Origin of the sequence: Knoellia flava TL1 (assembly GCF_000768675.1) — a bacterium.
Lineage (GTDB): Bacteria > Actinomycetota > Actinomycetes > Actinomycetales > Dermatophilaceae > Knoellia > Knoellia flava.
Map to the genome: position 1 here is coordinate 1 of NZ_AVPI01000045.1, position 161,665 is coordinate 161,665.

The following is a 161,665-nucleotide window of genomic DNA, read 5'->3' on the forward strand; positions in this document are numbered from 1 at the left end:
CTCGGCTCCGGCCGCCCCGGCGACGGTATCCGGCGCCGCGACGTCGCCCGACGCAGATGTCCCCGCCGGATCGGCGCCCGACGGTGGGGCAACCCCCGTGGCACCCCGGGTGCAGCCGTCCGTCCAGCCCGACGAGCGGCCGCAGCACGCCGGCGTCCCCGTCGTCATGCCCGTCGTGCCCGACCGTGGGCCGTCCGGCCCGCCGCCCCACGACGAGCCACCGCCCGAGGAGCACGACCTGCCGGAGGAGCCGGAGTTCATCGAACCCGCTCAGCCCCAGCAGCGCGAACAGAGCCGCCCGGTCCCGCCGCAGCGCGATGGAGACGGACCGCAGGCTGGTCCCCCTGGGCACCCGAGCCCGGCGCCGCACCCGCAGACGATGCCGTCCCGGACGCCCGGGTCGCCGCCGGCGGGGGGCGCGCCCGCACACACGCCGGGTGGGCTCGACACCGCCGCCATCCGACGGTCGTGGCCCGACATCCTCGCCAAGGTCTTCGAGCTGCGACGGACGACGTGGACCTTCGTCTCCGAGCACGCCCAGGTGCTCGACTACGACGGCGAGCGTCTCCTGCTCGGCATCGCGACGACCGGTCTGGCCAACACCTTCCGCCGGGGTCCGCACGCGACCTACGTCCAGCAGGCCCTCATCGACGTGCTCGGCATCGACGCCAAGGTCGAGGGCGTCCCCGCCGACGGGTCCGCGATCGGCGGGACGGTGGGCGTGCCGACGATCGACCCCAACCGACCCGACCCCGTGCCGCAGGCCCAGCCCGAGCGCCCGGCTGCCCCGCAGCAGTCGGCCCAGGCCCGGGCCGAGGCCAACGGCGCCGCCGCGAGTGACGCGGCGAACCGCGGAGGCGAGCCGACGGCATACGTGCCGAGCCAGCCGCCCACGACGCAACCGGACTGGGGCAGCGGTGGTGACGGGACCGGTGCCGCGCCGGCGTGGGCGACGTCGGACGGGTCCGACACGCCGATCAGTCCCTTCGCGCGGGCACGGGAGGTCGTGGCCGCCGAGCCCGACCCCGATGAGACGCCTGTCGCCGATGACTCCGCGATCAGCGACGATGACGAGGACATCGAGGGCCTCGGCGAGGTCGGTGTCCCCGTCGTGGAGCGAGTCCTGGGCGGGAAGGTCATCTCCGAAGAGGACGCATGAGCACCTACTACTGGGTGAGCCGCACCGCGGTGATGTCGCTGGCCCACGCGATCTGGCGTCCCACGATCCTCGGCAAGGACAACGTGCCCAGGACCGGCGGCGTGCTTCTCGCGAGCAACCACCTGTCGTTCATCGACTCGTTCGCCATCCCGGTGGCCGCTCCGCGCAAGGTCTCGTTCCTCGCCAAGGCGGAGTACTTCACGGGCACCGGCGTGCGCGGCCGCTTCGTGCGCGGCTTCATGGAGGCCGGAGACGCCATCCCTGTCGACCGCGACAGCTCGAGCAACGCCAAGGACTCGCTCGACCTCGCGCTCGAGGTGCTCCGTGCGGGCAAGGCGTTCGGCATCTATCCCGAGGGCACACGCTCGCGCGACGGCCGCCTCTACCGTGGGCGCACCGGGGTCGCGTTCCTCTCGCTCACCGCAGGCGTCCCCGTCGTGCCGGTCGGCCTCATCGGCACCGACAAGGTCCAGCCCGTCGGTGCCCGCGGGCTCAAGCTGGCCGACGTCACCGTGGCCTTCGGGTCACCGATTCAGCCGTCCGCGTATGCCGGCCTGCCCGCCGGCCGCGCCCGTCGCCAGCTCACCGACGACGTCATGGACGCCATCGCCGCCCTCACCGGGCAGGAGCGCGCCGACACCTACAACGAGCGCCCCGCCACCGACGACCCCGACGACTGACCTCAGCTTCTGCTCCCCATGAGGGAACGTTGCGGGTCCGGAGGGAAATGTTCCGTCCGGATCCTTCACCTTCCCTCCGTATGCCGACGCCCTCGTATGCCGGGACCTCCGTATGCCGTGACGCCCGTGCGGGAGGCCGCCGCCGGGTGCGCCGTGGCCTAGGCTCGGGGTGTGTACGAAGGCGCAGTGCAGGACCTCATCGACGAACTCGGCCGACTTCCGGGTGTCGGGCCCAAGAGTGCGCAGCGCATCGCCTTCCACCTGCTCCAGTCCGACGCCGTCGACGTGCAGCGCCTCACCGACGCGCTCACCCAGGTCAAGGCCAAGGTCCGCTTCTGCGTGACGTGCCACAACATCGCCGAGTCGGAGCAGTGCCGGATCTGCGCCGACCCCCGCCGTGACGCGACGAGCATCTGCGTCGTCGAGGAGCCGAAGGACGTCGTCGCCATCGAGCGGACGCGCGAGTTCCGCGGGCGCTACCACGTGCTCGGCGGTGCCATCAGCCCCATCGACGGCATCGGCCCCGACGACCTCACCTTCCGCGAGCTCATGACCAGGCTCGCGAGCGGCGAGGTCACCGAGATCATCATCGCCACCGACCCCAACCTCGAGGGCGAGGCGACGGCGAGCTACCTCGCGCGCTTCCTCAAGGGCATGGACATCAAGGTCACCCGCCTCGCGTCCGGCCTGCCGGTCGGTGGCGACCTCGAGTACGCCGACGAGGTGACGCTCGGTCGCGCCTTCGAGGGACGGAGGCTCCTCGATGCCTGACGAGCCCGCCGGCCCGGACGCAGCCGCCGAGCAGCAGGCGGCGGACACGATGTCCGACCTCCGCGCGCTGGCCGACGACTCGGCCCACGAGGCCCGCACCTACCTCGCCACCGTCACCGACATCGCGTCCGGCGCCAACCCGGCGGCCGCGCTCCCGCTCGGTCTCCTCGCGCTCTCGCAGGTGCTCGTCATGGGCGCACGGCTCGGGGCGATCGAGGACATCGTCCCGGAGGACCGGTTCGAGGTGGACCCCGGCCCGGACGTCGAGCTCGACCCGCTGCGTGAGAGCCTCACGAACCTCCTCGAGGGCCTCGACGAGTACGCCGACGTCGTCGACCCGGTCACCGAGCCCGAGCTGACGACGGGGTCGGTCTCGAACGACCTCACCGTCGTGGCCTCCGCGCTCGCCCATGGCCTGCGCCACTACGACGAGGGCCGGATCCTCGAGGCGCTGTGGTGGTGGCAGTTCAGCTACCTGTCCGACTGGGGCGAGCGGGCGGCGAGTGCGCTGCGGGTGCTCCAGGCCCTCCTCGCCCACGTCCGGCTCGACGCCGACGCCGACGCGGTCTCCGAGGCGGAGTTCGACGCCCTCCACCCCTGAGGCGGACCCCCCTCAGGCGATGCGGGTGCCGCTCGGCAGGCGTCGGACCGGGGTGCGCACGCGGCGCTCGGCTACGACGACCGAGGTGAGCCCGAGCGCACCGAGGAACGCGAGTCCCCACGGCCACACCGGGTTGGCGTCGCGCCTGGCCCGGTCGGCGGCATCCTGCGCCTTCTCCCGGGCCTCGAACGCCGCGTCCGTCGTGGCGCTGTCGCCGACCGGCGAGCCCGCCTCGGGCAGGAACGAGCACTCGTCGCGCACGCCCCCCTCGCCCGGTCCGGCCTTCGCGTCCCGCGAGCCGTCGCTGATCCACCGCATCGGGGTGAAGCCACCGGTGAACGTGCCGGTCTCGGCAAGCCGCGAGGGTGCGGCGTCGGCGACGACGACGAAGGGGTTGACCGCGAGCAGCGGCCAGATCCGGTCGGTGCGCGAGGCCTGCTCGGTGCGCGTGAACTCCTCGCAGTCGGCCTGCGTCGGCTGGAGCACGAAGCCCTCGGCGCCGGGCTCCGACGTCACCGGAGGCTCGATCTCGGAGGCCCAGTAGCTCTCGGGCACCCCGTTGACCCTCACCGTCACGGTGTCGGTGAGCAGCACCGCCGTGAGCAGGAACCCGATGAGCGAGCCGAAGACGAGCGCGGCCAGCGTGAGGTAGGTGAGCACCGCCGACGCCACCGGGCGGGCCGTGAGCGTCGAGAACATGAGGCCCACCGCCGCCACGACCGCGAGCACGACGACGAGCACGAGCAGCGAGAGCAGGATCCGCCCGACGGAGAGCCCGCCCGCGACCCACGCCCACGCGAGGAAGGGCAACGCAGTGGCGAGGAAGACCATCGACACGACCCACGACGCCAGCAGCTTGCCGAGGACGAGCTCCCACGAGGTGACGAGCGTCGTCTGGAGCGTCGCGAGCACCCCGTGCTCCCGGTCGCCGTTGACAGTGGTCGCGGTGAGCGAGGGCACGACGAGCATCCCGAGCATGAGCACGAAGAACGTCGTCACGTCATAGAGCGAGGGCCCGGACGCGAAGCTCTCACCACGCACCGCCCGCCACGACGCGAACGTCACGAGCGCGATGACGACGAACCACGCGCCGAGGACGATCGGCCAGCGCGACGTCCTCCGGCGCTGCACGAGCTCGAGCCGCGCCACCGTCCACAGCCGTCGCAGGTTCACTGCCGGTCCTCCGTCGCCGCGAGGTAGGCCGCTTCCATCTCGCCGTGGAGCGGTGCGTATGCCGTGACGCGAGCGCCGCTGCCGCCGAGCCTCACGAGGAGCTCGGCAGCGTCGGTGTCGCCTGCGAGCTCGACGTCGACGGCGGTGCCCGCGTCGCGCCATGGCAGCCCCTCGTCGGCGAGGAAGGCCACGAGGCGAGCCCGGTCGAGCGCCGAGATCCGCCAGGTGCGCGACACCGGGGCAGCGCCGTCCACGGCCTGGGTCTCGACGGTGCGACCGCGCGAGACGATGACGGCGCGGTCGGCCATCTCCTGGAGCTCGGTGAGGATGTGGCTCGACACGAGGACGGTCGTCCCGGCGGCGGCGAGGCCGCGCACGAGGTCGCGCAGCTCGATCCGGCTGCGCGGGTCGAGGCCGGAGGCGGGCTCGTCGAGCAGCAGGGTCGTCGGGCGGTGGAGCAGCGCGCGGGCCATGCCGAGCCGCTGCTTCTGGCCGCGCGAGAGGACCCGGGCCCGCCGGTCGGCGAGGTCGGCCAGGTGCACCTGTTCGAGGACCTCGTCGGTGCGGGCGCGCGCCTCGGCCGCCGGCAGGTCGTAGGCGGCGCCGATCGTGTGGAGCACCTCGCGCACGGTGAGGGCGTCCCAGGTCCCGAACCCGTCAGGCATCCAGCCGATCCGGCGGCGCACCTCCCGAGGCTCGTCCACCGGCGAGAAGCCGTCGATGGTGATCGTCCCGCGGTCGGGCACGAGGAGGGTCGCGAGCATGAGGAGAAGGGTCGTCTTGCCGGCGCCGTTCGGCCCGATGAGCGCGGTGACCTCGCCGGGCCGCGCGACGAGCGAGATGTCGTCGACCGCGACGACGTCGCCGAAGGCCCGGTGCACCCCGGTCACGACGATCCCGCCGGTGGCCCCTGCCCCATCGGAACTCATGCCGAGCACAGTAGGTGCCGGGACGGCATACGAGGTGGAGGATCGTCGAAGTCGACACCGAACCGCGACGCTGGATCTCAGGTGCGGTGGAGGTGGTGGAATCGGGTCATGAACGACCCGTGGACCGTCGACCGCCTCGACCTCGACGCCTACCTCGCGCGCACCGGCGCCGCCGCGCAGGCTCCGGGCATCGACGCGCTCGCGCGGCTGCAGCTCGCGCACGCCCTCACCTTCACGTTCGACAACCTCGACGTCCTCCTCGGCACCCACCCCGGTGTCGGGCTCGAGGCGGTGCAGGAGAAGTTCGTCGGTCGTGGCCGTGGCGGCTACTGCTTCGAGCACGCGACGCTCTTCGGTGCCGTTCTCGAACGACTCGGGTATGCCGTCACCCGTCACCTCGGGCGCGTGGGCGACGTCGCGACGACCCCACGCACGCACCTCGTCCTCGTCGTCGACCTCGACGGGCAGCGGCTCCTCGTCGACCCCGGCATCGGCCGCCCACCGCTCGGCCCGGTGCCGCTCGTCGACGGGGCAGAGGTCGTGTGGAGCGGCTGGCGCCACCGGGTGCGCGACGTCGGCGCCGGTTCATGGGCGCTCGACCGCCTCGTCCACGGGCGGTGGGAGTACGTGCACACCGCCGACGCGCTGCCCGTCCAGCCCGTCGACGTCGAGATGGGCCACCTCTGGACGAGCAGCCACCCCCGCAGCCATTTCCGGTCGACCCTCATGTGCACGCGCCACGGCACCGACGACGACGGCGGCTCGCGCGTGACGACCCTGAGCCTGGACGGTGTCTCGGTGCGCCGACCCGATCGGCCCACCGAGCACGCCGACCTCGGCGAGGTCTCGATCGCCGGTGTCCTCGACGACCTCGGGGCCCACCTGACCGCGGCCGAGATCGACCGTCTCGAGGTCGTCGTCGGCGACCTGCTCGACGCACGCTGAGACCGGCACACCTCCAGTGGCGCCGAGTCGTGGCGGCAGCGCGCGGTGACGGACCGGCATACGGGCGTGGGACCGGCCGGTCGAGCACGTCGTTAGACTCGCTGCCGACCAGACTCCGCGACCACCGCAGGAGAGTGCACGTGCCCATCGTCGTCCAGAAGTACGGCGGCTCCTCGCTCGCCGATGCCGAGAGCATCAAGCGTGTCGCTCGCCGCATCGCCGAGACGCGCAAGGCCGGCAACGACGTCGTCGTCGCCGTGTCCGCGATGGGCGACTCCACGGACGAGCTGCTCGACCTCGCGCAGGACGTGAGCCCGCTGCCGCCCCCGCGCGAGCTCGACATGCTCATGACCGCCGGCGAGCGGATCAGCATGGCGCTCGTGGCGATGGCGATCCACGACCTCGGGATGAGCGCCCGCTCGTTCACCGGCAGCCAGGCCGGGGTCATCACCGACGAGGCGCACGGCAAGGCCAAGATCATCGACGTCACCCCCGGTCGCATCACCGAGGCGCTCGACAAGGGCCACGTCGTCATCGTCGCCGGCTTCCAGGGCGTGAGCCAGACGACCAAGGAGATCACCACCCTCGGTCGTGGCGGCACGGACACGACCGCCGTCGCGCTCGCGGCCGCGCTGCGTGCGGACGTGTGCGAGATCTACACCGACGTCGACGGCGTCTTCACGGCCGATCCGCGCATCGTGCCGAAGGCCCGCAAGATCGACCGCATCTCCGCCGAGGAGATGCTCGAGCTCGCGGCGTGCGGCTCCAAGGTGCTGCACCTCCGCAGCGTCGAGTACGCCCGCCGCTACGACATCCCCATCCACGTCCGCTCCTCCTTCACGCCGAAGGAGGGCACCATCGTCACCGACCAGCCCGGCTCCGAGGGCACCGAAGGAGAAGCCGTGGAAGCCCCGATCATCGCCGGCGTCGCACACGACCGCAGCGAGGCCAAGATCACCGTCGTCGGTGTCCCGGACCAGAAGGGCAAGGCGGCCGAGATCTTCACCGCTGTTGCCGCCTCCGAGGCCAACATCGACATGATCGTCCAGAACGTCTCGGCCACCGACACGGGCCTCACCGACATCTCGTTCACGCTGCCCAAGACCGACGGTCAGGGCGCGATGGAGGCGCTCCAGGCCATCCAGGGCCCGGTGGGCTTCAGCGGGCTGCAGTACGACGACCAGATCGGCAAGCTCTCGCTCGTCGGCGCCGGGATGCGCTCCAACCCCGGTGTCTCCGCGACCTTCTTCCGTGCGCTGGCTGAGGCCGGGGTCAACATCGAGATGATCTCGACCTCCGAGATCCGGATCTCGGTCGTCACCCGCAGCGAGCTGCTCGACGACGCCGTGCGGGCCGTGCACACCGCCTTCGGGCTCGACTCCGAGGAGGGCGAGGCGGTCGTCTACGCCGGCACGGGCCGCTGACCCGCGCCCGCGCCACTGAGCCGAGCCCGCACCGCTGAGCCGCGCCCGCGTCGCACCCCCGAGCCAGGAGCATCGTGACACCACCGCCACCCACCCTTGCCATCGTCGGGGCCACGGGCGCCGTCGGCACCGTCGTCCGTGACGTCCTGCCCGTGCGCCGCCATGTCTGGGGTGACGTGCGCCTCGCCGCCGGTGCCGAGGACGTCGGTTCCGTATGCCGTGTGGCCGGCGAGGACCTCACCATCGAGGCCCTGACCCCCGAGTTCTTCGACGGCGTCGACATCGCCGTCGTGGACATCCCGCCGGAGATCTCCGCGGAATGGGCAGGGGTGGCCGTCGAGCGCGGCGCCGTCGTCATCGACAACAGCCCGACGTTCCGGCGCGACCCGCAGGTCCCGCTCGTCGTCCCCGAGATCAACCCCGAGTCGGTGAGCGAGCGCCCCCGCGGCATCATCGCCAACCCCGGTGCCACCGTCATGACGATGATCGACGTGCTCGCCGTGCTCCACGCGCAGTGGGAGCTCACCGAGCTCGTCGTCACGAGCTTCCAGGCGGCCTCGGGTCTCGGACGGGCCGGCATGGCGCGCCTGCACGACGAGATGGCCGTCGTCGGCGGCCAGCGCGACCTCGGCATGAGCCCGGGCGACGTCCGCCGGGTCATCGAGCACGAGCTCGGGCCCAGCCTCTTCGGCGGTCCCCTCGCGCTCAACGTCCTGCCCTTCGCCGGCTCGCACGTCGGCGACGGCTGGAGCTCGGAGGAGTCCAAGATCCGCCAGGAGACGCGCAAGATCCTCGGCATGCCCGACCTGCGCGTCTCGGCGACGTGCGTGCGGGTCCCGGTCGTCTCGACGCACTCGGTGTCGGTGCACGCAACCTTCGCCAAGCCGATCCAGGTCGACAAGGCCCGTCAGGCGCTCGTCGAGGCGCCGGCCGTCGTCGTCATGGACGACCCCGAGAACGGCGACTACCCCACGCCGGTCGACATCGTCGGTGCGGACCCGAGGTTCGTCGGGCGCATGCGGCAGGCCATCGACTTCCCGCGCACGCTCGACCTCTTCGTCTGTGGTGACAACCTGCGCAAGGGCGCCGCGCTCAACATGCTCCAGACGGCCGAGCTCGTCGCCGCGACCCTCTGAGCCGGAGTCGGCGGAGTCGTCTCCCACGGGGCGCAGCGCGACGCGGTCCGTGACGCGGGTCCGCCGCGCGGGCGCCTCTCCGCGTGCCTTGACCCCGGCGTGACCCTGCGGCCAGACGTCGGACACCTCGACCTGTCACCGTGCCTCTGCAGGAGCCGGGAAGGGCCTCGGTCTCGGGTTGGTGACGAAATGGGCGTGTTACTCCTGTGACTCATGTGACTCGTGGTGAGATTTGTCTGCGGCGTCGGGACGTGGCGTCGCAGGACCGGGAAGGAGTGACCGTGTTCGGAAGCAGGAAGCCGTCGCCGACCGAGCCGTCGTCGCTGTCCGCGCGGACAGGCCATGCCGCCCGCGACCTCGCCCGCCGAGGACTCGGGCTCACCCGCGACACGGTCCACCGTGAGCTCCTCGAGCGGGCCCGCACCCAGGAGGAGCTGACCGACGACCAGATCTGGCGTCGCTACCAGTTCCGCCACCTCGCCGCCTTCATCACGATCCCGGCAGTCCTGCTCGGCACCGCGAGCATCGCCACGGCATACGGCACCGGGCTCATGTCGAGCGAGCCGGCCGCGCCGGCGTGCGAGCCGGTCAAGGTGCTCGCGCCGGCGCCGGGGTCGTTCAACATCAAGGTGCTCAACACCTCGGGCCAGAACGGTGCCGCCCACCAGGTCGCCAAGGACCTCACCCGCCGCGGGTTCACCGTCGTCGAGGCGTCGACCGCCCCGCGCACGCTCTTCGTCAAGGCGCCGGTGCGGATCTACCACGGCAAGGACGGGCTCGACCAGGCCCTCCTCGCCGCCCAGAACGTTGACGGGGCCGAGCTCGAGTTCGACGGCCGCCAGGGGACCTCGATCTCGTTCGTCCTCGGCGCCGACTGGGCCGGGCTGCTCCCCGGCCCGCCGCCGAAGCCGCCGGCCATGAAGTCCTACACGGTCAACGTCTACAACGCGACGTGGAAGCCCGGCCTCGCCAAGAAGGCCATGGCCGAGCTCACCGCCCGCGGGTTCAAGGGCGGCAAGCAGGGCAACGACCCCGACCAGTCCTTCCTGCCCGACGACGTCGCCGTCATCCGCCACGGACCCGACGCCGACCTCGCCGCCGCGCAGGTCGCCCGCCACATCAAGGGGGCCGTGCTGCGCGAGGTCCCGCGCGACAACATGGTCATCGACGTCGTGCTCGCCAACCACTTCGAGCAGGTCACGCCGGTCGCCGAGCTGCCCAAGCCCGTCGCGGTCCGCAAGGACCCGCCGCCGACGGTGTCGCGCCCCTGCGACTGACGGGCGTCCACGGTTCGGTCACTCGATGACTGTGCCGCCGGTCACACTGAGAGACTGGGTCCATGGCTGTCCAGACCGTTGCCCTGCTCACCGCCGGTGGCCTCGCGCCCTGTCTCTCGTCCGCCGTCGGTGGGCTCATCGAGCGCTACACCGAGATCGCTCCCGACGTGCGGATCATCGCCTACCAGAACGGGTATGCCGGCCTCCTCACCGGCCGCTCCGTCGAGGTGACGCCGGAGGTGCGTGAGAACGCGGCGCTGCTCCACCGCTTCGGTGGCTCGCCGATCGGCAACAGCCGGGTCAAGCTCACCAACGTCGCAGACTGCGTCGAGCGCGGCCTCGTGCAGGAGGGCCAGGACCCGCTGCACGTCGCCGCGGAGCAGCTGACCGCCGACGGGGTCGACGTGCTCCACACCATCGGCGGCGACGACACCAACACCACGGCCGCCGACCTCGCCGCCTACCTCGCGAGCAACGACTACCCGCTCACCGTCGTCGGCCTGCCCAAGACGATCGACAACGACGTCATCCCGATCCGCCAGTCCCTCGGCGCGTGGACGGCCGCGGAGCAGGGCGCCCTCTTCGCCCGCAACGTCCTCGCCGAGCACTCCTCGAACCCTCGGATGCTCATCATCCACGAGGTCATGGGCCGTCACTGCGGCTGGCTCACCGCCGAGACCGCCCGTCGCCACCACGCCTGGGTGGCCGAGCAGCAGTGGTTGCCCGGCATCGGTCTCGACCCCCGCCGCTGGGACGTCCACGCCGTCTTCGTGCCGGAGGCGCCCATCGACCTCGCCGGGGAGAGCACCAGGCTCAAGGCGGTCATGGACGAGATCGGCTGCGTCAACATCTTCCTCTCCGAGGGTGCCGGGGTGAGCGAGGTCGTCGCCGAGCTCGAGGCCGCCGGCCAGGAGGTGCCGGTCGACCCCTTCGGCCACGTCCAGCTCGACAAGGTCAACCCCGGCGCGTGGTTCGGCAAGCAGTTCGCCGAGCGGCTCGGCGCCGAGAAGGTCATGGTCCAGAAGTCCGGCTACTTCTCGCGGTCGGCCGCGGCCAACGCCGAGGACCTCGCGCTCATCCGGCGCTGCACCGACTACGCCGTCGACGCCGCCCTGCGCGGCGAGTCCGGCGTCGTCGGCGAGGACGAGGAGCGCGGCGACGAGCTGCGCGCCGTCGAGTTCCCCCGCATCGCCGGCGGCAAGGCGTTCGACGCGTCGGTGCCGTGGTTCACCGAGCTGCGCGAGTCGGTCGGCCAGGCCTGACGCGGTCGCGAGGCACGGCATACCCGACGTCCTTTCAGCCGGGTATGCCGTGTGCGCCCCTGATGCTCGGGGTCCCGCCCTTCGCTCCTCCTGGCAGGGCCACCAAGGAGGAGGCCCGTGGCGCCGCGCTGATACGTCGGGCCGTCACCCGTCGACGCGTGCGGGGTGTGGCGCGCCGGAGGCCGGGGAGTCGTCGACCATCTCGTGGGTCACCCCGTAGGTCGTGCGCAGCCGCACCTCCTGACGGTCGGCGTAGGCCTCACCACGTCGGCGCCGCCACTCGACAAGGGCGGGGGAGCGGTCCATCCCCCGGTTGAGCACACCGAGCGGCCGGCCGAGCCCGGCGACGACGGGCCCGACCCGCGACGGGGGCACGCCGAGGTCGTCGGCGATGTCGTCGCCGAGGAAGAGCCGCTCGAGGCCGTGGACGGTGGTCGGCGACCAGCGGCGGAAAGGCCCGAGGAGGAGGTCGAGCTCGGGCACGAGGAACTCGGTGTTGATCCCACGCACGAGCGCCCGGCAGAAGTCCTCCACCGGCGGGCGGGTCATGAGGTGCAGCTCCTCCAGCGCCTCCTGGTCGGCCGGGGTCGCGGGCAGCAACTCCGGGCCGACGCCGAGCAGGTGGCCGAGGTAGCGCCAGCGCGCGTAGTGGCCGTCGGCGATCTCGTGCGGGCGGAAGTGGACACCGACGCGTGCCAGGGCCCTGATGACGATGAGGCAGAACTCGTCGACCGTGTAGGCGAGGTGGGCCTGTGAGATCGGCTCGCCCCAGGCCTCGTGGTCCCAGGCCGGGTCGTCGCGCAGGTGGCGGCGCACGAAGGCGTGGATCATCCGCACCCGGACGGTGCGCTCGAAGCCGGGGGAGAACCGCTCCAGCCCACCCGGCTTCGTCACCGCACGGAGCCAGGTCGCGACCTCGATGGTGCGCATCCCGGCGCTCTCGACGTAGCGGCCAGTCATCTGCAGCGGGCGTGAGGCAGTGGGGTTGGCGTAGCCCACGAGGAGTGAGGCGGCCCCGAGGACGATGCCGGTCTCCCGGCTGTAGCGCGCGAAGTCGCGGACTCCGTCGTCGATCGCTGGGAGGTCGACCCAGTCGGGCATGTCGTCGAGCTGCGCGAAAAGGGCGACGAGGCTCTCCGGCGCGTCGGGGACCGCCTCGATGCCCTCGGCGAGCGCCGTGCGCAGCAGCCGCATGAAGTGACCACGCCCGATGCGGCCAGCCTCGTCGGCGCAGGCATCGGCGAGGGGGTCGCCTACCCACATGCCCGTCAGGTAGGCCGAGCCGAGGGCGCCGTGGAGGGCGACCGCCTCGGCCGCGTTGCGCACGCTCGTCGGCGGGTCGGCGCGGTGGGCCATCCCTCGAGGGTAGGAGCAGCCCGGCGGCCTGTCCCCCACAACGACGAACCGCGCGTCCCGGGCCCACTCCGCCCGCACGTATCTCGGGGTCTTCTCGCGCCTCCTTGAGGGCGACACACTGATGTCGTCGAGAGGAGCGCGCCATGAGCAACCTGTCAGCCCAGCTGCCCGACACCCCGCGCCCGGCGCCGGCCACCCCCGCCGGAGCCGAGGCCTCGGCAGGGGCCATCACGCCACCACGGGTCCGGGCCAGCGCCTCGGTCCGGACCTACCGCTACCTCCGGCTCAGCCTCGTCGGCCTCGTCGTCCTGCTCCTCTTCTGCGTGTGGGCGGAGCGGCTGGGCGGAGCCGCGGCCAACCGGAACCTCGGCTCGATCAGCGCCTACTACTACACGCCCGCGCGCAGCGTCTTCGTCGGCGCCCTCGTCGCCATCGGCATCAGCCTCGTCGCGATCGTCGGCCGGCGCGGGTTCGAGGACACCGCCCTCAACATCGCCGGCATGCTCGCCCCGGTCGTCGCCTTCGTGCCGACCCCGCGCGGTGCGGGCGGCGCGCCGTGCGACCCGGAGGGCCGCTGCTCGGTGCCGCCCGAGTTCGTGCCGTCCGTGGTCAACAACGTCTGGGGCCTCATCGCCCTCGGAGTCCTCGGCCTGGGACTCGGCGCGTGGATCGTCATCGGGCGACGGCAGTCCTCGCGGGCGACCAGGATCGGCTTCTTCCTCGCCGCAGGCGTCTTCGTGGCGTTCGTCCTGTGGTTCCGCTTCGCACGCGACTCGTTCCTCGACACGGCGCACTTCGGCGCCGCGGTGCCGCTCTTCGGCCTCATCACCGCGGTGGCCTTCGTCAACGCTCGGCACGCGGCGAGGCGGCGGGACGGCATACCGGGTCGTGAGCCGAGCCGGGAGGCGAAGTCCTACCGCATGACGTATGCCGTCACCGCCGGCGTCATGGCCGTGACCTTCGCCGTGGCGATCGTCCTCGTCGTCGTCGACCAGTTCCTCGGCGGCGGCACCCCGACCGAGTGGGTGCTCTGGGTCGAGGTCGTCCTGCTCGTCGCCTTCGCCGTCTTCTGGGTCACCCAGACCTTCGACTACTGGAACGACGGGCTGCCCGAGGAGGCGTCGACCCAGCCGACCGCGGTCGGCGTCTGACCCCAAGCGATCTTCGGGCTAGCCGAGGAAGACGGGGAAGAGGGACACCATCAGGGCGACCATCCCCATGAAGGCCGGCACGCCTCCCGACCATGCGATCCACCGTTCCTCGGCTGCTCGCGCGCCGCTCCTGCGCAGGGACTCCCGCCAGAAGCGGTACATGTGCGGGTCGGAAGGGGCCATCGCCAGCACGCTCGGGGCATAGAGCAGCTGAGCCGGGTAGAGGACGAGAAGGGCCCATCGAGGGTCGCCCAGCGGCCCGGCCAGGGCGTATCCGATGCACGCCAGCGCAGCGAACACCGCCAGGCCGGAGAGGCTGAGGACGAACGCGCCGAGGGCGTACCACCGACCCCACCGCCGAACGGCCGGGACGAGCCATCGGGCGAGCCGGTCGTCCATGTCGTACCTGACATCGATGACGATCGACCACGCCAGGAGGGACAGCCCGACCACCGCGACGCCCGCCCACCCGTTCACGCCGGGAATGCTAGCCCTGAGGTGCCGAGACGACGGCGAGGGCCCGGTGGTCGACCGAAGTCGGACACCGGGCCCTCACTTGTCGGGGTGACAGGATTTGAACCTGCGACCTCTTCGTCCCGAACGAAGCGCGCTACCAAGCTGCGCCACACCCCGTGACACTCCGCCACCCTCGCAGGCAGCGACACCAGAGGATAACTGACGCTCCCGCCCGTCCCGAAATCGGTTCCGGGAAGGTCGCGGGTCAGCGACCGACGAGCGTCAGGAGCGTGGCCTCCGGGCGGCACGCGAAGCGCAACGGAGCGTAGGGCGAGGTGCCGAGACCGGCCGAGACGTGCAAGTATGCCGCGTCGTCCGGTCGCGTGGGCGCCGTGCCTCCCGCGCCCGGCCACCAGCGCGACAGGCCCTTGGCCCGGCCGCGGTCGAGGTCGCAGTTGGTGACGAGGGCGCCGTAGAGCGGGACCGCGAGCTGGCCGCCGTGGGTGTGCCCGGCGAGGATGAGCCTCGCCCCGTCGGCCGCCATCGCGTCGAGGACACGCTGGTAGGGCGCGTGCACGAGACCGAGGGTGAGCGCGACGTCCGTGGCGGCGGGACCGGACACACCGGCATACCTGTCCCGGTCGATGTGCGGGTCGTCGACGCCGACGAGCTCGACCCGGTGGCCACCCATGTCGACCGTCGTGCGGGCGTTGTCGAGGTCCGACCAGCCGCCGGCCACGAGCCCGTCGACAAGCTCGTCCACGGGCAGGTCGCCGCGGGGCGCCTTCGGAGCCTTCGCGTATCCGGGGGTGAGATAGCGCGCGGGGTTCTTGGGCACCGGCGCATAGCGGTCGTTGGAGCCGAGGACGAACGCGCCCGGGTAGTCCATGAGCGGCTCCATCGCCCGCAGCAGCGGTGGGACCGCCTCGACGTGGGCGAGGTTGTCACCGGAGTTGACGACGAAGTCCGGTGCGAGAGAGGCAAGGTCGCGAACCCAGTCGATCTTGCGACGCTGTCCCGGCGTGAGGTGGAGGTCGCTCACCTGGAGCACCGTGACAGGCGCTGACCCCGGCGGCAGCACCGGCACGGTGGCCTCCCGGAGGGTGAACCAGTTGCGCTCGACGAGGGCTGCGTAGGCCACGCAGGCGACCCCCGTGGCGGCCACGCCGGCGAGGGTCGTCAGGGCGGTCCCGGTCGTCGAGGTCATCACGCCAGTATCCCGGTTGACGCCGGGTGTCAGACTTGGGGGCATGACCGACACGACTCTCAAGGGCAGGCTCCAGAGCGACCTGCACGACGCGATCCGGAGCAAGGACAAGGTCCGCTCGGGCACGCTGCGCATGACGCTCACCGCGATCACCAACGCCGAGGTGGCCGGTGACGAGGCCAAGGAGCTGAGCGACGACGAGGTCCTCAAGGTCATCGCCAAGGAGGCCAAGAAGCGCAAGGAGGCCTCGACCGCCTACACCGACGCAGGCCGCACCGAGCTCGCCGAGACCGAGGACGCCGAGCTCGCCGTCCTCGAGGGCTACCTCCCCACGCAGCTCGACGACACCGAGCTCGAGCGCATCGTGCGCTCCGCCGTCGAGTCGACCGGCGCGAGCGGGATGGCGCAGATGGGGCAGGTCATGAAGGTCGCTCAGGGCGAGGTCGCCGGCCGCGCCGACGGTGGGCGGGTGGCCGCGATCGTGAAGCGCGTCCTCGCCGGCTGAGGTCGTCCTAGCCGTTGCCGCCGGGCGGCTTCGGCGGCTTGCCCTTGCCCTTGCCGGGTCGCGTCGTGTCCGGGACCGGTGGCGGGGTGACGATCGACGTGCGGGGCTGCTCGGTGGTCCGGGTCGGCGTCGCGCTGCTGCCGTTGCCGTTCGAGATCAGCAGGGTCACCGTGCTGCCCTTGGGCGCTCGACGGCTCGGGTTCGTCGAGGCGACCCGGCCCTCCCGGATGGGGGAGTCCACCCGGCCACCGATCCTGACCGAGAAACCGCCGGCGCGCAGCGCTTCCGTCGCGGCCTCGACGCTCCGGCCGGCGAGATCCGGGAGTGCGACGTAGTTGCCGTTGCGCACGGCGGCCGACGGTTCGGTGAAACGGACGACGGGAAGGCCGCGTGTCGCGGCTGTCATGATCTTCGACCACACCGGGGCGGCGATCGTGCCACCGAAGACACTCCTCTTGCAGCCGTACTCGTTGAAGCACTTGCCGTTGAGCGTGAGCAGCTGCCCGTTGGCCCGGGCGACCTTGACGTTGCCGACCCAGACGGCAGCGGCGCGCTGCGGCGTGTAGCCGATGAACCACGACTGGTTGTGGTTGTTCGTCGTGCCCGTCTTGCCGGCAGCCGGGCGCTTGGTGACGTCCCACACGCCCTTGGCCGTGCCCCGGCGGTCGCTCAGCGGGCCTTGGAGCAGGAGGTTGACCCCGTCGGCGACATCCGCACGGACGACCTGCTTGCACGTCGTCGGCGGCACCTTGATGACCTTGCCGTTCGACGTCGTGATCGAGGCGATCGGGGTCGGCTCGCAGAACTTGCCGCGTGCGGCGAGCGTCGCGTAGGACGCCGCTGCCGTCATCGGGGTCATCGTGCCGGCGCCGAGCGTGATCGAGGCGACGGAGTTGTAGATCGGCTTGCCGTCGCCCTGGTGCACGCCCATGCGGTTCATGGTGTCGTAGACCTTCTGGCAGCCGGTGTCGATGACGAGCTGCCCGAACGCCGTGTTGATGGACTCGGCAGTGGCCTTCGCGAGGCTCATCTCGCCACCGCTGCGGTAGTCGTTCTCGACCTCCCAGTCCTTGTCCGAGTTGCACCGCCCCTTCATCTCCGCACGGGTGAACATGTGCGGGTCGTCCGGGGAGGCCGACGGGGCGTCGATCGTGCCGTCGAGCGGCATGCCCGACTCGAGCGCGGCGACGAGCGCATAGGTCTTGGCGGTCGAGCCGAACTGGTAGCCGTACTGGCTGCCGCCGTAGCGCTGGTCGACGTTGAGGTTGAGCTGGCTGTCACCGAAGTCGGTGGCCTGCGCCATCGCGAGCACCTTGCCGGTGCCGGGCTCGATGACCGTCGAGGCCGCGCCGAGGTTGCTCTTGTTGCCGACCGGCACGGCGTCCGTGAGGGCCTTGAGGGTCGCCGCCTGCAGCTTGCTGTCGAGCGTCGTCTTGATGACGAGACCGCCCTGGTTGATGTTCTTGAGGCGCTCTGCCGGGGTCTTGCCGAGCACGGCCATCTGCGGGGACTTCTGGAGGTACTCCATCATGTAGGCGCAGAAGAACGGCTCGCTCGAGCGCTGGCAGACGCCCTTCGGCGGCTTGCGGTTGCCGAGCATGTTCGCGACCGGCACCTTCTTGGCGGCTGCGACCTCCGCGGCGGTGGCCATGCCGAGGGCCTGCATGCGGTCGAGGACGGCGTTGCGGCGGGCCTGCGAGTTCTTGGGGTTGAGGACCGGGTTGTACTTCGTCGGCTGCTGGACGATGCCCGCCAGCAGCGCGGACTGGACGAGCGTGAGCTTGCTGGAGCTCACGCCGAAGTAGTTCTGCGCGGCAGCTTCGACGCCGTAGGCCTGGTCGCCGTAGTAGACGAGGTTGAGGTAGCCCGCGAGGATCTGCTCCTTGGTGTAGTTGCGCTCGACGTCGAGCGCGTACTTGAGCTCCTGCAGCTTGCGCGTGTAGGTCTTGGCGACGGCGGCCTTGGCAGCCTCCTTGTCGTCGCGACGAAGAGCGTTCTCCTGCAACGTGATCTTGACGTACTGCTGGGTGAGGGTCGAGGCGCCCTGGACGTCACCGCTCGAGAAGTTCGACACCATCGCGCGGGTGAAGCCGCGCACGTCCAGGCCGCCGTGCTCGTAGAACCGGGAGTCCTCGATGGCGATCTGCGCCTTCTGCATCCACGGCGAGATCTTGTCGAGGCTGACGATGATCCGGTTCTCGTCGTAGGGGTTGGCGATGAGCTTGTTGTCGGCCGTGAGGATCTTGGACTGCTGGGCGAGCGGAGAGACGGAGAACTCGCTCGGAAGGTCGTTGAAGGCCTTGACCCCACTCGTGGTGGCACTGCCCCCGGCCCCGATCGCGGGGATGGCGATGCCGGCCATGAGCAGCCCCATGAGGGTGCTCAGGACGACGAGCCCCAGCAGCAGTCGAAGCACGTGGGGCAGGTTGTGGGCGCGACCTTCCATGCCCGCAGGGTAACGCGGCAAGATGTGATGGCCCCGGTCGCAGCGCCGCAGGCCCGCGACCTCCCACGTTGTGGAAAGTGCCTAGCACATAACTAGTTATTACGAACCATATGACTAGTCCCCAAATTGGTCATAGCGCAGGTCCCCGCCACTGCCTAGTTTTCCGGTAACGCCATTCGGGAGGGAATGGCCCAGCCAAGGGACACTCGCATGACGATCACAGCTCCTGCCATCACCTCGTCCGCTCCATCCGACTGGTCGACCCGCGGTACCTGCGTGGGCACCGACCCCGACGCGCTCTTCGTCCAGGGCAAGGAACAGCGCACCGCCAAGATCGTGTGCCGCGGTTGCCCCGTGTCGCTCGACTGCCTCGCCGACGCCCTCGACAACAAGACCGAGTTCGGTGTCTGGGGCGGCATGACCGAGCGAGAGCGGCGCGCGCTGCTCCGCCGCCACCCCGACGTCCGCTCCTGGCGCGACGTCCTCACCAAGACGGTCATCGCCCGCGCCCAGGGCTGACCACCTGCACCCGTATGCCGGGTCGTGCCCTCCGTGGCCGGCCCGGCATTCGTTTGCCCGGGAACGCTCAGCCGGCGAGGGCCGCACCCACCTCGCGCAGCCCGTCGAGGTCGTGGACGTCGGTGGCCGACGCCGGGACGGTCGACAGGGGCACGTGCGGGTGCGAGGCGGCGAACCGTGACACGAAGGCATGCTGCCGGGCCGCCGCCGACGCGAGGTCGACGTGCAGGGAGAGCAGGGCGGCGGTGAGCGAGTCCCCCTTGCCCTCCTCGGTCAGCTGCTCGAGGGCGTCCTCGGCGCGCGAGGCCGACAGCGCTGCCGCCCCGAGCGACTGGAGACGGTTGACGACGACGCCCGCGAGCGGCATACGTTCCTGTCCCAGGCGGTCGACGAAGAAGGCGGCCTCGCGCAGTGCGTCCCGGTCCGGGGAGGCGATGACGACGAAGGCGGTCGTGTCCTCCTTGAGGAGCGCGTAGGTGACGTCGGCCCGCTCGCGGAAGCCGCCGAACATCGTGTCGAGTGCGGCGACGAAGGTCTGCACGTCCTGGAGCATCTGGCCGCCGAGGACCCGGCTCAGGGTGCGCTGGGCCAGGTCGACCCCGACGCTGAACACCTTGAGGTAGGCGCGACCGCCGGCCTTCGCCGGGGCCATGAGGAGGCGGACGAACCGCCCGTCGAGGAACGAGCCGAGCCGCTTGGGGGCGTCGAGGAAGTCGAGCGCCGACCGCGACGGGGGAGTGTCGACGACGATGAGGTCCCACGTGCCGTCGCGCTCGGCCTGGGTGCGGAGCTGGCCGAGCTTCTCCATCGCCATGTACTCCTGCGTCCCGGCAAAGCTGCTCGACACCGCTTGGTAGAACGGGTTCTCGAGGATCTGGGCGGCCTTCTCGGGAGTGGCGTGAGCCTCGACGACCTCGTCGAAGGTCCGCTTCATGTCGAGCATCATCGCGTCGAGCGAGCCGCCCGCCGACGTGTCGACGCCGGCGACCGGGCGCGGGGTGTTGTCGAGCTCGGTGAGCCCGAGCGACTGGGCGAGCCGCCGTGCGGGGTCGATGGTGAGGACGACGACCTTGCGTCCCGTCTCGGCCGCGCGGATGCCGAGGGCCGCGGCGGTCGTCGTCTTGCCTACTCCGCCGCTGCCGCAGCAGACGATGATGCCGACGCCCTCGTCGGCCAGCAGCGCGTCGACGTCGAGGATGTCGTGGGTGGGTGCCCCTCGGGACGCCATCACGCCACCCCCTGGGCGAGCAGCTCGTCGGTGAGCACGGCGACCCCACCGTCCTCGACCCCGTCGGAAAGGGCCGGCAGTTCGATGACCTGCGGCCCGGCCTCGGCGATGTCGAGGGCCATCTCGGACTGGAGCTCGAGACGCAGCGCGTGGTCGCGACCCTCCTGCACGAGCCCCTGGACCATCGGGTTGGTCGGGCGCAGCCCCGCCTCGGTGAGCTCGGTGCGCAGCAGCTCGTCGAGCGCGTCGTTTGAGCCCTCGAGGGCGTGGAGGTTGTCGGGCGAGAGCCGGGGCTCGCGGACCTGGTTCACGATGATCGCGCCGATGTGGAGGCCGACGTCGGCGAGGTCGCGCAGGCCGTCGAGGCTCTCCTGCACCGGCATCTCCTCGAGCAGCGTCACCATGTGCACGAGGGTGCGGGGGTCGCGCAGCATTCGCGTGATCGAGTCGGCCTGCGACTTGATCGGACCCATGCGGGCGACGTCCGCGACTCCGGCGTTGACGTTGAGGAAGCGCACGGCGCGACCGGTCGGCGGGGCGTCGAGGACGACGGCGTCGTAGTGCAGGCCCGCGCCCTTGGACCCGCGGCCTCCCTTGGGGCGACCGGCCGCCTCGTAGACCTTGCCGATGAGGAGGACGTCGCGCACCCCGGGCGCGATCGTCGTCGCGAAGTCGATGGCGCCGACCTTCTCGAGGGCCGACCCGGCGCGGCCGAGCTTGTAGAAGAGCTGGAGGTACTCGAGCAGCGCGGCCTTCGCGTCCACCGACAGCCCCCAGAGCTCGCCGCCGCTCGGGTGCGAGACGAGCCGGACCTCGTCGGTGCCGAGAGGTGGGATGTCGAACGTCTGGGACAGGCCCTGGCGACCCTCGACCTCGGCGACGAGCACCCGCTTGCCGGTGCTGGCGAGGGCGAGGGCGAGGGCGGACGCGACCGTCGTCTTGCCGACCCCGCCCTTGCCGGTGACGACGTGCAGCCGGGCGGCCGGCAGGTTCGGGTGGGCAGATGAGGGCACGGTGCCAGCCTACGGTGGGCACCACTAGGGTGGGCGCCATGCAGAAGTGGGAGTACGCGACGGTGCCGCTCATGATCCATGCGACGAAGCAGATCCTCGACCAGTGGGGCGAGGACGGCTGGGAGCTCGTCCAGGTCGTCCCCGGCCCGGACGGCAACGGTCTCGTGGCCTACCTCAAGCGTCCGAAGGGAGCCTGACCATGGGTGCAGTCGAGGACCGCCTCGCGGAGCTGGGTCTGGCCGTCCCGGAGGTGGCCGCTCCGGTCGCCGCCTATGTCCCGGCCCTCCAGGACGGTTCGAGGGTCTTCACCTCCGGCCAGCTGCCGATGGTGTCCGGCCAGCTCGCCGACACGGGCAAGGTGGGCGAGGGCGAGGGCCACGTGTCGCCCGAGCGCGCCAAGGAGCTCGCGCAGCTCTGCGCCCTCAACGCCATCGCGGCCGTGAAGTCGGTCGTCGGCGACCTCGACAAGGTCGAGCGTGTCGTCAAGGTCGTCGGCTTCGTCGCCTCCGACCCGGCGTTCACCGGGCAGCCGGGCGTCATCAACGGCGCCAGTGAGCTGCTCGGCAAGGCCTTCGGCGACAGGGGCGTCCATGCGCGCTCGGCCGTCGGCGTCGCCGTCCTCCCCCTCGACGCGCCCGTCGAGGTCGAGATCATCGTCCACGTCGCCGACTGACGAGACCCTCCTCCTTCCGTATGCCGTGGCGCGAGTTCGAGGCTCCGCGCTCGCAGGCGTGGGTCGAGAACGCGCGCGCGTGGCTCGCGTCCCCGGGGGAGCCGTTGGTTCCCCGGGGCGCGGCCACCGTCCTCGTCGTCCGTGACACCGACGACGGACCGGCGGTCTTCGTGCAGCGGCGGGTGTCGACGATGGCGTTCGCGCCGTCGATGTACGTCTTCCCCGGTGGCGGTGTCGACCCCGAGGACGCCGAGGTCGAGCTCGACGCGCGCGTCGTGACCGAGGCCGCCGATGCCATGGGTGTGGGCCCGGCCGAGGCGGCACCGCTGCTCGCGGCCGCCGTCCGCGAGGTCGAGGAGGAGTGCGGCCTGCGGCTGTCGGCGGCCGACCTCGTGCCGCGCGCGCACTGGATCACCCCACCCTTCGAGAAGCGCCGGTTCGACACCTGGTTCTTCGCTGCCGCGATGCCGGCGGACCAGACGGCGCTCGGGAAGTCGGGCGAGACCGACCACGACGCGTGGGTGCTCCCGCGACGTCTCCTCACGGCATACGCCGAAGGAGACGCGGTGATGCTGCCCCCGACGGTGGTGATGCTCGAGCAGCTGGACGCGTTCGCCACGGTGGACGAGTTCCTCGCCGACCGGCCGGTGCTCACCGCGGTGTCACCCCAGCTCGTCGACCTGGGCGATCGCCTCGTCATGCGCTCCGACATCCCCTGACGGCAGCCGCACAGGGTGTCGTGCGAGGTCGGTCACCCATAGGTGTCCGCGGTGGACACTGATCGGTGACCGAGGCGACGCGCACCTGTGCGGCGCCGCCGCGGTCAGGTGGCGACCCCAGTGGCAGGGTGGGGGGATGAGTGAGCAGGTGTGGGCCGGCGGGCAGGTCACCGAGCGGGCGCACTGCGTCCTCGCGCCCAACCCGGGACCGATGACCCTCGACGGCACCAACACGTGGGTCCTGCTGGAGCCGGGCAGCACCGAGGCCGTCGTCATCGACCCGGGCCCGCTCGACGAGGGCCACCTCGCGCGGGTCGTCGACACCGTCACCGCAGCCGGTGCGCGCGTCACCGAGACGATCCTCACCCACGGCCACCACGACCACGCCGAGGCGGCGCCGCGCTTCGCCGAGCTCACCGGCAGCCGCATCCGTGCGGTCGGTCGCGGCCACGACGACCTCGCCGACGGGTCGGTCATCAGGGCCGGCGGGCTCGAGGTCCGCGTCGTCGCCACGCCCGGCCACACGAGCGACTCGGTGTCCTTCGCCCTCGCCGCCGACCACGCCCTGCTCACCGGCGACACGGTCCTGGGTCGGGGCACCACAGTGGTGGCGCACCCGGATGGCGAGCTCGCGGCATACCTCTCGTCGTTGGAACGGATCGCGGACCTCACGGGCAACGGCGAGGTGACCCGCATCCTCCCCGGCCACGGTCCGGTCGTGCCGGACGCGAAGGCGATGGTCGCCTTCTACCGGACGCACCGGCGGGAGAGGCTCGAACAGGTGAGGCAGGCCCTCGCCGACGGTGCCGCCCAGGAGGCAGACCCGGTCGAGGGCGTGCTCACGCGGGTCTATGCCGACGTACCGCAGGAGGTCTGGCCGGCGGCGCGGATGAGCATCCGCGCCCAGCTCGACTACCTCGGGGTGGGCTGACGGTCAGCGCGCGCGGCGCTGGAGACGCTCCATGTCCTGGACGAGGACCGCGCGCGCCTCGAGCTTGAGCCAGCCGCGCGTCGCGAAGTCGGCGAGCGCCTTGTTGACGGTTTCGCGGGACGCGCCGACGAGCTGGGCCAGCTCCTCCTGGGTGAGGTCGTGGCTCACCATGACGCCGCCCTCGACCGGCCGGCCGAAGCGGTCGGAGAGGTCGATGAGGGCCTTGGCCACGCGACCGGGGACGTCGGTGAAGACGAGGTCGGCGAGGGACTCGTTGGTGCGGCGCAGGCGTCGGGCCAGAGCGGCGAGGAGGGTCGCGGCGACGCCGGGGCGCTCGGCGAGGAAGGTCTTGAGCTGCTCGTGCGTGAGACCGACGATCTGGGTCTCGGCGACCGCGGTGGCCGTGGCCGTGCGGGGCCCCGGGTCGAAGAGGCTGAGCTCACCAAACATCTCGCCCGGACCGAGGATCGCCAGGAGGTTCTCGCGGCCGTCGGCGGAGGAGCGGCCGAGCTTGATCTTGCCCTCGCCGATGACATAGAGCCGGTCACCCGGGTCGCCCTCGTGGAAGAGCACGTCGCCGCGCTCCATGTGCTGGGCGGTCATGGACGCGATGAGGCTGGCCGCCGTCTCTTCGTCGAGAGCGGCGAACAACGGGGCCTTGCGCACGATGTCGTGATCCACGGGGCACAGTGTGCCATGCCGTCGCTCGCCCGGGCGGGTGACGAGGGCACGGTCACCGTCGGTGCCGAGACGTAGGCTGGCTGGCGTGCCTGCCCACCCCGTCTCGTATGCCGCAGAGTCACCCGTCGCCCGTACCCGCCGGGCCCGCAGGATCTATCGCGCGCTCGTCGACCGCTATCCCTACGCGCACGCCGAGCTCGACTTCGAGACACCGCTCCAGCTGCTCCTCGCCACGGTGCTCTCGGCGCAGACGACCGACGTCACCGTCAACAAGGTGACGCCCATCCTCTTCTCGCGCTGGCCGACGGCCGAGGCGCTCGCCGCCGCCGACCGCGCCGAGATGGAGGAGGTGCTCAAGCCGACCGGCTTCTTCCGCGCCAAGACGAACTCGGTCATCACGCTGAGCCAGGCGCTCGTCGACCGGTTCGGCGGTGAGGTGCCGGCCCGCCTCAAGGACCTCGTCACCCTGCCCGGGGTCGGTCGCAAGACCGCCAACGTCGTCCTGGGCAACGCCTTCGGCGTCCCGGGCATCACCGTCGACACCCACTTCGGCCGGCTCGCCCGGCGCTTCGGCTGGACCGAGGAGACCGACCCGGTCAAGGTCGAGCACGAGATCGGCGCGCTCTTCCCGCGCAAGGACTGGGTGATGCTCAGCCACGTCCTCATCTTCCACGGCCGGCGCACCTGCCACGCCCGACGGCCGGCGTGCGGGGCGTGCCCCGTGGCGCGCTGGTGCCCGTCCTACGGCGAGGGCGAGACCGACCCGGTCAAGGCGCTCACCCTCCTCAAGTACGAGCTGGCGCCGGGTGCCGTGCTGCCCGACCCGCCGCCGGGTCCGCTCCCCGGCGAGCGGGTCGAGGAGACGGCGTGAGCGCACCCCGTCCCGACTGGATGGCCCGGGTGCTCACGGCGATCGCCGAGGAGCAGCCCGCGGCCTTCACGACGTTCGCGCCACCCGATGACGTCGACCGCCGCTCGGCGGTGCTCATGCTCTTCGGGCCGAGCGCGGACGGTGGCTCCGATGTCGTCCTCACGTCGCGCTCGCGCGACCTGCGGGCCCACCCGGGCCAGGTCTCCTTCCCCGGCGGACGCGTCGACCCGACCGACGCCGGGCCGGTCGAGGCCGCGTTGCGCGAGGCGGAGGAGGAGGTCGGGGTCGTCCCGGCGAGCGTCGACGTCGTCGGCGCCATGCCCGAGCTCTTCCTCACCCCGAGCGGCAACGCGGTGACGCCGGTCCTCGGGTGGTGGCCGTCGCCGGGGCCGGTGAGCGTCGTCGACCCGCGCGAGGTCGAACGCGTCGAGCGCGTGCCCGTCGCCGAGCTGCTCGACCCGTCGCGCCGGTTCACCGTGGCGCACCCGTCGGGCTACCGCGGGCCGGGGTTCGAGGCCGGCGGGTTCTTCGTGTGGGGGTTCACGGCACTTCTGCTCGGCGCGGTCTTCGACCTGGCCGGGCTGAGCCAGCCATGGGACTCGAAGGTGGAGCGGCCGATCCCTGAGCACGTCCTCTCCGACTGGATGCGCAACCGCGCCTGATCAGGGCGCCCACCCACGGCGAGGGGCAACGTCCGGCGAGATGCCGGCATACCGACCAGAGTTGCGGACGCAACGAGAAGGTGCCTGCGACGTCCGGCGAGATGCCGGCATACCGACCAAAGTTGCGGACGCAAGGCGCCCGCCGCGGTCAGGACTTGAGGGTGGCGATCGTCTGCTGTGCTTCGGCGATGGCCCGGCTCGGCGCAGGCTTGGCCTTGTCGAGCGACTTCTTGCCGAGCAGCCCGAGGACGGCGGCGACGACGAACATGAGCAGCGTCGTGATGCCGTAGCCGGCCCAGAGCGGCAGCCAGATCCCGAGGACCTGCGCGAGGGTGTGGAAGAGGAAGACCAGCCCCAGGAGCCCGACGAAGGCAGCGCCCCCGAGGAGGCCGGCGCCCTTGCCCATGACCTTGGCGCCGGCGGACACCTCCGCCTTGGCCAGGGCGATCTCGCTGCGGACGATGCCCTGGACGTCGTGCGTGGCGTCCGCGACGAGCTGGCCGATGGTCCGCTCGGGGCCGGTTCCGGTTGTCATGCTGCTCACCTTCGCAGGTCGGGAGGGTTCGGTGCGACTTTCCCCGACCTTACCCAGTCCCGCGGGTGCGACCCGTCCTGTCCGCTCCCGAACCGCGCTGGAAGGCGTCGGGCACTCCGTCGCCGTCGTGGTCCACCTCGTCCTCGAGGGCGATCTGCCGGTAGGTCGCGTTGCGACGCCGCAGGACCACGGAGGCGAAGAACGCGGCGAGCAGCGAGCCGACGATGACGGCGAGCTTGGCGTGCTCGTCGCGCTCGGACCCGGCGCCGAACGCCAGCTCGCCGACGAGGAGTGACACCGTGAACCCGACACCCGTGAGCAGCGCGAGCCCGACGATGTCGGTCCACGTGAGGTCCTCGTCGAGGCGGGCCCGGGTGAACCGCGCCAGCAGCCAGGTGCTGCCGAGGACGCCGACGACCTTGCCGACGACGAGCCCGACGACGATGCCGATGGCCACCGGGTCGCGCAGCGCCGCCCCGGCGCCGCCACCGATCACCGTGACGCCGGACGCGAAGAACGCGAAGACCGGCACCGCGAACCCTGCCGACAGCGGCCGCAGCCGGTGCTCGAGGCGCTCGGCCACGTCGGTCTCGGCCGGCAGCGTCGACACCACCGGCACGTGCGACCGCGGACGGACCGGCACGGTGAGACCCAGCAGGACGCCGGCGACCGTCGCGTGAATCCCCGAGGCGTGCACCAGTGCCCAGGTGGCGAAGGCCAACGGCACGAGCAGCCACCACACGACGATCCGCCGCTGGGCGAGGAACGCGAAGGCCGCCAGCGGGACGAGCGCCAGCATCAGCGGCAGGAGCTCCAGCCCCTGCGTGTAGAAGATCGCGATGATCGTGATGGCGATGAGGTCGTCGACGACGGCGAGCGTGAGGAGGAACGACCGCAGCCCCGATGGCAGGTGCGAGCCGATGACGGCCAGCACCGCGAGGGCGAAGGCGATGTCGGTGGCGGTGGGGATGGCCCAGCCGCGCAGCGCGTCGCCGTCCGCGCCGGCGAGGAAGACGGTGGCGGTGAAGAGGATCGCCGGCACCGCAACGCCGGCGGCCGCCGCGACGACCGGCACCGCGGCCTTGGCCGGCGAGCGCAGGTCGCCCACGAGGAACTCACGCTTGAGCTCCAGACCGGCGACGAAGAAGAAGAGCGCGAGCAGCCCGTCCGACGCCCAGTGCCCGAGCGACAGCTCGAGGTGCCAGGGCTCGTAGCCCACGCGGAGGTCGCGCAGGCCGGCATACGCCTCCCGCCAGGGGGAGTTCGCCCAGACGAGGGCGACGAGCGCGGCGACGAGGAGGACCGCACCGCCGACGGTCTCGGTGCGCAGGGCCCGCGTGACCGTCTGGGCCTCGGTCCAGCTCGGGCGACGGAAGAGCCGGTCGCGTGCGGCGGGGGAGATCATGGGGCCCTTTCGGGGTCGGTGGCATCGTTGCCGACCAGACTTCCCGGCTCACCTGACGTCCAGTCTATCGGCCGCTGGCTCCGGCCCCGCCGACCGCGGGCGGCCCTGCAGCCCTGCAGTCCCGCAGTCTCGCCGCCCAGCGAACGGGTGCGGACGGCATACGTCGGCGACTGATTACCCTGTCCAGCGGTCGTCGCTGCGCTCCTCGCGCTGGAAAGGGCAATCAGTCGCGCCCGGGTCAGTCGGACGAGTCCTTCGACAGGCCCTGCTGGATGAGGTTCATCACCGAACTGTCGGCGAGGGTCGTGACGTCGCCGACCTCGCGGTTCTCGGCGACGTCCTTGAGGAGGCGGCGCATGATCTTGCCCGAGCGGGTCTTGGGCAGCTCGGGGACGACCATGATCTGCCGCGGCTTGGCGATCGGGCCGATCTCGTGGGCGACGTGGTTGCGCAGCTCCTGCACCGTCTCGTCGCCGTGGTCCTCGGCGCCGCCACGCAGGATGACGAACGCGACGACCGCCTGCCCGGTGGTCTCGTCGGAGGCGCCGACGACCGCGGCCTCGGCGACCGACGGGTGCGACACGAGCGCCGACTCGATCTCGGCGGTGGAGAGGCGGTGGCCCGAGACGTTCATGACGTCGTCGACGCGGCCGAGCAGCCAGATGTTGCCCTTGTCGTCGTACTTCGCGCCGTCGCCGGCGAAGTAGTACTTCTCGCCGAACCGGCTCCAGTAGGTCTCCTTGTAGCGCTCCGGGTCGCCCCAGATGCCGCGCAGCATCGACGGCCACGGCTGGGTGAGCACGAGGTAGCCGACCTTGTCGGGCTCGGTGAAGGGCTGGCCCTCGTCGTCGAGGATCTCGGCGCTGATGCCTGGGATCGGGCGCTGCGCCGACCCCGGCTCGAGCGTCGTGACGCCGGGCAGCGGGCTGATCATGATCGCGCCGGTCTCGGTCTGCCACCACGTGTCGACGATCGGGGCCTTGTCGCCGCCGATGTTCTTGCGGTACCAGAGCCACGCCTCGGGGTTGATCGGCTCGCCGACCGAGCCGAGGACGCGGATGCTCGACAGGTCGAACTTCGCGGGGATGTCGGCGCCCCACTTCATGAACGTGCGGATCGCGGTCGGCGCGGTGTAGAGGATCGACACCTTGTACTTCTCGACGACCTCCCACCAGCGGCCCTGGTGCGGGGTGTCGGGCGTCCCCTCGTAGAGCACCTGCGTCGCGCCGTTGGCGAGCGGGCCGTAGACGATGTAGGAGTGGCCGGTCACCCACCCGATGTCGGCGGTGCACCAGTAGACGTCGGTCTCCGTGTGCACGTCGTGGACGACCGCATTCGTGTATGCCGTCTGCGTGAGGTAGCCGCCCGTCGTGTGGAAGATGCCCTTGGGCTTCCCCGTCGTGCCGGACGTATAGAGGATGAAGAGCGGGTGCTCGGAGTCCATCGGCTCCGGGGTGTGCTCGGTGCTCTGCCCGTCGACGAGGTCGTGCCACCAGACGTCGCGACCGTCGGTCCACTCGACCTCGGACTCGGTGCGCTTGACGACGAGAACCTTCTCGACCGGGTTGTCGCCGTGGGCGAGCGCCTCGTCGACCGCCGGCTTGAGCGGGGCGGCCTTGCCGCGACGCCACTGGCCGTCGGCGGTGACGACGACGCGGGCCTCGGCGTCGTTGATGCGGGTGCGCAGCGCCTCGGCCGAGAAGCCACCGAAGATCACCGAGTGCGGGGCGCCGAGCCGTGCGCAGGCGAGCATCGTGGCGATGGCCTCGGGGATCATCGGCAGGTAGATCGCGACCCGGTCGCCCTTCTCGACCCCGAGCTCGACGAGGGCGTTCGCGGCGCGGCAGACATCGTCCTTGAGCTGGGCGTAGGTCACCGTGCGGGTGTCGCCACCCTCGCCCTCGAAGTGCAGCGCGACGCGCTCGCCGTTGCCTGCCTCGACGTGGCGGTCGACGCAGTTGTAGGCGACGTTGAGCTCACCGCCGACGAACCACTTGGCGAACGGAGCCTCGCTCCAGTCGAGGGTCTGGTCGAAGTCCTTGCTCCAGGTGAGGCGCTCGCGTGCCTGCTTGGCCCAGAACGCCTCGCGGTCGGCGTCGGCCTCCGCGAAGAGGTCCTCGGTGCCGACGGCCTGGGACCTCAGCTCGTCGGTGGGTGAGAGGTCGAGCTCGGCCAGGTGGCTGGAGAGGTTCTCGTCGGTCACTTCGGGCTCCTCGTCGTTGGGGGCTGAGTGCGGAACTGCCGGTCGCTGCGGGCGAGGCCGGGAAGGCCGCCACACGCACTGCTCCCAGCCAACCGTGTCGGCTGGTCCGCATCAACAGCGGGTCCACGCCCGTCGCCCGGAGGCGGGTGGGCTGCGCTGGGCGGTGCGACGAGCGGCACGACGAGCGGTGCGGCTCGGCTGTGCGACCGGTGCGACGAGCGGCACAGTGGCGGCGGTCGAGGGCGACGCGCAGTAACCTCGCTCGCATGGGTGAGACGGCCAGCCGCCCGGCGACACGGACCGGTGCCTCGGACACGAGGGACGCGATACGCGCGAGCGTGCCGAGGCGACTCTCCTTCGCTCACCTGCGTCGCGCGTGGCCCTGGGTCGCGGTCGTCGTGGCCCTCCTGCTCTGGTGGCCGGCCGGGTATGCCGGCCGCGCCGACTGGATGCACCTGCCCCTCATGCAGATGGAAGGTGGGGTGGCGCCCGTCGCCGGTGGGGAGCTCTTCCTCGGTTCGCTCGTCGGCGCCGCCGTCGTGTCGGCGCTCGTGGCGGCGCCGTGGCCGAGGTTCGGCGTCGCAGCCGGTCTCACGGCGATGGCCTGGGTGCTCTCCGACGGGGACGTCGTCTTCGCGTCGGGGGAGCGGGTCGTGCTGGCAGCCCTCGTGGCGATCGGGATGCTCGTGGGACTGGGTGTGGGCGCCGGTGCGCTCAAGAGTGCGGTGTCGGCGGGTGCGTTCCTGGCGCTCGTCTCCGGGCTCTCGCCGGCGATGTGGTCGCGTGGGCTGGTGCTCGCGGTGGCCATCGCGTTGCCGTTCTGGGTCGCGACGTCCGACCGGGTCGCACCGACGATCCTCGCGGTCGTGCGGGTGGTCCTGACGTGGCTCGTGGCGGTCGTCGTGTCGACGAGCCTGTGGGTCGGTTTCGGAGTGCTGCGGGTCGGCCAGCTCGCGGACCCGAGGTCGGCCGCGCCCGTCGTGTGGCGCGGGTTCGTCGACAACGTTCGAGAGCGGGGCCTCGAGACGGTGAAGGCCGCGCCGCAGGTCTACACGGGCTGGATCTGGGTCGCGGTGGCGCTCGTGGTCGTCCTCGTCGTCGGCGCGGCTGCCCTGCGGCGGCGTGAGACGACGACCTCCTGACCCTGCGGGGTCACCGAGTGGCGGGGTCCCGTCGTCGCCGCGGGCCGCTGTCGGCGCGGCACCGGCTGAAGGTCACTGGTAGAGACGGGCCTTCGCCTCGCGGACGGTGAGGGTCACGGGCGTGCCCTGCACCGTGACGGTGTCGGGGATGGTGACCCATGACCCGCCCTCGAGCCGGAACCGCCCGCCGTAGGACGTGTCGACGCGGGTGTCCACCTGGCCCGCCCTGCGGTAGGTCCACCGGATGTCGCCCGTCGGGTGCGGACCGCCGAGGGACTGGGTCGGCTCGCTGGTCGACCCGTCGCCGTAGACGTAGGTGAGCGACTGGAGCACCGGCTGGATCTCGAGCCGGTAGCCGAGCAGGGCGCTCGTGTCGATCTCCTCGGGCGCGACCCCGGCCGCGGGCCAGCTCGCCTCGAAGAAGGTCGGCAGGTTGACGAGCGTGACGTTCCCCACGGGCTGGAGCGAGACGCTGCCCTTGGCGAAGTCGATGTCGCGGAACGCCTGTCGGATCATCGCGAGCGTCGGCAGGTTGCTGCCCGGCAGCTCCTGCGGGAAGCAGGTGAGGCCCCACTCGGTCCAGATGCCGCGCTCGTCGTTGATCGGGACGCCCCTCTCGTCGACGAGCCGGCGGAGCACGACGGCCTGGAACTGGCCGTTCGTGCACGCGGCCGCCGCCGTGGCGCAGCCTGTGCCGGTGGCGTCGCCGGCAGCGCAGTTGATGCGCGTGCGGTACTCCCAGCGCGGCCCCGGCTTCCCGACCGCAGCAGCCGCCTCCGCCTTCGCCGTCCGGATGTCCGTGAGTGTCAACTGGACACGTGCCTCGCCTCCGCCGTGGTCATCGTTGATCGAACCAGTGGGAGGTGGTGGGGGAGGTGCATCTGCAAGGGCCGTCGGCGCCATGAAGGTCGCGGAGCCGGTGATGAGAACTGCGATCAGGTGTTCTCGATATCGAACATCTGCCATTCCCCACTCACCCACCTCAACGCCGCAGCCTTCTTCTGAGTGCTGGCCCTTGTCTTGTAGGTCGTCGCCTTGTCGTTCAGGTATTGCGTCTGGGCACGTTCTGCGGACGTGAAGTTGATGATGACGCGATCAGCAGTGACCGCTGTTGCCAGTGCCTCGTCTCGAAGGTCCAAGGGAGGCTGCTTGAGCGACCATCCGCCCTCGGCGTACTCGCTGATCGACTGCTGAACCCGCTTGCACGCGATGCAGCCCTCATCCGCGAAGACCATGAGGTTCGGGGCGTTGGGTGGATCGAGGAAGCCGGAATTGCTCTGATCGAAGAAGAAGTTGAGGAAGGCGATGGCGCCGGCTTCGGTGCGGGCCTTGGCCGCGGCGGGAACGTTCGCCGCTGCCGTCGCCGAACTCGACGGTGAGGCGCTTGCTGACGGCGTTGGCGAGCTCGAGGTGGCCGACGCGGATGCTGTCGGCGTCGGGCTCGAGCTCTGCGTCGGCTCGTCCTCGTCACCGCACGCGGTGAGGCCCAAGGCGATGACGGCGAGCGTCGCGGCAGCGCGCTGCCAGGAAGTGTTCACGGCGATTCCCCCACCACGTCGGTGTCACTGAATGGACTCGAGTCTAGGGAAAACGGCCGGACCCGCGACCGGAGCCGTCCACAGGGGTGGGAGGACGGCATACGCAATCTCGTCCGAGACTGTGCAAAGTGCACCGCATGAGAGGCCGCAGACTGGACCGAACGTGCACTCTGTGCCCAGCGTGTCCCGCAACGGTTCCGCTCTGCCCAGCATTCTGCTTCCCTGTGGTCAACACGCACCACAAGGAGGTGGGCCATGTTCGAAGAAGGCCAGCTGTACTCGCCCGTGACCCGGCACGAGGACGGGACCGTCGAGGTCCACCTGAGCGACAACCACCCCGGTCGCAACGACCCGGCCTACATGGCCCGACGTGGCGAGATCGCCGGCGCCGCGCTGTCCTGGACGCGCGGCGAGCCGATCCCGGTCATCGACTACACCGAGGCCGAGCACGAGATCTGGCGCACCGTGAGCGCCGAGCTCGCACCGAAGCACGAGAAGTACGCGCACAGCGAGTACCTCGCGGCCAAGCACGCCCTGCGGCTGCCGACCGATCACGTGCCGCAGCTCCACGAGGTGAGCGAGCGGCTCGAGCCGATCACCGGCTGGACCTACATCGCCGCCCCCGGGCTCGTGCCGCTGCGCGACTTCTACGGCGACCTCGGGAGCCGGACGTTCAACTCGACGCAGTACCTGCGGCACGGCAGCGAGCCGCTCTACACGCCCGAGCCGGACATCATCCACGAGGTCATCGGGCACGGGAACCAGCTCGCCTCGCCGCGGTTCGCGCGGATCACCGAGGCCGCCGGCCAGGCGTCGCTGCGTGTCGAGACCGACGAGGCGATGAAGTTCGTCGCCGACGTCTTCTGGTTCTCGATGGAGTTCGGCGTCATGCGCGAGCACGGCGAGGTCAAGGCCTACGGTGCCGGGATCCTCAGCAGCTACGGCGAGATGGACGAGTTCGCGCACATGGAGCTGCGCGCCCTCGACCTCGCCGACATGGGCACCCTCAACTACGACATCACGCAGTACCAGCCGGTGCTCTTCTGCGCCGAGAGCCTCGACGAGCTCGAGGGTGTCGTGGGTGAGTTCTTCGAGACCGTCGACGACAACCTCGCTGCGAGGCTGCGGGCCGAGGCCGTCGAGCGCGGCCTCGTCGAGGCCACCTGATTCCAGCAGTCGAGAGTAGACAAAGTCCCGCCTCAGCAGGTGCTGGGCGGGACTTTGTCTACTCTCGACTGCTGGGGGGCGTCACCAGGCGTGGGCGACGTCGATGACGAGCCGGCTCGTGCCGGTCGCGGTGTCGTTGAGCGTGAAGACGCGGAACGGCAGCCGGGCGCGCACACCGAGGCCGACGGTGCTCTGGCCCTCGAAGAACCCCGCCCACTTCACCTGGCGGAACGTCGAGAACCCGGTGACGTTGGGCATGGCCGGCGGGGCTGAATAGCGCGTCGCGCGGTCGACGATCTGGAGCTTGGCCCCGCCGGCGAGCGGCACCGGGAAGCCCGATCCGTCCTGGACGACCTGCGAGACGTAGCGGACGTCGTAGCCCGAGGCCCGCCCGCGGTGGTCGATGACGAGCCGGTCGAAGCAGGCGTGACGGCCCGCGCGGATCCCGGTGAGCGCCGGCGACGTGCTCACCGACGACGACTTGGCCAGCGACCCCCACGTGATGCCGCAGTAGGGGGCGGCGGAGGCACTCGACGCGCCGACGGCGGCGGGTGCGGTGGCGGCGGCGAGGCCCAGGGCGAGGGCGGCGGCGCTGCGGCGGACGGTGGTGCGGTTCATGGTGTCCTCCTCGGTGTTGGTGCTACCGGGAAGACGCGTATGCCGTCCTCCTCGGTTGACATGGAGAGGAGGGCGGGGTGCCCCGCCAGATACACGGAGTTGGGGGCGAACGGCATACGAGAGAGGGGTGACGACTGCGGGTGGGAACGGTGCACGTCGCCCCACAACGGTTCCCGCCCGAAGTGCACGGAAGGCACTTCGGGCGGGAAAGGTGGGACTGGCGGGGTCAGGCGGCGGACCTTAGTGGTCGAGCGCCTTGGCGACCCCGTGGCCGGTGAGGGAGCGGACCTCCATCTCGGCGTACTTCTGTGCGTTGTACTCCGAGCTCGTCACGGTGCCGAGCCAGCCGAGGAAGAACGCCAGCGGGATGGTGACGAGCCCCGGGTTGTCGAGCGGGAACCACGAGAAGTCGATGTCGGGGTTGGTGATCATCGACGGGCTCACGGTGGTGCCGGGGAGCGGGGCCTTGCCCGAGACGACGGGGCTGAAGATGATGAGCCCGATGGTCGAGATGAGACCGCCGTAGATCGACCACAGCGCGCCGCGGGTGTTGAACCGCTTCCAGAAGAGCGAGTAGAGGATCGTCGGCAGGTTGGCCGAGGCCGCCACCGCGAAGGCCAGCGCCACGAGGAAGGCGATGTTCTGGCTCTTGGCGAACATGCCACCGAGGATGGCGATGATGCCGATCGCGACCGCGGAGATGCGGGCGACGCGGACCTCGTTGTCCGAGGTGGTGTCACCGCGCTTGATGACCTCCTTGTAGATGTCGTGCGCGAAGGTCGCACTCGCCGTGATCGTGAGGCCGGCGACGACCGCGAGGATCGTCGCGAACGCGATGCCGGAGACGATGCCGAGGAACGGACTGCCACCGAGCTCGAAGGCGAGCAGCGGCGCGGCGGCGTTGGCCTTGCCCGGCGCCTTGTTGATCTCCTCGGCGCCGACGAGGGCACCGGCGCCGTAGCCGACGACGAGGGTGAGCAGGTAGAAGCCGCCGATGAGCCAGATCGCCCACTCGACCGACTTGCGCGCCTGCTTGGACGTCGGGACGGTGTAGAAGCGCTGGAGCACGTGCGGCAGACCGGCGGTACCGAGGACGAGGGCGAGCGACAGCGAGATGAAGTCGATCTTCGTCGTCGTGCTGACGCCGTACTTCACGCCCGGCTCGAGGAGCTTCTCGCCGACCTTGGGGTTGTTCTGGATCGCGGCGTCGAAGAGGCCCGAGAGGTTGAAGCCGTACTTGCCGAGGACCCAGACGGTCATGATCGCCGTGGCCGCGATGAGGAGCACGGCCTTGATGATCTGGACCCAGGTCGTGCCGCGCATGCCGCCGATGAGGACGTAGGCGATCATGACGATGCCGACGACGGCGATGACGATGTTCTGCGCGCCCTCGCCCTCGACGCCGAGGAGCAGCGAGACGAGGCCACCGGCGCCGGCCATCTGGGCGAGCAGGTAGAAGAACGACACCGCGAGCACCGACGTCGCGGTCGCGATGCGGACCGGGCGCTGCTTGAGGCGGTAGGACAGGACGTCGGCCATCGTGAGGCGGCCGGTGTTGCGCATGAGCTCGGCGACGAGCAGGAGCGCGACGAGCCACGCGACGAGGAAGCCGATCGAGTAGAGGAAGCCGTCGTAGCCCTGGAGCGCGATGGCGCCGGCGATGCCGAGGAAGCTCGCCGCCGACAGGTAGTCACCCGCGATGGCGATGCCGTTCTGGCGACCCGAGAAGCCGCCGCTGGCGGTGTAGAACTCGCCCGCGCTCTTCTTGCCGCTGGCCAGCTTGACGATGACGACGAGGGTGACGAGGACGAACCCGGCGAAGATCGCGATGTTGAGCGCGGGGGAGCCGACCTTGGTCGCCTCGGCGGGCAGTCCCGCGGACAGGAACGAGGTCATGGCTCAGTGCTCCTTCACGCCGTCGAGACGCGCACCGATGGCGTCCGCCAGCGGGTCGAGCTCACGGTTGGCCCAGCGGGCGTAGATGAACGTGATCGCGAACGTCGTGACGAACTGGCCGAGCCCGAAGAGGAGGCCGATGGTGATGTTGCCGACGACCTTGGTGCCCATGAAGCCGGGAGCGAAGGTCGACAGGAGCACGTAGACGAAGTACCAGACGAGGAAGAAGCCCGTCATGGGGAAGACGAAGCCGCGGAACTTCCGCCGCAGCGCCTGGAACTCGTCGGTGGTCTGCATGGCGACGTAGGGGTCCTCGTCGCCTCTGATGCGAGCGTCGTTGCTCACCGGTGCACCTCCAGTGGTCGGTCCCGGGCGTGGCCGGGTTCGCCTCACACTGTCGGGGAGCCGGTATGCCGTCCGCGAGCCTCCCGTGCCCGCCTCTCGGCAGGCGGGTCCCCGGCCTCGGTCGGTGGCTGCGGCGCCGTCCACGGCGTGCGCCCAGCGGCGGGTGGGGCGCGCCGAGCGGTCGCGGCGCGGGTTCCCACGCTCCGCGCGGGACGGCATACGGGAGCGAGTCGGTGAGGCGCGCCCGCGTGGGGTTGGATGGGCGGGTGGAGACGCAGGGGCGGGAGCTGGTGCTGGATGAGGTGGCGTTCACCGACGCCCGGGTGCAGCGTCTGGTCGCGGAGGTGCAGGCCCACTACGTGGCGATCTATGGCGGGCCGGACGAGTCGCCGGTGGACCCGCTCCAGTTCAGTGCGCCACGAGGGCTGTTCGTCCTCGGGGTCGTCGGCGACGAGCCGGTGGCGATGGGCGGCTGGCGGTGGCGGCGTGAGCTCGACGACCGGTTCGAGGGTCACCGTGTGGCGGAGGTGAAGCGGATGTACGTCGCGACGTCGGCGCGTGGGCGCGGGTTCGCCCGGCGAGTGCTCGCCCGTCTCGAGTCGACCGCGGGCGCGGCCGGGGTGCAGCGGCTCGTCCTCGAGACCGGGACCATGCAGCCGGACGCGATCGCGCTCTACGAGTCGTCGGGCTACGAGCGGGTGGTGCCGTTCGGGCACTACGCGACCTCGCCCTACGTGCGGTGCTTCGGCAAGCGGGTGGGGCGCGCGGAGCTCAGCTGAAGTGGGCGACGAGCTCGCGCCACGTCGCCTCGGGCGCCGTGCCCGTGGGGAAGCGCCCGTCGAGCTCGAGGACGACCATGCCGTGGACCGCGGCCCAGAGGGCCTGGGCGCGGTGCGGGTCACCGGTCGCCTCGAAGAACGGGCTGCCCGACCACTCCTCGAGCCCGGGCGGCAGGGCCTCGCGGTCGAGGGTGCCGCTCGTCGCGAGGCGGTAGAGCTGCGGGTTCGCGGCCGCGACGTCGCGGTAGTGCCGGACGAGGGTGGCGACCGTCGACACGGGTCGCACCGCCTCGCCGAACTCCTTGAGGGCGAGGGCGATGAGCTGCGTCCGCAGCGCGTCCTTGCTCGCGAAGTGCTTGTAGAGCGAGGGCGCCGCGATGCCGAGCTCGTCGGCGAGGGTGCGCATCGTCAGCGTCTGCCAGCCCTCCCGTTCGAGGACCACCCGGGCCGCCGCGAGCACCTCGCGCGCCCTGGGGGTGAGCAGGCGCGTGGGGTCCAGCTCCGGCGGGCAGGTCACCGGCCGAGGGTAGCGCCGGCCTCGACCCGGTCCCTCAGCGCCGCGTTCATCGCATCGAAGTCGTCGCCGACCTCGATGGCGCGGCCGGCGAGCCGCACGAGCAGCCCGGAGAACCGCTCGGCCTGCGTGAGCCGGGTGCCCCGGGAGCCGTCGGGCAGGTCGGCCGGCTCGAGAACGAAGGAGTGCTCGCCGTCGAGCAGGCCCGGGACGAGGACGCGCCCGAGCCAGCGCAGCTCGCGCCCCGGCTCGGCGACGAGGACCCGCGGGCGGAAGGACATCGTGCGGCCCCCGGCGGAAGCGATCGTCACGGCGAGGCGCTCGCCGACGGAGAGGGTGCCACTCGCCTCTCGGACGAACGGGTTCCACTGCCCGTATGCCGGAAGGTCGGCGAGGACCTCCCAGACCTCCGCGGGGGTGGCGGCGATGTGGATCGAGCTGCTGATCTCGGAGGTGGACACAGGGCTCCTTGGTGTCGGGTGACGGTGGTCGGTGTTGCCGAGAGAGCCTGTCGGGGCTCCATGGGGCTAACGTTGTTAGCCATCGTAGGCTAACAATGTTAGCCGCGCAAGGGGCGGCATGATGGGCGCCGTGCGCGCCCTCGTGAAGACCAGTGCCGGTCCCGGACTCGAGCTCGTCGACGTCCCCGAGCCGGAGTGCGGGAACTCCGACGTCAAGATCCGCGTGCTGCGGGCCGGGCTCTGCGGCACCGACCTGCACCTCGAGCAGTGGGACGACTGGGCGGCGTCGGTCGTCGACGCCCCGATGACGATCGGGCACGAGTTCTACGGCGAGGTCGTGGAGGTCGGTTCGCTCGTCGACCACGTCGCCGTGGGCGACCGGGTCTCGGGCGAGGGCCACCTCATCTGCGGCAACTGCCGCAACTGCCGCGCCGGCCGCCGCCACCTCTGCATCAAGACGGTCGGGGTGGGCGTCAACCGCGACGGCGCCTTCGCCGACTACGTCGTCATCCCGGCGATGAACGCCTGGGTCCAGCCCGCCGACCTCGACCCCGACCTCGGTGCGATCTTCGACCCGCTCGGCAACGCGACCCACACGACGCTCCAGTGGCCGGTCGTCGGCGAGGACGTCGTCGTCACCGGAGCGGGACCGATCGGCGTCATGGCTGTGGCGATCAGCCGGCACGCGGGCGCGCGACGCATCGCGGTCACGGACCTGAGCGATCAGCGGCTCGAGCTGGCGCGTGGCGCGGGGGCGGACCTGTGCGTCAACGTCGCCCGCGGCGAGGACCTCGCCTGGGCCCAGCGCGAGCTCGGCATGCTCGAGGGCTTCGACATCGGGCTCGAGATGTCGGGTGCCCCGCGTGCGGTCGAGGACATGCTCGCCAACCTCAACCACGGCGCCCGCGTGGCGATGCTCGGGCTCCCCAAGGACCCGTACCCGATCGACTGGGGCCGGGTCATCACGCACATGATCACGATCCGCGGCATCTACGGCCGCGAGATGTTCGAGACCTGGTACCTCATGGGCTCGATGCTCGCCACGAGCCCCGAGCTGCGTCAGGCCGTCCAGTCGGTCATCACTCACCGCTTCCCGGCTGAGGAGTGGGCCAAGGGCTTCGATGTCGCGCGCTCCGGGGAGTGCGGCAAGGTCGTCCTCGACTGGAGCTGAGCCTCGTTCGCTCTCAGGACTGCCGTCCCCACACCTGAACCGCACTCCATGGGTGCCCGTACGTCCCCCCAACAGGGTCGAGGGTGGAGGGAGTGAGGACGCGCGCGGTGTGCGGGCTGTCCGCCTCCACGGTGATCACGGCGTCAACCACCCCACCGGGGTCGTTCGGGCCACCCCCGACGCCCCACGCCACGTACAGCAGCGCTGCGCCGTCGGGCGACCACGAAACGCTGAAGGGGTGCCAGATGCGCAGGTCGGTCCGCGGCGGTGCGATGACCGTCTCTGATCCGTCCGTCGCGCCCACGAGGACCACCTCGTGCAGCTCTCCGGGAGTGGGAAGCAGGCGCTGGTAGGCAATGCGGTCACCCCGCGGCGACCACACCGGTCCGATCCCGTGGTTGGCCTGGCCCGCATCGGCCACGAGGACCCGGTCGTTGCCGCCGTCGGCGTCGACGACCCGGATCTGCCGTGGTTCGCCTTCTCCACCTTCGTACGCGAGGGTTCGGCCGTCGGGTGACCAGGCGATCGCCGCGGCCCTGGCCGAGCCGAGCTGCTGGAGCTCGCCCGTCGACACCGAATACGTCGCGATGGGTGTCGACCGGGTGGGCGACGCCCTGTCCACGCCGATGTCTCCAGTGACCGTCAGCTCGTCGGTGCCCGGCCGCCACTCCATGTCGCTCGGGCGGAGGTCGGGCAGTCGACGGATCGCCCGCGTCAGGGTGTCGAGCACCCACACCTCGTCCTGGTCCCTGAGGGCGACCCATCGGCCATCCGGAGCCCACGTCGCGCACGGATGCGGGTCGAAGCCGGGACCCGTCCTGAATCCGTCGAGGGGGATCGTGGTCGGGCTCCCTGCCACTCCGTCCTGCGCGACCGGGACGAGCACGAGCCGCGCCGGGAGGCGTGGACGGTTGGCTGCCCCGAGAACCTGGCCGAAGATGAGCCGTGTTCCGTCCGGCGCCCATGACGGACACGCTTCGGTCGACGTGTCACTGGCGTTGACGGCGAGTCGCCGAGGTTCCGTGCCCGGTCGGACGAGGTAGATGTCGCCGCCACCTTCACTCACACTGAATGCCACCCAGCCGTCAGTGCTCGTCACCAGCCGCGGGAGGTCGGGGACGTCGGGCGCAGAGGGAAGCGCCTTCCCATCGCCGTCACCGAGGACCACGGTCGTGGCCAAGGCTGCGGCCACGGAGGCGGCAACGGCCGCGGCGACGGCGGCCAACCGCTTCCGGCGCAGCCGCCTGCGGCCGGCTGCCACGTAGGCAGTGGTGTCGAAGGCCACCGACGACGGGTGGTGGTCGACGGCTCCGTGGAGGCGAGCCATCCAGACGTCCTCGTCCGTGGTGCTCATGCGCGCTCCTCCGTTCGCGTCTCGTCCCGGTACTCGGGGGTCAGGGCTTGTTCGAGCTTGTGCAGCCCGGCGGCACACTGGCTCTTCACCGTGCCCTCGCTGATGCCGAGGTCAGCCGCGGTCTCCGCCACCGACAGCCCCCAGTAATGGCGCAGCACCACGACCCGGCGCTGACCGATCGGGAGGTTCTTGAGCGCCCGGAGCAGCGCCGTGTGGTCCGAGACCTCCGACTGGAAGGACGGCTCGTGGCCTTCCAGCGGTTCGCTCTCCCGCCGCCACGGCCGTCGGGTCTCGTCGATGTGGGAGGTCGCGATGATGCGTCGCGTGTACGCATCGAGCTGTCTCCTGTGGGCCAGGCGGGGCCACGCGAGGTACAGCTTGAGCAGGGCGTTCTGGACCAGGTCGTCGGCTTGGGCGACGCTGCCGCTCAACAGGTACGCCGTCCGCCACAGTGCCGGACGCGACACCGCGACGTACTCGGAGAACTCTGTGTCCCGCTGGCTGGTACCCATGGGCTCCTCCGTTCCTCTCAAGTGTCAAACGGAATCGAGCCGGAATGGGTTGGATCAGGGATCTCGAGCAACCGATGCGCCGCGGATCGATCGGCGGGTATCTGCCGGGCACGAGGCGTATCTCTTCCGTGCGGGGACCTCCGAACGCGGGGTCGATGTCGCAGGAGGGCGAGCGGCGGAGACCGCCTTCCAGAGTGCGTCCGTACTCACGGCCGACGGGGCCGTGGGACCTGCCACGGCAGCCTCGGCCCGTGAGCGGAGGCGGTCCGTGCCTTCCAGCAACCACGGCCACGCCCCTCTTTGCCTGACCTGCGTGGGCGAGTGCTGCTCAGCGCATGGAGGCCTGGGTCCAGGCGCCGGTCCGGCCGGTGCAGAAGTGGGTGACGGCGCCGGAGGCGAAGAGCTGCCGCTGCGTGGCGTCGAGCGTGAGGGTCGTGCCGAGGTCGGCGAGGATCGCCCTGGCGGTCGCCTCGTCGGGGCTGGCCTCGAAGGTGGTGCAGACCTTCCTGGCAGCGGCTGCGACCTCCGCGTCGCTCCTGTCGGCCAGTGGGGGGAGGGCCTTCTTGAACACCGAGGCCCACGTGTTGTCCGGGACGATCCCGCTGTTGCTGGGCTCCGGTGACGCGCTGGGTGACGTCCTGTCAGTGGACGTCGATGCGGGAGCGCTGCCGCTGTCGTCGGGCGACCCCGAGCCGCAGGCGGTCAGGGCGAGCGCCAGCGCGCATCCGGAGAGCAGGGTCGCGGGCGTGCGCAGTCTCGGCATGTCGACGACGCTAACCAGCGGACGTTCCGGGCGCGACTCGAGGAGGTGGGCGGACGGCATACGCTCGGGGTTGCCCGCCACAAGCGCAGAAGAAGAGGTATGCCGTGTACGGATCCGTGAAGGACGAGCTCGCCGCGACGTTGGCCGAGATCAAGGACGCGGGGCTGTGGAAGAGCGAGCGTGAGCTGACGACGCCGCAGAGCTCGCACGTCGGGACGAGCGGCGGTGAGGCGCTCAACTTCTGCGCGAACAACTACCTCGGGTTCGCCGACCACCCCGACGTCGTCGCGGCGTCGAAGGCCGCCCTCGACGAGTGGGGTTTCGGGATGGCGTCGGTGCGGTTCATCTGCGGGACGCAGACGCAGCACTCTCGTCTGGAGCAAGCACTGTCGGAGTTCTTCGGGACGGAGGCGACGATCCTCTACTCGTCGTGCTTCGACGCCAACGGCGGTGTCTTCGAGGTGCTCTTCGGCGCCGAGGACGCGATCATCAGCGACGAGCTCAACCACGCGTCGATCATCGACGGGATCCGACTGTCGAAGGCTGGTCGCTACCGCTACAAGAACGCGGACATGGCGGACCTGCGCGCGCAGCTCGAGGCAGCGGTCGCTGCGGGCGCGAAGCGCAAGGTCATCGTCACCGACGGCGTGTTCTCGATGGACGGGTTCTTCGCGCCGCTCGACGAGATCTGCGACCTCGCCGACGAGTTCGAGGCGATGGTGCTCGTCGACGACTCGCACGCAGTCGGCTTCGTCGGCGAGGGCGGGCGCGGGACACCGGAGAAGTTCGGCGTCATGGACCGGGTCGACATCATCACGGGGACGCTCGGCAAGGCGCTCGGCGGGGCGTCGGGTGGCTACGTCGCCGCGCACCAGGAAATCGTCGACCTGCTGCGGCAGCGCTCGCGCCCCTACCTCTTCTCGAACTCGGTGGCGCCGGGTGTCGTGGCCGGCTCGTTGAAGGCGCTGGAGCTCGTGGAGTCCTCGGCGTCGGCGCGGGATGCGTTGTCGGAGAACACTGTCCTCTTCCGTGCGTTGATGGAGGAGGCGGGATTCGAGCTGCTGCCGGGGTCGCACCCGATCACGCCGGTGATGTTCCCGGGCGAGGACGGTGCCCGGCTCGCCGGTGAGATCGCCGACCGGATGCTCGCGGACGGCGTCTACGTCATCCCGTTCTCGTTCCCCGTGGTGCCGCGCGGCAAGGCACGGATTCGGGTACAGCTGTCGGCGGCACACTCCGAGGAGGACGTGCGCCGGTGCGTCGACGCGTTCGTCGCGGCGCGGGACGCGGTGGCCTGACTTCTCCGATTCCGGCTCGGCGCGCCGTCGTGCGGGTGAATCATTGACAGGTGGCGCACATCAGGGGTGCGCCGGCCTTTCGGTACGGGGGTCGCCACCATGGCAGCTCGTCGAACAGCGTGGAGGACCCGGGCTCTGCGAGTCCCGGTCATGGTCGTGCTGCTGCTCGGTGGCATTGGGACGACGATCGGCGTGCCGGCTGCGTCGGCCGCCGTCGCGCCGGGGGAGTGCGCCACCGCGAAGGCGCTCGTCGAGCAGGGGCTGCCGCGGAGGGCTCAGGTCGTCCTCGCGGGCAACACGCCCACCGAGTGCGCCGACGAGCAGGCTTCGGCTGCGTCAGCCAAGCAGCTCGGAGAGGTCCTCGCAGCAACCGCCCGTGGCCACCTGGCCAAGTCACAGGCGCCGCCGGCCGGTGACGACGCACGCGAGCTGGCCGAGGCCGAGGCGGCTGCCACCAAGGCGCTGACCCACGACAAGGAGAACGAGGACGCGGCCGCCGTGCTGCGCGACGTGAAGGCCCAGGGGTCATGGACGGCTCGGCTCCGGGACGCGTGGGACCAGTTCTGGGAGGACCGGCTCGCGCCGTCGGTGGCCCTGCTGGCCACGCTCCTCGCCGTCTTCGCGGTGCAGCTCGTCCTTGCCCGGCTCGTCGCACTCGGCCGGGGCGACTGGACGGAGCCACGGGCCGAACCGAGGTTCTGGCGTTCCTTGGTGCGCGTGGGCGGGACCGCCGGGATGCTCGGCGGCGCCGTCATGGTCTCGGTCGGGCTGGCGGGCGTGAGCGCCTCGTCCTCCGACGCCTGGCTCGTCCCGACGGGGCGTGTCCTCGCGGTCGTCGCCGCGGGCGTCGCCCTCGTGGCGGGTGGTGCCTCGCGGTCGCGGCGCCTCATCGGACTGACGTCGGTCTCGGCCCTGATGGGCATGGCCATCGTCGGCGCGCTGGCCGTGGACGTCCTCTGGGACGTCCTCGACGGGAGCTCACCGTGGCGCACCCCGCTGTGGATCGTGCTGTCGCTGCTCACCGGAGCGGTCGGTGTCTGGCTCACGGCGTGGCTGCTCGCCACGCGGCTCCGGCTCGACGTCGTCGTCAAGGGCGAGGACGGCTCGCTGAGCACCACGGGTGTCGGCACGGTCGTCGCCCTGCTGAGCGAGCTGGGGGCGGAGCGCACCCGGGGCATCGAGGTGCCGCGCGGCGCCGATGTCACCGCGTTGGAAGGCGCGTTCTCGACCCTGCCGGACAACGTCGTGCTCCGGACCCTCAAGGGCCTGCTCGTGTCGCTCGGTGGTGTGACTCCGTGGACGGCGACGATCGAGGGCAGCGCGACCTCGCGGTCGGTGAGCATCCGCCGCAACGGGCAGGCCGTCGACTCGGCAGTCATCGACGTGGCCGCCCTCGTGCCGCAGGTCGCGGACGACACCACGTCCGACCCGGCCACGAAGACATCGACGGTCGAGACGCCGAAGGCCGCCACACCGGAAGGGGGCGCGAGAGCCGCCGAGCCGGACGCCTCGCTCCGTCTTGCCGCCGCCTTCATCCTCATGACCCTGTCCACCAAGCACCCGAAGATCCGTGAAGGTCTGGCCGGCGCCACGCGATGGGAGAGCGTCGGACTCCAGTACATCGCCAGCGCGGACCTCGCCAAGCCGTCGGACGTGGCGCAGCGTCGCGCGGTCCTCGCGTCCGCCCTCAACCGCGACCCCGGCAACCTGTCGGCCCAGCTCGCCTACCGCCACGCCCTCGACCGCGACTCGACGGACCGGAAGACGCTCGAGCGCTACCGCGACTGGCTGCACACGTTCGAGTCGGCCGAGGGGCTGACGCGGGGGCTGAGGCTTCGGGCGACCTACACCCGGGCCGTCATCGCCACGAACGCGGCGTTCGCGGGTGGCCGAGCCACGGGCGGGAGAGCCGCGATCGAGGAGGCCCTCGACGACTACCGCAAGATCGCCAACGACGTGGCTGCCGACGACCCAGAGGATCACCTCGTGGAGGAGCTCGAGGACCGGTTGCAGGGTCTGGACTACCTCGTAGGCCGGCGAGCCGAGAAGCCGACACCGAACAGCCCGACGGGCATGTACAACGTCGGCTGCGCGCTGGCCTCTCGCCGCGACCTCGAGATGCCAAGCGCACAGGCCGACGCAGGCAAGGCGGCCGACGACCCCGAAGCGGTCGTCTGGTTAACGCGAGCACGCGAGAACCCGCTCGACCGGTACTGGTACCTCACCGACCCTCAGCTCGCCGAGTTCAGGAAGCGGGCCTTCTTCCGCAACGCCTTCCTTCCGGCTCCCAACGACGACTTCTTCCGGGTGGCGGCCGTCGCGCCGGTTCGGGATCTTCTCCGGGCTGCGGGGATCGGACGCCCGCGGGCGCTCGCGGCGGCGCTCCCCTCCGTCGTGGCCTCCGCGGCGCAGGTGGACCGGGCCCGGGCGGCGGTCCTCATCCGGCTCGCAGAGGTGCACGAGAGCCTGTCGGACTACTCCGGGACGACGGTGCTCGCGCTCAACGAGGAGCCTGCACGGCCCCTGCGATCGTGGGCTGCGGAGCTGCTCGACAGGTTCGTCGCGCACGGCTGCACGTCGCTGACGGACCTCGGGGACCTCGGGGACCTCGGTGGGACCGACGCCAGGCGCGAGTTCGCGTTCCTCGTCGCCGACGACGTCCACGCATCCTCGCGGCCGGACGACGAGCTCCCGAGCGAGCAGCAGGGTGAACACTGGCCGAAGAACTACATGAAGTCGGCTGTCCTGAGCCGCGACCGGCTGCGGGCGGCACTCGTGGGCTGGCTCGGGACGCTGTGACAGCGAGGACGGAGAACCGATGAGTGTTGCTGGTGCACAGGCAGAGGCGTTCTACAGCGAGCTCCTCGACGGTGGGGCCGTCTTCACGGTGAGGGACGATCGCGGCTACCCCGCGCCGCAGAACGGCAGCGGGCAGCGCGCACAGCCGTTCTGGTCGAAGCGCTCACGGGCGGAGCACATCGTCGACAGCGTGCCGGCATACGGAGGGTTCGATGTGGTCGAGATCGACGGGGAGCGGTGGCGCGAGCGGTGGCTGCCCGGGCTCGAGAAGGACGGCATCCACGTCGGGCTCAACTGGAGCGGTGATGATGCGACGGGCTACGACCTGCCGCCGGCCGACGTGCTGCGCAACCTCGACGCACGCGCCGGCTCTCTCGACTGAACGGAAGACGCCGTCAGCAGGAGGCAGGGCTCAGGTGATCGCCTGGATGACGGCCTCGTCGGCATCGGCGGCCGCGGCGTAGAACTCGCGGAGGCTCTCGTAGAGAGGGGCGAGGTAGGAGTCGAAGACGTCGGCCTCGTCCCAGATCGACGGGTAGACCTCGGCGGCCTCCATCGCCTGCGGGTCCATGCGTGCCCCCAGCGATGCTGCGTCGATACCGCCCAGCGACTGGGCAACAGCCTTCACCCGCTCGGGCGAGAGCAGCCGCGGCACGCCGTAGCCGAGGTCCTCGCCGATCTCCTCGCCGCCCAGGATCGCGTCGGAGAGCGACTCGTCCTCGGTCGTCTCCCCGCTCGTGAGGAGCCAGTGGATGGCGTGCCACCCCTTGTCGAGGTCGGCCGACGCCTCCTCGGACTCGAAGAGCTCGTCGAGGCGCTCCTCGTCCTCGAGGATCTTCCTCGCCTCGGACTCCGGACGCCGGTATCCCACCCAGACCATTCCCATGTCCGCACGCTAGCGAAGAGGACTCGCCGGTCAGTCGGGAACGCGGGATCGAGCGAGGTGGACGCGCTCGGGCGTGTGGAGCCGCACCATGAGGCGACCGGTGTCCCGCGGCACGGACCCCGGCGTGGCCAGCGAGACGACGACCGCCGACGCGAAGGCCAGCGGTGTGCACCACGCCGCGGGGTTGGCGAGCAGGGCCTCGCCCCAGCCTCCCAACGGCCCACCGAAGTAGGTCGTCACCGCCGCCGCCGTCGACGCCACCGACCCGAAGATGAGCCCCGCCACGGCGCCCGCGCGCGACAGCCGACGCCACCACACGCCGAGGATGAGCAGCGGCGCGAACGTCGCCGCCGCCAGCGAGAAGGCGAAGCCCACGGTCGTGGCGATCCCGATCTGCTCGACGAACCGTGCGACGACGAACGGCACGACGACGGCCCCCACCGCCGCCAGCCGGAAGCCACCGAAACCGAACGCGTCACCACCGGTGAGCCGGGCCAGCCGCGGCCGCAGGAACTCCTGGTGCAGCACGCCCGTCACCGACATCGCCAGACCGGACGCGGTCGACAGCAGCGCCGCGAACGCTCCGCCCGCGAGCATGGCCGTGAGCACGTCGCCGCCGACGCCGTCGACCACCCGCCCCGGCAGCTGGATGACGATGGTGTCGGACCGGACCCCCTCGGGGAGCGAGGGCAGGTGCAGCCGGCCGAGGACGGCATACACGGGGGGCCAGAGGTAGAAGACACCCAGCAGCGCGACGACGGACACCGTCGTGCGCCGGGCCGCGACGCCGTCGGGGTTGGTGTAGAAGCGGACGAGCACGTGGGGCAGCCCCATCGTCCCGAGGCAGAGCGCCAGCATCATCGAGAACGTGCGGTAGTAGGGGTGGTCGTCCGGCGAACGCGCCGCGAACGGCTCCCACCACCCCTCGCGCACCGTGGGCACGCCTCCGCCGGAACGCATCCAGAGCGCGAGCAGCACGAACGCCGGGACGGCGAGACACGTGAGCTTGATCCAGTACTGCATCGCCTGGACGAACGTGATCGAGCGCATCCCACCGGCGCCGACGGCCACCGCGACGACGACCGCGACGAGCAGCGACCCGACCCACTGCGGCGCACCGGTGACGAGAGCCAGGGCCAACGCGGCACCCTGGAACTGGGGCACGAGGTACATCCACCCGATCGCCACGACGAGCACCGCCGCGAGCCGGCGCACGAGCACCGACCCGAGCCGCGCCTCGGCGAAGTCCGGCAGCGTGTAGGCCCCCGACCGCCGCATCGGCGCCGCCACCATGACGAGCAGGACGAGGTAGCCGAGGGTGTAGCCGACGGGCAGCCAGAGCAGGTCGACGCCCTGGTCGTAGATGAGCCCGGCGACGCCGAGGAACGAAGCGGCAGAAAGGTATTCGCCCGAGATCGCGCTCGCGTTGAGCCGCGGCGAGACCGTCCGGCCGGCGACGTAGAAGTCCGACGTGCGCCGCGACAGCCGCAGCCCCAACCCGCCGACGACGACCGTCGTCACGCAGACGAGGGCCACAGCGAGGACGGAGAGCGTGTCAGACACGCGCGCTCCCGCCCTGGTCGATGGAGCCGGACTCGACGATGTCGGCGAACTCGGCCTCGATCCGCTCGGCCTGCCGGACGTAGCCGCGGGCGAGCAGCCATGCCGCCGGATAGACGAGGATCCCGAGCACGACCCACGGCAGCGGCAGCCCGGCGACCGACATCGAGCGGGTCGCGGGCAGCAGCGCGAGGAGGATCGGGAAGCCCCCGATGGCCAGCGCCATGAGCCCGAGCACGGTGAGCCCGAGCCGCAGCTGCGCCCGCCGCAAGCCGTCGAGGTAGACGTCGCCGAGACCGGTCTGCTCGTCGAGGTCGCTCGCGAGCACCTGGCTGCGCGCGCGGGTCGCCGGCAGTGCCGACCGCCGCGAGCTCGTCACCCGCACCCGCGCGGGCACCCCGGACCGCTCCGGGCTCATGCAGTGCCGTTGCCGGGTCGCCTCAGCAGGACCTCCCGCAGCTCGCGGGTATGCCGTCGGCTCACCTGGAGCTCGACGTCGCCGACCGTGACCGAGCACCTCCCGTGGTCCATGCGAACCTCGGTGACGTGGGGGAGGGCGACGAGCGTGGAGCGGTGGATGCGGATGAACCCGTGCCGGCCCCACCGCTCCTCGAGGACGGCGAGCGGGATCCGCACGAGGTGGCTGCCGTGGGCGGTGTGGAGGCGGGCGTAGTCACCGGACGCCTCGACCCAGCGGATCGAGGATCGCGACACGAAGCGGGTGACGCCGCCGAGCTCGACGGGGATCGTCTCGTCCTCGGCCGGGGTGGTCTCGGCCGTCGCGCCCGTCGCGCCCGTCGCGGCGACACCCGGGCCGCCGGCACGTGAGCCGGCCACACCCGCACCGGCGCCGGTCCCGGCGACGGGGGCGGCCGGCATACCGGCCTCGTCCTGCTTGGCCACGACGCGACGGACGGCCTCCGCGAGACGTTCGCCGCGCACGGGCTTCATGACGTAGTCGGTCGCGGCAAGGGCGAAGGCGTCGACGGCGTGCTGCTCGTGGGCGGTGACGAAGACGAGCTGCGGCGGCGAGGCGAAGCGGGCGAGGACCCGGCCGAGGGCCATGCCGTCGAGGCCCGGCATCGAGATGTCGCTGAAGATGACGTCGATGTCGTGGTCCTCGAGGACCTGGAGCGCCTCGGTGCCGCTGGACGCGGTGATGACCTCGGCGATCCGGTCGTCCGAGCCGAGGAGGTAGCTCACCTCGGACAGCGCGGGGAGCTCGTCGTCGACGACGAGGGCCCGGAGGCTGCCGGCAGTGGCCATGGTCAGAGGATAACGAGCAGGTCGGGGCACCGAGGCGGGTTGTGCGGCGCTCAGTCGGAGTGGACGCCCGGGGCGTACTTCGGCACCCGGAAGCTCACCTTCGTCCCGGCGCCGACGGCGGTCTCGACGACGAGCCCGAACTCGTCGCCGTAGACCTGCCGCAGCCGCGCGTCGACGTTGCCGAGCCCCACCGAGTCTGCGCGCGACTGGCCGTCGAGGATCCGCTGCACCGACTCGGGCGAGGCGCCCACGCCGTCGTCGTCGACCGAGATCTCCGCCTCGGACCCCTGGTCGGAGGCGGTGATCGTCACGTGGCCGACGCCCTCCTTGGACGCGAGCCCGTGGCGGACGGCGTTCTCGACGAGCGGCTGGACGGCCAGGTAGGGCACGCGCACCGGAAGCACCTCGGGCGCGACGAGCAGCGAGACCTGGAGGCGCTCGCCGAAGCGGGCCTGCTCGAGCACGAGGTAGCGCTCGACGTTGCGCAGCTCCTCCGCCAGCGTCGTGAACGGTCCGCCCTGGCGCAGCGCGTAGCGGGTGAAGTCGGCGAACTCGAGGAGCAGCTCGCGCGCCCGCTCGGGGTCGGTGCGCACGAAGGAGGCGATCGCCCCGAGCGAGTTGTAGATGAAGTGCGGGCTGATCTGGGCTCGCAGCGCGCGCAGCTCGGCCTCCATCGCGCGCGTGCGGGCGCGCCCGAGCTCGGCGACGTCGAGCTCGGCCGAGACCCAGCGCGCCAGCTCCCCGGTCGCCCGCGCCAGTCCCGCGGACGCCGTCGGCGCGTATGCCGTGAGCGTCCCGACGACCTTCTCGTCGGCGAGGAGCGGGGCCGTGACGGCGGCGCGGATGGGACAGTCGGGGTCGGCGCAGGTGATGACGTCGGACCCGAGGACGGTCGGTGCCCCCGAGGTGCGAGTGGCGGCGGCGTGGTCATGGGCCTCGCCCGCGTGGTGGTCACCGGGGCCGGTCCACGAGAGGAGCCCGGCGCTGTCACAGACCGCCACCGAGGTCGCGCCGAGGATGGCGAGGAGGTGCTTGCCGGCAGCTGACGCGGACTCCGGCGTGAGGCCGTCGGCGAGGTGGCGCGAGGCGAGCGAGGCGGTGTGCAGCGTGGAGTAGGTCACCCGGTCCACGGTGGAGAGGAACCCGCGGCGCCGCCCCCGCCCGGCAGCCCAGAGGCCGAGCCCGAGGAGGACCATGGCGCCGGCCACGACGACGGCCGTGGGCACGTGGAAGGTCGGCGACATGGCGCAAGGCTAGGGCGTGGAGGAGGGGGCCAACCCGGCTCGCGAGCCCACATGCCCTTCGTGAGCCCCGTCAACGGGGCTCGGGAGGTCCGAACAGGCTCGCGAGCCGGGTGTCCGTCATCGGTGGCGCGACGCCGCCCACACCGCGCACGGACGACGGGCGCGGACGGCATACGCTCACCGTCATGAGCGAGTTCGACGACGCCCTGACCATCACCGACGGACGGGTCGAGCTCACCGACGGCTGGGTCATCGGCGAGGCGGTCAACGGCGGGCTGCTCATGTCGCTCGCGACCAAGGCCGCCTCCGACGCGCTCGACGGCGCGGGATCGCACGCCGACCCGGTCGCCTTCAGCACGACCTTCCTCCACGCGGCGCAGCCCGGCGCGGCGACGGTCGAGACCGAGATCCTGCGCACCGGGCGGTCGTTCTCCACCGCCGAGGTGACGGTCCGGCAGGGCGAGGCGACGGTCCTGCGGCACAGCGCGACCTTCGCCGACCTCGACCGCAACAGCGAGCCGGTCCACCTCCAGGAGGCGCCGCCCGAGATGCCCGACCCGGAGGTGTGCGCCCCGGCGGCGCGCGGCGGCTTCGCCGAGAAGATCCGTCTCCTCGACCGCCTCAACATGCGCATCGACCCGGCGACCGTCGGCTGGGCGCTCGGCCAGCCCGCACGCGACGGCGAGATGCGGGCGTGGATCCGCTTCGCCGACGGCCGCGAGCCCGACGCGCTGTCGCTGCCGTTCTTCCTCGACGCGATGCCGCCCGTGACCTTCACCTTCGGCGCGCTCGGGTGGGCGCCGACGATCGCCTTCTCGGGTCACGTCCGGTCGCGTCCCGCGCCGGGGTGGCTGCGGATGCGCATCACGACGCGCAACGTCATCGGCGGGCTCTTCGAGGAGGACGCGGTCGTCTGGGACTCCCGTGGCGCGGTCGTGGCGCAGTCCCGCCAGCTCGCCGGCGTGCGTATGCCGGTCGCTCCCGAGAGCGCCTGAGGCGGGTTCCGTTGTCCGACAGCACTGCCCGGATCGTCGAGTCCGTCAAGGCCCTCGCCGCGCTGCCCGGCGTGGGCGAGAAGGTCGATGCCGCCCGTGAGGCCTGCACCCAGCTCCGCTGGCACAACGCCCTCCGCCGCCGCATCCCCGAGGCGGCGGCCGAGTCGCGCGTGCGCGGGGCCCGGGCGAGCGGCGAGCTCGACGGTGCCCGGCTCTCGGTCGAGATCGTCCGCGACCTCATGCGTGGAGCGGTGACGTGGCACGACGACCCCGACCCGGTCGAGCAGGTCATGCGGGGCGTCATCGCGGCCACCGCCGAGACCGAGCGCCTCGGGCCGGTCGTCCTCAACGCGCCGATGCAGGCCCTCGCCCGGCTGCACACGGCCGCGGCTGCGGGGCTCGTCCCCGACTCCGAGCTCGGCCGACCGCGGCTCGACGGCGAGGACTGCCGGGAGTTCGTCGAGATCGGCGTTGCGCCGCCGGCCGCGCAGGCCCGCGAGCGGCTGCGCGGCGTGGTCGCCGTGCTGGCTGCCGCGTCGTCATTGCCCGTGCCGGTCGTCGCCGCTCTCGCCCACGCCGAGATCGTCACCGCCAGGCCGTTCACCCGCGGGAACGGTGTCGTCGCACGCGCCGTCGAGCGTGCCGTCATCCAGGCCGGTGGGCTCGACCCGACCGGGGTCGCCGTGCCCGAGATGGGGCACGGCACGGGAGGTGGGCCGGCCTACCTCGGCGGGCTGACGGCATACGCGCGGGGTGACGCCGCAGGCGTCGGTCTGTGGCTGACGCACTGCTGCGACGCCATCGTCGCGGGTGCCGCGGAGGGCGAGCGGATCGCCGACGCGGTCCTCGCAGGGCGCCTCTCCTGAGCGTTTTGTCAAGTCTTGTTGTTGCCCCCGCGGGGGAGTAGACAGGGTGCATCGGGCAGGCCCTCAGGGGAACCGTCCGGTCGAAGAACAACCGCGAGACACGACGGGTACCCACGCGCGGGCAGTCCACTGATGGACCGGTCCGTCCGGGCTCGACCCGGTACGACGGCGAGGAATTTGCACGCTTGGTCGCCCCGAGTGCTCGCGGCGGATGACGCCCCTCTGGTAGGGGCGTCATCGTTGCCGTCCGCCGTCGTGACTACCTGCTGACCAGATTTGTCGGCTTTTGGTGGTTCGTATTGCACGCGCTCGGTCGATCGGCAACGATGGACGCATCGCTCCCCTTCGGGGTCGTAGCGAAGGGTGGTCCGGCTTCTCCCCCCCGGAGCCTGGCCCGCCCGACGGCCCCGGTCCTCCCCCCGACCGGGGCCGTCGCCATTCCCGGGGTCTTTTCCACAGGCTCCGTATGCCGTCCGCGGCCGTCCACAGATCGGTGGCCCGTGGTGGTGGGCTCGGGTGTCGACGTCGAGGGTCGGGGGATGAGTCCTTCTCCTGTGGTTGCCGCGCCGACGGCGCGGGCCGGGCCCCTCGTGGTGGTGCTGGGTGCGAGCGGTGGCGTCGGTGGGTCGACGTGGTCGGCCGCGCTGGCCCGCCGGCTGGCCGTGCATTTCGGGTCGTGCGTCCTCGTCGACGGCGACGTGCGTGGTGGCGGGCTCGACATGACGTGCGGGACCGAGCACGTGCCCGGGCTTCGGTGGCCTGACCTCGCGCGACTGCGTGGCCGGACCTCGGGCGCGCGGCTCGTCGCGGCCCTGCCGCGGGGTGAGGTCCCGCTGCTGTCGGCAGGTGGGGACGGTGCCGGCGTGCCGGACGAGGCGGTGCTCGACGTCGTCGACTCGCTTCTCGCTGAAGGGCCGATGGTGGTCGATGGGCGGTTCGGGGCGTCCGTGACGCCTGCGCTGGTCGACCGGGCTGCGTCGGTGCACCTGCTTGTCGGGCTGGGCGCGCGGCAGCTGGCGGACGCGAATGCGGTGCTGGGTGCCCTTGCGGGGCCTGCGGGGCCGGCGTGTGGCTCGGTGGTGGGTGTCGTGACCCGGGATGGCCAGAGGCTTGCTCCGCAGGTGGCCGAGGTCGTCGAGTGCCTCGGCGTCTCGCACCTCGCTCACCTCCGCGACGACATGAAGGTGCGTCGGGACGGTGAGCGCGGCGAGTGGCCCGGTCTGCGCGGAGTCCTGCGTGACACGGCGGACGCCGTCGCCCTCGACCTCGTCGAGGGCCTCGACAGGGGTGCTGCGTGAGCGCGGGCGCGCCGCACTGGCCCGGGGTCGAGGCGGCGATACGCGAGGGACGCGCCCCGGACGCCGGGGTCATCGCCGAGCTCACCGACGGCGTCGTCGCACTCGGCTCCCGAGGCGCGGCGGTCGAGGGCGAGCGGATGCGTGAGCGGGTGCTGGGCTTCGGCCCGCTCGAGCAGTGGGTCGGTGCTCCCGAGGTGACCGACGTCCTCGTCAACGGCGACGGGTCGGTCTGGGTCGACCGAGGTGGAGGGGTCGAGGCGACCGGTCAGGTGCTCATGGCCTCGGACGCGCGAGCGCTCGCGACACGCCTGGCCGGGCTCGCGCGTCGCCGGCTCGACGAGGCCCAGCCGTGGGTCGACGCGGTCCTGCCCGGTGGTGTGCGGCTCCACGCGATCCTCCCGCCGCTGGCAGAGCGTGGCACCCACCTCAGCCTGCGGGTCGCCCGTCGACAGCCCGTCGGGGTCGCTGGTCTGCGCACGCTCGGGTCGGTGGGCGGAGAGATGGCCTCCGTCCTGTCGCGGGTCTTGTCCGCGCAACTGTCGTTCCTCGTCGTCGGTGGCACGGGGGCTGGCAAGACCACCGTCCTGGGGGCACTCCTCGCGGACTGCGCTCACGACCAGCGGATCGTCGTCGCCGAAGACGTGCGCGAGCTGGAGCCGTCGCATCCCCACGTCGTCCGGCTGCAGGGCCGGAGCGCCAACGTCGAGGGTGCTGGAGCCGTGAGCCTCGTCGACCTCGTGCGGCAGGCACTGCGGATGCGGCCTGACCGGCTCGTGGTGGGCGAGGTACGCGGCGCTGAGGTGCGAGAGCTTCTCGCTGCCCTCAACACCGGCCACGACGGGGGCGCGGGGACACTTCATGCCAACGGTCTCGCCCGGACACCAGCGCGCATCGAGGCGCTCGGGGCGCTCGCGGGCCTCGACCGCGATGCGGTCCACGCGCAGCTGCGCGGCGCCGTGGATGTCGTCGTCGAGGTGGCGCGGGTGGGTGGTCGACGGGTGGTGCGAGCGGTGGGCGTGACCAGCTGGACGGGATCGGAGGTCGTCATCGAAGAGGCGTTCGCCCTGGAGGGTGGGGTCTCTGCGGGCGCCGGTGGGGCCGAGGACGCGTGGGCGAACGGCGTGCGTCGTCGGCCCGCAGCGGGGCGGCTCGAGGAGCTGTTGCGGGAGCGAGGAGCATGACCGTCCTCGCCGGTGTGCTGGTCGTCCTCGCGTTCGTGGTGTGGCCGGCACGCCGCTCGGTGGTGCGCGACTCGGTGGTGCGTGCTTCGGTGGTGCGTGCTTCCCCGGCGGGTCACTCGGTGGTGCTGGACCCGTCGGGACGCGCCGGCGGCGTGGAGGTCGCGATCGGCCCTGCCGGTGGGTCCGCGACGGGTGCTGCCGAGGGAATCGGCGTCGCGGGTCGTCCTACCTCCTTGCGTGAGCGGGTCGGCAGGCTGCTGCAACGAGAGGTGCGGCTCGGCCGGGCCCGGCAGGGATGGACGGCCGACTTCGCCGAGCTCGCCGCGGTGGGCCTCGACGCGGGCCTCCCGTCGTCGCAGGCGGCCGTCCTGGCCTGCGCTGTCGGGTCCACCTCCCGGTTCGAGATGCAGGTGCTCGCCGCCCGGCTCGCCGCGGCCGAGGCGGAGGGCGGCCCTGTTGGCGACTGCCTGGCGCGGTGTGCGGACGACGACCCGGACCTTCGCTTCCTCGCCGCGGCGTGGCAGCTCACCGACGAGTTCGGGGTGGCAGCCGCGCCCGCGGCCCGGACGGCTGCAGGAGTGCTGCGCGAGAGAGCCGCCGCCGACGAACGCCGACACGTCCTTGAGGCGGGACCGCGGGCGTCGATGTGGCTGCTCACCCTCATGCCGCTGTCCGGCCCGGTGGTCGCGCTCATGCTCGGCCTTCGCGTCGAGGAGGTCTACGGAGGCGCTGCCGCGTTCGCCTCCACCATGACGGGCCTGCTGCTCACGGGTGCGGGATGGCTCTGGTCCAGACGGCTGCTGCGCCGGGCGGTTCGGCCGGCGAGGGTCCGATGACGTTCGCCGCCGTGGTCGGGCTGCTCGTGCTTGCGTTCGTCGTGTGGCCACCTCAGCCCCAGAGGGCTCCCGGGTCCCGACACGGGCAGGGGGACCCGGCCGAGGGGACGCCCGAGCAGGAGGCGGGTGGCCAGGAGGCGCCGACCATCGACGAGGCAGCCGACGCGCTCGTCCTCTGCTCGCTGGCGATGCGTTCCGGGCTCGGGCCGGTGGAGGCCCTCGAGGCCGTGGCCCGTCGCGTCCCGCCCTCTGTCGCCCACGACCTCCGGGTCGTGGCGAGCGCACATCGGTGGGGGCAGGACTCTCGAACGGCGTGGTCCCATGTCGGCGGTGCGTGGGAGGGGGCCTCCTTCGCGTGGCAGGTGGCCGACCGTTCCGGTGCCGCTCCGGCCGGAGTGGTGCTCGCCGCTGCCGAGCGCCTGCGCCGTCAGGAGACCTCGCGGGTCGAGGCGGCGGTCCATCGGGCTGGGGTTCTCCTCGTCCTGCCGCTCGGCGCGTGCTTTCTCCCCGGGTTCGTCGGCACGACCGTGGTTCCGGTGGTCCTCCACCTCGCGCGGTCGTCACTAGGCACGTGAGCGCACTGGCAACCAGCGAATGATGGCCATTTCGGGCATCGATGGCGACGAAGTGCTGAGGGGAGCTTGGTCACTTCGAGTGGTCTTGGCTGCGGAGCCGTTTTCGTTGTCCCACAGGGGGTTACGTGAGCAGGGACGGGACCGTCTCTGCGGTTTGTCATGCCTCACCTCGGGCTCACCCGGGGCCACATCGGGGTCCGTCGCCGGAACGACGGGCAGGACAGGGAGAACACCAAATGCGCCACTTCACGATGATCAGCCGCGGGCTCGCGGCCGCCGGCGTGGCCGGACTCATGACGGTCGGGTTCGCCGGCACGGCTCTGGCCGAACCGAACACGGACAACCCCAACCACGAGGCGTACTGGGAGGCGTGGCTCGAGGAGGACGGGTTCGTCAACGTCGACTGCGAGAAGATCCTCGACGAGGGGCTCGACACGAGCATGTGGACCTCGGACGGCGACTACCTCCTGGTCGTCCTCAAGGCGGGCTCCGAGCAGAGCAGCGAGGGCGACCCGCACACGCTCTACTGGGACGTCGAGGAGGGCGACGAGCTGGAGACCGACGACGGCAAGGACATCTCGCACATCATCGTCTGCACCGGTGAGGAGGAGGAGACCTCGACCCCGACCCCGACCCCGACGACTCCCGCTCCGAAGCCCACTCCGAGCGGCCCCATCGTCGAGACCGACGTCCCCCAGTCGGGCAGCAGCACCACGCCCGCCATCCTCGGTGGCGCCGCAGTTCTCGCGGGCCTGGGTCTCGCTGCGGGCGCCATGCGTCGCCGGGGCGAGCACTGACGACTTCTCGCGTCGACAACCCATGAGCAGCCATGGGTAGGCACAGGCGGAAGCGGGCGGCGCCGTGGGGCGCCGCCCGCCTCTCGCCTGCCCGGCGGGTGACGGGCTCCTTCGGTGTGGCCCTGGCCGCGACTGGTGTCGTCGTCCTGACCCAGGCCTGTGGGTCTCCGGCGGAGCAGCCTCGACCTCAGGCCGCGAGCTCGGTGCCGGGGGACTCGACTCCCTCGGCCACCGCCACGTCGACGCCCACGCAGACGTCCATACCGACGACGCTTCCCTCACCCTCAGCCACGTTGCGAGCGAGCCCGACACCGAGCGCCTCGGTCAGGCCGAAGCCCGCACCGACCGTGCAGCCCAAGCGCACGGTGGAGCGGTTGGGCCCCATGTCCCTCTCGGCTCCCTCCATCCGGGTGAGCGGAGCGATGAAGCGAACCACGGCACGCAACGGCGTCGTCAACCCACCGTCGGGGCTCCTCACCTGGATCAGTGGCTATGGGCGGGTTCGCCCCGGTGAGCGCGGAACCGCGGTCATTGCCGGGCATGTCGTCAACGGCAAGCGGGCCGACGTGTTCTATCGCCTCCAGGAGATCGACCGAGGCGACAAGGTGACCGTCTACGACTCGAAGGGCAAGCCGGTCGTCTACACCGTGACGGCCACCAGAGTGGCGACGAAGAAGCAGGTCAGCCTCGATCCGGTCGTCTGGGGTGGCAACACCTCCGTGCGCCGCATCGCTCTCATCACCTGCGACGACGACGAGGGCTTCCGCGCGGATGGCCACAGGGTCGCCAACTTCGTTGCGATCGCTGAGGCACGCTGACGCACTCTCGCTGTCCACAGCGGGCTCAACCGGTCACCTCCGTCCACAGGCGGTCCGGAGGACTCTGGCCCTGACGCGTTGTCTCAGGTGGACTCGCTCTCGAGACGGGGAAAGCACCCCGCCCGGAGCGAGGAGTAGAGCTGTGACACAACGTCTTTCGTGTCGATGGGCGCACCTGAGAGCCCGTGCCGAGGCAGGCATGACCACCGCCGAGTATGCCGTCGGCACCCTCGCCGCGTGTGCCTTCGCCGCGGTCCTCATGCTGGTGGTCAAGTCCGGACCGGTGAAGTCCGCCTTGGCCAAGGTCATCACCGCCGCACTCGGCTCGGGGACGTGACGCGAGCCCGTCGCCGTGAAGCCGGCATGGTCACGGCCGAGATCGCCGTGGCCGTGCCGGCCGTCGTCCTCGTCCTCACGCTCGTCCTGGCGGCGGTGGCGACGGCGACGGACCACGTGCGCTGCGTCGACGCCTCCCGCACCGGGGCGCGTCTCCTCGCCCGAGGCGAGCCCGTCGAGGTCGTCCGGCGTCACGTCGCGAGGCAGGCGCCGGATGGCGCACGAATCACTCTCGAGGTCGGCGCCGACACCGTCCGCGCCGAGGTCGAAGGTGTGGCCCCGGCGGTCCTTCGTGCTTTCGGTGTTCGGGCGCGGCCACGGGCAGTGGCGCACGCGGTGCCCGAGGGTCTGCCGTGACCCGTCGCGACGAGCGTGGCTCCGGGACGGTGCTCGTCACCGCTGCCGTGGCGGTCCTCCTGCTTCTGGGCATCGCCGGACTCCACGTGGGCGCCGCGGCCACCGCTGCCCACAGGGCCCGGTCGGCCGCAGACCTGTCGGCCCTCGCTGCGGCGATCGCCCTGCAGGAGGGAAGTGCTGAGCCGTGCGGTCGCGCCGTGCTCCTGGCCGGCCGCAACTCGGCTCGGGTCGTCGACTGCGGCCTCGGACCGGGCGACTCCGTCCTCGTGCGTGTGACGACCGACGTCGACCTCAGCTGGCCCGGCCTGCCGCGCACGGCCACGGCCTCCGCTCGCGCGGGCCCGGACGACGAGCACCCGCGCTGAGTCGACCCTCAGCACGTCTGCTCGCATCGACCGCTCCCACAAGCCTGGTCGCAGTGTTCATCCGGGAACTCGCCGAGGAGGGCGAGGGCGAGACGTCGGAGCCGCACGAGAACGACCCCGCCAGGGTGGTCCCGGGCGGGGTCGCGAGTCTCGTGGGCAGGGTCAGGCGCGGGGCTCGCGCGGCGACTCCCGGGTCGGCGCGACGTCGGAGCGCTCGACACCGGACCTGTCGACACCGGACCGGTCGACCCCGGAGCGCTCGGCGTTCTGAGCCTCGGCGATCTCGGCGCGGCGTCGGGCCTCCTCGGTCGAGAGATGCTGCTCCTCGACCCGTTCGTCGGCCTGCCGACGAAGGGTGGAGGTCTCGTACTCCCGGCGCTGGCGCTCCTCGGCGAGCTGGCGCTCGCGCTGGGCGAACTCCTCCTGGATGCGACGCTCCTCGTCCACTCGGCGCTGCTCGGCGAGGGCGGCCTGCTCCTTCGCCTCGCGACGGCGGCGCGAGCTGCGGCGGAAACCTCCGCGCATGAGTGCCCACCCGAGCCAGAAGACCGTGATGACCGCGGCGCCGGTGATGAGCAGCGCGAGAGGCGGCAGGCTGACGGTGCCGTTGAGCACGTCGATGTCGACGCCGTCGGTCAGCTGGCGCGTGCCCTCGAAGAGGAGGATGCCGGCGGCGATGGCGAGCAGGACGAGGATGAGTCCGAGGATGATCACGTCTGCGAGGCTAGCGCGGTCGGGTGGTGTTCGCCCGTCTCAGCCGCATGGGTCCTCAGGGGCGCACGGGTCAGCCGGGACGTGACATGAGCACGACGTCGAGAAGGCGCACGGCGCGGTCCTTGTCGAGCGGCTCGTTGCCGTTGCCGCACTTCGGTGACTGCACGCACGACGGGCAGCCCCGCTCGCACCGGCAGCGGGCGATGGCGTCCCTCGTCGCCTCGACCCACTCCCCGAACGCCGTGTGGGCGCGCTCGGCGAAGCCCGCTCCGCCGGGGTATCCGTCGTAGACCATGATCGTCGGCAGCCCCGTGTCCGGGTGCTGGTCGGTCGAGACCCCCCCGACGTCCCACCGGTCCGAGGTCGCGACGAGGGGCAGCATGCCGATCGCCGCGTGCTCGGCGGCGTGGGCTGCTCCGGGCACCTGCGCCTCGTCGATGCCGGCGGCCTCGAGCAGGTCGAGCGGCATCGTCCACCAGACCCCGCGCGTGACGAGCGAGCGCTCGGGCAGGTCGAGAGGGTGCGTCCCCAGCACCTCGCCCGACGGCAGGCGGCGCAGGAACGAGGTCACCTGGCTCGTCACCCGCACCGAGCCGTAACAGACGTCGACCTCGCCCCACTGGAGCGTCCGCTGCGCCCCGAGGATCTCGAACGAGCTCCGCGACTGGGAGTGCGTGCTCCAGCCCGGGTCTCCACGGACGACGGTCGCCGTGGCCGAGTCCAGGTCGAGGTCGGTGACGACGAACGGGTCGCCCTGGTGCACGTGCACGGCGCCGGTGTGGACCTGCGAGTGCGCCGACGCCTCGTCGATCGTGCCGAGCACCCGCCCGCTGCGACGTTCGACGATCGAGACGACCTCGGTCGTGCCCCGCAGGTTGACGTGGTCGCCAGGTCGGTCGTCGCGCGCCCAGAACCACCCCGTCGGCCGCCGCCGCAGGATCCCGCGTTCGACGAGCAGGTCGACGACGCCGCGGGCGCCGGTGCCGAACATCGGCAGGTCCGCCTCGGTGAGCGGCAGCTCGTGCGCAGCTGCGGCAAGATGCGGCGCGAGGACGTGCGGGTTGCCGGGGTCCATGACCGTCGACTCGACGGGGACCCCGAAGATCGCCTCGGGGTGACCGAGGAGGTAGGTGTCGAGCGGGTCGTCGGCCGCGATGAACATCGCCAGCGACTCGCGCCCCGACCGCCCGGCGCGCCCGGCCTGCTGCCAGACACTGGCTCGCCGCCCGGGCCACCCGGCCATGAGCACGGCGTCGAGCCCGCTGATGTCGACCCCGAGCTCGAGCGCGTTGGTGGCCGCGAGCCCTCGCAGCTCACCCTCGCGCAGGGCCCGCTCGAGCTCCCGCCTCTCCTGCGGGAGGTAGCCACCCCTGTATGCCGCGACCGTCGCCTCGGGCGTCCCGCCCACCTGCCCGAGCCGTCGCCTCGCAGACGACGCCAGCGCCTCGACGCCGGCCCGGCTCCGGGCGAACGCCAGGGTCTGGACGTCCCGGTCGACGAGCTCGGCGAGCAGCTCGGCCGCCTCCGTCGTGGCCGAGCGTCGTGAGTCCTCGATCGTCGGCGGCTCCCACAGGGCGAAGGTGAGCGCCTCGCGAGGTGAGCCGTCGACCTCGACGGGAGTGACCGGCATACCGATGAGGCGGGAGGCGTGAGCGGCGGGTGAGCTCACGGTGGCCGAGGCGAGGACGAAGGTCGGCTGCGCGCGGTAGCGGGCGGCGACGCGGCGCAGGCGCCGCAGCACCGAGGCGACGTGTGACCCGAACACCCCGCGGTAGATGTGGCACTCGTCGACGACGACGTGGGTGAGAGCGCGCAGGAACGGCGACCAGTGCTGGTGGCCCGGCAGCAGGGAGTGGTGGAGCAGGTCCGGGTTGGTGAGGACGACGTTGGCGTGCTCGCGGATCCAGCGGCGCTCGTCGACCGGTGTGTCGCCGTCGTAGGTCGCGGCGCGCACGCCCGGGATGGCGAGCGCCTCGATGCGCGCGAGCTGGTCGGCAGCCAGTGCCTTGGTGGGCGCGACGTAGAGGACGGTCGCGCCCCGACCGGTCGGCGCGCCGAGGCCGTCGACGACTGCCGAGAGTGCCGGCACGAGGTAGCCGAGGCTCTTGCCGGAGGCCGTGCCGGTCGACAGGACGACGTGCGAGCCGGCGCGCGCGAGGTCCATCGCCTCGCGCTGGTGCGACCACGGACGGGCGATGCCGCTGCCCGTGAGGCTGGCGAGCACGGCAGGCGCGACCCAGTCGGGCCAGTCGGACATCTGCGCAGGTCGGGCGGGCAGGCGCTCGACGTGCCGCAGTCGGCCACTGCGGTCACCCGCCGCGAGGGCGGCAAGAATCGCAGTGGGCTCGGCAGATGGCGGCATGGGGGTTACGGTAATGCCGTGCACGGACACCGCTGCCCGCTCGATGGGCCGCGCTCGGGCGCGGATCCGGGACCATCCGGACGTCGAACGGCGGAGGAAACAAGGAGCATGACGAAGTGAAGCTGAGTGTCTCGATGACCGAGCGCGATGACGTCGTCATCGTCACGGTTGCTGGTGAGGTCGACGTCTACACCGCGCCGCAGCTGCGGTCCGCCCTCGAGGAACGCCTCGCCACCGGGCAGAACAAGATCGTCGTCGACCTCCAGGGCGTCGCGTTCATCGACTCGACCGGGCTCGGCGTCCTCGTCGGCCAGCTCAAGGCCCTGCGCAAGGTCGACGGAAGCCTGTTCATCGTGTGCTCGGACGAACGCATCCTGCGCCTGCTGGCCATCACGGGCCTGGACCAGATCCTCCCGCTGCACGACAGCGTCGACGCGGCGCTCGCGGCGGTCGACGAGGACGCGGCCGGGCCCGGCGTCACCGTCTGACCTCGGGGTTCGTCCCTGAGCAGCGCCGGACCCGGCGCAGGCGTGAGAGCAGTCACAACAGGGTCCCGCCCCTTCTTGTGACTTGAGTCACCGGGTAAGGTCCACCCCGCGCCTGCCTGTGGGCATACGGTCCCGGGCCTCGACGGCGCGCACCCGTCAAGGAGGATGGAATGGCTGCACTCGCGCTCGCACCTGCCGAGGCGAGTTCCACGCTGGACCTCACCGGATCGAACGTCACGCTCGTCGTGGGGGTCGCGGTCATCGCCGTGATCGCCCTCGCCATGGGCTTCGTCTTCCGGGCACAGGTCCTTCGTGCGGACACTGGAACCGACAAGATGCGCGAGATCGGCGCTGCGGTCGAGGAGGGGGCTGCGGCCTACCTCACGCGACAGTTCAGGACGCTGAGCATCTTCGTCGTGCTCGTCTTCGGGCTGCTCCTCCTCCTGCCGGCCCCCGACTGGGGCGTCAAGCTGGGCCGCTCGGGCTTCTTCGTCGTCGGCGCGCTCTTCTCGGCGTCGATCGGCTACCTCGGCATGAAGCTCGCCACCAAGGCCAACGTCCGCGTCGCCGCGGCCGCGCGCGGTGAGAACGGTCGCGACGAGGGCATGCGCATCGCCTTCCGCACCGGTGGCACCGTCGGCATGGCGACCGTCGGGCTCGGCCTGCTCGGCGCCTCGGTCGTCGTCCTCCTCTACAAGGCGGAGGCGCCCAAGGTGCTCGAGGGCTTCGGCTTCGGCGCCGCCCTGCTCGCCATGTTCATGCGTGTCGGTGGCGGCATCTTCACCAAGGCCGCCGACGTCGGCGCCGACCTCGTCGGCAAGGTCGAGGCCGGCATCCCCGAGGACGACCCGCGCAACGCCGCGACGATCGCCGACAACGTCGGTGACAACGTCGGCGACTGCGCCGGCATGGCCGCCGACCTCTTCGAGTCGTATGCCGTCATGCTCGTCGCCGCTCTCATCCTCGGCTCCGTGGCGTTCGGCTCCTACGGCCTCGTCTTCCCGCTGCTCGTGCCCGCCATCGGTGCGATCACCGCCCTCATCGGCGTGTTCATCACCAAGGCCCGTGGCACCCAGAACGCGCTCGACGCCATCAACCAGGGCTTCTACATCTCCGCCGCCATCGCCGCCGTCCTCTCGGCCGTTGCCGCCTGGCTCTACCTCCCGGCGACGTTCGCCGAGCTCGGCTCGCGCGACGAGGCGATCGGCGCCCTCGAGGGCAACCCCCGGATCACGGCGATCCTCGCGGTCATCATCGGCATCGTCCTCGCGGCGATCATCCTCTGGCTCACCGGCTACTTCACCGGCACCGACAAGCGCCCGACCAAGGACGTCGCCCGCACCTCGCTCACGGGCGCCGCGACCGTCGTCCTCTCGGGCATCGGGGTCGGCCTCGAGTCGGCCGTCTACACCGCGGCGATCATCGGTGGCGCGGTCTACCTCGCCTTCCTCCTCGGTGGCGGCTCGGTCGCGCTCTCGCTGTTCCTCATCGCGCTCGCCGGCTGTGGCCTGCTCACGACCGTCGGCGTCATCGTCGCCATGGACACGTTCGGCCCGGTCTCCGACAACGCGCAGGGCATCGCCGAGATGTCGGGCGACGTCGACGAGGAGGCCGCGCAGATCCTCACCGAGCTCGACGCGGTCGGCAACACGACCAAGGCGATCACCAAGGGCATCGCGATCGCGACGGCCGTCCTCGCGGCGACTGCGCTCTTCGGGTCCTACACCGACGCGTGGCAGTCGGCGATCGGCGACATCGACGCGAGCAAGCTCGACCAGGGCCAGATCGAGTCCGGCAACCAGGTCATCCAGGACGCCCAGGCGCTCGTGACCAACCCGTCGACCCTCGTCGGCCTGCTCCTCGGTGCGGCCGTCGTCTTCCTCTTCTCGGGCCTGGCCATCAACGCGGTGACGCGTGCAGCCGGCGCCATCGTCTTCGAGGTCCGTCGCCAGTTCCGCGACATCCCCGGGATCATGGAGGGCACGACCAAGCCGGAGTACGGCAAGGTCGTCGACATCTGCACCAAGGACTCGCTGCGCGAGCTCGCCACCCCCGGACTGCTCGCGGCGCTCACGCCGGTCATCGTCGGCTTCGGCCTCGGCATCGGCGCCCTCGCCGGCTTCCTCGCCGGCGCGATCGGCACCGGCTGCCTCATGGCCGTCTTCCTCGCGAACTCGGGCGGCGCCTGGGACAACGCGAAGAAGATCGTCGAGGACGGGCACCACGGCGGCAAGGGCTCCGAGGCCCACGCGGCCACCGTCATCGGCGACACCGTCGGCGACCCGTTCAAGGACACCGCCGGCCCGGCGATCAACCCCCTCATCAAGGTCATGAACCTCGTCGCGGTGCTCATCGCCCCGGCGATCGTGCTCCTGTCGGTGGGCGAGGACGCCAGCGCCCCGATCCGCTACGGCATCGCCGGCGTCGCGTTCGTCATCGTCGTCACGGCCGTCGCCATCTCGAAGCGTCGCGACCTCGCCATCGGTGGGGACGACGACGTCGAGGGTGCGACCGAGCTCGACGCCTCCGCCCCCGACGCGGGCGCGGTCACCGAGCCCGGCGAGGTCGTCGAGGAGTCCCTCGAGGGCGGCGTCCGCAACGACGACGACCCGGCCGAGGTGCCCGCACAGCGCTGACGCGCACACGCCGGCTCGGCACGACCGAGCCAGAAGTTGGTGAGCCGACCACCCACGGGTGGTCGGCTCACCGCTTCGTGGCTCGCTCGAGCCTGCCTGTGGACGACGGACGGTCGCGGCCCGGCGGTCCTGCCAGGATCGAGCATGTGCCGAAGCCCAGACCCTCGTATGCCGGCCGGCATCCTTCTGCGGCCGACCGCCGACCTGCGCCGGCTCGGTGAGAGCCCTGACGACCGCGAGGCGGACGGACTGGCGAAGTGGGTCCGGGTGCGGCACGGCGTCGTCGTCCGGCGCGACGTGTGGGCCGGTCTCGACTCCACCCAGCGACACGGTGCGTTCGTCCGCTCGACCGCGATGCAGATGCGAGCGGCCGAGCACCTGGTCTTCTCCCACACCTCAGCTGCTGCTGTGTGGGGACTGCCGCGCATCACGCCGTGGCCGCACCACGCCTCTGTCACCTCCGACCGCCCCACGGCGCGCTCGTCGGGTCTCGTCAAAAGGCACATCGGCGCGGTCGAGCAGCGCGTCACGCTCGGCGGGCTGACCGTCACGTCCGTCGCCCGGACCGTCATCGACCTGGCCCGGAGCGAGGAGCTCCCCGACGCCGTCGCCGCCGCAGACTTCGCCCTCCATCACGAACTGTGCCGGCGCGAGGACCTCGTGGCCGAGCTCGAGTGCGTCCCGGCAGGTGCCCGTGGCCGCGCTCGCGCCGCCCTCGTCGTCGACTTCGCGGACGCCGGAGCGATGTCCGTCGGCGAGTCGATGTCGCGGGTCCAGATGTTCCGCCTCAACATTCCGCGACCGTCGCTGCAGGTGCGGGTGGACGATGCCGACGGGCTCGTCGGGTACTGCGACTTCGGTTGGGAGGGCGTCATGGGTGAGTTCGACGGTCGGTTCAAGTACGGCCTGACCGAGGATGTTGGGCGCGAGCAGGTCGCCGACGTGCTTTGGCGTGAGAAGCGACGTGAGGACCGGATCCGAGCCCGTGGTCACCGCATGGCGCGGTGGGTCTGGGCCGATGCGGCCCGGCCTCGCCGCATGGTTGAGATCCTCGGCGCCCAAGGCATCCACCCGACGCCCCGCAACACGTGGTTCGATGCTGCCTGACGGGTGACTGCGCGTCCGCCGTCGTCCGACCCCACCACGCAGGAAAGCCGTGCCGAGCGAGTCAGATCATGGTCAGCGAGGCTCTCATGAGTGGCTCGCTCACCACTTTGTGGCTCGCTCGGCGGGGAGCGGGCACAGCGCCGGTGGTGGCGGAGGTCGGGGGAGTGCGGTGAGGGGCGGCCCTAGGCTGGGGCGCATGCGCTCCCCGCTCTTCGACCAGGCGAACCTCGAGCTCCAGTCCGAGCAGGCCTTCGCCCTCCAGAACCCCCAGCTGCTGCGCGTCCGCCTCGGCGGTGACGTCCTCGCCACGAAGGGCGCCATGGTCGCCTACCAGGGCCATCTGCGCTTCGACCACGAGAAGGCCGGCAGCGTGGGCAAGCTCTTCAAGAAGGTCGTCACCGGCGAGGACGTGAGCCTCATGCGCGTCTCCGGCGACGGCGAGGTCTTCTTCGCGAGCGAGGCCGGGTTCGTCCACCTCATCGACCTCACCGGTGACGGGTTGAGCCTCAACGCCCGCAACCTGCTCGCCTTCGACAGCCAGATCGCGTGGGACATCAAGCGCGTCCAGGGCGCCGGGATGATGAGCGGCGGCCTCTTCAACACCACGCTGCAGGGCCAGGGGACGGTCGCCATCCACACGATGGGCCAGCCGGTGATCCTCGACTGCAGCCAGCAGCCGACCTACGTCGACGTGCAGGCGTGCGTCGGGTGGTCGCTCGGCCTCACCCCGCAGATCACGTCGAGCATGAACATGCGCTCGATGCTCCGCGGTGGCAGCGGCGAAGCCTTCCAGTACGCCTTCCACGGTCAGGGGTTCGTCATCGTCCAGCCGAGCGAGTGGGTGCCGCCTGCGGGCTCGAGCGGAGGAGGCGGGGGCGGCATGCTCGGCAGCCTCCTCGATGGCTGAGCCGATGACCGCCCCCGTCCCCCACGTCGACGAGGCCCTCATTGCCCGTCTCCGCGCCGACCTCGCCGCGGCCGACTTCACCGTCATCGGCACGTCGGAGGTCCTCGGCCCGCTCGCCGCGGCGGCCCTCGGCCGCGAGCAGCCGCTGCCTGCCCGCCGGGTCGCCGGTGCCTCGGACGCGCCGGCGGCGACGCTCATCCGGCTCTTCACGCTCGGCGACCCTGTCGACGTCGCCGAGGTCGAGCGCGCGCTACCGACCCTGCGGCTCCACGGCGCCATCGAGCTCGGGCTCGTCTCCGAGGAGGGCGACGGCGTCGTGGCCCGCTGCGACGTGCGCCCCTATGCCTCCGACGACCGGCACTGGTGGGTGGCCTCCGACCTCGCCGAGGTCGCGACGGGGACTCCCGTGCGCGAGGACCACGTCCTCGGCATCGGCGGCGCCTCGACGACGCTGGCGCAGTGGACGATCCGGCGCCCCGTCAGGACCGCCCTCGACCTCGGCACCGGCTGCGGCGTCCAGGCGCTGCACCTCGGCCACCACGCCGACGAGATCGTCGTCACCGACCTGTCCGAGCGGGCCCTCGCCTACGCGCGCTTCAACGCCGCGCTCAACGAGTGCGCGTGGGACGTCCGCTCCGGGTCGATGCTCGAACCCGTCGCGGGACAGCGCTTCGACCTCATCGTGAGCAACCCGCCCTTCGTGATCACGCCGCGCTCGGGCGACGTGCCGCTCTTCGAGTACCGCGACGGTGGAGCAGCCGGTGACGCCGTCGTCGCCGGGCTCGTGCGCACGGTCGGCGAGCACCTCGTGCCCGGGGGAGTCGCCCAGTTCCTCGGCAACTGGGAGGTGCCGTCCGGCTCGACGTGGACCGAGCGCGTCGGTGCGTGGCTCGAGGGCACCGGACTCGACGCCTGGGTCGTCCAGCGAGAGGTCCAGGACCCGGCGGAGTACGCGGAGACCTGGTCGCGCGACGGTGGTCACCACGCCGGGACCGCGGACTTCGACGCGATGTATGCCGCGTGGCTCGACGACTTCGCGTCTCGCGACGTCGAGTCGATCGGCTTCGGCGTCATCACGCTGCACCGGCCCGAGACCGACCGGACGCCGTTCGTCGACCTCATGGACGAGCGCGGCCCGGTCCCGCCGGCGATGGGCGACGTGGCGCAGGTCGGCCTTGAGGCGCGCGTGTGGCTCGCCGAGCACTCCGACGACGAGGTCCTCGACATCGCCTGGCACGCGACTCCTGACGTCACCGAGGAGCGGCACACCCTGCCCGGATCCTCCGACCCTTCGGTCATCGTCGCCCGGCAGGGCGGAGGGCTGGGACGGGTCATCCGGCTCACGACGGTCACCGCGGCATACCTCTCCGTGGCGGACGGTGGGCTCACGCCGAGGCAGGCGGTGGGCGCAATCGCGGGGATCCTCGACCTCGACACCGCCGAGACAGAGCGGGAGGTCGTCGCCTTCGTCCGCGATGCAGCCAAGGATGGCCTGCTCGTGGCCCGAACGGACTGACCACCGGCACGGGCATCCGGACTCGGCTCCGCCACGAACACCTCGCAGGGTCGACCCCCGGCCCTCCCTGCGAAAGTGAGCTGATCCGCAATGAAGCGCATTCTCATCGGAGCCGCCGGAGTCGCCGGCCTCGGCATCGGGCTCATGCTGGCCCCCGGACCCGCCCAGGCCGGGCACAGCAACGCCCTCGTCAGCGCCCACCTCACCGGTCGTGCGGAGGTGCCGTCCGACGGTTCCAGGGGAGTCGTGGGCGACCCCAACGGTCGCGGCGAGGCCTATGTCTTCGGCATCGACGGCGATCCCACGACGCTCTGCTACATCCTCGAGGTGAGCAAGGTCGCCGAGCTGGAGCAGGCTCCCGGCGCCCCACGCATGGCGCACATCCACAAGGGAGTCGAGGGCACCAACGGTCCCGTGGAGGTCAACCTCGCGTTCCCGCAGGGCGGACAGGCGGCCGACTGCCTCACCGAGGGCGAGGCCGGCAAGGGACTCGACGCGGGTGAGGTCCAGGCCATCCTCGCGAACCCCGCCGCCTACTACGTCAACGTCCACAACGGCGAGTTCCCCGGCGGCGCCGTGCGGGGCCAGCTGCACGCGGACGACTGAGCGGGACGTCAGCCTGTCCCGACGGGGCGTGCTCACAACGGGGCGTGCTCACAACGGGGCGTGCTCACGCGGTCGACGCGTGGGCACGCCTCCGGGCGGTGGACGACCTATGTTGGAGGCATGACTCACCACGACGAGCCCAGCGAGCACGAGGGCAGCGACGACCAGAGCGGCAACGACGACCGGGGCGGCACCGTCTCGGAGGCAGGGTCGAGCAGCCTCAACCCCGACGCAGCCCTAGGCGGTGCCGACGGTGTGCCCGACACCCCGGACGTCAACGACGACCTCGACGGCGGGCGCACCGACGCCAGCGTCGCCGGCTCCGGTGACGAGGCCGGCTCGAGTGGCGAGACCAGCGTGGGCGACGACGGCGACGACGAGGACGAACAGCGGACCCCGGCCGCCCTGTGAAGTGAGTGACGGCCTCCTCGAAGGCCACCCCGCCGCCTGACTGAGCACGGGAGAAAGCCAGTTGTGAGTGAGTGCTCACTCACTCATACTTGAGGACGTGACCCCGCGCGCCCCCGCCATGACCCCCGACGATCGTCGGGCCTCGATCATCGCCGCGACCCTCCCGCTGCTGCGTGACAGGGGTCGCGCCGTGAGCACCAAGGAGATCGCAAAGGCGGCGGGGATCGCCGAGGGGACGATCTTCCGTGTCTTCGAGAGCAAGGACGCGCTGCTCGAGGCCACCGTCCACGGCGCCTTCGACAACACGGCGCTCCTGCTCGAGCTCGCCGGAGTCGACCGCGGCCTCCCCCTGCCCGAGCGGCTCGCCGCCGCGGTGACCCTCCTGCAGGAGCACCTGCGCGGCGTCTTCGCCCTCATGACGGCGCTGGCGTCCTCGGGGCAGCCGATGCAGCCACCGAAGCACGACAAGGAGGCCCACCGCCGCCGCGAGGAGGCGACGGCCGAGCTCGACCGAGCCTTCGTCGACCTCATCGGCGAGGACGCCGACCAGCTCCGGGTGAGCCCGACGACCTTCATCGGCTACCTGCGGATGCTCACCCTCTCGAGCGTCCACCCCATGCTCGGCGGCGAGCCCACGACCGCCGACGACCTCGTCGACGTCCTCCTCGAGGGCGCCCGGCAACGACCCACCACCCGACCCGCCTCCCAGCGCGCCTCGCGACCCACCTCGCCACCCGCCTCGCGAGCCACGTCACCCCGCACCACCTCCACCCGGAAGAAGGCCTAGTGCTGCTCCGACTCCTGCGCGACCACCTGCGGCCCTTCCGCGGGCCGCTCGTCGTTCTCGTCCTGCTCCAGCTCGTGGGGACGATCGCCTCGCTCTACCTCCCCAGCCTCAACGGCCGGATCATCGACGACGGCGTCGCCAAGGGCGACACCGGCTTCATCCTCGAGGCCGGCGGCTGGATGCTCGCCGTCTCCCTCGTCCAGATCGCCGCGACGGTCGCGGCGACCTACCTCGGGGCCAGGACCGCAGCCGGCGTCGGGCGCGACCTGCGCGCCGGGATCTTCGCGAGGGTCGGCGACTTCTCCGCGCAGGAGGTGTCGCGCTTCGGTGCGCCGACCCTCATCTCGCGCAACACCAACGACGTCACCCAGGTCCAGACCGTCGTCTTCATGGGCGCGGCGATGATGGTGTCGGCGCCGATCATGATGGTCGGCGGCATCGTCATGGCGCTGCGCGAGGACGTCGGCCTCTCGTGGCTCGTCGCGGTCGCCGTCCCGCTGCTCGCCCTCTGCGTCTCGCTCGTCATCCGGCGGATGATCCCCAACTTCCGCCTCATGCAGGAGTCGGTCGACTGGGTCAACCGCGTGCTGCGCGAGCAGATCACCGGAATCCGCGTCGTGCGCGCCTTCGTCCGGGAGGACCACGAGCGCGCGCGTTTCGCCGAGGCCAACACGCAGTACACCGACACCGCGCTCGCCGTCGGCCGGCTGCAGGCCCTCGTCTTCCCCATCGTCATGTTCATCTTCAACGTCTCGACCGTCGCCGTCCTCTGGTTCGGCGCCCATCGCGTCGACGGCGGCCAGATGCAGATCGGCGCCCTCACGGCGTTCATGTCCTACCTCATGCAGATCCTCATGTCGGTGATGATGGCGACCTTCATGTCGATGATGATCCCGCGCGCCACGGTCTCGGCCGGTCGGATCACCGAGGTCCTCGACACCGCCTCGACCGTCGTCCAGCCGATCGAGCCGGTCGCGCTCCCCGAGGGTGGCACCACGGTCGAGCTGCGCGACGTGGAGTTCGCCTACCCCGGCGCCGATGTGCCTGTCCTGCAGCGGGTCTCGCTCGTCGCCGAGCCCGGTCGCACGACGGCGATCATCGGCAGCACCGGCTCGGGCAAGTCCACCCTGCTCTCCCTCATCCCCCGTCTCTACGACGTCACCGACGGGGCCGTCCTCCTCGGGGGCGTCGACGTCCGTGACGCGACGCTCGAGGACGTCTGGTCGCGCATCGGCCTCGTCCCGCAGAAGCCCTACCTCTTCACCGGCACCGTCGCCTCGAACCTGCGCTACGGCGACGCGGATGCGACCGACGACGAGCTCTGGGACGCCCTGCGCGTCGCCCAGGCCGAGGACTTCGTCCGCGCGATGCCCGACGGCCTGGAGAGTGCGATCGCGCAGGGTGGCACCAACGTCTCGGGTGGCCAGCGGCAGCGGCTGGCCATCGCGCGGGCCCTCGTCGCCAAGCCCGACGTCTTCCTCTTCGACGACAGCTTCTCCGCCCTCGACCTCTCGACCGACGCGAGGCTGCGCGAGGCCCTGAGACCGGTGACACGGCATACAACGGTCATCGTCGTCGCCCAGCGGGTCTCGACGATCCTCGACGCCGACTCGATCGTCGTGCTCGAGGACGGCGCGGTCGTCGGCTCGGGCACCCACGACGAGCTGCTCGGGACGTGCCCGACCTATGTCGAGATCGTCGAGAGCCAGCGCAGCGCAGAGGAGGCAGCGGCATGAGCACCGACCGCATCCTCACCGAGGAGGAGAAGGCCGCCGAGCAGCGGCGCGGACCCGGCGCCACCCAGCGGGGAGGCCCGCCGCACATGCGGATCGGGCAGCCGGGCGAGAAGTCGGCGAACTTCCGGGTCTCCGCACGTCGCCTGCTCGCGCTCCTGCGTCCCGAACGTCTCTCCCTGTATGCCGTCCTCGCCTTCGCGCTGGGCAGCGTCGGTCTCAACGCCATCGGCCCGAAGATCCTCGGGCGGGCGACCGACCTCATCTTCGCCGGCGTCGTCGGCAGGCAGCTCCCGTCCGAGGGGACGGTCCCGCAGATCGTCGCCGGCCTGAGGGCGCGCGGCCAGGACACCTTCGCCGACCTCGTCGAGAAGATGCCCTACCTCGTCCCGGGCGCCGGCATCGACTTCGGTGCCGTCGGTCGGGTGCTGCTGCTCGTGCTCGGGATCTACGTCGTCGCCAGCCTGCTCCAGTGGGCGATGGGCTGGATCCTCACCGGCGCGGTCAACCGGACAATCTTCAACCTGCGGCGCGACGTCGAGGACAAGCTCAACCGGCTGCCGCTGCCCTACTTCGACAACCAGCCACGTGGTGAGCTGCTCAGCCGGGTCACCAACGACATCGACAACGTCTCCACGTCGCTCCAGCAGACGCTGAGTCAGCTGCTGACGTCGCTGCTCACGGTCGTCGCGATGGTCGGCATGATGCTGTGGATCTCTCCACTGCTCGCCCTCATCGCGCTCGTGACGATCCCGGTGACGATGGTCGTCACGGCGGTCATCGGCAAGCGCTCGCAGAAGCACTTCGTGCAGCAGTGGAAGTCGACCGGCGAGGTCAACTCGATCGTCGAGGAGACGTTCACCGGGCACCAGCTCGTCAAGGTCTTCGGTCGTCAGCAGGAGGCCCGCGAGGCCTTCCGCTCCAAGAACGACGACCTCTTCGCGGCGGGCTTCGGTGCGCAGTTCGTCAGCGGCATCATCATGCCGACGATGATGTTCATCGGGAACCTCAACTACGTCGCCATCGCCGTCGTCGGCGGGCTGCGCGTGGCGAGCGGCTCGATGACGCTCGGTGACGTGCAGGCGTTCATCCAGTACTCGCGCCAGTTCACGCAGCCGCTCACCCAGGTCGCGTCCATGGCGAACCTCATGCAGTCCGGGGTCGCCTCCGCCGAGCGCGTCTTCGAGGTCCTCGACGCCCCCGAGCAGCAGGCCGAGGCCGGCACCCCGACGGTGCTCGACGACCCGCACGGCCGCGTCGAGTTCGAGGACGTCTCGTTCTCCTACAGCCCCGACCGGCCGCTCATCGAGCACCTCGACCTCACCGTCGAGCCCGGCCAGATGGTCGCGATCGTCGGGCCCACCGGCGCCGGCAAGACGACGCTCGTCAACCTCGTCATGCGGTTCTACGAGCTCGACTCCGGCCGCATCACGCTCGACGGCGTCGACATCACCGACCTGACCCGCCACAACCTGCGCGGCGAGATCGGCATGGTGCTCCAGGACACGTGGCTCTTCGGCGGGACGATCCGCGACAACATCGCCTACGGCCGCCCGGACGCCACCGACGAGGAGGTCGTCGCTGCAGCGCAGGCGACCTACGTCGACCGCTTCGTCCACTCGCTGCCCGACGGCTACGACACGGTCCTCGACGCCGAGGCCGGCAACATCAGCGCGGGCGAGAAGCAGCTCATCACCATCGCCCGCGCGTTCCTCTCGGACCCCGCGCTGCTCATCCTCGACGAGGCGACCTCGTCGGTGGACACGCGCACCGAGCAGCTCGTCCAGCGGGCGATGTCGGCGCTGCGCCGGGACCGGACGAGTTTCGTCATCGCGCACCGGCTCTCGACGATCCGCGACGCCGACCTCATCCTCGTCATGGAGGAGGGCCGGATCGTCGAGCAGGGCTCGCACGCCGACCTCCTCGCCGCGGGCGGGGCCTTCGCCAGCCTGTATGCCGCACAGTTCCGTTCCGCCGTCGCCGAACCCGTCGAGTAGCCGGTCCTTCACACCCGCTTGCGTCCGCACGTCTGGCGGTCATGGCCGCCAAAGGTGCGGACGCAAGCGGAGGTGAGCAGGCGGCATACGACAACGTCCGCAGATGTGGGGCTCACGGGCCCCACATCTGCGGACGCAACAGTCGCGGCTGAAGAGGTCAGCGCATCAGCGGACGACGCCGAAGCCGCCGTTCCACGAGACCTTCTCGCCGGCGGCGAGGGTGATCTGGAGGAAGCCGAGAGCCTCGAGCTCGCGGGCGCGCTTGAGGGCGCCGGCGTCGATGACCGTGAGTCCACCGGACTCGATGACGCTCGTGACGAGGGCCTTGGCGTCGGCGTCGTCCCCGGCGACGAGGACCGTCGTGGGAAGCGGGCCGACCTCCTTGGCGACGAGGGTGCCGCCGAAGGTCGTGTTGAAGGCCTTGACGACCTTGGCCTCGGGGAGAGCCTCGGCGATGACGGCCGCGGCGGACGAGTCGGCGGGGACGGTGAGCGAGTCGAAGGTCTCGAAGTCGACCGGGTTGGTGATGTCGACGACGACCTTGCCGGCGAGCTGGTCGCGGCGGGCCTCGATGATGCCGGCGACCTCGCCGTAGGGGACTGCGAGGACGACGACGTCACCGGTGACGGCCTGGTCGGTGTCGGCCTTGCCGAGGACCTGGACGTCGTTGTCGCCGTTGCCGGTGATGCCCGCGATGGCGGTGCCCATGGTGCCGCTGCCGAAGATGGTGATGCTGGTCATGTCGATCTGCCTTCCGGTGGAGGTGTCGGGACGCGGCCCGACCTGCTTTGGTTGTTGGTACAACTAACCGAGGGCGCGAGGAATTCCCGACCGCGCGGCTAGAGTTCGACGCATGACGGGAGAGGACGAGCCGCGCTGGCTGGACCGGGCCGAGATGACGGCGTGGCTGCGCCTCATCGCCGTCGCCGAGCGGCTGCCCGGCGTTCTCGACACCCAGCTCCGCCGGGAGAGCGGCCTGACCCACTTCGAGTACCAGGTGCTCGCGATGCTCTCCGACGCCCCCGACCGGACCCTGCGGATGACCTTCCTCAGCCTCCAGACGAACGCGACGCTCCCTCGCCTCTCCCACGTCGTCAAGCGGCTCGAGGACCGCGGGCTCGTGGCGCGCTCGGTCGCGCCCGAGGACAAGCGGGCCATCAACGCCATGCTCACCGACGAGGGGTTCGCGGCGCTCGCGGCGGCCGCGCCCGGGCACCTCGCCACCGTGCGGGAGCACGTCTTCGACCCGCTGTCGGACGCCCAGGTCCGGGCCCTGTCGGAGGCGCTCGGTGCCATCCTCACGCGGGTCGACCCCAGTGGTGACGCGCCCCAGGACCGTCGCGCCACGACCTGAGCCACGGGGGCGGTGCTCGACGGGCCTTGACGGCGCCTTAGGGGCGCTGGCAGCCGGTCGGGAACACCTCGTTCCTGCCCTGCGTTAGAATAGTTGTCATTACAACTAAGCCCATGAGCAGGAGCCCGAGATGAGCATCAACCCCGTCCGCCTCAACCACGCCGTCTTCTACGTCGCCGACCTCGACCGGTCCGTCGACTTCTACACCCGCGTCTTCGGCATGGAGGTCGCCGCGAGCGAGCCGCGCATGGGCGCCGCGTTCCTGCGCCTGCCGCGCTCGGGCAACCACCACGACCTCGGCCTCTTCGGTGTCGGCCCGAACGTCCCGCCGAAGACCCGCGGGCTCGGTCTCTACCACCTCGCCTGGCAGGTCGACGCCATCGAGGACCTCGAGGTGGCCCGCGACCTCCTGCGTGCGGTCGGTGGCTACACCGGCGAGTCCGACCACGGCGCGACGAAGAGCGTCTACGGCATGGACCCCGACGGCAACGAGTTCGAGATCATGTGGATGCTGCCCACCGAGAAGTGGGGCGAGTTCGACGACCTCGCACCCGTCCTGCCGCTCGACCTCCCGGGCGCGATCCGTGAGTGGAGCGGTGTGCGCACCGCGGGCCGCATCGTCACCGAGGCGTCCGCGTGAGCGGCAACGGTGGAGACGACGGGCGCACCGGCACGCACGTCGTGGCCCACGCAGGGTCGACCGACCCGGCCGCGCCCCTCGTCGTCCTCCTCCACGGCCGGGGCTCGGACGAGCGCCAGATCCTCACGCTCGCCGGGCACCTGCCGGAGGGGCCGGCATACGCGGCGGTCCGGGCTCCCATCGCCGAGGGCGGCGGCTACGCGTGGTTCGCGAACCGCGGCATCGGGCGCCCGGTGGCCGAGTCGCTCGCCGAGAACCTCGCGTGGTTCCGGGCCTGGCTCGACGAGGTCGCGCCCTCCGGTCGGCCCGTCGTCCTCGCCGGGTTCAGCGGTGGCGCGGCCTTCGCCGGCGGACTGCTCCTCGCGGAGCCGACCCGGTGTGCCGGGGTGGCCGTCCTGCACGGAACCCTGCCCTTCGACGCGGGGCTGTCCGTCGAACCGGGCCGGCTCGAGGGCGCGCACACGTTCGTCGCCCAGGGCGACGGCGACCACGTCATCCCCCGCGAGCTGCTCGACCGGACGTGGTCCTACCTCACCGGGGAGTCTGGCGCGACGACGCGCAGCCACCGCGACGCGGGTGGGCACGGGCTCGGTGCGCCGGCCGTCGGCGCCCTCGCCGACTGGGTCTCGGAGCGTCTCGACCTCTCGCGCTGACCAGCGAAGACAGCGGGCTGCTCGTCCCCGATTCGGGTGCGGCGCGGGAGTAGGTTGAACGGCGTTCGGGCTCACGGAGCCGACGTCGACCCGGAGGATGCCGCTGATGCCATCGACCCTCGCACCGGTAGCCCTGGCGGCTGCTGAACCGCTCATCGACGCGAACGTCGTCGACTACCTCATCGTCGCGCTGTACTTCGCGTTCGTCATGGGCATCGGGCTCGCCGCCCGACGCGCCGTCTCCGACTCGATCGACTTCTTCCTCTCCGGCCGGTCGCTGCCGGCGTGGGTGACGGGTCTGGCGTTCATCTCGGCCAACCTCGGCGCCGTCGAGATCATGGGCATGTCGGCCAACGGCGCGCAGTACGGCCTGCCGACGGTCCACTACTTCTGGGTGGGAGCCATCCCGGCGATGCTCTTCCTCGGCATCGTCATGATGCCCTTCTACTACGGCTCGAAGGTGCGGTCGGTCCCGGAGTTCATGTTCCGGCGCTTCGGCACCGGGGCCCACCTCGTCAACGCCATCAGCTTCGCCATCGCGCAGCTGCTCATCGCCGGCGTCAACCTCTTCCTCCTCGGGTCGATCGTGCAGGCCCTGCTCGGCTGGCCCCTGTGGGTGGCGCTCATCGTCGCGGCGGTGATCGTCCTGTCCTACATCACGCTCGGTGGCCTCTCGGCGGCGATCTACAACGAGGTCCTCCAGTTCTTCGTCATCGTGGCCTCGCTGCTGCCGCTCACGCTCATCGGCCTGCACCGCGTCGGTGGCTACGGAGGCCTCAAGGACAAGATCACCGCGTTCGCCGACGCCGCACCCGCCAAGGCCGAGGTGGCCCCCGCGGCCCAGCAGCTCGAGTCCTGGCCCGGCCAGGCACTCACCGGCTTCGACTCCGGGTTCCTGTCGGTCATCGGCATCGTCTTCGGCCTCGGGTTCGTGCTCTCCTTCGGCTACTGGACGACGAACTTCGTCGAGGTCCAGCGGGCCATGGCCTCGAACTCGATCTCGGCGGCTCGCAAGACACCGATCATCGGCGCCTTCCCCAAGATGTTCGTGCCGTTCATCGTCATCCTCCCGGGCATGGTCGCGGCCGTGCTGGTGAAGGAGATCATGGACCTCAAGAACGGCGGGGCGCCCACCGGTGGGGCGAGCGGTGACGTCAAGTACAACGACGCGCTGCTCCTCCTCATGCGCGACGTGCTCCCCAACGGCCTGCTCGGACTGGCCATCGCCGGTCTCCTCGCGGCGTTCATGGCAGGCATGGCGGCCAACATCTCGGCGTTCAACACGGTCTTCAGTTACGACCTGTGGGAGCGCTACATCCGCAAGGACCGCAGCGACGACTACTACCTGCGGATCGGGCGCCTCGCCACCGTGGCGGCGACGATCATCGCGATCTTCACCGCGTCGATCGCCGGCGGGTTCTCGAACATCATGGACTACCTCCAGACGCTGTTCGGCTTCTTCAACGCCCCGCTCTTCGCGACCTTCATCCTCGGCATGTTCTGGAAGCGGATGACCCCGACCGCCGGTTGGGCCGGTCTGGTCGCCGGAACGCTGTCCGCCGTCCTCGTCGCGTTCCTCTCGAAGGACGCGTTCGGGACGGCCAGCCTCGGGGTGATCCCGCTCGAGGGCCAGGGCGCGAGCTTCGTCGCCGCGTCCACCGCCTTCGTCGTCGACATCCTCGTGTCGGTCGCGGTCTCGCTCGTCACGGAGCCGAAGCCGGCGTCCGAGCTCAAGGGTCTCGTCTACTCCGAGACGCCCAAGGAGGACCTCGTCGACCCGGAGGAGGCGGGTCGACCCTGGTTCCAGCGCACGATCCCGTTGGCCGGCATCGCCGCCGTCCTCGTCCTCATCCTCAACGTCGCCTTCTAAGGAGGTTCTCGACATGGCTGACACCAAGAAGACCGCCGGAGCCTTCGACATCCGCAACTTCATCGGGATGCTGCTCGGGCTCTACGGCATCATCCTCACGCTCATGGGTCTCTTCGGTGACAAGGAGCTGGAGAAGACCGGTGGGGTCAACGCGAACCTCTGGACCGGCCTCGTGCTGCTCGTCGTCTCGGCCGGGTTCATGACCTGGGCCCGCCTGCGCCCGACCGTGGTCCCCGACCACGTCGAGCCGGTCACCGACGACGCGACCCGTCCGGCGCCGCGCAAGAAGCAGCGGCCCAAGCACGGTCACTGACCGACGAACGCGAGATGCCCCGTATGCCGGACGGCCGGCATACGGGGCATCTCGCGTCCGCAAGTGGCTGGGTCAGGCGAACTGCCAGGACCGCTTCGAGAGGCCGAACCAGAAGCCGTCGATGACGCTCTGCGCGTCGATGCCGCCGCCCGCGTGCGCCGCGCCGAGGCTGACGAAGAGCGGCGCCCAGTGCTCGGTGCGCGGGTGTGCCTCTTGGGCGGCCGGTGCCTTGTCCATGAAGTCGAGGATCGCGTCGACGTCGCCCGCGTCGACGGCCTCGGCGGCCCAGTGGTCGAACTCGGCGGAGGCGCTCGGGGGAGCGCTGTCGGCGCCGGCGCGGGGGTTGAACCAGCGCAGGTTGTGGGTCGTGAACCCGGACCCGATGATGAGCGTGCCCTCGTCGCGCAGCGGCGCGAGACGCGTGCCGATCTCGAAGAGCTCCTGCGGGTCGAGGGTGGGCATCGACAGCTGGATGACCGGCACGTCGGCCTCGGGGAACATCTCGACGAGCGGCACGTAGGCGCCATGGTCGAGGCCCCGCGACGGGTCCTGGTGGAGGCCGCCGCCGACGTCGCCGAGGTGGCGGGCCACCGACTGCGCGAGCTCGGGCGCAGGGGGTGCGTCGTAGGTGACCTCGTAGTACTTCTGCGGGAAGCCCCAGAAGTCGTAGAGCAGGGGAGTTCCGGCGGTCGTCGAGCTCACCGAGATCGGTGCCTGCTCCCAGTGTGCCGAGACGACGAGGATGCTCGACGGCTTCGGCAGGTCGGTCGACCACGTGGCGAGCTCGCCGGTCCATCTCTCGTCGTCGGCGAGCGGGGGCGCCCCGTGGCTGAGGTAGAGAACCGGCGTCGTCGTGTCCACGACGTCAGCCTAGGCCCGCAGCCGCAGGGGCGTCAGCCGCCGGCACGTGAACTGGCCGGGCGGGCTCAGCGCGCCGGGAGCCGGGTGACCCAGTAGGTGGCGGTCTCCGGCGACGGGACGCCGAAGCGGGCGTTGACTGCCCACAGCCAGCCGCCGGCGAGCGTGGCGGTCGACGGCACGTCGAGCGTCTCGTCGGTGCGGGCTCCCCGCCACCGGGCCGCCCACGCCGAGCCGACCGGGACGAGCTCCAGCACCGAGACCTCGGCCTGCCCCGACCCGCGCACGTTGTAGAGGGTGTGGCCGTCGAGCACGAGACCGTCGCCGCCGGTGATGCCGGGGCCTCCGCTGACCGGGATCTCGGAGGCCTCGCCGGTGGCCAGGTCGACCTGCCACAGCCCGCCGACCCGCGAGTTGTTGAGGACGAGGCTGCCGTCGGGCAGGACGCGAATACCGTTGGCGTTCACCGCTGCTCCGTCACCCTGCGGCCACGCGCCGCCCAGGGGCAGGAAGGTCGGCGCCGCTCCGGTCGGTGCCCCGCCGGCGGTGAGGGCGATCTTGGTCAGCCGGTCGGGGACGATCCGTGAGTCCGTCACCCAGACGGTGTCGCCGTCGACGACGAGGTCGTTGAGGAACTTCGCGCCGTCGACGACCGTGTCCTGGACGACCGCGCCGGTGGTCCCGTCGACGGCCCAGACGTGGCCCACGGCGCCGACGTTGCCGGCGGCCCAGACGAGGTTGGTGCGCGCGTCCCAGAAGAGGCCGCGGAGTGCGCGCCCGGTGGCTCCGGGCAGGAGGGTGCTCGACGTGGCGGTGAGCAGGTCGCCCGCGACGATGCGTCCGTCGGCGAGCGAGCCGACGTAGAAGCGGGTGCCCGGTCCGGAGGTGATGCCTTCGGGCCGCAGCCCGTTGGGGAGGGGGACCGTCTCTGGCGCCGGGGCGGCGCGCCGGGGCTCGGCGGTCGCGGGACTGGCGAGGACGGCGGTGGACGCGACAACCGAGGCTGCGGCGCCGGTCAGGAGCTGGCGACGGGACGGGCTCGCTGGGGTGACCATCGCCCCATTGTGCGCTCGCGTCGGGCCCGGGGGCGGGGTCGCTTCCTGAGAGGTTCCTGAGACCGGCTCGTCGCCCCGAGCGGCCGAAGAGCCGCAGCCCGTCAGGCGGTGAGGAGGCCGACCCCGAGGGAGATGAGGCTCGCCGCGAGCAGGGCCGCGCCCGCGAAGACGAGGGCGATGAGCCGGTTGGGCTCGGTGCGGCCGGCCCCCATCGACGAGAAGAAGAACCCGCCCGGCATGAGGAGTGCCGACACCGCGACGCCCGACCGCGACAGCCAGCTCAGCGCGCCGGTCTGGTTCGTCGAGTCGGCGAGGACCTGGCAGACGAGCGCGAGCAGAAGCAGGACTGCGGCGTGCGCGTGGCCGGCGCGGGCGAACTTCTCCTGGAACTCCGTGGCGGGTGCCGCCCCGCGGACGATCTTCACGAGGTAGAGCCCGCCGGTCTCGACCGTGACGAGCGCGAGGAGCAGGACGCCTGCGGTCGCGCGCGACGCGTCCGAGAGGACGGCGGTCGAGGTGGCGAGGGCCTGCGGGTCGGCGAGCAGTGACATGGGTTCTCCCTTGGATAGTGGCTCTCTCCAATATTGGAGAGTGTCACTATCCGATGTCAAGCGTCGCCAACCGCGCGACTCCCGTCGGGCGCCTTCCCGTATGCCGTGCGCGCCGCGGCGATGTCGCGCTCGACGACCGCTCGCGTCGCCTTCTCCTGCTCGGGGGACTCCCACTCGATGCGGTCGAGGTCGCGTTCGGCCGCCGTGACGACGGCCTCGAGCCCGGCCGCGGAGACGAGGTCGACGGCATACGCCTCGAGGGCGCCTCCGACGGGACTGTCGACGAGCACGATGCCCTCGGCGCGCAGCTCGTCGCGCGCTGCCTCCGGGGTGTCGACGACGTCGTGGATGAGGACGAGCCGGACCGCGTCGCGGTCGGCGGCGATCATCCGGCGGCCGACCTCGACGTCGCCCTGGCCGCTGTCGCCGACGAAGACGACCTCGGTCTCGGGCATGAGGGCGCGGAAGCGGCGGAAGTTCTCGATCTTGGCGCCGGCCATCGCGTCGTGGTTGCGCAGCCCGGTGAACGTGCCGGACAGGACCGAGTGCGGTGGCAGCCCGAGCTCGCGAAGCCCACGGCGGGTGTGCTGCTCGACGAGACCGGCGGGGTCCATCGGCCGGGCCGTGACGAAGGTGATGTCGCCGGGGGACTCGGGGTCGGCGGCGTGGCCGGCGTCGAGCGCGCGGTAGAGCTCGATGACGCCGGGGTAGACCGTGCCGCGCGGGTAGCGGTCGTCGTGCAGCGCGCACCGCAACGTGTCGTCGATGTCGCTGAGGACGTGGAGGTCGGGGACGTCGACGCGTTCTGCCTCGCTGGCGATGTGGCGCAGGATGTCGGCGCGCACGCCCTCGTCGTCGACGACGTCGAAGACGAGGTGCTCGAGGTCGCGGTGGTCCGGGCCGGAGCTGAGCAGGCTCTTGAAGCGAGTGAGGTCCGCACCGGACAGGCCGACGAAGACGTCGCGCACGAGGAGCTCGCGGGCGTGGTCCGACGACCACCGGCGGCCGTGGTGGAGGGCGTCGGCCAGGGCCTCGAGGTCGGGCTCGGGCGCGTCGAGAAGGCGTCTGACCTCGTCCTCGCCGTCACGGGCTCCGGCCCGCGTCCGCACGAGCACCGCTCCCGGGCGGACCCCGAGCTCGAGCCGCACCGCGTCGCCGACCGGGTCGCCGTCGACGTGGACCGCCGTCGGCTCCGCCAGGTCGACGGTGACGTGACGGGCGCGGTGGGTGCGCAGCCCGGTCCAGCCGCCGCGGCGCCGGGTGAGGATGCCCGCGCCGACCCCGAGCCAGCCGAGCACGGTCCGTGGCGCGACGACGAGCACGTCGAGCCGGCCGTCCTCCATCGAGGCCGAGGGCATGAGCGGGAGGCCCAGCGGCAGCACCCGGCAGTTGCCGACGAGGACGGTGCGCACCTGCTCCTCGCGCGTCGTGCCGGCCTCGGAACCGTCTCCCGCACCGGAACCGGTCCCGGAGACCGACCCCAGTCCGAGCCGCACCGTCACCTGCCGGCCGACGGCGCGCCGACCCAACGCCGCGAAGTAGGCGAGCCACCCCAGTCGCTGCTTGTGGTCGTCGGCGGTCGCGGCGAACGCCTCGGCGTCCATGCCCACACCTGCGACGACGGCGACGTCGTGGGTGCGGGCGGACCCGTCGGCGCGGGTCACGGTGACCCATGCGAGGTCGCAGTCGCGCACCGGGCCGTCGAGCGCGAGCTCGACCGCGCCCTCGAGCGAGTCGTCGGTGAGGCCGACGGTGCGCGACCAGAGGTTCGCGGTGCCGGTCGGCAGGACTCCGAGCGGGACGACGTCGGCGAGGGCGCCGGCGCGCGACAGGGCGCCCGCGACCTCGCGCACGGTGCCGTCCCCGCCGAGGGCGACGATGCGGTCGGCGCCCGCGGTGAGCAGCTCGGCGACCTGGTCCGCACCCGGCACCTCGACCGTGGTCTCGGCGACGAGCGGCTCGGGCCAGCCGCGACGGCGGGGGGCCCGGCGCAGGGCAGCCAGGGCCTGGGCGCTGCGCGGCTTGGCGGGGTGCACGACGACCCCGCAGAGGTGCTCCACTCTCGGAGTCGTCGTCATCGAAGGACCCTCACTCGGCGGCGTCGTGGACGAGGATCGCGACCTGCACCCGGTTCTCGACACCGAGCTTGGTGAAGAGGCGCCCGACGTGGGTCTTGACGGTCGGGACGCTCATGAAGAGCTCCGACGAGATCTCGGCGTTGCTCAGCCCGCGGCCCACGGCGTCGGCGACCTCGCGCTCGCGGTCGGTGAGGGCCTCGAGCCGGAACCGGGCATCGCGGGCCCGGTCGTCGCCGCCGGTGTCCGGCCGGGCGACCGCGGCGATGAGCTGGGCCGTGACGCTCGGCGAGAGCATCGGCTGCCCGGCGGCGACCGTGCGCACCGCGTCGACGAGCCGCGCCGGCGGGGTGTCCTTGAGCATGAAGCCGGCGGCACCGAGGCGCAGCGCCGTGAGCACCATGTCGTCGGCGTCGAAGGTCGTGAGCACGATGACCTTGAGCGAGGGGTCGCAGTCGAGGAGGACCTGGGTGGCGCTGAGACCGTCGCGGACCGGCATACGGATGTCCATGAGGACCACCTCGGCACCGGACGACGGCACGAGGGTGAGCGCCTCCTCGCCGTTCGTCGCCTCGGCGACCACGGTGATGCCGGAGTTGCCCCCGAGCATCATCCGGAGGGCGGCGCGGACCATCGGGTCGTCGTCGACGATGGCGAGGGGGATCGGCACGGGGTCGGTCACGGGCCCCACGGTAGCCACGCCTCGACGACGAAGCCGCCGGTGGAGTCCGTGCCGTGCCGCAGGCGGCCGCCGGCGAGCGACACGCGCTCGTCGAGCCCGAGCAGCCCGAGCCCGGACTCGGGCAGTCGCTGCCCGCGCGCGCCGACGAGCGCGGCGTTGCGGACAGTCACGGTGAGGCCGTCGTCGGGGGAGCCGGTCACGCCGACGCCCACCGAGGTGCCGGGTGCGTGCTTGCGTGCGTTGGTGAGGGCCTCCTGGACGACGCGGTATGCCGTCCGCCCCAGCGCGTCGGGCACCTCGCCCTCGACGGCCTCGTCGAGACTCACCCGCATGCCCCCGGCCCGCTCCTCGTCGACGAGCTTGCCGACGTCGGCGAGCACCGGTTGGGGACGCTCGGGGGACGCGCCCTCGGGCTGGGTCGGGTCACGCAGCACCCCGAGCACCTCTCGCAGGTCGCGCAGGGCGCGGTGGGCGTTCTCCTCGATGGTGCGGGCCGCGGTCGCCTGCTCCTCCGGCGACAGGTCGGTGCGGTAGCTCAGGGCGCCGGCATGCATGGCGACGAGCGAGATGCGGTGGGCGAGCACGTCGTGCATCTCTCGGGCGATCCGGGTCCGCTCGCCCGCCTGGGCCTGGGCGACGCGGGCCTGCTGCTCCCGCTCGGCGGTGAGGGCTCGCTCGCGCAGCGACTCCATGAGGTCGCGCTGCGAGCCCATCGCATAGCCGATCGCGACGACGATCCCGACGATGAGGACGCCGAAGAGGAACGACGCCCACAGCGGCAGGTCGTCGCCACCGGGGTAGAACCGCTCCTGAACGATCCCGGCGACGACGTTGAACGGCACGAGGAAGCCGACGAGCCGCCAGCGGTGGTGTGACGAGGCGGACCCGATCATCCACGTCGCCGGCCCGGCGCTGCTCGCCGAGACGAACGAGAACGCGCCGGTGAGCAGGGCGACCGGGCCCGGCCAGCGGTGCCGCTCGCGGACGAGGAGGAAGGACAGCAGCCCGAGGACGAGGTCGCCCACGAAGAGCCAGCCGATGATCGGCTCGTCCTCGATGCCGGCGTCCATCATCTGGATGGCGACGGTCGCCCAGGCGACGACGCTGATGAGCCCCGCCAGCGCATAGCGCCACACGGAGCCGAGTCGGCCGTGCGGGTGGGGGGAGGTGTCGGGCATGGGCCGAGCCTAGGCAGTGGAGGCGACCCGCCGCGTCCGACCCGGGACTGTGGGAGGGAGGCGAACGGCATACCAAAGTCGGATGCCGTCCGGGACCGGCGGCCGATGTGGGCGGGCGCCGCTCGCGGGCAGGGTTGACGTCATGATCACAGTCGAGAACCTCACGAAGCGCTACGGCGGGTTCACCGCGGTGGACGACATCTCCTTCGACGTCCGCCCGGGGAGCGTCGTCGGCTTCCTCGGGCCGAACGGCGCGGGCAAGTCCACGGCGATGCGCATGATGACCGGCCTCACGCCGGCGACGAGCGGTCGCTCGAGCGTCCTCGGCAAGCCCTACCGCGACCTGCACAACCCCGGCCGCCAGGTCGGCGTCATGCTCGACGCCTCGGCCCAGCACCCCGGACGCACCGGCCGCGAGGTGCTCCGGCTCGCCGCCATCCAGATCGGAGTGACGAAGTCGCGCGTCGACGAGGCCCTGGCGCTCGTCGGTCTCACCGACGAGGAGGCCGGTCGCCGGGTGCGCAACTACTCGCTCGGCATGCGCCAGCGCCTCGGCCTCGCGTCTGCCCTGCTCGGCCAGCCCGAGGTCCTCATCCTCGACGAGCCGGCCAACGGTCTCGACCCGCAGGGCATCCACTGGATGCGCGGCCTGCTGCGCGGCTTCGCCGACGGCGGCGGGACGGTGCTGCTCTCGAGCCACCTGCTCCACGAGGTCCAGGTCATCGCCGACGACCTCGTCATGATCGGCCGTGGCCGGATCGTCGCCCAGGGCACGAAGGACGAGCTGCTCAGCCGTGGCGGCACGACGGTGCGCTCGACCGACGACAGGGCCCTGTACGCCGCCCTCGAGCGCGCCGAGGTGCCCGTCACCCGCGTCGCCTCGGGACTCGTCGTCGACGCCGAGCCCGGCATCGTCGGCCAGATGGCGCTCGACGAGCGCATCGTCCTCCTCGAGCTCCGGTCCGGTGGGTCCGAAGGTCTCGAGGAGATGTTCCTCAGCCTCACCGCAGCCACCTCACGCGAAGGGACCGCAGCATGACCACCACCGACACCCGTGCTCCCGAGGTCGACCCGAGCCTCGTGCAGCCGACCGCGACGCCGGACACCGGGGGCCGGCCCGGCGTGCCCATGCCTCGGCTCGTCCACGTCGAGCTCCGCAAGATGGTCGACACCCGGGCGGGGCGCTGGATGCTCGTCACGATGTCGACGATCTCGGTCGTCGTGCTCGCGGTGTTCCTCATCTGGGGTCCCGCCGACGAGGCGACCTACGGCACCCTGCTGGGTCTCACGTCCTTTCCGCTCGTCGTCCTCCTGCCGATCCTCGGCATCATGGCCGCGACCGCGGAGTGGAGCCAGCGCACCGGCCTCGTGACGTTCACCCTCGAGCCGCGACGCGGGCGGGTCGTGCTCGCCAAGGTCGTCGCTGCGCTGCTCCTCGGTCTCGTCGTCACGGCGACGGCGTTCGCCGCGGCGGCGGTCGCCAACGTCCTCGGGGCGTCGGTCGGCGACGCCAACGGCGCGTGGGACGTCACCTGGCAGGTCACCCTCGGGGTGATCCTCGGCTTCGCGATCTTCGTCCTGCAGGGCCTCGCCTTCGGGTTCGTCTTCCTCAACACGCCCTTCGCCATCGTGGCCTCGCTGCTCCTGCCGACGATCTGGAGCATCGCCGTGAGCCTCGTGTCGTCGCTCTCCGGGCCGAGCAAGTGGCTCGACCTCAACCAGGTGACCGAGCCGCTCTTCAGCGGGTCGATGACCGGCGAGAACTGGGGGCAGCTGACGACGTCGTTCGGTGTCTGGGTCCTGCTCCCGCTCCTCGTCGGCGCGTGGCGGGTTCTGCACCGCGAGGTGAAGTAGCCCGCTCCGGCGCGCGACAGACGACGGCGGACGCCTCCGGTGGAGGGTGCTCGGCGGGGTTCAGGGGCCCGTCGAGCATCTCCTCCCGGAGGCGTCCGCCGTCTGCGTCCGGCAACGTGGTGGGTATGCCGTCCGCCTGCCGGACGCTGCCGGCTCAGCCGATGAGCTTGCGCAGATCGCGGGCGAGGATCTTGCCGGTCGCGTTCCGGGGGAGCTCGTCGACGAAGTGCACCTCGCGCGGGACGCAGTGCCGGGCGCGGTGCGCCTTGACGTGCTCCTTGACCTCGTCCTCGGTGAGCTCGCGACCGTCCTCGAGCGCGATGAACGCGGCGAGCCGCTGCCCGAACTCGGGGTCGGGGACCCCGACGACGGACACCTCGCGCACGGCCGGGTGCTCGACGAGCAGCGACTCGACCTCGATCGGATAGACGTTCTCGCCGCCGCTGACGATCATGTCGTCGTCGCGACCGTCGACGTAGTAGAGGCCGTCCTTCTCGTGGCCCATGTCGCCCGTCGAGACCAGCCCGTCGACGATGTCCTTGCTGGCGCCGGAGGTGTAGCCCTCGAAGACGAGGTCGTTGCCGCAGAAGATGCGACCGGTCTCGCCGGGCGCCACGTCACGACCGTCGAGGTCGAGGATGCGCACGACCGTCCCCAGCGGCGGGGTGCCGGCCGTGTCGGGGTCTCGACGCAGGTCCTCGGGGGTGGCGATGCAGACCCACGACGCCTCGGTCGAGCCGTAGAGGTTGTAGAGGACGTCACCCCACTCGTCCATGAACCGCGTCGTGAACCCGTGCGGGTATGCCGAACCCGAGGTGGCGACGACCCGCAGGTCCGGACGGCGTCGGCGGCCGTCGGGGTCGGCGGGCAGCTCCATCATCCGTTGGAGCATGACGGGGATGGCGAACATCGCGTGGCAGGAGTGCTGCTCGAGCGCGTCCTTGGCCCGCTGCGGGTCGAAGCGGCGCTGCAGGACGATCGTCGCCCGGAGCGCGAACGAGAGCTGCATCGCGGCGTAGCCCCACGTGTGGAAGATCGGCGCGCTCACGAGGATGCGGTCCTGCGCGTGCAGCGGGATCCGCTCGATGATCGAGATGAGCGGGCCGAAGCCGCTCGGGGTCCGGCGGGCCGCGCCCTTGGGGGTGCCCGTCGTGCCCGAGGTGAGGATGATCGTGCGGCCGCCGCGGGCGGGAGGCGTGAGCGCGGCTGCCGATGGGACGCGGTCGAGCTCGGCCTCCCAGAGGGACCCGCGAAGGACGGGCAGCGAGTCGGGCAGCTCGCCGACGACGCCGTCGAACTCGTCGTCGTGGAGCAGTGCGACGACCTCCTGCTGCTCGGCGACGAGCGCGAGCTGGCCGGCGGACAGGCCGGTGTTCATGAGGACGAGGTCGATGCCGACGGCGACTGCGCCGGTCATGACCTCGATGGCGCCGACGTGGTTGCGGGCTAGGAGTCCGATGCGCTGCCCGGGGCCGAAGCCTTTGTTGCGCAGGAGCGCCGATGCCTTCTCGGAGCGGGCGAGCAGCTCGGCGTAGGTGACCTCGCCGCGGTCCTCGTCGACGACGGCGACCTGCTGCGGGCTGCGGTGGGCGGCCTGGCGGAGCTCGCCGGCGAGGCCGAAGCCCCACTGGTGCAGGGCGCGCAGCTGGGAGACCTGTCGGTGCGGCGGGCCGGGCGTGAGCATCCCGCGCCTGGCCATCACCGCCCCCACGGTGAGCAGGCTGATCGCCACGGCTCAGCCCTTCGGCGTGTCGAACCAGTTCTGGAAGGCCATCGCCGCGCTGAGGTCACCGCGGGCCTTGACCTTGCCCATCATCACCATCATCGTCGGGTTGCCCGTGCCGGTGATGAGCTTCGCGAACTCGGCCGGCCCGAGCATGATCGAGGTCTTGGGCTCGGCGGTCGGGGACTTCTCGACGGTGCACGTGCCGTCCTTGACGACGACGGCGTAGGTGTCGTCGGAGCCACCCGGACCGCCGGTGATCCGCCAGTTGACCCTGGCGTCGGCGCCCTGGGCCTTCTCGGGGTTGAAGAGGACGGGGAAGCGGTCGAAGATGGCGTCGAGGATGGACTGGCGGTGTTCGCCACCCATGATCTCGTTGATCTCCTTGTCGGAGAGCTTCTTGACGGTGGCCGCGAACTCCGCGGGGTCCATCGAGGCGAAGGTCGTCGGGTCGAGAGCGGTCATGGGAGGGGCCTCCTCGTCGAGGGTCAGGAACTCAGGTTCGACCCTACTGCGGAGTAGGTAGGAGGCAAGACCGAGGCGCCGTGCCCCGAGTCACACCGCACCCGCTCGGAGGAAGACCTGCCAGCCGGACCCGATCAGGCGCTTGGTGAGGAATCCACCTCGACCGTTGCCGGGATACATGAAGAGCCGGCCGTCCGCGGTGATCGCCCCGATGTCGACATGGCCGTCGCCGGAGAAGTCGCGCATCGGGAGGACGGATCCGAACGTGTGCCAGCCGGAGCCGATGAGGACACGTGAGCCGAACCCGCCGCGGCCGTTGCCGGGGTAGAGCCAGAGCTTGCCCAGTCCGTCGACCGCGAGGACGTCGGAACGCCGGTCACCGTTGAAGTCTCCGGGTGAGAAGACCGAGTGGAAGGCTGCCCACCCGCCACCGAGACGGGCACCGCGTCCGATCGCGCCCGTCGCGGTGGAGGGGTAGACGTGGAAGTCGCCGGCGGGGGTGATGCCGATGAGGTCGGCGACACCGTCTCCGGTGAGGTCGGAGGAGGCGTCGATCGTGCGGAAGATGTGGAAGCCCCTGCCCACGACACGTGAGCCGGTGGCCGTCGGTTCGACCAAGTCGGAGCCCTGGAGGTGAAGCGCTCCGAGGGGTGCCCCTGGCCCTCGGCCGGTCGAGGACCCGGGGAGGGGGGTTCTCGTCGCGGGGATCGAGCTCGTGAGGGTCCGGCCGAAGCCGCCGGTGCCAGAGCCCTGGTAGATGCGCCAGGTTGCGGTGGCGTTCGGGTCCGTCACGGCGGGCGCCGCCCAGAGGTCGGCGCGTCCGTCCCTGCTGCGGTCGCCCGTCCCGAAGACCCGCATCACCCTCGTGGGCAGCGGGGCCGCGGGCACGGACACCGAGACGGTGTCGAGGTCGACGCCCTGCTGGGTGACCTGCGTGATGGTGATCGTGTGAGCGACGCCGCTGGGCAGCCCGCTGATCGTCACCGTGCGCTGGTAGCGACCGTCCATGTCGATGGCGCCGGTGATCACCCTGCCTCCGGGCTGGACCGTGAGCCGGTAGGAGTTGAACGCGGGCTGTGACCACGTGACCGTGACGGAGCCGGACACGGCCGTCGCGCGCGCATTCTGGATCGTCGGGGCGACGATGGGCGTCACCTGTGACGCAAGGTCCACCGTGTGCGTCGAAGTGGAGACGGGAAGCCCGAGGCCGGGCTTGTTGACGACCTGGCCATCGGCGTGGAAGGTCGACGTGTTGCCGTTGTGGTCGACGAGCTCGACCCGGGTCACCCTGGCCTCGCCGAGGGTCTGCGGCCGGAAGAGGATGCTGCCGCTCTGCCGCCCGTAGAGGGCGTTCTCCCAGCCGAACGTCGTCTCGGCCCCTCCGTTGACCCGGCCGTGGACGGTGACGGAGTAGAGGCCGGGGTCGATGACGTCGAACGACATGTAGGCGTCGGGCCCGGCGTGATCAGCCACTGCCTGACTGGGCATCCAGAGTGAGGTGAGCACTGGCGGAGTGACGTCGCGGCCCGCGGCCACCACGAGTGTCAGGCGAAGGTCGACCGTGTGCTGTCCACGGGCGCCGGAGGAGTAGCGCACCGTGCCGTCGGAGAGGTACTCGGCGCCGTTGCCGGCGAGATCCTCGACGTAGACCGAGGACGCGACATACGTACCGTCCAGCGGTGCCTGGTTGATGTGCCACCCTGACGTCGCCCACGTCAGCGATGTCGTGTCCAGGTCGTCGCCGTACCACCGGGCGTTCAGCGGGGTGGCCCGAAGGCTGGGATCCGTGTGGACGTGACGGATCACGACGTACTTGATGGGACTCTCGTCCGCGACGTCGAGGGTGAAGGTCATCGCCTGACGTTCACCGGCGGGTCCGTAGGTGCCTGCGGGAAGGCTCGCCCTCGTGAGCACCGGCGCGGTCGTGTCCGCGATCGTGCTGGCGTCAGCCGGTGCGACGAAGAGGCCGGCCCCGACGCAGGCGGCGGCGAGACTCGAGAGGACGTGGCGCAGGGTCATGCGCATCGGTGGTGACCTGTCGGACGGGCGGGCGACACGTCAGCCCGGGACGACCGCCCCCCTTGGCACGGCAGGCACAGGATAGGCGCCTGCCGTGACACCTGTGAGCTGATCAGAGGAACATCCCCCAGCCGGTGCCGATCTGTGCCTTGGCGAGGAAGCCGCTCCGGCCGTTGCCGGGGTACATCAAGAGCCGTCCGTCCGTGGTGATCGCACCGATGTCGACCTTGCCGTCGCCGGAGAAGTCGCGCATCGGGAACACCGAACCGAATCCGGCCCAGCCGGTGCCGATCTGGACTCGCCGGCCGAAGCCGCCGAACCCGTTGCCCGGGTAGAGCCACATCGTGCCCGCTCCGTCGACGGCGACGAGGTCCGCACGCCGGTCGCCCGAGAAGTCGCCGGGGGAGAAGACGGCGTGGAACGAGCCCCACCCTCCACCAAGGCGCACGCCGCGCCCGATCGCACCCGTCGAGGACGCGGTGTAGAGGTAGAAGTCGCCGGCGGGAGTGATGCCGATGAGGTCGGCGACGCCGTCCGAGGTCAGGTCGGAGGACGCGTCGATCGTCCGGAAGACGTCGAAGCCGCGCCCCACCAAGGTGCTGCCACCGTTCACCTCGGCCTGGCGCAGCTCGCTCCCCTGGAGGTGGAGCGAGCCCGTCGGCGCCCCTGGCCCGCGCCCGGTCGTCGAACCCGGGAAGCCGGGGTACACGGCATACGGGGCTGTCGGCCGCAGGGTGCGGCCGAAGCGGCCGCCGCCGGCACCGGTGTAGAGCAGCCAGCGAGCGTCGGAGGTGGCCTCGACGTACCCGGTGGCCCAGAGGTCGGCCCGGCCGTCGCCCGAGCGGTCGCCCGTGCCGAACACCTTCGTCGACATGCGGGGCCTCACCGTCACGGTGGCGGCGCGCCCGTCGCCACCGGTCGACGTCGGGGTCACCGTGATCGTGTGGTCGACGCCGTTCTGCAGACCCGTGATCCGCAGGGTGCGCGTCTGGTCCGTCGTCCCCGTGGGGCCGCCGGTGATGACCCGGTTGCCCGGCTCGACCGTGACGCGGTGCCCGGCGAGGGACAGCTGGGCCCAAGTGATGGTCGCCGCGCCGCTGGAGGTGGACGCCGACAGGTGCTCGACCGGTGGGGGAACCACGGAGATCCGGCCGATGGAGAAGGCGTGGGTGGCGGGCCCACCGGCGGGAGTCCTCGTCACCGAGCCGTCGGCAAAGTAGGTCGAGCTGTTGCCGTTGGCGTCGGTCACCACGACTCGGGTCAGCTCGATGACGCCGAAACCGCGTGGGTCGAACATGAGCACGCCCTGCGCCGGCGCCGCGAGCAGCTCGCCAAGGTGGGTCTCGTCGCCACCCTCCCGTCGTCCGTGGAGGTCGAGTCGCAGGGAGGTCTGGTCGCTGGCGGCGTAGGGGATGTGCACGAGCCCGTACTCCGCGGACGCCGGTGGGGTGAAGGCCGTGAGGGCCGGGGGTGCGATGTCGCGCGGTGAGCCGGTGATCGTCAGCGGAGCGCGCAGGTCCACGGTGTGGGTGGTCTGCGTCGGGGGGCTCGTCACGAGGCGGCCGCCGACGACGTAGCGCGCCGTCGCGCCCGAGGTGTCGCCGATCCACACCGTCGTCGCCTCGTAGGAACCGTCGTGCGGGGCCGTGGTCGGCGTGCTCGGGATCGTCCAGCTCAGGGCGCCGGTCCGCCAGCCTGCTGGTGGCACGATCTGCGCGTGGAAGAACCCGGGCGCGCTGCTCGGCGTGGCGTAGACGACGTCGAGCCATGCGATCGCGCTCTCGTCGACGATGTCGAACGTCCACGTCACGGTCTGCCCCGGCACGTAGGGACCCGGCGCCACCGAGACCGAACGCAGGACCGGAGGGGTGGTGTCCGTCGGGCCCGCGGATGCCGGGGTCGCCACGAGCACGGCGCCGGCGGCGAGGACCGTGGCCCCCAGGATGGACAGGAGTCGACGCAACGGTGCGCGCATGGTGGTGCTGCCTTCTGCTCCGGCGAGCGGTCCCCACTCGCGACGTCCGGCCCCCACGGCGCGGCTCGGCAAGGCTAGGGCACCCTGCGCGGTGCTGTCACCGGGTCAGAGGAAGACGCCCCATCCGGACCCGATCTGCCGCTTGGTGAGGAAGCCGCTGCGGCCGTTGCCGGGATAGAGGAAGAGTCGACCGTCGAGGGTGATCGCGCCGATGTCGGCCCGGCCGTCGCCGGTGAAGTCGCGCAGCGGCAGGACGGCGCCGAGGCCGGCCCAGCCGGTGCCGATCTGGACGCGTCGGCCGAAGCCACCGAGTCCGTTGCCCGGGTAGAGCCACATCGTGCCCGCTGTGTCGACGGCGACGAGGTCCGCACGCCGGTCGCCCGAGAAGTCGCCGACCTGGAAGAGCGCGGTGAAGGCGTTCCAGCCACTGCCGAGCGTGGTCGTGGAGACGATGCGACTCTGGTCGCGGGTCTGGTAGATCTTCAGGACACCCTCGGGGGTCACTCCGACGATGTCCGGCCATCCGTCACCGGTGAGGTCCTGGCCGCCGTCGACGAAGCGCATCGACGACCAGCCGGCCGTGCCGATCTCGCTGCCGCTGCCGTCGATTCGCAAGGCAGTCAGGGCCGGGCCGAAGCACAGCACCTCGGAGTCGCCGACGATGTAGATGTCGCCGGGGGCGACCCTCGGGCACGTCATCTCGTCCGCCCGGTAGGCGCGGAAGGGCCTCCCGAAGACGCCCTTGCCGTTCGTCGGGTAGACGTGGCTGTCACCGAGGTCCGCTGCAGTCATCGGCCGGCGCGCGACGATGTCGACCTGACCGTCGCCCCCCGCGTCGGCGATGGCGAACACGTTCGTGGACTGCATCGGTCGCGCGACGCTCACCCCCGGCTTGCTGTCGCCCACGGCGCTGCGCGCCGTGACGGACACCGTGTATGCCGTCCCGTTGGTCAGCCCTCCGACGTCCACCTGCGTGGCTCCCACCTTGACGGGGACCTCCCGCACGACGTTGCCCGGGTTCACGACGATGCGCCACCCGGTGATCGCCCTCGCCTCCGACTCGTCGGCCGTGAGGACGACGCGCACCGATGCGGGGTGCGCGGTCGCGGCGACGAGGGGCTTCTGCGGAGTGACCGTCACGTCGAACCGAGGCAGGTCCCACGTGTGGGTCGTCTGGCTCGCTCCCCAGAGCTCGCGCCCGTCGCGCCGATAGCTCCGCATGTTGCCGGCAGCGTCGGACACCTGGATCCCGCTCAGACGGTGTGTGCCGGCCGGTCCGAGCCGGAAGGTCAGCACGCCGGTGCCGCCCTGCGCGGTGACCTCGCCCCATCTGGAGCCCGGCTCGTAGGGCTGGTCCCACCACGCGACCACCCGCACCGGTCCGGTGTCGTCCACGGAGACGCTCAGGGTGCCCGGCTGGTCCTCCTCCGCCGGGCGCACCGGCATCGAGATGGCCGTGATCCGTGGCGGGATGACGTCGGCGCCGCCGGTGACCCCGAAGGTCACGGCCGTGAGGTCGAGGTCGTGGGTGAACGGACCGCTCGCCACCGTCGGGTCGAGCACCAGCTGGCGCTCCGTCGCCACGTACTGGGCGCTCTTGCCGGTCTGGTCACCCAGACTCACGAAGTCGACCCGGTAGGTTCCCCCGGCGACGGCGGACGGGACGGGGACGGTCAGTCGGCCCTCAACGGGCCACACGCGCGTCACGTTGATGACGTGGCTGCTCAGCGCGGTGTGGACGAACCTGATCGAGACCGAGCTCAGGGCGCCGTCGTCCGTCGCGTCCACGACGGCCGTGATGGACCCGCCCGCAGCCACGGTCGGGGCGCTCATCGTCACGCCGTGCAGCTGCGGGTATGCCGTGTCGGCGGGCTCCCCGGCGGCGGGCGCCACGGCGAGAACGGTCGTGGCGAGGACGGCGGCTCCCACGGTGGACAGGAGTCGACGCAACGGTGCGCGCATGGTGGTGATGCCTTCTGCTTCGGCGAGCGATCCCCACTCGCGGGCGTCCGGCCCCCACGGCGCGGCAGGGTCACAGTAGCGGCAGGCCAGCGAGACGGCCAGCGGTTGGCGTCGACCCGCCGGGGGTCAGGCCTTCTTCGCGGCTCGCTTCGCCGTGGCCTTCTTGGCCGTCGTCTTCTTGGCGGCGGCCTTCTTCGTCGTCTTCTTGGCGGCGCGCTTGCGGGTCGTCGGACCCTTGGCGCGCTTCTCGGCGAGGAGCTCGAAGGCCCGCTCCTGGGTGAGGGTCTCGAGGTCGTCGTCGCGGCGCAGCGTCGCGTTGGTCTCGCCGTCGGTGACGTACTCGCCGAAGCGGCCGTCCTTGACGACGACCGGCTTGCCGGAGACCGGGTCGGGCCCGAACTCCTTGAGCGGCGGCTTCGCGGCGGCCCGGCCCCGCTGCTTGGGCTGGGCGTAGATCGCCTCGGCCTGCTCGAGCGTGATGTCGAAGAGCTGCTGCTCGGTCTCGAGCGAGCGCGAGTCGGTGCCCTTCTTGAGGTAGGGACCGTAACGGCCGTTCTGCGCCGTGATCTCGACCTGCTTCTCGCCCTCGGTGCCGTCCTCGTTGGTCACCTTCTCGGTGGAGACGCCGACGACGCGGGGGAGCGAGAGGAGCTTGAGCGCGGTCTCGAGGTCGATGGTCGCGAGGTCCATGTCCTTGAAGAGGGAGGCCGTGCGCGGCTTGACCTTGGCCTTGCCCTTGAGCGCCGCGGTCTCCTCGTCCAGCACCTCGGTGACGTAGGGCCCGTAGCGACCGGCCTTGGCGACGATGTCGCGACCGTTGTCGGGGTCCTGTCCGAGCACCCGGCCGTCGTCGGCGGCGGTCTCGAGGAGCTCGCGCGCCTTCTCGGGCGTCATCTCGTCGGGGGCGATGTCGTCGTTGATCGTGGCCCGGCGAGGAGTCGAGCCGGACTCGGAAGCCGAGTCACCGGCATACGCGTCGGAGACCTCACCGGTGGTGAGGTCGACACCGGCGGGGGCGACCTCCTCGACGTAGGGGCCGTAGCGACCGACGCGCACGACGATGCCGTCGCCGATCTCGATCGTGGAGATGCCGCGGGCGTCGATGTCGCCGAGGTCGGCGACGAGGTCACGAAGGCCCTCGCTCGAGCTCGCCTCGTCACCGAAGTAGAAGCGCTTGAGCCAGGTCGCCCGCTGGGCGTTGCCGCCGGCGATCTCGTCGAGGTCCTCCTCCATCGAGGCGGTGAAGTCGTAGTCGACGAGCCGGGTGAAGTGCTCCTCCATGAGGCGCGTCACCGCGAAGGCGAGCCACGACGGGACGAGCGCGTTGCCGCGGTTCGAGACGTAGCCGCGGTCCTGGATCGTGCCGATCGTCGAGGCGTAGGTCGAGGGGCGGCCGATGCCCTTCTCCTCCATTGCCTTGACGAGCGTGGCCTCGGTGTAGCGCGCGGGCGGCGAGGTGTCGTGCCCGCCGGCCTCGGCGCGCAGGACCTTGAGGGCCGCACCCTCGCCGAGCCGGGGGAGGCGGCGCTCCTCGTCGTTGCTCGCGTGGCGCTGCTCGTCGCGTCCCTCCTCGTAGGCAGCGAGGAAGCCGCGGAAGGTGATGACGGTGCCGCTGGCGGTGAACTCGACCCGCTCGGCCGGGGCGCCGGCGGCGAGGTCGGCGCCGAGACGGACGGTCGCGGTCGAGCCGCGCGCGTCGGCCATCTGCGAGGCGATGGTGCGCTTCCAGATGAGCTCGTAGAGGGCGAACTCGTCGCCGCGCAGCTCGCCGGCGACCTGTGCCGGGGTGCGGAACCGGTCGCCCGCGGGACGGATCGCCTCGTGGGCCTCCTGCGCGTTCTTGACCTTCTTGGCGTAGTTGCGCGGGGCATCGGGGACGTAGTCGCCGCCGTAAAGGTCACGCGCCTGCTGGCGGGCCGCGGTGAGCGCCGACTGCGACAGGGCCGTCGAGTCGGTGCGCATGTAGGTGATGTAGCCGTTCTCGTAGAGCCGCTGCGCCACGCGCATCGCGTTCTTGCTCGACAGCCGGAGCTTGCGCGAGGCCTCCTGCTGGAGCGTCGACGTCGTGAACGGTGCGCTCGGACGACGGGTGTAGGGCTTCTCGGCGACCGAGACGACCGACACGTCCGCCGACATCACGGCGGTGGCGATGCCCGTCGCGGCCGTCTCGTCGAGGTGGGCGACGTCGCCCTTGAGGCGGCCGTCGTCGCCGAAGTCGCGACCAGAGGCGACGCGGCGACCGTCGACCGACGACAGGCGGGCGGTGAACGCCGACGTCTCCGCGTCGGGCGTGAAGTCGCCCTCGACGTCCCAGTAGTTGGCAGAGCGGAAGGCCATCCGCTCGCGCTCGCGCTCGACGACCATGCGGGTCGCGACCGACTGGACGCGGCCGGCGGACAGGCCCGCCTTGACCTTGCGCCACAGGACCGGCGAGATCTCGTAGCCGTAGAGGCGGTCGAGGATCCGGCGGGTCTCCTGGGCGTCGACGAGCGCGGTGTCGAGGTCGCGGGTGTTGGAGGCGGCGCGCTGGATGGCCTCCTTGGTGATCTCGTGGAAGACCATCCGCTTGACCGGGACCCGCGGCTGGAGGGTCTCGAGGAGGTGCCACGCGATGGCCTCGCCCTCGCGGTCCTCATCGGTGGCGAGGTAGAGCTCGTCGGCGTTCTTGAGCAGGCGCTTGAGCTCGGCGACCTTCTTCTTCTTGTCGCTGTCGACGACGTAGTAGGGCTCGAAGTCGTTGTCGACGTCGACGCCGAACTTGCCGAACGGCCCCTTCTTGATCTCGGCGGGCATCTCCGACGGGGTCGGGATGTCGCGGATGTGGCCGACGGACGCCTCGACGTCCCAGTCGGCGCCGAGGTAGCCGGCGATGGTCTTGGCCTTGGCCGGGGACTCGACGATGACGAGCTTGCGGCCCGTTCCTGCGGGGCTCATGGCGCACCTGTCCTTTGCTGATCACCTCGTGCAGCGGATTCGTCGCTGCTCCGACGAGGGGAACGGGAGTGACGGTACAGCCTCCGCTCAGGGTGTCGAGTCCAGCCCCAGCACCTCGGACAGCCTCGCCCGCATGACCTCGCGGTCCGGCGAGACGCCGTGCCACAGCTCGATCGCCACTGCCCCCTGGGCCACGAGCATGCCCAGGCCGTCGAGCGTCGCCCCGCCCCTGCGCTCCGCTTCGCACAGGTATGCCGTCCGCGGAGGGTTGGGGATGACGTCCGCCACGAGGAGGTCAGGACGGAGGGTGTCGGGGTCGACCGGGACCATCGCCTCGGCGTCCCCCAGCCCGAGGGAGGTGGCGTTGACGACGACGTCGGCGCTGGCGGGGACGGCATACGGGCCGGTCCACGGCTGGAAGTCCGCCTCGGCGGGGGTGCGGTCGGCGACGAGCACCGCGAGCGCCTGCCCGCGACTCTCGTTGCGGTTGACGACGGTGATGCGCGCCGCGCCGGCGAGGGCCGCCTCGACCGCGATGGCCCGGCCCGCGCCGCCCGCGCCGAGAACGACGACGTGGGTGCCGGCCGGGTGACGCACCTCGCGCATCGCCTCGACGAATCCGCGGCCGTCGGTGTTCTCCCCGATGAGCGAGCCGTCGCGGGCGACGACGCAGTTGACGGCGCCGATGAGGTCCGCGGACTCGCCGAGCCCGTCGAGGTGGTCGATGACGGCGACCTTGTGGGGCATCGAGCAGTTGAAGCCGACCCAGCCCATCGCCCTCGCCCCGAGGACGGCGTCGCCGAGGTCGGCCGACGAGACGTCGACGTTGACGTAGCGGGCGTCGAGCCCCGCGGCGGCATAGGCCGCCTCGACCATCGCCACGGTGGGGTTGTCGTCGGCGGGGGTCGAGAAGGAGCCGGTCAGCGCGCTGAGGAAGCTCATGAGCCACCTTCCCACCGCGGGAGGTGGGTCCGCCATGGGTCGGGAGTGGGCGGCATACGGAGAAGTCGGCTTGACCCTCACGCGACGTGAGCCGCCACGGTGGACCCATGACCACGACACGAGAGACTGTGAGGGTGGACGAGCTGCTCACGGTGGGCCAGGTGGCGCAGACCTTCGGCGTGACGGTGCGAACGCTGCACCACTACGACGAGATCGGCCTGCTCAGCCCGTCGGAGCGCTCGCACGCCGGCTACCGGCTCTACACCGCCGAGGACCTCGAGCGGCTCGCGACGATCGTCACCTACCGGCGGCTCGACCTGCCGCTCGACGAGGTCGCGGCGCTGCTGCGGGGTGACGGCTCGACGCTGGAGCACCTGCGGCGTCAGCGTGACGCGGTCCTGCACAGGGTCGAGGAGCTGCACGGGCTCGTCGACGCGATCGACCGAGCGATGGAGAGAGAGATGAACGAGCAGCCGGCCACCCACGAGGAGCTCAAGGAGATCTTCGGCGACGGCTTCACCGACGAGTACCGGGCCGAGGCGCAGGAGCGCTGGGGCGAGACCGACGCGTGGAAGCAGTCGGCTCGCCGGACGAAGGGCTACACGAAGGCGGACTGGGAGCGGATCAGGGCCGAGGGTGACGCCGTCAACGCCGCCTTCGTCGCGGCACTCGAGGCGGGCCACCCGGCGACGTCGACCGAGGCGATGGACGCGGCCGAGGCCCACCGGGTCCAGATCGACACGTGGTTCTACGACTGCAGCCACGACTTCCAGAAGGGCCTCGCCGACATGTACGTCGCCGACCCGCGGTTCACGAAGACCTACGAGGACCTCGCACCGGGGCTCGCCGCGTACGTGAGGGACGCGATCCACGCGAACGCGGACCGCCACGCCTGAGCCGCGTCTCAACTTTTGCTCCCCGTGCGGGAACCTTGAGGGTCCGGACGGAACATTTCCCTCCGGACCCTCAAGGTTCCCTCCGGATGGCTGACACAGCGCCCGTATGCCGTCCGCTCGCCGCGGTGCCCGCGTGTCGTCGCGCTCGCCTAGGCTCGGCCCGTGAGCGGACAGGGACTCTTCCTCGCCTTCGAGGGTGGCGACGGCGCGGGCAAGTCGACCCAGGTGCGCCTGCTGGCCGAGGCCCTCGAGGCGCTGGGGCGCGAGGTCGTCGTGACCCGCCAGCCCGGTGGCACCGAGCTCGGTGCCGCGATCCGCGACCTCGTCCTCCACGGTGACCACGTCTCGCCGCGGGCCGAGGCGCTGCTCTTCGCCGCCGACAAGGCGCACCACGTCGACCAGCTCATCCGGCCGGCGATGGACCGGGGCGCCGTCGTCGTGACCGACCGCTACACCGACTCGTCCGTCGCCTACCAGGGCGCCGGCCGCGACCTCGGCGCGGTCGAGGTCCACGACCTCCAGATGTGGGCGGTCGACTCCCTGCTGCCCGACCTCACCGTCATCGTCGACGTCTCCTCCGAGGAGGGGCGCCGACGCCGTGGCGAGGTCCACGACCGGCTCGAGTCCGAGGCCGACACCTTCCACGACGCGATCCGCCACCACTTCCTCGCCATGGCGCAGGGTGCGCCGGAGCGCTACCTCGTCGTCGACGGCACGCTGCCGCCCGACGAGATCCACGCCGCCGTCATGGGCCGGCTGCAGTCCTCGGGCCTGCTCGACGGGGGTGCCGGATGAGCGTCTGGCGCGACGTCATCGGCCAGGAGCCGGCCGTCGCCACGCTCTCGCGGGCGGTCGAGGACCCCGCCGCGATGACGCACGCCTGGCTGCTCACCGGCCCTCCGGGGTCGGGGCGCTCGGTCGCGGCGCGGGCGTTCGCCGCGGCGCTGCAGTGCCCGTCCGGCGGCTGCGGCGAGTGCCGCGAGTGCCGGACGGCCGCCGACGGCACCCACGCCGACGTCGACGTCATCGCGACCGAGGGGCTGTCGATCAAGGTCGAGCAGGCCCGCGATCTCGTCGCCCTCGCCCAGCACCGCCCGTCGCTCGGCCGGTGGCGCGTCATCATCGTCGAGGACGCCGACCGCCTCACCGAGCGCGCCGCCGACGCCCTCCTCAAGGCCCTCGAGGAGCCCGTCCCGCGCACCGTCTGGATGCTCTGCGCGCCCTCCGTCGAGGACGTCATCATCACGATCCGCTCGCGCTCGCGGCACGTGCGACTGCGCACGCCGTCGGTCGAGGCCGTCGCGGACCTCCTCGTGCGCCGCGACGGGGTCGACCCGCCGATGGCGATGTATGCCGCCCGCGCGTCGCAGTCGCACGTCGGCCTCGCGCGCCGGCTGGCTCGCGACGAGCACGCCCGCATCCGCCGCCACGACGTCATCACCCTGACGACGAAGATCCGCTCCGTCGGAGACGCCATCGACGCGGCGTCCGACCTCTCCACGATCGCGACCGAGGAGTCGCAGGCCTCCTCCGCCGAGCGCGACGCGGCCGAGAGGACGCGGCTCATGGAGGTGCTCGGCGCGGACCCGACCGCTCGGACCCAGCCGCCGCACATCCGCTCCCAGCTCGCCTCGCTGGAGAAGGAGCAGAAGGCCCGCGCCACCCGCTTCTCGCGCGACATGGTCGACCGCTCGCTCGTCGACCTCCTCTCGGTCTACCGCGACGCCCTCGTCCTGCGCACCGGCGCGCCCACCGCCCTCGTCAACGAGGACTCCCGCCAGACGGTCCAGCAGGTCGCCCAGGTCCTGTCGTCCGAGCGGCTCCTCGTCGCGATGGACGCCATCGGCACCGCCCGCGAGCGCATCGCCGCCAACGTCCAGCCGCTGCTGGCCCTCGAGGCGATGGCCCTCGACCTGCGCCTGCCGCGCTGAGTCCGGGGTCCGGCCGGGTGCAGGCGTGGGCGACGCCACGGCTGACGCGGAAACCTGCGATCGTCCCGGTTGCAACCGGCAAGGTCCGCGACAACCGCGTCACGTGGAGCGCGGACCGGGCAGGACGGCATACCTCAGGTTCGACCCGTAGGGTCGACGCCATGCGTCGCGTGTCCCTCCCCGCCGCCCTCGTCGCGGTCGCCCTCCTCGCCTCGGGCTGCTCGAGCATCGGCGACCTCCTCGACCGCGGGGCGCCCGCGCCGTCGTGGTCGCCGCAGGAGCCCCCGAAGGGCATGGAGGGCATGGACGAGTTCTACGAGCAGCGGCTGCAGTGGGAGGACTGCGGCGGTGGCGAGTGTGCGCGGCTCAGCGTGCCGCAGAGCTATGCCGAGCCGGACGGCGACACCATCGAGGTCGCCGTGCTCAAGGTGCCGGCTCGCCGGGGGTCCCAGCGGATCGGCTCGCTCGTCGTCAACCCGGGAGGGCCGGGAGGGTCGGGCGTCGACTACGCGCAGGCCGCGGACTTCATCGTGGGGTCCGCGGTGCGCCAGCGGTTCGACGTCGTCGGGTTCGACCCGCGCGGCGTCGGGCGCTCGGCGCCGATCGACTGCGTGACCGACCCCGAGCTCGACGCCTTCCTCGGCCAGGACCCGACGCCCGACGACAGCGCCGAGCAGCAGGAGTTCGCGGCCAACGCCAAGGGTTTCGCCGACGACTGCGGCACCAACGCCGGCCCACTGCTCGGGCACGTCTCGACCGTCGACGCCGCGAAGGACATGGACGTCCTGCGCGCGGCCCTCGGCGAGCAGAAGCTGCACTACCTCGGCAAGTCCTACGGCACCTACCTCGGCGCGACGTATGCCGGCCTGTTCCCGCAGCTCGTCGGGCGCTTCGTTCTCGACGGTGTCGTCGCTCCGGACCTCACGGCGCAGGAGGTCAACCTCGGCCAGGCCAAGGGATTCGAGACCGCGACCCGTGCGTGGGCGCAGTTCTGCATCGACAAGGGGGAGTGCCCGCTCGGGGGTTCGGTCGACGAGGTCATGCAGGGTATCCGGGACTTCCTCGGGGACGTCGACGAGACGCCGCTGACGAGGACCGGCGACCCGGTGGTCACGAGGCTCACCGAGGGGTGGGCCTCGACCGGGATCGCGGCCGCGATGTACGACGAGGGCATGTGGGACGGGCTGGTCGAGGCGATGCGCGCCGCGCTCAAGGGCGACGGCTCCGAGCTCATGGGGCTCGCGAACCAGTACGCCGACCGCAACCCCGGTGGCGGCTACAGCGGCAACATCATGGAGGTCATCTACGCCGTCAACTGCCTCGACAAGCCCGAGTCCGACTCGGTCGAGGAGCACGCGAAGGCGGCGGAGGCCTCGCGCGCCGAGGCGCCCACGTGGGGCCCGTTCCTCATGTGGTCCTCGCTCACCTGCGGCTCGTGGCCGGTGAAGACCGAGCGGTCCTCGGAGCCGCCGGCGAAGATCACCGCCGAGGGTGCCCCGCCGATCGTCGTCGTGGGCACGACCCGCGACCCGGCGACGCCCTACGAGTGGTCGGTGCGCCTGCACGACCAGCTCGCGGCGTCGTCGCTCATCACCTACGACGGCGACGGGCACACGGCATACATGCGTGCCAACGACTGTGTCGACAAGCCGATCGACGAGTTCTACGTCAAGGGGACCGTGCCGCGAGACGGCCTGCGCTGCTGAGGCACCCGCGTCTGGTGGCGACGGTCGTCGTGGCGTCGTGACGTCAGGTTGCGCTCCCGATTTCGGGAAGGCCGGGGTTGTTCGTATACTCGTGCGTCGTGCTGGACCTCGTCCGGCACCACGCCGCTTTAGCTCAGTCGGCCAGAGCGATTCACTCGTAATGAATAGGTCGTCGGTTCGATTCCGACAAGCGGCTCCACGCAACACCGCAGGTCAGGCCCTCGGGACATCGCTCCCGGGGGCCTTCTGCATGCCGCGGTCCGGTGCCGCAGAGCGAGGCCCCCGCCCGACAGCGCGGACAGGGGCCAAGGCCGGGGGAGATGCCTAGCTCGTGATGTGGATGCTCAGCCCCTGTCCGGAGAGGATGAGGTCGTAGGTGACCGACTCGATGACGACGGTCTGCCCTCCGGGGCAGTCGAGCGTCGACAGCGGCGAGACGGTGAACGAGACGTTGGTGCGGCCGTTGCGGACCGGGAACGTGCCGCTCTCCTCGACCGCGACCGTCTCCTCCTTGTTGTCCGCTGCGGGGTTCTTGCCGCCGCGGTTGTAGCACTGCGAGAAGACGTCGACCGTGCCGTCCAGGGCGAAGGTGGCGCTCGGGACGTTGCCCAGGCCTGCGATGGAGGCGGTGATGACGAGGGAGTTGCCGTCCCGGGTGACCGTGGGGCCCTTCACCACGTGGGCGTTGCCAGCCTGTGCGGGGCCTGCAACGAGGCCGAGCGTGAGGACCGTGAGGACGACGATGAAGAAACGCTTCGCGATGGAATGCATCGGAGCTCCTGATGACTGTGGTGTGACATGAGGCCCGGCCGGCTCGCGGAGCCGGCCGTGAGCGGGAGAGCGGGGTGCACCCGGACACCAATGGTCCGGAGGCCGCGTGCACGGTGGCGCGCGCCCTGTGCTCCCGGCTCGCGTGGTGATCGTCGGAGCGACACCGACCTCCAGCCGGTGAGCCCGGTGTCCTCCGTTGCACACAGTGCTCTCCGCGTCGGAGTGCCGCCATGACGAGTTCGGGGTCGTCCGACAGGCAGCGGACCCGCCGCCGCGGAGTGCCAGCCGGGGGATGGGGCACCGCCCACCCGCAGTGGTCAGCCTCGACACGGATGCCATAGCCCCTCTCGGGCTCGACGGACTGTGCGGACGCACGTCGAAGCAGGGTCGCGGCTGGAGCGCCCGGGCGGTGCGCTCGCTCAGCGCGGGACGGGAGGGCGCCCTGCGCGGGCCGACCCGGTCGACGCTGGGACCACGCCCGCGCCGGAGCCATCGACGGCCTCACGCAGGGCTCCCGCCAGTGACGTCATCGCCCGGTGCTGGCTTCGCTCGAAGTGGATGGTCTCGACCTCGACACCACCCTGGGAGGGCCCCTCGAGGTGGAGGGTGAGCCGGCCGCGTCGCAGCAAGCGCGGGGGTGTGAGCTTCACCGCCCGCACGTTGCTCACCGGCATCACCCGCTGGGTCCAGCCACCCGCCGCGCGCTGACCGAGACGGGAGGGTGTGAGACGCACGAGGCTGAGACTGTCGCCGATGAGCGTGAGCATCCAGAGGTGCCCGCGAACGCTGTGGTTCTGCATGTCCATGACGTACCCCCTTCGCCGGCGAGGCACGCACACGGCCTCGCACCTGACCAAGGTGCGAGGCCGTGTCGGTCGGTGCGTCGGTCAGCCCCTGGGGTGTGCGGGGCAGGAGCGCCGTGTCGTGGTCACCATTGCCATCCCTTGCACATGTGGACACCTCCGAAAGGCTCTGTCGCATCGCCGGCTGTCCCCCAACGGTAGGACGGGCGGGGTCGGGGAGTCCGGAAGTGCAATGACCATCTCTGTAGGGTCATTCGGTCGCAGTCCGCGGATGGCTCGCACGCTGTCGGACATCCGTCAACGCGTGTGCCACATCTCCTTGGCGACCGCGATCTGCTCGCGGATTCCGGCCATGAGCACGTCGGTGACCTCGCGCGCCGCAGCGTCGTCGTCGCGTCCGAGCCAGGGAGACAGGTCGAGCGCCGGCCCCACGGAGAGGCACGCCGTGTGCCGGTGCCAGATGTGCTCGGTGCCCTGCCGCGGTCCCCACGTCCCGACCGGGATGACCGGCGCCTCCGGGTGGCGCAGGGCGAGTCGCGCGGCACCGGTCCGGGCGGGACCCGGCATCCCGTCGGGCTCGGTCGTGAGCCGACCCTCCGGGTAGAGCGCGACCAGGTGACCCTTGTCGAGGTGGTCGGACGCGAGGTCGAGGGCCGCGGCGGCCGACGTCGTCCCGCGCGCCACGGGGATCTGGCCCGTCGCCCGCGCGAGCATGCCCACCCCCGGCCAGCCGAAGACCTCCTGCATCGCGAGGAAGTGCGGGAAGCGCCGGTGGCCGATCGCCACCCGGGCGACCGCGAGCGGGTCGGTCATCGTCAGGTGGTTCGCGACGAGGATGACCGGGCCGGTCCGCGGCACCGACCCCATCGTCCGGAACCGCACCCGGTGGGCAAGCCCGGCCGCCGCCCACACGAGGGCGAACCCGGCCGCGTTCTTCACGTGCTGGCGCGGTGTGGGCATCAGAGCCGGCCGAGGAAGCGGTCGACGTCGACGACGACCCGGGTCACCTCACCGGTCGCGACGACCTTCCCGTCCGTATGCCGTCCGGTCACCCGGAAGCGGTGGAGGCGGCCATCGCTGTGCACCGGGTCCGCTCCGACGACGACCTGGACGCCAACGGGGGAGGCGGCGGAGTGCTCCAGCGTGACCCGCGTGCCCACGCTCGTGCGGCCTTCGCCGACGACGGGTTCGAGCGCTGCGCACGTCGCCGCCTCGAGCCAGGCGAGCAGGCGTGGCGTCGCGAGGACCGGGAGGCTGCCCGACCCGAGCGCCACGGCGGTGTCGTCCTCGCCGACGACGAAGACGAGCTCGGACGGCGTGGGGCGTGTGCTCATGGGGCCCAGTCAAGCAACGACGGGAGCCGGGCCGCATGAGGACGCGACCTCAGTCCGCGCGAGTACTCATGTCGCACGTGCCGTCAGGTCTCACGGCCTCGCGTCTCAGGGCCTGTCGAGCTCGTCGAGGGTGAGCAGGACGAGGGCGGCGGTCCAGAGCAGGGGTGCCGGACCCGCAGGGCTACCCGATCGGTTGACCTTCTCGGGCAGCGACCCCCACGGCGTGCGATGACCGTCGAGCCAGCCGAGCCAGCGTTCGGCGGTCCTCTCGCGCCCCGACGCAGCTGCGGTGTAGGCGACGAGCGCGGTCTCCGGGGTCCACGACGTGCCGTCCTGCTTCCAGTCCGCGCCCGGGGCGAGGCCGCCGGAGGACCGCGCGGCGTCGCGCTGGTAGGCGAGCCAGCGCTTCGTCGTCCGCTCGTCCTCCGGTCCGAAGGGCGGCATGAGCATCGCGACGGCCGCGTCGAGACCTCCGCGGTCGCCGAAGCGCTCGAGCGATGGCCCCATCGACTCGTGGACCCGAGACTCGAGCCGCTTGGCCGCCTGCCCGGCGACCCAGCGCTCGGCGGCCGGGCCGTGGTCGGCGGTGGCCCGCAGACCGGCCAGCATCGGCGCGACCGTCCCCAGCGAGGTCTGGCCGACGGGGATCTCCCAGTAGTCCGGTGACGGTGGGGGCAGCAGCCACCCGCTCGACGTCAGCCTCAGCACGTTCATGAGACACGTGGAGCGCAGCGGCCCGGCGGACTCCGGCAGCGCGGCGTCGCTCATCGACCCGATGGCCCAGAGCACCCAGCCGCACCCGTCCGACTGCGGTCCGCGCGGGTCCACGACGACCCGCTGGCCGTTGAGGAGGTAGCGGGCGTCGAAACCCTGCTGGGCGTCGAACGGCAGGCGTGCGATGAAGTCGATGACGGCCCGCGCCTCGGCCGCGTGCCCGGTGCGGTCGAGCGCGAGGGCGATGAAGGCGCCGTCGCGCGGCCAGAAGTAGTCCCACCGGTCGGCCGCGCCCGCGGCAGGAGCCCGGCCCGAGTCGAGGCCGCCCATTGCCTGGTGCAGGTCGATGAGCGCCCAGCGGCTCATCGACTCCCACTCGGTGCCCTCGCCCGGCACGGTCCCGAGCTCGACCCACTCCCGCGCGGCCCGCACGAGCGACGCCCCGCGCGGGTCACCGTCCCCGATCCGGTAGTGCGGAGGGGTGGCGAGCTGCGGCTCGGCCCACACGTCCTCGGTGCCGGCGCGCGTCCCGCACGCCGCGAGCAGGGCGCAGCACAGCGCCAGCACGACGGCACGCACTCCACGTCGCACGCCTGCCCACCTCCTCGCGAACGGTCCCGGCGAACCTAGCCCGATCCGGTGGAGGTTGTCCTGCGAACGGGGCGCAGGCCCACGCAAGGGACGGGCCGGCATACGGGCTTCGGTCTGTATGCCGGCCACGCACCGCCCACCTCGTCTCACCTAGGCTCCCGCGCATGGTGGACGTCAACGAGTTCGGCCTGCCCGTCGGCGCCCTGGTGCCGGGGTGGGAGGAGCGGCCCGCGCCGGGCGCAGTGGTGCTGGAGGGGCGCTACGTGCGGGTCGTCCCCCTCGACTCCGTGCACTACTCCGACCTCTTCGACGCGGTGTGCGGGCCGGAGGACGGCGGGCTCTGGACCTACCGGCCGATCCCGCGCCCGACGTCGCTCGCCGCGCTGTGGATGCACTTGGCGGCCGGCGTCGACGACCCTGCCGCGGTCGCCTTCGCCTTCGTGCCGCTCGAGGGCGAACGCGCGGGCCGGGCGACCGGGATCGCGCACTACACGCGCATCGACCCGCGCACCGGCCAGATCGAGGTCGCCGGAGTGCTCCACGGCGCGGGCCTTCAACGCACTCGCGCGGCCACGGAGGCGATCTCGCTGCTCATGCGGCACGCCTTCGACGACCTCGGCTACCGCCGCTTCGAGTGGAAGTGCGACAGCCTCAACGAGCCGTCGCGCCGCGCCGCCGCACGCCTCGGGTTCACCTACGAGGGGCGGTTCCGCAACCACATGGTCACGCAGGGGCGCAACCGCGACACCGACTGGTTCTCGGTGACGAGCGAGGAGTGGCCGGCTGTCCGCGCGCGGCACGAGGCGTGGCTCGACCCGGCGAACTTCGACGACGAGGGCCGCCAGCGCAGCCAACTCAGCCCTCGGACGGGTCGAGAGTAGAGAGAGTCCCGCCCCAGGTCGCTGGAGGCGGGACTCTCTCTACTCTCGACGGCTTCGCCGCCGCAAGGGCGTCAGTCGTTCGAGTCGCTGAGGGGCTTCTCCTTGGTGGCGAGCTCCTCCTTGGCCTTGGCGGCCGCGTGGGCGTGCTCCTCCTCGGTGCGGGCCGCGGAGGTCGCGTGCGCGGCGTCGTGGCCGGCCGGCATGCGCCAGCGGGCGGTCGAGACCCCGGCCTCCTTGGCGCGGGCGATCGCCTCGTTGACGGTGCGCTCCGCGTCCTCGCGGCCGGCCCAGTGGGCGCCCTCGACCGACTTGCCCGGCTCGAGGTCCTTGTAGGTCTCGAAGAAGTGCTGGATCTCGAGGCGGTCGAACTCGCTGATGTGCTCGAGCTCGGTGATGTGCGCCTTGCGCGGGTCGCCCGCGGGGATGCAGAGGATCTTGTCGTCGCCGCCGGCCTCGTCGCGCATGTGGAACATGCCGATGGGGCGCGCCCGCACGAGGCAGCCGGGCCAGGTCGGCTCGTCGAGCAGCACGAGCGCGTCGAGCGGGTCGCCGTCCTCGCCGAGGCTCTCCTCGACGTAGCCGTAGTCCGACGGGTAGGCCATCGACGTGAAGAGCATCCGGTCGAGCCGGATGCGCCCGGTCTCGTGGTCGACCTCGTACTTGTTGCGGTGACCCTTGGGGATCTCGATGGTGACGTCGAACTCCACGGTGGTGGCCTTCTTTCGGATGGGTATGGATGACCTACGCTCGGGGACCAGTGTCCCGTATGAGCGGAGGGGCGCCAACGAAAGGGGTCCGATGCGACGGGCGGTTGTGGCGGGGGTCACGCTCATCCTCCTCGGCGCCACCGGCTACGCGACCGCCGACGTCCTCGACGTCGCTCCCGGCATCCTCACCCGCGACGGTGCGACCGTCGCTCCTCCGACCCCCACGGGCTCCGCGACCGCCTCGCCGGCATGGGCCGCGCTGCCCAGCCCTGCGCCCTCGCCGACGTCGGCCTCGCCCAGCCCGTCGGCGACCGTCCCGCCGCCCTCCGGCGCCGCGCTCGCCAAGGCTCTCGGCGCCATCGTCAAGGACCCGTGGCTGGGTCCCAGCGTCGGCGTGAGCGTGCGCGACGGTGAGACCGGCGAAGAGCTGTATGCCGTCTCGCCGAGTGCCGCTCGCGCCCCCGCCTCGACGCTCAAGGTCCTCAGCGCCTTCGCCGTCACCTCGCACCTCGACCTCGACGCCCGCATGACGACGAAGGTCGTCACCGGCGCCACCCCGAGCGAGGTGGTCCTCGTCGCGGGAGGCGACACCCTCCTCGGCACGGGCGCGTCCGACCCCACGACGGTCGAGGGCCATGCCGGCGTCGCGACGCTGGCCGACGAGGTGGCGCGGTCGCTCGACGAGCGCGGCGCCGGAGCGGTGACCCTGCGGGTCGACGCGACCTATGCAGCGGGTCCTCGCTACCCCGCGACGTGGAAGAAGGAGGACATCGCCGCCGGCTTCACCCAGTCGGTGTCGATGCTCGACCTCGTCTCGCAGCGCGCAGGGGGCGGCAGGGCCGCACCGCCCGTACCCGAGGCCGGCGTCGCCGCCGCCCTCGCGAAAGCCCTCACCGCCCGCGGCCACGCGACGACGGTGGCGCCGCTCAGCGGCCACGGCACACCGGCCCCCGCTGGTGCCACCGAGCTCGGTGCCGTCGAGTCCGCGACCTACGCCGAGCACCTCGGCTTCGCCCTGCAGCACAGCGACAACGCCCTCACCGAGAACCTCGTCCGCCAGGCCATGGTCGCCGCGGGCGCGTCGCCCGCGGCGCCGCTCGGGCCGCCCCAGTTCGTCGTGAAGACCCTGGCCGACGCGGGCGTGCCGACGACGGGCCTGCGCCTGCTCGACACGAGCGGGCTGTCCCCGGGCCAGACCGCGACGGCGACCGTGATGGCCGACGTCCTGGCGCTCGCGACGAGCGGCAAGGACGACGACTTCCTCCGGGCGGTCGCGAGCCTGCCCGTGGCCGGGCTCAACGGGAGCCTCTCCGACCGCTACCGCGGCAAGGAGACCAAGGCCGTGGCCGGCATACCGAGGGCCAAGACCGGCACGCTCAAGGGGATCTCGAGCCTCGCCGGGACGACCGTGGACGCCGACGGGCACGTGCTCGTCTTCGCCGTCCTGGCCGATCGTGTGCCAGCCTCGTCGGGAACGCTGGGCGCACGCGCGGCGTTGGATCGCTTCGTCACCGCGCTCACCCTGTGCGGATGTCACTGAGCCGAGGAGGCCACGTGAGCAACAGCTACGTCGACTGGGAGTTCGCCAAGACCACCGGGCGGACGCTCGTCAACGCCGGACCGAGCGTGTCCGCCGACGAGGCCGCCGCCGAGGTGGGCGCGATCCGCGAGGCCGCCCGCAAGGCGCACGGCCCGGTCGCGGAGACCTCGCAGCTCCGCACGCCGGACGACGCGCCCGAGGCACTCGTCGTCGACCGCCCGACGTGGATCGCGATGAACGCCGACTCGATGGGCGCGATGCTCAACCCGGCGTTCGAGCAGATCCTCACCAAGCGCGGGCCCGAGGCCGCACCGAGCGGGCTCGGCGCCGCCATCGGCGGCAAGGTCACCGGTGCCGAGGCGGGTGCGCTGCTCGCCTTCATGTCGAGCAAGGTTCTCGGGCAGTACGACCTCGCCCCCGGCGGCACCCCTTCGCTCCTGCTCGTCGCCCCCAACCTGCTCCAGGTGCAGCGCGAGCTCGACGTGGACGCCGCCGACTTCCGCGCGTGGGTGTGCATGCACGAGGAGACCCACCGCGTGCAGTTCACCGCCGTGCCGTGGCTGCGCGACCACATGGTCGCCGAGGCGCGCACGCTCGCGACCGAGATGGCGCCCGACCAGGACCGTCTCCAGGAGCTGACGAAGACGCTGCGCGAGAAGCTGCCCGAGGCCTTCACGAGCGGGTCGAGCGGCATCACCGACCTCGTCATGACGGCCGAGCAGCGCGAGAAGCTCGCCGAGCTCACCGCCGTCATGTCGCTCCTCGAGGGCCACGCCGACGTCGTCATGGACGACGTGGGCCCGGCCCACATCCCCACGGTCTCCGAGATCCGCGCGAAGTTCACCGAGCGCCGCAAGGGAGCCGGGGCGCTCGACAAGCTGCTCCGCCGGCTCCTGGGGCTCGAGGCCAAGATGCGCCAGTACCGCGACGGCGCCGCCTTCGTCCGCGGTGTGCAGGAGCGTGTCGGCGTCGAGGGCTTCAACGCCGTCTGGACCTCGCCCGAGACGCTGCCGCGCCCGCTCGAGATCACCGACCCCGCTGCCTGGGTCACCCGCGTCCACGGCTGAACCTCCCCGTGAGTGGTCCGCACCCGTCGACGGCGACGATCCGGTATGCCGTCCGCTCGACGCTCGCGGACCTCGCACCCGGTGACGTCGTCCTCGTCGCGTGCAGCGGCGGGGGTGACTCGATGGCGCTCGCCGAGGCCGTCGCCCACGAGCAGCGGCACGCGTCCTGGCGCGGGGGAGCCGTCGTCGTCGACCACGGCCTGCAGCCCGGGTCCGACGACGTCGCGGCTCGCGCGGCCGGCTGGCTGCGCGACCTCGGTCTCGACCCGGTCCTCGTCGAGCGAGTCACGGTGTCCGACACCGGGTCCGGGCTGGAGGCGGCGGCGCGCGACGGCCGCCACGCGGCGCTCGACGCGGTCGCCGAGCGCGTCGGCGCGGCCGTCGTCCTCCTCGGCCACACCCTCGACGACCAGGCCGAGCAGGTGCTGCTCGGGCTCGTTCGCGGGTCCGGTGCCCGCTCCCTCGCCGGTATGCCGGCCGCCCGCGACCGCGTCCGCCGTCCCCTCCTCGGCGTGACCCGGGCGCAGTGCCGCGAGTCGTGCGAGGCCGAGGGCGTGCCGTGGTGGGACGACCCGATGAACGACGACCCGGCGTTCACGCGCGTGCGGGCCCGGCGTGCGGTCGCCGACCTCGAGGCGGACCTCGGGCCGGGCGTCGCGGCCAGCCTCGCCCGCTCGGCCGACCAGCTCCGGGAGGACGCCGACCTCCTCGACGCGCTCGCGGACTCGGCGGTGCGGGAGCTCGGTCCCGGCCCGTGGGCGGCCGCCGACCTCATGGCCCTGCCCCGACCTGTCCGCACCCGTGTGTGGCGCCGGCTCCTCGTCGCGGCAGGTGCGCCGGCGGGGCAGGTGGGCACACGGCATACGGAGGCCTGCGACGCACTGCTCACGCGGTGGCGAGGGCAGGGTCCACTCCACCTCCCGGGCGACCTGAGGGCCGTCCGCGCGGGTGGCACGGTCACGCTCTCGCACTGACCCGTCAGAGCGCGGCGACCGCCCCGGCCGCACCGACGACGGCGCCGATCAGCCTCAGCCGGTCGACGCCGAGGAGGCGGCGGACGAGCCCTTCGTCGTGACCCCTACCGAGGCGGCCGTGCAGCGGCGCGGCCCCGACGGCCGTGAGCAGCATCGACCACCCGGCGCCGGCTGCCGCGACGAGCGTTCCGATGCTCACAGGGCCCGCGAGCAGTGCCGCGGCGACGGCGGCCAGGAGCCCGACGTAGACGACGGCCACGACGGGCGTGATCCGGCGCGAGTGGGCGTCGTGCGCCCGGGCCCATCGCCCGGGCCCGACGTCGGCGAGCGCGGGATAGACGACGAGGGTGACGGTGAGCTGGAAGCCGAGGTGCGCGCCGCTGGCGAGGACGAGCCAGCTCGCCGCACCCGTCATCGGGGAGGCTTCCCGAACGCCTCCGCGGGGAGGTCGAGCTCACCGTCGGCGAGCGCGTCCACGATCCTCCGGGCGACGTCCTCGGGCCGGTGGCCGGTCGGAAGCCTCGGAGCCTGTCCGCTGAGGGGCCGGTCCGCGAGCCCGGTCTCGGTGTGTGGCGGGCGGATGTCGTGCACGTCGACCCGGGCCCGGCGGAGCTCGGTGCGCAGCGCGATGGCGACCGCGCTCATCGCGGCCTTGCTCGCCGAGTAGGCGACCATGCCGGGCAGCGGGCGCTCGGCGACGACCGCGCTGACGAGCGCGACGAAGCCGCGCGACTCCTCGAGCATCGGGAGCAGACGCCGGAGCAGGATGAGCGGTCCGACGACGTTGGTGAGGAAGAGCTCCTCGATGACCGCGTCGGGGGTGTCGACGAGCGGGCCGAAGGCGACGACCCCCGCCGCGTCGACGACGCCGTCGAGGCCGCCGAGGTGCTCGGTGGCGGCCTCGGCCACGCTCTCGCCGGCCGCGGCGTCGGCGATGTCCGTGACGACGACCGTCGGTGCACCGTCGAGCCCGACGTCCGCCAGGCGGCGGGCGTCCCGGCCCACGAGGAGCACCCGTGCGCCTCGTCCGGCCAGCTCGCGGGCGAGGAGCGAGCCGAGGGCGCCGCTCGCGCCGACGACGGCCACGCGTGCACCGGACAGGTCTCGAGCCGTCATGGCCCGACGATAGACCGGCACCGGGCCGCTGCCCGGGGACGGTGACGGGTCCCGGCTGTCCCTCGACCCCGCCCGTCCGGTTGACTGGCCCTGACGGACCGTCGACACGAGAGGGAGAAGGCACCGTGGACGCTGCCCACATGGGAGCAGACCTCGAGCGGGTCCTCGTCACCGAGGACGAGATCCAGACCAGGCTGGCCGAGCTGGCCGAGGAGATCGCGGCAGAGTACGCCGACAAGGACGTGCTCCTCGTGGGGGTGCTCAAGGGTGCGGTCATGGTCATGGCCGACCTCATGCGCGCCCTGCCGATCACCGCGCCGGTCGACTGGATGGCCGTCTCCTCCTACGGCTCGGGCACCAAGAGCTCGGGCGTCGTGCGGATCCTCAAGGACCTCGACACCGACATCTCGGGCAAGCACGTGCTCATCGTCGAGGACATCGTCGACTCCGGCCTCACGCTCTCGTGGATCCGGTCCAACCTCGAGTCGCGCAACCCCGCCTCGGTCGAGATCTGCACCCTGCTGCGCAAGCCCGACGCCGCCAAGGTCGAGGTCGACGTCAAGTGGGTCGGGTTCGACATCCCCAACGAGTTCGTCGTCGGCTACGGCCTCGACTACGCCGAGCAGTACCGCGGCCTGCGCCAGGTCGGCACGCTCGCCCCCCACGTCTACTCCTGACCCCAGCGGGACTGATTGCCCGTTCGCGCTCATCTCGAGAAGGCGCGGCTTCGGAAGGTCGGCGCGAACGGGCAATCAGTCACAGGTGCAGCCGCAAGGAGCCCGGAACACGCGGCATACGCCGGTCGTTGTTCGGTCGGACGCACCCGGGACCGGAAGGACCGTCACGGGTAGCGTGTGTACCCAGCCAGTGACGCGCGAGCGTGCACGGATGAGCTCGTTGATCAGGAGGACGTGGGGCCACCGGCCTCATTCACATTCATGGATGCCAAGCGTGTGTTCAAGGCCCCGTTGTTCTGGGTCCTGGCGGTCATCGCCATCACCGTCGTGATGTTCTCGTTGGGAGGGGACGGCGGCTACGCGACGATCGACACGGCCAAGGCCGAGAAGCTCATCACCGACAAGAAGGTCGACAAGGCCGAGCTCACGAGCGACAACGTCCTCAACCTCGACCTCAAGGCGGACTCGGCGTTCACCGACGAGAAGGCCAACATCTCCGGCGCCGACAAGGTGCGTGCCGAGTTCGTCGACGCCCGGGCCGAGTCCCTCGTCGAGCTCGTCAAGGCGAACCCGCCCACCGAGGGCTACAACGACAAGCGCGAGACCCAGAACCCGTTCTGGTCGCTGCTCATCAGCATCTTCCCGATCCTGCTGCTCGTCGGCCTCTTCTGGTTCATGATGAGCCAGGCCCAGGGCGGCGGCTCGCGCGTCATGCAGTTCGGCAAGTCCAAGGCCAAGCTCGCCACGAAGGACACCCCCAAGGTCACCTTCGACGACGTGGCCGGCGCCGACGAGGCGGTCCAGGAGCTCCACGAGATCAAGGAGTTCCTCTCCGACCCGGCGAAGTTCCTCGCGGTCGGGGCCAAGATCCCCAAGGGCGTCCTCCTCTACGGCCCGCCCGGCACGGGCAAGACCCTCCTCGCCCGCGCCGTCGCCGGTGAGGCCGGCGTGCCGTTCTACTCGATCTCGGGCTCGGACTTCGTCGAGATGTTCGTCGGTGTCGGTGCCTCCCGCGTCCGCGACCTCTTCGAGCAGGCCAAGGCCAACGCGCCCGCCATCGTCTTCGTCGACGAGATCGACGCCGTCGGCCGCCACCGTGGCGCCGGCCTCGGCGGCGGCCACGACGAGCGCGAGCAGACGCTCAACCAGCTGCTCGTCGAGATGGACGGCTTCGACGTCAAGACCAACGTCATCCTCATCGCGGCGACCAACCGCCCCGACATCCTCGACCCGGCCCTGCTGCGCCCGGGCCGCTTCGACCGCCAGATCGCCGTCGAGGCCCCCGACATGCTCGGCCGCCACCGCATCCTCGAGGTCCACTCGCAGGGCAAGCCGATGGCTCCCGGGGTCGACCTCCTCGCCGTGGCCCGTCGCACTCCCGGCTTCACCGGCGCCGACCTCGCCAACGTGCTCAACGAGGCCGCGCTGCTCACGGCCCGCACCGACCAGACGCTCATCGACGACGCCACGCTCGACGAGGCGATCGACCGCGTCATCGCCGGTCCGCAGAAGAAGACGCGGATCATGTCGGCCAAGGAGCGCAAGATCACGGCCTACCACGAGGGTGGGCACGCGCTCGTCGCCGCGGCGATGAACCACACCGACCCCGTCACCAAGGTGACGATCCTGCCCCGCGGCCGGGCGCTCGGCTACACGATGGTCATGCCCATCGACGACAAGTACTCGACGACGCGCAACGAGATCCTCGACCAGCTCGCCTACGCCCTCGGTGGCCGCGTCGCGGAGGAGATCATCTTCCACGACCCGACGACCGGTGCCGCCAACGACATCGAGAAGGCCACCGCGATGGCCCGCAAGATGGTCACCGAGTACGGCATGAGCGAGCGCGTCGGCGCCATCAAGCTCGGCCAGAGCCAGGGCGAGGTCTTCCTCGGCCGCGACATGGGCCACCAGCGCGACTACTCCGAGCGCATCGCCGGCATCGTCGACGAGGAGGTGCGCAACCTCATCGAGGCCGCCCACGACGAGGCGTGGCACGTCATCAACGACAACCGCCACATCCTCGACCGCCTCGTCCTCGAGCTCCTCGAGAAGGAGACGCTCAACCAGAAGGAGATCGCCGAGGTCTTCGAGGGCATCGTCAAGCGCCCGCTGCGCCCGACGTGGCTCTCGAGCGAGCACCGCGGCATCTCCGACCAGCCGCCGGTCCTCACGCCGGCCGAGCAGGTTGCGCTCAACGGCAGCGCCAACGGCCACGGCCCGTCCGGGGAGCCGCAGGGCGCCCACGTCAACGAGGGCGACCCGACGACGACCGCGGCCATCGACAAGGCGGCCACCGACGGCGCCCACCCGGCGGCCGCGGCCGCCGACGAGCACCCGCCGACCCAGGTGATCGAGGTTCCCGAGGGCCAGCGTGTCGACCCCGACGCCCACTGACGGCGGGTCGGCCGTGCCCGACACCAGCGACGAGAGCGACACCCTCCCCCCGCGCCAGGTCGACCACGACCGGGCGCGGCGGGCGGTGCGCGAGCTGCTCCTCGCGATCGGGGAGGACCCCGACCGCGAGGGCCTGCGCGACACCCCCGATCGCGTCGCGCGCGCCGCGACGCAGCTGTATGCCGGCCTGTCGCAGGACCCTGCCGACGTCCTGTCCGCGCGCTTCTCGATCGACCACGAGGAGCTCATCATCGTGCGCGACATCGAGATCTACTCGACGTGCGAGCACCACCTCCTGCCCTTCCACGGCGTGGCCCACGTCGGCTACATCCCGGCGCCGGACGGCACGGTGACCGGCCTGTCCAAGCTGGCCCGGCTCGTCGACGTCTTCGCCCGGCGCCCGCAGGTGCAGGAGCGCATCACGACCCAGGTCGCCGACGCGCTCGTCGAGCACCTCGGTGTCCAGGGAGTCATCGTCGTCATCGAGGCCGAGCACCTCTGCATGTCGATGCGCGGCGTCCACAAGCCGGGGTCGCGCACCATCACCTCCGCCGTGCGGGGGCAGCTGCGCGACCCGGCGACCCGGTCCGAGGCGATGTCGCTGCTCCTCGGCGGCAAGCGGTGAGCGGCACCCCGTGATCCCGCTCGTCGCCGGACCCCGGCCCCTGGTCATGGGGGTCGTCAACGTCACGCCCGACTCCTTCAGCGACGGCGGGGAGTGGTTCGAGCCCGAGGCGGCGATCGCCCACGGGCGTGAGCTGATCGCTGCCGGTGCCGACCTCATCGACGTCGGTGGCGAGTCCACCCGCCCCGGCGCCGAGCGGCCTGCTGTCGAGGAGGAGCTGCGCCGGGTCGTCCCCGTCGTGCGGGCGCTGGCGGCCGAGGGTGCCGTCATCTCCATCGACACGATGCGGGCCTGCGTCGCCGGTGCGGCGGTCGAGGCGGGCGCGGCGATCGTCAACGACGTGAGCGCAGGGCTCGCGGACGGTGACATGGCCGCGCTCGTGGCGCAGGCCGGCATACCGTTCATCGCGATGCACTGGCGCGGGCACAGCACCGACATGCAGTCGCGCGCCGTCTACGACGACGTCGTCGACGACGTGTGCCGTGAGCTGCGCCAGCGTGTGGAGGCGTTGCAGGAGAGCGGGATCCGCGCGGAGGACATCATCCTCGACCCCGGGTTCGGCTTCGCCAAGACGGCCGCGCACAACTGGGCCCTGCTGAACCGTCTCGACGAGGTCGTCGCACTCGGCCACCCGGTCCTCGTCGGCGCGTCGCGCAAGACCTTCCTCGGGCGCGTCGGCCAGCCGCCCGGCGCCGACCCGCGGCCACCGGCCGAGCGCGACCTGTCCACCGCGGTGACGTCGTTCCACGCGGCGCGCTGCGGTGCGTGGGCGGTGCGGGTGCACGACGTGGCCTCGACGACCGAAGCCCTCGACGTCGCCGACGCGCTGCGGACCAGCGGAACGGAGGAGGGCGCATGAGCGACCGGATCGTCCTCAAGGGCATCTCGGCCACGGGCCACCACGGAGTCCTCGACTTCGAGAAGCGCGACGGCCAGACCTTCGTCGTCGACGTCGCGATGGAGGTCGACCTCGGCCCGGCCGGCACGAGCGACGACCTCGACGACACCGTCAACTACGCCGAGGTGGCGGGCGACGTCGTCGCGCTCATCGAGGGGGAGTCGCTCGACCTCATCGAGGCCCTCGCCGACCGCATCGCCGCCAAGGTGCTCACCCGCCCGCTCGTCGAGTCGGTCGTCGTCACCGTGCACAAGCCACAGGCCCCGGTCGGGCACCCCTTCACCGACGTCGCGGTCACCGTCGAACGGCTGCGCGAGACCCCCGTCGTCATCGCCATCGGCTCCAACATGGGCGAGCCGCTCGAGACGATCCAGAACGCCGTCGGCGCCCTCTGGCTCGCGCTCGACCTCAGGTCGGCGTCGCGCGTCTACGAGACCGCGCCCGTGGGTGGCCCGGCCCAGTCGGCCTACCTCAACGCCGTCGTCGTCGGCACGACCTCGCTCTCGCCGCAACGGCTCCTGCGCACGCTCCAGGACATCGAGCTCGACCACGGCCGGGTCCGCAAGGAGCGGTGGGGGCCGCGCACGCTCGACCTCGACATCGTCCAGTACGGCGACCCCGTCTTCGACACCGACGTCCGCCTCACCACCGAGGCGCTCACCCTGCCGCACCCGCGCGCGCACGAGCGTGCCTTCGTCCTCGTCCCCTGGGCCGACGCCGACCCCGAGGCGGCGTTGCGCGTCGAGGGCCAGGTGCGACGGGTGGCAGACCTCGCCGCCGAGGTCGGCAGCGCCGGCGTCTCGCTCGGACCCGACGTCGACCTGCTGGAGGACGGGTGGTGAACCGTCACGGCGTGCGGGCACGCGTCGCGCTCCTCGTGGCCCTGACCGTCGGCGCCGCGTCCTGGCTCCTCTGGGGGCTCGTCACCGGCGGCGCCACGCTGGTGCCACGCCCCTCGTGGCTGGCGGCCGTGCTGCTGCTCGGGATGGCGGCGTTCGTCACCGGGTTCGCCTGGCCGGTGCGCTCCTACCTCGCCGGCCGCGCGACGAAGCGGCTCGACCCCATCCGCGCCGCCCGCGTCGTCGTCCTCGCGCAGGCGGCGACCCTCACCGGGGCGGCTGCCGCCGGCTGGTATGCCGGCCAGCTCGCCGTCGTCGCGAGCGACCTCTCGCTCGTGGCCAACCAGGACCGGCTGTGGAGGCTCGCGGTCCTCGTCGGTGCGGCGGTGCTGCTCGGCGCCGCCGGCCTGCTCGCCCAGTCGTGGTGTCGGGTCGACCCCCGCGACGACGACGACTGACTGGCCTACTTGTCGACGTCGCCGACGACGAAGAAGGTCGAGCCGAGGATCGCCACCATGTCGGAGACGAGGGTTCCGGGCAACAGCTCGGTGAGCACTTGGACGTTGTTGAACGACGCCGACCGCAGCTTGAGCCGCCACGGAGTCTTCTCCCCGCGTGAGACGAGGAAGTAGCCGTTGAACCCGAGCGGGTTCTCGGTGGCGACGTAGGTCTCGCCCTCCGGCACCTTGAGCACCTTGGGCAGCCGCTGGTTGACCGGCCCGGCCGCCAGCGACCCGAGCACCGAGAGGCAGTGCTCGACGAGGTCGAGGCTCACGTGCACCTGCTCCAGCAGTACCTCGAGGCGCGCGAGGCAGTCGCCGGCGGTGCGGGTCACGACCCGCCCGGGACCGTCCTCGCCGAAGAGCTCGGCGTAGGCGAGGTAGGGCGCGTCCCGCCGCAGGTCGACGTCGAGCCCGGAGGCGCGCGCGATGGGACCGGAGACGCCGTAGGCCTGCACCGTCTCGACGTCGAGGACCCCGACCCCGCGGGTGCGCGCGGTGAGGATCTCGTTGCCGACGAGCATCGACTCGAGGTCGGGCAGGCGCCGGCGCACGGCTTTGACCGCGTCGTCGACGCGACCCAGCCAGCCCGCGGGCACGTCCTCCTTGAGCCCGCCGACCCGGTTGAACATGTAGTGCATCCGCCCGCCCGACGCCTCCTCCATGACCGCCTGGAGCTCCTCGCGCTCACGGAAGGCATAGAAGACGGGCGTGATCGCCCCGAGCTCGAGCGGGTAGGACCCGAGGAACATGAGGTGCGACAGGACCCGGTTGAGCTCGGCGAGCATCGTCCGCAGCCACACGGCGCGCTCGGGGACCTCCATGCCGAGCATCTCCTCGACGGCGAGGACGACGCCGAGCTCGTTGCCGAAGGCGCTGAGCCAGTCGTGCCGGTTGGCGAGCACGACGATCTGTCGGTAGTCGCGGACCTCGAAGAGCTTCTCCGCTCCGCGGTGCATGTAGCCGATGATCGGCTCGGCCCGCACGATCCGCTCCCCGTCGAGGGTGAGACGCAGTCGCAGCACGCCGTGCGTCGCGGGGTGCTGCGGCCCGATGTTGAGCACCATGTCGGCCGTTGCGAGGCCACCGGCGCCAACGGCGACGGTCGTCATCTGCGTCGACGCGCTCGTGGGCGCCCTCGTCGGCTCAGGCATGGCCCCGAGTATGCCGCGTCATCGCCCAGTGGAACCCGCCGAGCCCGCGCGCGTCGGTGAGGGCCGCCACCGTGGACGACCGACCCAGCGCCCGCACGTAGCCGAGCGGGTCCGTCGTCGCCATGGCATGGTCCGGCGTGGCAGCCATGAACCCGAGCCGGTGGAGCACCTCGCGCTGGGTGACGACCTCGTCGGCCCGGAGCGAGTCGGTCGCGACGTGCGCCGTGAGATCGCGTCGTCCGTCCGGCACCACCTCGGTCACCTGTCCCTCCCTGTATGCCGTGAGCGTGCCGTGCGCGGGTCGCGTCGCCCGCGTGTGGCCGTAGTCCACGGCGACGGTGAGGCCAGAAGCGCTGCGGCACACCAGCTCCCGCCACGCGAGGTCACGTGCGAGCCCGACCTCGACCCGGTCGCCCGGCGTCACGGCCGGCCACCAGGCGCCTACCCACGCGCGGTCGTCGCCGCCGAGCTCGGCGCCCAGTGACTCGGTGCCGTCGTCGTCGACGAGCACCTCGCGCAGCACCCCGTCGTCGTCGACCTCGGCCACGGTGCACGGCACGACGTCGAGCCACTCGTGGGCGAGGACGAGGGCGTCGAGGTCGCGCAGGTCGTCGGGCAGCGCAGAGCCGCCGGGGGAGCGCAGCCACGTGACGGGGTCCGGCAGCCCGCCCGGGCGCTCGACGACGTCGACCCCGACGAGCTCGAGGTCCGGGCGCGCGTCGTGGAGGTGCCCGAGCAGCTCGCCGCGCCCGCACGCCAGGTCGACGACACGGCATACGCCGGCGTCGTCCGCGAGGCGACCCACGACCTCGGCGAGGACGGCACCGAGGGGACCGTGCGCCGAGGTCGTGAAGTGACCCGCCGGGCCCTCGGCGCGGCGGTAGAAGCCGTGGGGCCCGTAGAGCGCGTCCCACCACGCGTCACGCCAGGGTCGAGGGCTCACCCCCGCAACCTACGGCAGCAAAAGCGTTCGCGTCCCGAGCAGTCCGACGGCACACTCGATGCAGTGAAACCCCTCACCAGGAACGAACGACCCCGACGCCCGCGAGCAGTTCGTCGAGCGGCGGGTCGCCGGGCTCCGCGAGCGGTCCGCGAGGTTCGTCGCGCAGGTCTGAGGATCCCCACTCCCGCCTTGTGTGCCTGAGCGGAACTCAGGGCTTCCGCTCAGGCACACAAGGCAGCGAGGCCGAGGTTCCGCAGGTCGGCAGCGAGCTGGAACGGCTCGTCCCGGATCTCGCGTGCCGTCGCCCTGACGACGATCCGGCCCGGCGTCGTGAGGCCGCGCTGGCGTTGGATGTCGCCCTCCCAGTGCTCGACCTCCATGTGGAATGCGCCGTCGACCTCCAGGACGAGCACCTCTCCGGTCGGCAGCGTCCACTCGCAGTCGGTGTAGCGCCACCGGCCCGAAGAGTCCTGACGGCGCCGTTGCCGGGCCGGAACGGGAAGGCCGAAGTCGGTGCACATGCGCTTCACGTCGACCTCGGCAACCGACTGGGCACCACCCTCGAACTCGGTCAGCAGCAGTCTGAACCGCGGAGCTCGGCGCAGCGGCTTCATTCGCTCCATCTGTGTCCTGAGCGCGGCAGGGGTCGTGAGCCGCTGCTGCACGACGGCGGCAAGCAAGCCCTGAGCCGTGCGCCAGTTGGGCTCATGGGCGGCGCAGAGCAGAGCCGCCGGCTCTACCCGCGCAAGGGGCAGATCGCGACCCGTTGTGCGCCAAACCTCGAGAGGGCGCCGGGTCCGGAACCAGTCGATGCCGTCGAGCGGCGCGAGGTGCTCCTCGTCATCAACGAGGATCGTGATGCGCTCTCGGCGCCAGTTCCTGAGCCCGTGGTGCTCCAGTGCCGTGTAGCCGCCGACAATCGCCGGAGGCCCGGCATGCAGAACTCCGAGCCAGGCCTGCTGCTCCCGGGTCAGCGCACCGGTGAAGGTGCTGACGACGACCGAGCTCCGTGCCGACCACCTCCTCGCGGTCAGCTGGGCGTCGACGTGCTTCCGCGTGAAGCCAGCGACGCGAAGCTGTCGACGAGCCACGAGACCGGCCTGGGCATCGGCGAACGCGAGAACCTTCGGCGGAAGCGGCTTCATGCGCCGATCGTGTCGGTCATTGCGATCGTGACCGTGGAGTTCTCCACAGCCACGCCCACACCTCGGCCTTGTGTGCCTGAGCGGAACCTTGGGCTTCCGCTGAGGCACACAAGGCATAGGTTGGCTGCGTGAATGGAGGCGAGCACCCCGCGCGGCTGTCGGTCGGCATCATCGGGGCCGGTCGCGTCGGGGCCGTCCTCGGTGCCGCCCTCGCCCGCGCGGGGCACCGGATCCAGGCCGCGTATGCCGTGAGCGCCGAGAGCCGCGAACGTGCCGGCGCGCTCCTGCCGGGAGTGCCGCTCAAGGAGATCCCCGACGTCATCGACGGAGCCGACCTCGTGCTCCTCGCCGTGCCCGACGACGCGCTGCCCGAGCTGGTGGCGGGGCTGGCGGCCACGGAGACGTGGCAGGCGGGCCAGATCGTCATCCACACGAGTGGCCGGTTCGGCGCCGACGTCCTGCGGCCCGCGATGTCCGCGCACATCCTGCCGGTCGCGATCCACCCGGCGATGACCTTCACCGGGACGGCGCTCGACCTCGGACGGCTCGAGGAGTGCGCCTTCGGGGTCACCGGTCCGGACGCCCTGCGACCCATGGCCGAGGCGCTCGTCGTCGAGATGGGCGGCGAGCCGGTGTGGGTCGCCGAGGACCAGCGGGCGGCCTACCACGCGGCCCTGGCGCACGGCTCGAACCACCTCGTCACCCTTGTCGCACAGGCGATGGAGGTGCTCGCGGCCGCCGGCGTCGAGCAGCCGCGCAGCGTCCTCGGACCGCTCGCTCGGGCCGCGCTCGACAACGCCCTGCGGCTGGGTGACGCAGCCCTCACCGGACCGGTCGCCCGCGGCGATGTGAGTACCGTGGGCACGCACCTGCGCGAGCTCGACCGGATCTCGCCCGAGATCAGGGCGACCTACGTCGCCCTGGCCCGTGCCACCGCGGTGCGCGCTCTCGAGAGCGGGCGGCTCCGGCCGTCGGCCGCAGAGCCCTTGCTCGACACCCTCGCCGACCCGGAGCCCCAGGAGCCGACACCGTGACCGACAGCGCCACCTCCACCGTGACGTCCGCGGCGACCCCGGTCGTCGCGAGCACGCGCGACGAGATGCGGGCCGCGCGCGCCGCCCTCCCGGGCAGCGACGTCGCGGTCGTCATGACGATGGGCGCGCTCCACGAGGGGCACGCCGAGCTCATCCGCGAGGCCCGTCGCGCGGCCGAGCACGTCATCCTCACGATCTTCCTCAACCCACTGCAGTTCGGGCCCAAGGAGGACCTCTCCCGCTACCCGCGCACCTTTGACGACGACATGCGGATCGCGACCGCCGAGGGCGTCGACATCGTCTTCGCGCCGACCCCCGACGTCGTCTACCCCGACGGCGACCCCGGCGTCCGCATCTCCGCCGGCCCGCTCGGCGACGTCCTCGAGGGCAAGTCGCGCCCCGGCCACTTCGACGGCGTCGTCACGGTCGTCGGCAAGCTGCTCCACCTCACCGGCGCCCGCCGGGCGTTCTTCGGCCAGAAGGACGCCCAGCAGCTCCTCCTCATCCGCCGGATGGTGCGCGACCTCGACTTCCCCGTCGAGGTCGTCTCGGTGCCGACCGTGCGCGAGGAGGACGGGCTCGCCCTGAGCAGCCGCAACACCTACCTCACGCCGTCGGACCGGGAGGTCGCGCTCTGCCTGAGCCGCGCGCTCGCCGCGGGAGCCGACCAGGCGGCATACGGTCCGTCCGCGGTGCGCCGCGCGGCCCGCGAGGTGCTCGTCGAGGAGCCGCTCGCGCTCGTCGACTACCTCGTCCTCGTCCACCCGAGCACCCTCCAGGACGTGCCCGAGTGGTACCGCGGCGAGGCGCTGCTCGCCGTCGCCGCCCGCGTCGGCACGACCCGGCTCATCGACAACACGCCGATCCTCCTCGGACCGGGCGGTGGCAGACTCGACGTGTTCTCGCAGCCCGACTCCGGCAGCATCCCCGCCCGACCGGCCGCCGGCTGACCGGCACCTCGACCAGGAGCCCCACCCATGTACCGCTACATGCTGCACAGCAAGATCCACCGTGCCACCGTCACCCAGGCCGACCTGCACTACGTCGGCTCGCTGACGATCGACATGGACCTCATGGACGCGGCCGACCTCCTGCCGGGGCAGCAGGTCGACGTCGTCGACGTCGACAACGGCAACCGGCTCACGACCTACGCCATCGAGGGTGAGCGCGGCTCGGGCATCCTCTGCATCAACGGCGCGGCGGCCCGGCTCATCAGCCCCGGCGACACCGTCATCATCATCGCCTACGCCTCGATGTCCGACGAGGACGCGCGCGCCCACGACCCGCACGTCGTCTTCGTCGACAAGGACAACAAGATCGTCGAGGTCGGCGACGACGGCGGCGACGTCCCCGAGGGCTACGGCCTCATGACGTCGGCCGTGACGAAGCGCTCGCACGGGTGACCGCACCCGAGGTGCGGATCCCGCGGGCGCTCGCGGCGCCGGCACCCGGCTGGACGACGTCGGCCGACGTCATCGTCGTCGGCTCCGGCATCGCCGGGCTCACCTGCGCGCTCCGGCTGCGCGAGCGCGTCGACCGCGTCCTGCTCGTCACCAAGACCGTCCTCGACGAGGGGTCGACGGCGTGGGCGCAGGGCGGCATCGCCGCCGCGCTCCACCCGGAGGACTCGCCCGAGGAGCACCTCGAGGACACCCTCGTCGCCGGCGTCGGGCTCTGCGACCGCGAGGCCGTCGAGGCGCTGGTGACCGAGGGGCCGCGCCGGGTGCGTGAGCTCGTCGCCCTCGGTGCCGAGTTCGACCTCGACGCCGAGGGCGAGATCAAGCTGACCCGTGAGGGTGGGCACCACCGCGACCGTATCGCGCACGCCGGTGGCGACGCGACCGGGCGTGAGATCTCGCGGGCCCTCATCGCGGCGCTCCACCGCGTCATCGACGACCCCGGCATCGAGGTCGTCGAGCACGCGCTCGTCGTCGACCTGCTCCAGGAGGGCGATGTCCCGGACGGTTCCGGCGAGGGCGAGCCAGGCACAGGCGCGCCCGTCGTCGGCGTGACGCTCCACGTCATCGGCGAGGGCCAGCTCGACGGGGTCGGCGCGGCCTACGCCCGCGCGGTCGTCCTCGCCACCGGCGGCCTCGGCCAGATCTACACGTCGACGACGAACCCGCCCGTCGCGACCGGTGACGGCATGGCCGCCGCGCTGCGCGCCGGCGCCCGGGTGACCGACCTCGAGTTCATCCAGTTCCACCCCACCGTGCTCTTCCTCGGCGAGGGCTCGACCGGCCAGCAGCCGCTCATCTCCGAGGCCGTGCGCGGCGAGGGCGCCTTCCTCGTCGACGCCTCGGGCCGGCGGATCATGGAGGGGCGGCACGAGCTCGCCGACCTCGCCCCGCGCGACGTCGTCGCCCGCGCCATCCTCGAGACGATGCGCGAGCAGGGCACCGACCACGTCTTCCTCGACGCCCGCCACCTCGGCGCGGACTTCCTCGAGGAGCGCTTCCCGTCGATCGTCGCGTCGTGCCGGTCGCTGGGCTTCGACCCCGCGACCGACCTGCTGCCGGTCGCGCCGGCCCAGCACTACGCCTCCGGTGGCATCGAGACCGACCTGCACGGGCGCACCTCGCTGCCCGGCCTCTATGCTTGCGGCGAGTGCTCGTGCACCGGCGTCCACGGCGCCAACCGCCTCGCCTCCAACAGCCTCCTCGAGGGCCTCGTCTTCGCGAGCCGCATCGCTTCCGACATCCCCGCTCGTATCGCCGCCGGCGAGCTGCCCGAGGTGGTCGTGCCGGCGGTGCCGGCGCACGCCGGCGGTGAGGCGGGGGAGGGCGCGCTGCTCGACAGCTCGCAGCGCCTCACCGTGCAGCGCACGATGACCGCCGGCTCCGGTCCCGTGCGCTCGGCGGGGTCGACGACCGAGACCGCAGCCGAGCTCGCCCGTCTCGCCGCGTTGCCGCCGTCGACGGCCGCGCCCGGCCCGAGGACGTGGGAGACGACGAACCTGCTCCACCTCGGCCAGGTCCTCACCGAGCTGGCCCGCCGTCGCGAGGAGACGCGGGGCGGCCACGTGCGTAGCGACTTCCCCGACCGCGACGACGCCCACTGGCTGCGCCGACAGAGCGTCGTCGTCGCACGCGACCGATCTCTCACCGCGACCGAACGGAGTATGCCGTGAGCTCGCCCTCGCGTCCCGACCTCGCCTTCCCCGAGGCCGACGCCCGACGTGTCGTCACCGTGGCCCTCGACGAGGACCTCGGTGGACCCGACGGCGTCGACGTGACGACGACCGCCACCATCCCTGAGGACCAGCGCACCGAGGCCGGCGTCGTCGCCCGTGAGTCCGGTGTCGTCGCCGGTGTCGAGGTCATCGCCCTCACCCTCGACGAGGTCGCACGACGGCTGGGGACCGAGCCCGTCTCGGTGCGGCTCGTCGCCCACGACGGCGACCCTGTCGAGCGCGGCGACGTCGTGGCCGAGCTGTCCGGCTCGACCCGGGCGACGCTCGTCGCCGAGCGCACCCTCCTCAACATCATCAGCCGGCTGTCAGGCGTCGCGACGCACACCGCTCGCTGGGCCGACGCGCTCGCGGGATCGGGAGCCATGGTCCTCGACACCCGCAAGACGACCCCGGGGCTGCGGGCGCTCGAGAAGTTCGCCGTGCGCGCCGGCGGAGGCACCAACAAGCGCATGGGCCTGCACGACGTCGCCATGATCAAGGACAACCACAAGCTCGCAGCGGGGAGTCTCGCCGCGGCATACGCCGCCGTGCGCGAGCACTTCCCCGAGGTGCCGGTCCAGGTCGAGGTGACGACGACCGAGGAGGCCCTCGAGTCCGTGGCCGCCGGCGCGCGGTTCCTGCTCTGCGACAACATGTCGACCGACCTGCTGCGTGCGACGGTCGAGGCGGTGCGCGCGACCGGCGAGGACGTCGAGATCGAGGCGACCGGCGGTCTCACGCTCGAGGTGGCGGCCGACTATGCCGCGACCGGCGTCGACTACCTCAGCGTGGGCGCACTCACGCACTCGTCCCCGATCCTCGACCTCGCCCTCGACCTGCGCACCTAACTCACCAATTCCTTCCGTTCGGTACGGGGTAGGTCCTGTACCGAACGGGAGGAATTGGTGAGTTGTGCACGCCCGGGGGTGTCAGTGGCCCTTGCGCAGTGTGGGGTGGTCGGCCTCGACCGTCGCCGGGTGGACGAAGAGCGGGAGCAGCCGTCGTGACGCCGGGGTCCGCACGGCCTTGACCGCGGCGAGGTGCGCCTCGCACCTGACGACGAGCTCGTCGTAGGCCTCCTGCCCCATGAGCTCGACGAGCTCGGCGCGGTTGCTGCGGTAGACCGGCTCGGCACCGACGTGGGCCTGCGGGTTGCCCGAGCAGTACCAGTCGAGGTCGTGCCCACCCGGACCCCAGCCGCGCCGGTCGTACTCGCCGATCGACACCTCGAGGTAGCTCGTGTCGTCGGGGTTCTCGACGGTGCGGAAGGTGCGCCGGATCGGCAGCTGCCAGCAGACGTCCGGCTTCTGCGTGTGCGGCGGCTCGCCGGTGAGCACGGCGTGCTGGTGCAGCGCGCACCCGGCGCCGGCGGGGAAGCCGGGCCGGTTGAGGAAGATGCACGCCCCGTCGACGACCTTCGTCTTGCGCGCGCCGTCCTCGAGCTCGGTCCAGTGCGAGACCTTGGCCGGGTTCTTGCGGTCGGGGCGCAGCTGCCACTCGTCCTCACCGAGCTGCTCGACGACGGCGGCGACGCGGGCGAGGTCGTCGTCGTCGGAGAAGTGCGCGCCGAGGGTGCAGCACCCGTCGTCGGGCCTGTCGGCATAGATGCCCTCGCATCCGGACCCGAAGATGCAGGTCCACCGAGAGGTGAGCCAGGTGATGTCGCACCGGAAGCGCTGACCCGGGTCGGCGGGGTCCGGGAACTCGACCCAGGTGCGAGGGATGTCCAGCGGGGTCTCGGCCACCGGGTCACCCTATGCCGCCGCGCGCCGACTACCGTGGACCCATGCGGCTCGGGGTCATCGACGTGGGATCCAACACCGTGCACCTCCTCGTCGTCGACGCCCACACCGGCGCCCAGCCGCTGCCCGCGAGCTCGCACAAGCGCGAGCTGCGCCTCTCGGAGCACGTCACCGACGACGGCTCGATCGACGACACCGGCCGCGACCAGCTCGCTGAGTTCGTCGCCGAGTGCCTCACCGTCGCCGAGGACCAGGGCGTCGAGGAACTCATGGGCTTCGTCACGAGCGCGATCCGCGAGGCGCCGAACGGCGACGACGTCCTCGCGGACGTCAAGGACCGCACGGGCGTCGTGCTCGAGGTGCTCTCTGGCGAGGACGAGGCCCGGCTCACCTTCCTTGCGGCGCGACGCTGGTTCGGCTGGTCCGCGGGGACGCTGCTCGTCGCCGACATCGGCGGTGGCTCGCTCGAGATCGGGCAGGGCATGGACGAGGAGCCCGACATCGCGATCTCGCTGCCGCTCGGCGCCGGCCGCGTCACCCGCGACCACCTCCCCGGGGACCCGCCCAGTGAGGCTGCCGTCCGCGCTGCCCGCAAGCACGTGCGCGCCGCGATCGCGCGCGAGCTGCGGCCGCTCGCCAAGGCAGGCTCACCGGACCGGGTCGTCGGCACCTCGAAGACGATGCGCTCCCTCGCCCGGATCACGGGTGCCGCACCGAGCGCCGAGGGCATGTATGCCGTCCGCCACCTCGAGCGCGACGCTCTCGACGCGATCCTGCCCCGGATCGCGAGCATGCCTGCGGCAGAGCGCAGCTCGCTCCCCGGCGTCTCCACCTCGCGAGCCCGGCAGCTGCTCGCCGGCGGCCTCGTCGTGTCCGCAACGATGGACCTGCTCGGGGTCGACCGGCTCGAGATCTGCCCCTGGGCCCTGCGCGAGGGGATCATCCTGCGCCGGCTCGACGGAATGCACTGATGGCGAGCGGCGATGCCGTGCGGGTGCCGGACATCCCGGTGGCCCTCTCCACCGCGTCCGTCTACCCGGAGAACTGCGCGGCCGCCTTCCAGCACGCCTCGCGACTCGGCTACGACGCCGTCGAGGTCATGGTCTGGACCGACCCGGTGACCCAGGAGGCGGGTGCGCTGCGCGCGCTGGCCGAGCTGCACGGCATACGCATCGTCTCGGTCCACGCACCGACGCTGCTCATCAGCCAGCGCATCTTCGGCGTCGAGCCGTGGGGCAAGATCGACCGCTCGCTCGAGCTCGCCCACGACCTCGGCGCCGAGACGGTCGTGCTGCACCCGCCGTTCCGCTGGCAGAAGGACTACGCCCGCGACTTCGCCGACGGCATCGCCACGCGCGAGCACGAGTCGGGCATCACCCTCGCCGTCGAGAACATGTATCCGTGGCGGGTCCGCGGTCGCGAGATCGAGGCCTACCTGCCGCACTGGGACCCGGTGCCGCAGCCCTACGACCACGTGACGCTCGACCTGTCGCACACCGCCACCGCCGGCTCGGACGCGCTCGCCATGGTCGAGGCCCTCGGGCCGAGACTGAAGCACCTGCACCTCGCCGACGGCGCCGGCTCGATGAGGGACGAGCACCTCGTGCCGGGCCACGGCAACCAGCCCTGCGGACAGGTGCTGGATGCCCTGGTGCACAACGGGTTCGACGGATCGGTCGTCGTCGAGATCTCGACGCGGCGGCTCACCGGCGAGCAGCGTGAGATCGCCCTGGCCGAGTCCCTCGCCTTCTGCCGGCTGCACCTCGCCGGCGCCCTCGAGGCCGAGGAGGAGGCATGAGCCCCCGCGGCCGCCGCCCCGGCGGCGAGGACACGCGCTCGGCGATCGTCGCCGCCGCGCGGACCGAGTTCGCGCAGCGCGGCTACGACGGCACCTCGTTGCGGGCCGTCGCCCGCGAGGCGGGAGTCGACCCCAAGCTCGTGCACCACTACTTCGACGGCAAGTCCGAGCTCTTCGTCGAGGTCATGGCCTTCCCCGCCAACCCCGCCGTCCTCGTCGAGCGGATCGCGGCCGCCCCTCGCAGCGAGCTCGGGGCCACCCTCGCGCGAGTCTTCCTCGCCGTATGGGACTCACCGGAGGGGCGCGAGCGGTTCGCCGCGATGTTCGCCGCGGCCGCCGCGCACGAGGAGCACGCCCGCATGGTGCGCGAGTTCGTCGGCCGCGAGGTGCTCCACCGGGTCGTCGACACCGTGCGGGAGTCCGGCGCGCCCGAGAGGGAGGGGGAGTCGCTCGAAGTGCGGGTCGCGCTCGGCGCCGCCCAGCTCATCGGCACGGGCCTGCTTCGCTACGTCGTCAAGGTGCCGGCCGTCGCCGACGCGTCGGTCGACGAGCTCGTCGCCCTCCTCGGCCCGAGCCTGCAGCACCACCTCGTCCCGCCCACCGACTGACTCCGCACTCTCCCGGGGTCTTGCGGGAGGCGCTCTGTCGGGTCTAAATTCATCACATGAGGAAAAGCGTCGTCGAACCCCTCAGCGCGGACGCGATCGTCGTCGAGCACCTCGTCGTGCGGCGCGGCGGCCGGAGCGTCCTGCCCGACCTCAGCGTCACGGTGCCCGCCGGTCAGGTCGTGGGCCTCCTCGGTCCGAGTGGCGGCGGCAAGTCGACGCTCATGCGGGCGATCGTCGGCGTCCAGCAGGTCGAGAGCGGGGACGTCACCGTCCTCGGGCGGCCGGCCGGGCACCCCGACCTGCGGCACCGCATCGGCTACGTCACCCAGTCGCCGAGCATCTATGCCGACCTCTCGGTGCGCCACAACCTCACCTACTTCGCCCAGGTGCTCGGTGCGAGCCCGGACGCCGTCGACCGGGCCATCGAGGCGGTCGACCTCACGAGCCACGCCGACGCGAGCGTCTCGACCCTCTCCGGGGGCCAGCGCTCGCGGGCGTCCCTCGCCGCAGCGCTCGTCGGCGACCCCGAGGTCCTCGTCCTCGACGAGCCGACCGTCGGCCTCGACCCGGTGCTGCGCCGCGACCTCTGGAACCTCTTCCGGCGACTGGCGCACGACGAGGGCCGCACCCTCCTCGTGTCGAGCCACGTCATGGACGAGGCGACGCGGTGCGACCGGCTCATCCTTCTGCGTGAGGGCGAGATCCTCAGCGACTCCACGCTCGCCGAGCTGCTCGCGCGCACCGGTGCCACCGACGCCGAGGAGGCCTTCCTCCGGCTCGTCGACCGGGCCGCAGAGGCGAGACCCACGGACGCGGCCTCGAAGGGTGGCCCGGCATGAACCCGCGCATCACGCTCGCCACGACCGCGCGCATCCTGCGCCAGCTGCGCGCCGACCACCGCACCATCGCGATGATGCTCGTCGTCCCGTGCGTGCTCCTCGGCCTGCTCGCCTGGATCTTCGACGGCACACCTGTCTTCGACCGGATCGGCGCCGCGCTGCTCGGCGTCTTCCCGTTCGTCGTCATGTTCATCGTCACGAGCGTCGCCACGCTGCGCGAGCGCACCTCGGGCACCCTCGAGCGCCTGCTGACCACACCGCTCGGCAAGGGCGACTTCATGCTTGGCTACGCCCTGGCCTTCGGACTCATGGCGGTCGTGCAGGCCCTCGTGGCAACGGGATTCGCCGTCTGGGTGTGCGGGCTCGACGTCGCCGGGCCGGTCTGGCTGCTCGTCGTCATCGCGGTCTGCGACGCGCTCCTCGGCACGGCGCTCGGCCTCTTCGTCAGCGGCTTCGCGGCCACGGAGTTCCAGGCTGTGCAGTTCATGCCGGCACTCGTGCTCCCGCAGTTCCTCCTCTGCGGACTCCTCGTCCCTCGCGAGAACCTGCCGTCGGTCCTCTCGACCCTCTCGGACGTCCTGCCCCTCTCGTATGCCGTCGACGCGATGCGCACGATCGCCTCGGTCCCCGACCCGGTCGGGGACGTGAGCTCGGACATCGCGGTCATCGTCGCCGCGATCCTGCTCTCACTCGCGCTCGGAAGCCTCACCCTGCGTCGCCGCACGCCCTGAACGAAGGTGCGCACACGGCATACCGGCTGGCTGCGAGGGAGGCCGGGGGAGCGGTTAGCCTGACGTCCGTGGACGCCTCCGACCTCCTTCGCTCCGGCCTGCTGCACCTCTCGGACTCGACGCTCGTGCGCACCACGATCGAGAAGGCGCCGGTCAGCCGCAACGTCGTGCAGCGCTACGTCCCCGGCACGGACGTCGCCCACGCCGTCGAGGCGACCGCCGAGCTGCGCGCGACGAACCGTCAGGTGACGATCGACTACCTCGGCGAGGACACCCTCGACGCCGGCCAGGCCGCGCACACCGTCGACACCTACGTCGGGCTGCTGCGCGCCCTCAAGGCCAAGGACCTGTCGCAGTTCGGGGCGGCCGAGGTGAGCGTCAAGCTGAGCGCCGTCGGCCAGGCACTGCCGCAGGACGGCGAGAAGATCGCGCTCGACAACGCCCGCATCATCTGCGAGGCGGCCCGCGACGCCGACACGACCGTCACCCTCGACATGGAGGACCACACGACGACGGACTCGACGCTGTCGATCCTCGCCGAGCTGCGCAAGGACTTCCCGGACACCGGTGCCGTCCTCCAGTCCTACCTCCACCGCACCGAGGGAGACTGCCGCGACCTCGCCACCGCGGGCAGCCGGGTCCGGCTCTGCAAGGGCGCCTACAAGGAGCCCGCGTCGGTCGCCTACCAGGACGCCGAGGACGTCGACCTCTCCTACGTCCGCTGCCTCAAGATCCTCATGGAGGGCGAGGGCTACCCGATGGTGGCCAGCCACGACCCGCGGCTCATCGACATCGCCCGGGCGCTCGCGAGCCGCCACGGACGCGAGCCCGACTCCTACGAGTTCCAGATGCTCTACGGCATCCGCCCCGACGAGCAAATCCGGATCGCCGACCGCGGCCACCAGATGCGTGTCTACGTGCCGTTCGGCGAGGAGTGGTACGGCTACCTCATGCGTCGCATGGCCGAGCGCCCCGCCAACCTGCAGTTCTTCCTCCGCAGCCTCGTCTCGAAGGGCTGACGTCGCGCGGGGGTCCGCCTCGCGAGCCTCTTCCTCCGCAGCCTCGTCTCGAAGGGCTGACGCCACGGGCTGAAACCCGCTGGTCGCCGCACCGCCGGACCCGGCATAGTCTCGCGCCATGGGAACGGTGGCGATCTTCGGTGCGGGTGTCATGGGCGAGACGTTGCTCTCGGGTCTGCTGCGAGCGGGGCGACCGGCCGACGAGCTCCTCATCACCGAGCGCCGGGCCGACCGCGCTGCCGAGCTGACCGAGAAGTACGGCGTGCGCGCCCTCACCAACGTCGAGGCGGCCACCCAGGCCGACACCCTCGTCCTCGTCGTCAAGCCGCAGGACATGGCTGCGCTCCTCGACGAGATCAGCCCCCACGTCGCCGACGGCAACCTCGTCGTCAGCCTCGCCGCCGGCATCACGACCGAGTTCCTTGAGAGCCGTCTGGCAGAGGGCCGCTCGGTCGTGCGCGTCATGCCCAACACCCCGGCGCTCGTCGACCAGGGCATGGCGGCGGTGAGCGGCGGCCGTCACTGCCAGCCCGACCAGCTCCAGCACGCCATCGAGCTCCTCGCCGCCACCGGCAAGGTGACCGAGGTCCCCGAGAAGCAGCTCGACGCGGTGACGGCGATCTCCGGCAGCGGGCCGGCATACATCTTCTACGTCGTCGAGGCGATGATCGAGGCGGGCGTTGTCCTCGGCATGCCCCGCGCGACCGCGACCGAGCTCGTCACGCAGACCCTCTTCGGCGCAGCGACCATGCTGCGCGAGACCGGGCAGCACCCGACGGTGCTGCGCGAGCAGGTCACCTCGCCGGGCGGCACGACGGCAGCAGCCCTGCGCGAGCTCGACGACCACAAGGTGCGGGCCGCGTTCATCAGCGCGATGGAGGCCGCCGCTGTCCGCTCCAAGGAGCTCTCCGGTGGCTGACCGGTCCTCCCGGACCCTCGAGGTCGTCCCGGTCACCGAGGACAACTGGCGCACCTACCGCGACGTGCGCCTCGCCGCGCTCCTCGACACCCCCCGCGCCTTCGCCAACACGTATGCCGTGAGCGCGGCCTACCCGGAGTCGTCCTGGCTCGCACGCCTGAGGACGATGCACGTGTGGCTCGCCTTCGTCGACGACCGGCCGGTGGGCACGGTGTCGCTCTGGCACTCGCAGGACCAGCCGGACGAGGAGGTCTACCTCATCGGCATGTGGGTGTCCGCGTCCGCGCGCGGCGCCGGTGTCGGCGACCTGCTCGTCTCGACCGCCCTCGACGCCGCCGGCGAGGCCGGGTACTCACGCGTGCACCTCGAGGTCGCCGAGGAGAACCTCCCGGCACAGCGCCTCTACGAGCGCCACGGGTTCGCCCGGACGGGCACGACGTGGGACAACCCGCTCTACGGCGGCATCCTCGAGATCGGGTACGCGGTCAGGGTGGACCCGGGTTGCCGCCCGTCCGTGGCGTCGGGGACAGTGGGGGCATGAGCGAGATCAGCGTGCGCCCGCTGGGCGAAGAGGACTGGCAGCAGTACCGCGACACCCGACTGACCGCGCTCCGGGAGTCACCCGAGGCCTTCGCCGCCACGGCCGCCGAGGAGGAGGCCCTCGACGAGGACTTCTGGCGACTGCGCATGCAGCGCTCCACCCGCCTCATCGCCGAGCGCGACGGCTCGCCCATCGGCATCGTCAGCGTCGGTCGAGCCGGTGAGGACCACCCGCGCACGGCCGAGCTCTTCGGCCTCTGGGTCTCGCCCGAGGCCCGCGGCAGCGGCGTCGCCACCGAGCTCGTGCGCGCCGGCGCCAACCTCGCCCGCGAGCAGGGCCAGACCCAGCTCGCCTACTGGGTCGGCAGCGACAACGGCCGCGCCGTCGCGTTCGCGAGCGGGTTCGGTTTCCGCCCGACCGCCGAGCGACGCCCCATGCGGGTCAAGTCCGACGACGACGAGGACGAGGTCGCCATGGTGCTCGCCCTCGGAGGCGACCGCGGATCGGTCGCCAGGGACTTCTGAGCCGCGCGCGGGCTTGCTGGCTAGGGGCGGGAGGCGAGGCGCTCGAGGAGCTCGGTCGGGCCGCTGACGATGAGCGTGTCGTGAGCCGAGACCTTGGTCGAGGGGACGGCATACGTGAAGTCGGCGCCGGGTGACTTCACGCCGACGATCGTCACGCCGTACTTGCTGCGGATGGCGCTCTGCTCGAGCGTGAAGCCGATCGCTTCGGTCGGCGGGCGCATCTTGACGATGGCGAAGCCGTCGTCGAACTCGATGTAGTCCTGGAGCTTGCCGCCGACGAGGTGCGCGACGCGGCGGCCGGTGTCGGCCTCGGGGCGCACGATGTGCTGGACGCCGATCCGGTCGAGGATGCGGGCGTGCTCGGGCGACATCGCCTTGGCCCAGATGTCGGGGATGCCGGCGTCGACGAGGTTGGCCGACGAGAGCACCGAGGCCTCGATCGACGAGCCGACCCCGACGACGGCGATGCGGTAGCGCGAGGCCTTGGCGTCGCGGACGACCTCGGCGTCGCTCGCATCGCCGTGGATGACCGAGCTGAGCCGCCCGAGGAACTTCTCCGCGAGGAAGCCGTCCTTCTCGATCGCGACGACGCGGTGGCCGAGGCGACGCAGCTCGAGGGCGGCGGCACCACCGAACCGACCGAGCCCGACGACGAGGACGTCGAGATCGCTGTTCTTGGCTCCCACGGGCGCTCCTCCTTGCGACGGCCCGCGGTGACGGCGGGTCCACGTGACGGTCACTTCGGGGTCGAGGCTAACGCCCGGTGGGGTCCCCGGGGGTAGCGTGCGCGGCATGGCTCACCGCACGCGCCTGGTCTGGGACGACGGCTTCACGGCATACAACTTCGGCCCGACCCACCCGATGGCGCCCGTGCGACTCGACCTCACCACCCGGCTGGCGCGCTCGCTCGGTGTCCTCGACAAGGTCGAGGTGGTCTGTCCGGGCGTCGCGAGCGACGAGCTCCTCGCCACGGTCCACGACCCCGGCTACGTCGCCGCAGTGCGGGCCGCCTCCGCCGACCCGAGCGTCGCCGAGGCGCGACGCGGTCTGGGGACGGAGGACGACCCGGCCTTCGCGGGGATGCACGAGGCGAGCGCCCGCATCGTCCAGGGCACGGTCGACCTCTGCGACGCGGTCTGGCGTGGCGAGATCGACCACGGCGTCAACTACTGCGGCGGGCTCCACCACGCGATGGCCACCCACGCCGCCGGCTTCTGCATCTACAACGACGCGGCCGTCGGGATCCAGCACCTTCTCGACAGCGGGGCCAAGCGCGTCGCCTACGTCGACATCGACGTCCACCACGGTGACGGCGTGGAGCGGATCTTCTGGCACGACCCTCGCGTCCTCACGATCTCGGTCCACGAGTCCGGGCGTGCGCTCTTCCCGGGGACGGGCTACCCCGGCGACATCGGCGGCCCGGACGCGCGGGGGAGCGCCGCCAACGTCGCGCTGCCGCCCGGCACCGGCGACTCCGAGTGGCTGCGCGCCATCGAGTCGGTCGTTCCCCAGCTCGTCGAGGCGTTCAAGCCCGACGTCCTCGTCACCCAGCACGGGTGCGACACCCACAGCCAGGACCCGCTCGCGCACCTCGCCGTGTCGGTCGACGCCCAACGGAGAGCGCACGAGTGCCTCCACCGGCTGGCCCACGACGTCGCCGACGGGCGCTGGGTCGCCCTCGGCGGAGGTGGCTACGAGCTCGTCGACGTCGTGCCCCGGTCGTGGACCCACCTGGCTGCCATCGCGGCCCATGCGCCCATCCCGGCCGCCACGGAGATCCCCGACGAGTGGCACGACCACGTGCGCGAGCTCATCGGCCGCGACGGCCCGGCGACGATGGGCGACCTTCCCCCCGACGACCTCCCGATCTGGGTGCGTTCGTGGGGCATGGGGCACAACCCCGACCGCCCCGTCGACGCCGCGATCCTCGCCACCCGTCAAGCCGTCTTCCCGCTCCACGGGCTCGACCCGTGGTTCGACTAGTGGAGGAAATCTCCCCACTGGGCAGCGTGTCGGCTGGACTTCTCAAAGATATCCCTCCAACCGCTTCCCCAAGTGTCACACCAGCCCCTATGGTTGCTTCTTGCACGCCCGTAGATGACCGCCGGTGGGGAAGCCGGCGATGCGCGCGTGCAGAAGTTGAGGTGGCCATGTCCCAGGAACGTCTTGCCGAGGTGCGGTTTCTCACCGTCGCCGAGGTCGCCTCGATCATGCGCGTGTCGAAGATGACCGTCTATCGCATGGTCCACGGAGGTGAGCTTCCGGCTGTCCGCGTCGGTCGGTCCTTCAGGGTTCCCGAGGACGAGGTGCAGAAGTACCTCCGGGAGTCCTACATGGGCACCGCCTGACGAGCCGAGCTCCACGGGAAGGGCCGGACCATCGTTGGTCCGGCCCTTCCCGTGTCCGGGCCCGTTTGGGCGCTCGGCGCCGCGCCGGTAGGGTTGCCCCCTGACACACGCGCGCCGGTCGGCCGCGCAGGCCGACCAGCAGCTGCTGGTCCACCGTCGTTCGCATCTCTCAACCAGCAAGGACTGCACATGGGTTCAGTGATCAAGAAGCGTCGCAAGCGCATGGCGAAGAAGAAGCACCGCAAGCTGCTTCGCAAGACCCGCCACCAGCGTCGCAACAAGAAGTGACGCGTCGCTGACGCGATCGATCGGCCCTCGCCCTCCGGCGGGGGCCGTTCTGCATCCTCGACCCGTATGCCGTTCGCTCGCCTCCGTGCGCGGGTCCACCTTCGACGACCGTGGCCGTGCGCCGCCGGTCCGGGTGATCGGGCTCTCCCGGACAACACTGCCGTCGCGCGGTGACGACGAAGTAGGGTCGGGCACGACGACGTCGACGCGAGGGAGGGCAGGACCCGTGGGCCAAGTGGTACTCGTGACGGGGGTCTCGCGCTACATCGGTGGCGTCCTCGCCCGACGGCTCGCGGCCGACCCCGGCGTCGACAAGGTCATCGGCGTCGACGTCATCCCTCCGCCGCGCGACCTCGGCGGGGCCGAGTTCGTGCGCGCGGACATCCGCAACCCGATGATCGGCAAGGTCATCGCCCAGGGTGACGTCGACACGGTCGTGCACGCCAACGTCATCGCGACACCGACCTTCGCCGGGGGGCGCACCCCGCAGAAGGAGATCAACGTCATCGGCACGATGCAGCTGCTCGCCGCCTGCCAGAAGGCGTCGACGGTCAAGCGGCTCGTCGTGAAGTCCACCGCAGCGGTCTACGGCTCCACGCCGCGCGACCCGGCGATGTTCACCGAGGAGATGACGGCCAAGCGGCTTCCGTCGTCCGGCTTCGGCAAGGACTCGATCGAGGTCGAGGGCTACGTGCGCGGGTTCGCCCGCCGCCGACCCGACGCCGAGATCCTCACCCTGCGGTTCGCCAACATCATCGGTCCGCGGATCCGCACCTCGATCACCGACTACTTCAACCTGCCGGTCATCCCGATCCCGTTCGGCTACGACGCGCGGCTGCAGTTCTTCCACGAGGACGACGCCATCGCGGCCCTTGTGCGGGGCGTGACGGGCTCGACGACCGGGGTCGTCAACCTCGCCGGCGACGGCGTCCTCACCGTGGTGCAGGCGGCCGCGATCGCGCGCCGCCCGTTCGTCATGGTCCCGATGGCCGCGGCGGGCCCGCTCGGTGGCCTCGGCAAGCGGTTCGGGCTCGTCGACTTCAGCCCCGACCAGATGTCGTTCCTCGCGTTCGGCCGCGGCATGGACACGACGGTGATGCGGACGACCTTCGGGTTCAACCCGACGTTCTCGACGCGCGCCGCCTTCGAGGACTTCGCCCGGACCGTCACCCCGGTCGTGCCGTCGTTCGACGCGGTGACGGGGGCCGTCGGCGGCCTCGCCGGTGTGGCACAACAGGTCCTCGGTCGCGCAACGGGAGGTCGGCTCTGATGGCGACGAAGCCGACGGCGGCCAAGGCCGCTGCCAAGAAGGCGCCGGCCACCAAGAAGGCGCCGGCCACCAAGAAGGCGCCGGCCACCAAGAAGGCGCCGGCCACCAAGAAGGCGTCGGCCGCGAAGAGGGCCGCGGCCGAGAAGGCCACGACGACGCCGAAGGCGCCCGCGTCCTCGAAGAAGCCGTCTGCGACCTCGAAGAAGCCGTCTGCGACCTCGAAGAAGGCGACGCCGGCGACGGAGAAGAAGGGGACGACCACGAAGACGCCGGTCCGTCGCACCTCGTCCGTCGCTGCTGGCGCGGCCCGCGCCTCCGGCGAGCGCGCCCGTCGCCGGTCGACCCCGCTGCTCTCGGCGCCCCCAGTCGAGACCGCAGCGCCCGCCACGGCCACCCCGACGTCGTCCACGGTCCCCGAGCCCACGACACCGGCGAAGTCCGCCGCCGCCGCGCAGGCCGCGGCGAACCCCTCGGCCACCTCGCCGACTGGCCGGCGATCGGCCCACCGTCCGCACCCCACGGTCCGCGCGAAGGCCTCGGCCAAGGCGACCAAGCAGGCCGGCATACGACCGCAGAGCCCGCGGGCCAAGCGCGCAGCGGACGAGGCGGCACGACGACACCTGCGCGTCGCGACCGTGCCCGAGCCGAAGCCGAAGCCGGCCCGACCCGCGTCGCCGGACCCCACGGCCACGCAGACCGACATGTCGCTGCCCGTGCCCGGCATCGAGGAGCTGCTCAGCGCGTCGATCGCGGCCATGCGCATGGCCGCCCAGGGTGCCGGCATCTCGCCCGAGGAGATCGAGCGGCGCATCGCGGCGACGCTCGCGTTCGTGCGGCGCCGCCTCGAGGGCGACTACTCGGTCGACGAGTTCGGCTACGACGAGCACTTCGCCGAGCACGTCATCTTCCCGATGCTCCGACCGATCTACCGGAACTGGTTCCGGGTCGAGGTCCGCGGGCTCGAGAACATCCCCGACGAGGGCGGCGCGCTCATCGTGAGCAACCACTCCGGGACCATCGCCATCGACTCGCTCATGGTCGCCCAGGCCATCCACGACGAGCACCCGAAGCACCGGGTCATGCGTGCGCTCGGCGCCGACCTCGTCTTCCAGACCCCGGTCATCGGGTCGTTCGCGCGCCGCGGCGGCTCGACCCTCGCGACCGGCGACGACGTCGACCGGCTCTTCGCCAAGGGCGAGCTCGTCGGCGTCTTCCCCGAGGGCTTCAAGGGCGTCGGCAAGCCGTTCAAGGAGCGCTACAAGCTGCAGCGCTTCGGCCGCGGCGGCTTCGTCTCGGCTGCGCTCAAGGCGGGCGTGCCGATCATCCCGACGTCGGTCGTCGGCGCCGAGGAGATCGCCCCCATCATCGGCAACATGAAGACCGTGGCGCGGCTGCTCGGCGTGCCCTACGCCCCGATCACGCCGACGTTCCCGCTCCTCGGACCGCTCGGGCTCATCCCGCTGCCGAGCAAGTGGATCATCGAGTTCGGCGCCCCGATCGAGACGGCGAGCCACGGCACCGGCGCGGCCGACGACCCGATGCTCGTCTTCGACCTCACCGACCAGGTGCGCGAGACGATCCAGCAGACCCTCTACTCGCTGCTCATGCAGCGCCGGTCCGTCTTCTTCTGAGCCGCCGTATGCCGTCCGCCCCCGACCCGCAGCCGCGCGTCACCCTCATCGGCAAGCCGGGGTGCCACCTGTGCGACGACGCCCGGGCGGTCGTCGCGGCAGTGACCGCCGAGCTGGGGGAGTCGTTCGTCGAGCGCTCGGTCCTCGAGGAGCCCGAGCTGATGGCGCGCTACGCCGAGGAGATTCCCGTGACGCTCGTCGACGGCCGGCAGCACGACTTCTGGAGGGTCGACCCCGACCGGCTGCGCGACGCGCTGTCCCGGCCGCCCCACTGACGGGGGTCTTGCGTCCGGCACGGTGACGGCTGGGCCACCACACCCGCGGACGCAAGGGACGGCATACGGGGCTGGTGGTCTTTGCGTCCAGCGAGATGACGCCCAGGCCCCCACAGGTGCGGAGGCACGGGCGGGCGTCGGGTGCGGGAGCGGTTACGCACGGTGCTTGTACCAGAGCCCGCTCCGTGCTCCGTCTCGGGGTCCGCTCGTGACTTTGTGCATCCCTTCACAAGTGCGTACGCTGACAGGGCACCACCACCTGTGAAGAAGAGGAGTCGAAGGCCTCGTGTCCGCCGACGTCGCAGCCCGCCGGGGTATCCCCGATGCGTCCGTGGCGCGACTCCCCGGATACCTCCAGGCCCTCACGAACCTCGCCGAGCGCGGCATCTCGTCGGTGAGCTCCGAGGAGCTCGCGGCCGCCGCCGGTGTCAGCTCGGCCAAGCTGCGCAAGGACCTCTCCCACCTCGGCTCCTACGGCGTGCGGGGCGTCGGCTACGAGGTCGACCGGCTCGCCTACGAGATCTCGACCGCGCTCGGGCTCACCCAGGACTGGCCGGTGGCCATCGTCGGGATGGGCAACCTCGGCCGCGCGCTCGCGGCATACAGCGGGTTCACGACGCGCGGCTTCAACGTCATCGCGCTGCTCGACCGCGACGAGGCGATCGTCGGCGCGCCTGTGGGCGACCGGACGGTCCGGCCCATGGGCGACCTCGACGCGCTCGTCCGCGACGACCGGCTCGCCATCGGGGTGATCGCCACGCCCGCGGACTCCGCGCAGGACGTCGCCGACCGGCTGGTCGAGGCCGGCGTGCGGTCGATCCTCAACTTCGCGCCGTGCGTGCTCGACGTGCCGGACGACGTCATGGTCCGCAAGGTCGACATGTCGACCGAGCTGCAGATCCTCGCCTTCCACGAGCAGCGCCGCACCGGTGAGCTCGACCTCGGCCGGACCGCCGACGTCGGAGAGGTGGCGTTGTGAGCCTGCTCGTCCTCGGGCTGTCGCACCACGGCGCCCCCATCGGCCTTCTCGAGGCCGCCGCACTCGACCCTGCTGCTCGCGGTCGTCTCGAGGCCTCGATCGTCGGCTCCGAGCACGTCGTCGAGGCCGTCGTCGTCTCGACGTGCAACCGCACCGAGGTTTATGCCGAGGGGCTGACCTTCCACGGCGCGCTCACCGACGTCTCCGAGGCGCTCGCCGCCGCGACCGGTGTGCCGCTCGCCGACCTCCAGCCCCACCTCTACGTCCACTACGAGGACCGCGGCATCGCGCACGCCTTCTCGGTGGCCGCCGGGCTGGACTCGATGGCCGTCGGGGAGGCGCAGATCCTCGGCCAGCTCCGTGAGGCCCTGACCCGCGCCCAGCGCCGCGGCCACGTCGGTCCGGCGCTCAACACCCTTCTGCAGCAGGCCCTCCGGGTCGGCAAGCGGGTCCACACCGAGACGGGCATCGACGACGTGAGCCGCTCGCTCGTCGGCGCCGGGCTTGGGCTGGCCGACGGGTCCGTCGGTCCGGTCGACGGTGCCCACGTCCTCGTCATCGGCGCGGGCGGCATGGGCGCCCTCGCGGCGACCACGGTGAGCCAGGCCGGCGCCGCGTCGGTGACCGTCGTCAACCGCGGGCTCGCCCGCGCCGAGCGGCTCGCAGAGCGTGTCGGTGGCAGCGCCCGACCGTGGGCCGAGCGCACCGAGGCCCTGGCCGGCGCCGACATCGTCATCTCGAGCACCGGCGCGACCGGTGTCGTCGTCACCTCGGACGACGTCGCCGCTGCCCTCGCCGAGCGCGACGGCCGCCCGCAGCTCTATGTCGACCTCGCTCTGCCCCACGACATCGACCTCTCCGTCGCCGACCTCGACGGCGTGACCCGCATCGGGCTCGCCGAGCTCGGTGAGGCCCTCAGCTCCGCCGGTGACGTCCCACAGGTCCGCGAGGCCCGCGACATCGTCACCGGCGAGGTCGCCGCCTTCCTCACCGAGCGCTCCTCCGAGGCCGTCGCCCCGACAGTCGCCGCCCTCCGGTCGCGCGCACAGTCCGTCGTCGACGATGAGATGGCCCGGCTCGAGCGGCGCACCCCCGACCTCGCCGACGCCCACCGCGCCGAGGTCCAGCGCACCGTGCACCGCATCGTCGAGAAGCTCCTCCACGCGCCCACCGTCCGGGTCAAGGAGATGGCGCAGAACGGGCAGGGTGGCAGCTATGCCAAGGCCCTGAGCGAGCTGTTCGACCTCGACCCGCGCGAGGTGTCGGTCGTCTCGACGCCGCCGGTCATCCCGGCCACCGACGACGAGGAGGTCGGGCGATGACCCTGCGCCTCGGCACCCGCCGCTCCACCCTCGCGACCACGCAGTCCTCATGGGTCGCCGACCGCCTGCGCGACCTCGGGCACGACGTCGAGCTCGTCGAGATCACGACCGAGGGCGACCGCGACCGCACGACCCCCCTCGCGAGCATGGGCGGCACCGGCGTCTTCGTCTCCGCCCTGCGCGAGGCGCTGCGCGACGGCACCGTCGACCTCGCGGTGCACTCCCTCAAGGACCTGCCGACCACCCCCGAGGACGACCTCGTCGTCGCGGCCATCCCCTCGCGGGAGGACCCGCGCGACGCCCTCGTCGCCCGCGACGGCCTCACCCTGGGCGAGCTTCCTGCCGGCTCGACCGTCGGCACCGGCTCCCCGCGGCGTCGTGCACAGCTCGAGGCGCTCGGCCTCGGGCTCGAGCTGCGCGAGCTGCGCGGCAACGTCGAGACCAGGCTCGGCAAGGTCAGCGGCGGCGAGCTCGACGCGGTCGTGCTCGCGCACGCCGGCCTGCGACGGATCGGTCGCGCGGACGTCGTCACCGAGGTGCTCGACCCCATCCAGATGCTTCCCGCGCCCGGCCAGGGCGCGCTCGCGGTCGAGGTCCGCGCCGACGACTCCGCCACCCGTGACGTGGTCGCCGCCCTCGACGACGCCGACACCCGCGCGTGCGTCGTCGCCGAGCGCGCGGTCCTCGCCGAGCTCGAGGCCGGCTGCTCCGCACCCATCGGGGCGCTCGCCGAGGTCGTCCTCGGCGACGACGGCGACGAGCTCTCGCTGCGCGCGGTCGTCGCGAGCATCGACGGAGCCGGCGACGTGCGCCGCTCGGCCGCCGGCTCCCCGGCCGACGCCGACGGGCTCGGCCGCGCCCTCGCCCGACTCCTCCTCGAGGACGGCGCCGCCGACCTCGCCCCGCTCTCACCCCGTCCCACCGTCCACACCGAACGTCCCGGAGCGTGACCAGTGAGCACCACCCGCTCGAACCGACCCACCACTCCCGCACGCACGCCCGCGCGCGTCGCCTTCGTCGGCGCCGGTCCGGGTGACGCCGGGCTGATGACGGTGCGCGCCCTCGAGTACCTCGCCGAGGCGGACGCCGTCGTCATCGACCAGGTCGCCCGCGAACAGGTCGTGGAGCGCCACGCGCGCCCCGAGGTCGACATCGTCGACGCCGGACACGGGGAGCACGGCCAGCCGCTCACCCACGCCTCGCGCGCCAAGCTCGTCGTCAAGGCGGCCAAGGCGCACCCGCGCGGTCTCGTCGTGCGGCTCATGGACGGGGACCCGGCGACCTTCAACGGCCTCGCCGAGGAGGCCGCCGCCTGCGTCAAGGCCGGCGTGCCCTTCGAGGTCGTCCCCGGCGTCAGCTCGGTCACCGCGGTCCCGACCTACGCCGGCGTGCCGCTCACCACGTCGAGCTCGCGCGGCCTCCACGTCATCACCGCGGGCCAGAAGATCAAGGACGTCTCGGTCGCGACCGACCCGTCGGTCACCGTCGTCGTCCTCGGCCAGCCCGACACCCTCGTCGGCACGCTCGAGGCGCTGCGCGACGCCGGTCGTTCCGAGGACACGCCAGTCGCGATCACCGAGCGCGGCACCACCGTCCAGCAGGCGACGGTCGCCACGACCCTCGGCGAGGTCGCCAAGGCCGCGAAGGCGATGCAGTTCCCCGCCCTCGCCGTCGTCGGCGACAACGTCAACCTGCGCGAGACCCTCTCCTGGTTCGAGACCAAGCCGCTCTTCGGCTGGAACGTCCTCGTGCCGCGCACCAAGGACCAGGCCGGTCCGATGATGCGCCGCCTCGAGCGCTACGGTGCCGAGGCCACGAGCGTCCCGACGATCTCGGTCGAGCCGCCGCGCACGCCGCAGCAGATCGAGCGCGCCGTCAAGGGGCTCGTCACCGGCCGCTACGAATGGGTCGGCTTCACTTCGGTCAACGCAGTCAAGGCGATCCGCGAGAAGTTCGAGGAGTTCGGGCTCGACGCGCGCTCGTTCGCCGGGCTCAAGGTCGCCGCCGTCGGTGGCGTGACCGCCGACGCACTGCGCGACTGGGGCATCAACCCCGACCTCGTCCCCGAGGGCGAGCAGTCGGCCAAGGGCCTGCTCGAGGAGTGGCCGCCCTTCGACGAGCTCCTCGACCCGATCAACCGGGTCTTCCTCCCGCGTGCGGACATCGCCACCGAGACGCTCGTCGCCGGGCTCCATGAGATGGGCTGGGAGGTGGACGACGTCACGGCATACAGGACCGTGCGTGCGGCTCCGCCCGCGGCCGAGATCCGCGACGCGATCAAGAGCGGGAGCTTCGACGCGGTCGTCTTCACGTCGAGCTCGACGGTGCGCAACCTCGTCGGCATCGCCGGCAAGCCGCACCCGTCGACGGTCATCGCGTGCATCGGCCCGGCCACGGCCAAGACGGCCGAGGAGTGCGGCCTGCGCGTCGACGTCCTCGCGCCGGAGCCGTCCGCGGAGGAGCTCGTCGACGCGCTCGCCGACCACGGCCGTTCGCTCGCGCTCACGGCTGCCGAGGCCGGCGAGGCCACGGTGCGCCCGAGCCAGAAGCGGCCCACCGCACGTCGTCGCGCCAAGTGAGCGGGGCGAGCGCGTGAGCCCAGTCCTGCCGCAGCGACCGCGCCGCCTCCGCCAGTCGCCGGCGGTGCGCAGGCTCGTGGCCGAGCACCGCCTCCACCCGGCGGACCTCGTGCTGCCGGTCTTCGTCCGCGAGGGCATCGACGAGCCGCAGCCGATCGAGGCCATGCCGGGCGTCGTCCAGCACACGGTCGAGTCGCTCGTCGCCGAGGCGCGGCGCTGCGTCGACGCCGGGCTCGGCGGGATCATGCTCTTCGGAGTGCCGCTGGAGAAGGACGCGACCGGCTCGGGGGCCGATGCCGAGGACGGCATCCTCAACGTCGCCCTGAGGGCCGTGCGTGACGCCGTCGGTGAGGACCTTGTCGTCATGGCCGACCTCTGCCTCGACGAGTTCACCGACCACGGCCACTGCGGCGTCCTCGACGACGAGGGCCGGGTCGACAACGACGCGACGCTCGAGCGCTATGCCGCGATGGGGCTCGCCCAGGCCCGCGCCGGTGCCCACGTGCTCGGCCTCAGCGGGATGATGGACGGCCAGGTCGGGTTCGTGCGCGAGGCGCTCGACGAGGCGGGGTTCACCGACACGATCCTGCTCGCGTATGCCGCGAAGTACACCTCGGCGCTCTACGGCCCCTTCCGCGAGGCGGTGCAGTCCTCGCTCGTCGGGGACCGGGCGACCTACCAGCAGGACCCTGCCAACGCGAGGGAGTCGCTGCGCGAGCTCGAGCTCGACCTCGCCGAGGGCGCCGACATCGTCATGGTCAAGCCGGCCCAGCCGCACCTCGACGTCATCGCGATGGCGGCCGAGGTGTCGCCGGTGCCGGTCGCGGCCTACCAGATCTCGGGGGAGTACGCCCAGATCAAGGCGGCCGCCGAGCGCGGCTGGATCGACGGCGACCGGGCCGTCATGGAGTCGCTCATGCACATCCGCCGGGCCGGCGCGCAGATGATCCTCACCTACAGCGCCCTCGACGTCGCGCCCCACCTCTAGAGACCCGTTGCGTCCGGCAGGGTGACGGCCTGGCCCCCAGAGTTGCGGACGCAAGCGGTCGGTGGGCGGACGGCATACACAACGTCCGGCAACCTGACGGCAGGACCACCAGAGTTGCGGACGCAAGCGGTCGGTGGGGACGGCATACGCAACGTCCGGCAGGGTGACGGCCTGGCCCCCAGAGTTGCGGACGCAAGGGGAGGGTGTGCACATGACAGCGCCCGCGCGGTCGACCCGGAGGTCGACGGCGCGGGCGCTGTCGGTGCGAGGTGCGCTCAGGCCTGCTTGGCGAGCTGCACGTCGATGTTGATGGTGATCTTGTCGGAGACGAGCACGCCGCCGCCCTCGACCGCGGCGTTCCAGGTGAGGCCCCAGTCCTTGCGGTTGACGGTCGCGGTGGCCTCGAAGCCGGCCTTGGTGTTGCCCCACGGGTCCTGGCCCACGCCACCGAAGTCGACGTCGAACTCGACGGACTTGGTGACGTCCTTGATGGTGAGGTCGCCGGTGAGGGTCGAGCCGTCGAAGGAGGTGGAGACGAAGCGCATCGTCGGGAACTTCTCCGCGTCGAAGAAGTCCTCGCTCTTGAGGTGGGCGTCGCGGTCGGCGCTGCCGGTCTCGACGGAGGCGATCTTCGCGGTGACGTCGACGCGGGACTGGGTGATGTCCTCGGCGACCTCAACGGTGCCCTCGACGTCCTTGAAGTAGCCGCGGACCTTGCTCACCATGAGGTGGCGGGCGACGAAGCCCACCTCGGTGTGGGCGGCGTCGACGGCCCACGTGCCGGTGGGGATCTGGAGCTGGCTGGCGGTGGCGGTCATGATGGGGAATCTCCTTGCGACGGTGGGTGATGCCTTTCAGGCCCTTCCAACAGCACCGTATTAGTAGATATTTCAACCTTCTCGATAAGCCATTGTGATCTGGGTCACACCGGGTCCGACCGGTCGTGCCTGCAGGCGTGAGGTGATTCGCTAGCATGCGAGGCATGGCAGGGGAGCAGGGAACGAGCACTCGCTGGCTCTCTCACGACGAGCAGCAGGCGTGGCGGGCCTACCTTCGCGCGCACCGCGAGCTCCAGGTCGCCCTCGACCGCGACCTCCACTGCTTCGACATCAGCCTCCCCGAGTACGAGCTGCTCTCGATGCTCTCCGAGCAGGAGGGCGACCGGGCGCGCATGTCGGTCCTCGCCGACCTCGTCGTCCAGAGCCGCAGCCGGGTGACCCACACCGCCAAGCGGCTCGAGGCGCGCGGCTGGGTCCGCCGTGAGCCGACCCCCGAGGACGGTCGTGGTGTCGCCCTTGCGCTCACGCCCGCCGGGCGCCGGCTCATCGAGAGCGCGGCCCCCACCCACGTCCACTCCGTGAGGGACCACTTCATCGACCTGCTCACCCCCGACCAGCTGTGCGTGCTTCGCGATGCCTTCTCGCAGGTGCGCTCCCACCTCGTGCCGGGCGTGCAGCCGGAGGACGAGATCGCCTGACCGACGTCGCCCGACCGTCACCGACGTCCACGTCGCCGGCTGGGCGGTGACGGCGGGTTCGGGGCACGGCGCCGCGCACGCGACAATGGGGTCATGACGTCCCGCCCCACCCCCGCCACGTCCACCTCCTCCGACGCCCCCGCGTCCGCCGCGCTGCTCGAGCGCGCGACCCGCGTCATCCCGGGAGGGGTCAACTCGCCGGTGCGGGCCTTCCGGGCGGTCGGCGGGACCCCTCGCTTCGTCGCGGAGGCGAAGGGGCCGTGGCTCACCGACGCCGACGGTCGCCGCTACGTCGACCTGCTCTGCTCGTGGGGCCCGATGATCCTCGGGCACGCACACCCCGACGTCCTCGAGGCCGTCCGCACCGCCGCCGCCAGGGGCTTCTCGTTCGGCACCCCGAGCGAGAACGAGGTGCTCCTCGCCGAGGAGATCGTCCGCCGGGTCGAGCCGCTCGAGCAGGTGCGCCTCGTGTCGTCGGGCACCGAGGCGACGATGAGCGCGGTCCGCCTCGCCCGCGGCGTCACCGGCCGTGCCGTCATCGTCAAGTTCGCGGGCTGCTACCACGGCCACGTCGACGCCCTCCTCGCCGCTGCGGGCTCCGGCGTCGCCACGCTCGCCCTGCCCGACTCCGCCGGTGTCCCCGCCGAGATGACGGCCGACACGATCGTCCTGCCCTACAACGACGTCGCCACCCTCGAGGCCACCTTCGCCGCGCGCGGCTCCGAGATCGCCGCCGTCATCACCGAGGCCGCCGCGGGCAACATGGGCGTCGTGCCGCCGGCGCCGGGCTTCAACGAGGCGCTGCGCCGCGTGACCCGCATCCACGGAGCCCTGCTCATCTCCGACGAGGTCATGACGGGCTTCCGCTGCAGCCCCTCGGGCTGGTACGGCCTCGAGGGCCCGTATGCCGGTGGCGCACCCGACCTCTTCACCTTCGGCAAGGTCATGGGTGGCGGCTTCCCGGCGGCGGCCTTCGGGGGGACGGCCAAGGTCATGGCCCACCTCGCCCCGACCGGACCCGTCTACCAGGCAGGCACGCTCAGCGGGAACCCCGTCGCCACCGCCGCCGGCCTCGCGACGCTCAAGGGCTGCACCGACGACCTCTACCCGCGCCTCGAGGCCACCGCCCGCACCATCGCCGACGCCGCCAGCGCGGCGCTGTCCGCCGAGGGTGTCGCACACACCGTCCAGTGGGCCGGCTCGATGTTCTCGGTCTTCTTCCGCGACCAGCCGGTCACGAACTACGACGAGGCGCGTGACCAGGACACGACGGCATACGGGCGGTTCTTCCACTCGATGCTCGAGTCGGGAGTGCACCTGCCCCCGAGCGCGTTCGAGGCGTGGTTCGTCAGCGGTGCGCACGACGACGAGGCCGTCTCGCAGGTCGTCGATGCCCTTCCGGCAGCGGCCCGCGCCGCCGCCTCCGGGGCCTGAGGAACCTCTCAGGTTGGTTTGAGAGAATCCACGCATGACCGCGCCCGCCCCGAACGACGACCGAACGGTCGTGCACCTCGTGCGGCACGGCGAGGTCGACAACCCCGACCGCATCCTCTATGGCCGGCTCCCCGAGTTCCACCTCTCCGAGCTCGGCCGCCAGATGGCCGACCTCGTCGCGAGCCACCTCGCCGACCACGACGTCACCCACATCGTGTCGAGCCCGCTCGAGCGCGCGCGCGAGACGGCGGCGCCCATCGCGGCCGCGCACGGGCTCGAGGTCGAGCTCGACGAGCGTGCGCTCGAGGCCGAGAACGCCTTCGAGGGACGCGCCGTCGCCGGGGGCAAGGGGATCTTCCGAGACCCGAAGATGTGGCGGCTCATGGTCAACCCGATGCGCCCGTCGTGGGGCGAGCCCTACGCCGACCTCGCGAGCCGCATGCAGGCCGCCGTCGACGACGCCCGCGACCGCGCGCGCGGCCACGAGGCCGTCATCGTGTCGCACCAGGCGCCGATCTGGATGCTGCGCCTCGCGATCGAGGGCCGCCGCTTCGTTCACGACCCCCGCAAGCGCCAGTGCACCCTCGCGTCGCTGACGTCCCTCACCTACCGCGGGGACGACCTCGAGTCCCTCGCCTACAGCGAGCCGGCCGCCGCGCTGCTGCCGCTCGCCCACTCCGGAGCAGGTGCATGACCCCTCGACCGACCCCGTATGCCGGGTGGCGCCGTCGCGCCCTCGCCGTCGCCTCCGTGGCCTCCCTCCTCGCCCTCGGTGCGTGCTCGTCGGACCCGAACTCGATCGCCGAGCAGGCCAAGAAGGGCGACCAGAAGGGCTACATCGCCGGCAACGGCGCGATCGAGCAGATCCCGGCCGAGAAGCGGCTCGACCCGGTGACCCTCGAGGGGACGACTCTCGACGGCCGGCAGTGGTCGAGCACCAGCGAGCGCGGCAAGCAGGTCGTCGTCGTCAACCTCTGGGGGTCGTGGTGCCCGCCGTGCATCGAGGAGATCCCCGACCTCGAGAAGGTGTGGACCGACGTCCAGGCCGCCGGGAAGCCGGTGCAGTTCATGGGCATCGACTTCCGCGAGGACCCGCAGCGCGGCGCCGCCTTCGTCAAGACGCAGAAGATGACCTACCCGAGCCTCATCGACGAGTCCGGCGTGCTCATCCTCGCCTTCGGTCGGCAGGCCCCGACGAGCCCGCCGTCGACGCTCGTGCTCGACAAGGAGGGCCGGGTCGCCGCCCGCGCCAACGGCGCCGTGTCGGCGGCGACGCTGCAGGGCCTCATCGACGACGTCCTCGAGTCCTGATCTCCTGCCGCCGATGTCCGACCAGATCGCTTCCGGAGCGCTGCCCCTCGCCGTCCTCGTGGCCGCGCTCGCGGGCCTCGTGTCCTTCGCCTCGCCGTGCGTGCTGCCCCTCGTGCCGGGCTTCCTCGGCTACGTCACGGGGCTGAGCGACACCGCGCTCGAGCAGCGCTCACGCGGTCGGATGGTGCTCGGGGCACTGCTCTTCGTCCTCGGCTTCGCCGTCGTGTTCATCCTCATGTTCCTCTTCGTCGCCACCCTCGGCCGGTCGCTCACCGAGCACCGCGAGCTGCTCATGCGGGTCGGCGGGGTGCTCGTCATCCTCATGGGGCTCGTCTTCCTCGGGATGGGGTCACAGCGGCAGTTCGGGCCGACCTGGCGTCCGCGGGCCGGCCTCCTCGGCGCGCCGGTCCTCGGCGCGGTGTTCGCGCTCGGCTGGGCGCCGTGCACGAGCCCGACGCTCGGCGCGGTGCTGGCCATGTCGGCCTCGGTCACCGACCCGAGCCAGGGCCGCGCCGTGACGCTTGCGACGGCATACGCCTTCGGTCTGGGACTGCCGTTCGTCCTCGCGGCGGCCGGGATCGAGAGGTTCGAGCGGGTCTCGCGCTTCGTCCGACGGCACCACCGCGTGGTCCAGGTCGTCGGCGGGGGCTTCCTCGTCGCCATCGGCGTCCTGCTCGTCACCGGTGTCTGGGAGGACCTCATGCGCTGGGTCCAGACCGAGCTCATCAACGGGTTCGAGGTGGCGATCTGATGAGCCTGTCGACGCAGCCCACCGACCCGCGCACCGAGCGCGACGACGTCACCCAGCCCACCCTCGGGCCGCTGGGGCTGCTGCGCTTCGCCTGGCGGCAGCTCACGTCGATGCGGACCGCGCTCTTCCTCCTGCTGCTGCTCGCGGTGGCGGCCCTGCCCGGCTCGATCTTCCCGCAGCGCTCGATCGACGCCGTGCGGACCGCCGACTGGATCGCCCGGCACGAGACGGCCGGGCCGTGGCTCGACCGGCTCGGGTTCTTCGAGGTCTATGCGTCGCCGTGGTTCGCCGCGATCTACCTCCTCCTCTTCGTCTCGCTCGTCGGCTGCGTCCTGCCGCGCTCCAAGGTCCACTGGAAGGCGATGCGGTCCCAGCCGCCGCGCGCCCCCAAGCGCCTCGAACGGCTCGCCGCGCACGACACGGTGACCGTCGACGGCGCGCCCGACGAGGTGCTCGAGCAGGTGCGCGGGGCCCTCCGGGCCGGCCGCTTCCGAACGCACTCGCACGACGCGACGACCGTCTCCGCGGAGAAGGGCTACCTCAAGGAGACGGGCAACCTCGCCTTCCACCTCGCCCTCATCGGCGTCATCGTCGGCATGGCGTGGGGCCACCTGCTCGGCTGGAAGGCCGACATCATCCTGCCCGTCGGCGAGTCGATGGCCAACGTCGCCGCCCGCTACGACACGCTGAGCACCGGCCCGCTCGTTGACCCCGCCGACTTCGAGCCGTTCCAGATGACGCTCACGCGCTTCGACGCGGAGTTCGAGACCGACGTCCAGGGCAAGGGGCAGTTCGGCTCGCCCCGGGACTTCACGGCATACGTCGACTTCACGAAGTCTCCCGGCGCGAAGGTGGAGAAGAAGGTCATCCGGGTCAACGGCCCCCTCGAGACCGGCGGCGGCACGGCCTTCCTCCTCGGCAACGGCTACGCGCCGAAGATCACCGTCAAGGACGCGCAGGGCAACGTCACCTACTCCGACGCGACGCCGTTCCTCGCCCAGGACAACAACTACACCTCCGTCGGCGCGGTCAAGGTCGCCGGCGCCGGGCCCGAGGGCAAGCAGCTGGGCTTCGCCGGGCTCTTCCTGCCGACGGCGGTCCTCGACGACCAGGGCCCGCGCTCGGTCTTCCCCGACGCGCTCGAGCCGGCGCTCGCGCTGTCGGCCTTCGAGGGGACGCTCTTCCCGGGCGGGCGGCCGCAGTCGGTCTACTCGCTCGACACCGCCGAGATGACCCAGCTCGAGAACAAGGAGGGCACCGACCTCCTGCGCATCTGGCTCACCCCCGGGCAGACGTACACGCTGCCGGGCGGACAGGGGTCGATCACCTTCGACGGCGTGCAGCGGTTCGCGGGCATCTCGGTGCGCAACGACCCCGGCAAGGAGCTCACGCTCGTCTCCTCGCTCGTGGCCCTGCTCGGGCTCATCCTGTCGCTCACCATCCGCAGGCGACGGGTGTTCGTGCGGGTTTCACCGGCGGACGAGCAGGGCCGTACCGTGGTGAGCATCGGCGGCCTGGCCAAGGACGACGACGAGGGCATGGGCGAGCAGCTCGAGGACGTCCTCACCCGACTGAAGGAACGATCGTGACCAACGAGAACCTCGCGACCTACGCGAACCTCAGCCTCTACTCCGCCATGGCGGTCCTCACCCTCTCGATGCTCGCCTATGCCGCGTACCTCGCCGGGCTGCTCCCGGCGCGTGAGGCGCGGGCCGAGTCCGCGGAGGGGGCGCGGGAGCGCGAGCTCGTCGCTGCCGGTGGCGTGGGTGCGTCGGGTGCCGGGTCCGGCGGTGCGTCGGCTGCGGCGTCGGAGGCCGACGGGACCGGTGTGCCGGTGCGCGCCCGCAAGGCCGGCGGCGTCGCCCAGACGCTCGCCATCCTCGGCACGCTGCTGCTCCTCGTCTCGGCGAGTCTGCGTGGGGCGTCGGTGCAGCGCTGGCCGCTGGGCAACATGTTCGAGTTCGGCGTGGCGTCGGCGCTCTTCACGATGGTCGTCTTCGTCGCGTGGGGCATGCGCCGCGACCTCAAGTGGCTCGGGCTCTTCGTCGTCGCGCCCGTGCTCATCCTCCTCGGGCTCGCCAACACGGTCTGGTACACCGAGGCCGCCGAGCTCATGCCGTCGCTCAAAAGCGTCTGGCTCGTCATCCACGTCACCGTCGCGACGATCTCGGTCGGGCTCTTCGCCGTCGGGTTCGTCGTCGCGCTGCTCTACCTCGCGCAGGACCGGTTCGGCGCCGACCGCGGTGTGCTCCGCGCCCTGCCGGCGGGGCGGACGCTCGAGCGGCTGACCTACGGGCTGCACATCGTCGCGTTCCCGCTGTGGACCTTCACCCTCATCGCCGGCGCCATCTGGGCGCGCCAGGCATGGGGGTCCTACTGGAACTGGGACCCCAAGGAGGTGTGGACGTTCATCATCTGGGTCGTCTACGCGGCCTACCTGCACGCCCGGGTGACCCGGGGCTGGCGCCGCCAGTCGGCCACGTGGGTGGCCGTCGCGGGGTTCGTCTGCATCATCGTCAACTACGCCGTCGTCAACGTCTACTTCGTCGGCCAGCACTCCTACTCGGGGCTCTGAACCCATGTCGATGGTCCGCTACCTCATCCTGCGCACGCTGATCTTCGTCGGCTGCCTCGCCCTCACCTGGCTCCTCGGCCTGCGGGACCGTGAGGAGCAGCTGCTCGCGGTCGTCATCGCCGCCGTCGCCTCGCTCGTCATCTCGGCGGTCGTGCTCAAGCCGTTCCGTCAGCAGGCGTCGGCCGACATCGCCGAGCGCGTCGACCGGCGGGTGGAGCGCAAGCGCGAGAAGGCTGCTCGCAGCGACGAGGCCGTGGAGGACGCCGAGCTGCGTCGCCCGGCCGGTGACGTCGACGAGGGCGGCAGCGACTCCGACTTCCGCTGACCCTGCAGGGTGGTCCTCGAGCTCGCTCCTGTGTCCTGCCAGGGGTGGGGTAGAGCCCGCGCACTGCTGGACACAGGCCGGCAGACGGTCGTCCACAGCGCGAGGAAGTCCGCCTGACCGTCCACAGACGAAGCGGATGCACGTGGTGCCCCCACGACATGGTCCGCGAGGCTCAACGGCATGCGGGTCAGGACCAACGCTGAGCGACGACGTCAGGCAGCTGCCGCGTTGGCAGCCGATCATGACGGCGTCGTGCACCGCGCCGACCTGCGCCGGATGGGTGTGACACGGCATGACGTGAGGGCAGAGCTCGAGGCAGGGCGCTGGGCCAGCAGGGGCCGCCACACCATCCGGGTCCTGTCCGTCGAGACCTCCGCGCGGGCAGACCTGTGGACCGCCGTGTGGGAGAGCGGATGGGGTGCGGTGCTCGACGGAGCCGCCGCACTCGTGGCGCAGGGCATGGTCGGGTTCGCCCCGTCCACGATCGACGTGGCGCTCCCGAAGGGGTCGACGAAGCGCCGCGTGGAGGGTGTCACCACGCACGAACGGCGTGAGGTCGGCCCGGTCGTGGGCTCAGGCCTCCCGCGCACCCGACCCGAGCATGCCCTCGTCCGGGCCGCCCAGTGGGCCCGGACGGACCGTCAGGCGGCTCTGCTCATCTGCTTGCCGGTGCAACAGCGACTCGTGCGGCCTGAGTCCGTCGTGAGCGCTTGGGCCTTGATCGCTCGGTCACCACGACGGGCGCTCATCGGCTCGGTCATTGCGGACGTGTGCGACGGTGCGCACTCGCTCGGCGAGCTGGACTTCACGAGGTTGTGCCGGGCGCGCGGGCTGCCCCCACCTGTGCGGCAGAGCGTGCGCTCGTCACCCAGCGGCCGCGTCTACCTCGACGTCGAGTGGGAGGGCCTGGTCGTCGAGATCGACGGCGGACACCACTTCGCCGGGCTCAACCCGATGGATGATGCGTTCCGCGCCAACGAGGTCGTCCTCGACGGGACGCCGGTGCTGCGACTCCCCGTGCTCGGGCTGCGACTGCGGCCTGACCTCTTCATGGCCCAGGTCGCACGGGCAGTGGAGCGTTATGTCCTGCCGCGTGCGGCCTAGGACCCTCGTCCTGCTGGACACACGAGGTTTCGGGTCAGCCGAGGGCGCGGGAGGTGAGGATGCCCGCGAAGACCGTCACGGCATACACGAGCTCGTACTTGCCCGTGGAGCCGAGGACGGGCACGAGCCGGCGACCCTCGGCGCCGTGCATGACGACCTGTACGGCGCGCCAGATGGCGGCGATCGAGAGCAGGCCGAGCAGCGCGAAGGGGTCCCAGATCGCCATGACGCCGACCATGAGGATGCTCACGACGACGAGCGCGAGCCAGAAGCGGCGGGTGCCCGCGTCCCCGAGCCGCACGGCGAGCGTGTGCTTGCCGGTCTGCGAGTCGGTGGGGATGTCGCGCAGGTTGTTGATGACGAGGATCGCCGAGGCGATCGCGCCGACGCCGACGGCCGCCGCGACGCCGAACCACGTGATCGTGCCGACCTGCGCGTAGAGCGTGCCGAGGGTCGCGACGAGGCCGAAGAAGACGAAGACGAAGACCTCGCCGAGACCCATGTAGCCGTAGGGGTTCTCGCCCCCGGTGTACTTCCAGCCGGCGACGATCGACAGGATGCCGAGAGGCAGCAGCAGCCACGCCTCGGAGAGGGCGACGAGGGCGAGGCCGGCGACCGCGGCGAACCCGAAGGTGAGGAAAGCGGCCATCTTCACGCTCTCGGGCCGGGCCAGCCTCTGGCCGACGAGCCGCACCGGGCCGACGCGCGAGTCGTCGGTGCCACGGATGCCGTCGGAGTAGTCGTTGGCGTAGTTGACGCCGACCTGGAGGGCGAGGGCGACGACGGCCGCGAGGAGCGCGATCCCGTAGTCGGGGTCCGAGTGCTGCGCGGCCGCGGCCGTCCCGATGACGACCGGGGCGATGGCAGCGAAGAGGGTGCGGGGGCGCGCGCCGGCGACCCACTGTCCGAGTGTGGCCATGAGGGGTGGTGCCTAGAGTCCTTTGAGGAAGTCGGGGTCGTCGTCCGGGCCGCGCGGCATCGGCCGGCGCGGTGGCGGCGGGCTCGCCTTGGGGCGCCCGGCGAGCAGCCACGCGACCGACCCGGCGAACGGGAAGAGCAGGATGACGAACACCCAGATGAGCTTGGGCAGGCCCCGCACCCGGCTCTCGTCGGTCTGGACGCAGTCGACGACGCAGTAGATCGACAGCGCCAGAGCGATGAGGAAGGGCAGGAAGCGGAGCACGTCCTCATTCTCCCACGGTCGTGAAGAGCTCCCGGATGGCCGCCCGGTCGGGCTTGCCGGGGCCCCGCGCGGGGATGGCGTCGACCTCCCGGACCGCTCGGGGCAGGGCGGCGTCGGCGAGTATGCCGCGGAGCTGCTCGCGCAGCCCGCCCACCGTGGGCGCCGCGGAGCCGGGTGTCGTCACGACGGCGACGGCGAGCACCTCGCCCCACTCCGGGTCGGGGACGCCGACGGCGACGGCCTCGCGGATGCCGTCGAGACGCGCGACAGCCTCCTCGACGAGTCTCGGTGCGACCTTGAGGCCGCCGGTGTTGACGAGGTCGTCGACCCGTCCGTCGACGTGGAGGCGTCCGTCGCCGTCGAGGTGCCCGACGTCGTCGGTGCGGAAGGTCTTCGGGCGGGGGAAGGCGTCGCGGGTGCGGTCGGGGTCGCCGAGGTAGCCGGCGGCGACGGTGGGGCCGACGAGGGAGATGCGGCCGTCGGGGTCGAGCTCGACCGACGTCCCGTCGAGCGGGCGGCCGTCATAGACGCAGCCGCCCGCGGTCTCGCTCATGCCGTAGGTCGTCACGGCGGTGACGCCGGCCTCCCCGGCGCGCACGAGCAGGTCGGGGTGGGTGGCCGCACCGCCGACGAGGACCGCGCTGAACCGGGCGAGCCGATCGGTGGCGGCGTCGTCGGCGAGCAGGCGGCTCAGCTGGGTCGGGACGAGTGACACCACGGTCGGCTGGTCGGTCGGCGTCATCGCGTCGACGGCGGCGGTCCAGGTGGAAGCGGTGAATCCGGAGGCCGGGTCGAGGACGTCGGGGGTCGTGCCGGCGACGACCGAGCGGAGCAGCACCTGCAGGCCGGCGATGTGGTGGGCGGGCACCGTGAGCAGCCACTGCCCGTGCCCGCCGAGTCGGGCCGCCGTCGCGTCGATGCTGCTGCGGAGGTTGGCGGCCGTGAGCAGGGCTCGCTTCGGGACGCCGGTCGAGCCGGACGTGCCGATGACGACGGCGAGGTCGACCGGAAGGTCCGCATCAGAGTGCGGTGCGAGGTCCGGGGGAGGTGAGCCGACGGCATACGGGGCGATGGGGTGACCGCCCTCGAGGGCGAGTGCCAAGCGGGGGAGGAGGTCGAGGGCGGCCGCGCCGGGTGGGACGGCGAGCGGCTCGATCCTCATGGGACAACTCTAGGCAGGCGGGTGCAGCGTGAGGATGATGGGCGCATGGACCCCGAGTTCGCGGCATACCTCGATCGGGTTCGCGCCCACCGGGCCGAGCTCGGGGAGTCGATGGCGGCCCTCGACGCCGCGCTGGCCCTGCCGATCGGGCTCGGCCCGCTGTGGCGGCGCCGGGTGCGGGCCGCCCTCACCGAGCTCGAGCACGACCTGCGCGACCACCGCGCGATCACCGAGGAGCCCGGTGGTCTCTACGCCGGCGCGGTGGCGCGGGCGCCGCGGCTGGCCTCGCTCGCGAAGCTCCAGATGGAGGACCACCTCGACTTCATCGAGGTCGTGCAGCGACTCCTCGGGGAACGCGACGAGGGCCTCCGTAGCCCGGACGCCGTTGCGGCACACCGGGAGGCGGCCACCGAGCTCGTCGGTCGGATCATCCGGCACCGCCAGCGTGGCGCCGACCTCATCTACGAGGCCTACGAGGTCGACATCGGCGGCCAGGGCTAGGGCCTGACGAAGGTGACCGACATGGCGACGTCGGTGACGCGCTTGACCGATGCGCCGGTGGCTGCCGAGGGGGTCGTCGCGGTGACGACGACGCGCGAGCCCTCGACGTCGAGGATCCAGTAGCGGTCGGTCGCCGCCACCTCGAGGACTCGCGCTGTGTCGCCACCGCCGGAGTCCCAGAGCGACATCCCGTCGCCGGACCCGCAGCGCGCGAAGTCCACTCCGGCGTCCGAGGTCAGCTCGACGTAGAGCCCTTTGTGGCCGCCGAGGGTGACGGCGACGGGGCGCGTCGTGGTGGTGCGCTGCTGCGCAGTCAGGGCGTGGACGAGGTCCTGGACGCTCGGCCCGAGGGCCTGCGTGGGTGCCGCGGTGTCGCACGGGTCGGAGAAGACCCGCGTCGGCGACCGGTACAGCACCTGCCCCGGGAAGTCCTCGAGACCGGCCTCGTCGTGGGTCCAGATGTAGTCGGAGCGTGCCTGGTAGCCGGCCGGGACGGTGAAGACCGCGAGGGGTGCCTTGGCGGCTCCGACCGCGGGCAGCGCCCAACGACCGGGCCCGTCGAGGTGCGTCTCCTGGACGAGCGTGTAGTCCGGGGCGGCGGTGACGCTGGGGCTCGAGCTGCGGCGTGGGCTCGGCGTGGTGTCGGCGGCCGTCGCCGCGTCGACCGGGCCGTCGGAGCAGGCGGTGAGCGCTGCGAGTGCGAGGAGTGCGGCGACGGCTGTCAGCGGTGTGGTGGTCGGTCGCATGGTCCCGTTCCCTTCGTCGTCGGTCCCGCTCGTCGGGACCGTCGGTGTCAGGGGACATCGGCACGGTGTCGGGTCACCTCCGGACCGGTAACAGCCCGGTGTCGGGCACGCCGTCGGCGACCGATGCAGACGTTGGCGGACGAGTCAGCCGTGGCTGGCTCGCCCGGTCACTTCTGGCTCGCTCGGCGCCGCACAGCGTTCGCGGCCGCGCCGCTGGACGAGACGGCTCAGAAGTACCAGGGGAAGGGCGACCAGTCG

General features: G+C 71.8%; 164 protein-coding genes and 2 tRNA genes. 103 read left to right on the forward strand and 63 right to left on the reverse strand.

The genetic code is table 11. The features are described from left to right. The 4 genes from N798_RS12760 to N798_RS12775 form a co-directional block, all read left to right on the forward strand. On the forward strand, positions 1–1,159 hold a 1,159-nt coding region (locus tag N798_RS12760), incomplete at its 5' end, for a DNA polymerase III subunit gamma/tau domain-containing protein (RefSeq protein WP_462937161.1). Next, positions 1,156–1,839 (forward strand): lysophospholipid acyltransferase family protein, encoded by a 684-nt coding sequence (locus N798_RS12765; protein ID WP_035949010.1) that lies wholly within the window; start codon positions 1,156–1,158, stop codon positions 1,837–1,839. The genes N798_RS12760 and N798_RS12765, both read left to right, overlap by 4 nt. A 171-nt stretch (positions 1,840–2,010) precedes the next feature. Next, positions 2,011–2,610 (forward strand): recombination mediator RecR, encoded by a 600-nt coding sequence (gene recR, locus N798_RS12770; protein WP_035949011.1) that lies wholly within the window; start codon positions 2,011–2,013, stop codon positions 2,608–2,610. Further along, positions 2,603–3,211: a DUF5063 domain-containing protein gene (locus N798_RS12775; protein WP_035949012.1), complete on the forward strand. Its 609-nt coding sequence runs from the start codon at positions 2,603–2,605 to the stop codon at positions 3,209–3,211. The genes recR and N798_RS12775 overlap by 8 nt, the downstream gene beginning before the upstream one ends. 12 nt (positions 3,212–3,223) lie before the next feature. On the opposite strand, the gene N798_RS12780 is transcribed toward N798_RS12775, so the two are convergent. Together N798_RS12780 and N798_RS12785 are read right to left on the reverse strand one after the other, a co-directional pair. Further along, complete coding sequence (locus N798_RS12780; protein WP_052117314.1) at positions 3,224–4,384, reverse strand: ABC transporter permease; 1,161 nt, start codon at positions 4,382–4,384, stop codon at positions 3,224–3,226. Further along, positions 4,381–5,313 carry an ABC transporter ATP-binding protein gene (locus N798_RS12785; protein WP_035949229.1) on the reverse strand — a complete coding sequence of 311 codons (933 nt, stop codon included), beginning with the start codon at positions 5,311–5,313 and terminating at the stop codon, positions 4,381–4,383. Before N798_RS12785 ends, N798_RS12780 begins: the two co-directional genes overlap by 4 nt. Positions 5,314–5,421: 108 nt before the next feature. Here N798_RS12785 and N798_RS12790 point away from each other — a divergent pair, with 108 nt between their 5' ends. The 5 genes from N798_RS12790 to N798_RS12810 all read left to right on the forward strand — a co-directional run bounded on the left by N798_RS12790 (position 5,422) and on the right by N798_RS12810 (position 11,357). Then, positions 5,422–6,258 carry an arylamine N-acetyltransferase family protein gene (locus N798_RS12790; RefSeq protein ID WP_035949014.1) on the forward strand — a complete coding sequence of 279 codons (837 nt, stop codon included), beginning with the start codon at positions 5,422–5,424 and terminating at the stop codon, positions 6,256–6,258. A 140-nt stretch (positions 6,259–6,398) separates the two neighbouring features. Next, entirely contained in the window at positions 6,399–7,682 is a 1,284-nt protein-coding gene (locus N798_RS12795) for an aspartate kinase (RefSeq protein WP_035949016.1), read from the forward strand. A gap of 74 nt (positions 7,683–7,756) precedes the next feature. Beyond that, a complete protein-coding gene (locus N798_RS12800; RefSeq protein ID WP_035949018.1) occupies positions 7,757–8,818 on the forward strand; it encodes an aspartate-semialdehyde dehydrogenase in 1,062 nt (353 codons plus the stop codon). Positions 8,819–9,099: 281 nt separating this feature from the next. Further along, the gene (locus N798_RS17475) at positions 9,100–10,095 is read left to right on the forward strand and encodes a LytR C-terminal domain-containing protein (protein ID WP_156971734.1); all 996 of its coding nucleotides are present in this window, start codon (positions 9,100–9,102) and stop codon (positions 10,093–10,095) included. A 62-nt stretch (positions 10,096–10,157) separates the two neighbouring features. Further along, positions 10,158–11,357: a pyrophosphate--fructose-6-phosphate 1-phosphotransferase gene (locus tag N798_RS12810; protein WP_035949020.1), complete on the forward strand. Its 1,200-nt coding sequence runs from the start codon at positions 10,158–10,160 to the stop codon at positions 11,355–11,357. A 144-nt stretch (positions 11,358–11,501) separates the two neighbouring features. On the opposite strand, the gene N798_RS12815 is transcribed toward N798_RS12810, so the two are convergent. Further along, complete coding sequence (locus tag N798_RS12815; protein WP_035949021.1) at positions 11,502–12,713, reverse strand: oxygenase MpaB family protein; 1,212 nt, start codon at positions 12,711–12,713, stop codon at positions 11,502–11,504. Between the two features lie 143 nt (positions 12,714–12,856). Here N798_RS12815 and N798_RS17480 point away from each other — a divergent pair, with 143 nt between their 5' ends. After that, positions 12,857–13,864, forward strand: coding sequence for a hypothetical protein (locus N798_RS17480; RefSeq protein ID WP_052117319.1), 1,008 nt, complete (start codon positions 12,857–12,859; stop codon positions 13,862–13,864). Between the two features lie 18 nt (positions 13,865–13,882). On the opposite strand, the gene N798_RS12825 is transcribed toward N798_RS17480, so the two are convergent. The 3 genes from N798_RS12825 to N798_RS12835 form a co-directional block, all read right to left on the reverse strand. After that, positions 13,883–14,341: a hypothetical protein gene (locus tag N798_RS12825; RefSeq protein ID WP_035949022.1), complete on the reverse strand. Its 459-nt coding sequence runs from the start codon at positions 14,339–14,341 to the stop codon at positions 13,883–13,885. 82 nt (positions 14,342–14,423) lie between these two features. Further along, positions 14,424–14,497 (reverse strand) — tRNA-Pro (locus tag N798_RS12830). 88 nt (positions 14,498–14,585) lie between these two features. Then, entirely contained in the window at positions 14,586–15,527 is a 942-nt protein-coding gene (locus N798_RS12835; RefSeq protein WP_035949023.1) for a metallophosphoesterase, read from the reverse strand. A gap of 43 nt (positions 15,528–15,570) precedes the next feature. Here N798_RS12835 and N798_RS12840 point away from each other — a divergent pair, with 43 nt between their 5' ends. After that, positions 15,571–16,032: a GatB/YqeY domain-containing protein gene (locus N798_RS12840; RefSeq protein WP_035949029.1), complete on the forward strand. Its 462-nt coding sequence runs from the start codon at positions 15,571–15,573 to the stop codon at positions 16,030–16,032. Between the two features lie 7 nt (positions 16,033–16,039). Here the strand turns inward: N798_RS12840 and N798_RS12845 are convergent, their stop codons facing one another. Then, positions 16,040–18,478 (reverse strand): transglycosylase domain-containing protein, encoded by a 2,439-nt coding sequence (locus N798_RS12845; RefSeq protein ID WP_035949031.1) that lies wholly within the window; start codon positions 18,476–18,478, stop codon positions 16,040–16,042. A 210-nt stretch (positions 18,479–18,688) separates the two neighbouring features. On the opposite strand from N798_RS12845, the gene N798_RS12850 reads away from it, so the two are divergent. Continuing rightward, positions 18,689–18,997 (forward strand): WhiB family transcriptional regulator, encoded by a 309-nt coding sequence (locus N798_RS12850; RefSeq protein ID WP_052117321.1) that lies wholly within the window; start codon positions 18,689–18,691, stop codon positions 18,995–18,997. Positions 18,998–19,064: 67 nt separating this feature from the next. On the opposite strand, the gene N798_RS12855 is transcribed toward N798_RS12850, so the two are convergent. Next, the gene (locus tag N798_RS12855; protein WP_035949033.1) at positions 19,065–20,225 is read right to left on the reverse strand and encodes an ArsA family ATPase; all 1,161 of its coding nucleotides are present in this window, start codon (positions 20,223–20,225) and stop codon (positions 19,065–19,067) included. Continuing rightward, positions 20,225–21,238 carry an ArsA-related P-loop ATPase gene (locus N798_RS12860; protein ID WP_052117322.1) on the reverse strand — a complete coding sequence of 338 codons (1,014 nt, stop codon included), beginning with the start codon at positions 21,236–21,238 and terminating at the stop codon, positions 20,225–20,227. The genes N798_RS12855 and N798_RS12860 overlap by 1 nt, the downstream gene beginning before the upstream one ends. Before the next feature lie 38 nt (positions 21,239–21,276). Between N798_RS12860 and N798_RS18190 the strand changes: the two genes are divergently transcribed. From N798_RS18190 to N798_RS12875, 4 genes are all read left to right on the forward strand, one after another. Then, positions 21,277–21,435 (forward strand): DUF4177 domain-containing protein, encoded by a 159-nt coding sequence (locus N798_RS18190; protein ID WP_146132895.1) that lies wholly within the window; start codon positions 21,277–21,279, stop codon positions 21,433–21,435. A 2-nt stretch (positions 21,436–21,437) separates the two neighbouring features. After that, complete coding sequence (locus N798_RS12865) at positions 21,438–21,911, forward strand: RidA family protein (protein WP_035949035.1); 474 nt, start codon at positions 21,438–21,440, stop codon at positions 21,909–21,911. 20 nt (positions 21,912–21,931) lie between these two features. Further along, a complete protein-coding gene (locus tag N798_RS12870) occupies positions 21,932–22,630 on the forward strand; it encodes an NUDIX hydrolase (RefSeq protein WP_052117324.1) in 699 nt (232 codons plus the stop codon). Between the two features lie 136 nt (positions 22,631–22,766). Then, a complete protein-coding gene (locus tag N798_RS12875) occupies positions 22,767–23,561 on the forward strand; it encodes an MBL fold metallo-hydrolase (protein ID WP_035949037.1) in 795 nt (264 codons plus the stop codon). 3 nt (positions 23,562–23,564) lie between these two features. Here the strand turns inward: N798_RS12875 and N798_RS12880 are convergent, their stop codons facing one another. Next, entirely contained in the window at positions 23,565–24,242 is a 678-nt protein-coding gene (locus N798_RS12880) for a Crp/Fnr family transcriptional regulator (RefSeq protein WP_035949040.1), read from the reverse strand. 85 nt (positions 24,243–24,327) lie between these two features. Between N798_RS12880 and nth the strand changes: the two genes are divergently transcribed. Then, positions 24,328–25,113 carry an endonuclease III gene (nth, locus tag N798_RS12885; protein WP_035949042.1) on the forward strand — a complete coding sequence of 262 codons (786 nt, stop codon included), beginning with the start codon at positions 24,328–24,330 and terminating at the stop codon, positions 25,111–25,113. After that, positions 25,110–25,775, forward strand: coding sequence for an NUDIX hydrolase (locus N798_RS12890; protein ID WP_229708379.1), 666 nt, complete (start codon positions 25,110–25,112; stop codon positions 25,773–25,775). Before nth ends, N798_RS12890 begins: the two co-directional genes overlap by 4 nt. A gap of 148 nt (positions 25,776–25,923) precedes the next feature. Here N798_RS12890 and N798_RS12895 read toward each other — a convergent pair whose 3' ends face one another. The 3 genes from N798_RS12895 to acs form a co-directional block, all read right to left on the reverse strand. Beyond that, the gene (locus N798_RS12895) at positions 25,924–26,310 is read right to left on the reverse strand and encodes a phage holin family protein (RefSeq protein ID WP_035949043.1); all 387 of its coding nucleotides are present in this window, start codon (positions 26,308–26,310) and stop codon (positions 25,924–25,926) included. A gap of 49 nt (positions 26,311–26,359) precedes the next feature. Further along, positions 26,360–27,715, reverse strand: a complete 1,356-nt coding sequence (nhaA, locus tag N798_RS12900; RefSeq protein ID WP_035949044.1) for a Na+/H+ antiporter NhaA — start codon at positions 27,713–27,715, stop codon at positions 26,360–26,362. A 238-nt stretch (positions 27,716–27,953) separates the two neighbouring features. Continuing rightward, on the reverse strand, positions 27,954–29,918 hold the full coding sequence (gene acs, locus N798_RS12905; protein WP_035949046.1) for an acetate--CoA ligase: 1,965 nt from the start codon (positions 29,916–29,918) through the stop codon (positions 27,954–27,956). A gap of 266 nt (positions 29,919–30,184) precedes the next feature. Here acs and N798_RS12910 point away from each other — a divergent pair, with 266 nt between their 5' ends. Beyond that, complete coding sequence (locus N798_RS12910) at positions 30,185–31,060, forward strand: hypothetical protein (protein ID WP_035949048.1); 876 nt, start codon at positions 30,185–30,187, stop codon at positions 31,058–31,060. A 72-nt stretch (positions 31,061–31,132) separates the two neighbouring features. Here N798_RS12910 and N798_RS12915 read toward each other — a convergent pair whose 3' ends face one another. Continuing rightward, positions 31,133–31,870: a hypothetical protein gene (locus tag N798_RS12915; protein ID WP_035949049.1), complete on the reverse strand. Its 738-nt coding sequence runs from the start codon at positions 31,868–31,870 to the stop codon at positions 31,133–31,135. A 125-nt stretch (positions 31,871–31,995) separates the two neighbouring features. Next, entirely contained in the window at positions 31,996–32,598 is a 603-nt protein-coding gene (locus N798_RS17485; protein ID WP_052117326.1) for a DUF6318 family protein, read from the reverse strand. A gap of 255 nt (positions 32,599–32,853) precedes the next feature. Between N798_RS17485 and N798_RS12925 the strand changes: the two genes are divergently transcribed. Continuing rightward, positions 32,854–33,765: a phenylalanine 4-monooxygenase gene (locus N798_RS12925; protein WP_035949050.1), complete on the forward strand. Its 912-nt coding sequence runs from the start codon at positions 32,854–32,856 to the stop codon at positions 33,763–33,765. Positions 33,766–33,846: 81 nt separating this feature from the next. Here N798_RS12925 and N798_RS12930 read toward each other — a convergent pair whose 3' ends face one another. The 3 genes from N798_RS12930 to N798_RS12940 all read right to left on the reverse strand — a co-directional run bounded on the left by N798_RS12930 (position 33,847) and on the right by N798_RS12940 (position 36,624). Continuing rightward, a complete protein-coding gene (locus N798_RS12930) occupies positions 33,847–34,383 on the reverse strand; it encodes an AMIN-like domain-containing (lipo)protein (protein WP_052117328.1) in 537 nt (178 codons plus the stop codon). 240 nt (positions 34,384–34,623) lie between these two features. Beyond that, positions 34,624–36,279, reverse strand: coding sequence for a solute symporter family protein (locus tag N798_RS12935; RefSeq protein ID WP_035949051.1), 1,656 nt, complete (start codon positions 36,277–36,279; stop codon positions 34,624–34,626). 3 nt (positions 36,280–36,282) lie between these two features. After that, a complete protein-coding gene (locus N798_RS12940) occupies positions 36,283–36,624 on the reverse strand; it encodes a DUF485 domain-containing protein (RefSeq protein WP_035949052.1) in 342 nt (113 codons plus the stop codon). Positions 36,625–36,890: 266 nt separating this feature from the next. Here N798_RS12940 and N798_RS12945 point away from each other — a divergent pair, with 266 nt between their 5' ends. Continuing rightward, complete coding sequence (locus N798_RS12945) at positions 36,891–37,403, forward strand: GNAT family N-acetyltransferase (protein ID WP_229708378.1); 513 nt, start codon at positions 36,891–36,893, stop codon at positions 37,401–37,403. Here N798_RS12945 and N798_RS12950 read toward each other — a convergent pair. Further along, entirely contained in the window at positions 37,396–37,920 is a 525-nt protein-coding gene (locus N798_RS12950) for a TetR/AcrR family transcriptional regulator (RefSeq protein ID WP_198030752.1), read from the reverse strand. The two genes, N798_RS12945 and N798_RS12950, sit on opposite strands and share 8 nt — an antisense overlap. Further along, positions 37,917–38,378, reverse strand: coding sequence for an SRPBCC domain-containing protein (locus N798_RS12955; protein WP_035949054.1), 462 nt, complete (start codon positions 38,376–38,378; stop codon positions 37,917–37,919). Before N798_RS12955 ends, N798_RS12950 begins: the two co-directional genes overlap by 4 nt. Positions 38,379–38,508: 130 nt before the next feature. Here N798_RS12955 and tdh point away from each other — a divergent pair, with 130 nt between their 5' ends. After that, positions 38,509–39,549 carry an L-threonine 3-dehydrogenase gene (tdh, locus tag N798_RS12960; protein ID WP_035949250.1) on the forward strand — a complete coding sequence of 347 codons (1,041 nt, stop codon included), beginning with the start codon at positions 38,509–38,511 and terminating at the stop codon, positions 39,547–39,549. A gap of 13 nt (positions 39,550–39,562) precedes the next feature. On the opposite strand, the gene N798_RS12965 is transcribed toward tdh, so the two are convergent. The 3 genes from N798_RS12965 to N798_RS12975 form a co-directional block, all read right to left on the reverse strand. Continuing rightward, a complete protein-coding gene (locus N798_RS12965; protein WP_035949056.1) occupies positions 39,563–40,903 on the reverse strand; it encodes a TolB family protein in 1,341 nt (446 codons plus the stop codon). Continuing rightward, complete coding sequence (locus N798_RS12970) at positions 40,900–41,415, reverse strand: SigE family RNA polymerase sigma factor (protein ID WP_035949057.1); 516 nt, start codon at positions 41,413–41,415, stop codon at positions 40,900–40,902. Before N798_RS12970 ends, N798_RS12965 begins: the two co-directional genes overlap by 4 nt. Positions 41,416–41,743: 328 nt before the next feature. Then, a complete protein-coding gene (locus N798_RS12975) occupies positions 41,744–42,178 on the reverse strand; it encodes a DUF732 domain-containing protein (protein WP_156971736.1) in 435 nt (144 codons plus the stop codon). A gap of 104 nt (positions 42,179–42,282) precedes the next feature. Here N798_RS12975 and N798_RS12980 point away from each other — a divergent pair, with 104 nt between their 5' ends. From N798_RS12980 to N798_RS12990, 3 genes are all read left to right on the forward strand, one after another. Continuing rightward, positions 42,283–43,476 carry a glycine C-acetyltransferase gene (locus N798_RS12980; protein WP_035949060.1) on the forward strand — a complete coding sequence of 398 codons (1,194 nt, stop codon included), beginning with the start codon at positions 42,283–42,285 and terminating at the stop codon, positions 43,474–43,476. Positions 43,477–43,626: 150 nt separating this feature from the next. After that, the gene (locus tag N798_RS12985) at positions 43,627–46,275 is read left to right on the forward strand and encodes a hypothetical protein (RefSeq protein ID WP_035949061.1); all 2,649 of its coding nucleotides are present in this window, start codon (positions 43,627–43,629) and stop codon (positions 46,273–46,275) included. A gap of 19 nt (positions 46,276–46,294) precedes the next feature. Further along, complete coding sequence (locus tag N798_RS12990) at positions 46,295–46,657, forward strand: DUF2750 domain-containing protein (RefSeq protein ID WP_035949062.1); 363 nt, start codon at positions 46,295–46,297, stop codon at positions 46,655–46,657. 30 nt (positions 46,658–46,687) lie between these two features. Here the strand turns inward: N798_RS12990 and N798_RS12995 are convergent, their stop codons facing one another. From N798_RS12995 to N798_RS13015, 5 genes are read right to left on the reverse strand one after another with little or no spacing between them, the layout of a single operon-like run. Beyond that, entirely contained in the window at positions 46,688–47,161 is a 474-nt protein-coding gene (locus tag N798_RS12995) for a YfbM family protein (protein ID WP_035949064.1), read from the reverse strand. Positions 47,162–47,191: 30 nt separating this feature from the next. After that, positions 47,192–48,724 (reverse strand): sodium/solute symporter, encoded by a 1,533-nt coding sequence (locus tag N798_RS13000; protein WP_035949065.1) that lies wholly within the window; start codon positions 48,722–48,724, stop codon positions 47,192–47,194. Further along, a complete protein-coding gene (locus N798_RS13005; protein WP_035949066.1) occupies positions 48,717–49,139 on the reverse strand; it encodes a DUF485 domain-containing protein in 423 nt (140 codons plus the stop codon). The genes N798_RS13000 and N798_RS13005 overlap by 8 nt, the downstream gene beginning before the upstream one ends. Continuing rightward, the gene (locus N798_RS13010; RefSeq protein WP_035949067.1) at positions 49,136–49,987 is read right to left on the reverse strand and encodes a LytR/AlgR family response regulator transcription factor; all 852 of its coding nucleotides are present in this window, start codon (positions 49,985–49,987) and stop codon (positions 49,136–49,138) included. The genes N798_RS13005 and N798_RS13010 overlap by 4 nt, the downstream gene beginning before the upstream one ends. Before the next feature lie 50 nt (positions 49,988–50,037). Further along, positions 50,038–51,231: a sensor histidine kinase gene (locus N798_RS13015; protein WP_035949068.1), complete on the reverse strand. Its 1,194-nt coding sequence runs from the start codon at positions 51,229–51,231 to the stop codon at positions 50,038–50,040. 185 nt (positions 51,232–51,416) lie between these two features. On the opposite strand from N798_RS13015, the gene N798_RS13020 reads away from it, so the two are divergent. The 7 genes from N798_RS13020 to N798_RS13050 all read left to right on the forward strand — a co-directional run bounded on the left by N798_RS13020 (position 51,417) and on the right by N798_RS13050 (position 57,779). Next, positions 51,417–52,226, forward strand: a complete 810-nt coding sequence (locus N798_RS13020) for a thioesterase family protein (RefSeq protein ID WP_035949252.1) — start codon at positions 51,417–51,419, stop codon at positions 52,224–52,226. An 11-nt stretch (positions 52,227–52,237) separates the two neighbouring features. Beyond that, complete coding sequence (locus tag N798_RS13025) at positions 52,238–53,092, forward strand: Fic family protein (RefSeq protein WP_035949069.1); 855 nt, start codon at positions 52,238–52,240, stop codon at positions 53,090–53,092. Positions 53,093–53,631: 539 nt separating this feature from the next. Further along, entirely contained in the window at positions 53,632–54,390 is a 759-nt protein-coding gene (locus N798_RS13030; protein WP_156971737.1) for a CpaE-like family protein, read from the forward strand. Next, a complete protein-coding gene (locus N798_RS13035; protein WP_052117331.1) occupies positions 54,387–55,571 on the forward strand; it encodes a TadA family conjugal transfer-associated ATPase in 1,185 nt (394 codons plus the stop codon). The genes N798_RS13030 and N798_RS13035 overlap by 4 nt, the downstream gene beginning before the upstream one ends. Then, a complete protein-coding gene (locus N798_RS13040) occupies positions 55,568–56,407 on the forward strand; it encodes a type II secretion system F family protein (RefSeq protein WP_035949070.1) in 840 nt (279 codons plus the stop codon). The genes N798_RS13035 and N798_RS13040 overlap by 4 nt, the downstream gene beginning before the upstream one ends. Continuing rightward, positions 56,404–56,982 (forward strand): type II secretion system F family protein, encoded by a 579-nt coding sequence (locus tag N798_RS17490; RefSeq protein WP_188450375.1) that lies wholly within the window; start codon positions 56,404–56,406, stop codon positions 56,980–56,982. The genes N798_RS13040 and N798_RS17490 overlap by 4 nt, the downstream gene beginning before the upstream one ends. Before the next feature lie 236 nt (positions 56,983–57,218). Continuing rightward, positions 57,219–57,779, forward strand: a complete 561-nt coding sequence (locus N798_RS13050; protein ID WP_035949072.1) for a hypothetical protein — start codon at positions 57,219–57,221, stop codon at positions 57,777–57,779. 187 nt (positions 57,780–57,966) lie between these two features. Here the strand turns inward: N798_RS13050 and N798_RS18430 are convergent, their stop codons facing one another. Beyond that, positions 57,967–58,164, reverse strand: a complete 198-nt coding sequence (locus N798_RS18430; RefSeq protein WP_035949073.1) for a hypothetical protein — start codon at positions 58,162–58,164, stop codon at positions 57,967–57,969. Positions 58,165–58,201: 37 nt separating this feature from the next. Here N798_RS18430 and N798_RS18435 point away from each other — a divergent pair, with 37 nt between their 5' ends. Genes N798_RS18435 through N798_RS13070 form a run of 4 tightly spaced genes read left to right on the forward strand, consistent with a single transcriptional unit; the run spans position 58,202 to position 59,655 of the window. Next, positions 58,202–58,597, forward strand: a complete 396-nt coding sequence (locus N798_RS18435; RefSeq protein WP_035949074.1) for a class F sortase — start codon at positions 58,202–58,204, stop codon at positions 58,595–58,597. Then, entirely contained in the window at positions 58,551–58,934 is a 384-nt protein-coding gene (locus N798_RS18935; protein WP_308738187.1) for a DUF4244 domain-containing protein, read from the forward strand. The genes N798_RS18435 and N798_RS18935 overlap by 47 nt, the downstream gene beginning before the upstream one ends. Then, positions 58,931–59,290 (forward strand): TadE family type IV pilus minor pilin, encoded by a 360-nt coding sequence (locus N798_RS17495; RefSeq protein ID WP_156971738.1) that lies wholly within the window; start codon positions 58,931–58,933, stop codon positions 59,288–59,290. Before N798_RS18935 ends, N798_RS17495 begins: the two co-directional genes overlap by 4 nt. After that, a complete protein-coding gene (locus tag N798_RS13070; RefSeq protein ID WP_035949075.1) occupies positions 59,287–59,655 on the forward strand; it encodes an Rv3654c family TadE-like protein in 369 nt (122 codons plus the stop codon). The genes N798_RS17495 and N798_RS13070 overlap by 4 nt, the downstream gene beginning before the upstream one ends. A gap of 162 nt (positions 59,656–59,817) precedes the next feature. On the opposite strand, the gene N798_RS13075 is transcribed toward N798_RS13070, so the two are convergent. Both N798_RS13075 and N798_RS13080 read right to left on the reverse strand, forming a co-directional pair. After that, positions 59,818–60,369, reverse strand: coding sequence for a hypothetical protein (locus tag N798_RS13075; protein ID WP_229708374.1), 552 nt, complete (start codon positions 60,367–60,369; stop codon positions 59,818–59,820). Positions 60,370–60,439: 70 nt separating this feature from the next. Further along, a complete protein-coding gene (locus tag N798_RS13080; RefSeq protein ID WP_035949076.1) occupies positions 60,440–62,731 on the reverse strand; it encodes a DEAD/DEAH box helicase in 2,292 nt (763 codons plus the stop codon). Between the two features lie 116 nt (positions 62,732–62,847). On the opposite strand from N798_RS13080, the gene N798_RS13085 reads away from it, so the two are divergent. From N798_RS13085 to N798_RS13130, 10 genes are all read left to right on the forward strand, one after another. Continuing rightward, positions 62,848–63,219 (forward strand): STAS domain-containing protein, encoded by a 372-nt coding sequence (locus N798_RS13085; protein WP_035949077.1) that lies wholly within the window; start codon positions 62,848–62,850, stop codon positions 63,217–63,219. A gap of 170 nt (positions 63,220–63,389) precedes the next feature. Beyond that, positions 63,390–65,855, forward strand: a complete 2,466-nt coding sequence (locus tag N798_RS13090; protein WP_052117334.1) for a sodium-translocating pyrophosphatase — start codon at positions 63,390–63,392, stop codon at positions 65,853–65,855. 144 nt (positions 65,856–65,999) lie between these two features. Then, positions 66,000–66,962: a hypothetical protein gene (locus N798_RS17500; protein WP_156971739.1), complete on the forward strand. Its 963-nt coding sequence runs from the start codon at positions 66,000–66,002 to the stop codon at positions 66,960–66,962. A 196-nt stretch (positions 66,963–67,158) separates the two neighbouring features. Further along, on the forward strand, positions 67,159–67,869 hold the full coding sequence (locus N798_RS13100; RefSeq protein ID WP_035949078.1) for an AIM24 family protein: 711 nt from the start codon (positions 67,159–67,161) through the stop codon (positions 67,867–67,869). A 4-nt stretch (positions 67,870–67,873) separates the two neighbouring features. Further along, the gene (locus N798_RS13105) at positions 67,874–69,385 is read left to right on the forward strand and encodes a DUF7059 domain-containing protein (RefSeq protein WP_035949269.1); all 1,512 of its coding nucleotides are present in this window, start codon (positions 67,874–67,876) and stop codon (positions 69,383–69,385) included. 90 nt (positions 69,386–69,475) lie between these two features. Further along, positions 69,476–69,991: a CHRD domain-containing protein gene (locus N798_RS13110; RefSeq protein WP_035949080.1), complete on the forward strand. Its 516-nt coding sequence runs from the start codon at positions 69,476–69,478 to the stop codon at positions 69,989–69,991. Positions 69,992–70,111: 120 nt separating this feature from the next. Next, the gene (locus tag N798_RS13115; protein ID WP_035949081.1) at positions 70,112–70,402 is read left to right on the forward strand and encodes a hypothetical protein; all 291 of its coding nucleotides are present in this window, start codon (positions 70,112–70,114) and stop codon (positions 70,400–70,402) included. 97 nt (positions 70,403–70,499) lie between these two features. Continuing rightward, on the forward strand, positions 70,500–71,189 hold the full coding sequence (locus tag N798_RS13120) for a TetR/AcrR family transcriptional regulator (RefSeq protein WP_156971740.1): 690 nt from the start codon (positions 70,500–70,502) through the stop codon (positions 71,187–71,189). Further along, positions 71,189–72,925, forward strand: a complete 1,737-nt coding sequence (locus N798_RS13125) for an ABC transporter ATP-binding protein (protein ID WP_035949082.1) — start codon at positions 71,189–71,191, stop codon at positions 72,923–72,925. The genes N798_RS13120 and N798_RS13125 overlap by 1 nt, the downstream gene beginning before the upstream one ends. Further along, complete coding sequence (locus N798_RS13130; RefSeq protein ID WP_035949083.1) at positions 72,922–74,919, forward strand: ABC transporter ATP-binding protein; 1,998 nt, start codon at positions 72,922–72,924, stop codon at positions 74,917–74,919. Before N798_RS13125 ends, N798_RS13130 begins: the two co-directional genes overlap by 4 nt. Before the next feature lie 165 nt (positions 74,920–75,084). Here the strand turns inward: N798_RS13130 and N798_RS13135 are convergent, their stop codons facing one another. Beyond that, the gene (locus N798_RS13135) at positions 75,085–75,660 is read right to left on the reverse strand and encodes an NADPH-dependent F420 reductase (protein ID WP_035949084.1); all 576 of its coding nucleotides are present in this window, start codon (positions 75,658–75,660) and stop codon (positions 75,085–75,087) included. A gap of 112 nt (positions 75,661–75,772) precedes the next feature. On the opposite strand from N798_RS13135, the gene N798_RS13140 reads away from it, so the two are divergent. The 5 genes from N798_RS13140 (at position 75,773) to N798_RS13160 (ending at position 79,749) form a co-directional block, all read left to right on the forward strand. After that, complete coding sequence (locus N798_RS13140; RefSeq protein ID WP_035949086.1) at positions 75,773–76,273, forward strand: MarR family winged helix-turn-helix transcriptional regulator; 501 nt, start codon at positions 75,773–75,775, stop codon at positions 76,271–76,273. 130 nt (positions 76,274–76,403) lie between these two features. Further along, a complete protein-coding gene (locus tag N798_RS13145) occupies positions 76,404–76,913 on the forward strand; it encodes a VOC family protein (RefSeq protein WP_035949087.1) in 510 nt (169 codons plus the stop codon). Further along, complete coding sequence (locus N798_RS13150) at positions 76,910–77,566, forward strand: alpha/beta hydrolase (protein ID WP_229708372.1); 657 nt, start codon at positions 76,910–76,912, stop codon at positions 77,564–77,566. The genes N798_RS13145 and N798_RS13150 overlap by 4 nt, the downstream gene beginning before the upstream one ends. Before the next feature lie 106 nt (positions 77,567–77,672). Further along, complete coding sequence (locus N798_RS13155) at positions 77,673–79,436, forward strand: sodium:solute symporter family protein (protein ID WP_035949089.1); 1,764 nt, start codon at positions 77,673–77,675, stop codon at positions 79,434–79,436. A gap of 13 nt (positions 79,437–79,449) precedes the next feature. Then, the gene (locus N798_RS13160) at positions 79,450–79,749 is read left to right on the forward strand and encodes a hypothetical protein (RefSeq protein ID WP_052117337.1); all 300 of its coding nucleotides are present in this window, start codon (positions 79,450–79,452) and stop codon (positions 79,747–79,749) included. Between the two features lie 72 nt (positions 79,750–79,821). Here the strand turns inward: N798_RS13160 and N798_RS13165 are convergent, their stop codons facing one another. From N798_RS13165 to N798_RS13190, 6 genes are all read right to left on the reverse strand, one after another. After that, a complete protein-coding gene (locus tag N798_RS13165) occupies positions 79,822–80,610 on the reverse strand; it encodes a dioxygenase family protein (protein ID WP_035949091.1) in 789 nt (262 codons plus the stop codon). A gap of 65 nt (positions 80,611–80,675) precedes the next feature. Beyond that, the gene (locus tag N798_RS13170; protein WP_035949093.1) at positions 80,676–81,662 is read right to left on the reverse strand and encodes an NHL repeat-containing protein; all 987 of its coding nucleotides are present in this window, start codon (positions 81,660–81,662) and stop codon (positions 80,676–80,678) included. A 101-nt stretch (positions 81,663–81,763) separates the two neighbouring features. After that, positions 81,764–82,213 (reverse strand): hypothetical protein, encoded by a 450-nt coding sequence (locus tag N798_RS13175; RefSeq protein ID WP_035949095.1) that lies wholly within the window; start codon positions 82,211–82,213, stop codon positions 81,764–81,766. A 56-nt stretch (positions 82,214–82,269) separates the two neighbouring features. Next, positions 82,270–84,291 (reverse strand): diacylglycerol kinase family protein, encoded by a 2,022-nt coding sequence (locus N798_RS17505; RefSeq protein WP_084100685.1) that lies wholly within the window; start codon positions 84,289–84,291, stop codon positions 82,270–82,272. A 10-nt stretch (positions 84,292–84,301) separates the two neighbouring features. Further along, the gene (locus tag N798_RS13185) at positions 84,302–84,970 is read right to left on the reverse strand and encodes a response regulator (RefSeq protein ID WP_035949281.1); all 669 of its coding nucleotides are present in this window, start codon (positions 84,968–84,970) and stop codon (positions 84,302–84,304) included. Continuing rightward, positions 84,967–86,148, reverse strand: coding sequence for a sensor histidine kinase (locus N798_RS13190; protein WP_035949097.1), 1,182 nt, complete (start codon positions 86,146–86,148; stop codon positions 84,967–84,969). Before N798_RS13190 ends, N798_RS13185 begins: the two co-directional genes overlap by 4 nt. A 142-nt stretch (positions 86,149–86,290) precedes the next feature. Here N798_RS13190 and N798_RS13195 point away from each other — a divergent pair, with 142 nt between their 5' ends. Both N798_RS13195 and N798_RS13200 read left to right on the forward strand, forming a co-directional pair. Continuing rightward, positions 86,291–87,187, forward strand: coding sequence for an ABC transporter ATP-binding protein (locus N798_RS13195; RefSeq protein ID WP_035949098.1), 897 nt, complete (start codon positions 86,291–86,293; stop codon positions 87,185–87,187). Next, a complete protein-coding gene (locus N798_RS13200; RefSeq protein ID WP_035949100.1) occupies positions 87,184–88,002 on the forward strand; it encodes an ABC transporter permease in 819 nt (272 codons plus the stop codon). Before N798_RS13195 ends, N798_RS13200 begins: the two co-directional genes overlap by 4 nt. A 154-nt stretch (positions 88,003–88,156) precedes the next feature. Here N798_RS13200 and N798_RS13205 read toward each other — a convergent pair whose 3' ends face one another. The 7 genes from N798_RS13205 to N798_RS13235 form a co-directional block, all read right to left on the reverse strand. After that, the gene (locus tag N798_RS13205) at positions 88,157–89,734 is read right to left on the reverse strand and encodes an AMP-binding protein (RefSeq protein ID WP_198030753.1); all 1,578 of its coding nucleotides are present in this window, start codon (positions 89,732–89,734) and stop codon (positions 88,157–88,159) included. Positions 89,735–89,737: 3 nt separating this feature from the next. Beyond that, complete coding sequence (locus N798_RS13210) at positions 89,738–90,190, reverse strand: SCP2 sterol-binding domain-containing protein (protein ID WP_035949102.1); 453 nt, start codon at positions 90,188–90,190, stop codon at positions 89,738–89,740. 90 nt (positions 90,191–90,280) lie between these two features. Then, on the reverse strand, positions 90,281–92,215 hold the full coding sequence (locus N798_RS17510) for an FG-GAP-like repeat-containing protein (protein ID WP_052117339.1): 1,935 nt from the start codon (positions 92,213–92,215) through the stop codon (positions 90,281–90,283). A gap of 106 nt (positions 92,216–92,321) precedes the next feature. Further along, positions 92,322–94,184, reverse strand: a complete 1,863-nt coding sequence (locus tag N798_RS17515) for an FG-GAP repeat domain-containing protein (protein WP_052117340.1) — start codon at positions 94,182–94,184, stop codon at positions 92,322–92,324. Positions 94,185–94,289: 105 nt separating this feature from the next. After that, positions 94,290–96,146 carry an FG-GAP-like repeat-containing protein gene (locus tag N798_RS17520; RefSeq protein WP_156971741.1) on the reverse strand — a complete coding sequence of 619 codons (1,857 nt, stop codon included), beginning with the start codon at positions 96,144–96,146 and terminating at the stop codon, positions 94,290–94,292. Between the two features lie 126 nt (positions 96,147–96,272). Beyond that, positions 96,273–99,080 (reverse strand): type I DNA topoisomerase, encoded by a 2,808-nt coding sequence (topA, locus tag N798_RS13230; protein ID WP_035949104.1) that lies wholly within the window; start codon positions 99,078–99,080, stop codon positions 96,273–96,275. A gap of 87 nt (positions 99,081–99,167) precedes the next feature. Next, positions 99,168–100,022, reverse strand: a complete 855-nt coding sequence (locus tag N798_RS13235; RefSeq protein WP_035949106.1) for a shikimate dehydrogenase family protein — start codon at positions 100,020–100,022, stop codon at positions 99,168–99,170. Between the two features lie 107 nt (positions 100,023–100,129). Between N798_RS13235 and N798_RS13240 the strand changes: the two genes are divergently transcribed. The 5 genes from N798_RS13240 to N798_RS13260 all read left to right on the forward strand — a co-directional run bounded on the left by N798_RS13240 (position 100,130) and on the right by N798_RS13260 (position 104,754). Further along, positions 100,130–100,918 (forward strand): MerR family transcriptional regulator, encoded by a 789-nt coding sequence (locus tag N798_RS13240; RefSeq protein WP_052117342.1) that lies wholly within the window; start codon positions 100,130–100,132, stop codon positions 100,916–100,918. Positions 100,919–101,080: 162 nt separating this feature from the next. After that, complete coding sequence (tmk, locus tag N798_RS13245) at positions 101,081–101,713, forward strand: dTMP kinase (protein ID WP_035949109.1); 633 nt, start codon at positions 101,081–101,083, stop codon at positions 101,711–101,713. Then, complete coding sequence (locus tag N798_RS13250; protein ID WP_035949111.1) at positions 101,710–102,849, forward strand: DNA polymerase III subunit delta'; 1,140 nt, start codon at positions 101,710–101,712, stop codon at positions 102,847–102,849. The genes tmk and N798_RS13250 overlap by 4 nt, the downstream gene beginning before the upstream one ends. Before the next feature lie 161 nt (positions 102,850–103,010). Beyond that, the gene (locus tag N798_RS13255) at positions 103,011–104,555 is read left to right on the forward strand and encodes an alpha/beta hydrolase (protein WP_035949114.1); all 1,545 of its coding nucleotides are present in this window, start codon (positions 103,011–103,013) and stop codon (positions 104,553–104,555) included. Between the two features lie 122 nt (positions 104,556–104,677). Beyond that, positions 104,678–104,754 (forward strand) — tRNA-Thr (locus tag N798_RS13260). 125 nt (positions 104,755–104,879) lie between these two features. Here N798_RS13260 and N798_RS13265 read toward each other — a convergent pair. From N798_RS13265 to N798_RS13290, 5 genes are all read right to left on the reverse strand, one after another. Further along, a complete protein-coding gene (locus N798_RS13265) occupies positions 104,880–105,326 on the reverse strand; it encodes a hypothetical protein (protein ID WP_052117343.1) in 447 nt (148 codons plus the stop codon). A gap of 419 nt (positions 105,327–105,745) precedes the next feature. Further along, positions 105,746–106,132, reverse strand: coding sequence for a hypothetical protein (locus tag N798_RS13270; RefSeq protein ID WP_052117344.1), 387 nt, complete (start codon positions 106,130–106,132; stop codon positions 105,746–105,748). Between the two features lie 294 nt (positions 106,133–106,426). Then, positions 106,427–107,089, reverse strand: coding sequence for a lysophospholipid acyltransferase family protein (locus N798_RS13280; RefSeq protein ID WP_035949122.1), 663 nt, complete (start codon positions 107,087–107,089; stop codon positions 106,427–106,429). Next, entirely contained in the window at positions 107,089–107,463 is a 375-nt protein-coding gene (locus N798_RS13285; RefSeq protein ID WP_035949125.1) for a thioesterase family protein, read from the reverse strand. Before N798_RS13285 ends, N798_RS13280 begins: the two co-directional genes overlap by 1 nt. 105 nt (positions 107,464–107,568) lie before the next feature. Beyond that, positions 107,569–108,768 (reverse strand): glycoside hydrolase family 15 protein, encoded by a 1,200-nt coding sequence (locus tag N798_RS13290; protein ID WP_156971742.1) that lies wholly within the window; start codon positions 108,766–108,768, stop codon positions 107,569–107,571. 164 nt (positions 108,769–108,932) lie between these two features. Between N798_RS13290 and N798_RS13295 the strand changes: the two genes are divergently transcribed. Continuing rightward, the gene (locus tag N798_RS13295) at positions 108,933–109,649 is read left to right on the forward strand and encodes a GNAT family N-acetyltransferase (RefSeq protein WP_035949132.1); all 717 of its coding nucleotides are present in this window, start codon (positions 108,933–108,935) and stop codon (positions 109,647–109,649) included. Between the two features lie 71 nt (positions 109,650–109,720). Here the strand turns inward: N798_RS13295 and N798_RS13300 are convergent, their stop codons facing one another. Then, the gene (locus N798_RS13300; protein WP_035949134.1) at positions 109,721–110,356 is read right to left on the reverse strand and encodes an inorganic diphosphatase; all 636 of its coding nucleotides are present in this window, start codon (positions 110,354–110,356) and stop codon (positions 109,721–109,723) included. Between the two features lie 91 nt (positions 110,357–110,447). Here N798_RS13300 and N798_RS13305 point away from each other — a divergent pair, with 91 nt between their 5' ends. From N798_RS13305 to tilS, 3 genes are read left to right on the forward strand one after another with little or no spacing between them, the layout of a single operon-like run. Further along, positions 110,448–111,896 carry a D-alanyl-D-alanine carboxypeptidase/D-alanyl-D-alanine-endopeptidase gene (locus N798_RS13305; RefSeq protein ID WP_188450372.1) on the forward strand — a complete coding sequence of 483 codons (1,449 nt, stop codon included), beginning with the start codon at positions 110,448–110,450 and terminating at the stop codon, positions 111,894–111,896. 14 nt (positions 111,897–111,910) lie between these two features. Continuing rightward, positions 111,911–112,963 (forward strand): zinc-dependent metalloprotease, encoded by a 1,053-nt coding sequence (locus N798_RS13310; RefSeq protein ID WP_035949137.1) that lies wholly within the window; start codon positions 111,911–111,913, stop codon positions 112,961–112,963. Between the two features lie 8 nt (positions 112,964–112,971). Next, a complete protein-coding gene (gene tilS, locus N798_RS13315; protein ID WP_035949140.1) occupies positions 112,972–113,937 on the forward strand; it encodes a tRNA lysidine(34) synthetase TilS in 966 nt (321 codons plus the stop codon). 4 nt (positions 113,938–113,941) lie between these two features. Here the strand turns inward: tilS and N798_RS13320 are convergent, their stop codons facing one another. Both N798_RS13320 and N798_RS13325 read right to left on the reverse strand, forming a co-directional pair. Next, positions 113,942–114,352 (reverse strand): hypothetical protein, encoded by a 411-nt coding sequence (locus N798_RS13320; RefSeq protein ID WP_035949142.1) that lies wholly within the window; start codon positions 114,350–114,352, stop codon positions 113,942–113,944. Then, positions 114,349–115,053 carry an SDR family NAD(P)-dependent oxidoreductase gene (locus N798_RS13325; RefSeq protein WP_035949144.1) on the reverse strand — a complete coding sequence of 235 codons (705 nt, stop codon included), beginning with the start codon at positions 115,051–115,053 and terminating at the stop codon, positions 114,349–114,351. The genes N798_RS13320 and N798_RS13325 overlap by 4 nt, the downstream gene beginning before the upstream one ends. Positions 115,054–115,178: 125 nt before the next feature. On the opposite strand from N798_RS13325, the gene hpt reads away from it, so the two are divergent. The 6 genes from hpt (at position 115,179) to N798_RS13355 (ending at position 120,947) form a co-directional block, all read left to right on the forward strand. Continuing rightward, positions 115,179–115,730: a hypoxanthine phosphoribosyltransferase gene (gene hpt, locus N798_RS13330; protein WP_198030754.1), complete on the forward strand. Its 552-nt coding sequence runs from the start codon at positions 115,179–115,181 to the stop codon at positions 115,728–115,730. Between the two features lie 261 nt (positions 115,731–115,991). After that, entirely contained in the window at positions 115,992–118,127 is a 2,136-nt protein-coding gene (ftsH, locus tag N798_RS13335; RefSeq protein WP_035949148.1) for an ATP-dependent zinc metalloprotease FtsH, read from the forward strand. A gap of 13 nt (positions 118,128–118,140) precedes the next feature. Continuing rightward, the gene (gene folE, locus N798_RS13340; protein WP_035949297.1) at positions 118,141–118,752 is read left to right on the forward strand and encodes a GTP cyclohydrolase I FolE; all 612 of its coding nucleotides are present in this window, start codon (positions 118,141–118,143) and stop codon (positions 118,750–118,752) included. Positions 118,753–118,762: 10 nt separating this feature from the next. Further along, on the forward strand, positions 118,763–119,611 hold the full coding sequence (gene folP / locus N798_RS13345) for a dihydropteroate synthase (protein WP_035949150.1): 849 nt from the start codon (positions 118,763–118,765) through the stop codon (positions 119,609–119,611). Further along, positions 119,608–120,492: a 2-amino-4-hydroxy-6-hydroxymethyldihydropteridine diphosphokinase gene (gene folK / locus N798_RS13350; RefSeq protein ID WP_035949152.1), complete on the forward strand. Its 885-nt coding sequence runs from the start codon at positions 119,608–119,610 to the stop codon at positions 120,490–120,492. The genes folP and folK overlap by 4 nt, the downstream gene beginning before the upstream one ends. Further along, positions 120,489–120,947, forward strand: coding sequence for a DUF3180 domain-containing protein (locus tag N798_RS13355; protein WP_052117347.1), 459 nt, complete (start codon positions 120,489–120,491; stop codon positions 120,945–120,947). Before folK ends, N798_RS13355 begins: the two co-directional genes overlap by 4 nt. A 5-nt stretch (positions 120,948–120,952) precedes the next feature. On the opposite strand, the gene N798_RS13360 is transcribed toward N798_RS13355, so the two are convergent. The 3 genes from N798_RS13360 to N798_RS13370 form a co-directional block, all read right to left on the reverse strand. After that, positions 120,953–122,143, reverse strand: coding sequence for an NADH-quinone oxidoreductase subunit D (locus N798_RS13360; RefSeq protein ID WP_035949154.1), 1,191 nt, complete (start codon positions 122,141–122,143; stop codon positions 120,953–120,955). Further along, positions 122,136–123,086 carry an SAM-dependent methyltransferase gene (locus tag N798_RS13365; RefSeq protein WP_035949156.1) on the reverse strand — a complete coding sequence of 317 codons (951 nt, stop codon included), beginning with the start codon at positions 123,084–123,086 and terminating at the stop codon, positions 122,136–122,138. The genes N798_RS13360 and N798_RS13365 overlap by 8 nt, the downstream gene beginning before the upstream one ends. A 221-nt stretch (positions 123,087–123,307) precedes the next feature. Further along, on the reverse strand, positions 123,308–124,339 hold the full coding sequence (locus N798_RS13370) for a hypothetical protein (protein ID WP_156971743.1): 1,032 nt from the start codon (positions 124,337–124,339) through the stop codon (positions 123,308–123,310). 20 nt (positions 124,340–124,359) lie between these two features. Here N798_RS13370 and N798_RS13375 point away from each other — a divergent pair, with 20 nt between their 5' ends. From N798_RS13375 to nadC, 5 genes are read left to right on the forward strand one after another with little or no spacing between them, the layout of a single operon-like run. Next, the gene (locus N798_RS13375; protein ID WP_035949159.1) at positions 124,360–125,265 is read left to right on the forward strand and encodes a Rossmann-like and DUF2520 domain-containing protein; all 906 of its coding nucleotides are present in this window, start codon (positions 124,360–124,362) and stop codon (positions 125,263–125,265) included. Then, positions 125,262–126,215: a pantoate--beta-alanine ligase gene (gene panC / locus N798_RS13380; RefSeq protein ID WP_268234559.1), complete on the forward strand. Its 954-nt coding sequence runs from the start codon at positions 125,262–125,264 to the stop codon at positions 126,213–126,215. The genes N798_RS13375 and panC overlap by 4 nt, the downstream gene beginning before the upstream one ends. 27 nt (positions 126,216–126,242) lie before the next feature. Next, positions 126,243–126,668, forward strand: a complete 426-nt coding sequence (gene panD, locus N798_RS13385; protein ID WP_035949161.1) for an aspartate 1-decarboxylase — start codon at positions 126,243–126,245, stop codon at positions 126,666–126,668. Next, positions 126,665–128,395 carry an L-aspartate oxidase gene (locus N798_RS13390; RefSeq protein WP_084100698.1) on the forward strand — a complete coding sequence of 577 codons (1,731 nt, stop codon included), beginning with the start codon at positions 126,665–126,667 and terminating at the stop codon, positions 128,393–128,395. Before panD ends, N798_RS13390 begins: the two co-directional genes overlap by 4 nt. Continuing rightward, the gene (nadC, locus tag N798_RS13395) at positions 128,392–129,285 is read left to right on the forward strand and encodes a carboxylating nicotinate-nucleotide diphosphorylase (protein ID WP_035949162.1); all 894 of its coding nucleotides are present in this window, start codon (positions 128,392–128,394) and stop codon (positions 129,283–129,285) included. The genes N798_RS13390 and nadC overlap by 4 nt, the downstream gene beginning before the upstream one ends. 81 nt (positions 129,286–129,366) lie before the next feature. Here nadC and N798_RS13400 read toward each other — a convergent pair whose 3' ends face one another. Then, positions 129,367–130,182 carry a hypothetical protein gene (locus tag N798_RS13400; protein ID WP_035949164.1) on the reverse strand — a complete coding sequence of 272 codons (816 nt, stop codon included), beginning with the start codon at positions 130,180–130,182 and terminating at the stop codon, positions 129,367–129,369. 41 nt (positions 130,183–130,223) lie between these two features. Between N798_RS13400 and N798_RS13405 the strand changes: the two genes are divergently transcribed. The 9 genes from N798_RS13405 (at position 130,224) to N798_RS13445 (ending at position 137,158) form a co-directional block, all read left to right on the forward strand. Continuing rightward, positions 130,224–131,150 (forward strand): Ppx/GppA family phosphatase, encoded by a 927-nt coding sequence (locus tag N798_RS13405; RefSeq protein ID WP_035949305.1) that lies wholly within the window; start codon positions 130,224–130,226, stop codon positions 131,148–131,150. Next, positions 131,150–131,977 carry a sugar phosphate isomerase/epimerase family protein gene (locus tag N798_RS13410; RefSeq protein ID WP_035949167.1) on the forward strand — a complete coding sequence of 276 codons (828 nt, stop codon included), beginning with the start codon at positions 131,150–131,152 and terminating at the stop codon, positions 131,975–131,977. Before N798_RS13405 ends, N798_RS13410 begins: the two co-directional genes overlap by 1 nt. After that, positions 131,974–132,585: a TetR/AcrR family transcriptional regulator gene (locus N798_RS13415; protein ID WP_035949169.1), complete on the forward strand. Its 612-nt coding sequence runs from the start codon at positions 131,974–131,976 to the stop codon at positions 132,583–132,585. Before N798_RS13410 ends, N798_RS13415 begins: the two co-directional genes overlap by 4 nt. Before the next feature lie 56 nt (positions 132,586–132,641). After that, a complete protein-coding gene (locus N798_RS13420) occupies positions 132,642–133,424 on the forward strand; it encodes an ABC transporter ATP-binding protein (protein WP_035949171.1) in 783 nt (260 codons plus the stop codon). Continuing rightward, positions 133,421–134,155, forward strand: a complete 735-nt coding sequence (locus N798_RS13425; RefSeq protein ID WP_035949173.1) for an ABC transporter permease — start codon at positions 133,421–133,423, stop codon at positions 134,153–134,155. Before N798_RS13420 ends, N798_RS13425 begins: the two co-directional genes overlap by 4 nt. Positions 134,156–134,223: 68 nt before the next feature. Continuing rightward, positions 134,224–135,174 carry a proline dehydrogenase family protein gene (locus N798_RS13430; protein ID WP_035949174.1) on the forward strand — a complete coding sequence of 317 codons (951 nt, stop codon included), beginning with the start codon at positions 134,224–134,226 and terminating at the stop codon, positions 135,172–135,174. Positions 135,175–135,292: 118 nt separating this feature from the next. Next, positions 135,293–136,093, forward strand: a complete 801-nt coding sequence (proC, locus tag N798_RS13435; protein ID WP_035949176.1) for a pyrroline-5-carboxylate reductase — start codon at positions 135,293–135,295, stop codon at positions 136,091–136,093. Next, the gene (locus N798_RS13440; protein WP_052117348.1) at positions 136,086–136,634 is read left to right on the forward strand and encodes a GNAT family N-acetyltransferase; all 549 of its coding nucleotides are present in this window, start codon (positions 136,086–136,088) and stop codon (positions 136,632–136,634) included. The genes proC and N798_RS13440 overlap by 8 nt, the downstream gene beginning before the upstream one ends. After that, a complete protein-coding gene (locus N798_RS13445; protein ID WP_035949179.1) occupies positions 136,631–137,158 on the forward strand; it encodes a GNAT family N-acetyltransferase in 528 nt (175 codons plus the stop codon). Before N798_RS13440 ends, N798_RS13445 begins: the two co-directional genes overlap by 4 nt. Positions 137,159–137,178: 20 nt before the next feature. Here N798_RS13445 and N798_RS13450 read toward each other — a convergent pair whose 3' ends face one another. Beyond that, positions 137,179–137,844 (reverse strand): potassium channel family protein, encoded by a 666-nt coding sequence (locus N798_RS13450; RefSeq protein ID WP_035949182.1) that lies wholly within the window; start codon positions 137,842–137,844, stop codon positions 137,179–137,181. A gap of 106 nt (positions 137,845–137,950) precedes the next feature. On the opposite strand from N798_RS13450, the gene N798_RS13455 reads away from it, so the two are divergent. The 11 genes from N798_RS13455 (at position 137,951) to hemB (ending at position 148,838) form a co-directional block, all read left to right on the forward strand. Beyond that, on the forward strand, positions 137,951–139,141 hold the full coding sequence (locus N798_RS13455; RefSeq protein WP_035949184.1) for an acetoin utilization protein AcuC: 1,191 nt from the start codon (positions 137,951–137,953) through the stop codon (positions 139,139–139,141). A 167-nt stretch (positions 139,142–139,308) separates the two neighbouring features. After that, the gene (locus N798_RS13460) at positions 139,309–139,506 is read left to right on the forward strand and encodes a helix-turn-helix domain-containing protein (protein ID WP_035913729.1); all 198 of its coding nucleotides are present in this window, start codon (positions 139,309–139,311) and stop codon (positions 139,504–139,506) included. Positions 139,507–139,695: 189 nt separating this feature from the next. Beyond that, positions 139,696–139,794: a 30S ribosomal protein bS22 gene (locus N798_RS17870; RefSeq protein WP_003792170.1), complete on the forward strand. Its 99-nt coding sequence runs from the start codon at positions 139,696–139,698 to the stop codon at positions 139,792–139,794. A gap of 235 nt (positions 139,795–140,029) precedes the next feature. Further along, on the forward strand, positions 140,030–141,064 hold the full coding sequence (locus tag N798_RS13465; RefSeq protein WP_229708369.1) for an NAD-dependent epimerase/dehydratase family protein: 1,035 nt from the start codon (positions 140,030–140,032) through the stop codon (positions 141,062–141,064). Continuing rightward, positions 141,064–142,695 carry a lysophospholipid acyltransferase family protein gene (locus tag N798_RS18760; RefSeq protein ID WP_229708367.1) on the forward strand — a complete coding sequence of 544 codons (1,632 nt, stop codon included), beginning with the start codon at positions 141,064–141,066 and terminating at the stop codon, positions 142,693–142,695. The genes N798_RS13465 and N798_RS18760 overlap by 1 nt, the downstream gene beginning before the upstream one ends. Before the next feature lie 8 nt (positions 142,696–142,703). Beyond that, positions 142,704–142,970, forward strand: a complete 267-nt coding sequence (locus N798_RS13475) for a glutaredoxin family protein (RefSeq protein ID WP_035949187.1) — start codon at positions 142,704–142,706, stop codon at positions 142,968–142,970. A 286-nt stretch (positions 142,971–143,256) separates the two neighbouring features. Continuing rightward, positions 143,257–143,949, forward strand: coding sequence for a redox-sensing transcriptional repressor Rex (locus N798_RS13480; protein ID WP_035949188.1), 693 nt, complete (start codon positions 143,257–143,259; stop codon positions 143,947–143,949). Then, the gene (locus N798_RS13485) at positions 143,946–145,271 is read left to right on the forward strand and encodes a glutamyl-tRNA reductase (protein WP_035949190.1); all 1,326 of its coding nucleotides are present in this window, start codon (positions 143,946–143,948) and stop codon (positions 145,269–145,271) included. The genes N798_RS13480 and N798_RS13485 overlap by 4 nt, the downstream gene beginning before the upstream one ends. Further along, positions 145,268–146,221 (forward strand): hydroxymethylbilane synthase, encoded by a 954-nt coding sequence (hemC, locus tag N798_RS13490; protein WP_035949192.1) that lies wholly within the window; start codon positions 145,268–145,270, stop codon positions 146,219–146,221. Before N798_RS13485 ends, hemC begins: the two co-directional genes overlap by 4 nt. Before the next feature lie 3 nt (positions 146,222–146,224). Continuing rightward, positions 146,225–147,850, forward strand: coding sequence for a bifunctional uroporphyrinogen-III C-methyltransferase/uroporphyrinogen-III synthase (locus N798_RS13495; protein ID WP_035949194.1), 1,626 nt, complete (start codon positions 146,225–146,227; stop codon positions 147,848–147,850). A gap of 13 nt (positions 147,851–147,863) precedes the next feature. Continuing rightward, on the forward strand, positions 147,864–148,838 hold the full coding sequence (gene hemB / locus N798_RS13500) for a porphobilinogen synthase (protein WP_229708366.1): 975 nt from the start codon (positions 147,864–147,866) through the stop codon (positions 148,836–148,838). Between the two features lie 275 nt (positions 148,839–149,113). Here the strand turns inward: hemB and N798_RS13505 are convergent, their stop codons facing one another. Then, positions 149,114–149,656, reverse strand: a complete 543-nt coding sequence (locus N798_RS13505; protein ID WP_035949199.1) for a YceI family protein — start codon at positions 149,654–149,656, stop codon at positions 149,114–149,116. 164 nt (positions 149,657–149,820) lie between these two features. Here N798_RS13505 and N798_RS13510 point away from each other — a divergent pair, with 164 nt between their 5' ends. The 9 genes from N798_RS13510 (at position 149,821) to N798_RS13550 (ending at position 157,815) form a co-directional block, all read left to right on the forward strand. Continuing rightward, positions 149,821–150,315, forward strand: coding sequence for a MarR family winged helix-turn-helix transcriptional regulator (locus tag N798_RS13510; RefSeq protein ID WP_035949200.1), 495 nt, complete (start codon positions 149,821–149,823; stop codon positions 150,313–150,315). A 93-nt stretch (positions 150,316–150,408) separates the two neighbouring features. Continuing rightward, positions 150,409–151,749 (forward strand): glutamate-1-semialdehyde 2,1-aminomutase, encoded by a 1,341-nt coding sequence (gene hemL / locus N798_RS13515; RefSeq protein ID WP_035949202.1) that lies wholly within the window; start codon positions 150,409–150,411, stop codon positions 151,747–151,749. Positions 151,750–151,783: 34 nt separating this feature from the next. Next, positions 151,784–152,443 (forward strand): histidine phosphatase family protein, encoded by a 660-nt coding sequence (locus tag N798_RS13520; protein ID WP_035949204.1) that lies wholly within the window; start codon positions 151,784–151,786, stop codon positions 152,441–152,443. Next, the gene (locus tag N798_RS13525) at positions 152,440–153,060 is read left to right on the forward strand and encodes a TlpA family protein disulfide reductase (protein ID WP_035949206.1); all 621 of its coding nucleotides are present in this window, start codon (positions 152,440–152,442) and stop codon (positions 153,058–153,060) included. The genes N798_RS13520 and N798_RS13525 overlap by 4 nt, the downstream gene beginning before the upstream one ends. A gap of 13 nt (positions 153,061–153,073) precedes the next feature. Continuing rightward, entirely contained in the window at positions 153,074–153,811 is a 738-nt protein-coding gene (locus tag N798_RS13530) for a cytochrome c biogenesis CcdA family protein (protein WP_035949208.1), read from the forward strand. Continuing rightward, positions 153,811–155,400: a cytochrome c biogenesis protein ResB gene (gene resB / locus N798_RS13535; protein WP_035949210.1), complete on the forward strand. Its 1,590-nt coding sequence runs from the start codon at positions 153,811–153,813 to the stop codon at positions 155,398–155,400. Before N798_RS13530 ends, resB begins: the two co-directional genes overlap by 1 nt. Further along, positions 155,397–156,386: a c-type cytochrome biogenesis protein CcsB gene (ccsB, locus tag N798_RS13540; RefSeq protein ID WP_035949212.1), complete on the forward strand. Its 990-nt coding sequence runs from the start codon at positions 155,397–155,399 to the stop codon at positions 156,384–156,386. The genes resB and ccsB overlap by 4 nt, the downstream gene beginning before the upstream one ends. Before the next feature lie 4 nt (positions 156,387–156,390). Beyond that, on the forward strand, positions 156,391–156,711 hold the full coding sequence (locus N798_RS13545; RefSeq protein WP_052117349.1) for a DUF4229 domain-containing protein: 321 nt from the start codon (positions 156,391–156,393) through the stop codon (positions 156,709–156,711). Positions 156,712–157,008: 297 nt separating this feature from the next. Continuing rightward, on the forward strand, positions 157,009–157,815 hold the full coding sequence (locus N798_RS13550; RefSeq protein WP_229708362.1) for an endonuclease domain-containing protein: 807 nt from the start codon (positions 157,009–157,011) through the stop codon (positions 157,813–157,815). A 34-nt stretch (positions 157,816–157,849) separates the two neighbouring features. Here the strand turns inward: N798_RS13550 and N798_RS13555 are convergent, their stop codons facing one another. The 3 genes from N798_RS13555 to menE are packed head-to-tail and all read right to left on the reverse strand — an operon-like array spanning position 157,850 to position 160,160. Next, positions 157,850–158,734, reverse strand: a complete 885-nt coding sequence (locus N798_RS13555; protein ID WP_035949215.1) for a 1,4-dihydroxy-2-naphthoate polyprenyltransferase — start codon at positions 158,732–158,734, stop codon at positions 157,850–157,852. 12 nt (positions 158,735–158,746) lie between these two features. Next, on the reverse strand, positions 158,747–158,998 hold the full coding sequence (locus tag N798_RS13560) for a PLDc N-terminal domain-containing protein (protein WP_035949216.1): 252 nt from the start codon (positions 158,996–158,998) through the stop codon (positions 158,747–158,749). Positions 158,999–159,002: 4 nt separating this feature from the next. After that, on the reverse strand, positions 159,003–160,160 hold the full coding sequence (gene menE, locus N798_RS13565) for an o-succinylbenzoate--CoA ligase (RefSeq protein WP_035949218.1): 1,158 nt from the start codon (positions 160,158–160,160) through the stop codon (positions 159,003–159,005). A 45-nt stretch (positions 160,161–160,205) separates the two neighbouring features. On the opposite strand from menE, the gene N798_RS13570 reads away from it, so the two are divergent. After that, entirely contained in the window at positions 160,206–160,661 is a 456-nt protein-coding gene (locus N798_RS13570) for a hypothetical protein (RefSeq protein ID WP_035949221.1), read from the forward strand. Here N798_RS13570 and N798_RS13575 read toward each other — a convergent pair. After that, positions 160,658–161,407, reverse strand: a complete 750-nt coding sequence (locus tag N798_RS13575; protein ID WP_035949223.1) for a hypothetical protein — start codon at positions 161,405–161,407, stop codon at positions 160,658–160,660. The two genes, N798_RS13570 and N798_RS13575, sit on opposite strands and share 4 nt — an antisense overlap. Between the last annotated feature and the right edge of the window lie 258 nt (positions 161,408–161,665).

Coding starts and splice junctions, on each gene's coding strand:
- N798_RS13570 (WP_035949221.1), top strand. CDS start 160,206: ATGGACCCCGAGTTCGCGGCATACCTCGATCGGGTTCGCGCCCACCGG.
- N798_RS13505 (WP_035949199.1), bottom strand. CDS start 149,656: ATGACCGCCACCGCCAGCCAGCTCCAGATCCCCACCGGCACGTGGGCC.
- N798_RS13305 (WP_188450372.1), top strand. CDS start 110,448: ATGCGACGGGCGGTTGTGGCGGGGGTCACGCTCATCCTCCTCGGCGCC.
- N798_RS13255 (WP_035949114.1), top strand. CDS start 103,011: ATGCGTCGCGTGTCCCTCCCCGCCGCCCTCGTCGCGGTCGCCCTCCTC.
- topA (WP_035949104.1), bottom strand. CDS start 99,080: ATGAGCCCCGCAGGAACGGGCCGCAAGCTCGTCATCGTCGAGTCCCCG.
- N798_RS12935 (WP_035949051.1), bottom strand. CDS start 36,279: ATGACCTCGTTCCTGTCCGCGGGACTGCCCGCCGAGGCGACCAAGGTC.
- N798_RS17480 (WP_052117319.1), top strand. CDS start 12,857: ATGAGCAACCTGTCAGCCCAGCTGCCCGACACCCCGCGCCCGGCGCCG.
- N798_RS12895 (WP_035949043.1), bottom strand. CDS start 26,310: ATGACAACCGGAACCGGCCCCGAGCGGACCATCGGCCAGCTCGTCGCG.
- N798_RS12775 (WP_035949012.1), top strand. CDS start 2,603: ATGCCTGACGAGCCCGCCGGCCCGGACGCAGCCGCCGAGCAGCAGGCG.
- N798_RS13320 (WP_035949142.1), bottom strand. CDS start 114,352: ATGACGGGTGCGGCGAGCTGGCTCGTCCTCGCCAGCGGCGCGCACCTC.
- N798_RS13090 (WP_052117334.1), top strand. CDS start 63,390: ATGGCTGCACTCGCGCTCGCACCTGCCGAGGCGAGTTCCACGCTGGAC.
- N798_RS12845 (WP_035949031.1), bottom strand. CDS start 18,478: ATGGAAGGTCGCGCCCACAACCTGCCCCACGTGCTTCGACTGCTGCTG.
- N798_RS13545 (WP_052117349.1), top strand. CDS start 156,391: ATGTCGATGGTCCGCTACCTCATCCTGCGCACGCTGATCTTCGTCGGC.
- resB (WP_035949210.1), top strand. CDS start 153,811: ATGAGCCTGTCGACGCAGCCCACCGACCCGCGCACCGAGCGCGACGAC.
- N798_RS13160 (WP_052117337.1), top strand. CDS start 79,450: ATGGCTGACACCAAGAAGACCGCCGGAGCCTTCGACATCCGCAACTTC.
- N798_RS13410 (WP_035949167.1), top strand. CDS start 131,150: ATGGCGAGCGGCGATGCCGTGCGGGTGCCGGACATCCCGGTGGCCCTC.
- N798_RS13140 (WP_035949086.1), top strand. CDS start 75,773: ATGACGGGAGAGGACGAGCCGCGCTGGCTGGACCGGGCCGAGATGACG.
- N798_RS12930 (WP_052117328.1), bottom strand. CDS start 34,383: ATGAACCGCACCACCGTCCGCCGCAGCGCCGCCGCCCTCGCCCTGGGC.
- N798_RS13015 (WP_035949068.1), bottom strand. CDS start 51,231: ATGTCGCCGACCTTCCACGTGCCCACGGCCGTCGTCGTGGCCGGCGCC.
- menE (WP_035949218.1), bottom strand. CDS start 160,160: ATGAGGATCGAGCCGCTCGCCGTCCCACCCGGCGCGGCCGCCCTCGAC.
- N798_RS13135 (WP_035949084.1), bottom strand. CDS start 75,660: ATGACCAGCATCACCATCTTCGGCAGCGGCACCATGGGCACCGCCATC.
- N798_RS13285 (WP_035949125.1), bottom strand. CDS start 107,463: ATGAGCACACGCCCCACGCCGTCCGAGCTCGTCTTCGTCGTCGGCGAG.
- hemL (WP_035949202.1), top strand. CDS start 150,409: ATGACGTCCCGCCCCACCCCCGCCACGTCCACCTCCTCCGACGCCCCC.
- N798_RS13415 (WP_035949169.1), top strand. CDS start 131,974: ATGAGCCCCCGCGGCCGCCGCCCCGGCGGCGAGGACACGCGCTCGGCG.
- nhaA (WP_035949044.1), bottom strand. CDS start 27,715: ATGATCTCCCCCGCCGCACGCGACCGGCTCTTCCGTCGCCCGAGCTGG.
- N798_RS13050 (WP_035949072.1), top strand. CDS start 57,219: ATGCGCCACTTCACGATGATCAGCCGCGGGCTCGCGGCCGCCGGCGTG.
- proC (WP_035949176.1), top strand. CDS start 135,293: ATGGGAACGGTGGCGATCTTCGGTGCGGGTGTCATGGGCGAGACGTTG.
- folK (WP_035949152.1), top strand. CDS start 119,608: ATGAGCGACCGGATCGTCCTCAAGGGCATCTCGGCCACGGGCCACCAC.
- N798_RS13265 (WP_052117343.1), bottom strand. CDS start 105,326: ATGCATTCCATCGCGAAGCGTTTCTTCATCGTCGTCCTCACGGTCCTC.
- N798_RS13240 (WP_052117342.1), top strand. CDS start 100,130: ATGACCACGACACGAGAGACTGTGAGGGTGGACGAGCTGCTCACGGTG.
- N798_RS18935 (WP_308738187.1), top strand. CDS start 58,551: ATGGCCACAGGGTCGCCAACTTCGTTGCGATCGCTGAGGCACGCTGAC.
- N798_RS12875 (WP_035949037.1), top strand. CDS start 22,767: ATGAGTGAGCAGGTGTGGGCCGGCGGGCAGGTCACCGAGCGGGCGCAC.
- N798_RS13575 (WP_035949223.1), bottom strand. CDS start 161,407: ATGCGACCGACCACCACACCGCTGACAGCCGTCGCCGCACTCCTCGCA.
- N798_RS13280 (WP_035949122.1), bottom strand. CDS start 107,089: ATGCCCACACCGCGCCAGCACGTGAAGAACGCGGCCGGGTTCGCCCTC.
- N798_RS13010 (WP_035949067.1), bottom strand. CDS start 49,987: ATGGCCACTGCCGGCAGCCTCCGGGCCCTCGTCGTCGACGACGAGCTC.
- N798_RS12855 (WP_035949033.1), bottom strand. CDS start 20,225: ATGGCGTCCCGAGGGGCACCCACCCACGACATCCTCGACGTCGACGCG.
- N798_RS13530 (WP_035949208.1), top strand. CDS start 153,074: ATGTCCGACCAGATCGCTTCCGGAGCGCTGCCCCTCGCCGTCCTCGTG.
- N798_RS13455 (WP_035949184.1), top strand. CDS start 137,951: ATGGCTCACCGCACGCGCCTGGTCTGGGACGACGGCTTCACGGCATAC.
- N798_RS17500 (WP_156971739.1), top strand. CDS start 66,000: ATGTGCCGAAGCCCAGACCCTCGTATGCCGGCCGGCATCCTTCTGCGG.
- N798_RS12965 (WP_035949056.1), bottom strand. CDS start 40,903: ATGAGCACCACGGACGAGGACGTCTGGATGGCTCGCCTCCACGGAGCC.
- N798_RS12975 (WP_156971736.1), bottom strand. CDS start 42,178: ATGCCGAGACTGCGCACGCCCGCGACCCTGCTCTCCGGATGCGCGCTG.
- N798_RS13360 (WP_035949154.1), bottom strand. CDS start 122,143: ATGCCTGAGCCGACGAGGGCGCCCACGAGCGCGTCGACGCAGATGACG.
- N798_RS17520 (WP_156971741.1), bottom strand. CDS start 96,146: ATGCGCGCACCGTTGCGTCGACTCCTGTCCACCGTGGGAGCCGCCGTC.
- hemC (WP_035949192.1), top strand. CDS start 145,268: ATGACCCTGCGCCTCGGCACCCGCCGCTCCACCCTCGCGACCACGCAG.
- N798_RS17510 (WP_052117339.1), bottom strand. CDS start 92,215: ATGCGCATGACCCTGCGCCACGTCCTCTCGAGTCTCGCCGCCGCCTGC.
- N798_RS18430 (WP_035949073.1), bottom strand. CDS start 58,164: ATGGGGCCCAACCGCTCCACCGTGCGCTTGGGCTGCACGGTCGGTGCG.
- N798_RS13040 (WP_035949070.1), top strand. CDS start 55,568: ATGACCGTCCTCGCCGGTGTGCTGGTCGTCCTCGCGTTCGTGGTGTGG.
- N798_RS12785 (WP_035949229.1), bottom strand. CDS start 5,313: ATGAGTTCCGATGGGGCAGGGGCCACCGGCGGGATCGTCGTGACCGGG.
- N798_RS13115 (WP_035949081.1), top strand. CDS start 70,112: ATGACTCACCACGACGAGCCCAGCGAGCACGAGGGCAGCGACGACCAG.
- N798_RS13460 (WP_035913729.1), top strand. CDS start 139,309: ATGTCCCAGGAACGTCTTGCCGAGGTGCGGTTTCTCACCGTCGCCGAG.
- N798_RS13020 (WP_035949252.1), top strand. CDS start 51,417: ATGAGCGAGTTCGACGACGCCCTGACCATCACCGACGGACGGGTCGAG.
- N798_RS13520 (WP_035949204.1), top strand. CDS start 151,784: ATGACCGCGCCCGCCCCGAACGACGACCGAACGGTCGTGCACCTCGTG.
- N798_RS18760 (WP_229708367.1), top strand. CDS start 141,064: ATGGCGACGAAGCCGACGGCGGCCAAGGCCGCTGCCAAGAAGGCGCCG.
- N798_RS12790 (WP_035949014.1), top strand. CDS start 5,422: ATGAACGACCCGTGGACCGTCGACCGCCTCGACCTCGACGCCTACCTC.
- N798_RS13210 (WP_035949102.1), bottom strand. CDS start 90,190: ATGACCGCTCTCGACCCGACGACCTTCGCCTCGATGGACCCCGCGGAG.
- N798_RS13295 (WP_035949132.1), top strand. CDS start 108,933: ATGGTGGACGTCAACGAGTTCGGCCTGCCCGTCGGCGCCCTGGTGCCG.
- N798_RS12870 (WP_052117324.1), top strand. CDS start 21,932: ATGCCGTGGCGCGAGTTCGAGGCTCCGCGCTCGCAGGCGTGGGTCGAG.
- N798_RS12990 (WP_035949062.1), top strand. CDS start 46,295: ATGAGTGTTGCTGGTGCACAGGCAGAGGCGTTCTACAGCGAGCTCCTC.
- N798_RS13195 (WP_035949098.1), top strand. CDS start 86,291: ATGATCACAGTCGAGAACCTCACGAAGCGCTACGGCGGGTTCACCGCG.
- N798_RS18435 (WP_035949074.1), top strand. CDS start 58,202: ATGAAGCGAACCACGGCACGCAACGGCGTCGTCAACCCACCGTCGGGG.
- N798_RS17870 (WP_003792170.1), top strand. CDS start 139,696: ATGGGTTCAGTGATCAAGAAGCGTCGCAAGCGCATGGCGAAGAAGAAG.
- N798_RS13510 (WP_035949200.1), top strand. CDS start 149,821: ATGGCAGGGGAGCAGGGAACGAGCACTCGCTGGCTCTCTCACGACGAG.
- N798_RS12995 (WP_035949064.1), bottom strand. CDS start 47,161: ATGGGAATGGTCTGGGTGGGATACCGGCGTCCGGAGTCCGAGGCGAGG.
- N798_RS18190 (WP_146132895.1), top strand. CDS start 21,277: ATGCAGAAGTGGGAGTACGCGACGGTGCCGCTCATGATCCATGCGACG.
- N798_RS13270 (WP_052117344.1), bottom strand. CDS start 106,132: ATGGACATGCAGAACCACAGCGTTCGCGGGCACCTCTGGATGCTCACG.
- N798_RS13235 (WP_035949106.1), bottom strand. CDS start 100,022: ATGAGCTTCCTCAGCGCGCTGACCGGCTCCTTCTCGACCCCCGCCGAC.
- N798_RS13475 (WP_035949187.1), top strand. CDS start 142,704: ATGCCGTCCGCCCCCGACCCGCAGCCGCGCGTCACCCTCATCGGCAAG.
- N798_RS12970 (WP_035949057.1), bottom strand. CDS start 41,415: ATGGGTACCAGCCAGCGGGACACAGAGTTCTCCGAGTACGTCGCGGTG.
- N798_RS12840 (WP_035949029.1), top strand. CDS start 15,571: ATGACCGACACGACTCTCAAGGGCAGGCTCCAGAGCGACCTGCACGAC.
- N798_RS13325 (WP_035949144.1), bottom strand. CDS start 115,053: ATGACGGCTCGAGACCTGTCCGGTGCACGCGTGGCCGTCGTCGGCGCG.
- N798_RS13080 (WP_035949076.1), bottom strand. CDS start 62,731: ATGCCGCCATCTGCCGAGCCCACTGCGATTCTTGCCGCCCTCGCGGCG.
- N798_RS12815 (WP_035949021.1), bottom strand. CDS start 12,713: ATGGCCCACCGCGCCGACCCGCCGACGAGCGTGCGCAACGCGGCCGAG.
- N798_RS12910 (WP_035949048.1), top strand. CDS start 30,185: ATGGGTGAGACGGCCAGCCGCCCGGCGACACGGACCGGTGCCTCGGAC.
- N798_RS17515 (WP_052117340.1), bottom strand. CDS start 94,184: ATGCGCGCACCGTTGCGTCGACTCCTGTCCATCCTGGGGGCCACGGTC.
- N798_RS13200 (WP_035949100.1), top strand. CDS start 87,184: ATGACCACCACCGACACCCGTGCTCCCGAGGTCGACCCGAGCCTCGTG.
- N798_RS12925 (WP_035949050.1), top strand. CDS start 32,854: ATGTTCGAAGAAGGCCAGCTGTACTCGCCCGTGACCCGGCACGAGGAC.
- N798_RS17490 (WP_188450375.1), top strand. CDS start 56,404: ATGACGTTCGCCGCCGTGGTCGGGCTGCTCGTGCTTGCGTTCGTCGTG.
- ftsH (WP_035949148.1), top strand. CDS start 115,992: ATGGATGCCAAGCGTGTGTTCAAGGCCCCGTTGTTCTGGGTCCTGGCG.
- N798_RS13005 (WP_035949066.1), bottom strand. CDS start 49,139: ATGAGCCCGGAGCGGTCCGGGGTGCCCGCGCGGGTGCGGGTGACGAGC.
- panD (WP_035949161.1), top strand. CDS start 126,243: ATGTACCGCTACATGCTGCACAGCAAGATCCACCGTGCCACCGTCACC.
- N798_RS13405 (WP_035949305.1), top strand. CDS start 130,224: ATGCGGCTCGGGGTCATCGACGTGGGATCCAACACCGTGCACCTCCTC.
- N798_RS12765 (WP_035949010.1), top strand. CDS start 1,156: ATGAGCACCTACTACTGGGTGAGCCGCACCGCGGTGATGTCGCTGGCC.
- N798_RS13425 (WP_035949173.1), top strand. CDS start 133,421: ATGAACCCGCGCATCACGCTCGCCACGACCGCGCGCATCCTGCGCCAG.
- N798_RS13100 (WP_035949078.1), top strand. CDS start 67,159: ATGCGCTCCCCGCTCTTCGACCAGGCGAACCTCGAGCTCCAGTCCGAG.
- N798_RS13155 (WP_035949089.1), top strand. CDS start 77,673: ATGCCATCGACCCTCGCACCGGTAGCCCTGGCGGCTGCTGAACCGCTC.
- N798_RS13420 (WP_035949171.1), top strand. CDS start 132,642: ATGAGGAAAAGCGTCGTCGAACCCCTCAGCGCGGACGCGATCGTCGTC.
- N798_RS13555 (WP_035949215.1), bottom strand. CDS start 158,734: ATGGCCACACTCGGACAGTGGGTCGCCGGCGCGCGCCCCCGCACCCTC.
- N798_RS13445 (WP_035949179.1), top strand. CDS start 136,631: ATGAGCGAGATCAGCGTGCGCCCGCTGGGCGAAGAGGACTGGCAGCAG.
- N798_RS13175 (WP_035949095.1), bottom strand. CDS start 82,213: ATGTCACTGCTCGCCGACCCGCAGGCCCTCGCCACCTCGACCGCCGTC.
- N798_RS13190 (WP_035949097.1), bottom strand. CDS start 86,148: ATGCCCGACACCTCCCCCCACCCGCACGGCCGACTCGGCTCCGTGTGG.
- N798_RS17505 (WP_084100685.1), bottom strand. CDS start 84,291: ATGACGACGACTCCGAGAGTGGAGCACCTCTGCGGGGTCGTCGTGCAC.
- N798_RS12810 (WP_035949020.1), top strand. CDS start 10,158: ATGGCTGTCCAGACCGTTGCCCTGCTCACCGCCGGTGGCCTCGCGCCC.
- N798_RS13170 (WP_035949093.1), bottom strand. CDS start 81,662: ATGGTCACCCCAGCGAGCCCGTCCCGTCGCCAGCTCCTGACCGGCGCC.
- N798_RS13030 (WP_156971737.1), top strand. CDS start 53,632: ATGAGTCCTTCTCCTGTGGTTGCCGCGCCGACGGCGCGGGCCGGGCCC.
- N798_RS12985 (WP_035949061.1), top strand. CDS start 43,627: ATGGTCGTGCTGCTGCTCGGTGGCATTGGGACGACGATCGGCGTGCCG.
- N798_RS13105 (WP_035949269.1), top strand. CDS start 67,874: ATGACCGCCCCCGTCCCCCACGTCGACGAGGCCCTCATTGCCCGTCTC.
- N798_RS12850 (WP_052117321.1), top strand. CDS start 18,689: ATGACGATCACAGCTCCTGCCATCACCTCGTCCGCTCCATCCGACTGG.
- N798_RS13145 (WP_035949087.1), top strand. CDS start 76,404: ATGAGCATCAACCCCGTCCGCCTCAACCACGCCGTCTTCTACGTCGCC.
- N798_RS13250 (WP_035949111.1), top strand. CDS start 101,710: ATGAGCGTCTGGCGCGACGTCATCGGCCAGGAGCCGGCCGTCGCCACG.
- N798_RS13130 (WP_035949083.1), top strand. CDS start 72,922: ATGAGCACCGACCGCATCCTCACCGAGGAGGAGAAGGCCGCCGAGCAG.
- N798_RS12835 (WP_035949023.1), bottom strand. CDS start 15,527: ATGACCTCGACGACCGGGACCGCCCTGACGACCCTCGCCGGCGTGGCC.
- N798_RS12865 (WP_035949035.1), top strand. CDS start 21,438: ATGGGTGCAGTCGAGGACCGCCTCGCGGAGCTGGGTCTGGCCGTCCCG.
- N798_RS13525 (WP_035949206.1), top strand. CDS start 152,440: ATGACCCCTCGACCGACCCCGTATGCCGGGTGGCGCCGTCGCGCCCTC.
- N798_RS13110 (WP_035949080.1), top strand. CDS start 69,476: ATGAAGCGCATTCTCATCGGAGCCGCCGGAGTCGCCGGCCTCGGCATC.